The following is a 230,686-nucleotide window of genomic DNA, read 5'->3' as shown; positions in this document are numbered from 1 at the left end:
CGGCCTGGCAAGCTCCTGCACCCTCTTCCCCTGCTCCACCTGCGACCTGGACCAGGGCTTCCAGCAAGGCCTCGGTGTGGTTGATCGATTCCCGGATCTCATCGAAGGCATCCTCCAGATCGCGCACCTTCGCTGTCGCCAAAGCGCCGCACAGGGCTTCCTGGATCTGGAACTCATCCTGCTTGAATTGCAGGACATTGGCCCGCAGGCCTTCGATACGAAGGGACAGCTGCGAGATGTGATGACGGCGACGCTGAACCATTTCCAATTCTCCTTCATGGCCCTCTTACTTATTCAGATCGTCGCGCGCCGACAGATGTTCAGCGGTTCCTGACCAAAGGCACAGCGTGCCATGCCAGTGGCCAAGCCCTCAAAGCTTGCTGTCCAGCGCCACCAGCAAGGCCGCGTCCCGTCCGTAGATGTCCGGGGCATAGGACAGCTGGCCATGGCTGTCGGCTTGCGCCGTCCAGTATGTGAGCAGGATCGGTACCGGCGTCGATAGCCTGAACTCATGAGTGAGCCCTGTGCTCAGCAATTCGTCGGTGCGCACCCGTTCCGCCGGGCTCACCAGCAGATCGCGCAGCTGCAACGCATGCTCGACCCGCACGCAGCCCGAACTGAAGGCCCTTGGCCCCTTGTTGAACAGCGCCTGGCTGGGCGTGTCGTGCAGGTACACCGAGAACGGGTTGGGGAAGCGGATCGCCATCTGCCCCAGCGGGTTTCTCGGTCCGGCGTCCTGGCGCAGAAGGATATTGCCGGGGTTGTCCCAGTCGATATCTTCCACCGCCAGGGGATGCCCTTCGCTGTCGAGCACCTGCAGGTTCTGCCGATTGAGGAAGGACTGGTCGCGGCGAATTTCCGGCAGCTTGTCTTCGCGGAAAATGGTCGGTGGCACCGTCCAGGTCGGGTTCAGGGTCAGGCGCGTGACCTGGGATTTCAGCAAGGGCGTCTGGCGCTCGGCACGCCCCACCTGGGTCCGGGTCTGCCACACCGGTACGCCGTCCTGATAGACGATCAACTGCGCCGCGGCCAGGTTGACCAGCAGGCTGTCGGGCTCCATGTCCTGCGCCAGCCAGCGAAAGCGTTCGAGGTTGATGCGCAGCTGTTCGCGGCGCATCTGCGGGCTGATGTTCAGTTCATTCAAGGTCCCCGCGCCGATCACCCCATCGGCTTGCAGCGAATGGCTGAGCTGGAAGCTTTTCACCGCACTCACCAGCTCGTCGTTGTAAAGGGTACCGCCCTCGTTGGCGAGGGCGCTCAGGTACCCCTCCTTGAACAGCCGTTGCGCCAATTCCGGCACTCGCGCGTCCTGCATCTGCGGACGCAGCAGCGGCCCGCTGGGAAGGGGCTGCCAATGGGGCAACGCCAGCTGGCGCTGCTGGGCATACAGCTGGCGCAGGTTCTGATATTGCTCGAGGCTCGGCCGCGCCAGCGCGAAGGCCGCCGGAATGTCCTGCAGGCCGGGCCCGGCGATGGCGAGCACCTGCGCCTGGCGATCCAGCTGCAAGGGATGGGCGTGCCACATCGGCTCGAAACGGGCCTGCGACAGACGGCCGTAATGCAGGTCGTGCAGGGCCTGCAGGTAATGCTGGCTGAAGCTCAGGTCGGTGCACAGCGCGTCGCCCGCGAGCGCACTGGCCGGCGAACGGTAGTCGGCCGGGTCCAGGCCATCGTCGGCCAGTTGCTGCAACTGGGCCTGCAACGCCTCCAAACGTGCGCTGGACGACCAGAGCGGCTGGTCACCCTGCTGCTGGTAAAAAGCCTGTAACAGGCTCTGGGCGGGAATGTCCAGGTGCACCGCCAACCCCGGACAGGCATCGGACAATCGAGTGAAGACCTGTTGCACAGGGTTCTCATGATCGACCGGTACATCCTGAGCGGTCGCGACCAACGGCGCAGCGAGCAGGAAAAGGCTCAAGTAACATGCGTGTTTTTTGAACAACTGCTTTACTCCAATCATGGCCATCATTGTGATGGTCAACCTCGGCAGTGGCTGCGAAAAATCATCCAACCACCTGTAACCAGAACTGCCAGGAGAGCGACAGGACGTCAGGAGCCAAAGTGACTGTGGGGACACTCTAGAATGCTGACCTTCTTACGCCGGCTCTGCCTGGCAATGACCACCCTAGGCGCGATCTGCAACCCCGCGCTCGCCGCCAACAACACGACCCCGCTGCTTTACAACAGCCTCGCCCACGCCGCACCAGAACTCAATCCCCAAGTGCTGAAAAGTGCCTTGAGCGCCATGCAATGCGCAGTCAACAGCGGCGCCAGGCAGGCCCGGCACCTGGCGGTCATCGACTATTCGCAACCTTCCACCGCCCGCCGCCTGTGGATCTTCGACTTGAATAAAAGAACCCTGGTGCTGCGCGACCTGGTCGCCCACGGGCAGAAATCCGGGGAAAACTTCGCCACCCAGTTTTCCAATCGCATGGGCAGCTTCCAGTCCAGCCTCGGCCTGTTCCGCACCCAGGAAAGTTATGAAGGCAGCCACGGTTATTCGCTGCGCATGGATGGCCTGGAGCCAGGTTTCAATGACCTCGCCCGCGATCGGGATATCGTGATTCACGCGGCCGACTATGTGAGCCCCCTGTGGAGCCGGCGCCAAGGGCGCATCGGCCGCAGCCTGGGTTGCCCGGCCGTGCGTCCGCAGGTGGCGCGCCAGGTGATCGACCGCCTCAAGGACGGTCAGTTCATGTTTTCCTGGTACCCCGACCAGCGTTGGCTGAAATCCTCGCCCTACCTCAACTGCCAGCCACGCCAGGTGGCCAGCATTGTCGCCGCCAGCGGCGGTTAACCCGTTCGTCCCTCAACCGGCGGCCGAGGCCGCCGTTTCCGGCTCTTCGGGTATTTTGACGAAGATGCTGTATTTCGCCCCCTCCATCGCTTCGAAGGCGATGAGCTTGTCCACCAGCGGGCCGCTCAGCACCTTGCCGGCATTGAGCAGCAGCATGCCATTGTCGGCATTCAGGTTGCGCGCCAGGGTCATGCCGGCGGCCAGGTCGCGCGTAGCCAGGACCCTGACCGTCGGATCGGCCAGGGTGACATCGCTCTGATAAGCCGCGCAGACGCCGACGAAGTCCTCCACCAGGTCGGGGTCGTAGAGTTTGCCGGCGTATTTGCGAATGAACAGCAGAGCCTCATCGCTGTTCATCTGCCGTTCGAGTATCAGCCCGCGTTGCAGCTCGATGAAGTCCACGGCCAGCTTGAGCCAGCGCGAGCCCAGCGGAATGGCCTCGCCCTTGAGATGATCGGGAAAACCGCTGCCGTCCCAGCGTTCCTGGTGATGCAGGATGATGCGCGCCGCGTCCTTCATCGGCTCCAGGGTCATCAGCAGCGACTCGCTCTGCTTCGGGTAGGCCCGGTACAGGTCGCGCTCGTTGTGGTGCAGCAAGTCCGCGGGCGCGGTCATCATGCTGTCGGTCCAGCTCAGCTTGCCGATGTTGTACAGCGCGGCGGCCATGGTCATGTTGCGGCTGTCGGCTTCGTCCAGGCCATGGGTGATGCAATAGACGCGAATCAGCTCAATGATCTGCCGGTTGGTCTGCTTGGCCTTGGGCAAGCGCAGGTTGGCCAGCAGCGAAAACACCTCGGTACCGGTCACGTAGCTGCGCTTGAGCTCTTCATACGCCAGATCGAGCATGTCGGCGGTCTGTTGCAGCTCGGCGGTGCGCGCCGCTACATGCTTTTCCAGGGTCGAGTTGAGGGTTTTCAATTGCTCGTTCTGTTGCCGGGTCAGGGCTTCCAGACGCTGGCGCTCGCTTTCGGAATTGTGATGCGCCAGGGCCTGGCGCAGCGTCACCAGCATGTCCTCGTCGTTCCAGGGCTTGCTGATATACCGATGGATCTGCCCTTCGTTGATGGCCTTGGCGATCAAGGTCATGTCGGCATAACCAGTGAGCAGGATGCGCAGCGTCGATGGATAACGCTGATGGATATGGGCCAGCAAGGTCGCGCCGTCCATGCTCGGCATGCGGGCGTCACTCATGACCACGTCGACCGGCCGTTGTTCGAGGATCTCCAGGGCCTTGGCAGCGCTGTCGGCCAACAGGATGTCGTAAGGCTGGCTGCGTAACAGCCGACGAAGGCTATTGAGAATCGATTCCTCATCGTCGACCAGCAGTACCGTCGGTCTGTCCTGGGCTGCGCCTGCTGTATGTTCTTCCATGGTTCCCCCTCCCCTTTGACTTCGATCAGACCTGCCTTCTGGGACAGGCTAGATGACTTGTAGTGTTTCGGCATGAATTTGACGCCGGCCGATTAGCGCATACGGGGGAGCCTGACTATGCTCAAGGCCAAAATGGACCGTATGTTCAGAACGCAGGAAGGGAAGCCCGATGAGCTTATATACAAGGTGCCCGCACCGAGTTGGAGCACGCCGATGATGGCGTCGGCAGACCGGACCAACCGGCGAATTCTGATCGTCGACGACACGGCATCGATCCACGAGGATTTTCGCAAGATCCTCGCCTGCACGGATGCCCCCGAAGACGACCTCAGCGACGCCGAAGCCACCCTGTTCGGCACGCCTGTCAGTGCCTCGCTGGAGCATTTTTTCCTCGACTCGGCGTTTCAGGGCCGGGAGGCGCTGGACAAGGTGCAGGCAGCGCTGGATCACGATGCGCCTTATGCCATGGCGTTCATCGATATGCGCATGCCGCCCGGCTGGGACGGCCTGGAAACCATCGAGCGGCTGTGGCAGGTCGATCCCAAGCTGCAAATTGCCCTGTGCACCGCCTACTCCGACTATTCTTGGGAGGACATCGCCGAGCGCCTGCAACTGGGCGACCGCCTGCTGATCCTGAAAAAGCCCTTCGACGCCATCGAGATCCGCCAGATGGCCAGCGCCCTGACCGTCAAATGGCAGATGACCGAAGACGCCGAGCTGAAAATGGACCAGCTGGAACAGGCGGTCGAGGAACGCACCCGCGAGTTGGCCGACGCCAATATCATCGTGCAGAACAGCCCCACCATCCTCTATCGCCTGCGAGGCGAGCCATCGTTCACCCTGATGTACATTTCCCACAACATCACCAAGTTCGGCCATGTGGCGGCGCAACTGGTGGCCTCGGCCGACTGGGCCCAGACCCTGATCCACCCCGACGACCAGGGCAAGGTCAAGAACGCCATGCTGCGGATCCTCGATCGGGATGTGGCGGGAGCGTCCATCGAGTTCCGCATGCGCACCGGCGATGGTGCCTTTCGCTGGGTGGAAAACCGCTATATTCCGGTGCGCAACGACCAGGGCCAATTGGTCGAGGTGGAAGGGATCATCCTCGACATTACCGAACGCAAGCTGGCCGAAGAAAAAATGGCCCTGATGGCCCGCACCGACAGCCTGACCGGGATGGCCAACCGCGCCACCCTGATCGAGCGCCTGCACCAGGCATTCGCCGCGGCCCGACGGGGAGCCGCGCCCTTCGCGATGTTTTACCTGGACCTGGACCACTTCAAGCGCATCAACGACACCCTCGGCCACCCTATTGGTGACTTGCTGCTGCAGGAAGTGTCCCGGCGCATCAAGGCCTGCACCCGGGAAAACGATGTGGTGGCGCGCCTGGGCGGCGACGAATTCGCGATCCTGCAACTGGACGTCGACGAGGCCACGCATTGCGCTGCGCTGGCGACGAAAATCCGCGACACCCTGCTGCTCCCCTACTCCCTGGAAGGCAACGAGGTGCGCATCTCGGTGAGCATCGGCATCAGCCTCTACAGCCCGCAGACCCTGAGTGCCGATAGCCTGATGGCGCAGTCGGACATGGCGCTGTATCGCTCCAAGGACAAGGGCCGCAACCAGTTCCATTTCCACAGTGAGGAAATCAACCAGGAGGTCACGGAGCGGGTGACCCTGGCCAACGACCTGAAGCTGGCCCTGGAACGCGACGAACTGCACCTGCATTACCTGCCGGAAGTCGATCTAGGCACCGGCAGGATCCTCGGCATGGCGACCCAGGTTCGTTGGCTCCACCCCCGGCGCGGCTGGCTCGAGGCCGGGGATTTCATGCCCGCGGCCGAGAAGACCGGCATCGTCATCGCCCTCGGTCATTGGCTGCTGGACCAGGCCTGTCGGCAGATGCGCGCCTGGCGCGACCAGAACGTGGCACCGCCATTGATTGCGATCCATTTGTCCCTGGTCCAGCTCAAGACCGGCCCAGAACTGATCTACGACGTATTGCGCACCACCGCGCGCTGGGACCTGTGCCCGTGGGACCTGAGATTCGACGTGACCGAGGGCACCCTGGCCCAGACCAAGTGGACCCACAACGACATCCTGCCCAGGCTGTGCGAGCTGGGCGTGAAGATCGCCATCGACGATTTCGGCACCGAATACTCCTCGTTCGACTACCTCAAGACCTACAGGGTCAACCACCTCAAGCTTGCCCAGCGCTTTCTCGACAGCACCAGCAGCGACCCGGACAACGCCATGACCCTGCGGGCCATCCTCAACTTCGCCCGCGAGGTGGGCATCGGGGTCACCGCTGAAGGGGTGGAAACCCAGGAGCAGCGCACGACCTTGATATCCAGCGGCACGCCACTGGGGCACTCGCTCGGTACGGCGGTCGACAGCGACCAGGCTGGCGAACTGCTCAAGGCCAGGTCTGCTGCTATGGATGGCGGCAGCAGGTCGGCGGATCCGACGTCGGAGAATTTCAGGTGAGCCCGTTATCCGTGGTACCCAACCGGCGAATTCTGATCATCGACGACACACCGGCGATCCATCAGGACTTTCGCAAGATTCTCAGCCCCGAAGACGAAGGTTTGCTGGGCAGCACCGAAGCCTTGCTGTTCGGCGTCAACAGCAGGCCCCACCAGCACTTCCAGCTCGATTCCGCCTACCAGGGCGAAGAAGCCGTGGAACTGGTCAAGCGCGCCCAGGCCGAAGGCCGGCCGTATGCCCTGGCCTTTATCGACATGCGCATGCCGCCCGGCTGGGATGGCCTGCAGACCATCGAGCATCTGTGGAAAACCGATCCGCAGTTGCAGATCGCTTTATGCACCGCGTTCTCCGACTACTCATGGGAAGCCATGGCCGAACGTATCGAGTTCGGCGACCAGCTGTTGATCCTGAAAAAGCCGTTCGACAGCCTGGAGATCCGCCAGATGGCCAGTGCCCTGACCTGGAAATGGCAGCTGGCGCAGGACGTGGCAAGCAAGATGCGCAACCTGGAAACGACCATCGAGGAACGGGTCCAGGAACTGCTGAGCGTGTCGCACCTGCTGCATTACGATGTGCTTACCGGGCTGCCCAACAGCACCTTGCTGGGCGACCGCCTGACCCAGCATCTGTCCCAGTCCCGCCGCCATGACCGGAAGCTGGCGGTGATGTTCATCGGCCTGGACCGTTTCAAACGCATCAACAATGCACTCGGGCACCCGGCGGGAGACGAGATGCTCAAGCTCGTCGCCCAGAGCCTGGCAGCGACGGTGCGCGAGTCCGACTCGGTGTTTCGCTACGGTTCGGACGAGTTCGTGGTGATTCTCGGCGACATCCTGCACCCGCAGCAGACCCGAGGGGTGGCCGAAAAACTCCTGGCCGCCGTCAATACCCCCCACTCCGTGGCGGGCCACGACCTGACAGTCACCGCCAGCCTGGGCATCAGCATTTACCCCGACGACGGCGCCGATGCCGTAACGCTGATCAAAAACGCCGAGACCGCCATGCGCAACGTCAAGGATTGCGGCCCCAACGACTTCAGTTTTTTCATCGACGACATGAACCTGCGCGCGCGCCAGCAGCAAACCCTGGAAACCGGCCTGCGCCTGGCGTTGCAGCGCGAAGAGTTCGTCTTGCACTACCAGCCCAAGCTGGACCTGGCGCAGGGCACGGTGGTCGGTGCCGAAGCACTGGTGCGCTGGAACCGGCCCGGGCATGGCTGGGTGTTCCCCTCGGACTTCATCCCGGTGGCCGAAGACAGCGGGCTGATCGTCGCCCTCAGCCAATGGGTATTGCGCCAGGCCTGCCTACAATCCCAGGCTTGGCAAAAGCAGGGCCTGCCCACCATCTGCATGTCGGTGAACGTGTCGGCCATCGATTTTCGCCAGCGCGACTATGTCCAGCGCCTCGCCAGCACGCTGGCCGAGACCGGGCTCGACCCGACATTGCTGGAGCTGGAAATCACCGAAAGCGTGCTGATGCAGAACGTCGACGCCACCATTGCCACGCTCCGCGCCATCAAGCAGCTGGGCGTGCGCCTGGCCATCGACGACTTTGGCACCGGCTACTCGAGCCTGAGTTACCTGCAGAAATTCCCGGTCGACGTGTTGAAGATCGACCAGTCGTTCGTGCGTGACCTGGGCACCGACAGCAACGACGCGAAACTGGTCAGCAGCATTATCGACCTGGGCAAAAGCCTCAACCTGAGCATCATCGCCGAAGGGGTCGAGACCCTCGAACAGCTGGACTTCCTCAAGCTCCACCAGTGCGAGGAAGGCCAGGGTTTCTACTTCAGCAAGGCCGTGGAGCCCGACGCCTTCGCCCGCTTCCTGGTCGACTCCCAGCAGCCTCACCTGCCCCATCCATGAAGTTGTGCCTGGTAAGGATACCGACCATGTCGTCACTCGCATTGCTCCTTTCGGCCAGCCTGCTGCTCGCTCCAGGCGCCGCGGCCGCGCCATTGGAAGGACCGCTCAAGCCCCTCCCCGCAGCACCGGCGCTGGACAGCAAGCGGGTCGACCTGGGACGACGCCTGTTCAACGACCCGCGTCTGTCGGTGAATAACAGCCTGTCGTGCGCCAGTTGCCATCGCCTCGACAAAGGCGGTGCCGATACCGTTCCGCACTCCCTGGGTTTCGATGGCAAGCCCGTGGCGGTCAACACCCCGAGCGTGTTCAACGCCAGCCTGAACTTCCACCAGTTCTGGGACGGTCGGGCCGAAACCCTGGAAGACCAGGTGCACATCGTGGTGCAGAGTCCCAGTGAAATGGGCAGCGACTGGAAAGTCGTGATGCAGCGCATTGCCGACGACCCGGCCTATCGCACCGCCTTCGCCGACGCCTACCCCGACGCCGTGACCCAGAGCAATATCCAGGGTGCCCTGGCCGACTACGAGCGCACCCTGCTCAGTGCCAACTCGCGCTTCGACCAATACCTGGCGGGCAACACCGAGATCCTCGACATCGAGGAAAAGTACGGCTACCAGCGCTTCCAGGAATACGGCTGCATCGCCTGTCACCAGGGGGTGAATATCGGCGGCAACATGTTCCAGAAGTTCGGCGTGCTCGGCGACTACTTCGCGGCCCGGGGCAACCCCACCGAGGCCGACCTGGGACGGTTCAACGTCACGGGCGAAGAAGAAGACCGCAATGTGTTCAAGGTGCCGAGCCTGCGTAACGTCGCGGTTACCGCGCCGTACTTCCACGACGGTTCGCAAGCCACCCTCGAAGGCGCCGTGGCGGTGATGTTCAAGTACCAGCTGGGACGTACGCCGTCCGAGGAAGACAAACGCCTGATCGTCAAATTCCTCAAGACCCTGACCGGCGAATGGGAAGGCAAACCCTTATGAAAGTATCCCGTCGCGTAAGCATCCTGTTGCTGGCCGCCCTGGCGGTATTGATGGCTTCGATCCTGCTGTTTCTCTACCTCAAGTCCAGCTCCGACCAGACCGCGACCTACACCGAATCCCGCGACCTGATCCGCCAGATCAAACAGCAGGACTCGCTGTGGGAAAACGAAATACTCAAGGCCAGGGTGGCCATCACCCATAACTACGACCCACTGGTATCACCGCTGGGGGAAATGACGCGCCTGTGGCAGAAATTCGACTCGATGGAAGCGCAGAACCAGCGCGACGATTCGCCGCTATGGCGCAACGCCCATGACGGCTACCTGAACGCGATAAAGGAAAAGACCCGGTTGGTGGAACAGTTCAAGTCGCACAACGCCGTGCTGCGCAACTCCCTGGCCTTCCTGCCGACCGTCGAGGACGATATCCAGCTGGAGCTCGCCCAACTGCACGACGCGGACAAACTGCAGCTGCAGAACATCGCCACCGATACCTACGATCTGTTGCTCAGCAGCCTGGAATTCGCCCAGGTCACCTCCAACGACAGGGCCGCGGACATCCTGGTGGGCCTGAACAAGCTGGGGGTCAACAAGGAGCGCTTGCCCACGGAGTTCCATGAGCTGATCGATACCCTCAGCAACCACGTCGGGCTGATCCTGCGCGAGCAACCCAAGGTCAACCGCCTGCTGGAGGAAATCGAAGTGGTGCCGGTCGACGAGCGCCTGGACGACATCACCGTCCTGCTCAACCGCGACCAGCAACAGGCCGAGGTCGTCGACCAGCGATACCATTTCTACCTGCTGCTGTTTTCCGCGCTACTGGTGCTGCTATTGATCTGGCTGGGCATTCGCCTGATCCGCAGTTTTGCCGAGATCAACCGGATGAACCGTGCCCTGGTGGCCGCCAACGACGAACTCGAGCAACGGGTCGAAGAACGCACACGCCAGCTCAAGGATACCCAGAGCGAACTGCTCGACACCGCCCGCCAGGCCGGCATGGCGGAAATCGCCACCAATGTCCTGCACAACGTCGGCAACGTGCTCAACAGCGTGAACATCTCCGCCGACCTGGTCAGCCGCAAGCTGCGCAACAGCAAGGCCCAGGGGCTGGGCAAGGCGATGCAGTTGATCAACGAACACACGCAGGACCTGGGCAGCTTTCTCACCGAGGACGCAAAGGGCAAATTGCTGCCCGGCTACCTGAACCAGCTGGTCGAGGCTATCGACCTGGAACAGCAAGGCATGGCCGAGGAACTGAGCCAACTGAGCAAAAGCGTCGATCACATCAAGGACATCGTCGCTACCCAGCAATCCTATGCGGGTGCCAGCAGCCTGCTGGAACCGCTGTCGGTCAGCGAACTGCTCGAAGACGCGCTGCGCATGAACTCCGGCGCCCTCACCCGTCATCATGTGACGGTGCTCAAGGACTACGCCGACGTACCACTGATCATGGGCGACAAGCATCGCCTGCTGCTGATCCTGATCAACCTGATCAGCAACGCCAAGTACGCCATGTCCGACCTGTCCAAGCAGACGCGCAACATGACCCTGGCGGCAGCGGTGGTCGACGGCGAGACCTTGCAGATCAGCGTGCGCGACGAAGGCGAAGGCATCGCTCCGGAAAACATGACCCGCATCTTTACCCACGGCTTCACCACCCGCAAGGAAGGCCATGGGTTCGGCCTGCACAGTTGCGCCCTGGCGGCCATCGAGATGAATGGCCACCTGACCGCCCACAGCGACGGCCCGGGCAAAGGCGCGCTGTTCGTCCTGCAGATCCCCCTGATCACCGCCGAGGTTGAGGCATGAACAACCCGATAAACCGGCGCATTCTGCTGATCGACGACACCCCGGCGATCCACGACGACTTCCGCAAGATCCTCACGCCCAAGACCGGCGACAGCGCCGACCTCGATGCGATGGAAAGCGCGCTGTTCGGCAGTGCGCCAAAAACCACCGCCACGGTGTTCGAACTGGACTCGGCCTACGGTGGCCAGGAAGGCCTGGGCAAGCTGCTGGAGGCGGCGGGCAAGGGGCAACCCTATGCGTTGGCCTTCGTCGACATGCGCATGCCCGATGGCTGGGACGGCGCGCAAACCATCGAAGAGTTGTGGAAGCACGACCCACTGCTGCAAGTGGTGGTGTGCACCGCCTACTCCGACTATTCCTGGGACGAGTTGCTCGATCGCCTGAACGGCCACGACCGGCTGCTGATCCTGAAAAAGCCCTTCGACAATATCGAAGTCCAGCAGATGGCCAACACCCTCACCACCAAATGGGAAATGACCCTGCGCGCGCAGCTGCAGATGAGCGAGCTGGAAGAACGGGTGGAGCAACGTACCCTGGCGTTCAAGCAGGCCAGCGCCGCGCTGCAACGGGAAATCGACGAACGCAAGCTGCTGGAAAGCCAACTGGTGCAATCGGAAAAGCTCGCCTCCCTGGGCCAGTTGGCCGCCGGGGTCGCCCATGAAATCAACAACCCGATCGGCTTCATTTCCTCCAACCTCGGCGCCCTGGACAATTACTTCAAGCGCCTGCAGGAGATGCTCGAGGCTTACGGCAATGCCGAAACCGGGATCGGCGCCAGCGAGCTGCGCGATGGGCTGAAACAGCTGCGCACGGATATCGAGCTGGATTTTCTCCTCGAGGACATTCCGCTGCTGATCAAGGAGTCCAAGGACGGCATCGGTCGGGTCAGCCAGATCGTCAAGGATCTCAAGGACTTTTCCCGGGTCGATTCGACCCAGGAATGGCAATGGGCGAACCTGCAACAGGGCATCGACTCGACCCTGAACATCGTCGCCGCCGAGATCAAGTACAAGGCCGACGTGATCAAGGAGTACGCCGAGCTGCCGGAGGTCGAGTGCCTGCCTTCGCAGATCAACCAGGTGGTGATGAACCTGATCGTCAACGCTGCCCAGGCCATGGGCAACGAACGGGGCACCATTACCCTGCGCAACGGCGTCGAGGGCGAGAACGTGTGGATCGAAGTGGCCGACAATGGCTCGGGCATCCCGCCGGACAGCCTGCAGAAAATCTTCGACCCGTTTTTCACCACCAAGCCCGTGGGCCAGGGCACGGGGCTGGGGCTGTCGCTGTCCTACGGAATCGTCAAGAAACACCGCGGCGACATCTCGGTGCGCAGCGAGGTCGGTGTCGGCACCACCTTCCGCGTCGAGCTTCCCGTGCATCAGAGCAGAAAGGCCGGCTGAACGCCCCCGCGCTATCGCCTCTGTAGGAGCGAGGCTTGCTGGCGATCCAAGCGACGCGGTACGTCGGGGCATGCCGCGGGCCCGATCTCTTGTATGATGGCGCGCCTCAAGAATGGGTCGCCGATTTCGTCTTGCCAATGACCACCGGAGCACATCCGGCCTGACGCCTTCAGGGCACACACGCTTCCCCCGTCTTAAACAGCACGATGCTTTCCCGAGCGCGCCTGGCCCTCCGTGCCTGGTACTCGCGCCATCGTCGAGGAGCTTTTCATGGATATGCTTTACCGGGCCTCCCGCCAGGGGTTGCCCGCCCCGCGGTTCGCGCGCAATCTGCTGAGCCTGCTGCTGGCCGGTGCCGCGCCCGTGGCCCAGGCCGCCGACACCGAACTGCCGGCGCTGACCGTGACCGGCGAAGACCGCTCCGGTTATCAGGCCGGCAGCGCCGCGGTTGGCGGTTTCGAGGCGGCTCCCCTGCTCGATGCACCCGCCTCGATCGCGGTGATCAATGAAGACTTGATCAAGGACCAGCAGGCCCGCCTGCTCAGCGAGGTGCTGAAGAACGACGCCTCGGTCGGTGAAAGTTATGCGCCGGTCGGCTACTACGAGAATTTCACGGTGCGCGGCTTCTCCCTGAACGCCGCCAGCAGCTATCGGATCAACGGCCGCAGCATCACCGGCGAGCAGAACGTCGGCCTGGAAAACAAGCAGCAGGTGGAATTGCTCAAGGGGCTGAACGGCCTGCAGAGCGGCGTCAGCGAGCCCGGCGGGCTGATCAACTACGTGACCAAGCGGCCCACCGACATGCGCTCGGTCACGGTTTCCACCGACGATCGCGGCAGCGGCTATGTGGCCACCGATGTCGGTGGCTGGTTCGGCAGCGAGCAGCAGTTCGGGCTGCGCGCCAACCTGGCCCACGAGGACATCCACTCCTACGTCGAACACACCAATGGCCAGCGCGACTTCGCCTCCCTGGCCTTCGACTGGAACATCAGCCCCGACGCCCTGCTGCAACTGGACGTCGAGTACCAGACCAAGGAACAGCGCTCGGCCCCGGGTTACCAATTGCTCGGTGGCTCCAGCCTGCCGCACCACGCCTCGCCGAAAAGGCTCCTGGCGCACCAGAGCGGTTCGAAGCCGGTCAGTACCGACGCGCTGAACCTCAACGGCAACTTCGAGTACCGCTTCAACGATCAGTGGAAAGGCAACCTCAGCGCCTCGCGCAGCCGGGTGGTGATCGATGACTACAGCTCGTTCGCCTGGGGCTGCTACGGTGCCGCCAGCTGCGCCGGCGCGGCGGTGCCCAACCACTTCAGCCCCGAGGGCGACTACGATATCTACGATTTCCGCAGCCCGGACGATACCCGGCGCAACGACGAGGTTCAGGCCGTCCTCAGCGGCAACTTCGACACCGGCGGCCTGGGCCACGAACTCAGCGTCGGCACCAGCGCGTTCCGCCGCGTGGTGGACAAGCGCGACCCGATCAACCAGATGATCGGCAGCGCCAACATCGACGGCGCGCCAGCGGATTTCGCCCGTTACGACGGCCCGCTCAACGACTCCTACCGCCGCCTGGACAGCCGCCAGTACGGGCTGTTTTTCAACGACCGCATCAGTTTCAACGAACACTGGCAGACCGTGCTCGGCGGGCGCGAGGTACGCCTGGACGAGGAAACCTTCGACAGCCAGGGCGATACCACCCGCCACACCCAGCGTTATGTGTTCCTGCCCCAGGCCGCGCTGATCTACAAGCCGGTGCAGAACCTGGCGTTGTACACCCGCTACAGCAAGGGCCTGTCCCTGGGTGGCGAGGCACCGTGGTTCGCCAGCAATGCCTTTGAAATCCTCGCGCCCACCGTGTCGCGGCAGATCGAGGCCGGCATCAAGTACGACTGGCAGCGCATCAGCCTGGCCGCGGCGCTGTTCCAGATCCGCCAGGCCTACCAATACTCCCGGCCGAATGGCGACGGTACCTTCACCTTCACCCAGCAGGGCGAACAGAAGAACACCGGCCTGGAACTCTCGGCCAATGGCTGGGCCACCCAACGCCTGCAGGTCTCGGCCAGCGTCGCGGCGATCCGCGCACGAGTCACCGGCAGCGCCACCCCGGAGTACGAAGGTCATCAGGCGCTCAACGTGCCGACCCTGCGCGCCAGCCTCTATGGCGACTACGCCCTGCCCTGGTTCGACGGCCTGGCGCTGCTCGGCGGCGTGCAGTACAGCGGTCGCAAGTACGCCAACCGCGAGGGTGAGGTGCAGACCGGCAGCTACGCCGTGTTCAACATCGGCAGCCGCTACAGCACCCGCATCGACGGTTACGACACCGTGTTCCGGCTGACCGTGGACAACCTGTTCGACAAGCGCTACTGGCGTGACGCCGGTGAATACATGGGCGATGGCTACCTGTTCCAGGGCGCGCCCCTGACCGCGCGGTTGAGTGCCTCGATCAACTTCTGATCGGGGCCAGGCCTACTGGAAGGCATCGACCAGAACGTCGAAAATCATCTGGTTCGAGGTCCTGACCAGCAGCAGATCGGAACCCGCGCGCCACCATTGGTAGCCGTCGTAACGCGGCAACTGCTGGACCAGCCTGGGGTTCAAGCGTCGCGACTGCTGCCTGGGCAACGTCCTGCCCCGGCGAAGGTTCTGCCTGGCATCGGCCGGCAGCGCCGCGGCCGGGTTCCAGTCCCGTTTCGAAGCCTGCAACAGCGCTCTCACCTGGTAGTCATTGACCACGGGAAGGCGCTCCCAATTCGCATGATCGTTGGAGTACCGGGCATTTGCCTGCGTGCCTGACTGCGCACCGGCATCCAGCGGGATCGACAGTAGAATCGAGACGATCGAGATTAAAGAGCCAGCTCTGAACATCGCCTTCTCCAGGCATCATTGCGTCGAGCTTATGGAAAGGGATTTCCCGGCAATAGTTCCCGGGCAGGCGTGACCTGGATGTTTCGGTTAGAAATGCGCCATGGGCGCAAGGCAGGGTTGCAGGACGCGAGGGCAAAGGCGCTTGGGCCCGCCCCACAAACAAAAACGCCGCTCTTGGGAGCGGCGTTTTTTTTAACCTGGAACGGACAACGAGTTCCGGGTATTGGCTACACCCGACCGAGTCGGGTGCGGCCGGGCATTACAGAGCCATGTCAGCCGACGGATTGCTCTCTGGCGCCTTCGGCTTGTCGCCAGCCGGCTGCTGTGGAGCAGCGGTCTGACCGATAGCCGGTGGCGGAGTCAATTGCAGCACTTCGCTGGTGTAGGCCCACTCTTGAGCGACACGCTCAGGACTGCCGTTGAGCTGGGTACCGTAGCTCGGCACGATCTGGTGCAGCTTCGCCTGCCAGGCCGGAGTCGCGACCTTGTCCTTGAAGACCTTCTCCAGCACGCTGAGCATGATCGGCGCGGCGGTCGAAGCACCTGGCGAAGCACCCAGCAGGCCGGCAATGCTGCCGTCCTTGGAGCTGACGATCTCGGTGCCCAGTTTCAGCACGCCACCCAGCTGCTCATCGCGCTTGATGATCTGCACGCGCTGGCCGGCCTGCCACAGACGCCAGTCTTCAGCCTTGGCGTTAGGGAAGTACTCTTTCAGGGCATTCAGACGATCTTCATCCGACAGCATCAGCTGGCCGGCGAGGTACTCGACCAGCGGGTACTCCTTGATGCCGACCTTGGTCATGGGCCAGATGTTGTGAGTGGTGGTAGTGGTCAGCAGGTCGAGGTACGAACCTTCCTTGAGGAACTTGGTGGAGAAGGTCGCGAACGGGCCAAACAGGATCACGCGCTTGCCGTCCAGCACGCGGGTGTCCAGGTGCGGAACCGACATCGGTGGAGCGCCAACCGACGCCTTGCCGTAGGCCTTCGCCAGGTGCTGCTCGGCGATCGCCGGGTTCTCGGTCACCAGGAACGAGCCGCCCACAGGGAAACCGGCATATTCCTGGGCTTCAGGAATGCCCGACTTCTGCAGCAGGTGCAGGGCACCGCCGCCGGCGCCGATGAACACGAACTTGGCGTCGGTCTGGGTTTCGGTACCGTCTTTCAGGTTCTTGTACACCACGCGCCAGGAGCCATCTTCGTTACGCTTGATGTCTTCCACTTCGCTCGACAGCTTGAGCGAGAAGTTCGGCTGGGCTTTCAGGTGGCCGACGAACTGGCGGGTGATCTCGCCGAAGTTCACGTCGGTGCCGAGCGGCGACCAGGTGGCGGCGATCTTCTGCTTCGGATCGCGCCCTTGCATCATCAGCGGGACCCACTGCTTGATCTGCTCCGGGTCTTCGGAGTACTGCATGCCGGCGAACAGCGGGCTCGCCTGAAGCGCTTCGTAGCGTTTCTTCAGGAACTTGATGTTGTCATCGCCCCACACGAAGCTCATGTGCGGAGTGGAGTTGATGAACGAACGCGGGTCCTTCAGGACATTGTTCTTGACTTGCCACGACCAGAACTGGCGGGAAATCTGGAACGCTTCGTTGATCTCGATGGCCTTGGCGATCTCGACCTTGCCGTCCTTGTTTTCCGGGGTGTAGTTCAGCTCCGCCAGGGCAGAGTGACCGGTACCGGCGTTGTTCCAGCCGTTCGAGCTTTCTTCGGCAACGCCGTCGAGACGCTCGACCATTTCCATCGACCAGCCCGGCTCCAGCTCATTGAGCCAGACACCCAGGGTCGAACTCATGATGCCGCCACCGATGAGCAGCACATCCACTTTCTTGGTCTCGGCGGCGTACGCGGAGCTGAGCCCCATCGTCATCGCCAAGCCCAGCAGGGCCGTGTTCACTTTTTTCAACATACTGTAGTTCCTACGATAGAACGCCATCCGCCCCCCCATTCTCGATCATCAGTCGCCCCGGCACCGCCATGGGTTCCCGCACTCAGAAGAACTGAAGGGTGGGCACACAAGGCCGACATGACACTATCGACCTCAGTTTATATGTCGCTCCTGCGCTGACTTCTTATTCGCTATTGGCTTCAGCTACTTGAGTGACACTCTTTTGTTGGGACGCCTTCGGACAGCATCGATCGACGGTCCGAAACGCCCGCTAAAACCACATTCCCCTAGAGAGACTAGTCGGGTGTAACCAAAGGAGTGAGTCAACAACACCCGGTACTACGATCGGCCTGCTGCCAATGCCCTCGATCACCGCCTGACAGCGGCAAGGCCATGGGTATCGCATACAGGGACCGCCCCAACCCTGGCAGCCCTCCTGCTGAAAACGGACATAATGGCCATCATGGGTGGTGGCTAACGCGCCATTGTCTACTGGACGGATAAAGCCGTCAAAAAAACTGTCTGATTTGTCCTGTTTTTATGCAGAAAAGGACCTTGATGATTCAAGAGTTCGCCTGAATGCGAGCAAGGTGAGGCCCGGACAAGACCCGGCACAAAAAAAGCCCTGATTAATCAGGGCTTTTTTTGTGGGCAGGAACGCGCGATTCAACGGCAACGGGCTGTCACTTTGACAACCCCTTCGCAGAAGGCATTAAGCGGCCTACAGGCAATCATGCACGGCCTTTTTCAGCACCGCGGACTTGGCCCAGGGTGTTCCCTGGTAGAGCGAGACCAGGCTGCCGTTCTTCGACTTCACCACTTCCATGACCTCATCCGATGCCAGGCTGCCAGGGGCGGTGATCCGATAGCCGTTGGAGATATCGGACTGGGTGCTCCTGGGTGTCTCGCGCTGCCAGGCCGGCAGGACACACTGCGCGTAATCTTTCGGCGTTTTGCCAGTCAGCTCACTGACATTCGGCTTGCCCGGTGCCAAAGCCGTGGGTAACGAACACCCGGCCAACAGTCCCATCAGCGACGCGCCTAGCCAAACTCGCATATGTCTTCCTCATCCCTAAAAAATCGAGAAATGTATCACTTGCCCGGGCTTATCGTTAGAAACACCTGCTTCTTTCGCCGAACGGTATTCCCGCCCCACGATCATCACCTGATATCTGTCAAAAAACCGTTAACCCCATCACGTCCCGGAACAGGAAAATGGCAGTTTCTTCGCAAAGGCCTCGATTGACGGAAGTTCCCGCTGCCTGGCGCAACATGACACCTATTGAGGGCGGTTTCAGCCAGGGGCGTTTGGGATACAGGAGAATGCCGCGAGGCATTTGAGGAGTGAACGGCGACTGCCCATGCAGTTCGGATGAGTGGTGCAAGTCAACGCGTCCTTTTGGGAATAATCTTGAATCGCCACCACCCAACACAGCCCAAAGGACGCGGCGATGAACAGCATCAAGACTTTCGAAATTCGCTACTGTTTCGCAGGTTCGCAAAGAACCTTCACTTACCAGGGCAAGCGATTGAGCGACAGCGACACCTGGTATCTGGCCTTTCTGCATTCCGGGTGCCTGATTACCCATGACACCCCCTGCGGCGGGACCTACCGCACCATGCAGACATTCGCCGAGCGCAGCGGCGTCACGCTGGCGAACTGGAGAGAGTTGTCTGAAAACTAGCCCTCCCCGCACAACTCAGACGTCCGACACTGGCGCAAGGAAGCGCACTCAACCTGCCCGATGGTCCACTTGCACAACGACTAGAAACCGCCGGCAAATGCCCGACGCCCTGCCCTGATTTCAGTCCGCAACTCACCGACGAAATTGGCCGCCGCGCGAACACTGGTGAGATGCTCGGTCGATACCCCGGTAATGAACAGGTCGATCCGTCCGCTTTGCGGCTCGAAAACCTTGATCGCCAGGGAGCCGTCGGGGTTGACGGTGCAGGTGCAGGAAAGCGGCAGGAAACCGGACTCCAGGATCTGGCAAAGCTCGTCCATCGAGAGCATGAGAAATTCCTCCTTGGCGACGCCACTTGGAGAGAGTGCCCGTTGAGAATAGGTCACAAGAACGGGGCTCATACCAAGGCATTCAGTGGAAAGTGTTATCCAGCACGCATTTTTGCCTGGGCAATCCGCTCAGTGGCACGGTGCGGACCGTCCGTCGCACCACTCCACCCGGGAGCATTTTGACGCTGGACCGGCCAGGCGTTATGGTCGCTGGGCTTTCGCACAGCCCCAATCCGAAACGACTTCCTTCAACCCCATCCAGGATCGCCGATGGCCGCCCCCGAACACCCGCATGAAGTGGCCCTGCAAAAGTTTCTCGCGGCACGCCCCGAGCTTCGTGAAGCACTCGATCACCTCAACCCCTTGGCTGCCCAGGCCAGGGGCGAAACCCAGGAGCAATACCGCGCGGAGCGACTGCACGAAGCCTTCGAGGCCGAGGCGGAACGCCAGGGTCTGTTTGCCTGGGAGCTGAGCCTGCAACTGACCGCGCAGAGCACGGAAGAATTCGCCGCGCGGCGGCTCGAAGTGCACCGGGAAGTGGCGGAAATGGCCGGCATGCCCTGGAGCGAGTATTGCCAGCTACATGGCCTGCCACGCGATTGAGCGCCGCTCGGGCCTTCGATAAAGGATCATTGTCACCATGAGTCAACGCTGATGCTGCCCTCTTCCACCAGCCTTCGTAGTAACCCGGAGCTGCTGCGGCGCCAGAAATGGCGCGGCCGCATAGGCCTGTGCCTGGTCGCCAGCCTGTCGGTGCTGGCCGGCATGACCGACGCCATCGGCTTCATGGCCACCGGGGACTTCGTCTCCTTCATGAGCGGCAACACCACGCGCCTGGCCGTCGCCATCAGCGATGCCGACCTCGCCCTGACCCTGCATCTGGTGCTGCTGGTCGTCACCTTCATCGCCGGCAACGCCCTGGGCATCGTCGTCAGCCGCTTGGGTGGCCGCCGGGCCTTGCCGCTGCTGTTGTGCATTGCCACGCTGCTGTGCGCGGCAGCCGCCTGGCCGTTTGAACAACGTCTACCAGCGGTGCTGGCCGCGATCATCGCCATGGGTATGCTCAATGCTGCCGTCGAGGAAGTGAACGGGCTGCCCGTGGGCCTGACCTATGTCACCGGTGCCCTGTCGCGCTTTGGTCGCGGCCTGGGCCGCTGGATGCTCGGCGAGCGGCGCAATGGCTGGCGCATCCAACTGGTGCCCTGGGGCGGCATGTTCGCCGGTGCCGTGCTGGGCGCCGTTCTGGAGCAGCATCTGGGCCTCGCGGCCCTGTTCGTCAGCGGCCTGCTATCGGCGCTGCTGGGGCTGTTGTCGCTGAAGATCCCCCATCGCTGGCAGCTGGGCTATATGCCGCGCTAAAGCCACTTCGCCGGGCCCGACATAAAGCTTTATCATGGCCCCAGGTTTGCAGACAGAGTTCTACATGAAGTTCGCCATTGCCCTTTTTTCCGCTGCTCACGCGCCCTCCTCGCGCCGCGCCCTGGCATTCGCCCAGGCAGCGCTGGCCGGCGGCCACGAGATCGTGCGGCTGTTTTTCTATCAGGATGGCGTGCACAGCGCATCGGACAACATCGTCACCCCGCAGGACGAAGCGGACCTGCCCGCGCAATGGCGAACCTTCGTCAACGAGCACCAGCTCGATGGCGTGGTGTGCATTGCCGCCGCCCTGCGCCGCGGGGTGTTGAACCAGGAGGAAGCCGCGCGCTACCAGCGCCCGGCCGTCAATCTGAGCGCGCCCTGGGAGCTTTCCGGGCTCGGCCAGTTGCACGACGCCGTACAGGCGGCCGACCGCCTGATCTGTTTCGGAGGGCCATGAAACATGGCGCAATCCCTGTTGATCATCAGCCGCCAGGCACCCTGGTCCGGCCCCGGCGCCCGCGAAGCCCTGGACATCGTCCTGGCGGGCGGCGCCTTCGACTTGCCGATCGGCCTGCTGTTTCTTGACGATGGCGTGTTTCAGCTGGCCCCCGGGCAAAAAGCCGCTGCCGTGCAGCAAAAGGACCTCAGCGCCAATCTGCAGGCCCTGCCGCTGTTTGGTGTAGAGCAGCTGTTCGCCTGCGGCGCCAGCGTGGCGGAACGCGGCCTGGACCCGGCCGCGCTGAACCTGGACGAGGTGCAGGTCCTGGCCCCGGCCGAACTCGGCGCACTTATTGACCGTTTTGACCAAGTGATCACCCTCTGATGTCGACCTTGCACGTGTTGTCCCACTCGCCCTTCACCGACTCCCGGCTGACCAGTTGCCTGCGCCTGCTCGGCCCGCAGGATGCCATCCTCCTGTGCGGCGATGCGGTGTACGCCCTGCAGCCCGGCAGCGCGCCGCTGGCGGCCCTGCAGGCACGCGGCGAGACGTTGTCGCTCTACGTTTTGGCGGAAGACCACCAGGCCCGCGGCCTGGAGGTTCCGGCCTGGGCCACGAGTGTCGATTACCCGGCGTTCGTCGCGCTGTCGATCCAGTACGACAAGGTCAACAGCTGGTTATGAACGCACTGACTGTCGGCGAACGCGCCATCGCCCTGGACAAGGACGGCTACCTGGTGGAACTGGGCGACTGGTCCAGCGAAGTGGCCGCGGCCTTGGCCGCGGCGGAACAGATCGAACTGACCCCCGAGCACTGGGAAGTCCTCGAGCTGCTGCGCGGCTTCTACCAGGAGTTCCAGCTGTCGCCCGCGACCCGCCCACTGATCAAATACACCGCCTTGAAGCTGGGCCCGGACAAGGGCAACAGCCTGCACCTGAACCGACTGTTCAAAGGCACTCCCGCCAAACTTGCCGCCAAGCTGGCGGGCCTGCCCAAGCCGACCAATTGCTTATGACCGATTACACCCCGCTGACCATCGAGACGCCCGCCGAGCATCCTTTCGCGCAGTTCGTGCGCATTCTCGGCAAAGGCAAACGCGGCGCCCGCAGCCTCACCCGTGAAGAAGCCCGGGAAGCCATGGGCATGCTGCTCGACGACAAGGTCGAGGACACCCAGCTCGGCGCCTTCCTGATGCTATTGCGGCACAAGGAAGAAAGCCCCGAGGAGCTGGCGGGCTTTACCGAAGCCCTGCGCCAGCGCCTGCAGGCGCCGCCGATCAAGGTCGATCTGGACTGGCCCAGCTACGCCGGCAAAAAGCGCCACCTGCCCTGGTTCCTGCTGGCCGCCAAGTGCCTGGCGCAAAACGGCGTGCGCATCCTGCTGCACGGCGGCGGCGCCCATACCGCCGGCCGGCTGTACACCGAGCAATTGCTGGAGCAGCTGCACATTCCGCTGTGCCGCGACTGGCAGGCGGTCGATGCCGCGCTGGCCCAGGGCAACCTGGCCTTCATCCCCCTGGGCGACTGGGCGCCACAGCTGCAACGCATGATCGACCTGCGCAATACCCTGGGCCTGCGCTCGCCGATCCACTCCCTGGCGCGCATCCTCAACCCGTTGGGCGCGCGCTGCGGCCTGCAAAGCATCTTCCATCCCGGCTATCAGGCCGTGCATCGCGATGCCAGCGGCCTGCTGGGGGACAACGTCATTGTGATCAAGGGCGACGGTGGCGAAATCGAGATCAACCCGGACAGCGCCAGCCACTTGTACGGCACCACTGGCGGTATCAGTTGGGATGAGGAATGGCCGGCGCTATCCGAGCAGCGCCATGTCAAACCGGCCAGCCTCGACCCCGAGCACCTGAAAGCCGTCTGGCGCGGCGATGTGCAGGACAGCTACCCGCAACTGGCGCTGATCGCCACCATGGCTCTGGCCCTGCGCGGGCTCGGCATGCCCCGGGAACAGGCGTTCGAGCAGGCTCAGCACTACTGGGACGCGCGCGAAAGATCGATTTAACCGATCATAACTGCCGGACTTTTGCGTAATTCGTTCGAACTCCTCGGATTAGACTGCACTCCAATGCACACTGACCGAGGAGTTTTTTTATGGGCCTGCTGATTGAAGGACGCTGGCACGACCAGTGGTACGAAAGCAGCAAAGACGGCGCCTTCCAGCGCGAACAGGCGCAACGCCGCAACTGGGTGACCGCTGACGGCAAGCCAGGCCCTAGCGGCGAAGGCGGTTTTCGCGCGGAAGCCGGCCGTTATCATCTGTACGTATCCCTGGCCTGCCCCTGGGCGCACCGCACGCTGATCCTGCGCAAGCTCAAGGGTTTGGAGAGCCTGATCGATGTGTCGGTGGTCAGCTGGCTGATGCTGGAACAGGGCTGGACTTTCGACCGAGCCCTGGGCTCCAGCGGCGACCAGCTGGATCATCTGGATTTCCTCCACCAACGCTACACCGCCGATACCCGCGACTACACCGGCCGCGTCACCGTGCCCGTGCTCTGGGACAAACAACAGAAACGCATCGTCAGCAACGAATCGGCGGAAATCATCCGCATGTTCAACAGCGCCTTCGATGACCTGAGCGGTAACGGCCTGGACTTCTACCCGGAGCCGCTACGCCGCGAAATCGACGAACTGAACGCGCGCATCTATCCGGCGGTGAACAACGGCGTGTATCGCGCCGGCTTCGCCACTTCGCAGCAAGCCTACGAAGCGGCCTTCGACGATCTATTCGCCGAACTCGACTGGCTGGAACGGCGCCTGGCCGGCCAACGCTACCTGGCCGGCGAATACCTGACGGAAGCGGACATCCGCCTGTTCACCACGCTGATTCGCTTCGATGCGGTGTATTACGGTCACTTCAAATGCAACCTGCGGCGGATCGCCGATTATCCGAACCTGTCGAACTGGCTGCGAGAGCTGTACCAGTGGCCGGGGATCGGCGAAACCGTGGACTTCACCCATATCAAGGGGCACTACTACGCCAGCCATCGCACCATCAACCCGACCGGCATCGTGCCGAAAGGGCCGGCGCAGGACTTCGATGCGGCGCATGATCGCGAGCGTTTGAGCGGGCGTGGGGTTTGGCGCAAAGGTTGAGATCGCTATCGCGAGCAAGCTCGCTCCTACAGGGATCGCGGATACCTGTAGGAGCGAGCTTGCTCGCGATGCTTTTCAGACCTGCGACTGCGCGCCTTCGAACCAGGCGAGCTTCTCGCGAAGCTGCACCACTTCGCCGACGATCACCAGGGTCGGCGCATGCACTTCATGCTCCGCCACCAGCTTCGGCAGATCCGCCAGGGTGCCGGTGAACACTCGCTGGTTGGCGGTCGTACCCTGCTGGATCAAGGCGGCCGGCGTATCCGCCGAACGGCCATGCCGGATCAGTTGCTCGCAGATCACCGGCAAGCCCACCAGGCCCATGTAGAACACCAGGGTCTGTGCAGGCGCGACCAGGTCGGCCCAGGGCAGATCGGTGGTGCCATCCTTCAAGTGCCCGGTGACGAAACGCACGGACTGCGCATAGTCACGGTGGGTCAAAGGAATGCCGGCATAGGCCGCGCAACCGCTGGCCGCGGTAATCCCCGGCACCACCTGGAACGGAATGCCCTGGGCCGCCAGCTCTTCGATCTCTTCGCCACCACGGCCGAAGATGAACGGATCGCCACCCTTCAGACGCAACACGCGCTTGCCCTGTTTGGCCAGGTCCACCAATTGCTGGTTGATCTGCTCCTGGGGCAAGGCGTGATCGGCGCGGCGCTTGCCGACATACACCCGCTCGGCATCGCGACGGCACAGCTCGAGAATCGCCGGTGCTACGAGGCGGTCGTAGAGCACCACATCGGCTTGCTGCATCAGGCGCAAGGCGCGGAAGGTCAGAAGGTCCGGATCGCCCGGCCCTGCCCCCACCAGATACACCTCGCCCGGCGCATGGGGCGCGTCGCCGGCGATCTTGGCCTGCAGCAAGCGCTCGGCCTCCTCGCCCTGCCCGGCCAGCTGCCGGTCGGCGATCGGTCCCTGGAACACGTCTTCCCAAAAGGCACGACGCTGCTGCACGTCCGGAAACAGGCCTTTGACCTGATGGCGAAAACGCGCGGCCAGGCCGGCCAGCTGACCGTAGGTCGAGGGAATCCAGGTTTCCAGCTTGGCCCGGATCAGGCGCGCCAGCACCGGCGCATCGCCGCCACTGGAGACGGCGATCACCAGCGGCGAACGGTCGACGATCGCCGGGAAGATCACGCTGCACAGGGCCGGCGCATCCACCACATTGACCGGCACGCAGCGCCGATGAGCATCGGCGGAAACCTGGGCATTGAGCGGTTCGTCGTCGGTAGCAGCGATGATCAGCACACAACCGTCCAGGTCCGCCTCGGCATAACCGCGCGACAGGCATTCGCCGCCGCTGGCCGTGACCAGCTCGCGCAACTGGGGTTCCACTTCAGGTGCAACTACCCGCAGCAGCGCACCGGCGTCGGCCAGCAGGCGGGATTTGCGCAAGGCAATCTCCCCGCCGCCGACCACCAACACACGACTGCCGCGCAGGTTATGAAACAGCGGCAGAAATTCCATTTAGCCGATGACCTCGAGGCCGCCCATGTAAGGCTTGAGCACCTCAGGCACACGGATCGAACCGTCGGCCTGCTGGTAGTTCTCCAGCACCGCCACCAGGGTACGACCGACCGCCAGGCCGGAACCGTTCAGGGTATGCACCAGCTCCGGCTTGCCGGTTTCCGGGTTACGGAAGCGCGCCTGCATGCGGCGGGCCTGGAAGTCGCCGCAGTTGGAGCACGACGAAATCTCGCGGTACTTGTCCTGGCTCGGGACCCACACTTCCAGATCGTAAGTCTTGACCGCGCTGAAGCCCATGTCGCCGGTGCACAGCGCCAAGGTGCGGTAAGGCAGTTCCAGCAGTTGCAGGACCTTCTCGGCGTTGGCGGTCAGGCCTTCCAGGGCTTCCATGGAAGTCGATGGCTCGACGATCTGGACCATCTCGACCTTGTCGAACTGGTGCTGGCGGATCATGCCGCGGGTGTCGCGACCCGACGAACCGGCTTCGCTGCGGAAGCACGGGGTGTGGGCGACGAACTTGATCGGCAGTTGCTTCGGATCGAGGATCTCGCCGGCCACGATATTGGTCAGCGACACTTCGGCGGTCGGGATCAGGTACAGATCGGCTTCGTTTTCACGGCTGATCTTGAACAGGTCTTCTTCGAACTTCGGCAACTGGCCGGTGCCCACCAATGCCGGTGCCTGCACCAGGTAAGGGGTGTAGGCCTCTTCGTAACCGTGTTCGCTGGTGTGCAGGTTGATCATGAACTGCGCCAGGGCGCGGTGCAGACGGGCGATCGGCCCGCGCAGCAGGGCAAAACGCGCGCCCGACAGCTTGGCCGCGGTCTCGAAATCCAGCCAGCCGTGTTTTTCGCCCAGGGCGACGTGGTCCAGGATCGGGAAGTCGAACGCCGTCGGCGTGCCCCAGCGGCGCACTTCGACGTTGCCCTCTTCGTCGTCGCCAACCGGCACCGATTCGTGGGGCAGGTTCGGAATGCCCTGCAGGATCGCATCCAGCTCGGTTTGAATGGCGTCCAGCTCAACCTTGCCGACTGCCAACTCGCCCGCCATGCGCTCGACGTCGGCCATCAGCGGCGCGATGTCTTCGCCACGCTGCTTGGCCTGACCGATGGACTTGGAGCGCGCGTTACGTTCGGCCTGCAGTTGTTCGGTGCGGGTCTGGACGGTCTTGCGCTGTTCTTCCAGCGCTTCGATGCGTGCTACATCCAGGGCAAAGCCACGGGATGCCAGGCGGTCCGCTACGTCCTGAAGGTTGCTACGTAACAGTTTGGAATCGAGCATGTCGGTCTCTCGTTTATCAAAGTTTGGTCAGGGACAGGCCGGCCCAGGTCGCGAGCAGCCCGCCGAATACGCTGATGGCCGCATAGCCCAGGGCCAGCGGTATCTGTCCGCTTTCCAGCAGACGTACCGTATCCAGTGAAAAGGATGAAAAAGTCGTCAGGCCGCCAAGGAAGCCCACCATCAACCCGGCGCGCACCTCGATGGGCACCTCCGGGCGTATCAGAAACAGGCCGTACAGCACGCCGATCAGCAGGCAGCCCACGATATTAACGGCCAGCGTCGCGGTATAGAAGTGCCGCGGCCAATTGGCGCTGATCCAGTTACCGGTGGCAAAGCGCAACAGGGTTCCGGCAATACCGCCCACCGAGACGGCAAGGATCAACGGGATCACGGTTTTCTCCGCTGCTTGGGGCTGGCCCGGTCAAGCTCCGCCAGGTGCTTGAGCTTCTCGCCGATCTTCAGTTCCAGGCCACGGGGCACGGGTTGATAGAAGGGTTGCGGCTCCAGCGCCTCGGGAAAGTAGTCTTCGCCGGCCGCGTAGGCATCCGGCTCATCATGGGCATAACGATATTCGTCGCCGTAACCCAGTTGCTTCATCAGTTTGGTCGGCGCATTGCGCAGGTGCAGCGGCACTTCCAGCGACCCATGTTCGGCGGCGCTGCGCATGGCGGCCTTGAAGCCCATGTACACGGCGTTGCTTTTCGGCGCGCAGGCCAGGTAGGTGATGGCCTGGGCCACCGCCAGCTCGCCTTCGGGGCTGCCCAGGCGCTCCTGCACGTCCCAGGCCGCCAGGCACAGGCTCAGTGCCCGTGGATCGGCGTTGCCGATGTCTTCGCTGGCCATGCGCACCACGCGCCGCGCCAGGTACAGCGGATCGCAACCACCGTCGAGCATCCGCGCGAACCAGTACAGGGCGCCATCCGGGTTGGAACCACGGACCGATTTGTGCAGCGCCGATATCTGGTCGTAGAAGGCTTCGCCGCCCTTGTCGAAACGCCGGCGGGTATCGCCCAGCAGGCTTTGCAGCAGCTCGACACCGATTTGCGTGCCGTCTTCGGCGAGATCCGAGGCGTTCTCCAGCAAGTTGAGCAGGCGCCGGCCATCGCCGTCCGCCGCCGCCAGGAGCATCTGGAAGCCTTCGTCACTGAGGCTCAGCTGGCGCTTGCCCAGCCCGCGCTCTTCAGTCAAGGCCCGCTGCACCAGCTTGTGCAGCGCCGCCTCGTCGAGGCTCTTGAGCACATACACCCGGGCCCGGGACAACAGTGCGTTGTTCAGTTCGAAGGACGGGTTCTCGGTGGTCGCACCGATGAAAATCAGGGTGCCATCTTCGACATAGGGCAGGAAGGCATCCTGCTGGGACTTGTTGAAACGGTGCACTTCATCGACGAACAGGATGGTCCGGCGCCCATACTGGGCCGCCTGCTGCTTGGCGATCTCCACCGCCTGGCGGATCTCCTTGACCCCGGCCAGCACCGCCGAGACGGTTTCGAAGTGCGCATCCGAGACTTTCGCCAGGAGCCGCGCCAGGGTGGTCTTGCCCACGCCCGGCGGCCCCCAGAAGATCATCGAGTGCAAGGCCCCCTGCTCCAGCGCTTCGCGCAGAGGCTTGCCACGGGCGAGCACATGTTCCTGACCGACGTACTCGTCCAGGTTGGCCGGGCGCAGGCGCGCGGCCAGGGGTTGGGCGATCGGGTCACTGCGAAACAGATCCATGGCGGACGATTGAAACCTCTTGGCGGCGACTTATTCTTGGATCACGTCGGCACCCTTGGGGATGTCGAACTTGAACTTGGAGGCGGCGATCGACTCGTTGGCCTTGACCCCGGTGAACAGGATATTGGTGCGCTGGCCAACGCTGTCGATCAGTTGCATGTCATTCACCAGGCCATTGCGGAACGACAGGCGCAGGCTGTCGAACAGGGTGTCCTTGGTTTTCGGCTTGAGGATGAAGTCCACCACGCCGCCGGCTTCCTTGGCGCTGATGTCGAAGCTTTCGCTGATTTTCGACACATCGCCCGACAACAACAAGGCTGGGGTCTGGGTCAGGCGCTGGTCCAGGGTCTTGATGGTGACCTGTTCCAGGTCCGGGTCCCACAGGGAAACCTTCTTGCCGTCGGAGACCATCAGTTGCTCCTGCGGCGCATCGGTGTGCCAGTAGAACAGGCCCGGGCGCTTGAGTGCCATGTCGCCAGCGGTTTCCTGCAGCTGGGTGCCGCTGCCGTCGAGGGTCAGCTGCGAGAAACGCGCAGTCAGGGTCTGGGACTTTTCGAGCAACTGGGTCAGGCGTGCCACGTCTTTCTGATCGGCATGGGCCGACAGCGTCGTTAAAGCCAGTACCGGTACCAGCAACATGCGGATAAGACGCATGGGAGTCCTCATTAGATTCGTGGAAAAAACCGACGGCGCTGGGGCGCGCCGCCTGTGTCGGGTCATTAGTCGCGCATCGGACCCGGCGCTATCACTTCGCGCGAGCCGTTGGTGTTCATGGCAGTCACCACACCGGCCATTTCCATGGCTTCGATCATGCGGGCCGCGCGGTTGTAGCCGATCTTGAGCTTGCGCTGAACCGCGGAGATCGATGCCCGGCGGCTCTCGAGGACGAACTGCACCGCTTCGTCGTACAGCGCGTCGGTCTCGGCGTCGTCACCGTCACCACCGCCGCTGCCGCCGTCGAAGCCGCTACCGGCTTCTTCGACACCGTTGAGGATGTCGTCGTTGTACTCCGGCGCACCACGCAGTTTCCAGGCCTCCACCACACGGTGCACCTCGTCGTCGGAGACGAAGGCGCCATGGACACGGATCGGCAGGCTGGTACCCGGCGGCATATAGAGCATGTCACCGTGACCCAGCAACTGTTCGGCGCCGCCCTGGTCGATGATGGTCCGCGAGTCGATCTTGCTCGATACCTGGAACGCCATGCGGGTCGGGATGTTGGCCTTGATCAGGCCGGTGATTACGTCCACCGACGGACGCTGGGTCGCCAGGATCAGGTGGATCCCCGCGGCACGGGCTTTCTGGGCGATCCGCGCGATCAGTTCTTCGACCTTCTTGCCGACGATCATCATCATGTCGGCGAATTCGTCGACCACCACGACGATGGTCGGCAGCTTGGTCAGCAGAGGCGCTTCGTCGTGGATACTTTCGCGGTTGTACAGCGGGTCGGTCAGCGGCGTACCGGCTTCGATCGCTTCTTTAACCTTGGCGTTGAAGCCCGACAGGTTACGCACGCCCATCTTCGCCATCAGCTTGTAGCGCCGCTCCATCTCGGCCACGCTCCAGCGCAGGGCGTTGGCGGCATCCTTCATGTCGGTCACCACCGGGCACAGCAGGTGCGGGATGCCTTCGTAGATCGACAGCTCGAGCATTTTCGGGTCGATCATGATCAGCTTGGCGTCTTCCGGGCCGGACTTGAACAGGATCGACAGGATCATCGCGTTCACACCCACCGACTTACCGGAACCGGTGGTACCGGCCACCAGCAGGTGAGGCATCTTGGCCAGGTCGGTGATGATCGGCTTGCCGCCGATATCGTGGCCCAGGGCCAGGGTGACCGGGGATTTGAAGTTGTCGTATTCCGGGGTCGACAGCACTTCGGAGAAGCGCACGATCTGCCGGTCTTCGTTGGGAATCTCGATACCCACGGTGGTCTTGCCGGGAATCACTTCCACTACCCGCACGCTGGTCACCGCCAGCGAACGCGCCAGGTCCTTGGCCAGGTTGGCGATACGGCTGACTTTCACACCGGCGGCCGGCTGGATTTCGTAACGGGTAATCACCGGGCCCGGATGGATCGAGTCCACCGACACTTCGACCCCGAACTCCTTGAGCTTGATTTCCAGCAGATGGCCGACGGCGGCCAGCGACTCGGGGGAGTAGTTGAGTTGTTTCTTTTCCGCCGGATCGAGAATAGAGATAGGCGGCAAGGTGCCTTCGACCGCACTGTCGATGAACAGCGGGACCTGTTTCTCTTTCTGCACACGCTTGCTGGGCTCGGGCGCTTTTACCGGAGCCGGGGCAATCACCGGCGGGACCTGTTTCTCACGGTCGGACATGTGCTTGCTCAGGGCCTGCTCGCGCTCGATCAGGCGCTCCTTGACCTTGGCCTGCTCACGCTTGTCGGTCACGGTCGGAGCAACCACTTCATCGACCCGGGCATCCACTTCACGCAATTGGGCGACCAGTTGCTTGCGTTCGGTACGCGCCGCCCACCAGCGGTTGGCGGCGCCCTGGAACAGTTCGAACAGGTCGAGGGTGATCTTGCCGGTCACATCCATGACCTTGAACCAGGAAAGATCGGTAAAAACGGTCAGGCCGAACAGGAACAGCGCGATAAACATCAGGGTACTGCCCTGGATATTCAGCGCGTTCTTGGCCAGGTCGCCCAGGCTTTCACCCAGCGCCCCGCCTGCGCCAGCCGGCAGGCCGGTCGCCGCGTGGAAATGGATATGCGCCAACGCGGCACCGGACAGCACCAGGAACACCAGGCCGATCAAACGCCAGGAAAACAGCCAGCCGCTCCACTGCCACGGCTCATGGCGCTGACGGAAGATCTGGTAAGTCTTGATCGCCAATAACAACGGGAAGATATAGGCGAAGTAACCCAACACCATAAACAGGATATCGGCGCTGTAAGAGCCCGCAGGACCACCGAAGTTCTGTACATCTTCAATCTTGCTGTTATGACTCCAGCCCGGATCGTCTTTGCCATAGGTCAGCAATGCCATCATCAGGAACAGGCACAAGGCCCCAATGGCGATCAACGCACCTTCCTTGAGCCGGTAGTGCAATTGCTGGCGCCAGAGTGGGACTACTGTTTTAGGTGCTGCGGTGGATTTCTTCAAAACGCGTCTTTTCCTGCGCCATGGGCGCGTCCAACTGTTGATCGACTAAAAAATACTGCCCAATCCAGGCAGGTAAAAAAGTTGACGAGCGTAACTGGGGCTACTTTTAACATTCTGCCCACGCATTGCGAAACTGTAAGAGCTGCCGCGTGCAATGCCGATGTATTCCATATAGGGATACAAACCCGCATTGTACGGGTTTGTAAGCGCCGTGCCACGCTGCTCAATACTGGGTGTAGCATAATCAGGAACACTTTACGCAGTATTCAATTTGAGCATGCATTCTCTTTTGTGACAAAGGCTTATGAGGTGTTTTTATGACCGAAGCGAAGCATTCACGCCTGATCATTCTGGGCTCCGGCCCTGCCGGTTACAGCGCTGCCGTTTATGCCGCCCGCGCCAACCTCAAACCGACCGTCATCACCGGCCTGCAAGCGGGCGGTCAGCTGACCACCACCGTCGAGGTCGACAACTGGCCTGGCGATGTCGAAGGCCTGACCGGCCCGGTGCTGATGGAGCGCATGCAAAAACACGCTGAGCGCTTCGACACCGAGATCGTCTACGACCACATCCATACCGCGGAGTTGCAGCAGCGACCCTTTATCCTCAAGGGCGACAGCGGCACCTACAGCTGCGACGCACTGATCATCGCCACGGGTGCATCGGCCCAGTACCTGGGCCTGCCCTCCGAAGAAACCTTCGCCGGCAAGGGTGTATCCGCCTGTGCTACCTGTGACGGCTTTTTCTATCGCAATCAGGTGGTTGCCGTGATCGGTGGCGGCAACACCGCCGTGGAAGAAGCCCTGTACCTCTCCAACATCGCCAAAGAGGTTCACCTGGTGCACCGGCGCGACAAGCTGCGCGCGGAGAAAATCCTCCAGGACAAGCTGTTCGACAAAGCCGCCAAGGGCAATATCCGCCTGCACTGGAACCAGAATCTCGATGAGGTGCTGGGCGATGCCAGCGGCGTCACTGGCGCCCGACTGCGCGACAGCCTGACCGGAGAGACCCAGGAACTCGCGCTGGCCGGCGTATTCATCGCTATCGGTCACAAGCCCAATACGGATCTGTTCAAGGGCCAGCTGGAAATGCGCGATGGCTATCTGCTGGTCAAGGGTGGCAGCGAAGGCGACGCCACGGCCACCGGCATCCCGGGCGTGTTCGCCGCGGGCGACGTGGCCGACCATGTGTACCGCCAGGCCGTCACTTCCGCGGGTGCGGGCTGCATGGCGGCCCTCGATGCAGAGAAATTCCTCGACGACAACTGACCTCCCGACCTACGCTTGCGGCGGGCCTTGCAGGCCCGCCACCGCCCTCCCCTTCCGCAAGTCTGAATGCCATGCTGACCTGGTTACAACGCAACACCTTCGACTTTCCCCCGCTGGAAAAGGCCCTGCGCGACCCCAACGGCCTGTTGGCCGCCGGCGGCGACCTGTCGGCCGACCGGCTGATCCAGGCCTATCGCCACGGATGCTTTCCCTGGTTTTCCGAAGGCCAGCCCATCCTCTGGTGGTCACCCGACCCACGCACCGTGTTATTTCCAGACGAACTGCATGTATCCCGCAGCCTGGGCAAGCTGCTGCGCCAGCAACGCTATCAGGTCACCTTCGATCAGGATTTTGCCGCGGTCATCAGCGCCTGCGCGGCGCCACGCCCTTATGCCGACGGCACCTGGATCACCGAATCGATGCAGGATGCCTACCTTGAACTGCACAAGCGCGGTTATGCCCATTCGGTCGAAGTCTGGGATCAGGGTTTGCTGGTGGGCGGGCTGTATGGGCTAGCAATGGGCCAGCTGTTTTTCGGCGAATCGATGTTCAGTCGGGCCGACAATGCGTCGAAATTCGGCTTCGTCACGCTGGTCCAACATTTACGGGCATGGGGCTTCGCGCTGATCGACTGCCAGATGCCCACCGACCACTTGCACAGCCTGGGCGCCCGCGCCATCCCCCGTCAGGAGTTCGCTGGCTATCTGCGGCGCCATCTGGACCAGCCCAGCCGCGCCATATGGGTTTCCTAGGCGGGTTTTGCCGGTGTGGCTTACACTTAATTCAAAGCTAATCCCGAGGGTTGATTCATGACCGAGTTGGCGCGTTTGAAGTTTTATGCCACTCAGCCCCACTCTTGCAGCTACCTGCCCGAAGAACAGGCGACCACGCTGTTCCTCGATCCTAGTCAGCCCATGGATGTGCATGTCTACGCAGATCTGTCGGAAATGGGCTTTCGCCGCAGTGGCGACCACCTGTACCGGCCGCATTGCCAAAACTGCAATGCCTGTGTTCCGGCACGCATCCCTGCCGCGCAGTTTGTACCCAATCGTCAGCAAAAACGTATTCTCAAACGCAATGCCGACCTGAAAGTCCAGCCTGTCAAACCGGGGTTCAGCGAAGAGTATTTCGATCTTTATCAGCGTTATATCGAGCAACGCCACGCCGATGGCGACATGTACCCACCCAGCCGCGATCAGTTCTCGACCTTTCTGGTTCGCGATCTGCCCTTCTCCAGGTTCTACGAGTTCCGCCTCGATGGGCGCCTGCTCGCCGTGGCCGTCACCGATCTGCTGCCCAATGGCCTTTCCGCGGTCTACACCTTCTACGAACCCGATGAAGAGCGCCGCAGCCTCGGTCGCTACGCCATTCTGTGGCAGATCGGCGAAGCCTTGCGCCTGAGCCTGGACGCGGTCTACCTCGGATACTGGATCAAAAACTGCAAAAAGATGAACTACAAGACCCAATATCGGCCCATTGAGCTGCTGATTAACCAGAGATGGGTCATCCTGAACTAGAAGCCCTTGGCTTGAACCCCACTTTTCGGGCACAATGCACGCCGCTTTTGCCTGGCGCAGTTGCACCGGGCCATTCATTGGACACCGAGGGCTTTACTGCATGTCGAAAGAAGACAGCTTCGAAATGGAAGGCACTGTCGTCGACACCCTGCCCAACACCATGTTTCGTGTGGAGTTGGAAAATGGGCACGTCGTAACCGCGCATATCTCCGGCAAGATGCGCAAGAACTACATTCGTATTCTTACCGGTGACAAAGTGCGCGTCGAACTGACGCCCTATGACTTGAGCAAAGGGCGCATCACTTACCGCGCTCGCTAAGCAAGTCAATACAAGACGCCCGGCCCATGCCGGGCGTTTTTGTTTACCTGCGATTTACTCTGTCTGCCTACAGAACAGATATAAAAAAGGCGCCTTGCGGCGCCTTTTTTTATTGCGACCGGTCAGGCCATTTCTGCGGTGGTCTCGAACTCGAAGGTCAGCTCGCCATCCTTGATGTCGATGTGTACCACACCGCCATGTTCGGCCAGTTCGCCAAAGAGTATCTCCTCCGCCAGCGGACGCTTGATCTTGTCCTGGATCAGGCGCGCCATCGGGCGAGCGCCCATGGTCACATCGTAACCACCAGCCGCCAGCCAGCTGCGGGCCGCATCGGTGACTTCCAACTGAACGCGCTTGTCCTCCAGCTGCGCCTGCAGTTCGGTAAGGAACTTGTCCACCACGCTCTTGATAACCTCATGACTGAGGCGACCAAATTGGATAATGGTGTCCAGACGGTTACGGAATTCCGGCGTGAAGCTCTTCTTGATCACTTCCATGGCATCGGAAGAGTGATCCTGATGAGTGAACCCGATGGAAGCCCGCGCCGCGGTCTCGGCACCTGCGTTGGTGGTCATGATCACGATCACGTTGCGGAAATCCGCCTTGCGCCCGTTGTTATCGGTCAAGGTACCGTGGTCCATCACCTGCAGCAGCAGGTTGAAGACTTCCGGGTGGGCCTTTTCGATTTCATCGAGCAGCAATACGCAGTGAGGCTGCTTGGTAATCGCTTCGGTCAGCAAACCGCCCTGGTCGAAACCGACATAACCCGGAGGCGCACCGATCAGACGCGACACGGTGTGACGCTCCATGTACTCGGACATGTCGAAACGCACCAGTTCGATCCCCAGCGCCTTGGCCAACTGCCGCGCGGCCTCGGTCTTACCGACACCGGTAGGCCCGGCGAACAGGAACGAACCGACGGGCTTGTCTGGCGATTTCAGGCCGGCACGGGACAGCTTGATCGCGGTCGACAGCGAGTCGATCGCCGCATCCTGGCCGAACACCGTCAACTTCAGGTCACGCTCGAGGTTACGCAGCAGCTCCTTGTCGGAACTGGTGACGTGTTTCGGTGGAATCCGCGCGATTTTCGCCACGATATCCTCGACCTGAGCGACCTCTATGCGTTTTACGCGCTTGTCGACAGGCTGCAGACGCTGATAGGCGCCCGCCTCGTCGATCACGTCGATCGCCTTGTCGGGCATATGCCGGTCATTGATATAACGCGACGCCAGTTCGGCGGCGGCGCGCAATGCCTCATCGCTGTACTCGATGCTGTGGTGCAGCTCGAAACGCCCCTTGAGGCCGCGCAGAATACCGATGGTGTCCTCTACCGAAGGCTCGGACACATCGACCTTCTGGAAACGGCGAGCCAAGGCCCGGTCCTTCTCGAAAATCCCACGGAATTCCTGGAAGGTGGTCGAACCGATGCAACGGATGTCGCCCGAAGAAAGCAACGGCTTGAGCAGGTTCGAGGCATCCATCACCCCACCGGACGCCGCACCGGCGCCAATGATGGTGTGAATCTCGTCGATGAACAGGATCGCCTGCGGACGTTTCTTCAACTCGCCCAGCAACGCCTTGAAGCGCTTCTCGAAATCACCGCGGTATTTGGTACCCGCCAGCAACGCGCCGAGATCCAGGGAGTACACCACGCTACTGGCCAACAGGTCAGGCACCTGACTGTCGACGATGCGCTTGGCCAGACCTTCGGCGATGGCCGTTTTACCGACCCCAGCCTCGCCCACCAGCAGCGGGTTGTTCTTGCGCCGACGCGCAAGAATCTGCGCCACACGCTCGACTTCCTGCTCACGACCGACCAACGGGTCGATACGCCCCTGGCGCGCCAGCTCATTGAGATTGCTGGCATAAGCATCCAGCGGATTACCTGAAGAGGAAGACTCACCGCCTTCATCGTCCTGCATATCCTGCTCACCTTCGGAATGATCGCCATGCCCCGGCACCTTGGAGATGCCATGGGCGATGTAGTTGACGACATCGATGCGGGCAACGCTCTGCTGTTTCAGCAGGAACACCGCCTGACTCTCTTGCTCACTGAAGATCGCAACCAGCACATTGGCGCCGGTCACTTCGCGCTTGCCCGAGCTCTGCACATGGAAGACAGCACGTTGCAGCACACGCTGGAAGCCCAGGGTTGGCTGGGTTTCGCGATCCTCGTCGTGCACAGGAATCAGCGGCGTGGTGGAGTCGATGAACTCCTGCAGGTCGTGCTTGAGTTTGTCGAGGTTTGCTCCGCAGGCACGCAAAACGGTGGCGGCGGCCTCATTATCCAAAAGAGCCAACAAGAGGTGCTCGACGGTCATGAACTCATGACGCTTCGAACGAGCCTCTTTGAAGGCGAGATTGAGGGTGACTTCGAGCTCGCGGTTTAACATAGCTTCACCTCATACCCAAGTGGTCGGCGTTAACCGTCCTTCTCGATTTCACAGAGTAGCGGATGCTGGCTTTCCCTGGCGTACTGGTTGACCTGCATGGCCTTGGTCTCGGCGATGTCGCGGGTAAACAATCCACATACTGCCCGTCCTTCTGTATGAACGGCCAGCATTACCTTGGTCGCCAGCTCGCGATTCAGGTTAAAAAACACCTCGAGCACTTCGACGACGAAATCCATCGGTGTGTAGTCATCATTGAACAAAACCACCTTGTACATCGGCGGAGCCTGCAACGTCGGCTTAGCTTCCTGTACAGCCAAGCCAGCGGAATCGTCGTCTTGGAAATCCGGGCGATCCTGATTGAATGTTAGTCGAATCTGGCTGATTGCATGCATGGAAAGAAAGGTTCGTTAGTTGAGCAAATACAGTGGTGGGGGCGTTCCAGGGGGATTTCAACTCCGACCGCCGGGTCACCTTGACTATCGGCAAAACGGTGTTACAACCAATAGAGCCCACATTGGGTAATAAAGGTCCGTGCCGTCAATCCTATATTTTCGGATTCCGGTACGGATGAACTGGATGATACTCCAGTGATGGAGTCTGTTGCAGAGGGATATGAGCATGGCAAGCGGCAAGGTCAAGTGGTTCAACAACGCCAAGGGTTATGGCTTCATTAATGAGGAGGGTAAAAGCGACGACCTTTTCGCCCACTACTCGGCCATCGAGATGGAAGGCTACAAAACCTTGAAAGCCGGCCAGGCCGTGAGCTTTGAGATCACTCAAGGACCCAAGGGCCTGCACGCCGTGAAAATCCAATCCATCAAGACCCAGAACACCCCCGCCGCAGCCCCCTCCTACCAGGAAACGGCCCTGAGCTGAAAATCTTCAGCATCCAGTCATAAAAAACAGTCATAAAAAAACGGCCGGTTCAATTGATTGAACCGGCCGTTTCATTTGGAGCGTGTCAATTTACATGTGAGAGATCAGCGCATCGCCGAACGCCGAAGACGACAACAGCGTGGCGCCCTCCATCAGGCGCTCGAAGTCGTAGGTCACGGTCTTGGCACCAATGGCGCCGTTGGTGCCCTTGATGATCAGGTCGGCCGCTTCGGTCCAGCCCATGTGACGCAACATCATTTCCGCGGACAGGATCAGCGAACCCGGGTTCACCTGGTCCTTGCCCGCGTACTTCGGCGCCGTACCGTGGGTCGCCTCGAACATAGCCACGGTGTCGGACAGGTTGGCGCCCGGAGCGATGCCGATCCCGCCCACTTCAGCCGCCAGTGCGTCGGACAGGTAGTCACCGTTCAGGTTAAGGGTCGCGATCACGTCATATTCGGCCGGACGCAGCAGGATCTGCTGGAGCATCGCATCGGCGATGGCGTCCTTGACGATCACGTTCTTGCCGGTTTTCGGGTTCTTGAACTGCATCCACGGGCCGCCATCGAGCAGCGTCGCGCCAAATTCTTCCGCCGCCACTTCATAGGCCCACTCTTTGAAGGCACCTTCGGTGAACTTCATGATGTTGCCTTTATGCACGATGGTCAGCGAATCGCGGTCGTTGTCGACCACATATTGCAGCGCTTTGCGCGCCAGGCGCTTGGTGCCCTGCAGGGAAACCGGCTTGACGCCGATACCGCAGTTTTCGTCGAAACGGATCTTGGTGACGCCCATTTCTTCTTTGAGGAACTTGATGACCTTGGTGGCTTCGGCGGAGCCGGCCTTCCATTCGATACCGGCGTAAATGTCTTCCGAGTTCTCACGGAAAATGGTCATGTCGACATCGCCAGGCTTCTTCACCGGGCTCGGCACGCCTTCGAACCAGCGCACCGGACGCAGGCACACATACAGGTCAAGCTGCTGACGCAGGGCCACGTTCAGGGAACGGATACCGCCACCTACCGGAGTGGTCAGCGGGCCCTTGATGGAAACCACGTAATCCTTGACTGCGTCCAGGGTTTCCTGAGGGAGCCAGGTGTCCTGGTCGTACACTTGAGTTGCTTTCTCGCCGGCATAGACTTCCATCCAGGAGATTTTGCGCTCGCCGCCGTAGGCCTTCTTAACAGCAGCATCGACAACCTTGATCATGACCGGGCTGATATCAACGCCAATACCATCGCCTTCGATGAAAGGGATAATCGGGTTGTTAGGAACATTGAGAGAATGGTCTGCGTTGACGGTGATTTTGTCGCCGACTGCTGGAACCTGAATCTTCTTGTATCCCATGCTGAACTCCGTTGTGTGGATTGAACATCTGGCTGCGTTCGAGCGTACCCCAGTTGAATCTGGACGGGAACCTCATGTTCCGCTCATATGCCGTGAAGGCTGCGCAGTTCGTGGCCTACAAGCCTGAAAGCAAAGGGAAAAGCGCCAAACTTGAGCACTGCACAGGACTCTACGCCGCCACCCCGCCTGCGACCTTTAGACCAATGGACGAGATCGGTTGCATATGAACCGTCGGCGTTTTGCCAGCTACCTATGTATAATGCCGCCGCTGACCACAGAGTCACGACGGCTGAGCGCTCTGCTACTGGAAAAAAGGAGCCGAGACTTTCCGCCCAAAGCCGGGTTGTTACCGCAACCCACCCGCTTGACGCTCGACTGATGCACCCAACATCACCGCGAAGAAACCTCGACATTCGGTTCACGGATGACTTTGAACGAACGCGCTTACCCGGCGCCTCCTCGAGTTTCTGCGCACGCTTTAGCAAAGAAGAGAGTTAATCCGAATATGCCCACCCGCTCGAAGATCATCTATACCTTCACCGACGAAGCCCCCGCCCTCGCCACCTACTCGCTGCTCCCTATCGTCGAAGCCTTCACCGCTTCCGCTGATATTGCCGTGGAAACCCGCGACATCTCTCTCGCAGGGCGTATTCTTGCCAGCTTCCCGGAGCTGCTGGGCGACAAAGCCGTACCGGACCACCTGGCCGAGCTGGGCGACCTGGCCGTAACGCCTGAAGCCAACATCATCAAGCTGCCGAACATCAGTGCTTCGGCACCGCAGCTTCAGGCCGCGATCAAAGAGCTGCAAGCCAAGGGCTATGCCCTGCCGGACTACCCGGAAACCGTGACCAGCGACGCCGACAAAGACGCCAAGGCGCGCTACGACAAGGTCAAGGGCAGCGCCGTGAACCCGGTCCTGCGTGAAGGCAACTCCGACCGCCGCGCTCCGCTGTCGGTCAAGAACTACGCGCGCAAGCACCCGCACAAAATGGGCGCCTGGGCCAAAGACTCCAAGTCCCACGTTGCTCACATGAGCCAGGGCGATTTCTACGGCAGCGAAAAAGCCGCCCTGATCGACGCCCAGGACACCGTGAAGATCGAGCTGATCGCTCAAGACGGTAGCGCTACCGTCCTGAAGGAAAAAACCGCCGTACAAGCCGGCGAGATCCTCGATTGCGCAGTCATGAGCAAAAAGGCCCTGCGGGCTTTCGTTGCCGCCGAGATCGAAGACGCCAAGAAGCAAGGCGTACTGCTGTCGGTGCACCTGAAAGCCACCATGATGAAGGTTTCCGACCCGATCATGTTCGGCCAGATCGTTGCCGAGTTCTATCAGGACGCCCTGAGCAAGCACGCTGATGTGCTGAGCCAGATCGGCTTCAACCTGAACAACGGCATCGGCGACCTGTACGCCCGCATCAAGGCCCTGCCCGCGGAGCAGCAAGCGCAGATCGAAGCCGACATCCAGGCCGTCTACGCCGTGCGCCCTGCCCTGGCCATGGTCAACTCCGACAAAGGCATCACCAACCTGCACGTGCCGAGCGACGTGATCGTCGACGCCTCGATGCCAGCCATGATCCGTGACTCCGGCAAGATGTGGGGCACCGACGGCCAGTTGCACGACACCAAGGCACTGATCCCGGATCGCTGCTACGCCACCATCTACCAGGCCGTGATCGAAGACTGCAAGGCCAACGGCGCCTTCGACCCGACCACCATGGGCAGCGTGCCAAACGTTGGCCTGATGGCGAAGAAAGCCGAAGAGTACGGCTCCCACGACAAGACCTTCCAGATCAAGGCTGACGGCGTCGTTCGCGTCACCGACAGCAAGGGCAACCTGCTGCTGGAACAGGCCGTCGAAGCCGGCGACATCTTCCGCATGTGCCAGACCAAGGACGCGCCGATCCAGGATTGGGTCAAACTGGCCGTCAACCGCGCTCGCGCCAGCAGCACGCCAGCGATTTTCTGGCTGGACCCGATGCGCGCCCACGACGGCGTGATGATCGAGAAGGTCCAGGCTTACCTGAAGGATCACGACACCGCCGGCCTGGACATCCGCGTGATGTCGCCAGTCGATGCCATGAAGTTCACCCTGGCCCGCACCCGCGAAGGCAAGGACACCATCTCCGTCACCGGCAACGTGCTGCGCGACTACCTGACCGACCTGTTCCCGATCATGGAACTGGGCACCAGCGCCAAGATGCTGTCGATCGTGCCGCTGATGAACGGTGGCGGCCTGTTCGAAACCGGCGCCGGCGGTTCGGCTCCGAAGCACGTACAACAGCTGCTGGAAGAAAACTTCCTGCGCTGGGATTCCCTGGGTGAGTTCCTGGCCCTGGCCGCTTCCCTGGAGCACCTGGGCAACACTTACAACAACCCGAAAGCGCTGGTACTGGCCAAGACCCTCGACCAGGCAACCGGTCAGTTCCTGGACAACAACAAGTCACCATCGCGCAAGGTCGGCAACATCGACAACCGCGGCAGCCACTTCTACCTGGCGCTGTACTGGGCCCAGGCCCTGGCCGCCCAGACTGAAGATACCGCCCTGCAAGCGCAGTTCAGCGCCCTGGCCAAGACCCTGACCGAGAACGAAGCGACCATCGTCGCCGAACTCAACGGCGTTCAAGGCAAGCCAGTGGATATCGGCGGCTACTACAGCGCCAATCCTGAGCTGGTGAGCAAGGCCATGCGCCCAAGCGCCACCCTCAACACGGCTATCGCTGCGCTGGTTTAAGCAACACCGCTGTCATACAAACCCCGGCCAGGTGCCGGGGTTTGTGCTTTTTTGGACAACACCTTCCCTGTAGGAGCGAAGCTTGCTCGCGATGAAAGCAGCGCGTTTCGCCTGACTCACCGCAGCGCCCCTATCGCGAGCAAGCTTCGCTCCTACAGGACTGGCGTTCGCCTTATGATGACCACCCACTCAAGACGGAGCTTTATATATATGGAATGGCAACCCCACATCACCGTCGCCACCATTGTTGAGGATCAAGGGCGCTTCCTGTTCGTCGAGGAACTCCAGGGCGACCAGGCGGTGTTCAACCAGCCCGCCGGGCACCTGGACCCGGACGAAAGCCTGCTCCAGGCGGCCATTCGTGAAACCCTGGAAGAAACCGGCTGGGACATCGAGCTGACCGGCGTGGTCGGCATCTACCTGTACACCGCCCCCAGCAATGGCGTGACCTACCAACGCATCTGCTTTGCCGGCAAACCGCTCAGGCACCACCCTGACTATCAATTGGACGACGGCATCATCGGACCGCGCTGGCTGAGCCGCGACGAACTGCTGGCCTTGCGTCCGCAATGGCGCAGCGAGCTGATTATCCGCTGCGTCGACGACTATCTGGCCGGGCAACTGCACAGCCTCGAACTGATCCGTCCGTCGCTTTAACCGCAGTTTTAGCCTTGCAGGCCTCAGCCTGTTAGAATCGCGTCCTTTTTCAAGACACCCGTTGAATTCCTATGCGTGATCCAGCCCCTTCTGACACCCAAAAGAAGCGCGTCATCGTCGGCATGTCCGGCGGCGTGGACTCTTCCGTTTCCGCCCTCCTGCTGATGGAGCAGGGTTACCAGGTGGAAGGCCTGTTCATGAAGAACTGGGAGGAAGACGACGGAACCGAGTACTGCACCGCCATGGACGACCTCGCGGACGCCCAGGCCGTGTGCGACAAGATCGGTATCAAGCTGCACACCGCCAACTTCGCCGCCGAGTACTGGGACAATGTGTTCGAGCACTTCCTGGCCGAATACAAGGCCGGCCGCACGCCGAACCCGGACATCCTGTGCAACCGTGAAATCAAGTTCAAGGCGTTCCTCGACTACGCCATGATGCTCGGCGCCGACCTGATCGCCACCGGCCACTATGTGCGCCGCCGCGACATCGACGGGCGCACCGAACTGCTCAAGGGCCTGGATCCGAACAAGGATCAGAGCTACTTCCTGCACGCCGTTGGCGGCGAACAGATCGCCAAGACCCTGTTTCCGGTAGGCGAGCTGGAAAAACCCGAAGTCCGTGCGATCGCCGAGAAACACGACCTGGCCACCGCCAAGAAGAAGGACTCCACCGGTATCTGCTTTATCGGTGAACGGCGTTTCAGCGACTTTCTCAAGCAATACCTGCCGGCCCAGCCCGGCGAGATCAAAACCACCGAAGGCGAAGTGATCGGCCGCCACCACGGCCTGATGTACCACACCATCGGCCAGCGCCAGGGCCTGGGCATCGGTGGCCTCAAGGACGCCGGCGATGAGCCGTGGTACGTGTTGATCAAGGACCTGGAACACAACGAGCTGATCGTTGGCCAGGGCAACGATCACCCATGGCTGTTCTCCCGCGCCCTGCTCGCCTCCGACATCTATTGGGTCAACCCGATCGACCTGAACCAGCCGCGCCGCCTCACCGCGAAAGTGCGCTATCGCCAGAGCGACCAGCCTTGCACCCTGGAAAAGACCGCCAGCGGCTACCGCGCCACCTTCGATGACCCGCAACGCGCGGTCACCCCCGGCCAATCCGTAGTCTTCTATGACGGCGAAATCTGTCTGGGCGGCGGCGTGATCGAAGTCGCAGAGCCCTGGAGCAGCAAGGCATGAGCCCGACCCAGGAGCAACTGACGGCATTGGGCGGCGTGTTTCTCGCCGCCGTGCTGGTGGACAAGATCGCCAAGACCGGCCAGGTCACCGAAGCAGCCTTGAGCTGCATGCTTGGCAGCCTGCTGATCCGCGACCCGAAAGACACCCTGGAAGTCTACGGTGGCGACGACATCAACCTGCGGGAAGGTTATCGCGCCCTGATCGGCGCCCTGGAACGCGACCCCAGCACCCTGCAGCGCGAGCCATTGCGCTACGCCCTGTCGATGCTCGGCCTGGAGCGCCAGCTGGCCAAGCGCGACGACCTGCTGGAAATCATCGGCAAGCGCCTGCCGCAGATTCAGTCCCAGGTCGAACATTTCGGCCCGGCCCACGAAAACGTGGTTGCCGCTTGCGGCTCGCTGTACCAGGACACCCTGAGCACCTTGCGCCAGCGGATCCAGGTGCATGGCGACATGCGCAACCTGCAGCAGCCGAGCAATGCCTCGAAGATCCGCGCCCTGCTGCTGGCCGGCATCCGTTCGGCGCGGCTGTGGCGCCAGCTGGGCGGCCACCGCTGGCAGCTGGTGATCAGCCGCCGCAAACTGCTCAAAGAGCTTTATCCGCTGATGCGCAGCAGCTGAACTGCGCCCGCAAGACCTTTTGTAGTCAGTAACGCGTAAGACGCTGGTCAGTTGGCAACGGACCGGCGGATATTTTCATGTATGATACGCGCCCCATTTCGTTGCCCGACTGTCCGAGAACACCCCATGCAGCTCTCTTCGCTCACTGCGGTTTCCCCTGTTGACGGCCGCTACGCCGGCAAAACCCAGGCCCTGCGCCCCATTTTCAGCGAATACGGCCTGATCCGTGCTCGTGTCCTGGTCGAAGTGCGCTGGCTCCAGCGCCTGGCCGCCCATTCCGCCATCAGCGAAGTGCCGGCGTTCTCCGCCGAAGCCAACGCCGTGCTGAACACCCTGGCGGAAAACTTCTCTCTGGAGCACGCCGAGCGTGTCAAAGAGATCGAACGCACTACCAATCACGACGTCAAGGCCATCGAGTACCTGCTCAAGGAACAGGCCGCCAAGCTGCCTGAACTGGCCAACGTCAGCGAATTCATCCACTTCGCCTGCACCAGCGAGGACATCAACAACCTGTCCCACGCCCTGATGCTGCGCGAAGGCCGCGACGAAGTGATGCTGCCGCTGATGCGCCAGACCGCCGGGGCCATCCGCGAACTGGCCCTGCGCTTCGCCGACGTGCCGATGCTGTCGCGCACCCACGGCCAGCCGGCCTCGCCGACCACCCTGGGCAAGGAACTGGCGAACGTGGTGTACCGCCTGGAGCGCCAGATCGCTCAGGTCGCCGCCGTGCCACTGCTGGGCAAGATCAACGGCGCCGTGGGCAACTACAACGCGCACCTGTCGGCCTACCCGGAAATCGACTGGGAAGCCAACGCCCGAGCCTTCATCGAAGACGAGCTGGGCCTGAGCTTCAACCCGTACACCACACAGATCGAGCCGCACGACTACATCGCCGAGCTGTTCGACGCCATCGCCCGCTTCAACACCATCCTGATCGACTTCGATCGCGATATCTGGGGCTACATCTCCCTGGGCTACTTCAAGCAGCGCACCATCGCCGGCGAAATCGGTTCCTCGACCATGCCGCACAAGGTCAACCCGATCGACTTCGAAAACTCCGAAGGCAACCTGGGTATCGCCAACGCGCTGTTCCAGCACCTGGCGAGCAAACTGCCGATCTCCCGCTGGCAGCGCGACCTGACCGACTCCACCGTCCTGCGTAACCTGGGCGTCGGTTTCGCCCACAGCGTGATCGCTTACGAAGCCAGCCTCAAAGGCATCAGCAAGCTGGAACTCAACGCCCAGAAGATCGCCGAAGACCTGGACGCCTGCTGGGAAGTCCTGGCCGAGCCGATCCAGACCGTGATGCGCCGCTACAACATCGAAAACCCGTACGAAAAACTCAAGGAACTGACGCGCGGCAAGGGCATCAGCCCTGAAGCACTGCAGACCTTCATCGACGCGTTGGAAATGCCTGAAGCCGCCAAGGCCGAGCTGAAGAAGCTCACCCCGGCCAGCTACATCGGCAATGCCGCGGCGCAAGCCAAACGCATCTGATCGATGGCAAGACCTTTGACGCCCGGCAGCGCCGGGCGTTTTTATTCCCGTATGAAAAGTGCATTTTTTCAATAGGTTACACATGAATCCTGATATTCCTCTTCAACTTCTGGGCGGCATCAGCGCACGGGAATTCCTGCGTGACTACTGGCAGAAAAAGCCCCTGCTGATCCGTCAGGCCCTGCCCGACTTCGAAAGCCCGATCGACGCCGACGAACTGGCCGGCCTGGCGCTGGAAGAAGAGGTCGAATCGCGCCTGGTCATCGAGCATGGCGAACGCCCCTGGGAACTGCGCCGCGGCCCGTTCGCCGAAGACGAGTTCAGCAAACTGCCGGAGCGTGACTGGACCCTGCTGGTCCAGGCCGTCGACCAGTTCGTGCCGGAAGTCGCCGAACTGCTGGAGCATTTCCGTTTCCTGCCGAGCTGGCGCATCGACGATGTGATGATCAGCTTCGCCGCTCCCGGCGGTAACGTCGGTCCGCACTTCGATAACTACGACGTGTTCCTGCTGCAAGGCCACGGCAAGCGCAACTGGAAGATCGGCCAGATGTGCGACGCCGAAAGCCCGCTGCTGCAGCACGCGGACCTGCGCATCCTCGCCGAATTCGAAGAAACCGAAAGCTGGGTCCTGGAACCCGGCGACATGCTTTACCTGCCGCCGCGCCTGGCCCACTACGGCGTCGCGGTGAACGACTGCATGACCTACTCGGTGGGCTTCCGCGCCCCGAGCGCCGCCGAAGTGCTGACCCACTTCACCGACTTCCTCAGCCAGTACCTGCCGGATGAAGAGCGCTATACCGACGCCGACGTGCAACCTGTCAGCGATCCACACCAGATCCAGCACGACGCCCTCGATCGCCTCAAGGGCCTGCTGGCCGAGCACATGAGCGACGAACGCATGCTGCTGACCTGGTTCGGCCAGTTCATGACCGAGCCGCGCTACCCGGAACTGGTGGTCGGCCCCGAGCTGGAAGAAGAAGACCTGCTCGGCAGCCTCGAACAGGGCGCCATCCTGATCCGCAACCCGAGCGCGCGCCTGGCCTGGTCCGAAGTCGACGACGACCTGCTGCTGTTCGCCAGCGGCCAGAGCCGCTACCTGCCGGGCAAGCTGCGCGAACTGCTGAAGATGATTTGCGCCGCCGACGCGCTGCACCTCGACAACCTCAGCCCATGGCTGGCGGACGAGGATGGACGCAGCCTGCTGTGCGAACTGGTCAAGCAAGGAAGCCTGGGATTTGCCGATGAATAAGATTCGCGTACGTGTCGCAGACTGGCAAAAGGATAACGCCGAGATCCGGCGCATTCGTGAAGCGGTGTTCATCATCGAGCAATCCGTCCCCCCTGAGCTGGAGTGGGACGCCGACGACGACAGCGCGGTGCATTTCCTCGCGCTCGAAGGCGACTTTCCGATCGGCACCGCACGCCTGCTGCCCGATGGGCAGATCGGCCGGGTATCGGTGCTCAAGGACTGGCGCGGCCTGAAGGTCGGCGATGCGCTGATGCAAGCAGTGATCGGCGAAGCCGAGAAGCGCGGCCTCAAGCAGCTGATGCTCAGCGCCCAGGTCCAGGCTACCGCCTTCTATGAGCGCCTGGGTTTCAGCATCGTCAGCGAGGAATTCCTGGAAGCGGGCATTCCTCACGTCGACATGGTTCGCGGCAACGCCTGAGCAAGCCCCGCGCAGCAGCGAACCTGCTGACGATGTCCTGCCAGGCATCACAAAACGCCCCGGCCTCCCCGGATCCAGCAAGCTAAGCTGGCTCCTTGGAGGCCGGGGCGTTTTGCCATCGGCGATTCAACTTGCCCCACCGCAGGCCGACAAACTGTCAAACTCAAGGCTTCCACCCCTAGCGGAGATAACGGACATGTCCCTACGCACCCTGCTCACGACGCTGCTGTTGACTGCAAGCTTTTCAGTCACGGCCGCGACCGAGATCGTGCCCCTGAACAACCGCACCAGCGCCGACCTGCTGCCCGTCGCACAAAACTTCCTCGGCAAGGAAGGCCGGGTCAGCGCCTACGGCAACCAGCTGATCGTCAATGCGGAACCGGAGAAGATCGAGGAACTGCGCGCCTTCATCGCGCAACTGGATACCGCCGCCAAACGCCTGCTGATCACGGTCGACACCAACGAAAACAACACCCAGAACAACCAGGGTTATTCGCTCAACGGCACGCCACAAACCCGCATCATCAGCCGCAGCACCGTCAGCCGCGATGGCGGCATCCAGCAGATCCAGGCCAGCGAAGGCATACCGGCCCTGATCCAGGTCGGCCAGAGCGTGCCGCTGACCACCACCCAGACCGATCCTTACGGCCGTCTGCAGAACCAGACCCAGTATCGCAACGTCACCCAGGGTTTCTACGTCACGGCCAGCGTCACCGGCGAAACCGTCCACCTGAGCATCAGTACCAACCGTGACCGCATGAGCCAGGAACGTCCCGATGTAGTGAATGTGCAAAGTACCGACACAACTCTCAGCGGTCGTCTTGGCGAGTGGATCACCCTGGCCGGCGTCAATCGCCAGAACCAGGCCGACAAACAGGCTACAACCCGCAGCTACTCGACTCAGGGCCGGGATGACATGACCTTGCGAGTGAAAGTCGACGCCTTGGACTAAAGCACCGGAAACTGACTGATTAGTCGTATTAGACCAAAGATGTAGTGGTGAAAAAAAAGCACTACAAAACGTTTGACGAGGCAAAAAACCGAAGGCATGATGGCCTCGCTCCCGCTAATCAGGGGCCCTGGCAAGGGCCTTCGGATCGCCGCTCTAACCTACCCACCTGAGCCGATTCGTGTCTGTACCGCCCACAAGGTGTGTTTGACGAGATTGCGACTGGAACGAGGTTGTCCCGAGGGACGGAAGCTAACTAGGTAGATCGGCAACACACTGATGGTTCGTATGAAGGCCCACGACGCCCGAATGCGCCCGACAGCTGGCCCTCACCTGCTCACTTCCCCCTTGAGCCCATCGTTCAACCGTCGCCATCGCGCCATATCCGACTTGACCGCCTAAGCTTCTGGTCAGCGAGCAGCCAACTACGCACCCTTTGACCCTGCGTATCTGGCGAGTCGGAATTTTCCGCCCAAGAACGACTTTTCACACAAGACGCGACGAGGTTTATCTCCATGGCACTGACACGCGAACAGCAAATTGCAGCCCTTGAAAAAGACTGGGCTGAAAACCCGCGCTGGAAAGGCGTGACTCGCACTTATTCCGCTGCCGACGTTGTCCGTCTGCGTGGCTCGGTTCAACCTGAGCACACCCTGGCACGCATGGGCGCCGAGAAGCTCTGGAACCTGGTGACCCAGGGTGCCAAACCGTCCTTCCGTCCTGAGAAAGATTTCGTCAACTGCATGGGTGCCCTGACCGGCGGCCAGGCAGTGCAGCAAGTCAAAGCCGGCATCCAGGCGATCTACCTGTCGGGCTGGCAGGTTGCCGCGGACAACAACTCCGCCGAATCGATGTACCCGGACCAGTCGCTGTACCCAGTGGACTCCGTGCCAACCGTGGTCAAGCGCATCAACAACTCGTTCCGTCGCGCCGACCAGATCCAGTGGAAATCCGGCAAGAACCCGGGCGACGAAGGCTACATCGACTACTTCGCACCGATCGTGGCTGACGCCGAAGCCGGTTTCGGCGGCGTGCTGAACGCCTACGAGCTGATGAAGAGCATGATCGAAGCAGGCGCCGCTGGCGTTCACTTCGAAGACCAGCTGGCTTCCGTGAAGAAATGCGGCCACATGGGCGGCAAGGTACTGGTTCCGACCCAGGAAGCCGTGCAGAAGCTGACCGCTGCCCGCCTGGCGGCCGACGTTGCCGGCGTACCGACCATCATCCTGGCCCGTACCGACGCTAACGCCGCCGACCTGCTGACCTCCGACTGCGACCCGTACGACCAGCCGTTCGTGACCGGCACCCGCACCCAGGAAGGCTTCTATAAAGTGCGCGCCGGCCTCGACCAGGCCATCGCTCGCGGCCTGGCCTATGCGCCGTACGCCGACCTGATCTGGTGTGAAACCGCCAAGCCAGACCTGGACGAAGCCCGTCGCTTCGCCGAAGCGATCAAGAAGGAATACCCGGACCAGATCCTGTCGTACAACTGCTCGCCTTCCTTCAACTGGAAGAAGAACCTGGACGACGCGACCATCGCCAAGTTCCAGCGCGAACTGTCCGCCATGGGCTACAAGCACCAGTTCATCACCCTGGCCGGCATTCACAACATGTGGCACAGCATGTTCAACCTGGCGCACGACTACGCCCGCAACGACATGACCGCCTACGTGAAGCTGCAGGAGCAGGAATTCGCTGATGCCGCCAAGGGCTACACCTTCGTGGCTCACCAGCAGGAAGTGGGTACCGGCTACTTCGACGACATGACCACCGTGATCCAGGGCGGCTCGTCTTCGGTAACCGCACTGACCGGCTCCACCGAAGAAGAACAGTTCCACTGATTCGACTTCGCGCTGAAAAACGGCCATTGCAGACCCGGTAAAAGCTAACTGCAGTGCCGCATATCTGACGCCCCGACTGGTTCGGGGCGTTTTTTTGCCTGCGGCTTTTGCAGGCATCACCGGCAACCCCCAAGCTGCGACAGCAACGAGCCTGCTCGCGACGACGTCGACCCGGACACCCTGCCAATCAGGCAAAACATTGATCCAGAGCGGTATGCGTGGAGGAAAAAGCGGGTAAAAGGGGCTCGCTCGCAACTTGCAGTAACGAGCATATAAAAGACAACTTAGCGGCTCTTCATGGGAACCATTGTTTAAAAGCAGCGCTAAATAATATTGATTATCATTTATAGGTAGTAATGTTCGTTACAGCGAGGACAAAACATAATTAACAAAACACCCGCTAATGCCCACAGGCCGTGGCTTACGGGGCTTGCAAGGGGAGCTATGTCCTTATTCCGCTAAATAATTTCGCCATGAAAATTTACTTGCCCGGTGTTTAGCCATAAAATCACGGCGATTGATTGCACTGCGACATATCGTCACTGCTTTATTTCTTTATCAAGCTCAGAGACCTTTGCTCTCTGTTAAGGATTACCAGCATGCCCGAAGCGACAGGACTCATGGCCCACAACTGGGGCTTTGCCATTTTCCTTCTGGGTGTAGGCGGCCTCTGCGCCTTCATGCTCGGCGTCTCCAGCCTCCTCGGGTCAAAAGCCTGGGGCCGCAGCAAAAACGAACCGTTCGAGTCCGGCATGCTACCTACCGGTGGCGCCCGCTTGCGGCTCTCAGCCAAATTCTATCTGGTCGCGATGCTCTTCGTGATCTTCGATATCGAAGCCCTCTTTCTCTTTGCCTGGTCTGTGTCCGTCCGCGAAAGCGGCTGGACCGGATTCGTCGAAGCTCTCGTTTTCATAGCAATTCTGTTGGCAGGTCTTGTCTACCTTTGGCGGGTGGGGGCTCTTGATTGGGCTCCGGAAGGTCGCCGTAAGCGGCAGGCGAAGCTAAAACAATGAGGCTTTGGCGATGCAATACAATCTCACCAGGATCGACCCCGATGCTCCTAACGAGCAGTATCCGATCGGCGAACGGGAAACCGTTTCCGATCCGTTAGAAGATCAAGTCCACAAAAACATCTTCATGGGCAAGCTGGAAGACGTGCTGAGCGGCGCGGTCAACTGGGGGCGTAAGAACTCCCTGTGGCCGTACAACTTCGGCCTGTCCTGCTGCTACGTGGAAATGACCACCGCCTTCACGGCGCCCCACGACATCGCGCGCTTCGGCGCCGAAGTTATCCGGGCATCACCGCGCCAGGCGGATTTCATGGTTATTGCCGGAACCTGCTTCATCAAGATGGCGCCGATCATTCAGCGTCTCTACGAGCAAATGCTCGAGCCGAAGTGGGTCATCTCCATGGGTTCGTGCGCCAACTCCGGTGGCATGTACGACATCTATTCCGTCGTTCAAGGGGTGGACAAGTTCCTGCCCGTGGACGTCTACGTGCCTGGCTGCCCGCCCCGCCCTGAAGCTTTTCTGCAAGGCCTGATGCTCTTGCAGGAGTCGATTGGCCAGGAGCGTCGCCCACTTTCCTGGGTCGTCGGTGACCAAGGCGTATATCGCGCCGAAATGCCGTCGCAAAAGGAACAGCGCCGCGAACAGCGTATTCAGGTAACCAACCTGCGCAGCCCCGACGAAGTCTGATTCCAGAACGCTTCTTACAAAGAACGAAAAACTGGCTTCATTCTTTACGTTGACCGAAAGCGATAAAAAACCATGACTACAGGCAGTGCTCTGTACATCCCGCCTTATAAGGCAGACGACCAGGATGTGGTCGTCGAACTCAATAACCGTTTCGGCCCTGAGGCGTTCACCGCCCAGGCCACCCGCACCGGCATGCCGGTGCTGTGGGTTACTCGTGCCAAACTCGTCGAAGTCCTGACCTTCCTGCGCAACCTGCCCAAGCCGTACGTCATGCTCTATGACCTGCATGGCGTGGACGAGCGTCTGCGCACCAAGCGTCAAGGGCTGCCAGGCGCCGACTTCAGCGTGTTCTACCACCTGCTGTCGATCGAACGTAATAGTGACGTAATGATCAAGGTCGCCTTGTCCGAGAGCGACCTCAGCTTGCCGACCGTGACCGGTATCTGGCCGAACGCCAACTGGTACGAGCGTGAAGTCTGGGACATGTTCGGCATCGACTTCGCCGGCCACCCTCACCTGTCGCGCATCATGATGCCGCCGACCTGGGAAGGTCACCCGCTGCGCAAGGACTTCCCGGCGCGCGCCACCGAGTTCGATCCGTTCAGCCTGACCCTGGCCAAGCAACAACTGGAAGAAGAAGCCGCGCGCTTCAAGCCGGAAGACTGGGGCATGAAGCGTTCCGGCGCCAACGAGGACTACATGTTCCTCAACCTGGGCCCGAACCACCCTTCGGCCCACGGCGCCTTCCGCATCATCCTTCAGCTGGACGGCGAAGAGATCGTCGACTGCGTACCGGACATCGGCTACCACCACCGTGGCGCCGAGAAGATGGCCGAGCGTCAGTCCTGGCACAGCTTCATCCCGTACACCGACCGCATCGACTACCTCGGCGGCGTGATGAACAACCTGCCGTACGTGCTCTCGGTCGAGAAACTGGCCGGGATCAAGGTGCCGGAGAAGGTCGACGTCATCCGCATCATGATGGCCGAGTTCTTCCGGATCACCAGCCACCTGCTGTTCCTGGGCACCTACATCCAGGACGTCGGTGCCATGACCCCGGTGTTCTTCACCTTCACCGACCGTCAGCGCGCCTACACCGTGATCGAAGCCATCACCGGTTTCCGCCTGCACCCGGCCTGGTACCGCATCGGCGGCGTCGCCCACGACCTGCCACGCGGCTGGGAAAAACTGGTGAAAGACTTCGTCGACTGGCTGCCCAAGCGCCTCGACGAATACACCAAGGCCGCCCTGCAGAACAGCATCCTCAAGGGTCGTACCATCGGCGTCGCCGCCTACAACACCAAGGAAGCCCTGGAATGGGGCGTCACCGGTGCCGGCCTGCGTTCCACCGGTTGCGATTTCGACCTGCGTAAAGCGCGCCCCTACTCCGGCTACGAGAACTTCGAGTTCGAAGTACCGCTGGCGGCCAACGGCGATGCCTACGACCGTTGCATGGTCCGCGTCGAAGAGATGCGCCAGAGCATCAAGATCATCGACCAGTGCCTGCGCAACATGCCGGAAGGCCCGTACAAGGCGGACCACCCGCTGACCACGCCGCCGCCGAAAGAGCGCACGCTGCAGCACATCGAGACCCTGATCACGCACTTCCTGCAGGTTTCGTGGGGCCCGGTCATGCCGGCCAACGAGTCCTTCCAGATGATCGAAGCGACCAAGGGCATCAACAGTTATTACCTGACGAGCGATGGCGGCACCATGAGCTACCGCACCCGGATCCGCACCCCGAGCTTCGCCCACCTGCAGCAGATCCCTTCGGTGATCCGCGGCAGCATGGTCGCGGACTTGATCGCGTACCTGGGTAGTATCGACTTCGTTATGGCCGACGTGGACCGCTAAGCATGAACAGCCCGCTTATCCAGACAGACCGTTTCGCCCTCAGCGAAACCGAGCGCTCGGCCATCGAGCACGAGCTGCATCACTACGAAGACCCGCGCGCGGCGTCTATCGAAGCCCTGAAGATCGTCCAGAAGGAACGTGGCTGGGTGCCTGATGGCGCGCTCTACGCCATCGGCGAGATCCTCGGCATCCCGGCCAGCGACGTAGAAGGCGTGGCGACGTTCTACAGCCAGATCTTCCGCCAGCCGGTCGGCCGTCACATCATCCGTGTCTGCGACAGCATGGTCTGCTACATCGGCGGCCACGAGTCCGTGGTCAGCCAGATCCAGAGCGAGCTGGGCATCGGCCTCGGCCAGACCACCGCCGACGGCCGCTTCACCCTGCTGCCGGTATGCTGCCTGGGCAACTGCGACAAGGCTCCGGCGCTGATGATCGACGACGACACTTTCGGCGACGTGCAGCCTGCTGGCGTGGCCAAACTGTTGGAGGGCTACGTATGACCCTGACATCCTTCGGCCCTGCCAACCGCATCCAGCGCAGCCCGGAAACTCATCCGCTGACCTGGCGCCTGCGCGACGACGGCGAGCCGGTATGGCTCGACGAGTACCAGGCCAAGAACGGCTACGCCGCGGCGCGCAAGGCCTTCGCCGACCTGTCCCAGGACGACATCGTCCAGACCGTCAAGGACGCCGGCCTCAAGGGTCGCGGCGGCGCGGGCTTCCCCACTGGCGTGAAGTGGGGCCTGATGCCCAAAGACGAATCCATGAACATCCGCTACCTGCTGTGCAACGCGGATGAAATGGAGCCCAACACCTGGAAAGACCGCATGCTGATGGAGCAACTGCCCCATCTGCTGATCGAAGGCATGCTGATCAGCGCCCGCGCGCTGAAAACCTACCGCGGCTACATCTTCCTGCGAGGCGAGTACACCACCGCCGCCAAGCACCTCAACCGTGCCGTGGAAGAAGCCAAGGCCGCGGGCCTGCTGGGCAAGAACATCCTGGGCTCGGGTTTCGACTTCGAGCTGTTCGTCCACACCGGCGCCGGGCGTTACATCTGCGGTGAAGAAACCGCGCTGATCAATTCCCTCGAAGGTCGCCGCGCCAACCCGCGCTCCAAGCCGCCCTTCCCTGCCGCCGTCGGCGTGTGGGGCAAGCCGACCTGCGTGAACAACGTCGAGACCCTGTGCAACGTGCCGGCGATCATCGGCGACGGCGTGGAGTGGTACAAATCCCTCGCTCGCGAAGGCAGTGAAGACCACGGCACCAAGCTGATGGGCTTCTCCGGCAAAGTGAAGAACCCTGGCCTGTGGGAACTGCCGTTCGGCGTGACCGCGCGCGAGCTGTTCGAAGACTACGCCGGCGGCATGCGCGATGGCTTCAAGCTCAAGTGCTGGCAGCCCGGCGGCGCCGGTACCGGTTTCCTGTTGCCTGAACACCTGGATGCGCAGATGTACGCCGGCGGCATCGCCAAGGTAGGCACCCGCATGGGTACCGGCCTGGCCATGGCGGTCGACGACAGCATCAACATGGTCTCGCTGCTGCGCAACATGGAAGAGTTCTTTGCCCGCGAATCCTGCGGCTTCTGCACCCCTTGCCGCGATGGCCTGCCGTGGAGCGTCAAGCTGCTGCGCGCCCTCGAGAAAGGCGAAGGGCAAGCCGGCGATATCGAGACCCTGCTGGGTCTGGTCGGTTTCCTCGGCCCAGGCAAGACCTTCTGTGCTCACGCACCGGGCGCCGTGGAGCCATTGGGCAGTGCCATCAAGTATTTCCGTCCAGAGTTCGAGGCCGGCATCGCAGCCACCAGTGCTGCCGCCGTCCCGCCCCTGGCCCGGCCGATCGTAGTCGGCGCGTAAACGTATCGAACGAGGGTGGTCCGTGCCGCCCTCGTATCGCCTGAAGACGCCGTGACGCGCCAGGCGAGCACCAAGATTCCATTAGCCACGCCCGCTGACACCGGGCCAACGAAGAACTTTGAACCATGGCCACTATCCACGTAGACGGCAAAGCGCTCGAAGTCGATGGGGCGGACAACCTGTTACAGGCATGTCTGTCACTAGGCCTCGACATCCCTTATTTCTGCTGGCACCCCGCTCTCGGTAGCGTCGGTGCCTGTCGCCAGTGCGCGGTCAAGCAGTACACCGACGAGAACGACACCCGTGGTCGCATCGTCATGTCCTGCATGACGCCCGCCACCGACAACACCTGGATCTCCATCGACGATGAAGAATCCAAGGCCTTCCGCGCCAGTGTCGTCGAATGGCTGATGACCAACCACCCGCACGACTGCCCGGTCTGCGAGGAAGGCGGTCACTGCCACCTGCAAGACATGACCGTGATGACCGGCCACAACGAGCGCCGTTATCGCTTCACCAAGCGTACCCACCAGAACCAGGAACTCGGCCCGTTCATCGCTCACGAGATGAACCGCTGCATCGCCTGCTACCGTTGCGTGCGTTTCTACAAGGACTATGCCGGCGGCACCGACCTCGGTGTGTTCGGCGCCCACGACAACGTGTACTTCGGTCGCGTTGAAGACGGTACCCTGGAAAGCGAGTTCTCCGGCAACCTCACCGAGGTCTGCCCGACCGGTGTGTTCACCGACAAGACTCACTCCGAGCGCTACAACCGCAAATGGGACATGCAGTTCTCGCCGAGCATCTGCCATGGCTGCTCCAGCGGTTGCAACATTTCCCCGGGCGAGCGCTACGGCGAACTGCGGCGCATCGAGAACCGCTACAACGGTTCGGTGAACCAGTACTTCCTGTGCGACCGTGGCCGTTTCGGCTATGGCTACGTCAACCGCGAAGACCGTCCACGCCAGCCGCTGCTGAACGACGGCACCAAGCTGAACCTGGACCAGGCACTGGACAAGGCCGCCGACCTGCTGCGCGGGCGCAATATCGTCGGTATCGGCTCGCCTCGCGCCAGCCTGGAAAGCAACTACGCCCTGCGTGAACTGGTAGGCGCCGAGCACTTCTACAGCGGTATCGAAGCCGCCGAACTGGAGCGCATCCGCCTGGTCCTGCAAGTGCTGAGAAACAGCCCGCTGCCCGTGCCGACCATGCGCGACATCGAAGACCACGATGCGGTGTTCGTCCTCGGCGAGGACCTGACCCAGACCGCCGCCCGCATGGCCCTGGCCCTGCGCCAGTCGGTCAAGGGCAAGGCCGAAGAAATGGCCGACGCCATGCGCGTCCAGCCATGGCTCGACGCCGCGGTGAAAAACATCGGCCAGCACGCGCTGAACCCGCTGTTCATTGCAAGCATCGCTGAAACCAAGCTCGACGACGTCGCCGAAGAGTGTGTACACGCCGCTCCCGACGACCTGGCGCGCATCGGTTTCGCCGTGGCCCACGCCCTGGACGCCAGCGCCCCGGCCGTCGAAGGCCTGGACAGCGAAGCCTTTGAGCTGGCCAAGCGCATCGCCGACGCCCTCCTCGCCGCCAAGCGCCCACTGATCATCGCCGGCACCTCCCTGGGTTCCAAGGCGCTGATCGAAGCCGCGGCAAACATCGCCAAGGCCCTCAAGCTGCGCGAGAAGAACGGCTCCATCAGCCTGATCGTGCCTGAGGCCAACAGCCTCGGCCTGGCCATGCTCGGTGGCGAATCGGTGGACGCCGCCCTGCAAGCGGTGATCGACGGTAAGGCCGACGCCCTGGTCGTGCTGGAAAACGATCTGTACACCCGCACCGACGCCGCCAAGGTCGATGCCGCGCTGAACGCCGCGAAAGTGCTGATCGTCGCCGACCACCAGAAGACCGCCACCAGCGATCGCGCGCACCTGGTCCTGCCAGCGGCCAGCTTCGCCGAGGGCGATGGCACCCTGGTCAGCCAGGAAGGCCGTGCCCAGCGCTTCTTCCAAGTGTTCGATCCAACCTATATGGATGCCAGCATCCTGGTCCACGAAGGCTGGCGCTGGCTGCATGCCCTGCGCTCTACCCTGCTGAACAAGCCGGTGGACTGGACCCAGCTGGACCATGTGACCGCCGCCTGCGCCCAGAGCAACCCGCAACTGGCGCGCATCGTCGATGCCGCGCCATCGGCGTCGTTCCGCATCAAGGGCCTGAAGCTGGCTCGCGAACCGCTGCGTTACAGCGGCCGTACCGCCATGCGCGCCGACATCAGCGTGCACGAGCCACGTACCCCGCAAGACCAGGACACCGCGTTTTCCTTCTCCATGGAAGGTTACTCGGGCTCCGTGGAACCGCGCTCCCAGGTGCCGTTCGCCTGGTCGCCGGGCTGGAACTCGCCGCAAGCCTGGAACAAGTTCCAGGACGAAGTCGGTGGTCATCTGCGTGCCGGCGATCCGGGCACCCGCCTGATCGAAAGCCAGGGCGACAGCCTCGGCTGGTTCGCCAGCGTGCCGCGCGCCTTCTCCCCTGCCCAGGGCACCTGGCAGGCGGTGCCGTTCTACCACCTGTTCGGCAGCGAGGAGAACTCTTCGAAAGCCGCTCCGGTCCAGGAACGCATCCCGGCCGCCTACGTCTCCCTGGCCAAGTCCGAAGCCGACCGCCTGGGCGTCAACGATGGCGCGCTGCTCGCCGTGAGCGTGGCGGGCCAGACCCTGCGTCTGCCGCTGCGCATCAACGAAGAGCTGGGCGCTGGCCTGGTGGCCCTGCCAGCAGGCCTGGCAGGCATTCCACCGGCGTTCTTTGGCAAATCCGTTGACGGTCTGCAGGAGGCAGCGCAATGACCTGGTTCACCCCTGAAGTGATCGACGTGATCCTGGCGGTCGTCAAAGCCCTGGTCATCATGCTGGCCGTGGTGGTCGCAGGTGCCTTGCTCAGTTTTGTCGAACGTCGCCTGCTGGGCTGGTGGCAGGACCGTTACGGTCCGAACCGCGTTGGCCCGTTCGGCATGTTCCAGATCGCCGCCGACATGCTGAAGATGTTCTTCAAGGAAGACTGGACCCCGCCGTTTGCCGACAAAGTGATCTTCACCCTGGCACCGGTCGTGGCCATGAGCGCCTTGCTGATCGCTTTCGCGATCATCCCGATCACCCCGACCTGGGGCGTGGCGGACCTGAACATCGGCCTGCTGTTCTTCTTCGCCATGGCCGGCCTGTCGGTCTACGCGGTGCTGTTCGCCGGCTGGTCGAGCAACAACAAGTTCGCCCTGCTCGGCAGCCTGCGCGCTTCGGCTCAGACCGTGTCCTATGAAGTGTTCATGGGCCTGGCGCTGATGGGCATCGTGGCCCAGGTCGGCTCGTTCAACATGCGTGACATCGTCGACTACCAGGCGCAGAACCTGTGGTTCATCATTCCGCAGTTCTTCGGCTTCTGTACCTTTTTCATCGCTGGCGTGGCCGTGACTCACCGTCACCCGTTCGACCAGCCGGAAGCGGAACAGGAACTGGCCGACGGTTACCACATTGAATACGCCGGCATGAAATGGGGCATGTTCTTCGTTGGCGAGTACATCGGCATCATCCTGATCTCGGCACTGCTGGTCACCCTGTTCTTCGGTGGCTGGCACGGTCCGTTCGGCATCCTGCCGCAACTGTCCTTCGTCTGGTTCGCCCTGAAGACCGCGTTCTTCATCATGCTGTTCATCCTGCTGCGCGCTTCCATCCCGCGTCCGCGTTATGACCAGGTGATGGACTTCAGCTGGAAATTCTGCCTGCCGCTGACCCTGATCAATTTGCTGGTGACTGCTGCGCTTGTGTTGTTGAACACGCCAGCGGGCGCGGTTCAGTGAGGATTTGACCCATGTTCAAATATATTGGCGACATCGTTAAGGGTACTGGTACCCAACTGCGCAGCCTGGTGATGGTCTTCGGCCATGGCTTTCGCAAGCGCGACACCCTGCAATACCCGGAAGAGCCGGTCTACCTGCCGCCCCGCTACCGTGGCCGCATCGTGCTGACCCGCGACCCCGATGGCGAAGAGCGTTGCGTAGCCTGCAACCTGTGCGCCGTGGCATGCCCGGTGGGTTGCATCTCGCTGCAGAAAGCTGAAACCGAAGACGGTCGCTGGTACCCGGACTTCTTCCGCATCAACTTCTCGCGTTGCATCTTCTGCGGCCTCTGCGAGGAAGCCTGCCCGACCACCGCGATCCAGCTGACCCCGGATTTCGAGATGGCCGAGTTCAAACGTCAGGACCTGGTTTACGAGAAAGAAGATCTGCTGATCTCCGGCCCCGGAAAGAACCCTGATTACAACTTCTATCGTGTTGCAGGTATGGCCATTGCCGGTAAGCCAAAAGGCTCCGCGCAAAACGAAGCCGAGCCGATCAACGTGAAGAGCTTGCTGCCTTAAGGAAGAAAGATGGAATTCGCTTTCTATTTCGCGTCAGGTGTCGCCGTTGTCTCCACGCTCCGCGTGGTGACCAACACCAACCCTGTGCACGCCCTGCTCTACCTGATCATTTCGCTGATCGCCGTGGCGATGACCTTCTTCAGCCTCGGCGCGCCGTTCGCCGGTGTGCTGGAAGTGATCGCCTATGCTGGCGCCATCATGGTGCTGTTCGTGTTCGTGGTGATGATGCTGAACCTGGGGCCTGCCTCGGTTCAGCAGGAACGCATCTGGCTCAAGCCGGGGATCTGGCTGGGGCCGGTGGTGCTCGCCGCCCTGCTGCTGGTGGAACTGCTGTACGTGCTGTTCAGCCACCAGAGCGGTACCGGTGTCGGCCACACCACCGTGGACGCCAAGGCCGTGGGCATCAGCCTGTTCGGTCCTTATCTGCTGGTGGTCGAACTCGCCTCGATGCTGCTGCTCGCCGCAGCCGTCACGGCGTTCCACCTGGGCCGCAACGAGGCGAAGGAGTAAGAACATGCCTACGATCGGAACTATCCCTCTGGAGCATGGCCTGGCCGTTGCCGGCATCCTGTTCTGCCTTGGCCTGGTCGGCCTGATGGTGCGCCGCAACATTCTCTTCGTGCTGATGAGCCTGGAGGTAATGATGAACGCCTCCGCCCTGGCCTTCATCGTCGCAGGTGCCAGATGGGCGCAGCCGGATGGACAGATCATGTTCATCCTGGTGATCAGCCTGGCAGCCGCCGAGGCCAGTATTGGCCTGGCGATCCTGTTGCAGCTGTATCGCCGCTTCCACACTCTCGATATCGACGCTGCCAGCGAGATGCGCGGATGAACCTTCTCTATCTGACTTTCCTGTTCCCCCTGATCGGTTTCCTGCTGCTGTCGTTCTCCCGTGGACGCCTCTCGGAAAACCTCGCCGCCCTGATCGGTGTCGGCTCCGTTGGCCTGTCGGCGATTGTCGCGGCTTATGTGATCTGGCAATTCAACGTCGCCCCGCCGGAAGGCGGCCACTACACCCAGGTGCTGTGGCAGTGGATGACCGTAGGCGACTTCAAGCCGACCTTCGCCCTGTATCTGGATGGCCTGTCCGTGACCATGCTCGGCGTGGTGGTGGGCGTGGGCTTCCTGATCCACCTGTTCGCGTCCTGGTACATGCGCGGTGAAGACGGTTACTCGCGCTTCTTCGCCTACACCAACCTGTTCATCGCCAGCATGCTGTTCCTGGTGCTCGGCGATGACCTGTTGTTCCTGTACTTCGGCTGGGAAGGCGTGGGCCTGTGCTCGTACCTGCTGATCGGTTTCTACTACAGCAACCGCAACAACGGTAACGCTGCACTCAAGGCCTTTATCGTCACCCGCATCGGCGACGTGTTCATGGCCATCGGCCTGTTCATCCTGTTCCAGCAGCTGGGCACCCTGAATATCCAGCAACTGCTGGTCGCGGCACCTGCGAAGTTCCAGGCCGGCGACTTCTGGATCGTCCTGGCGACCCTGATGCTGCTGGGTGGCGCGGTCGGTAAATCCGCCCAGCTGCCGCTGCAGACCTGGCTGGCGGACGCGATGGCCGGTCCTACCCCGGTTTCGGCACTGATCCACGCCGCAACCATGGTGACCGCCGGTGTCTACCTCATCGCCCGTACCCACGGCCTGTTCGCCCTGGCGCCGGATATCCTGCACCTGGTGGGCGTCGTCGGTGGCGTGACCCTGGTCCTGGCCGGCTTCGCCGCGCTGGTCCAGACCGACATCAAGCGAATCCTCGCCTACTCGACCATGAGCCAGATCGGCTACATGTTCCTGGCCCTGGGCGTTGGCGCCTGGGATGGCGCGATCTTCCACCTGATGACCCACGCCTTCTTCAAGGCCCTGCTGTTCCTTGCCTCCGGTGCGGTGATCGTTGCCTGCCACCACGAGCAGAACATCTTCAAGATGGGCGGCCTGTGGAAGAAACTGCCGCTGGCCTACGCCAGCTTCATCGTCGGCGGCGCGGCCCTGGCGGCCCTGCCACTGGTCACCGCCGGTTTCTACTCCAAGGACGAGATCCTCTGGGAAGCCTTCGCCAGCGGTAACCACGGCCTGCTGTATGCCGGTCTGGTGGGGGCCTTCATGACCTCGCTGTACACCTTCCGCCTGATCTTCATCACCTTCCACGGTGAAGCCAAGACCGAAGCCCATGCCGGCCATGGCATCAGCCACTGGCTGCCGCTGTCGGTGCTGATCATTCTGTCGACCGCCGTCGGCGCCATGATCACTCCACCGCTGCACGGTGTGCTGCCGCAAAGCGTCGGCCATGCCGGTGGCGAAGCCAAACACAGCCTGGAACTGGCGTCGGGCGCCATCGCCATCGCCGGTATCCTGCTGGCCGCGCTGCTGTTCCTCGGCAAGCGTCGCTTCGTTACCGCCATCGCCAACAGCGGCATCGGCCGCCTCCTCTCGGCCTGGTGGTTCGCTGCCTGGGGCTTCGACTGGATCTACGACAAACTGTTCGTCAAGCCATATCTGGCGATCAGCCATGTACTGCGCAAAGACCCGCTCGACCAGACCATCGGTCTGATCCCGCGCCTGGCCAAAGGGGGCCACAACTCCCTGAGCCGTACGGAAACCGGTCAACTGCGTTGGTACGCCGCCTCGATGGCTGCTGGTGCCGTGCTGGTTATCGGCGCCGTCGTGCTGGTAGCGGTCTGATATGAACCTTGCGAACTTGCGAAAGGAATTGAGCCCGTCATGATTCTGCCTTGGCTAATCCTGATCCCCTTCATCGGCGGCCTGCTGTGCTGGATGGGTGAGCGCTTCGGCGCCACCCTCCCCCGCTGGATTGCGCTGCTGACCATGTCCCTGGAACTCGCTCTCGGCCTCTGGCTGTGGGCCCATGGCGACTATTCATTCGCTCCGGCACCTGGCGCCGATCCGACCTGGACCCTGGAGTTCAAGCACGTCTGGATCGAGCGCTTCGGCATCAACGTGCACCTGGCCCTCGATGGCCTGTCGCTGTTGATGATCCTGCTGACCGGTCTCCTGGGCGTGCTGTCCGTCCTCTGCTCCTGGAAAGAGATCCAGCGTCACGTGGGCTTCTTCCACCTGAACCTGATGTGGATCCTGGGCGGTGTCGTCGGCGTGTTCCTCGCCCTCGACCTGTTCATGTTCTTCTTCTTCTGGGAAATGATGCTGGTGCCGATGTACTTCCTCATCGCGCTCTGGGGTCACAGTTCTTCGGACGGCAAGAAAACCCGGATCTACGCCGCGACCAAGTTCTTCATCTTCACTCAGGCTTCCGGCCTGATCATGCTGGTGGCGATCCTCGGTCTGGTGCTGGTCAACTTCAACGACACCGGCGTGATCACCTTCAACTACGCCGACTTGTTGAAGACCAAGATGTCGACCACCACCGAGTACGTGCTGATGCTCGGCTTCTTCATCGCCTTCGCGGTGAAACTGCCGGTGGTGCCGTTCCACTCCTGGCTGCCCGATGCCCACGCCCAGGCACCGACCGCGGGTTCCGTGGACCTGGCCGGTATCTTGCTGAAGACCGCGGCCTACGGCCTGCTGCGTTTCGCCCTACCGCTGTTCCCGAATGCCTCGGCCGAGTTCGCGCCGATCGCCATGACCCTGGGTCTGATCGGGATCTTCTACGGTGCCTTCCTGGCCTTCGCCCAGACCGACATCAAGCGCCTGGTGGCATTCTCCAGCGTTTCGCACATGGGCTTCGTGCTGATCGGCATCTACTCCGGCAGCCAGCTGGCCCTGCAAGGCGCGGTGATCCAGATGCTCGCGCACGGTCTGTCGGCGGCGGCACTCTTTATCCTCTGCGGCCAGCTGTACGAACGCACCCACACCCGCGATATGCGGGAAATGGGCGGCCTGTGGTCGAAGATCGCCTACCTGCCAGCCATCAGCCTGTTCTTCGCCGCGGCCTCGCTGGGCTTGCCGGCGACCGGTAACTTCGTCGGCGAGTTCCTGATCCTGATCGGCACCTTCGCCAGCGCGCCATGGGTCACCGTGCTCGCGACGTCCGGCCTGGTGTTCGGTTCGGTCTATTCGCTGATCATGATTCACCGCGCCTACTTCGGCCCGGCCAAGTCGGACGCGGTCCTGCACGGCATGGACGCTCGCGAACTGATCATGGTGGTCGGACTGGCGGCACTGCTGATTTACATCGGCATCTACCCGCAACCGTTCCTCGATACCTCTGCCGCCACCATGAGTGGCGTGCAGCAATGGCTCGGCACCGCCTTCACTCAACTCGCTTCGGCCCGGTAAGAGCGCTATGGACTTTACGATTCAACACTTTATCGCGCTTGCGCCGCTGTTGATCACCAGCCTCACCATCATCGTGGTGATGCTGGCTATCGCCTGGCGTCGCAACCATTCGCAAACCTTCCTGCTGTCGGTCGCCGGTCTGAACCTGGCGTTGCTGTCGATCCTCCCGGCCCTGAAAGTCACCCCTCTGGCGGTGACTCCATTGCTGCAGATCGACCAGTTCGCCTGCCTGTACATGGCGCTGATCCTGGTGGCCACCCTGGCCTGCGTCACCCTCGCCCATGCCTACCTGGGCGACGGCGGCACCGGTTACCCGGGCAACCGCGAAGAACTGTACCTGCTGATCCTGATGGCCGCCGCCGGTGGCCTGGTGCTGGTCAGCGCGCAGCACCTCGCCGGCTTGTTCATCGGCCTGGAGCTGCTCTCGGTACCGGTCTACGGTCTGGTGGCTTATGCCTTCTTCAACAAGCGTTCGCTGGAAGCCGGCATCAAGTACATGGTGCTGTCGGCCGCGGGTTCCGCGTTCCTGCTGTTCGGCATGGCCCTGCTCTACGCCGAAGCCGGCAGCCTGAGCTTCAATGGCATCGGTCAGGCCCTGGCCGCCACCGGCCTGCCTAGCCCGTTGGCCCAACTGGGCCTGGGCATGATGCTGATCGGCCTGGCGTTCAAGCTGTCGCTGGTACCCTTCCACCTGTGGACCCCGGACGTCTACGAAGGGGCCCCGGCGCCTGTGGCGGCCTTCCTGGCCACCGCGAGCAAGGTGGCGGTATTCGCAGTGATGGTGCGTCTGTTCCAGATCTCGCCGGTGGCCAGCAGCGGTGTCCTGAACACCGTGCTGACCCTGATCGCGATTGCCTCGATCCTGTTCGGCAACCTGCTGGCGCTGACCCAGAGCAACCTCAAGCGCCTGCTGGGTTACTCGTCCATCGCCCACTTCGGTTACCTGCTGATCGCCCTGGTGGCGAGCAAGGGCCTGGCGATGGAAGCCATCGGCGTCTACCTGGTCACCTACGTGATCACCAGCCTCGGCGCCTTCGGCGTAATCACCCTGATGTCCTCGCCTTACAAGGGTCGCGACGCGGATGCCCTGTACGAGTACCGCGGCCTGTTCTGGCGCCGTCCGTATCTGACCGCCGTACTCACCGTGATGATGCTGTCCCTGGCCGGCATCCCGCTGACCGCGGGCTTCATCGGCAAGTTCTACATCATCGCCACCGGTGTCGAAGCGCACCAATGGTGGCTGGTCGGCTCCCTGGTCCTGGGCAGCGCCATCGGCGTGTTCTACTATCTGCGCGTCATGGTCACCCTGTACCTGATCGAGCCGAACCTGCGCCGCGTCGACGCCCAGCTGCACTGGGAACAGAAAGCCGGCGGCGTGATGCTGCTGGCGATCGCGGTCCTGGCGTTCTTCCTCGGCGTCTACCCACAACCGCTGCTGACCCTGGTCCAGCAATCCGGTCTGGCGGGCTGATCGCTCAAGCACGATCCGCGGTAAAACAAGACGGCGCCTTCGGGCGCCGTTTTGCATTTATGGGCACGGCCCTCCCCTGCCCTGCGAATTGCCCTTCAAGCAAATCCGTGATGCCTGACATACCCGAACTGTGCCTGGCTTTAAAGTGAACTCCACACGTCACACTCAAATACAGACAAGGAAAGACGATGAGACGAGACATCTTTTCCGAGTTGATCGAAGGCCTTGAAGCGCTGGCAGATGAACGCCACGGCAGGATCACACTACCCACCAGGACGCTGTCGCGAGCAATCGAGCTGCAACCCTCTACACCTACAGAACTGAAGACCGTCGGCACCTGCGCCACGAAACAGCCAGGGTAGGCTTGCTCGCGAAAGCGACAACGCAATCATCGCGCGCCTCGAAAAAAAACGGCACCCGAAGGTGCCGTTGCGCATTACCGATCCACAACCTTATTTGCGCGCTGCCTCCCACGACTTGAGCAGTTCGTTGTAGCTCACGGTTTCCCCCTTGGGTTTCTCGTTGGCCAGTTTCGGTTTCGGCGCGCCCGGCTGGTCGAACCAGTATTGCGCGTCGCGCTCGGGGTTCATTTTCGGCGCGCAGGTGGCCTGGGCTTTCGAGCGCTCGAGCCGGGTCATGATCGCGTCCTGGTCCTTGGCCAGGCCATCGAGCGCCTGTTGCGGGGTTTTCTCGCCACTGGCGGCTTCGGCGATATGGCTCCACCACAACTGTGCCAGGCGTGGATAGTCCGGCACATTGGTGCCGGTCGGCGTCCACTGCACCCGAGCCGGGCTGCGATAGAACTCCACCAGGCCACCGAGCTTCGGCGCCAGGTCGGTCATCGCCTGGGAGTTGATGTCCGACTCGCGGATCGGTGTCAGGCCGACGATGGTTTTCTTCAGCGACACGGTTTTCGAGGTCACGAACTGGGCATAGAGCCAGGCCGCGAGTTTCTGCTTCTCCGGGGTGGACTTCATGAAGGTCCAGGAACCCACGTCCTGATAGCCCAGCTTCATACCTTCTTCCCAGTACGGTCCACGCGGCGACGGTGCCATGCGCCATTTCGGCGTGCCGTCGGCGTTCATCACCGCCAGGCCGGGCTTGGTCATGTCGGCGGTGAAGGCGGTGTACCAGAAGACCTGCTGGGCGATATTGCCCTGGGACGGCACTGGTCCGGATTCGGAGAAGGTCATGCCCGCCGCCTCCGGTGGCGCGTACTTTTTCATCCACTCGACGTACTTGGTGGTGGCGAACACCGCCGCCGGGCCATTGGTGTCGCCGCCGCGGGTCACGCTGGAACCCACCGGATGGCAGTCCTCGACGCGGATCCCCCACTCGTCCACCGGTAAGCCGTTGGGCAAGCCCTTGTCGCCGCCGCCGGCCATGGAGAACCAGGCATCGGTGAAGCGCCAGCCCAGGGACGGGTCCTTTTTGCCGTAGTCCATATGCCCGTAGACCCGCTTGCCGTCGATCTCCTTGACGTCCTCGCTGAAGAACTTGGCGATGTCCTCATAGGCCGACCAGTTCACCGGCACACCCAGCTCGTAGCCGTACATCTCCTTGAACTTGGCTTTCAGGTCGGCCCGCTCGAACCAGTCGGCGCGGAACCAGTACAGGTTGGCGAACTGCTGGTCGGGCAACTGATAGATCTTGCCGTCCGGCGCGGTGGTGAAGGAGATGCCGATGAAGTCCTTGATATCCAGGGTCGGCGAGGTGTAGTCCTTGCCTTCGTTGGCCATCAGGTCGGTGATGGACTCGGTCTTGCCATAACGAAAGTGCGTGCCGATCAGGTCGGAGTCGTTGACCCAGCCGTCATAGATATTCTTGTCCGACTGCATCTGGGTCTGCAGCTTCTCCACCACGTCGCCTTCCTGCAGCAGGTCGTGGGTCAGCTTGATCCCGGTGATTTCGCTAAAAGCCTTGGCCAGCACCTTGGACTCGTATTCATGGGTGGCGATGGTTTCCGAGACCACGTTGATCTTCATCCCGCGAAACGGCTCGGACGCCTTGATGAACCACTTCAGCTCTTCCAGCTGTTGTTCCGCGGTCAGGGTGGATGGCTTGAACTCGCTGCCGATCCATTTTTTCGCGGCGTCCTCATAGGCGTCGGCCCAGGCCGTCGCGCTCAAGCCACTCAGTGCCAGCATGGCCGCCAATGAAACGCTATGTCGCAGCTTATTGTTTTTGTCGAACATAGAGACCTCCCGGTTGAATTTCGAAGCAGGACCACCGCGCACGCGCCCGGCTAGCCCCAACGCATCACAGCCAACAGCCACACCAGGGACAGCACGAACGCCACCCAGATGCTCCAGTCGGTGGCGCCGATTACCAGCAGATGCAGGTAGGCGCTGCCGAGAAGACCGATAAACAGACGATCGCCACGGGTGGTGGCAATCGGCAGGAAGCCGCGCCTAGGGATGCTCGGCGAACGCAGCTCCCAAGTGGTCATGCCCAGCAGGATCAAGGCAATGACACCGAAGAATGCCGCCGTCGGGGCGGTCCAGTTCATCCATTCCATCAACGGTTCCTCATACCCGGCCCAGGGCAAAGCCCTTGGCCACATGGTTGCGAACAAACCAGATCACCAGCATGCCCGGCAGAATGGTCAGCACCCCGGCGGCCGCCAGCACGCCCCAGTCGATACCGGAGGCGGACACGGTGCGGGTCATCACCGCGGCGATCGGCTTGGCGTTCACCGAGGTCAAAGTCCGCGCCAGCAACAGCTCGACCCAGGAAAACATGAAGCAGAAGAACGCCGTCACGCCGATCCCCGAACCGATCAGCGGGACGAAGATCTTCACGAAGAACTTGGGAAAGCTGTAGCCATCGATGTAGGCGGTCTCGTCGATTTCCTTCGGCACCCCGGACATGAAGCCTTCGAGAATCCACACCGCCAGCGGCACGTTGAACAGGCAGTGGGCCAGGGCCACGGCAATGTGCGTATCGAACAGGCCGATGGACGAATACAGCTGGAAGAACGGCAGCAGGAATACCGCCGGCGGTGCCATGCGGTTGGTCAGCAGCCAGAAGAACAGGTGCTTGTCGCCGAGGAAGCAGTAGCGCGAAAAGGCATAGGCCGCCGGCAGCGCCACGCTCAGGGAAATCACCGTGTTCAGGCTGACGTAATACAGCGAGTTGAGGTAGCCGGTGTACCAGCTGGGGTCGGTGAAGATCACCTTGTAGTTGTGCCAGGTGAAGTCCTGGGGCCACAGGGTCAGGCTGCCGAGGATCTCGTTGTTGCTCTTGAACGACATGTTCAGCAACCAGTAGATCGGCACCAGCAGGAACAGGATGTAGATCAGCAGCGGTATCAGCTTGCGCTTGGTCATGGCGGCCGTCCTCAGCGATTGGCGTCGGAGTGGGTCATGGCGGTGTAGAACAGCCAGGACACCAGCAGGATGATCAGGAAGTACACCAGGGAGAACGCCGCGGCCGGGCCCAGGTCGAACTGCCCGATGGCCATCTGGGTCAGGGTCTGGCTGAGGAAGGTCGTGGCGTTGCCCGGCCCGCCGCCGGTGAGCACGAACGGCTCGGTGTAGATCATGAAGCTGTCCATGAAGCGCAGCATCACCGCGATCAGCAGCACGCTTTTCATCTTCGGCAACTGGATATGGCGGAACACCGCCCAGTTCGACGCCCGGTCGATGCGCGCCGCCTGGTAATACACGTCCGGGATCGCCCGCAGCCCCGAAAAGCACAGCAGCGCCACCAGCGAGGTCCAGTGCCACACGTCCATCACCAGCACCGTGACCCAGGCATCCATGGTATTGGCCGCGTAGTTGTAATCGATGCCCAGGGCATTCAGCGACGAGCCCATCAGGCCGATGTCGGCGCGGCCGAAGATCTGCCAGATGGTGCCCACCACGTTCCACGGGATCAGCAGCGGAATGGCGAGGATGATCAGCACCACCGACGACCAGCGCCCCTTGCTCGGCATGGTCAGGGCGATGGCGATGCCCAAGGGAATTTCGATCAGCAGCACGCAGGCCGAATAGATGAACTGACGCAGCAGCGAGTCGTGCAGGCGCGGGTCGAGCAGCACCTGGCGGTACCAGTCGGCGCCGACGAAATAGCGGCTGGACTGGTCGAAAATGTCCTGCACCGAGTAGTTGACCACGGTCATCATCGGGATCACCGCACTGAAGGCCACCAGCAGGAACACCGGCAATACCAGCCACCAGGCTTTGTTGTTCTGCACTTTGTTCATGGCTGCACCTCGTTCGTGGCGTGGGCCTCCAGCAGGTATTCGTCGGCGTAGACCATCAGCCACTGCGCGGGGAAGCTGATGCAGGCCCTGCCCTGCGGCACCGGTTTGTCTTCGGCCAGCCGCACTTTCAAGACCGCGCCGTCGAGGTTCAGGGTCATGATCTTGTAGGTACCCAGGTCCTCGATGTGGACCACGTCGGCCTGCAGCGCCTCCTCGTAAGGCTCGTCCCAGACATGAATGAACTCCGGGCGAATGCCGACTTTCAGGCTCTGGTAATCGGTCTCGGCGATCCGCTGCTGCAACGCCTCGGGCAAGGCCAGATGGGTCCCGGCGAACCTGACACCGCCGGCCTCCGCCCGGACCTCGATCAGGTTCATCCCCGGGCTGCCGATGAAGTAGCCGACAAAGGTGTGGCTCGGCCGCTCGAACAACTCACGCGGGGTACCGAACTGGACGATCTGCCCGCCGTACATCACTGCGATCTTGTCGGCGAAGGTCGAGGCTTCGAGCTGGTCGTGGGTGACGTAGACCATGGTGATGTTGAACTGCTCGTGGATCTGCTTGAGCTTGCGCCGCAGCTTCCACTTCAGGTGCGGGTCGATCACCGTCAGCGGCTCGTCGAACAGGATCGCCGATACGTCGTCGCGCACCAGGCCGCGGCCCATGGAAACCTTCTGCTTTTCGTCGGCGCTGAGGTTGCGCGCCTTCTTGTTCAGCAGCGCCTGCAGGTCGAGGACCTCGGCGATCTCCTGCACCTTGCTGTGCACCTTGGCCTCGGCCAGGCCCTGGTTGCGCAGCGGAAAGGCCAGGTTGTCGAACACCGTCATGGTGTCGTAGACCACCGGGAACTGGAAAACCTGGGCGATGTTGCGCTTCTCGGGAGTCAGCTCGTTGACCACCCGGGTATCGAACAGCACCTGCCCCTGGGACGGGCTGAGCAGCCCGGAAATGATATTGAGCAAGGTCGACTTGCCGCAGCCGGACGGCCCGAGCAAGGCATAGGCGCCGCCCTGCTCCCAGACGTGGTTCATCTCCCGGATCGCATAGTCCTCGGGACCGGCCGGGGTACTGGTGTAACTGTGGGCGAGGTTGTGCAAACGGATCTCGGCCATCAGGCAACCCTCGCGACGCGCCGCCCCGGCGCCTGGACCAGACGGCCCTGGGCATCGAAGACGAACAGTTTGTGGGTGGGGATATAGATGCGGATCGGCGCGTCGACGTCATATTCGTGCACGCCGGGCAGGTGCAGCACCAACAGGAATTGTTCGTTGCGCACATGCAGGAAGGTTTCCGAGCCGCTGATTTCCGCCACCTCGACGGTCACCGCCAGCTCCAGGTCGTCGTCGTTGCTCGGTACCAGGGAGATATGGCTGGGCCGCACACCGAAGCGGAACTCGCCCTCGCCGACCGGGCGCAGATCGACGTTCAGCGGAAAGTGCACGAAATTGGCGAAGCTCACTTCATTGCCGGCGATGCGCCCCGGCATCAGGTTGATCGGCGGTTCGGAGAACAGCTCGGCGGCCAGCACGGTCTGGGGCTGGTGATAGACCTCGGCGGTCTTGCCGCTCTGCACCAGGCGCCCCTCGTGGAGGATGGTGGTGGTGCCGCCCAGGGCCAGCGCCTCGTTGGGCTCGGTGGTGGCATAGATGGCGATGGTGTGGCGGGCCTGGAACAGCTCGCGCATCTCCTGGCGCAGCTCTTCGCGCAGCTTGTAGTCGAGATTGACCAGCGGCTCGTCGAACAGGATCAGCTCGGCATCCTTGACCAGTGCCCGGGCCATCGCCGTGCGCTGCTGTTGACCACCGGACAGCTCCAGCGGATGGCGCTGCAGGAATTTCTCGATCCGCAGCATCTTCGCCGTCTCCAGCACCTTGCTCTCAATCAGCGGCGCGGCGACGCCGGCCTGGCGCAGCGGCGAGGCGATGTTCTCGAACACGGTCATGGTCGGGTAGTTGATGAACTGCTGATAGACCATCGACACGTTGCGCAGCCGCACCGGGCGCCCGGTGACGTCCACGCCGTTCATCAGGATGCGCCCGCTGGCGGGCTTGTCGAGCCCGGCGATCAGGCGCATCAGGCTGGTCTTGCCGGACAGCGTGCGCCCCAGCAGGACATTGAAGGAACCGGGTTCAAAGCGCAGCGAGATGTCATCGATCCAGGTCTGGCCCTCGACGACACGGCTGACGTGCTCCAGCGTTAATGACATGGCTCGGCCTTTTTTATTATTGGAGTCAAGCGACCGCAGCAGCAGAGCGACTTTCGTGCCAGAACCGTGGCACCGAACCAAGCCACTGATAAGCCTGATATTTATTAAAAGACAGGCTATTGGAAGGTTCACAGCTGAACAGAAATGAACAACCCGCACTGAACAACTGAACAGTCCGGCGGTTGACAATGAACAAGAGTGAACAACACTGGATGGACGCTTTTGCCCGTAAACGCCACCTGTCGCCGCTGCCGCAGGCTGCGATCGAGGCCGCAGGACTCGCAAAGTGAACGACGCGGTCAACAGACGAATCGCGATGCCTGGTTTGCGAGCGCTACGTCGGAATGCCGCCCAGCTCGATCGCAGCCTGCGCCAGCGGCTACACCCGGGCATAGGCCAATAACAACAATAAAAGCGTTTTCAGAGACCTACCGCCATGAGCGCACCTGCCTCACCGCTGTCTCACGAGACCATCATCAAGGACTCCTGGAGTCGCTGCCGGGCCTTTGGCCTCAGCCACCAGAGCACGCCCGCCTTCGATCAACTGCCCGCCGAGCGCATCGCCCAGTTGCTGGAGAGCCAGCATGCCCTGGTGCAGACCACCCACCAGGAAGTCCTGCCCTACTACGAGAACATCCTCAGCAACTCCAATTGCCTGATCATGCTCGCCGACAACCAGGGCCAGGTGCTGACGTCCTGGGGCACCCAGCGTTTTATCGAGCCGAGCCTGGCCCGTGGTTTCAGCGCCGGCGCCAGTTGGCTGGAACACTGCAGCGGGACCAACGCCATCGGCACCGCCCTGGCTTGCGAACAGGCGGTGCATATCGAGCACGATGAACACTTTCTCAAGGCCAACCGCTTCATGACCGGCTCGGCCGCGCCGATCTTCGATGCCGAGCGCCGGGTGATCGCGGTGCTGGACGTCTCCAGCGACAGCTACCTGCCGCCCTCCCACACCCTGGGCATGGTCAAGATGATGAGCCAGACCGTGGAGAACCGACTGATCCTCAACCTGTTCGAAGGCCGGCATTTCCAGCTGACCTTCAACACCGGCCTGAACAACCTCGACAGCCAGTGGGCCGGCCTGCTGATCTTCGATGACAGCGGCCAGGTGCTGTCGGCCAACCGCCGCGCCGACAACCTGCTGGGCATCAGCCTGTCGCGGGTCGGCATCGAAAGCCTGTTCAAGGTGTCCCTGCTGGAATTGCTCAACCAGCCCGAATGCCTGCCCTTCGCCCTGCAGGCCGCCGGCCGCAACCGCTTCCATTGCCTGCTCAAGCGTCCAAGGCAGGTGCCGATCCAGGCTCGGGTCTTCGTCGAGCCACCTTCCCATCCGGCTCCAGCCAGCGCCGATGCCATCAGCCTGAACACGCTGCACTTCGGCGACAGCCGGGTGGAGAAAGCCGTGCGCCAGGCCGAACGCCTGCTGGAAAAGGACATTCCGCTGCTGATCCACGGCGAAACCGGCGTCGGCAAGGAAGTTTTCGTCAAAGCCCTGCACCAGGCCGGCTCGCGGAGCAAACAGGCGTTCATTGCCGTCAATTGCGCGGCGATTCCCGCCGAACTGGTGGAGTCCGAGCTGTTCGGCTACGAGAAAGGCGCCTTCACCGGCGCCAGCCAGAAAGGCAGCATCGGCCTGATCCGCAAGGCCGACAAAGGCACGCTGTTCCTCGACGAAATCGGCGACATGCCCTTGCCGACCCAGGCCCGCCTGTTGCGTGTGCTGCAGGAGCGCTGCGTGCAACCGGTGGGCAGCAGCGAACTGTTCCCGGTGGACATCCGCATCATCTCGGCGACCAACCGCTCCCTGCGCGAACAGGTGCAACTCGGGCGTTTCCGCGAGGACCTGTATTACCGCATCGGCGGCCTGACCCTGGAGTTGCCGCCCCTGCGCGAACGCAGCGACAAACAGGCGCTGTTCAAGCGCATCTGGGAACAGCACCGCGAGTCCGGCCAATGGGCCGGGCTCAGCCGCGACGTCCAGGAACTGTTCGAGCGCCATCCCTGGCCGGGCAACCTGCGCCAGGTCAGCAGTGTGATGCAGGTGGCGCTGGCCATGGCCGAAGAACAGCCGATCCGCGCCGAGCACCTGCCCGACGACTTTTTTGTCGACCTGGACATGGAGCCAGCCACCAGCCACGAACCGCCCGGCGACATCGACCTGCAAGACAGCGCCGACCTGCACCGCCAGCTCAAGGCCGTGGGCGGCAACATCTCCCAGCTGGCGCGACGGCTGGGGGTGAGTCGCAATACCCTCTATAAAAGATTGCGCCAGCAGGAGGATTGATCGCCCGCCCCCTGCCCCCGAATGGCAGGCAAACAAAAACCCGCACAAGGCGGGTTTCTGTTTGTAGCCAGTACAGCGATCAGTCAGCCAGGCGCCAGGTCGTCCCGCCCTTGCCGTCTTCCAGCACCACGCCCATGGCGGTGATCTGGTCGCGGATGCGGTCGGACTCGGCCCAGTCCTTGTTGGCCCGGGCCGCCAGGCGCGCCTGGATCAACGCTTCGACCTGCGCTGCGTCGACCCGGCCTTCGGCACCGGCCTGCAGGAAGTCGTCGGCGTCCAGCTGCAGCACACCCAGCACGTCCGCCAGTTCTCTCAGGCGCGCCGCCAGACCGGCCGCCGCATCAAGGTCGCTCTCACGCAGACGGTTGATCTCGCGCACCATCTCGAACAGCACCGCACAGGCTTCCGGCGTGCCGAAGTCGTCGTTCATCACCTCGGTGAAACGCTCGACGAAGGCTTCGCCACCGGCGGCCGGTACAGTCGGCAGGCCTTTGAGGGCGTGGTAGAAACGCTCCAGGGCGCCCTTGGCGTCCTTGAGGTTGTCTTCCGAGTAGTTGATCGCGCTGCGGTAGTGGCTCGACACCAGCAGGTAACGCACGACTTCCGGATGGTACTTGTCGAGCACGTCGCGGATGGTGAAGAAGTTGTTCAAGGACTTGGACATCTTCTCGCCATTGATGCGGATCATGCCGCAATGCATCCAGGCATTGGCGTAGGTCTTGCCGGTGGCCGCCTCGCTCTGGGCGATCTCGTTTTCATGGTGCGGGAACTCGAGGTCGCTGCCGCCGCCATGAATGTCGAAGGTTTCGCCCAGGCAGCAGGTCGACATCACCGAGCATTCAATGTGCCAGCCCGGACGCCCGGCGCCCCATGGCGATTCCCAGCTCGGCTCGCCCGGCTTGGCGGCTTTCCACAGCACGAAGTCCAGCGGGTCCTGTTTCGACTCGTCGACTTCGATGCGCGCGCCGATGCGCAGGTCTTCGATCTTCTTGCGCGACAGCTTGCCGTAACCAAGGAATTTGCCGACCCGGTAGTACACGTCGCCGTTGCCCGGCGCGTAGGCGTAGCCCTTGTCGATCAGGGTCTGGATCATCGCGTGCATGCCGACGATATGGTCGGTGGCACGCGGTTCCATGTCCGGCTTCTTGATGTTCAGGCGCGCTTCGTCTTCGTGCATCGCCGCGATCATGCGCTCGGTCAGCGCCTCGAACGACTCGCCGTTCTCGTTGGCCCGATTGATGATCTTGTCGTCGATGTCGGTGATGTTGCGCACATAGGTCAGGTCGTAGCCGCTGAAACGCAGCCAGCGGGTCACCAGGTCGAAGGCGACCATGCTGCGGCCGTGGCCCAGGTGGCAGTAGTCGTACACGGTCATGCCGCACACGTACATGCGCACCTTGTTGCCATCGAGCGGCTTGAAGACTTCTTTGCTCTTGGTGAGCGTGTTGTAGATCGTTAGCACAAGGAGTTCCTTAACTGATCACTGACCCCAGGAGTCGCGCAGGGTCACGGTACGGTTGAATACCGGTGCGCCCGGTTTCGAGTCCTTGATATCCGCGCAGAAGTAACCTTCGCGCTCGAACTGGAAACGGTCTTCCGGCTGTGCGTTGCCCAGCGAGGGTTCGGCACGACAACCAGTGAGGACCTGCAGGGAATCAGGGTTGATGTTGTCCAGGAAACTTGCGCTGTCTTCGGCCTTCTCCGGGTTCGGCGAACGGAACAGACGGTCGTACAGGCGCACTTCGCACTCGACGCTGGCGGCGGCCGGCACCCAGTGGATCACACCCTTGACCTTGCGCCCTTCCGGGTTCTTGCCCAGGGTGTCCGGGTCGTACGAGCAACGCAGCTCGACGATGTTGCCGTCGGCATCCTTGATCGCCTCGTCGGCGCGGATCACGTAGCTGCCGCGCAGGCGCACTTCGCCGGCCGGCTCCAGGCGCTTGTAGCCCTTTGGTGGCTCTTCCATGAAGTCGTCGCGATCGATGTAGATTTCACGGGCGAACGGCAGCACCCGCACCCCCATGTCTTCTTTCGGGTGGCGCGGCAGTTCGAGGTTCTCGACCTGGCCTTCAGGGTAGTTGGTGATCACCACCTTCAGCGGACGCAGCACGCACATGGCGCGCGGGGCGCTGTGGTCGAGGTCGTCACGGATGCTGAATTCCAGCATGCCGAAGTCCACCACGCCGTCGGAACGGTTGGTGCCGACCATCTCGCAGAAGTTGCGGATGGATTTCGGCGTGTAGCCACGACGACGGAAGCCCGACAGGGTCGACATGCGCGGGTCGTCCCAACCGTTGACGTGCTTCTCGTCTACCAGTTGCTTGAGCTTGCGCTTGCTGGTGATGGTGTAGTTCAGGTTCAGGCGGCTGAACTCATACTGGCGCGGCTGTGCCGGCACCGGCAGGTTCTCCAGGAACCATTCGTACAGCGGGCGATGGCTTTCGAACTCCAGGGTGCAGATCGAGTGGGTGATGCCTTCGATGGCGTCCGACTGACCGTGGGTGAAGTCGTAGTTCGGGTAGATGCACCACTTGTCGCCGGTCTGGTGGTGATGCGCATGGCGGATGCGATACATGATCGGGTCGCGCAGGTTCATGTTCGGCGAGGCCATGTCGATCTTGGCCCGCAGCACGCGTGCGCCGTCCGGGAATTCGCCCGCCTTCATGCGGGCGAACAGGTCCAGGTTCTCTTCCACCGAACGCTCGCGGAACGGGCTGTTCTTGCCCGGCTCGGTCAGGCTGCCACGGTATTCCTTGGCCTGCTCGGGGGTCAGGTCGTCGACATAGGCCTTGCCCGCCTTGATCAGCTCCACCGCCCACTCGTGCAGCTGGTCGAAGTATTGCGAGGCGTAGCGCACTTCACCGGCCCACTCGAAGCCCAGCCACTTGACGTCGCTTTCGATGGCGTCGATGTATTCCTGGTCTTCCTTGGCCGGGTTGGTGTCGTCGAAACGCAGGTGGGTGACGCCGCCGAATTCCTGGGCCAGCCCGAAGTTCACGCAGATCGACTTGGCGTGACCGATGTGCAGGTAGCCGTTGGGTTCCGGCGGGAAGCGGGTCACGATCTGTGTGTGCTTACCCGAGTCCAGGTCCGCCTGGATGATCGGGCGCAGGAAGTTGACCGGAACGGCCGGTCCGGTCTTGGAATTCGAGGTAGGGTCGACAGTGGGCTTGCTCATAGGATCCTTGAACGTACAAGTGCGCGGCCGGTGCGGCCTGATAAATCAAAACGGATATCATAGCCGATGCGGTCAAGCCCCTGACAGAGCGGGCTTTAAATCTGCCGCGATTAATCCGTCGCAAATGAAAAAACAGCCTCGAATTTCACGCCCGGCACGCTAAACTGCGCACCTTGGCGGATTTTTGCCAGCGCGGTTCCGGCCCGCGGGCCCCATGCCTGCCTCCCGGAACCCGGGAATTCCTTGAAAACGCTCCTCCTTATAAAGAGTACCGATCATGACCCAAGTCAAACTGACCACCAACCACGGCGACATCGTGCTGGAACTGAACGCCGAGAAAGCCCCGGTCACCGTGGCCAACTTCATCGAATACGTTAAAGCCGGTCATTACGAAAACACCGTGTTCCACCGCGTCATCGGTAACTTCATGATCCAGGGCGGCGGTTTCGAGCCAGGCATGAAAGAAAAGAAAGACAAGCGTCCAAGCATCCAGAACGAAGCCGACAACGGTCTTTCCAACGACAAGTACACCGTCGCCATGGCCCGCACCATGGAGCCGCATTCGGCTTCCGCGCAGTTCTTCATCAACGTCGCTGACAACAGCTTCCTCAACCACAGCGGCAAGACCGTGCAGGGCTGGGGCTACGCGGTATTCGGCAAAGTGGTTGCCGGCACCGAAGTGGTCGACAAGATCAAAGGCGTGGCCACCACCATGAAGGCCGGCCACCAGGACGTACCGGCAGAAGACGTGATCATCGAGAAAGCCGAGATCGTTGAGTGATACTGCTGATTTCAGATTTGCATCTGGAAGAGGAACGCCCGGACATTACCCGGGCGTTTCTGGATTTACTGGGCGGGCGTGCCCGCTCGGCGCAAGCGCTGTACATCCTGGGAGATTTCTTCGAGGTCTGGATCGGCGACGACGCCATGACCCCCTACCAGCTTTCCATTTGCCAGGCACTGCGCGAGCTCAGCGACAGCGGCACGCAGGTTTTCCTGATGCATGGCAACCGCGACTTCATGCTTGGCAAGGCCTTCTGCAAGGCCGCGGGCGCGACCCTGCTCAAGGACCCGAGCGTGGTCGACTTCTACGGCGAGCCGGTGCTGCTGATGCACGGCGACAGCCTGTGCACCCGCGACGAAGCCTACATGCGCATGCGCCGCTACCTGCGTAACCCGGTTTCGTTGTGGATCCTCAGGCACCTGCCGCTGCGCACCCGACACAAGCTGGCGCGCAAACTGCGCAATGAAAGCCGCGCGCAAACCCGCATGAAGGCCAACGACATCGTCGACGTGACCCCGGACGAAGTGCCGCGGATCATGCAGGCATTCAAGGTGCGGACCCTGGTCCACGGCCACACCCACCGCCCGGCCATCCACAAGTTGCAGATCGGCGACCAGGCCGCCAAGCGCATCGTGCTGGGCGACTGGGACCGTCAGGGCTGGGCCTTGCAGGTGGATGAGCAGGGCTTCCAGCTGGCGGCTTTCGACTTCGTGCCGTCACAGCAGGCATTGCCCCGCCTGTAGCCGCTGCCGCAGGCTGCGATAAGGCCCGAAGGGCCTTGCGAGGCCTTCCAGCCGAACGCTGTGCGTTCAATCGCGAGCAAGCTCGCTCCTACAGGAAGACGTACCTTTTTGTAGGAACGAGCTTGCTCGCGATAATTCCTCTGCCCTACCGTACCCTCAATGCCCCGCCGACGCCGGCCCGGCCTTGGCGGTGAACGGTGGCTTGGCCAGCCACACCAGCAGGATCAGCGCCATGAAGCTCCAGCCCAGCAGCGTGAAATAGTCCACGGTGGACATCATGTACGCCTGCCCGGTCAGCACCTGGTCCAGCTGCGCGTAGGCCTGGTTGCTGGCACCGCCCAAGGCGTTCAGGGCATCGCGGGTGGCCGGCTCGAAGCTGCTGATGTGCTCACTCATGTAGGCATGGTGCTCGTTCGCCCGGCGAATCCAGATCCAGGTGGTCAACGACGCGGCGAAGCTGCCGCCCAGGGTTCGCAGGAAGGTGGCCAGGCCGGCGCCGTCGGCGATCTGCTGCGGCGGCAGGTCCGACATCAGGATGCTCAGGGTCGGCATGAAGAACAGCGCCACGCCGATGCCCATGAACAGCTGCACCAGGGCGATGTGCTGGAAGTCCACCTCGTTGGTGAAGCCGGCGCGCATGAAGCAGCTCAGGCCGATCGCCAGGAACGCCAGACCGGCCAGCAAGCGCAGGTCGAACTTGTGCGCGTACTTGCCGACGAAAGGCGACATCAGCACCGGCAGGATACCGATCGGCGCCACCGCCAGGCCGGCCCAGGTCGCGGTGTAGCCCATCTGGGTCTGCAACCACTGCGGCAGGATCAGGTTGATGCCGAAGAAGCCGGCATAACCGCCCACCAGCACGATGGTGCCGATGCGGAAGTTGCGGTGGGCGAACAACCGCAGGTTGACCACCGGATGGCGGTCGGTCATTTCCCAGATCACAAACACCGCCAGGGCGATCACCGAAATCAGCGTGCCGATAACGATGAAGTTGGATTCGAACCAGTCCAGGTCGTTGCCCTTGTCGAGCACGATCTGCAAGGCGCCGACGCCGACGATCAGGCTCAGCAGGCCGATGTAGTCCATCGGTTGGCGACTGGTCACCACCGGCCGCGCCTTCAGCTGCTGCTTGACCACCCAGGCGGCGAACAGGCCGATCGGCACGTTGATGAAGAAGATCCACGGCCAGCTGTAACTGTCGGTGATCCAGCCGCCGAGAATCGGCCCGGCAATCGGTGCCACCACCGTGACCATCGCCAGCAGCGCCAGGGCCATGCCCCTTTTCGCCGGCGGGTAGACCGCGATCAGCAGGGTCTGGGTCATCGGGTACAGCGGCCCGGCCACTACCCCTTGCAACACACGAAAGCCCACCAGCTCGGGCATGGAGGTGGAAATCCCGCAGAGGAAGGAGGCCAGCACGAACAGCAGGGTGGCCCAGATAAACAGCTTCACTTCGCCGAAGCGCCGGCTCAGCCAGCCAGTCAGCGGCAAAGCGATGGCGTTGCTCACGGCAAACGAGGTGATCACCCAGGTGCCCTGCTCCGAACTCACCCCGAGGTTGCCCGAGATGGTCGGCAAGGCCACGTTGGCGATGGTGGTGTCGAGCACCTGCATGAAGGTCGCCAGCGACAGGCCGATGGTGCTGAGCAACAGGCTGGGCGGCGTGAAAGAGGCGTTATTGCTCATCGCGAATCCTATGAAGCGAGGCAGGCGCCGCGGCCGCTAACGGCCGCAGCAGAGGAATCGGCGAATCAGCGCTGCGCGGTCTTGCCGATGGCGGCGCTGTTGTCGTGGATCAGGCGGGCGATCAGGGCATCGGCCTCGCCCAGCTGGCGGTCGTAGACGCTGGTGCTGAACGACGCCTTTTGTGGCGGCTGCTGGGCCAGCACGGGGCCGCTCTGGTCATGCAGGTCGACGTTGACCACCGTCGACAGGCCGACCCGCAGCGGGTGCCTGGCCAGCTCTTCGGCATTCACATGGATGCGCACCGGCACCCGCTGCACGATCTTGATCCAGTTGCCGGTGGCGTTCTGCGCCGGCAACAGGGCGAAGGCACTGCCGGTACCGGCGCCCAGGCTATCGATGGTGCCGCTGTACTTGACGTCGCTGCCGTAGATATCGGCTTCGATGTCCACCGGCTGGCCGATGCGCATGTCACGCAGCTGGGTTTCCTTGAAGTTGGCGTCGATCCACAGCTGGTCGAGCGGGATCACCGCCATCAACGCGGTGCCCGGCTGTACCCGCTGGCCCAGTTGCACAGTGCGCTTGGCGACATAACCGGTCACCGGCGCGATCAGGGTGCTGCGGGCGTTGGTCAGGTAGGCCTGGCGCAACTGCGCGGCGGCCGCCTGCACGTCCGGATGGTTCGATACCACGGTGTCGTCCACCAGCGCGTTGGTGGTGTTGAGCTGCTGCTGGGCATTGGCCAGGGCGTTCTGCGCCGAGGTCAGGTCGTCGCGGGCGTGGGACAGTTCTTCCTGGGAAATCGCCCCGCTGCTGGCGAGGGTCCGACGACGGCTGAAGTTGTCCTGGGCCTTCTGCACTTCGGCCTTCTGCGCCGCCACCTGGGCGCGCATGCCGTCGACATTGCTGTACAGCCCGCGCACCTGGCGCACGGTGCGGGCCAGGTTGGCCTCGGCGCTTTGCAGGCCAACCTCGGCATCGTTGGGGTCGAAGTTGATCAGCACCTGGCCTTCGTGGACCAGGTCGCCATCGTCGGCGCCGATGCTGACCACCGTACCGGTGACCAGCGGGGTGATTTCCACCACGTTGCCGTTCACATAGGCGTCGTCGGTGCCTTCGTTCCAGCGTCCGTAGAGTTCATACCAGGCAAAGACCCCCAGCCCGCCCAGGACGATCAGCGCCACCAGGCCCAGCAGCATGACCTTGCGCTTGCGCGGGTTGGCGGTGTCCGGGGTGTTTTCGGGAGCGTTGTTGGTTGCGGCAGTGGCCATGATGAGTACCTTGAATTATTGAGTGCGCGAGGCTGGGGTCGGGGTGGCCGCGGCCAGATTGTCGGTCTGGAAACCACCGCCCAGGGCCTGCATCAGTTGGATCGACAGGTCGATCTGCTGGGCATTCAGGGTCGCCAGCTGACGCTGGGCCTGCAGTAATTGCTGCTCGATGCTGAGCACGTCCAGGTAATTGCCGATCCCCGAACCGTAGCGCTGGACCACGGTGTCGTAGGAGTCCTGGGCGATGTCGGTGGCGTGTTGCTGGGCGGCGATCTGCCGACCGATGTCACGCAGCTGGGAAATGGTGTCGCTGACATCCCCCAGGGCATTCACCAGGCTCTTGTTGTACTGCGCCACGGCCAGGTCGTAGTCGGCGTCCCGGGCATCCAGGTCGGCGCGCAGGCGGCCACCGTCGAAGATCGGCAGCGACACGGTCGGGGCGATATTGAAGAAGCGGCTGGCCGATCCGAACATCGCGTCCCCCAGCAACGCTTGAGTGCCGGCAGCGGCGCTCAGATTGAGGTTGGGATAGAAGTTGGTCTTGCCGGCGTCGATGCTCTTGCTCGCCGCCTCGACCCGCCAGCGCGCGGCCACCAGGTCCGGACGGCGGCCCAGCAGTTCCGCCGGCAGCACCGACGGCAACGCCACCGCGCTGGCCTGCAGGACTTTCGGCCGGGCGATTTCGTTGCCCCGGTCCGGGCCTTTGCCGAGCAATACCGCGAGGGCGATCTTGGCGCTCTGCAGGTTTTTCTCGGCGTCGATCAGGCTGGCTTCGGAGCTGGCCTCCAGGCTTTCGGTCTGCTGGTACTGGTACTGGCTGTCGATGCCCGAGCTCAGGCGCTTCTGGCTCAGGTCGAGCATCTGCCGGGTGCGCTTGAGGTCTTCAGTGGCCAGGTCATGGACGATATGCGCCTGGCCCAGGTCGCTGTAGGCCCGGGCCACGTCGGCGGCCAGGGTCAGTTGCGCGGCCTGGCGATCGATCTCGGCGGCGCGGGCCTGGCCCAGGGCGGCTTCCCAGGTATCGCGCTGGCCGCCCCAGAGGTCGAAGGTGTAATTGAAGTTGCCTGTCAGGCTGCGCATCGTGCTGTAGTTGTCGCCCTGCCCGCTCGGGTCCTGCGAACGGGACAGACGCGAGCGGCTGACACTGCCGCTGGCGTCCAGGGTCGGCATGCGTGCCGCGTCCGCGGCATAGGCCGCCGCGCTGGCCTGGTGGGCACGGGCGCTGGCGATCTGCATGTCGGGGCTGTCGTGCAGGGCTTCGCGGATCAGGCCATCGAGCTGTGGATCGCCCAGGCTCTTCCACCAGTCGCTCTTCGGCCAGGCCGCTGGCGACAGGGTCACGCCACTCAGGGATTGTCCGGCCTTGAGGGATTTGGCATCGAGGCTCACCCCTTCGGTTGTCAGGCCACTGTAGTTGGCACATCCGGCCAGGCTCATGGCCAGCAGCACCAGGCTCAAACGGGCACGCAAGGTTTTACTGCTCATTTACTTATCACCTACCCGCAACACGGTGATCGGGTCACCGGCCGCCAGCAAAATTTTCTTGAGGATCTGTTCCAGGGTTTTCAACTCTTCAGGGGTGATGGCGCCGGCCAGTTCATTCATGGCGTTGGCGCCGATGTGCGGCAGGCAGTCGGCGAGCTTCTGGCCCTCCTCGGTGAGCACCAGGCGCACCTGGCGGCGGTCGTGCTCCGAGCGTTGGCGGGCGAGGAAATCCTTCTGCTCCAGGCGATCGAGCATGCGGGTCATGGAGCCGCTGTCCAGGGACAGGTGGCGGCACAGCTCGGCCGGGGTGTCGACGCCGAACTGGGCCATGATGATCAGCACCTTGAACTGCGCAGCGGTGATGCCGTGGGGTTCCATGTGGGTGTCGATGATCCGGTCCTTGAGCAGGGCCGCGCGGCCCAGCAAGAGCCCGAGGTGGCAATTGTGGAAATCGTCTGGGGTGAAGTGCTTCATCTGACCACCTGTTAGCTGCCTAGGCAGCGAAAGTATGTCGAGATGTTACTGCCTAGGCAGCCAATATCCAAACAATAATTAGCATGCTCGCTATTAAGCTAATTAATGGGAAAGCCTTGAAGTCGAAAATCGGCGGGAGAGTTACCGCCTGGAGGGATGGAGGGGTGAACGCCAGCCCCCTCGCCAAAGGGGGCTGGATTGCCGACGAGCTAGAAGTCGCGCTTGTAGAAGATATCCAGCGAGCTGGCGACGCCGCTGGCCGCTTCCAGGTAGACCTTTTTGCTCAGCTTGTAGCGCAGGGCGATGGTGTTGGCCGGCTCGAAGACCCCCACCCCGTAACGCAGGCTGAGCCGCTCGGAGATATTGCCGCTGGCCACCACGCTGGTGGTGTTGCCGCTGCCCTGGGTGTCGAGTTGGAAGTCGTCGATCCCCAGGTCCTTGGCCAGCCCGCCGGTGATGTTCGAGCTGCCCATCAGGCCCAGGCCCAGGGCGGCTTGCGCCAGCATGTTGTTGTCCTCGCCGGTGGTGCTCAAGGGACGCCCGAGCACCAGGTAGGACAGCGCCTGTTCCTGGCTCATCGCCGGTTCCGAGAAGATCTGCGTGGTCGGCTGTTCGGCGCTGCCACTGAGGCTGATGCCGGCGATCACGTCATCGGTCTGGCGGATCGCCTCGATATCCAGGTACGGCTGGTCGATCGGCCCGGCGAACAGCAGGCGCGCCCGGCGCACGGTCAGGCGCTGACCGTAGGCACGGTAGCGGCCGTCGTTGAGCCACAGTTCGCCACGGGTGTCCATGTTGTCGCCGATGTGCACGTGGCCTTGCAGGTTGGCGGTCAGGCCGAAACCGGTGAAGCTGAGCTTGTCCTCGCCGACCACCACATCGATGTCCATCGCCATGGCCATCGGTGCTTTACCCTCCTCGGTCTGGTGGCCAATGATCACCGTGTCGTCCGACACCTTGACCGTCGATGGCGGCAATTCACGGATGGTGATCTCACCCTTGGGCACATGGACCTTGCCGGCGATCGCCAGCTTGTCGTCCTTCATCGAGATTTTCAGGTCCGGCGCCACGTCCAGCACCGCATAGGGTTCGACGGTGACCGGCAGCTGCGAGCCTTTCAGGCTCAGGTCCACCACCAGCGCCTGGCCCCAGGCGATATTGCCGTTCAGGCTGCCCTGCCCGGCCTTGCCGCTCTTCCAGCCACCGCTCAACTGCACGCTTTCACCAGCGATCAGCGCCTGCAATTGCAGGTCCTGGAGACTGATGGGCAATTCAGGGCCGGAAACTTCGCCACCACTAAGGGCCAGGTTGCCATTGACCTGCGGCGCCAGCAGACCGCCGGAGATGCGCCCGCTGCCGTTCAGGGTGCCGGTGAGCTTCTCGACCATCGGCACGAACGGCCGCGCCACCGCCAGGTCCAGGCCGCTGAGGCGGAACTCGCCGGACAGCGGCTTGTTTTTCGGCAGCGGATTGATCTGCGCCTGCAGCATCAGCTCACCGAGCTTGCCGCCACTGAACGCCAGCTGGGTGTCGATACGCTTGGGGTTGAGGGTGGTGTCGAGTTTCAGCGTCTGGTACGGGAAGTCCAGCCACTGCTGCTTTTCCTTGACCCGCAAGGTGCCGCCGCTGGCGTCCAGCAGGATCCGCCCCTGCGGGCCGTCGGCCGGTACGTCCAGCTTGATATCGGCGTTGAGCCGGCCCTTCCAGGCAAAATCCTTGGGCAACCACTGCGCGAGGCTGTCGATCGGGAACTGCTTGAGGTGGTAGCGCAACCTGGGCTCGGGCATCAGCCGCTGATCTTCGCCACACAGGCTGGCATCGCCGCTGGCCCAGCAATGGGCGCCGAAGTTGAGCTTGCCGTCGGCCAGGTATTCGAGCTTGGCCGGGGCTTGCAGCCTCCAGTCCTGGCCACCGGTCTGGATATCGCCGCTGGCCAGGCGCCCGCGCCAGTTGCCCTGGTCCAGCTTGCCGTCCAGGCCCAGTGCCAGCTTGAGCTGCGGGCCTTGCAGGTCCAGTTGCAGCTTCTGGCTCTTGATATCGCCCTGGCCGCTGGCCGTCAGTGTGCCCAGCGCGGTTTCACCGACCTGGATGCCGGCCCCCTTGAGGTCGATTTGCGCCCGTTGCGCGCTGTCCAGGTTGGCATCGAGCTTGAGGCTCTGCAGGCGATTGTCGGCGAACACCAGTTGCTGGCCTTGCAGGTCGAGCTTGCCCTGCGGCGCCTTCAGGGTGCCGGCCACATCGAGGCGGCCGTTGAGCTGGCCACGCAGCTCGGGCCACAGCTGGCCGAGACGCGGCAGCTTGATATCGAGTTGCCCGGCCAAACGCTGTTGCAGGCGCCCGGAACCGTTGATGCGGTTGTCGCCCAGGCGGATGTCCAGGGTGCTCAGGTTCCACTGCTCGCCAGCGCCATCGGCCTTGGCCTGCAGCACCGCGGGCTGGCCGCGCAACTTGCCCTTGAGGTCGAGGTCGGCGTTGAACTTGAGTTGCTCGTTCTTCATTTCGCCCTGGCTGCGCAGCGGCCCGGCCAAAGTGCCCGGCAGCTCGGCGACCCAGTACGCCGGGTTGATCGCCGACAGATCCAGGGCGGTATCCCAGGCGATGCCATCGGCGAATTGCAGGTTCAGGTGGCCTTCGGCCTTGCCCTGGCCGGCGGCCAGCTTGAACTGGGGCAGGAAGATTTTCGTCAGGTCGCCGCTGAACGGGCTGCTGAGGCTGAACGCCCCCGCCGGGCCATCGAGGTCACCCTTGAAGTTACCCAGGTAGTTACCATCGCGATAGGCGACCTCGGCCGTGAAGCGGCGTACCGCCACCGCGGGCTCTTCGATCAGCGGGTACAGGCGATGCCAGGGGAAATCCAGCCAGTCGAGCCTGGCTTCGGCGTTCAGGCCCTGGCTCCAATCCAGCTGACCGGTCAGCTTGAGGTTCTGCTTGTCGTTGGCGCTCAGGTCCAGCGCGGCAATCTGCGCGCCCTTGGCGTCGACCTTGCCTTGCAGCGCCAGCGCCACCGGCCCCTGCTCGGCCGGCAGAGTGGCCTTGCCCAACAGTTGGTAACCCGCCTTGAGGTCGCCTTTGCCGGTCAGTTCCAGCTGATTGAGCATCAGGGTATCGGGCAGCTCGGCGCTGGCCTTGAAGCCATCGGCGGTGATCCGCACCTCGGCCGGCAGGTTCTCCGCCAGCGGTTGCAGCTCACCGCTCAATTGGCCTTGCAGGTAACCGCTGCTGTCGGCCGCAAGCCTGAGGGTCTTCAACAGGTCGCCGTCGACCTTCAGTGCCAGCGCCCAGGGTTCGCTGCCGGGCGCCGGCAGGGTCAGGGTACCGGTGGCGCTAAGTGGCCAGTCGCCGCTGGGCGACAACAAGCCCGAAAGCTTCAGGCTGAGGTCGTCGCGTTGCAGGCTCACCGAGTCGATCTGCAGGCCCTTGGCCGTCCACTGCGCCGCCAGTTGCAGGCCCTTGAGCGCCTCGCTGCCATTAAATTGCAAGCTACCGACCCGCACCTGCCCCAGCTCGATAGCCACAGGCAACTGCAGATCCGGCAGGCTGATCGGGCCGCTGCTTTGTTCTTCCGCGCCCGGTGGGAATTGCAGGCTGACCTGCTCCACGTCCAGTTGCTCGATGCACAGGGTCATGCGCATCAGGCACGCCGGCGACCAGGCGAATTTCGGCGCCTGGAGTTCGACCCGGCTGCTGTCCTGCTGCCACAACAGGTGATCGGCGCTCCACTGTCCGCCTAAGTGGCCGGCGAAGTTTTCCACGCTCAAGCCCGGCACCAGGCCCAGGGCCCAGCGACTGCCGGCCTGGGTGCCGAGAATCGAAGCCAGCGCCAGTACCAGCACCGCCACCAGCACAAGCAGCGCCAGCGCCACGATCTTCAAACCACGCTTCACAGCTCAGGCCCCATGGAAAAGTGCAAGCGAATGCCGCCGTCATCGTCCAGCGCATGGGCCAGGTCGAGGCGGATCGGCCCCACCGGGGACACCCAGCGCACACCGACACCGACCCCGGTCTTGAGGTTCGGCAGTTCAAGTTTGTCGAAGGAGTTGCCCTGGTCGACAAAGGTCGCCAGGCGCCATTTTTCCGCGATGGAGTACTGATACTCGAGGCTGCCGGCCACCATGTAGCGCCCGCCGATCCGGTCGCCGTCGGAGTTCTCCGGCGACAGGCTCTGGTAGTCGTAGCCGCGCACACTCTGATCGCCACCGGCGAAAAAGCGCAACGACGGCGGAACCTTCTTGTAACCGTTGGTGGCGCTGCCACCGAACTGCACCCGGCCGAGGAAACGATGGTTGTCCCATACCGTGGTCAGGCCCTTGAGCAGCACGGTGCCATATAACAGGTTGGTGTCCGAACCCAGCCCTTCCTTGGCCACCTTGCTGTCGAATTGCAGGCGATAGCCGTTGTGCGGGTCGATGCGGTTATCGCTGCGCAGGTAGGAATAGCTGATCCCGGGCATCAACAGGGTACTCAGGCCCGAGTCGTCGCCAAGGCGGTATTCCTCGCGTTGCCACTTCAACGAGATGACCCGCTGCCAGCCGCTGGGCAACTTGCTGTGCCACTCGGGACCGAGGGTGAGCAGTTTACTCAGGGTGTCGGTATTGGAGATTTCTTCGTTCTGGTAGCCGCCGGCAAAACGCAGCTTGTCGGTCAGCGGTGGGTCCAGCGGTATGTCGTAGAACAGGCCGACGTTCTGTCGCGGCGCGGAGACTTCCGCCTCCCAGCCATAGCTGTGGCCTTGGGCGTTGACCCAGTGTCGGGTCCAGTTGGCCTTGGCCCGCGGCCCGACGTCGGTGGAAAAGCCCAGGCCCAGGCCCATGGTGCGCGGCTTGCGGGTTTCCAGCTGGACCGCCACCGGAATCACCTCGGCGGCGGCCGCGGTCGGCGCCGCGTCGACCCGCACGCCCTCGAAATAACCGCTCGATTGCAGCGCCTGGTTAAGCTCGGCGATCAGTTCGGAATCGTAGGGGGTACCGGCCTTGAACGGCACCATGCGTTGCAGCAGGTCTTCGTCGAACGGCGTATCGCCGGCAAAACTGACCTTGCCCAGGGCGTAACGCGGGCCGCTTTCATAGACCAGCTCGATATCCGCCACCCCGGCCTGGGGGTCCACCGCCAGCTTCTGCCGGGTGAAGCGCCCGCTGAAAAAGCCGTAGCGCGACGCCTGGTTCTGGATCAGCCGCTTGGCGTCTTCGTAATGACCGTGATTGAGGACCGCGCCGCTTTTCAGCTGGTCGCTCCTGGGCACACGAAAGCCCTTGAGGGAGGCCGCCGGGCCGTCGACCCGGATGGTGACGTTGCGCAGGTGCACCGGCTCGCCAGGATCGATGTTCAGCACCAAACGCGGCTTTTCGCCGCCTTTGACTTCGCTGCTGATCTGCGGCTGGTAGTAGCCCAGGGCCTGGGCGGCCTTGCGGGCCTGCTCCTCGGCGCCACGGCTGAAACGCAGCAGGGCTTCCTCGTCGCGATCGCCCACCCCGCCGATGTAGCCTTCCACATTGGCCTTGAGTTCATCGTTGGAGGGTTTGACCCTGACGTCCAATTCGCTTTGCGCCAGTGCCGCACAGCTTGTGAACAGCAGCAACAAGCCGCTGGTGAATCTTCCTGAAAACTTCATAGGCGCGAATGCTATCACGAGCTGGGAGCCCGATAGAGCGCACAAATGTGAGGAAAGTTCTGTTCAGCCGGTCGCGCTTTGCAGAACCTGCGGGTTGGCGTGAAAGAAAACGTGCTCGCGGACCGGACCGACGGCGATCTCGCCAATCTCTTCATAACCCTGGCGCTCATAGAACGCCAGGTAACGCGGGTTGCCGGTGTCCAGCACCACCCCCTGGGAGTGTTCGTCCACCGCGCACCAGTTGTGCACCGCCTGCAGCAACTGCTCACCGAAATGCTTGCCCTGGAATTGCGGATGAATCCCCAGCAAGGGCAGGACGTGCACCGAGTCGCTGGGCAGGCAACCCAGCACCGCGGCGTGATAGTCCAGGTAACGCCGGGTGCAACGGAAACCGGTACTGAGCACCATGCGCAGGCGCCAGGCCCAACTCTCGGTAATACCCAGGCGACGCTGGGGCGGCGCGATCAGGGCGATGCCGATCAGCCGGTCATTGACCAGCAAGCCGATGGCCGGCAGGTCCTGAATGAAGTGCTGCTTGACCAGCTCCCGCACCGTGGCCCGCACCCGTTGTTCGTAACCCGGGCGTTCGGACTCGAACAGATAAGCGAAGGTCGGCTCATGGCGATAAGCCTGGTACAGCAGGGAACGGGCTTCGCGGGCGTAGCCGCTGTCGAGCATGTGAATGTCGGCGATGGCAGTCGAGGTTTCAGGCATGGCGATTGGTCTCCCCTGGGCCCGGCTTGAAGTGACCGCGCTGGGTGGCGGCGTTCTTCTGCGCGGTTGTTATAGCTACGAACCTTTCAGGCTCGTGATCGTTCCACCGCCCATCGACCTTAGCAGCGCATCTGTCCTGCCGCCACGCTGGCCGCCGCGCGACTTGTCGGCTAGCATCGCAGTTTTGCCAGGACTGCCGACCATGAAGATCGTCTCGTTCAACATCAACGGGCTGCGCGCCCGCCCCCATCAGTTGGCGGCGCTGATCGAAAAGCATCAACCGGACGTCCTCGGCCTGCAGGAAACCAAGGTGTCGGACGACCAGTTCCCCCTGGCCGAAGTCCAGGCGCTGGGTTATCACGTGCATTACCACGGGCAAAAAGGCCACTACGGCGTCGCCCTGCTCTCGCGCCTGGCGCCGCTGGACCTGTACAAAGGCTTCGATGGCGACGATGAAGATGCCCAGCGACGTTTTATCTGGGGCACCTTCGCCGATGCCGATGGCACCCCGGTGACCATCATGAACGGCTACTTCCCCCAGGGCGAAAGCCGCGACCACCCCACCAAGTTCCCGGCCAAGCAGCGCTTCTACAGCGACCTGCAGCACCTGCTGGAAACCCGCTTCAGCAACGAGCAGCCGCTGCTGGTCATGGGCGACGTGAACATTTCCCCGGAAGACTGCGACATCGGCATCGGCCCGGACAACATGAAACGCTGGCTGAAAACCGGCAAGTGCAGCTTCCTGCCGGAAGAGCGCGAGTGGATGGCCCGCCTGAAGAACTGGGGCCTGGTGGACAGTTTCCGTCACCTCAACCCCGAGGTGGCCGATCGCTTCAGCTGGTTCGACTACCGCAGCCGCGGTTTCGAGGACGAGCCCAAGCGCGGCCTGCGCATCGACCTGATCATGGCCTCTCGCGGCCTGCTGCCACGGATCAAGGATGCCGGGGTCGACTACGACCTGCGCGGCATGGAGAAACCTTCCGACCACGCACCGATCTGGCTCGAGCTGAGCTGATCGCCCGGCACAAAAAAGCCCATCCTGAGATGGGCTTTTTTATTGCTTCAGCGTCTCAACACAGCTCGACCCGGGTGCTGGTGCCAGCCTGCATGATGGCCTCGATGGCGGACTCACGGGTCGGCTCCGAGTCATACAAGTGGCTGACCAGGATCACCTCCTTGCCGGCCTTGAGATTGAAGTAAGGTTTGCCACCGGGGGCGATCTTCTTTTCGTAACTACCCGGGGACGTGCAGTGCTTGCGGAGCAGCGCAATGGCTGCCTCGACACTCTCACGACAAGGGTAACGGTCGCTTTGAAGCATGGTCTGCGCGTCCTTGGACTTCAGCAAGAACCTGAAACCACCGCTGCCATATTGCTTCAGCTCGAACCAGCCACTCATTTCATACTCCTTTGACACAAGCAAATTGCAGCCAGGGCTGCATCGACGCCTGGTGACGACGAGAGTCGGCGGGCGCCAATTCCCCTCCAGACAAAGTTTTCAACTCTACTGAGCCAGCCGTGCCGGGTCTTTAAGAGCATTCTGAAAAGCCAGGGGAACGCTCCGATTACCCCCATCAACTGTCACATCCCCGTCACCTCCCCGACTTAATCTCGCCGCACTCGCTCCCGCCATAGAAGGCCATTGCCGCATGTCACGCGTTTGTACCGTCAGTGAACCGGACCTCTGGTGCCGAACCCTCTGCCTGCTGCTGGTCGGCTTCGTCTGCTACGCCCTGCCCTGGTCGGTGTTCGCCGCCCTGCCCCTGGCCGGCGACAACCAGCCGGTGCTGCGCATCCAGGGTTCCAACACCATCGGTGCCGCGCTGGGCCCGGCCCTGGTCAAGGGCCTGATGCAAGAACAGGGTTTGCTCGACATACGGATCGAGGCGACGGACAAAGACAACGAGCGTCGGGTGACCGGCCAGAGTGCCCAGGGCCGGCGCGTTGTCGTCGAGATCGCCGCGCATGGCTCCAGTACCGGCTTTGCCGCGTTGAAGAACGCCAGCGCCGACCTCGCCGCCGCGTCGCGGCCGATCAAGGACAGCGAACTGGTGGAGCTGGAAGCCCTCGGCGACCTGAAAGACCCCGACGCCGAACAGGTGATCGCCATCGACGGCCTGGCCATCATCCTCCACCCGCACAACCCGCTGGCGCGGCTGGACACCGAACAACTGGCGCGGGTGTTCAGCGGCGAGGTGAAAACCTGGGAAGAACTGGGCGGCGTCGGCGGCGCCATTCACCTGTACGCCCGCGATGACCGCTCCGGCACCTACGACACCTTCAAGGAACTGGTGCTGGCCCGCCGCGACAAGAACCTGAGCCCCGCGGCGAAACGCTTCGAGTCCAGCGAACAACTCTCCGACGCGGTCAGCCGCGACCCCCAGGGCATCGGTTTTATCGGCCTGCCTTATGTGCGCCAGGCCAAGGCCGTGGCGATCGTCGATGGCGGCTCGCAACCGATGCTGCCCCTCGACAGCCTGATCGCCACCGAGGACTACCCATTGTCACGGCGCCTGTACTTCTACCTGCCGCCCGATGAGCAAAACCCCTGGGCCAGGGCCCTGGTGCGTTTCGCCCAGAGCGCCAGGGGCCAGGCCATAGTCGCGGCCAACGGTTTTATCGCCCAGACGGTGCTGGCCATGAGTGTCGCCCCCGCCCCGCAGATGCCCGAGGGTTACCAGGCCATCGCCCGGCAGGCGCAGCGCCTGACCGTGAATTTTCGCTTCGAGGAAGGCAGCGCCACCCTCGACAACAAGGCGCGCCAGGACCTGCCACGGGTCCTGGACTTTCTCAAGCGGCACGACAAGCTGGCCAAGCGCGTGACCCTGGTCGGCTTCGGCGATGCCAAGAACGATCCGGCCCGCGCGGCGCTGCTGTCCAAGCTCAGAGCCATGACCGTGCGCCGGGAGCTGGTGAGAAACGGTGTGGTGTTGCGCGAGATCCGCGGTTTTGGCGCGCAGATGCCGGTCGCGGCCAATACCGCGGACGAGGGGCGGATCAAGAATCGGCGGGTGGAAGTCTGGGTGTATTGAGAGAGAAACCCGCGGTGTAATCGAGGACGCTTCGCGGGCAAGCCTCGCTCCTACAGATTCTTCCGTAGGAGCGACGCTTGCCCACGATCGCTTTTAATGCCCGCTGCGCAGCATTTCCTTGGGCACGTACTTGCCGATTTCGAACTTGCCGATGGCCGCGCGGTGTACTTCGTCCGGGCCATCGGCCAGGCGCAGCGTACGCTGCATGGCGTACATGTAGGCCAGCGGGAAATCGTTGGAGACCCCGGCCCCGCCATGAATCTGGATGGCCCGGTCGATCACCTTCAAGGCCACGTTCGGCGCCACCACCTTGATCTGGGCAATTTCGCTTTTCGCCACCTTGTTACCGACGGTGTCCATCATGTACGCCGCCTTCAGGGTCAGCAGGCGTGCCATGTCGATCTCCATCCGCGAGTCGGCGATCTTGTCGATATTACCGCCCAGGCGCGCCAGCGGCTTGCCGAAAGCGGTACGGCTCACCGCACGCTTGCACATCAGTTCCAGCGCGCGCTCGGCCATGCCGATCGAACGCATGCAGTGGTGAATCCGGCCCGGGCCAAGGCGGCCCTGGGCGATCTCGAAACCACGGCCTTCACCCAGCAGCACGTTCTCGTACGGCACCCGCACATTGTCGAACAGCACTTCGGCATGGCCGTGGGGGGCGTCGTCGTAACCGAACACCGGCAGCGGCCGGACAATCTTCACCCCGGGGGTATCGACCGGCACCAGGATCATCGAATGCTGCTGGTGGCGCGGCGCGTCCGGGTTGCTCAGGCCCATGAAGATCAGGATCTTGCAGCGCGGGTCGCAGGCTCCCGAGGTCCACCACTTCTTGCCGTTGATCACCCACTCGTCGCCATCGCGCACCGCACGGGCCGCCATGTTGGTGGCATCGGACGACGCCACGTCCGGCTCCGTCATGGCGAAGGCGGAGCGGATCTCGCCGCGCAGCAGCGGCTCCAGCCAGCGTTGCTTCTGCTCTTCATTGGCGTAACGCACCAGCACTTCCATGTTGCCGGTGTCCGGTGCCGAGCAGTTGAAGGGTTCCGGCCCCAGCAGGGAGCGGCCCATGATTTCCGCCAGCGGTGCGTATTCGAGGTTGGTCAGGCCGGCGCCGAGTTCCGACTCGGGCAGGAACAGGTTCCACAGGCCCTCGGCCTTGGCCTTGAGTTTGAGCTCTTCCATGATCGCCGTCGGCTGCCAGCGATCGCCTTCGGCGACCTGGCGCTCGAACACCGCTTCAGCCGGATAGACATAAGTGTCCATGAACGCGGTCACGCGCTCACGCAGTTCCTGAACCTTGGGTGAATAGGCGAAATCCATGGGCAGCTACCTTCTTGGCGAGGTGGTTGAGGGCATGGAACCGATGCTAGAACAGCTTACGAAAATTTACCTAGCCTATTCTCGGCGTGTATTAACATTCATCACCGATATATGATTGACTGATCAGGCAGGTCATCAACCCATCCCTCCCGACCCTAACAATAAGAGTGCAGCGCAATGAATCTGAGCAAGGTCGACCTCAACCTTTTCATCGTCTTCGACGCGATCTACACCGAAGCCAACCTGACCCGCGCCGGGCAGATCGTCGGCATCACTCAGCCCGCTGTCTCCAACGCCCTGGCCCGCCTGCGCGAGACCTTCAACGACCCGCTGTTCGTGCGGACCGCCCAGGGCATGGTGCCCACGCCCATGGCGCAGAACATCATCGGCCCGGTGCGCAACGCCCTTTCGCTGCTGCGGGTGTCGGTGCAGGAAAGCCGCATCTTCAACCCCTTGCAGGCGGTCAAGACCTACCGCATCAGCATGACCGACCTGACCGAGGCGGTGATCCTGCCGCCGCTGTTCCAGCGCCTGCGGCGCCTGGCGCCCACGGTGATCATCGAGAGCTTCCTGTCCAAACGCCGGGAAACCACCAAGGAACTGGCCGCCGGCCGCCTGGATTTCGCCGTCGATGCCCCGCTCAACACCGACCCGCAGGTCCGCCACGTCAAGCTGATGGAAGACCGCTATGTGTGCGCCATGCGCAAGAGCCACCCGCTGGCGAACAAGGAAAAACTCAGCCTCGACGACTACCTGTCGCTGACCCACATCCATATTTCCAGCCGTCGCAGCGGCCTGGGTTACGTCGACCTGGCCCTGGGCAAGATGGGCATCCAGCGCAAGATCGCCCTGCGTTCCCAGCATTACCTGATGGCCTCGCAAGTGCTGCAGCAGACCGACATGGTCATGACCGTGCCCGAGCGCTTCGCCCGGCGCCATGACCTGCAGGCGTTCAACCTGCCGGTCAACGACGTACCGCCGCTGGAAACCCACCTCTACTGGCACGAAAGCACCGACCAGGACCCGGCCAACCGCTGGATGCGCGAGCAGATGATCGAGCTGTGCCAGCAGGTGACGGCCCACGAGAAAAAACTCGAAAAGTGATGTGCAGGCGCAACGCTTGCCCGCGATAAGGGAGAACGTGGTGGTTCAGGGAAACCTCAGCGTACCCATCGCGGGCAAGCCTCGCTTCTACAGATAGGGCGGCATCCTGCTTGACGTATACGTCAACCTCGAATTAGCTTAACGCCAAGACCTTTTTCGAGTGCCCCCATGAGCAGCCAGACCTACAGCATTTCCGACCTTGCCCGCGAGCTCGACATCACCACCCGGGCCATCCGTTTCTATGAAGAACAAGGCCTGCTCGCCCCCGAACGCCGTGGCCAGGAACGCATCTACTCGCCACGGGACAAGGTCAGCCTGAAGCTGATCCTGCGCGGCAAGCGCATCGGCTTCTCCCTGGCCGAATGCCGCGAACTGATCGAACTCTACGACCCCAGCAGCGGCAACCTGAAACAGCTGCACAGCATGCTGGCGAAAATCGCCGAGCGCCGTGAGCAGCTGGAGCAACAGTTGCTGGACATCGAACAGATGAAGCTGGAGCTGGACACCGCGGAAGAGCGCTGCACCCAGGCGCTGGAGCAGACCATCCAGAATCAGAAAAGCGCCGTGCAGTAACCGCCCCAGGCGATCGCTCGCAAAGCGGCCGCGCCAGCAACACAGACAATCTGCCAGACAGACCGTAGCGCCTGGTTTTGCGTCGACTTCGTCGCCGAACGCAGCCTGCGACAGCGGCTACATTAGTGCCCACTTAATATAGGTAAAGCTCTCATGTCCCTTCCCACCCATGTCCGCCTGGTCGAAGTCGGTCCTCGCGACGGATTGCAGAACGAAGCCCAGCCCATCAGCGTCGCCGACAAGGTGCAACTGGTGGATGCCCTGAGCGCGGCCGGGCTCGGCTATATAGAAGTCGGCAGTTTCGTCTCGCCCAAATGGGTGCCGCAGATGGCCGGGTCCGCCGAGGTGTTCGCGCAGATCCAGCGCAAGCCGGGGGTGACCTACGGCGCCCTCGCCCCGAACCTGCGCGGTTTCGAAGACGCCCTGGCCGCCGGGGTCAAGGAAGTCGCGGTGTTCGCCGCCGCCTCCGAGGCGTTTTCCCAGCGCAACATCAACTGCTCCATCAGCGAGAGCCTGGAACGCTTCGTGCCGATCATGGAGGCAGCGAAACAGCAAGGCGTTACCGTGCGCGGTTACGTGTCCTGCGTGCTGGGCTGCCCTTACGAAGGCGAGGTAGCGCCGGAACAGGTCGCCGTGGTCGCCCGCGAGCTGTACAGCATGGGCTGCTACGAAGTGTCCCTGGGCGACACCATCGGCACCGGCACCGCCGGCGCTACCCGCCGCATGTTCGAGGTGGTGGCCGCCCACGTTCCGCGGGACAAGCTCGCCGGGCACTTCCACGACACTTATGGCCAGGCCCTGGCCAATATCTACGCCAGCCTGCTGGAGGGCATCGCGGTGTTCGACAGCTCGATCGCCGGGCTCGGCGGCTGCCCCTATGCCAAGGGCGCCAGCGGTAACGTCGCCAGCGAGGACGTGCTGTACCTGCTCAACGGACTGGGCATCGAAACCGGTATCGACATGGAGCGCCTGATCCTCGCCGGCCAGCAGATCTGCTCCGTGCTGGGGCGGCCCACCGGCTCGCGCGTCGCCAAGGCCCGTTACCCAGGTTGAGGGGCACGCCTGTTTCAGGGTGTTACCGGCCGCTCTGGCACACACTCAAAACGGGTAACACGGAAACAGTTTGTCGATTTTCTAGCGGTACAGATGAAAGACCTTTTTTATCAAGCCATTGATTTTAAAGGACTTTAAAAAGTTGGCATGGCTTCTGCTATATCTCTGGCATAACAAGAATAAAAAGCAGCAAAGCTAATAAAAATAAGACGAAACGACTCTGACATAACAAAAACAACACGGCAGAGACGCAGCTAACAGATTTTTTTGGAGAGGATGTGTTTTCCAGGGTGTCTTTAACAATAAGAGCCACCCGCAACCGGGCAGAGAACAATAAAACTACCCCAAGGTAGCTCCCGAACTGGTTGGTCGCTCAAGCGAGAAAATAGATCAGCGCTCAAAAAAATACGTTTGCTCTTGATCCCGGATGGGGATCGCCAAAAACAGCGGTAAAGGGTAACGGTTGCCAAAAACAACAACAGACCGCCCCTCAATAATAAAAAAAGAGCACGCAACGACAAAAATTAAAGGGGAGCTTCGGCTCCCCTTTGTGCTTTCCGGCCTTCCTGTTTCCCTCCCCCCTCCTGCCTCGGCTGCGCCCCCCAACGGCTCGCGAGCCGCTCCCGCACATATTCGCGGGAGCCTGCTCGAATGGCTCAGGAACGCCCGCGCAACTCCTCGATGCTGATCTCGCGCATCCTGAACTTCTGGATCTTGCCGGTCACGGTCATCGGGAACTCCTCGACGAACTTGAAGTAACGCGGCGTCTTGAAGTGAGCGATACGTGCCTTGCACCAGGCCTGCAGCTCCTCCTCGCTGGCGCTGTGGCCAGGATGGAACTTGATCCAGGCGACGATCTCCTCGCCATATTTCGAGCACGGGATACCGATCACCTGCACGTCGGCCACCGCCGGGTGGGTGAAGAAAAACTCCTCCAGCTCGCGCGGATAAATGTTCTCGCCGCCGCGGATGATCATGTCCTTGTTACGCCCGGCGATGCACACGTAACCCTGCTCGTTCATGGTCGCCAGGTCGCCGGTGTGCATCCAGCCGGCCTGGTCGATGGCTTCGGCCGTGCCCTGGGGGTTGTTCCAGTAGCCCAGCATCACGCTGTAACCGCGGGTGCAGAGCTCGCCGATGGTGCCGCGCGGCACGATATTGCCCGCCTCGTCGATGATCTTGCTTTCCAGCTGCGGCTGGGTGCGACCGACCGTGGTCACGCGCAGCTCAAGCTCGTCCGCCGGGCCGGTCTGCAACGACACCGGGCTGGTTTCGGTCATGCCGTAGGCAATCTGCACTTCGCTCATGTGCATCTCGCTGATGACCCGGCGCATCACCTCGATCGGACAGGTGGCCCCGGCCATGATCCCGGTGCGCAGGCTCGACAGGTCGAACTCGGCACGCCGTGGTTGATCGAGCATGGCGATGAACATGGTCGGCACGCCGTACAGCCCGGTGGCCTTTTCCTCGGCCACGGCGCCCAGGGTCAGCAGCGGATCGAAGGCATCGTTGGGGTAGATCATGGTCGTGCCGTGGGTCACGCAGCCCAGGTTGCCCATGACCATGCCGAAGCAGTGGTACAGCGGCACCGGGATCACCAGGCGGTCCTCGTGGCCCAGGCCCAGGCTCTCGCCGACCATGTAACCGTTATTGAGGATGTTGTAGTGGCTAAGGGTCGCGCCCTTGGGGAAACCGGTGGTGCCGGAGGTGTACTGGATATTCACCGCCTGGTCGGGGTCCAGGCTGTCCTGGCGTTCGCGCAGCGCTTCGACGCTGACGCCGGCCCCCAGGTCGGCCAACTGCGACCAGGGCAGAAAGCCCGACGGCGGCTGGGCATCGAGGCTGATCACGCCGCGCAAATCCGGCAGGCGCTCGCTTTGCAGTTGGCCGATGGACTGCTGCGCCAGCTCGGGTGCCAGGCCCTGGAGCATGGCGTGGTAGTCGGAGGTCTTGAACGCGCCGGCGCACACCAGCCACTGGCAGCCAGACTGCTTGAGCACGTATTCCAGTTCGGAGCTGCGATAGGCCGGATTGATGTTCACCAGGATCGCGCCGATCTTGGCGCTGGCGAACTGGCTGATGCACCACTGGGCACAGTTGGGAGCCCAGATGCCCAGCCGGTCGCCGGTCTTGAGCCCCAGGGCCAGCAGCGCCCGGGCATGCAGATCGACGGTTTCGGCCAGTTGCTGCCAGCTGTAGCGCAACTGCTGATGACGCACCACCAGGGCTTCGCCCCGCGGGTATGACGCCACCGTGCGATCGAACGCCTGACCGATGGTCAGCGCCAGCAAGGCCTTGTCCTGCGTGCCGCGAGTGTAGCTGCGCCCCGGCGCGGATGCGGGTTGATCCATGATGACCCCTATTGTCTTTATTAGTGGGTAAGCATGAGCCAGGCATGTAGCGAAGGAGCCTGGCCCCCAGCGAAAACGCCCCTACTCTGGCGTAAGTTGACGTTTACGTAAAGGGTGATTGACAGCCACCCGTCGCAGGCTTACGTTAACGTAAAGGTGAGAGCCGAATCAGCCGCTCTCCACAGCCCGACTCCCTGACATAAAAACAAGTTTGAAGGTGCCCCCATGAGCTATCCGACCCTGAACTTTGCCCTCGGCGAAACCATCGACATGCTCCGCGACCAGGTGCAGGCCTTCGTCAAGGCCGAGCTGGCGCCACGGGCGGCACAGATCGACATCGACAACCTGTTCCCCGCCGACATGTGGCGCAAGTTCGGCGACATGGGCCTGCTGGGCATCACCGTGCCGGAAGAATACGGCGGTGCCGGCCTGGGCTACCTGGCCCACGTGGTGGCCATGGAAGAAATCAGCCGCGGCTCGGCCTCGGTCGCCCTCTCCTACGGCGCCCACTCCAACCTCTGCGTCAACCAGATCAACCGCAACGGTAACCACCAACAGAAAAGCCACTACCTGCCCAAGCTGATCAGCGGCGAACACATCGGCGCCCTGGCCATGAGCGAACCCAACGCCGGCTCCGATGTGGTCTCGATGAAGCTGCGCGCCGACAAGCGTGGCGATCGCTATGTGCTCAACGGCAGCAAGACCTGGATCACCAACGGCCCCGACGCCAACACCTATGTGATCTACGCCAAGACCGACCTGGAAAAGGGCCCGCACGGCATCACCGCGTTCATCGTCGAGCGCGACTGGAAAGGCTTCAGCCGCAGCAACAAGTTCGACAAGCTGGGCATGCGCGGCTCCAACACCTGCGAGCTGTTCTTCGACGATGTGGAAGTGCCGGAAGAGAACATCCTCGGCGTGCTCAATGGCGGCGTTAAGGTACTGATGAGCGGCCTGGACTACGAGCGCGTGGTGCTCTCCGGCGGCCCGACCGGGATCATGCAGGCCTGCATGGACCTGGTGGTGCCCTACATCCACGACCGCAAGCAGTTCGGCCAGAGCATCGGCGAGTTCCAGCTGATCCAGGGCAAGGTCGCCGACATGTACACCCAGCTCAACGCCAGCCGCGCCTACCTGTATGCCGTGGCCCAGGCCTGCGAGCGCGGCGAGACCACGCGCAAGGACGCCGCCGGGGTGATCCTCTACAGCGCCGAACGCGCCACCCAGATGGCCCTGGACGCGATCCAGATCCTTGGCGGCAACGGCTATATCAACGAGTTCCCCGCCGGCCGCCTGCTGCGCGACGCCAAGCTGTATGAAATCGGCGCCGGCACCAGCGAAATCCGCCGCATGCTGATCGGTCGCGAACTGTTCAACGAAACCAAGTAAGAGCAGCTGCAAGTTGCGAGCTACAAGCGGCAAGCCATAGCTGCCGTAACGCCGATTCACTCTTGCAGCTTGAAGCTTGTCGCTTCGAGCTGCGCTGGGAGCCCCAATGATTCTGAAGTCTCAGCTCAACCCAAAATCACCAGAGTTCGCGCAGAACGCTGCCAGCATGCTGGCCCAGGTCGACGCCCTGCATACCCTGCTCGCCCAGGTCCAGCAAGGCGGCGGCGCCAAGGCCCAGGAACGGCACACCTCGCGTGGCAAACTGCTGCCGCGCGAGCGCATCAACCGCCTGCTCGACCCGGGCTCGCCCTTCCTCGAAGTCAGCCAGCTGGCGGCGTATCAGGTGTATGGCGAAGACGTGCCGGCCGCCGGGGTGATTGCCGGCATCGGCCGGGTCGAAGGCGTCGAATGCATGATCGTGGCCAACGACGCCACGGTGAAAGGCGGCTCCTACTACCCACTGACCGTGAAAAAACACCTGCGCGCCCAGACCATCGCCCAGCAGAACCGCCTGCCCTGCATCTACCTGGTGGATTCCGGCGGCGCCAACCTGCCGCGCCAGGACGAGGTGTTCCCCGACCGCGAACACTTCGGGCGGATCTTCTTCAACCAGGCCAACATGAGCGCCCAGGGCATCCCGCAGATCGCCGTGGTCATGGGCTCCTGCACCGCCGGTGGCGCCTACGTGCCGGCCATGGCCGACGAAGCGATCATGGTCCGCGAGCAGGCCACCATCTTCCTCGCCGGCCCGCCGCTGGTGAAAGCCGCCACCGGTGAAGTGGTCAGCGCCGAAGACCTTGGCGGCGCCGATGTGCACTGCAAGATCTCCGGCGTCGCCGACCATTACGCCGACAGCGACGAGCACGCCCTGGCCCTGGCCCGGCGCAGCATCGCCAACCTCAACTGGCGCAAGCAGGGCGAGTTGCAGCAACGCGCGCCGATCGCCCCGCTGTATGCCAGCGACGAGCTGTACGGGGTAATTCCGGCGGACGCCAAACAACCTTTCGATGTGCGCGAAGTCATCGCGCGGCTGGTGGACGCTTCGCTCTTCGATGAGTTCAAGGCGCTGTTCGGCACCACCCTGGTGTGCGGCTTCGCCCACCTGCACGGCTACCCGATCGCCATCCTCGCCAACAACGGCATCCTCTTCGCCGAGGCCGCGCAGAAAGGCGCGCACTTCATCGAACTGGCCTGCCAGCGCGGCATCCCGCTGCTGTTCCTGCAGAACATCACCGGCTTCATGGTCGGGCAGAAATACGAAGCCGGCGGCATCGCCAAGCACGGTGCCAAGCTGGTGACCGCGGTGGCCTGCGCCAAGGTGCCGAAGTTCACGGTGATCATCGGCGGCAGCTTTGGCGCCGGTAACTACGGCATGTGCGGCCGCGCCTACGACCCACGTTTCCTGTGGATGTGGCCCAATGCACGGATCGGCGTGATGGGCGCCGAGCAGGCCGCCGGGGTGCTGGTGCAGGTCAAGCGCGAGCAGGCCGAACGCGGCGGGCAGCCATTCAGCGCCGCCCAGGAAGCCGAGATCAAGCAGCCGATCCTCGACCAGTACGAACACCAGGGCCATCCGTATTATTCCAGCGCCCGGCTGTGGGACGACGGCGTCATCGACCCGGCGCAGACCCGCGACGTCCTGGCGCTGGCCCTGTCCGCGTCCCTCAACGCCCCTATCGAACAGAGCCGCTTCGGCGTGTTCCGCATGTGACCCGGAGCGAAACCGACATGAACGACTTCAACACCCTGGAACTGCTGAAGGACCCGCGTGGTTTCGCCACCCTGTGGCTCAGCCGCGAGGAAAAGAACAACGCCTTCAACGCCGAAATGATCCGCGAGCTGATCCTCGCCCTGGATCAGGTGCAAAGCGATCCGGCCCTGCGTTTCTTGCTGGTGCGCGGCCGCGGCAAGCATTTCAGCGCCGGCGCCGACCTGGCCTGGATGCAGCAGTCGGCCGAACTCGACTACCACACCAACCTCGACGACGCCCGCGAGCTGGCCGAACTGATGTACAACCTGGCCAAGCTGAAGATCCCGACCCTGGCCGTGGTGCAAGGCGCGGCCTTTGGCGGCGCCCTGGGCCTGATCAGTTGCTGCGACATGGCCATCGGTGCCGACGATGCGCAGTTCTGCCTCTCGGAAGTACGCATCGGCCTGGCCCCGGCGGTGATCAGCCCGTTCGTGGTGCAAGCCATCGGCGAACGCGCGGCGCGCCGCTACGCCCTGACCGCCGAGCGTTTCAGCGGCCAGCGGGCCCGGGAAATCGGCCTGCTGGCGGAAAGCTACCCGGCGACCGAGCTGGAACAACAAGTAGCGTCGTGGATCGACAACCTGCTGCTCAACAGCCCGTGCGCCATGCGCGCCAGCAAGGACCTGCTGCGCGAAGTCGGCAACGGCGCCCTGACCCCGGCCCTGCGCCGCTACTGCGAAAACGCCATTGCCCGCATCCGCGTCAGCCCCGAAGGCCAGGAAGGCCTGCGCGCCTTTCTGCAAAAGCGCTCGCCCAGCTGGCAGCCCGACAAGATCACCAAGGAGTCGCGTTAATGAGCGCCCCTGTCCTGACCACCCTGCTGGTGGCCAACCGCGGCGAGATCGCCTGCCGCGTGATGCGCACCGCCAAGGCCCTGGGCCTGACCACCGTGGCCGTGCACAGCGCCACCGACCGTGACGCCCGCCACAGCCGCGAAGCCGACCTGCGCATCGACCTGGGCGGCAGCAAGGCCGCCGACAGCTACCTGCAGATCGACAAACTGATCGCCGCCGCCAAGGCCAGCGGCGCCCAGGCGATTCACCCCGGCTACGGTTTTCTCTCGGAGAACGCCGGCTTCGCCCGCGCCATCGAAGCCGCCGGCCTGATCTTCCTCGGCCCGCCGGCGTCGGCCATCGACGCCATGGGCAGCAAATCGGCGGCCAAGGCACTGATGGAAACCGCCGGCGTGCCCCTGGTCCCCGGTTACCACGGCGAAGCCCAGGACCTGGAAACCTTCCGCGTCGCCGCCGAACGCATCGGCTACCCGGTGCTGCTCAAGGCCACCGCCGGCGGTGGCGGCAAGGGCATGAAAGTGGTGGAGGACGTCAGCCAACTGGCCGAAGCCCTGGCCTCGGCCCAGCGTGAGGCGCAGTCGTCCTTCGGCGATTCGCGGATGCTGGTGGAAAAATACGTGCTCAAGCCGCGCCATGTGGAGATCCAGGTGTTCGCCGACCAGCACGGCAACTGCCTGTACCTCAACGAGCGCGACTGCTCGATCCAGCGGCGCCACCAGAAAGTCGTCGAAGAAGCCCCGGCCCCCGGCCTGAGCGTCGAGCAGCGCAAGGCCATGGGCGAAGCCGCGGTGCGCGCGGCGCAGGCCATCGGTTACGTCGGCGCCGGCACCGTGGAGTTCCTGCTGGATTCGCGCGGCGAATTCTTCTTCATGGAAATGAACACCCGCCTGCAAGTGGAGCACCCGGTCACCGAAGCCATCACCGGGCTGGACCTGGTGGCCTGGCAAATCCGCGTGGCCCAGGGCGAAGCGCTGCCGATCACCCAGGATCAGGTGCCGCTGATCGGGCACGCGATCGAAGTGCGGCTGTACGCCGAGGACCCGGGCAACGACTTCCTCCCGGCCACCGGGCGCCTGGCGCTGTACCGCGAATCGGCGGCGGGTCCTGGACGTAGGGTCGACAGCGGCGTCGAGCAAGGCGACAGCGTGTCGCCGTTCTACGACCCGATGCTCGGCAAGCTGATTGCCTGGGGCGAAAACCGCGAGCAGGCGCGTTTGCGCCTGCTGGCCATGCTCGACGAGTTCGCCATCGGTGGGCTGAAGACCAACCTGGCGTTCCTGCGGCGCATCATCGCCCATCCGGCCTTCGCCGCCGCCGAGCTGGATACCGGCTTTATCCCGCGCTATCAGGATCAGTTGCTGCCACCGGCCAGCGCCTTGAGCGACGAGTTCTGGCAGGCCGCCGCCCAGGCGTTCGCCCAGAGCCAGCCGGATCAGACGCGCGCCGACGACCGCCATTCCCCCTGGGCCAAGGCCAGCGGCCTGCGCATCGGCCTGCCGCGGGAAACCGTGCTGCACCTCGACTGCGAGGGCCAGGACCGGGCGATCAAGCTGGACCCCCACAACGCGGCCATGGCCTTGCACGGCGAGCAGCTGTCGATCGAACACAAGGGGCTGCGCCAGCAGCACCGGGCGATTCGCCAGGGCGACAGCCTGTATCTGCAGTGGCAGGGCGAGATGCACCGGGTCACGGCCTATGACCCAATTGCCGCGGTGGAGGCCAGCCACAGCCATCAGGGCGGCCTGACCGCGCCCATGAACGGCAGCATCGTGCGGGTTCTGGTGCAAGCCGGGCAGAGCGTCGAAGCCGGCGCGCAACTGGTGGTCCTGGAAGCGATGAAGATGGAACACAGCATCCGCGCACCGCAAGCCGGGGTGGTCAAGGCGCTGTATTGCCAGGAAGGCGAAATGGTCAGTGAGGGAAGTGCCCTGGTGGAGCTGGAATAAGCTCCTGAGGCAGAAGATCGTTCCCGCAGCCTTGCGGGAACGATCGTATTTTTACGTCAGAATTTAGCGGTAGCCTGCACCACGACACCAATAATCCGACAATCATCGCTGTAAAGCGCCTTCGGGTAAGTCGGATTCAGCGGCACCAGATAACGCTGCCCACCCTCCTCCACCAGCTTGCGGAAAATCGCTTCGGTGCTGCCCGGGCATTGCACGATCACCAGCTTGCCGGGAACCGCCTCCACCGCCGGGTCCACCAGGATCAACATGTCCTGGGCGATGCTCAGGCCACTGGGGGCAATCATCGCGTCGCCCACCACGACCAGCCAGAAAGCCGAGCCTTCGGCCTGGTAGTCAGAGAGCTCGTAACGCTCGCTGGCGTAGCCCGCGCCACCGGCCTCGCGCACCTCGCCAACGCCCCGCCAGTCGCTGACCGGGTAGCGGAAGTACGGGTTGTACTTCTGCACCAACGACGGCCCTTCCAGCAGCAGCTGGCCCTCGTCATCCACCTGTGGTTTTTCGCGGATCACCAGCGCGACTTCGAGAAAACCCAGGCCGATTTCTTCCAGCACCCGGTTCATGTCTTCGATCTTCGGCTGGCGCCGTTTGCTCAGCCAGTGGCCGATGCCGCCCTGGGACATGCCCAGGCGCTCCGCGAGCTTTTCTTGCGTGACCTTGCGGTCCTTCATGTTGGATTTAACCAACTCGATCCATTTGTCCATGGAGCGGAACAATACGTTGTGTATTTCGGCCCTCAACACACAAGTTGTAGTATTTGAAACCTAGTCACAAATACATTAAGTATTACCATTCCTCAGACCCTCTTATTCCACGTCAAAGGATGGAACCGCTCATGAGCACAACCAGCAAAGATGCACCGGAACTGGAAACCGATGTCGGCTTCAACGCCCTCAAGGACAGCGAGGCCGCCCGTCGGGCCATGGACTACTACTTGAAACCGGCTATTGCAGAAGCGTCGATCGACGAGAAGTTCTTCGAGGTCAAACACAGCATCAGCAGCGAGGAAGCGATGATCCACGCTTCCGACCTGCTGCGCTGCGCCGCGGCCAGTGCCTACGAGGCTGCCGACCACCTGCGGGGTACCCGGCGGGACCTGGCGTTTTCCGTGGTGCACATGATCGACATGGCCAAGGCGCTGGTGGATCGCTCGCTGGACAGCCATCGCCCGGAATGAGTGCCACGGCAGAATTCGCCCACAGCCGATCCGGCCGATGAACAGGGCTGGCAACAGGGACAGGAAATTATTTTCTAAAAGGCGGGGAAAAACATTTGACTTGCAAATGATAATGATTATTATTGCAAGCAACTGGTCGCGAGATCAGTCGATAACCCAAGAGACCTTAGGTCGGACTCCTGGATTATCTCCTCATCAGGCTAATCACGGTTTTTGACCCGGCTTTTTGCCGGGTCTTTTTTTTCTGCCAGTTTTTCTGGCTTGGCTTCAGGCTAATGAAGACTGGGTCCCGCTAAATTGGCGGCGATGATAGCAAAAGAATGCCTCATTGCAAGCCGACGCCCGCCGCAACGGCTCGCAAATGCAAAAACAGCGCTTGAGAATCAATCGCATAGCTTCTAAGCTGCTTTCGCGTCAAGGACGACGCCCCCCCCTCCCGCCGAAATTGCCCCCCTGCAACTCCCCGCCTTGCTAAAGTAACGGCCATAAAAATCCTGCTCAGGAATCATGACCGTGGCCCAAAGCTCGTTTCAAATCTCTGCCAATTTCGACAGCGGCAATATCGAAGTACTGGATGCCAGCAACCCCTCGCAAGTCCTGCTGGCCATCAAGCCCGACACCCGCAGCGCGCATTTCCAGTGGTTCCACTTCAAGGCCAGCGGCCTGCATGTCGGCCAGGAACACTGGTTCCGCCTGAGCAATGCCAGCAAATCCTCGTACAACAAGGCCTGGAGCGGCTACCAGGCGGTGGCGTCCTACGATCACGTCAACTGGTTCCGCGTGCCGACGATTTTTGAAGGCGACACCCTGCGCTTCTGCCTGGAAGCCACCCAGACCCACGCCTGGTTCGCCTACTTCGAACCCTACAGCCGCGGTCGGCACGACTGGCTGATCGATCAGGCACTGACCAAGGCCGGCGCCGAACTGCTGGCCACCGGCAAAAGCGTCGAGGGCCGTGACATCCAGCTGCTGCGCAAAGGCAACGGCGGCGAAGGCCGGCGCAAGGTCTGGATCATCGCCCAGCAGCACCCTGGCGAGCACATGGCCGAATGGTTCATGGAGGGCGTGATCGAGCGCCTGCAGCACCGCGACGATGCCGAGCTGAACAGGCTGCTGGCCAGCGCCGATCTGTACCTGGTACCGAACATGAACCCCGACGGCGCTTTCCACGGTCATTTGCGCACCAACGCCATGGGCCAGGACCTGAACCGCGCCTGGCAGAGCGCCAGCCGGGAGCTCAGCCCGGAAGTGCTGTTCGTCCAGCAGCAGATGGAGCAGTACGGTGTCGACCTGTTCCTCGACGTGCACGGCGACGAAGAAATCCCCCATGTGTTCACCGCCGGCTGCGAGGGCAACCCGGGCTACACGCCGCGCCTGGCCAAGCTCGAGGAGCATTTCCGCAGCCACCTGAAACACAAGACCCGGGACTTCCAGACCACCCACGGCTACACCAGGGACAAGCCCGGCGAAGCCAACATGACCCTGGCCTGCAACAGCGTCGGCGAGAAGTTCGACTGCCTGTCGCTGACCCTGGAAATGCCGTTCAAGGACCATGACGACAACCCCAACCCGCTCACCGGCTGGTCGGGCAAACGCTCGATGCAACTGGGCAAGGACGTCCTCAGCACCGTGGCCGACATGGTCGGCATCCTGCGCTGATCCTGCTGCGCTGGCCGTGGCTCGAACCGCGGCCAGCGTTATTGCACCGGCACCCGCCGGCAATCCTCGGGCCCGAGCAGGCGCCCGTCCGCCGAGCGCAATTCCAGCGGTCGCAGCGGCTGCCCCTGCTCGCGGTCGACCATCAGCGAATGCGCCTCCCCCGGCTCATAGAAATACGCCTCGCCCCACTGCCGCAAACCGATGATCAGGTTGAACAGGCCGTTGCCCTTCTGCGTCAGCACGTACTCCTGATAGGCACTGCCATCCGACGCCGGTAGCACCTCGAAGATGCCATGGGCCACCAGGGTGCGCAGGCGGGCGGCGAGGATGTTCTTGGCCATCCCCAGGTTGCGCTGGAACTCGCTGAAGCGGCGGATGCCGTCGAAGGCATCGCGAATGATCAGCAGCGACCACCAGTCGCCGATAGCGTCCAGCGAACGGGCCACCGGGCATTCGGCGCCCTCCAGGCTTGTGCGTTTGACCATGATGCAGACTCGCGACAGGAAAGTGGTTGCAATATAAAACCAGCCTCTCTACCGTACAACTGGTTTCATAACGCAACCAGAACTCACGGAGCCGAGCATGACCGCCACCATCGCCCCTCTGCCATCCGCCACCATTCCGGCGTCGGTGGTGCTGCTCTTTGCCATTGCCTGCGGGCTGGCGGTGGGCAATGTCTATTACGCCCAACCCCTGCTCGATGCCATGGCCCACAGCCTGGACATGCCGCGAGCGACCATCGGCCTGGTCATCACCCTGACCCAGGTCGGCTATGGTCTCGGCCTGCTGTTCCTGGTGCCGCTGGGCGACCTGCTGAACCGCCGGCGCCTGATCGTCGGCCAGACGAGCTTGTCGGTCGCGGCCCTGTTGATGGTGGCGCTGGCGGCGGACAGCACCTGGCTGTTGCTGGGCATGGCCCTGACCGGGCTACTGGCCGTGGTGACCCAGGTGCTGGTGGCCTATGCCGCCAACCTGGCCGCGCCGGGCGAACGTGGCCGGGTGGTGGGCAGCGTGACCAGCGGCATCGTGCTCGGGATCCTGCTGGCGCGCACGGTATCAGGCACCATGGCCGACCTGGCCGGCTGGCGTTCGGTGTACCTGCTGTCGGCCGGGCTGACCCTGCTGATGGCGCTGCTGTTGTGGCGGGTACTGCCCAAGGTCGAGCAACCGGCGGCAATGCACAGCTACGGCCAGCTGATCCGCTCGCTGTTCGGCCTGTTTCGCGAAGAAAAGGTCCTGCGCGACCGAGCGGTGCTGGCGATGCTGATCTTCGGCGCCGGCACCGTGTTGTGGACCCCGCTGGTGCTGCCCCTGAGCGCCCCGCCGCTGTCGTTGTCCCATACCGAGATCGGCCTGTTCGGCCTCGCCGGGGCGGCCGGGGCCCTGGGTGCTTCGCGTGCCGGACGCCTGGCCGACCGTGGCCTGGGCCAGTGGACCAGCGGCCTGGCGCTGAGCCTGATGCTGGCCGCCTGGTTGCCGATCGCCTACACCCAGTCGTCGCTCTGGGCCCTGTTGCTGGGGGTGATCGTCTTCGACCTGGGTTTACAGGCGGTGCATGTCACCAGCCAGAGCCTGATCTACAGCACCCGCCCCGAGGCCCAGAGCCGCCTGGCCGCAGGCTACATGCTGTTCTATTCGATCGGCAGCGCCAGCGGCTCGATCGGCGCCACGGCCATGTATGCCTGGGCGGGCTGGACCGGGGTGTGCCTGCTGGGCGCCGCGATCAATGGTATGGCGCTGCTGTACTGGCTGTGGAGCCTGAACCCGCGCAAAGCCCTGGTGTGTGCCGGTTGAATTGCGGGGACGGGGCTTCGCGAGCTTGCCCCTGCAAGGGTTATGTAAATCCCTGTAGGAGCGAGCTCGCTCGCGATAAAACCTCGACGACTCCGTTACCTCATTCCTTGCCGCGCAGCATGCTCTCCAGCACCCCGTCGCGGCGCACCCAGCCATGGAACAGCGCCGCCGCCAGATGCAGCAGCACCGTCAAAAACAGCAGGTAGGCGAGAAAGCCGTGAGCCTTGCGCAAAAAAGCGAACAGCTGGGCATTGGCCGGCAGGATCGCCGGCAACTGCAGTGAACTGCCGAGCATCACCGGGTCGCCCGCCGCCGAAATCATCGCCCAGCCCAGCAGCGGCAGGACCAGCATCAGCGCGTACAGCAGCACATGGGAGGCCTTGGCCGCCAACGCCTGCCAGCCCGGCAGGTCCGCCGGCAACGGCGGTTGCCGGGTGGAAAAGCGCACGACCAAACGCACGATCACCAGCAGCAGAATGGCAATGCCCAGCGGCTTGTGCAGGTGGATCAGCCATTGGTGACGCTCGGACACCGAGGCCACCATGCCGGCGCCGATAAACAGCATGGCAATGATCATCAGCGCCATCAGCCAGTGCAGCAGGCGCGCCAATGGCGCGAAGTGGTTCGGTTGGGCACTCATGGGCGGGGCTCCTGGGCAGCGCGGGGCAATGGGTCGACTTCACTGGTACGGCGCAGATAAGAACTGGCGTAGGCCGCCGAACGGGCCGCCAGCAGCGGGTCGTCGGAGGCGGCGATGCCGCTCGGCAACACCAGCGGGTCGTAGTTGATGTCGCGGCATTCGCCATCGTTCTGCGGTTGGCTGCGCTCCAGCACCAGGGTCCCGGCATTCAGCACCTTGCGCTCGCTGGGCCAGGCCTTGCTGGCGTCGTCGGTCGGGTCGCCCGGGTTGGCCAGGGTGATGTTCAAGCGCCAGCGCAACGGCCCCGCGGCCAGGCGCTGCACCAGGTCTTTTTCCAGGAAGTCGTTGCCTTGCGGCGCCACCGCTCCGGGCGCGTCCTGGGTCAGCGGCACCACGCCCCAACGCACGGCCTGACGTTGCCCGCTGGCGCTCACCAGGTAAAACGCGTTGATGCCGTTGTAGGTTTCGGTGGCATAGCTGGCCGAGGGCTTGGCGCCCTTGATCCATTGCAGGAACGGCATGGCTTCGGGGTGGGCGGCGAAAAACGCCGGCACGCTGGTCGGGTTCGGCTTGCCGGTCGCCGGGTCTGGCGCACTGGCTTGCTGCAACTGGTAAAACGCCTCGGGGGTGCCCACCGGGAACACCGGCATGCTGTTCATCCCGGTGCGCCACTGCTGGCCGTTGGCCTGGGTGAAACGCAGGGCCAGGCTGCGGATCGGCACGCTGCTGTCAGGCGCATAGGGATTGCCGGGGGGCAAGGCGAAACGCCCGACCACCGGGGTCCGCGCTTCGTTGAACACCTGGGCGCTGGAATAACTGCGGGCCTCGCCGCTGCTCTCGAAATAACCGGCCACGCACACGCCCTTGGCATGGTTGCGGCGAAAGCCCGGATGCACGCCGTTGTTTTTCTCCAGCACATCCACCAGGGCCTTGGGGGTCAGGCGCTGCGGATCGAAAGTGCCGTTTACATAAGCCATGGCGCCGGCCAGGGCCGCGACCACCAGGGCGATCCCGCCCAGACGCAGGCTCAGGCTGGCCGCGCTCAAGGGCGGACGATCAGGGGGTGATGGACGATCTACCATGAATATCTCCAGGGCCGCGGCCACAGGTGGAAAGGACAGGTCAGACGAGCCCCGGCAGCGGTTATTCCCTGGCCCGCTATTTATTTTTCCGGCACGGGAATAACCTGCACGACCAGGCGTCTGGCTGTTGCAAGCACGCTGTTGCAAGCGTAGCGACTGGCCAACAACCTGCAGGAACCCATGAACGATATCGACGAACAGCTGCGTGAAATCATCCCCCGGCTACGGCGCTTCGCCCTGTCCCTGAGCCGCCAGCCCAGCAGCGCCGACGACCTGGTGCAGGCGAGCCTGGAACGGGCGCTGTCGAGCTGGGGCGAAAAACGCCCCGAGGGCGATCTGCGGGCCTGGCTGTTCGCCATTCTCTACCGGCAGTTTCTCGACGCGCACCGCCGCTCACGGCGTTATGCACGCATGCTGGAATTCTTCACCGGGCGTGACGACGCCCAGCCTTCGGTGGAGCGCAGCGTGGTCGCGCAATCGACCCTGGAAGCCTTCGACCGCCTGCCCGCCGAACAGCGCGCGCTACTGCTCTGGGTCTCGGTGGAAGGCCTGAGCTACAAGGAAGTCGCCACCATCCTCGACGTACCCACCGGCACCGTGATGTCTCGCCTGTCCCGGGCGCGCCAGGCCCTGCGCCAGCTCAGCGACGGCGAAATCAGCAGCCCTTCTTTGCGGATACTCAAATGATCAGCCTTCCCCCCAGCGAACGCGACCTGCATGCCTATGTCGATCATCGGCTCAACGAGAGCGACCGGCGCCTGCTGGAAACCTACCTGAGCAGCCACCCGCAACTCGCCGCCCAGGTCCAGGCCTGGCAACAGGACGCCCAGCAGCTGCGCGCAGCCCTCGGCGGCGCCCTGCAACAACCGGCCAACCCCGACCTCGACCCGGCGCTGATTCGCCAGCGTCTCAAGCGCCAGTCGCGCCGCCACCTGGCCAGCGCCGCGCTGCTGTTGATCGCCCTCGGCGTCGGCGGCCTGAGTGGCTGGCAGGCGCGGGAAATGACCCTGGCCAGCGCCCCGCTGCCAATGACCGACGCCCTGCAGGCCTACCGCCTGTTTGCCCAGCAAGGCGTCCTCCCGGCCGACCTCAAGGTCCAGGGCAACGGCGCCATGCAGGCCTGGCTCGACCGCTACTTCACCCAGGCCGAGCGCCTGCCGGACCTGCGCGAGTCCGGCTTCCAGGCAGTCAGCGGGCGCCTGCTGAGCACCGATCAAGGGCCGGCGGCGATGGTGTTGTACGAGGACCAGGGCGGGCACAGGATCAGCTTCTATATCCGCCCACCGGGACCGAAGAACTACCTGCTGCCCCGAGGCAGCCGCAGCGATGGCGAACTGCAGGCCGACTACTGGTCCGACAGCGGCTACAACTACGCCATGGTCAGCCCCAGTGGTTCGGCGGTGGCGCAGCGGCTGCAGGACACCCAGAAGTTCTGAGCCACGACAGCCGCACGCCCGTGGACCGGCCTTGAGACCGCCAGAGGTCCTTCGGACCTATCGCAGCCTGCGGCAGCGGCTACACCTCTCCCGAGAGCCGCTACTCTCCTGCTGTAGCCGCTGGCGCAGCCTGCGATCGGCAGCGCAGCGGCCGCAGGATATCCAGGTCACCACCGGCCTGAGACCGACACGATATGGACGGTAATCCTCCGTCCCCATCGCTCGTACCGGCACCCAGCGCCAGCAACCGCTCTCCCCGCCTAGAACCCCACATCCAGCACCACATTGTCGATATAGGTCCCCGCCGGCGGCGTGGCCTGGTCGGTGTAGATCCGGGCGTTGTAGTTGAATACCTGGCTGCCGGTGCCCAGGCCGTTGCCCGGATTCACCTCGGCATCGGAACTGGCCCGCCGCGCCGCGCCCACGCTGCCCCAGCGGGTGGTGCCGGCACTCTTGAAGATGTCGTAGGCCAGGTAGTTGCTCCCCGAGATCATCCGCCGCCGCCCGCCCACGCTGACGGCATGCTGGCCATCGTCCAGGCCCACGGTGTAGGCACTGCCCTTGGTACAGGCGAGGTTGATGGTCTGCCCGCTGACGGTGACGAAGGCACTGATCACCGGCGCACTGCCGAAACTGATATTGGGCGCGGTGATCACGCAATCGTTGGCCACCGTCAGGTTAACCGTCAGGCTGGCGACGCCGCTGCCGATATCGCGCCCCAGGCAGATCCCAAGCGCGCCGATCCCCGAGCAGTAGTTCCAGCTCCAAGCGATGCTCAGGGTTTCCGTATAGATACCCGCAGCCACATTGCTGCCGGTGATGCTGCTCAAGTAGATCGGCACCGCCTTGGCTACGGTCGGGCTGCCTACCAGCCCCAGGGCGTCGGCGATGGAGTTGCGCGCGAAGTCGAACTGCACACCGCGAGTGATGGGGTAATTGGTGCTGTTGTCGCCATAGATCGTATAACCGATGACATCGCCGGTCGGCCCCAACAACCCGCTCTGCGAGGAGGTGATGGTGGCGTAGAAGTGGTCGTTGCTGGCCAGCAGGGTCAGCAACGAGCCGGTGCAAGCCAGGCCGGCATTGGTGCTGGAAGCCGACTGCGAAGTGGTGCGCACCAGGATCGAGCTGAGAGTGCCGAAACTCGCCGGCGAGGTACTGACCACCGAACACAGGGCCTGGGCCGCCCCCGGCAACAGCAGCGCCATCAGCAACAGCCCCTGGCCCCAATAGCGACGTAACCTGTCCATGTTCACCGCCTCCCGATTCCGTTCATGAATCCTCACTGGCACAGCAAAGGCCCGATCAACGGCACCTGTTCCTGCTCCGGCTCCAGGGTAAAGCTCACCTGGCAACTGCTGCCGTCGGCCAGGCTGACCCGCAGGCTGTTGTTCGGCGCCAGGTTTTCCAGGTACACCAGGCCATCCCAGCCCACCACTGCCTGGGCGCCGCTCTGCTCGTGAGTCACCAGGCTGCCCAGGGGCAGCTCCTGGTGCCGGGCGTCCACCAGGACCACGCTGGCGGCGACGATGCGGGTCAAGGGGAACGCCACCAGATAGCCACTGCCGCGACGCACCGCGACCCGCTGTTCGACCAGCGGGCTCTGCACGTTGGCCGGCAGGTTCAACGGGTCGATCTCGTATTTGCCGCGGTAATAGGCGCTGCTCCAGGGCACCAGCAGATGGCCGTTCTTATCGGTGCGTCCCACCAGCTGGTTTTCATAGCGCACCGGAATATCCCGGTAGCCGTCGGTGCTGACCACCACGAAAGCGTCGTCGATGCGGTTGGCGGCGAACACCTGGCGGTCCATCCACACCAGCGAACCGCTGGCATCGGCCCAGCGGGTTTCGGCCTCGCTGGAACCATAGACCCCGGCCTGCAATTGCACCGACTGCAAACGCCAGGTCAGGTCGGCCTGGCGGTAGGCCGGCGCGTCGCCCTGGGCATAACCGAGATTGAAGCCGACGCCCCCTTCGCTGGGCACCGCCCGGCTGTAGTTGACCCGCTGCCGGTCCTGCCCGTCCTTGTTGCGCTCGCTGCTCAGGCTCAGGCTGCCGTGGAGGTCGAACGGAATCACCAGTTGGGCCTGGACCGCCCAGTTGCTGTCGCCGATCTCGCGGTTGGCCGACAGGTAGAAACTGCTGCTGCGCCACAGCGGCTTGCTCCAGGTCAGGTTAAGCAGGCGGGTGCGCGAGTCGTCCGTGGCGCGCACATCGAAATAACCGACACCGAGGCTGCCGTAGCGCTCGAGGTTGAGGCTCAGGGTCAGTTGCTCACTGCGCTGGCTGAGGCTGGCGTAGGGGCTGTCCACCACCGTCAGGTCGGCGTAGCCATCGCGGCGCTGCATGCGCTGGTAGGACAGGCTGTAGCGCTGGCTGCTGTACTGATAACCGAGGCTGACCTGCTGCCCGCCCTGGCCGTCGAAGCGGCTCTGGCTGATGGCGCTGTTGAGCACGCCGAAGTTGCCCAGGCGCAGGTTGCCACCGAAACCGCCGAGGGTCAGGGACTGCGCCGCCTCGGCGTGGCCTTCCAGGGTCAGGTTGTCGCTCAGGCCGTAGCGCAGGCTGCCGGAAGTGACGCCGGGGCCGTAGCTGAAATCCCGCAGCGTGTAGTCACGGCGCAGGGTCCCGGCGGCCACCGAGAAATCGCTCAGGCCTTTTTGCAGCAGGCTGCTGGTGACATAGAACGGCACGGTGGTGGACACCTGTCGCCCCAGGGCATCGGTGGTCACCACCACGGCCTCGCCGGCACCGTTGATGAACGGGATATTGGTCAGGGTGTAGGGCCCCGGCTGCAGGTCGGCGCTGCTGGACTTGTAGCCGTTGATAAACAGGTCCACCGAGGACGGCACCGCCGCCTCCCCCGCGAACTGTGGCAAGGGGTAGGTCACCAGGTCCGGGCGCACGGCAAAATCGCGCGACAGTTGCACACCGCCCAAGCGCACCGAGTTGCTCCAGGGCAAGGCGCCGCTGACCAGGTCGCCGGCCTCGTAGGTCAGCAAACGCTCGTCGTCGGAGTAACGCCAGGTGGTGTCATAGCGCCGGTAGCCGTTGTTCAGCGTGCCCTCGCCCAGGCCGGAAAAGGTCCGCCGGTACTGGCCGGTATTGGACAGGGTGCCCCAGCCGTCGAACAGCCGCACCTCGTTCCAGGCCGCCAGGTAGGTGCCGGCATCGTCGGTGTCGTTGAGGTACAGATCGTAATTGAGCAAGGCGCCGAAACTGCTCAGCGCCGGGGTTCGTGGATAGGCCTGGCGGCTGCCGATCAATTGCTCCGGCAGCCAGTCCGGCGGCACCTCCAGCAACAGCCGCTGGCCCTGGCTGTCGTAGTCGCTGTGCAGCCCTTGCAGGCTGTCGAGGGCGACCTGGGCGTCGAGCCCGTCGGGCAATTTCATCCCGCTTTCCCGCAGGGCCTGGGCCGGTACGAACAGGCGTCCGGCACGTTGCTCGACGGCGATCACTCGCCCGGTATTCATCTGATTGACCACCAGTTCCAGAAACAACTGGGCATCGCTGATCGCTTCCATGCCGCTGGGCGGCGGCGGCAGTTCGCCACCCGGGCTGCCGGAGGCGAACACCCAGCAACACAGCCCGCTCACCGCCCACCCCGGGCGCCAGAAACGACGAGCCGCGCCGAGGTTCATTGAAGCGTTACGCCCATCGATGGACACCTTTCTTCCATGGCCAGCAGTGACTGCCGCTACCGGTCAGCCTGAATCACCGATCGCCGGACAGCCCCGCACCCTTGTCTGCCCGCAGCGGTAGATGGCCTCAGCGGGCCGGCGCAACGTTCTGCACCTGCGGCGCGCCAATGACCCGCACCTGCAACGCCGCGTCCGCGGTTGGCGCGGCGGGCACCGGCCAACGCATGATTGCCCCCGGCAGCACGTAGCCCAGCAGCCCTTCCACCAGCGGCCGGGTCTGCCCCGCCTGCTTGAGCGCCACGTCGGTCAGGCGCGCATGCACCGCGCCCTGGTTGCGTACCTCGACGTAATTGCGGCCATCCACCGCTACCTTGCGCCAGCTCAGCTCGGGCACGCCGGCGCTTTTCGGATCACGTTGGCGAGTGCTGTCTTCCTTGCTCCAGAGCCCGGCACCGTAGGCGAACAGCGGCACCGAATAACGCATCTGGAAACGGATGGCCGCCGCCGTCTTACCCTCGCCTTCGGCAATCGGCGGCTGCGCCAAGGGGATTTCATCGATGATGATCCGGTAGGCCAGCTCCTGGCCGGGCGGGACTTCGCGGGTCCGGGTCAGGCGCACCAGTTGCCTCTGCCCGGGCGCGATCTTCGCCACCGGCGGGCTGCCGATCACCTCCCGCTGGTTCTGGTACTGGTCCTCGAAGCCGCTCTGGCTCCAGGCAAAGACCCGGATCTGCAGGTTCGCGGTTTCCGTGCCGCGGTTTTCCAGCCACAGCGCGCTGGCCTGCTGGTCAGCCTCCAGCACCGGGTCGATCGGCCAGATCAGCACCGAGCTGGCGGCCCTTGCCTGAACCGCCCCCAGCAACGCCAGGGCCAGCACGGCACAAGCAACGACCTGCAACCGCCGGGAAGTCGAATACATACCGCTACTCCTTATGGTCTTGCTCCATCACCACGACAGCTGCACCTGCAGCACATCGCTGTACGTCCCCCCAGGCTGATTACCCGGTAATTGCACCTGGCCATAGATCGGCAGGCTGATGTTGTTCGCGTCGCTATAGGCCACCGCCACGCTCTGGCCGATGCCCAGGCTCTGGCTGAACGCGGCGTCGCGAAACAGCTGATAAGCCACCCGCGCACTGCCGCCATCGAGCTGCATGTGCCGTCCGCTGCTGTTGTGCTGGCCGCCGTCGACGCTCATGTTCAGGGTCACCCCCGGCGTGCATTGCAGTTGCACGCTGTTCGCCAGGGCGACCTGCAGCGTGCTGGTGGACAACGCCGACTGGCTGCCGAAGTTCAGGTTGCCGTAATTGCTCACGCCACCCACCACCAGGCACCCGGCGACCACCGTGGCGCTCACCTGGAAGCTCTGGCTGGTCACCGCCGCCAGGGGCAGCGGCAGGCTGCTGGCACCGAGCAGTACCAGCGCTGCGCAAGCGTGACGGGCCATGGCGTCAGAAGGTCAGTTCGACGGCGACGGTATCGGTGTAGGTGCCCGCCGGCAGGCCAGCCTTGCCGAGCGCCTTGCCGTAGATATTGACGGTCTGCGCCACGCCGGTGCTGGTGGCCAGGTTGATGGCATCGTCGATGGCCAGGAGCTGCGTGTGCCCGGAGTCGGTGTACAAGTCGTAAGGCACGAAGTTGCCGCTGCCATCGGCCAGGGCCCGGGTGCCGCCGGCGGACTGGCCGTCATGGGTGCCCGCGCGGACCGTCACCACCGGGCTGGTGCCGCTGGAACAGAGGATCGACAAGGCCCCGCCGCCGCCACCGAGTACCTGGGCCGTAGCCTGGGTGAACAGGCTGTCGGTGGTGCCGAAGTTCAGGGCGCCGAAGTTCAGGCCGCTGCTGCCGCCCGCGCCATTGACCTGGCAACTGCTGGTGAGAATCAGGCTGGACGTGATCTGGCCGGTGACCGTCGCGGCCTGGGCCACGGAAAACATGGCCAGTCCAAGCAGCGACAAGGCGATCCGGGATACAAGCATGTGCATGACATTCGTCCTCTTTGGGTTTACCAATCCAGCGTCACCGTCAGGGTGTCGGTGTAGACCCCTGCCGGCAGCGCCCGGCTATTCGCGACCACCGAGCCAAACACCGGGATCGGTACCTGGGCCCCACTGGTAACGGCGAAATTGCGTTGCTGACCGATGCTGTAGCTGTCGCTGCCGGAGGCATCGAGGAACAGCCGATAGGCAATGGTCTGGCGACCATTGCTCAGGCGCCGGGTGCTGCCGTCGCCATTGCGGCCGCCGTCGATGGTCACGGTGAAGCCGGTCACCGAAGGGTTGCAGGCCACCTCCAGGCGTCCGCTGCCGCTACCGCTGACATTGGCTCTCAGGGGCGCACTCCAGGTCGGGCCATGCTGGCCGAAATCCAGCAGGCCTAAGTCGTCGACCGGATTCTCGGGCGTGCGGGTCGCGCCATTGGTCACTTCACAGCCGGCGATAATGGTCAGCCGCGCGTGTATCTGCTCGCTGATCGCCGCTTGCGCATGGTCGGCCAGCAGTAGCAGGGAACCCAGGGCCGCCAGCGCCCGGCGTCTACTTGTCATACCGCATCCATCCCAGATCTCTCCCTTGACCGCTCACGGCGAGGCGACCTCCCTGTACTGCCCGGATCCACCGGACGGCTCCTTCACGGCCACTACCAGGTGACCGTCACTTTCAGCAGATCGGAATAACGGCTGACCCGCGGGATCTCGGCCAGCGGTTCGATCCGCCCGTACAACGGCAGGTCCACCGAACCCGAATCCGGCACCCGGCCGCTCACCGGCACATTCACCGTCAGCGGAATGCGCCGGGCCGCGTCCTGGTACAGGCGATAGGGAATGGGCTTGCTGTGTTCGGCACTGCCGGCCAGGTAGCGCACTTCGCCGACGCCCCCGTGTTGCCCGCCATCGACGCGCACTTGATAAGGGGTGTCCGGGTTGCACTCGAGCCTGGGCAGGCGAGTGTCGAGCAACGCCGCGCTGAGGGGGCCGGCGGGATTGTCGAGACGCGGGCTGCTGCCGAAATCCAGCACGCCCAGTTGCTCGACGCCGGCGTCGCGCTGCTGCCCCACCAGCTGGCAGCCACGCTGCACGTCGACCCGGACCTCCACCTGGAGTTCCACGGCCGATGCTGTCGCGGCGAGCAGCATGCTCATGACTGCAAAAAACCGGCTTGCCATTCAACGCCTCAATCCTTTTGAGGAACGGTAGGTACAGCTCAGGTTAATCAGCGCCGGGGAAATCGCCAGCGCCGGGGGCAAGCCGCCCGCCAATAAAACAGCCCCCTGGGCGCCCGATGCACCATGGGCGAACACAGTGACACGGGCAAAAAACTGTACCGACCAGAACTTTTCGTAGAACCAATCAGCGCCTTCAGACAGCGCTGGATGCCGGGCCGGGGATTGGTTAAATTACCGCGCCGGTTCCAGGGGGGGAGCTGGCCTGGAACCATCGGGGTGACACCATTGGCCGCTTTACCGCCAAACCGCTCGCTACGCCCATCGCGCTGGCCCAGGCTGCGCGCGTTCTTCGGCAAGGCCTTCGCCCGGCCCGCCGCCAGCACCAGCCACGGCCGAGTGATTCACGAGTATTTCCGGCACAAGGCCCACGACCAGGGCTACACCCTCAGCCACAGCCAGCAGCGGGTGATCGACTACATGGCCCAGCAGGCCAACGCCCTGCTCCAGCCAGACGCCAAGCCAAACGCCGGCCGCAGCCTGTACCTTTATGGCGCGGTGGGACGGGGCAAGAGCTGGCTGCTGGACGGTTTCTTCCACGCCATCCCGCTGGCGGAAAAACAGCGCCTGCACTTCCACGATTTCTTCGCCCAACTGCACCAGGGCATGTTCCGTCACCGCGAACAGCCCGATGCCCTGGAGGCCACCCTCGACGAACTGCTCAGCCACTGCCGCGTATTGTGCTTCGACGAGTTCCACGTCCACGACATCGGCGACGCGATGCTGATCACGCGGCTGTTCAAGGCCCTGTTCCAGCGCGGCATCCTGCTGCTGGTGACCTCCAACTACGCGCCCCAGGGCTTGCTGCCCAACCCGCTCTACCACGCGCGCTTCAAGCCAGTGATCGACCTGATCGCCAGCCGCATGCAGGTGATGGAGGTCGGCGGCCCCCACGACTACCGCAGCCAGCCCCGCAGCCATTCGCAGCAGGTGTTCACCCAGGGCCGTTACCTGTGGCCCGGCAGCGAGCAGCAGCGCCTGAGCCTGGGCCTGCCGCGGCGCAACGGCCCGACCTCGGCGCTGATGGTCGGCGCGCGCCAGCTCCAGGTACGGTTGTGCGAACAACACAGCGTGGGTTTTGCCTTCAGTGACCTCTGCGAACAGCCGACCGCGGTCATGGACTACCTGGAGCTGAGCCGGCGTTTCGACCACTGGATCATCGACGAGCTACCCGAGCTGGGCGAATGCCCGATTGCCGTGCAGCAACGCTTTATCAACCTGATCGACGTGCTGTACGACCAGGACAAGCACCTGACCCTGATCGGCGAACGCTCCCTGCGCGAAAGCCTGGGCGGTAACGCCATCGACCTGGCGCGCACCCGCAGCCGCCTGGGCCAGCTGCAGGAAATCAGCGCGGATACGCCGCCGGGCTGAACCGGCGGTCGCCACCCACCGCTCCACGCCGCTATCATGGCGGCCATTTCCAGGGCCACGCGCCCTCCTCCTGCCTGAGTGTCGAACCTGTTCATGGATACCCTTGCCCAACTGCGAGCCGGCCAATTGGCCGGCCTCAAGCGTCTGGACCTGTCTTGCGGGCTGAGCGAATTCCCCCGGGAAATCTTCGACCTGGCGGACTCGCTGGAAGTCCTCAACCTCAGCGGCAATGCCCTGAGCAGCCTGCCGGACGACTTGCACCGCCTGACCCGCCTGCGGGTGCTGTTCTGCTCCGATAACCTCTTCACCGAGATGCCTGCCTGTGTCGGCCAGTGCGCGCAACTGAGCATGGTCGGCTTCAAGGCCAACCGCATCGCGCGGGTGCCCGCCGCCGCCCTGCCGCCGCTGTTGCGCTGGCTGATCCTCACCGACAACCGCATCGAGGAACTGCCGGACGAGCTGGGCCAGCGCCCGCACCTGCAAAAGCTGATGCTCTCTGGCAACCGCCTGACCCGGTTGCCCCAGAGCCTCGGCCAATGCCAGCAGTTGGAGCTGATCCGCATTGCCGCCAACCGGCTCAGCGCACTGCCGGCCTTCCTGCTTGGCCTGCCGCGCCTGACCTGGCTGGCCTATGCCGCCAACCCGCTGGAATCCGAGGCCGATGCAGCGGCGCTAGAGTCGGTGGCGCAGATTCCCTGGGCCGAGTTGGATTTGCAGCAGCGCCTGGGCGAAGGCGCCTCCGGGGTGATTCACCAGGCCCGCTGGCAGCCCCCCGGGCAAGCGCCAAGCGAGGTGGCGGTCAAGCTGTACAAGGGCAGCATGACCAGCGACGGCTCGCCGCTGCATGAAATGAACGCCTGCATCAGCGCCGGCCGACACCCGAACCTGATCCGGGTCGAAGGCCGGATCAGCGATCATCCCGAAGGGCAGAACGGCCTGGTGATGCAGTTGATCGAGCCGAGCTACCGCAACCTGGCGGCCTTGCCGAGCCTGGCCTCCTGCACCCGGGACATCTACGACGAGCGCACCCGCTTCAGCGCCGACGCGGCCTTGCGCATGGCCCGCGGCATCGCTTCGGTCGGCGCGCACCTGCACCACCAGGGCATCACCCACGGCGACCTGTACGGCCATAACATTCTGTGGAACCCACAGGGCGAATGCCTGCTGGGGGATTTTGGCGCGGCGTCCTTCCATGCGCTGGCCGACACCGAGGAAACCCGGGCCCTGCAACGCATCGAAGTACGGGCCTTCGGCATTCTGCTGGAAGAGTTGCTGGCAAGGATCGAGTCGGGCCTGAGCCCGCGGCAGCATGAACGCCTGGCGGCGCTGGTCAACGACTGCTGTCAGCCGCAGGTGCTGGCGCGGCCGGGGTTTGCCGAAGTCGGGGACGTGTTGCGGGGGATTTGAAGAGCATCGCCAGCCAACTCGCTCCTGCTGGAGCTTGCCGGCTGGCGCAAGAATCACTCAGCTAGCGCGATTCACCGGGCCGGGCTCAACCCGCCAGGCCGACGAACATGTCCTGCACGTCGTCATGGTTGTCCAGGCCTTCGAGGAAGGCTTCGACTTCCGCCATCTGCTCGTCGGACAGGCCGCTGACCGGGTTCTTCGGCTGGTAGCCGAGCTTGGCCGAGAGCACGGTGAAGCCTTGCTCGGGCAGGGCTTTCTGCACCGCGTCGAGGTCGGCAGGCTCGGTCAGGAACAGGGTCGCGCCCTCGTCCCCCGGCTCGAAATCCTGGGCCCCGGCTTCGATGGCCGCCAGCTCCGGATCGGCGTCCGGGCTGTCCGGCGCGGCTTCGATCATGCCGACATGGTTGAAGTCCCAGGACACCGAACCCGAAGCGCCCAGCTGGCCCTTGCGGAAAGCCACGCGGATTTCCGCCACGGTGCGGTTGATGTTGTCCGTCACGCATTCGACGATCAGCGGTACCTGGTGCGGCGCGAAACCTTCGTAGGTCACGCGGTGGTACTGCACGGTCTCGCCGAGCTGGCCCGAACCTTTCTTGATTGCACGCTCCAGGGTCTCGCGGGGCATCGAGGCCTTTTTCGCCTGCTCCACCACCAGACGCAGGTGTGCGTTGGTGGCGACGTCAGCGCCGTTGCGGGCGGCAATGGTGATCTCTTTGACCAGCTTGCCGAAGATCTTGCCCTTGGCGTTGGCTGCTGCTTCTTTGTGTTTAACCTTCCACTGTGCGCCCATTACTCACTCTCTTTGATCTGTGGCGTCGAGTTGGATGTGGCCGACGCGATGGGCAAGTTTATACGGCCTGAAGGCACCAATCGACCAAAAAGTCAGATCCGCGACCACCTGTCCCGCATCGGATCCCGTGGCGACCTTCCCTGAATAGTGGTCGCGAAAGCAGGATGCCCCTGTAGCCGCTGCCGCAGGCTGCGATAAGGCCGAAGGCCTTCTGTGGTCTCAAGATCGTGCGCCCGCGTTGTCGGAATGCCGCCCAGATCGAACGCAGCCTGCGGCAGCGGCGACAGGTTCAGGGCAATCCGCGCGTCAGTTCGTCGGCACCAGCTGCAGAAACGCCTGGATCAAGCGCAACTCCCGGCGCCGCTCCAGGCAGCCGAGCATGTGCCGGTTCAACAGCCCCTCGCCGATGATCGGCACCGCCCGCACCCGCGGGTCGGGGCTCAGTTCCAGCGACGACACCACGCCCACCCCCAGCTGCGCCGCCACCGCCTCGGTCACCGCCTCGCGGCTGTCCAGCTCCAGCAGCACCTTGGGGTTGACCCCGGCCTGGGCACAGGCCTGGTCGAAGGTGCGGCGGGTAATCGAGCCCGGTTCGCGCAGGACCATGATCACCTGGTCCAGTCGCTCCAGCCGCACGCCCTCGGGTTCGGCCAGCCATGGATGGCCCTGCGGCACCAGCGCGCAAATCCGCGACTCGCCAAGGCTCTGCAGATACAGGCCCTTGCGCGGTTCGACCTCGGTCAGCACCGCCACATCGGCGTGCTCCGAAAGCAACGCCGCGAGGGTTTCCTGGGCATTGCCCAGGCGCAGGTTGACGGTAATCCCCGGATAGCGCTCGCGCAGGCTGGCGAGCATCGGCATCACCAAGTGCGGGCCGTCCGCCGCCACTTCCAGGCGCCCGGTGAGCAGTTGCCGGTTGGCTTCGAGCATGGCCTGGGCCTCTTCGGCCAGGCCGAACATGGCGCGGGTGATCGCTGCCAGCCTGATGCCCTCTTCCGTCAGCTCGACCCGGCGCGCGGTACGCCGCAGCAGGGTGATCTGGTAGTGCTCCTCCAGCGCCTTGATATGCCCGGTGACCGCCGGCTGGCTGATGAACAGCCGCGCCGCGGCCCGGGTGAAGCTGCCTTCACGGGCCACGGCATCGAATGCGCGCAGTTGGAACAGGTTCATATCTATCGGCCTCACTTATGGCTGGCATAACGACAAACAATTTGATTGATAACAAGCCAAACTGCAATTTAGGCCCCGTAGTTTTTATCCCAAGCGCATCCCACAGCGCTTCTGCGAGGACACCCGAATTGAGTACCGCCGCGCCCATCCTGCTCACTCCCGGCCCCCTGACCACCTCGGCCCGCACTCGCCAGGCGATGCTGGTGGACTGGGGTTCCTGGGATGAGCGTTTCAACCAGCTGACCGCCAGCCTCTGCCAACAGCTGCTGGCCATCGTCAACGGCGCCGCCAGCCACCACTGCGTACCGCTGCAAGGCAGCGGCACCTTCGCCGTGGAAGCCGCCATCGGCACTTTGGTGCCACGGGGCGGCAAGGTGCTGGTGCTGATCAACGGTGCCTACGGCAAGCGCCTGGCGAAGATCTGCGAAGTGCTGGGCCGCGACTTCAGCACCTTCGAAACCGCCGAGGACCAGCCGACCAGCGCCGCCGACGTCGATCGCCTGCTGCGAGCCGACGTCGCCATCACCCATGTGGCACTGATCCACTGCGAAACCAGCACCGGCATCCTCAACCCGCTGCCGGAGATCGCCCAGGTCGTGGCCGGGCATGGCAAGCGCCTGATCATCGACGCCATGAGCTCCTTCGGCGCCCTGCCGATCGATGCCCGGCACGTGCCGTTCGACGCGCTGATCGCCGCGTCCGGCAAATGCCTGGAAGGCGTCCCCGGCATGGGCTTCGTCTTCGCCCGCAAGGAAGCCCTGGCCGCGGCCGCCGGCAACTCGCACTCGCTGGCCATGGACCTGCACGACCAGCACGGCTACATGTTCAAGACCGGGCAATGGCGCTTCACGCCGCCGACCCATGTGGTCGCGGCGCTGCACGAAGCGCTGCTGCAATACCACGAAGAAGGCGGCCTGCCGGCGCGCCACCAGCGCTATGCCGCCAACTGCCAGGCGCTGCTCGACGGCATGGCGCGACTGGGCCTGCGCAGCTTCCTGCCGACGGCGATCCAGGCGCCGATCATCGTCACCTTCCACGCGCCGAAAGGTCCGCGCTACCAGTTCCAGGAGTTCTACGAACGGGTCAAGGCCAAGGGTTTCATCCTCTACCCCGGCAAGCTGACCCAGGTCGAAACTTTCCGCGTCGGCTGCATCGGCCATGTCGACCCGGCCGGGATGCGCGCCGCGGTCCAGGCCATCGCCGACGTGCTGCGGGAAATGCAAGTGCTGGATATCTGATTGCTACAACCACCACACGGCCTGTAGGAGCGAGCTTGCTCGCGATACAGACGGCGCGGCCCCCCAACTTTTTCGCGAGCACGCTCGCTCCTACACGGGTTTTCCAGACATGCATTACAACAACCCCAACCAGCTGCAAGCCGCCATCCTCGACTGGGCCGGCACCGTGGTCGACTTCGGCTCCTTCGCCCCGACCCAGATCTTCGTCGAAGCCTTCGCCGAGTTCGATGTGCAGGTCTCCATCGAAGAAGCCCGCGGCCCGATGGGCATGGGCAAGTGGGACCATATCCGCACCCTGTGCGACCTGCCGCAGGTTGCCGAGCGTTATCGCCAGGTGTTCGGCCGCACCCCGACCGATGAGGATGTCACCGCCATCTACCAGCGCTTCATGCCGCTGCAGATCGAAAAGATCGCCGAACATTCGGCGCTGATTCCCGGCGCCCTGGAGACCATCGCCAGCCTGCGCCAGCAAGGTATAAAGATCGGCTCCTGCTCCGGCTACCCGAAGCAGGTCATGGACAAGGTGGTGGAACTGGCCGCGACCCATGGCTACGTCGCCGACCATGTGGTAGCCACCGATGAAGTGCCGAACGGCCGCCCATGGCCGGCCCAGGCCCTGGCCAACGTGATCGCCCTGGGGATCGACGATGTCGCCGCCTGCGTAAAGATCGACGACACCGTGCCGGGCATTCTCGAAGGACGGCGCGCCGGCATGTGGACCGTGGCCCTGATCTGCTCCGGCAACGCCCTGGGGCTGACCTACGAAGGTTATCGCGCCCTGGGCAGCGACACCCTGGCCGGCGAGCGCCAGCGCATCCATGCGTTGTTCGAAGGTTCGCGCCCGCACTACATGATCGACACCATCAGCGACCTGCCGCGGGTGATTGTCGACATCAACCAGCGCCTGGCCAGCGGCGAGATGCCGCAAAGCAGCTGATCGGCCACTTGCCTCCCCCCAACGGCCGCCCGATCCGCGGCTGCCGTTTTTTTTCCGCTACCCGCTCAAACCGCGCATTTGCCCCGGGCAGAGCCTCGGAAACAGGATTACAGTTACCGCACTCCGTCGTTAAGAACGGAGACAACTGACCTGATGAACGAGGAAGGATCTATGCCCTGGAAGAACTCCGACAGCCGTTACAGTACGGTGTCGATTGCATTGCATTGGCTGATGCTGGTGTTGTTGATCGCGGTATACGCCTGCATCGAACTGCGCGGCATTTTCCCCAAGGGCAGCGGTGGCCGGACGCTGATCAAGGAAGCGCATTTCATGCTCGGCCTGACCGTGTTCGTGCTGGTCTGGCTGCGCCTGCTGGCCCGCAGCCTGGGGGTGGCGCCGAAGATCCTGCCCACACCGCCGAGCTGGCAGACGGTCCTGGCCAAGCTGATGCACTGGGCCCTGTACCTGTTCATGATCGCCATGCCGATCCTCGGCTGGCTGATCACCAGCGCCGAAGGCCATCAGGTGATGTTCTACGGCATCGACCTGCCGCTGCTGGTAGCTGAAGACAAACAGTTCGCCAAGCAGGTCGAAGGCTGGCACGTGCTGCTGGGCACCGTCGGCTACTGGCTGATCGGGCTGCATGCGGTGGCCGGGCTTTATCACCACTACTTTATGCGCGACAACACCCTGCAACGCATGCTGCCCAAGCGCGGCTAAGGCTGCGCCGGCGCGGCGAAACCCCGGCGGCCCTGCAGGCCGCCGGTATGGACGAAGACCAGGCGGCTGCCGGCGGCAAACCGCCCGGCCTCGACCTGTTGCTTGAGGGCCAGCAAGGCCTTGCCGGTGTACAGCGGCTCCAGGGGGATGCCGCTGTGCCGTTCGCTCTCCTCGATAAATTCCAGCAGCAGCGGGTCGACCTTGGCGAAACCGCCACGACTGCTGTCGAGCAGTTCATAGCCCGCAGCCTGCAGCCCCGCCTCCCGCACAATCGCCGCCACCTGTTGCGCGACGCCATGATCGTCCGGCACCGCCAGGGCGCCATACACGGGGTGGGCACCGGCTTCCCCCAACACCAGCCCGGCCAGGGTGGTGCCGGTGCCGGCGGCCAGCCACCAGCCGTGATAGTCGTCCCAACCCAGGGCATCCAGCTGGCTGCGCAGCTGCTTCACCAGCGGCATGCAGCCGGTTGCCCCAAGCAAGCCACCGCCGCCCTCCGCCACCGGGAACAGCCCGGGGTACTGCGCCTGCCAGGGCTGCCAGAACCCCGGCTCATGCCGCGCCCGGTAGCCGGCGTAACCGAGCCAGTGCAGCTGCATGCCGAAGCCTTGCAGGTCGAGCACGGTGGGCGTGTCCTGCGGATGGCCGCGCAGCAACCCCACGGTGGCGAAACCAAAACGTTTGCCGGCGGCCGCCAGCGCGTGCAGGTGATTGGAGTGCGCGCCGCCCAGGCTGATGATGCCCTCAGCGCCGGCTTGGCTCGCCGCCGCCAGATGCGGGGCGAGCTTGAACCACTTGTTGCCGGAGATCAGCGGGTCGATCTGGTCCAGGCGCAAGACCGCCACTTCCACCCCGGCACGGGACAACCAGTCGAGGGCCAGGGGTTGCAGGGGCGCGCTGGGCAGCCAGTCGAAGGAAGTAGGAAACGCCATGGATGGGGAGGTTTGGAAGGAGTGAGGCGGGAGTCTATCAGCAAAACCGCGGAGTCCCCGATAGCGGGTCCTGCGACCCCGATCGCAAGCTTCGCCAGCGGCTACACCCCTACTTCGTAGCCGCTGCCGCAGGCTGCGATCGGCCGCGCAGCGGACGCAACAAGGCCACCGCGATCCGGAATCGCAGTGGCCTTGATTACCGCTGGATCAGAGTTCGGCGGCCAGGCGCGAGCCCTGGTTGATCGCGCGCTTGGCGTCCAGCTCGGCGGCCACATCGGCGCCACCGATCAGGTGCACGTTCTGCCCGGCGGCCACCAGGCCTTCGTGCAGTTCACGCAGCGGGTCCTGGCCGGCGCAGATCACGATGTTGTCCACCGGCAAGACCTGCGGTTCGCCACTCTCGCCGATGCGGATGTGCAGGCCGGCGTCGTCGATCTTCAGGTATTCGACGCTGTTGAGCATCTGCACCTGCTTGTTCTTCAGGCCGGTGCGGTGGATCCAGCCGGTGGTCTTGCCCAGGCCGTCACCGACCTTGGAGGTCTTGCGCTGCAACAGGAACACCTGGCGCGCCGGGGCATGACGCTCGGGCTTGATGCCGGCGACGCCGCCACGGGCCTCCAGGTGCGTGTCGATGCCCCACTCCTTCCAGAACGCTTCACGGTCCTGGCTGGTGGCCACGCCCTGATGCACGAGGAATTCGGAAACGTCGAAGCCGATGCCGCCGGCCCCGATCACCGCCACTTTCTGGCCCACCGGCTTGCGCTGCAAGAGCACGTCCAGGTAGCTCAGGACCTTGGCGTTGTCGACACCCGGGATCGCTGGCGTGCGCGGGGCGATACCGGTGGCCAGGATGATTTCGTCATAGCCGCCGGCCACCAGTTGCTCGACATCGACCCGGCGGTTCAGGCACAGCTCGACATGGGTGGTCTGCAGCTTGCGCTTGAAGTAGCGCAGGGTTTCGAAGAACTCTTCCTTGCCCGGCACGCGCTTGGCGACATTGAACTGGCCGCCGATTTCGCTGGCCGAATCGAACAGCGTCACCTGGTGGCCGCGCTCGGCCGCCACGGTCGCGGCGGACAGCCCGGCAGGGCCGGCGCCGACCACGGCGATCTTCTTGATCTGCTGCACCGGCAAATAGTTGAGCTCGGTCTCGTGACAGGCCCGCGGGTTGACCAGGCAGCTGGTGAGCTTGCCACCGAAGGTGTGGTCCAGGCAGGCCTGGTTGCAGCCGATGCAGGTATTGATTTCGTCGCCACGCCCCGCGGCCGCCTTGTTGACGAACTCCGGGTCAGCGAGGAACGGCCGCGCCATGGAGACCATGTCGGCGTCGCCTTCGGCGAGGATCTGCTCGGCCACTTCAGGAGTGTTGATGCGGTTGGTGGTGATCAGCGGGATCGATACCGAACCGCGCAGCTTGGCCGTGACCTTGCTGAAGGCGGCACGCGGCACCTTGGTGGCGATGGTCGGGATCCGCGCTTCGTGCCAGCCGATCCCGGTGTTGATCAGGGTCGCGCCGGCCTGCTCGATGGCCTGGGCCAGTTGCACGATTTCTTCCCAGGTACTGCCGCCTTCCACCAGGTCGAGCATCGACAGGCGGAAGATGATGATGAAGTTCGGGCCTACCGCTTCGCGCACGCGGCGGACGATTTCCACCGGCAGGCGCATGCGGTTTTCGTAGCTGCCGCCCCAGCGGTCGGTCCGGTGGTTGGTGTGCGCGGCGAGGAACTGGTTAATGAAGTAGCCTTCGGAGCCCATGATCTCGACGCCGTCGTACTCGGCCTGCTGCGCCAGGGTCGAGCAGGTGACGAAGTCGCGGATCTGTTTCTCGATGCCTTCTTCGTCCAGCTCCTTGGGCTTGAACGGGTTGATCGGCGCCTGGATCGCGCTCGGCGCCACCTGCTTCGGGCTGTAGGCATAACGTCCGGCGTGGAGGATCTGCATGCAGATCTTGCCGCCCGCCTCGTGGACCGCGCGGGTGACGATGCGGTGCTTGAGCGCCTCTTCCTCGGTGGTCAGCTTGGCCGCGCCGGAGTACACGCCGCCTTCGTCGTTGGGGCCAATGCCGCCAGTCACCATCAGGCCAACGCCGCCGCGGGCGCGCTCGGCGAAGTAGGCGGCCATGCGCTCGAAACCACCGGTTTTTTCTTCCAGGCCGGTGTGCATCGAACCCATCAGGGTACGGTTGCGCAGGGTGGTAAAGCCCAGGTCCAGCGGGGCCAGCAAATGCGGGTAGTGAGCGGCGGCCATCGGTAACTCCACATCGAACAATCACGGAAAAAATGCGGAAGCTCTGCGGCCTCCGTCGGTCATGTTCGACAGACTAAGAGCAGCCCCCGAGGCGCTCAATGACCGTAACTGACAACTTATTGATCCAAATGCGCAGCCCGGCCTTGGCAATCGCGGACATGGGCCCTACCCTAGTCAGCGAATCCCGCACACGGCTGCCGACTGTCTTCCCATGCGCAAACTTCTTTATTTCACCTTCACCCTGGCCCTGATTGCCGCCCTGACCAGCTACACACTGTGGACCCGCGAGCGACCGATCGGCCATTACCTGTCCGATCTGCGTATCCAGCTCGCGGTGGACCAGGGCACCCCCGCCGACCATGGCAATCTGCTGGGCATCCAGCCCGAACTGTTCCCCACCGACTACCAGAGTCCCGAGCGCCTGCACCGCAAGCTCGCGGCCTACCTGCAGCAGGCCCGGGACCAGGGGCTGCTGAACGAAAAGACCGTGGTGGTGCTGCCGGAGCACATCGGCACCTGGCTGATGGTCAGCGGCGAGAAAAACGAGCTGTACCAGGCCGCCAGCCTGAAAGAGGCGATGAACTGGCTGGCGGTGAGCAACCCACTGCCCTTCCTGCGCGCCCTGATCACCGCCAAGGGTGACAATCGCCTGGACGACGCGCACCTGCGGATGAAGGCCAGGAGCATGGCCGATCAATACCAGCGGCTGTTCGGCGGCCTGGCCAAGGAATTTGGCATCACCCTGGTGGCCGGCTCCATTGTCCTGCCCGAGCCGGTGATCGAAGGCAGCAACCTGCGCATCGGCAGCGGCGCGCTGTACAACACCACCCTGGTCTTCGGCAGCGACGGCCTGCCGATCGGCCAGCCGCAACGCCAGCTGTACCCGACCTTCGACGAACGCGGTTTTATCCAGGCCAGCGCCGACCAGGCTGTCCAGGTGGTCGACACCCCGGCCGGCCGCCTGGGCGTGCTGATCGGCAGCGACAGCTGGTACCCGGACAACTACCGCAAGCTCAACGCCCAGGGCGCGCAACTGGTGGCGGTCCCGGCCTTCGTCATGGGCCGCGGCGCCTGGGACCGGCCGTGGCGCGGCTACAAGAACCTCTCGACCCCGAGCGAGGTCAGCCTCAAGCCGGAAGAAGTCAGCGAAGGCGAGGCCTGGCGTCGCCTGACCCTGACCAGTCGCGTGCCCAGCAGCCTGGCCAGCGCCGGTGTCAGCGTGTTTCTGCGCGGCCAGTTCTGGGATCAGGGCAGCGCCGGACAAAGCTTCATCAACAGCAACGGCGAGCACTTCGCCGATGGCGATGCCCGTGGCGCGCGTTTGCTGAATATCTGGTTGTAAATCCATGAAGCCCCAGCCGATGCGCCTCGGAGACCTGTCGGTGGGCTTCGTCCATAGCCTGGCCGACGCGGTGCGCAGCCATGGCCTCGACCCGCAGCCGCTGCTGGAACAATACGGACTGGATGCCGCGCGCCTGGCCGAGGCCGGGGCGCGGCTGTCGATTCCCCGTTACATGCGCCTGGGCCATGCGGCGATTCAACTGACCGGCGATCCGGCGCTGGGGCTGCGCATGGGCCAGCTCAGCCGCCTGAGCCAGGCCGGGCTGGCGGGCGTCACCGCCGCCCAGGCGCCGACCGTGCGTGAAGCCGCACGCTGCCTGACCCGCTTCGAGGCCCTGTATGGCTCGAACTATCGCGGCCAGTCGAGCTTCCACGAAGACGCCGACGGCGCCTGGCTGCGCTTCTACTCCATCAGCCCCTATAACGCCTACAACCGCTTTGTGGTGGATTCGATCCTGGCCGGCTGGCTCCAGCAACTGGGCAGCCTCGACTTACCGGTCAAGGCCGAACGCATCGAGATCGAGTTTGCCCAGACCGATTACCGCGAACGCTACACCAGCCTGGGGGATTGCCCGATCCAGTTCGGCGCCGAGCACAATCAGCTGCGCCTGAGCCAGGCCACCCTGGCCCAGCGCAATGTCGAGCACTGCCCCAGCACCTGGCGCCATCTGCTGCAACTGTGTGAACGGGAACTGGAGCAACTGACCCGCACCCGCAGCCTGCGTGAACGCATCACTCAGTTGCTGGGGCCTTTGCTCAATGGTGGCCGGGAACCCGACCTGGAAGAAGTGGCGGCACGCCTGAAGCTGCCAACCTGGACCTTGCGCCGCAAACTGGCCGAGGAAGGCACGCAGTTTCGCGCCATTCTCAACGACACCCGCCGCGACCTGGCCATGACCTACATTCGCGATACCGAACTGGCCTTCGGGGAAATTGCCTATCTGTTGGGGTTTGCCTCAGCCGAGGCCTTTCAACGCGCCTTCAAGCGCTGGAGCGGCCAGACACCGGGTGAATTTCGTCGCAGCCACCGGCAGTCCGCCTGAAAAAAAACGCCACCGGCGTTACAGCTCGGTGGCGTCTTCTGCGGGTTCCAGCGGGTCCAGTTCGAAAGCCTGGAATTCCAGCAGTTCTTCTTGGTAATCGTCCATGGCGGACTCCTTTGTGTGGGGTGTAGGTAATCTGCTCGCTGAGTAGTCTTCTTACTGACTTAGCCGTCAGCATAAAGTGCCGGTATGACAGAAAAAATACCGTGCGCAATCTGCGTCCATCAAATGGAACGTAGCAGCTGGCAACGGATTTACCCGCGAGCTGGCAAAGAAATGTTCAGAGAGGCTCGGCAACCGCGGGATCGACACCTGGGTCGATCTCGCAGCTATCCGCAGATGCTTACTGTGGCAGCGCCGGAATCGGCTCTGTCGGCGCCGGCAAGGTGCTGGCGGGAGGCGGGGTAACGATCTCGGTGGGCGGCGTCGGCTCGGCAGGTGCGCCCGGCGCAATGGGCGCCGCTTCCGCCGGTGGTGCCAGCGGTTGCGAGAGGTTCGATTCGGCTGGCGCTACGGACGGAATGGCCGGGGCCGGCTCGGCGGCCGGTGCAACAGGCGCCGGTTGGGGCGTCACTGGCGCCGGGGCCGGCGCTGCGGCAGGCTCGGCGGGCTTGGGTTCGGGCACGCCCAGATCGGTCTTGGGTTTCTCGATGATGTGCGCGGCCTTTTTCGCTTCCTGCGGCAGGAACAGCTCCACCAGGGCGAAATAACGCTCATAGAACTTCGCCGAGGAAACCGTCTCGCTGGCGACCTTGACCATCGAGTCGTCGGTCGAGCCGATCGGCATCGATACCGAGCCCAGCACACCCACCCCCAGGCTTGCCGAGTTGTTGACCTTCTTCAGGGCATAACGGTCTTGCAGGGCGTTGGCGAACACCGTGGAACGGTGGCCGGTGTTGCCATCCTGGGCGCACACCACGCTGAAGCTGATCTCCATGTGGGTTTCGCCGGTCTGCTGGAAGCTCTTGTGACCACTGACCAGCTTCGGATCGCTGCTGGTGATGATATAGCCCTGGCTGAGCAAGGCGCGACGGGCGGCCTCGCAGGACGCCGTCTCATTCACCGGGTAATTGCGCGAAAAAGTGCCGGAGTCATCGAAGTTTTCATGCTCGTAAATGGCGGTCTTCTGCGACGAACAACCGGCGACGGCCGCCAGCAGCAGCGTCAACCCGGCAGCACGCAGGTGAAATGATCTATGCATCGAAAATCCTGAGGAAAACGGTCCGGGGCGTATTGTGCAACAGTTCGAGGCCACAGGGCGCGCGGATTAGTGTCTTAAAAATTAATACAAGGTTACTGACCACGGTTTGCCGGAAAAAGTCGCGCACACAGATGATCGATGAACACCCGCAGCTTGGCGGCGGTGTGCCGGCTCGCAGGCCAGAGCAGCCAGAAGGTGCCGCTGTGTTCCAGATGCTCATCGAGCACCTGCTGCAACTCGCCCCGTGCAACCGCCTCACGCACCATGAAATCGGGCAGGCAGGCGATCCCCAGCCCACTGCGCACGGCGTGGTCCACCGCTTCGATAGAGGTACTGACAAAACGCGTCGGCAACAGCGGCTCCGGGGCATCGACCGCTCGTCGCAGCGGCCAATGCTCGAATTTGCCGGTGTTATGGAAGGTATGCCGCAAGCACCCGTGGTTAGCCAGGTCCGCGGGGGCCTGCGGAACGCCCCGCTCGCGAAAGTACCCAGGCGTGCCCACCAGCACCAGGCGGAACTGGCCCAGCGACCGGGCCACCAGCCGCGAGTCGCCGGGGCTGCCGGTCCGTATCACGGCATCGAAGCCCTCCTCCACGACATCCACTATGCGGTCCGTCAGCTCGATATCCAGTTCGATCTGCGGATAACGCTGCATGAACTCCACCAATACCGGCATCACCAGGCCGTGAACCTGCGGCAGGCTGACTCGCAACTTGCCCCGCGGGGCATTGGAAGACTTGCACAGATCGAATTCGGCCGCCTCGGCCTCGGCGACAATTCTGCGGCAGCGCTCGAGAAAACTCGCGCCTTCGGCGGTCAGGGTGATGCTGCGGGTACTGCGATGGAACAGCCGGGTCTCCAGGCGCTCCTCGAGCCGCGCGATGCTCTTGCCGACAGCCGACGAGGATACCCCCAACAACCGCCCCGCCTCGGTGAAACTGCGGGTTTTCGCCACATGCAGGAAGACCGAGATATTGCTCAACCAGTCCATCGCCGACCTCACCATTACGGACACAGATGTCCGATAAGTTCGGAACCTTAGCCTATTTTTCTCTTTACCACAGCGCCCTACCCTCAGCCTCCCTACTTCCTGAAACCTGTAGCGAGCCTGACACCATGACCAAACCTCTTGCCACCGCCGACCTGCTGGACATCGAGTCCAGGCGTCGCGACCGACTTCCACTGGGTGGCCTGCTGGCGCTGGCGACCGCCGGCTTCATCACCATTCTTACCGAGGCCATGCCCGCGGGCCTGCTGCCGCAGATGAGCCAGGACCTGGCGGTGTCCCCGGCGCTGGTCGGCCAACTGGTCACCCTGTACGCCATTGGCTCACTGCTGGCGGCGATCCCGTTGGTGATCCTCACCCAGGGCTGGCGCCGCCGCCCCTTGCTGATGATCGCGATCGGCGGCTTTGCCCTGGTCAACAGTGTCACCGCGATCTCCACCAACTACAGCCTGACCCTGGTCGCCCGCTTGTTCGCCGGGGTATTTGCCGGGCTGCTCTGGGCCCTGCTGGCCGGCTACGCAAGCCGCATGGTCGCACCGCACCTGCAGGGGCGAGCCATCGCCGTGGCCATGCTTGGCGCACCATTGGCACTGTCCCTGGGGATCCCCGCGGGCACACTGCTCGGCACGCTGGTGGGCTGGCGGGTGAGCTTTGCGCTGATGACTCTGCTGACGCTGTTGTTGCTCGGCTGGGTGCGCTGGCAGGTGCCGGACTTTCCCGGCCAGCGCGCCGACAAACGCTTGCCGCTCACGGGCGTGTTCGCCTTGCCCGGGGTCAAGCCAGTGTTGTTCGTGACCTTCGCTTATGTCCTGGGCCACAACATCCTGTACACCTATATCGCACCGTTTCTGGAGCCGGCCGGCATCGGCGGGCAAATTGACCGGGTACTGCTGACGTTCGGCCTGACCGCACTGCTGAGCATCTGGATCGTCGGCCTACTGATCGATCGCTGGTTGCGTCAACTGGTACTGGTCAGTTGCGTCCTGTTCGCTCTTTCGGCGCTGCTGCTGGCGTTCCAGGCCGATACGCCGATGGCGGTCTATGCCTCGATAGCCCTCTGGGGATTGTCGTTCGGAGGCCTGGCCACGTTGCTGCAAACCGCGCTGGCCAAGGCTGCCGGGAACGCTGCCGATGCCGCACAGTCGATGCTGGTGACCGCCTGGAACCTGGCGATCGCCGGGGGCGGGCTGGTGGGTGGCGTGCTGCTGGAAGGCCCGGGCGTATTGTCGTTTCCCTGGGTGATCATCGGCCTGTTGCTGGCTTGCCTGCTGGTGGCCGTGAACGCCCGACGCCATGGGTTTCCCGCCATACGCTGAAAACAAAAACCCCGGCGCGTTGGCCAGGGTCCCTGTTTGTTACTTCAGTCGGGCATCAGAAGCGCTTGATGTCAGCCTGGTTTTCCAACTGCTTGCGGTACGCGGCGAAGTCTTGCTGACCCACACGCGACGCGAGGAAGCGACGGTACTGGGCCTTCTCTTCATCGGTTGGTGCAGCGGCTTCGTTCACACCACTCAGTTGCAAGACCACCAGGCTGCCGTTCGGCAGCGTCACGCTGCTGAAGGTCGGCTTGTCCTTGGCCGCTGGCTTGGCCATGCGGAACAGGGTCTGCAGCACGATCGGCTCGACGCCTTCCTGGCCACGGGTCACCGCTTCGGAAACCTTCCAGCTCTGACCGTCGACAGGCGCCTTCAGCGCGGTCTTGCCTTCACGCAAGCTGGTGATCAAGGCATCGGCCTTGGCCTTGGCGGCAGCACTGGCGTGCTCCTTGGCCAATTGCGTGCGGATGCTGCTGGCGACGCTTTCCAACGGCAGCTGCTCTGGCTTGCGGTGCTCTTTGGCGCGCAGGACCACTACCGTTTCCGGGTCCAGCTCGATAGCGGTGCTATTGGCACCCTCATCCAGCACTTCAGGGCTGAAAGCAGCCTGAATCACGGCGCGGTTGGCGGCGATGCCCTCGCCCCCTTCACGCCCGAACGGTGCGGAAGTGTGCACGGTCAGTTTCAGCTCTTGAGCCGGCTGGGCCAGGTCCGAGGCTTCGAACGAGGAGTCTTCCAGCTGCTTGGTCGCCTCGACAAAACGTTGCTCGACCTGCTGGGTTTTCAGCTCGCGGGTCAGCTTGTCTTTCAGGCTGGCGAAACTTGGCACTTCAGGTGCCTCGACGCCCAGCAGCTTGATCAGGTGGAAACCGAAACCGGTGCGTACCGGTGCCGATACCTGGTCCTTGTTCAAGGCGTACAGCGCTTCCTCGAAGGCCGGGTCATAGACGCCAGGGCCGGCATAACCGAGGTCACCACCGTTGTTCGCCGAACCCGGATCCTGGGAGAACTCCTTGGCCAGCGCCTCGAAGCTTTCGCCCTTGGCCAGACGCGCCTGGATCTCTTCGATCTTGGCCTTGGCCTGCGCTTCGTTCACCTTGTCGTTCACTTCGATCAGGATGTGCGCGGCACGACGCTGCTCGGACAGGTTGGCGGTTTCTTTCTGATACAGCGCCTGCAGGTCTTCGTCCTTGACGCTGACCTGATCGAAGAAGGAAGCCTTCTTCAACTCCAGATAGTCGATAACCACCTGGTCCGGCGACATGAATTCCTTGGCGTGTTCGTCGTAGTAAGCCTTGACCTCATCGTCGGTCAGCTTGACTGCCGCGGGGTCGGCCTTGATGGTCAGGGAAGCGTAATCGCGGGTCTGCTTTTCCAGACGAGCGAATGCCAGCACCTGTGCATCGGTCACGAAACCGCTGCCAGCCAGACCAGCGCGTACCTGGCCGATCAGCATTTCCTGAGCCAGCATCTGACGGAACTGCATCCGGCTATAACCCAGCTGACGGATCACCTGGTCGAAACGCTCAGGGCTGAACTTGCCGTCCACCAGGAATTCCGGCGTTTGCAGGATCACCTGATCCAGAGCAGCGTCAGAGAACGCGAACTTGGAGTTTTCCGCGCCTTGCAGCAGCAGCTTGCGGTCGATCAGACCTTTGAGAGCGGCTTCACGCAGCAGCTTCTCGTCGAGCAAGGAAGCGTCGAAATCCTTGCCCAGTTGTTGCATGAGCTGACGGCGTTGCATATCAACCGCCTGGCTCAACTCATTCTGGGTGATTTCTTCGCCATTGACCTTGGCCGCGTCCTGACTGGTGGAAGTGGCTTGAAAAATGGCATCGAAACCGGTCAGCGCCATCAGTGCGACGATGACCCCGATAATGGTCTTGGCAATCCAGCCTTGTGAATTGTCCCTGATATTCTGCAGCATGCGTCCCCCAGAAACGGTTGTACTTCAAATTAAGCAACCGTGGAGCGTGGGTAGAGTCCGGATAGAAGAAAGGCGCATCCGAGGATGCGCCTTTCTCGTAACTGGCGGAGCGGACAGGGGTTCGAACCTTCGATCCCCGATGTGACAAACCGGATTTCTAACCGGCTGCCCTACCGCTCCGCTGCCAGGTCGGGAAAGACCCCGACCCGGGTAGGCAAAGGCTTGAAGGAGGCTTAGTTAACGGCTTCTTTCAGTGCTTTACCGGCTTTGAAACCTGGTTTTTTGGCTGCAGCGATTTCCAGCGTCTTACCGGTCTGTGGGTTACGACCAATGCGAGCAGGACGATCGGTAACAGAGAAAGTACCGAAACCAACCAGTACAACGGAGTCGCCAGCCTTAAGAGCGCCAGTGACGGATTCGATTACTGCATCCAGCGCACGGCCAGCAGCAGCTTTCGGGATATCAGCAGATGCAGCGATAGCATCAATCAGTTCCGACTTGTTCACTCTAAGTCCCCTTATATATCTATTTGAGTATGATTCTAAGTTTTTTGGTGAAAGCAAAAACCAGTGCTGAATGGCCTACAGACACTTAAGAGCCGCTTTATAACAAGGGCTCTAAAAAGCTGTCAAGGAAGCCCCCCAGGCTAATGCGTACTAATGCGTGCTAATTCTTTCCTTAGAGTCAGACTCGCGTTTTTCATCCTTTGCAACTATCTCGGGAGCCACATCCGGCAAGGGCTCCGGCGCGTATTGCAGCGCAATTTGGAGGACTTCGTCAATCCATTTAACTGGCTTAATTTGCAGATCCTGCTTGATATTGTCAGGAATTTCCTTCAAATCGCGCACATTCTCTTCTGGAATGATGACGGTCTTGATTCCACCACGATGTGCTGCAAGAAGTTTCTCTTTCAAACCACCGATAGCCAACACCTGACCACGCAGGGTGATTTCCCCGGTCATGGCCACATCAGCCCGCACCGGAATACCGGTCAGCGCAGAAACCAGGGCCGTGCACATGCCTACACCAGCGCTAGGGCCGTCTTTCGGGGTCGCCCCTTCCGGCATATGGATATGGGTGTCGCGCTTCTCGTGGAAGTCCAGGGGGATTCCCAGGCTCTTCGCACGGCTGCGCACCACCGTCAGTGCCGCGGTGATCGATTCGACCATCACGTCGCCCAGCGAACCAGTCTTGATCAACTGACCTTTGCCAGGTACCACGGCGGCTTCGATGGTCAGTAGCTCACCACCGACCTGGGTCCAGGCCAGGCCCGTTACCTGACCGATCTGATCCTGTTGCTCGGCCAGGCCGTAGCGGAATTTGCGCACGCCGAGGAAGTGCTCCAGCAGGTCGGAAGTGACCTTCACCGAGAAGCGTTTTTCCAGCGCATGCTCCTTCACCGCCTTGCGGCAAACCTTGGCGATCTGGCGTTCCAGCCCACGTACACCGGCTTCGCGGGTGTAGTAGCGGATGATGTCGCGAATGGCTTCTTCGTCGAACTCCAGCTCGCCTTTCTTCAGGCCGTTGGCCTGGATCTGCTTCGGCGACAGGTATTTGACCGCGATGTTGATCTTCTCGTCCTCGGTGTAACCCGGCAGACGAATCACCTCCATCCGGTCCAGCAACGCTGGCGGAATATTCATCGAGTTGGAGGTGCAAAGGAACATCACATCGGAGAGGTCGTAATCGACTTCCAGATAGTGGTCGTTGAAGTTGTGGTTCTGCTCGGGATCGAGCACTTCGAGCAATGCCGAAGCCGGATCGCCGCGCATGTCGCTGCCCATCTTGTCGATTTCATCGAGCAGGAACAGCGGGTTGCGAACGCCCACTTTTGTCATCTTTTGAATCAATCTTCCCGGCATCGAACCAATATAGGTACGACGATGGCCGCGAATTTCCGCTTCATCGCGCACGCCGCCAAGGGCCATGCGTACGAATTTACGGTTAGTGGCGTGAGCAATCGACTCTGCCAGGGAGGTTTTACCGACCCCTGGAGGCCCGACCAGGCACAGTACCGGACCACGAATCTTCTTCACACGCTTTTGCACAGCGAGGTATTCGAGAATCCGCTCTTTGACTTCTTCCAGGCCATAGTGATCGGCATCGAGGATATCTTCGGCACGCGCCAGGTCCAGGCGAACCTTGCTTTGGGCCTTCCACGGCACCTGAACCAGCCAGTCGATGTACGAACGCACCACTGTGGCTTCAGCCGACATCGGCGACATCTGCTTGAGCTTGTTCAGCTCGGCCTGGGCCTTGGCCAGGGCATCCTTTGGCAAGCCGGCGGCGTCGATGCGCTTTTTCAGCTCTTCGACTTCGTTATGACCTTCGTCACCGTCACCCAGCTCTTTCTGAATGGCCTTCATCTGCTCATTCAGGTAGTACTCGCGCTGGCTACGCTCCATTTGCTTCTTCACGCGACCGCGAATGCGCTTCTCGACCTGCAACAGATCGATTTCCGCATCCAGCAACGCCAGCACGTGTTCGACACGCGCCGACAGGTCGATAATTTCGAGAATTTCCTGCTTCTGCTCGATCTTCAGCGCCATATGGGCGGCCATGGTGTCTACCAGGCGGCTCGGCTCATCGATGCTGTTGAGGGACGACAGCACTTCGGCGGGGACCTTCTTGCCCAACTGCACGTACTGCTCGAACTGGGACAGCAGGCTACGGACAAAGACTTCCGACTCGCGCTCAGGTGCGTCCACCTCATCGATCAGGGAGACTTCGGCACGGCAATGGCCGTCCACTTCGCTGAAACGCTCCACAGCGCCCCGCTGCTCGCCCTCGACCAGTACTTTGACAGTGCCGTCGGGCAACTTGAGCAATTGCAGAACAGTGGCAATGGTACCTACGCGATAGAGTGCATCTTCACCGGGATCATCATCAGCAGGATTTTTCTGAGCCAACAGAAGAATCTGCTTGTCGCCCGTCATCGCAGCCTCGAGGGCTTCGATAGACTTCTCGCGCCCCACGAACAGCGGGATAACCATGTGCGGATAAACCACGACATCACGCAATGGCAGGAGAGGCAATTCGATGGTTGTCTTCATGATTTCGCCTCTACGGCGGCCATAAGGCCGTAAACAGATGGAAGTAAGCTTGAAACCAAGATGGGGGCTGCCTCGAAAAAAAACAAGCTCAAAGACAGTACTTTAAAGGCAGTAAAAGCAAAGGGGCCCGAAGGCCCCTTCTATCAAACCAGCAGTCCGGCGCTTAGGCGTCCGGGGCTGCCTTGGCAGTCGGCTCACTGTTTTCATAGATATACAGTGGCTTGGACTTACCTTCTATAACGCTTTCGTCGATCACTACTTTACTCACCTCGGACTGCGAGGGGATCTCATACATAGTGTCGAGCAACACGCCTTCGAGAATCGAACGCAATCCGCGAGCACCGGTCTTGCGCTCAAGCGCACGCTTGGCGACCGACTTGAGGGCATCGGTACGGAACTCCAGATCGACGCCTTCCATCTCGAACAGCTTGGCATACTGCTTGGTCAAGGCGTTCTTCGGCTCGGTGAGGATCTGGATCAGCGCTGCTTCATCCAACTCGTCCAGCGTTGCCAGAACCGGCAGACGACCCACGAACTCCGGAATCAGGCCGAACTTGACCAGATCGTCCGGTTCGACTTCACGCAGGGATTCGCCGACCTTCTTGCCCTCTTCCTTGCTGCGTACTTCGGCATTGAAGCCGATGCCGCCGCGAGTCGAACGGTTCTGAATAACCTTTTCCAGCCCCGAGAACGCACCACCGCAAATGAACAGGATGTTGCGCGTATCGACCTGCAGGAACTCTTGCTGCGGATGCTTGCGACCACCTTGAGGTGGAACGGAAGCCACAGTACCTTCGATCAGTTTCAACAGGGCCTGCTGAACGCCTTCACCCGAAACGTCACGGGTAATCGAAGGGTTGTCAGACTTGCGGGAAATCTTGTCGATTTCATCGATATAGACGATGCCCATTTGAGCTTTCTCTACATCGTAATCGCACTTCTGCAGCAGTTTCTGAATGATATTCTCGACGTCCTCACCCACATAACCGGCTTCGGTCAGGGTGGTGGCGTCGGCAATGGTGAACGGTACATTCAACAGGCGCGCCAGGGTCTCTGCCAGCAGAGTCTTGCCCGAACCTGTAGGGCCGATCAGCAAGATGTTGCTCTTGCCCAGTTCGACCTCGTCATTCTTCTTGTCACGCTGGTTGAGGCGCTTGTAGTGGTTGTATACCGCTACTGCCAGAACCTTTTTCGCACGTTCCTGACCAATCACATACTGATCAAGGATGCCGCTGATTTCTTTAGGCGAAGGCAATTTATGCGCGCTGCTTTCGGCCTGTGCTTCCTGCACCTCCTCACGGATGATGTCATTGCACAGGTCGACGCACTCGTCGCAGATAAAGACCGAGGGGCCGGCAATCAATTTGCGTACTTCATGCTGGCTTTTGCCACAGAAGGAGCAATAAAGCAGTTTGCCGTTGTCCTCGCCGTTGCGGGTGTCAGTCATTCGATCGATCCAAATCCGATAGGCTTGCAACACAAGATGAAGGCAATTGCGGGCTTTTTCAAGCCCACAGGTGGCCGGTTAAACCAACCACCTACATTTGAGTTGCTTAGGCAGGCATTTGACGCTTGGTGATCACAGAGTCAATCAGGCCGTATTCAGCCGCACGCTCTGCGCTCATGAAGTTGTCGCGCTCGGTGTCGCGCTCGATGGTCTCGAGGCTCTGACCGGTGTGATGAGCCAGCAGCGAGTTCAGACGCGAACGGATGTGCAGGATTTCCTTGGCATGGATGTCGATATCCGACGCCTGGCCCTGGAAACCGCCCAATGGCTGGTGAATCATCATCCGCGAGTTAGGCAGGCAATGACGCTTGCCCGCTGCGCCACCGGCGAGCAGGAAGGCCCCCATGCTGCAGGCCTGGCCGATGCAGATGGTGGAAACGTCCGGCTTGATGAATTGCATGGTGTCGTAGATCGACATGCCTGCAGTCACCGAACCGCCTGGCGAGTTGATGTAGAGATGGATGTCCTTGTCCGGGTTTTCCGCTTCAAGGAAGAGCAATTGTGCCGCGACCAGGTTGGCCATGTAGTCTTCTACCGGGCCAATCAGGAAGATCACCCGCTCCTTGAGGAGGCGCGAGTAGATGTCATAGGCGCGTTCGCCACGGGCGGACTGCTCGATAACCATCGGGACCAGGCCGCCTGCGGCCTGGATGTCAGAGCTCTGCTGATAATAAGAATTGCGGGACATGTCCTGCAGTCACTCCCAAATAGTCATGTCTTGAATACGCATAAGCCAGCGCGAAGGCTGGCTTATGGTGTGTATTTTCGAACGAGTAAAAAATCAGTCGGCTTGTGGTGCTTCTACCGGCTTGACCGCTTCTTCGTAAGAGACCGATTTGTCGGTCACGCTAGCTTTCTGCAGAACAGTATCCACAACTTGTTCTTCCAGCACAACCGAACGGACTTCGTTCAGTTGCTGCTCGTTCTTGTAGTACCAGGACACGACCTGCTCTGGCTCTTGGTAAGCAGAAGCCATTTCCTGAATCAGCTCGCGCACGCGGGCTTCGTCAGGCTTGAGGTCGAACTGCTTGACCACTTCGGCCACGATCAGGCCCAGTACAACGCGACGCTTGGCCTGTTCTTCGAACAGCTCGGCCGGCAGTTGATCAGGCTTGATGTTGCCACCGAACTGTTGAACGGCCTGAACGCGCAGACGGTTCACTTCGTTGTCCAGCAGAGCCTTAGGCACTTCGATCGGGTTGGCAGCCAGCAGGCCGTCCATTACCTGGTTCTTGACCTTGGACTTGATGGCCTGACGCAGTTCGCGCTCCATGTTCTTGCGAACTTCGGCGCGGAAACCTTCCAGACCGGCTTCTTTGATACCAAATTGAGCGAAGAACTCTTCGGTCAGCTCTGGCAGCTTAGGCTCGGAAACGGTGTTGACGGTGACAGTGAACTCGGCGGCTTTGTTAGCCAGGTCCAGGTTCTGGTAGTTCTCTGGGAAAGTCAGGTTCAGAACACGCTCTTCACCCGCTTTGGCGCCGACCAGGCCTTCTTCGAAGCCTGGGATCATGCGGCCGGAACCCAGCACCAGCTGAGTGCCCTTGGCGGAACCGCCAGCGAACACTTCACCGTCGACCTTGCCGACGAAATCGATGTTCAGTTGGTCTTCGTTCTGAGCGGCGCGGTCGGCCACTTCGAAGCGAATGTTCTGCTTGCGCAGGATTTCCAGCATGTTGTCCAGATCGGCATCAGCCACGTCAGCGCTCAGGCGCTCAACGGCGATGGACTCGAAACCGGCAACGGTGAACTCAGGGAACACTTCGAACGTTGCAACGTATTCCAGATCCTTGCCCTTCTCCAGAACCTTTGGCTCAACCGAAGGAGCGCCAGCCGGGTTCAGCTTCTGCTCGACAACAGCTTCGTAGAAGGAAGCCTGGATCACATCGCCCACAGCTTCTTGACGCGCATCAGCTTCATAACGCTGACGGATCACGCTCATTGGGACTTTGCCAGGACGGAAGCCTGGAATCTTGGCCTTTTGGGCAGTCTGCTGCAGACGCTTGTTGACCTGTGTCTCGATGCGCTCAGCCGGCACGGTGATGCTCATGCGGCGCTCAAGAGCAGAAGTATTTTCAACAGAAACTTGCATGGATATTCCTCGTTGCACAGACGTTAGCCGGCCGTTTCCGACCCCAGAATCAAGGGCATGCATTCTAGTGGGTCAAACTCAAGAAGTCACCCTACTGAAAACGGGTAAAAAAACAGCTGGCGATTTAAAGGCGGGGACCAACGGTTGAGCCGCGCCCTGAGAGCAAATACAGCGAATCAAACCAGGGCCTCTGCACCCATGCTTCTATATATAGAAGGAATGGCACGTCACACCCCTGATGATCGGACCAAACCACAGCCCGACCGGTAAACCTTCAGCATTCCAGCGACAAAAGGACGAGTATTTCGTCGCCTCCCCGGCCCACTACCTGCAACCCGCTGGAAATACAGACTTCTGAAACGAAAACGGCGCAGCCCTTTTCAGGTGCTGCGCCGTTTTCTGCTATATAAATAGCTACTTAATTGGTGCGGACGAAGAGACTCGAACTCTTACACCTTGCGGCGCTGGAACCTAAATCCAGTGTGTCTACCAATTCCACCACGTCCGCGTATCAAGCTTTTAAAGCAAAGGCGCCAGACTATTAATCTGGCGCCTTTCGGAATATGGGGTGGACGATGGGGATCGAACCCACGACAACAGGAGTCACAATCCTGTGCTCTACCAACTGAGCTACGCCCACCATATTGCGTTGTTGCGTTACTTGTGCCAAAGCTGCCTAATGGCGCACCCGGCAGGACTCGAACCTGCGACCATCCGCTTAGAAGGCGGATGCTCTATCCAGCTGAGCTACGGGCGCCTTATTAATCTGTATTCTTTAATGATTACAAACTAAGTGCTTTCAGTCGTTACGAGTTAAACATCAACTCTGCCCGACCTTCTTAACCAGTGCTAGGCTGTGCCCGACAAGTGCGACGAATGTTATAGACGAGCCGTTAGGTCGTCAACTCTTTTTTGAAAAAAATTCATTTAATTAAAGGAGTTAGGGGAATTTGCAGACCAAGCGCCTTTGCCCTCACGTCCTGGCATGCGAGAATGCGTTCTCTTTTTCTCTCCCTCTCGATGGTTAATCACGCGTCATGACTGCACAACTAATCGACGGCAAAGCGATCGCCGCTAGCCTGCGCCAGCAGATCGCCAAACGTGTCGCCGAGCGTCGCCAGCAAGGCCTGCGTACTCCAGGTCTCGCGGTGATCCTGGTCGGCAGCGACCCGGCCTCTCAGGTTTATGTCTCGCACAAGCGTAAAGACTGCGAAGAGGTCGGCTTTCTTTCACAAGCCTATGACTTACCTTCTGACACCACTCAAGAAGCACTGGCCGGCCTGATCGACCGCCTCAACGATGACCCGAACATCGATGGCGTCCTGCTGCAACTGCCACTGCCCGAACACCTCGATGCCTCCAAGCTGCTGGAGCGCATCCGCCCGGATAAAGACGTGGATGGTTTCCATCCTTATAACGTCGGTCGCCTGGCCCAACGTATCCCTCTGCTACGCCCATGCACGCCGAAAGGCATCATGACCCTGCTGGAAAGCACCGGTGCCGATCTGTACGGCATGGATGCGGTAGTGGTCGGTGCTTCCAACATCGTCGGGCGCCCGATGGCGATGGAGCTGCTGCTCGCCGGCTGCACCGTTACCGTTACCCACCGCTTCACCAAGGATCTGGCCGGCCACGTCGGGCGTGCCGACCTGGTGGTCGTGGCCGCCGGCAAGCCGGGCCTGGTCAAGGGTGAGTGGATCAAGGAAGGCGCCATCGTCATCGACGTCGGCATCAACCGCCAGGAAGACGGCAAGCTGGTGGGCGACGTGGTCTACGAGACCGCCCTGCCCCGCGCCGGCTGGATCACCCCGGTACCGGGCGGTGTTGGCCCGATGACTCGCGCCTGCCTGCTGGAAAACACGTTGTATGCGGCAGAAACGCTGCACGACTGACGCAGGGAAATAGCCCGGATAAAAGAACCCCGCCACTGGCGGGGTTCTTTGTTTCTGCTCGCCGAAAACCTGAAGCGGGTAGCCCCCGCTTGCAGTGACGATCAACTCACCAGAAAGGAGGGAACCGAACTGATACAAAACTGATACAGGATGAAATTTAATTTACCTGAAGCCCTTTACCTACGGGCGTGTAGCTCTTTCCTGGCACATACTCATAAAATGTAACGTTTTTCTGAAAGCAGCCCGTTGCAGAACGGCATATCCACTTCATGAGTCCGCCCGCGTGAAAATCCGTCTTTCTATCCTGAGCCTATTTTTTGCATTTACAGGCACCTTTATCACGCAGAGCGCCGTCGCTCGCGAAACCACCGAAGCGCCGCGCGACCCTTCCCAACTGCACATTGCCTCCGGCAGCGCCATGCTGCTGGACCTGCAGACCAACAAGGTCATCTACTCCAGCAATCCCGACGTGGTCGTGCCCATCGCGTCGGTAACCAAGCTGATGACCGGTCTGATCGTACTCGACGCCAAACAACCACTGGATGAGTACATTTCCGTGGACATCAGCAACACCCCGGAAATGAAAGGCGTGTTTTCCCGGGTCAAGCTCAAGAGCGAACTCCCGCGCAAGGAGATGCTACTGATCGCCCTGATGTCGTCGGAAAACCGTGCCGCCGCCAGCCTCGCCCACCACTACCCGGGCGGGTACGCAGCCTTTATTGCCGCCATGAACGCCAAGGCCAAGGCACTGGGCATGACCAGCACGCACTATGTCGAGCCGACCGGCCTGTCGGTCCATAACGTGTCCACCGCCCGCGACCTGAGCAAACTGTTGCTGGCGGCGCGCAAATACCCGCTGCTGAGCGAGCTGAGCACCACCAAGGAAAAGACCGTGGCGTTCCGCAAACCCAACTACACCCTGGGCTTTCGCAACACCGATCACCTGGTCAACAGGGCCAACTGGGACATCAAACTGACCAAGACCGGCTTTACCGATGAAGCAGGCCACTGCCTGGTACTGGTGACCAGCATGAGCAACCGCCCGGTCGCCCTGGTGATTCTCGACGCCTTTGGCAAGTACACGCACTTCGCCGATGCCAGCCGTATCCGCCAGTGGCTGGAAACAGGTAAAAGCGGCTCGGTACCGAATGCCGCCTTGAGCTACAAGGCCGGCAAAAACCTGAAAAGCCGTCAGAGCGGCGTCGCCCAGACTGCCGAATAGAAGCTGGCAGACACAAAAAAGGCCGCGGATCTGTCGATCGCGGCCCTTTCAAAGACGGCGCCCCTGGGCGCCGTCAGCGTTTCTGCAACCTCAGTTGGCGCTCAACGCCTTGGTCGCCCGTGCCGCCGCGTTCTCCTGCCCGGCCTGGGCCAACTCATCGGCTGCCTTCAACCAACGCTGACGATCGACCTGGGCTGGCACCTGGGTCGGCCCCTGAATCAACACCGCCCAGTGTCCCGCATTGCTCCAGGCCGACTCGAACTTGGCAAAGTCCATCAACAGACGACGATTCATTCCCGCGCGCAGCAATACTGTCTGCTTGTGTCGGTTATAGCCCGCCAGCACGGCATAACGAGGCTCGGCCCAGAACGCCGAACCTTCGGTGTAACGCACCATCACCGGGTATCCCGCGGCAACCTGGGTCAGCAGCGCCGATAAATTGTCGTCCAGCGGATAGACCACCATCCCGTACTCACGCGCCAGGGTCAGCATGTTCTGCTGCAACTTCGCCTCGGCGCCAGGCAGGTGCAGCGGCTTGTCCAGCAGGCCTGGAGTGATCGCGATGCCTTGCTGGGACAGCATGCTGGCCAGGGTGCCCGGGCCACTCTGATAGGTTTCGCCGCGGAAAAACGGCACGCCGTTGAGTTCCACCCGCTCGGGCAGGCGCTGAATCTCCGGCTGCACGCTACTGGCGCAACCGGCCAGCGTCAGGGCGCAAGCGCCCGCCAACAACAGTGTTCGAAATCGCAGAAACATCCGTTCCATCATGACTCTCTTGTGCAGACGCCAAGCCAGGAGCCCCGGCCGAAACGCTGATCATAGGGCGCCGCGACACAGGGGTATAGCGTTAAGCCGCGGTAATTTGCGTCCCATAGAGCAAAGCGGTCGATGACACTCGACTATTGGTCAATGGCTTGAAACACATCCGCGACTAGACTGTCCATTGCGAAGAGTGTGTGCCCTGGACAGGGCAACAAGGAGGCATGCATGAGCCTGACAACGACAATCCTGATGCTGATCGGCGGCTGGCTGGCCGTTGCCGCTGCCATGCTCTGGGGTGTCTTGCGGATCGTTCGCCGACACCATCATCCGCGTTTGCCGACTCCCGCCGCGAAAACCGCAAAACCGGCCCGGCATCACGCCACCGCGCACTGACTGGTACTTTTTCTTCTGCCCAATAAAAAACGGCGGCCTGTGTCCTTGAACACAGGCCGCCGTCGGTTATTGCCGTAAATCAGGCTTCGACTTCCGCCGCCACCCGCTTCTGCCGGGCACGACGAGCCAGCATGTTCAGCCCCTCGATGGCCGCCGAGAAGGCCATGGCCGCGTACACATAACCTTTTGGCACATGGGCACCGAAACCTTCGGCGATCAGGGTCATGCCGATCATGATCAGGAAGCCCAGGGCCAGCATGACCACCGTCGGGTTGTCATTGATGAACTTGGCCAGAGGCTCGGCCGCCAGCAACATCACCAGTACCGACACCACCACCGCAATGATCATGATCGGCAAGTGTTCGGTCATGCCGACCGCGGTGATGATGCTGTCGATGGAGAACACCATGTCCAGCATCAGGATCTGGCCGATCGCCGCAGCAAAACCCAAGGATACGCCCGCGGTCTCGCTTTTGCTGTCCTGCGGCTCCGGGTCCATGCTGTGATGGATCTCCGTGGTGGCCTTCCACAGCAGGAACAAGCCGCCGGCAATCAGGATCATGTCCTTCCAGGAGAAGACCTGGCCGAAGACATCGATCACCGGTTCGGTCAGCTGCACGATGAAGGCGATGGTGCTGAGCAGTGCCAGACGCAGGATCAGGGCCATGCCGATACCGATCCGCCGGGCCTTGGCCCGGTGTTGCTCGGGCAGCTTGTTGGTCAGGATCGAAATAAAGATCAGGTTATCGATGCCGAGCACGATTTCCATGACCACCAGGGTTGCCAGGGCGACCCAGGCGGTGGGGCTGGCGGCGAGTTGTAAAAGGTATTCCATGGCTCAGTCCTGAGTCGGGGTATGGGGGAATCAGATTTCCTGGGACGACGAGGTGGCTTCTTTGGCCTCGTCAGCCGGCTTTTCCTGCTTGCTGATCAAGCCTTGGGTCGCGTCGCTGATCGCCTGTTCGGCGGCCTTGTGCGTGTCGTCGATCGCCTGCTTGGCGTTTTCCGCGGCCTTGCCCAACAGCTGCTGCGCGCTTTTCTCCGCCTGCTCGCAACCGGCAAGGGTGATCAACGACAACGCCAGCAACGATGCGGCGATGGATTTATAGGTCATTGCGCTTTCCTCGTTAGAACGGACCGGGCCGAGACGATGGCCCGTCAATAGCGAGGCATTCTATGGAGGCGAACACTTCAGGAAAATTCGTATTTTTAACAGCTATACTTCGATTTTTACGAATCAAAGCCAGCCATGCTCAACTATCGCCAACTGCACTACTTCTGGGTCGTCGCCAAGACCGGCAGCATCGTCCGGGCCTGCGAGCAACTGAACCTGACCCCGCAAACCATCAGCGGCCAGATCACCCTGCTCGAACAAACCTACGGCATCGAGTTGTTTCGCCGGGTCGGCCGGCAATTGGAGCTGACCGAAGCCGGGCGCCAGACCCTGCCCTACGCCGAGCAGATGTTCCAGCTCGGCGGCGAACTGGAAGCCATGCTCCAGGCCCAGCCCAACGAACAGCAGATCCTGTTTCGGGTCGGCGTGGCCGATGTGGTGCCCAAATCGATCGTCTACCGCCTGATCGCCCCGACCATGGAGTTGAACGAACCGATCCGCATCACCTGCCGCGAGGACAAACTCGAACGCCTGCTGGCCGACCTGGCCATCCAGCGCCTGGACCTGGTGATTTCCGACAGCCCCATGCCTTCGCACCTGGACATCAAGGGCTACAGCCAGAAACTCGGCGAATGCGGTATCAGTTTTTTCGCCACCGAAGAACTGGCCGAGCGCTATGGAACCAACTTTCCCCATAGCCTGCATGGCGCTCCGCTGCTGATTCCCGGGCAGGAAACCGTGGTGCGCAGCCGGCTGCTGCGCTGGCTGGCCGAGCAGCAGATACAACCCAGGATCATCGGTGAGTTCGACGACAGTGCCTTGATGCAGGCATTCGGCCAATCAGGCAGCGGGATCTTTATCAGCCCCAGCGTGATCGCCGACGAAGTGCGGCGCCAATACGGCGTGCAACTGATCGGCCAGACCGATGCGGTCAGCGAGTCGTTCTACGCCATTTCGGTCGAACGCAAGGTCAAGCACCCCGGCATCGTGGCGATCACCGAAGGCGCCCGCCGCGAGCTGTTCACCGCCATGGGCGCTTGAGGAGAGTCAGGCGCAGCTGGCCTGGGGCTTGAGGGTCATCAACAGCAGGGCCAGCAGGATCGACACCAGGATAAAACCGGCGGCGGCGAACCCCAGGCTGCCCAGCCCCAGGGTGTCGATCACCCGGCCACCGACCATGGCGCCCAGGCCGATGCCCAGGTTGGCTCCGGCGATGTTCAGCGAAGCGGCAAACGCCGGCGCCTGAGGCGCGGCCTTGATCAGGCGGACATGGCTGACCAGAAACAGCGCCGCCTGGGTCACGCCCCAGATGCCCATGGCCGCGGCCAGGCCCAGCGGCGAGTGAATGCTCGGCACCAGCGCCACCATGCCGCCGATCATCAAGGCGCAGAAACCCATGGAAGCCAGCAACGGATGGCGGTCCACCGCACGGCCGCCCAGCGAGTTGCCGATCAGCCCCACCGCGCCGAAACCCATCAGGCACCAACCCACCAGCGTGCCGTTGAAACCGGCCAGGCGCTCGAGGATATCCGCCAGGTAGGTGTAGGCGGTGAACATGCCGCTGAACACCAGGATCGACAGCAGCACATGCCCCTGCATCAAGGGGCTGCGCAGGATGCCGAACTGCGAGCGCAGGCTGGCCTGCTCGTTGTGCACGCGGGTCTGCGGCAGGTAGACATACAGCAGCAACGCCTTGGCAAAGGCCACCAGCGCCAGGATGCCGAACGCGGCGCGCCAGCCGAAGGCATCGGAAATCAGCGTACCCACCGGAATACCGAACACCGTGGCGCAGACGATGCCGAAGCCGATCTTGGCGATGGCCCGTCCGGCGTAGTCAGGACCGACGATATCCACCGCGGTTTCGCTGGCCAAAGCCCAGAACACCGGCAAGCCCAGCGCCGGGATCAGCCGCGCCACCGCCATCACCCAGATATTCGGCGCCAGCGCCGCCAGGGTATTGGCCAGGCCGAACATCACCAGCACCGAAATGAACAGGCGCTTGCGCTGGAAACGGGCGAAATAGGCCGTCAGGAACGGCCCGAACGCCGCCACGGTGAAGGCGAACAAGGTCACCAGCAGGCCGGCCTGCGGCACGCTGACCGCAAGGTCCCGGGCAATCGAAGGCAGCAGGCCGACAATGATGAACTCCGTCGTCAGCACGGTAAAACCGGCGGCTGACAACAGCAGAATGGGCAACAGCATGGAAAACTCCGGAAACGACGACATCAGCGATGGCCTGGTGGCCCGCTGACTGGAGATGAGAAGAGGATGGCGAATCCTAACAGAATGTGTCCGCGCATGTCTGGGGTAGCGGCGAAAAAACCGCAGGCTACTCTGGAAGGCTCAGGTGGCAGATCGTCACATCCGTGGGCGAACCCCGTGTGATAAAGTCCGCCCCCTGCCGCAACACCCCGTACTTTCAGCAACTCATCAGCACGGCGTCCCACGTCGACGCACGGCATATTAAAAAAATCAGAGATACCGCTATGACTGCTTCGCCCCCGTCGCTCCTGGAAAAACTCAAACGCACCAGCCTGGTCACGCAGATCGTCATTGGCCTGATCGCCGGTATCGCCCTGGCGCTGCTGGCCCCCGAACTGGCGAAATCCACCGCCTTTATCGGCAAGGTCTTTGTCTCGGCACTGAAAGCCGTCGCGCCGATCCTGGTATTCGTGCTGGTCATGGCCTCCATCGCCAACCACAAGCACGGCCAGGAAACCCATATCCGCCCGATCCTCTGGCTCTACCTGCTGGGCACTTTCGCCGCGGCGGTGGTGGCGGTAATCGCCAGCAGCCTGTTCCCCTCCTCCCTGGTGCTGAGCACCCATGATGTCGCCATCTCCGCCCCCGGCGGCATCAGCGAAGTCCTGCAAAGCCTGCTGCTGAGCGTGGTGGACAACCCGGTCAGCGCGCTGATGAACGCCAACTTCATCGGCATCCTGGCCTGGGCCATCGGCATGGGCGTGGCCATCCGCCATGCCGGCAACACCACCCGCACCGTGCTGGACGACCTGTCCAACGGCGTGACCCTGATCGTACGGGTAGTGATCCGCTTCGCCCCGCTGGGCATCTTCGGCCTGGTGGCTTCAACCCTGGCCACCTCCGGCTTCGGCGCCCTGCTCGGTTATATGCACCTGTTGGCGGTACTGATCGGCTGCATGCTGTTCGTCGCGCTGGTGATGAACCCGCTGATCGTGTTCTGGAAGATCCGCCGCAACCCGTTCCCGCTGGTGCTCATGTGCCTGCGCGAAAGCGGCATCACCGCCTTCTTCACCCGCAGCTCGGCGGCCAACATTCCGGTCAACCTGGAACTGAGCAAGCGCCTGGGCCTGCATGAAGACACCTATTCGGTGTCGATCCCGCTGGGCGCCACCATCAACATGGCCGGCGCCGCCATCACCATCACTGTGCTGACCCTGGCGGCCGTGCATACCCTGGGTATCGCCGTCGACCTGCCCACCGCCGTGCTGCTCAGCGTGGTCGCCGCCATCTGTGCCTGCGGCGCTTCCGGCGTGGCCGGCGGTTCGCTGCTGTTGATTCCGCTGGCCTGCAGCCTGTTCGGCATCCCCAGCGAAATCGCCATGCAGGTGGTCGCCGTCGGCTTCATCATCGGCGTGCTGCAGGACTCGGCGGAAACCGCGCTGAACTCCTCCACCGACGTGCTCTTCACCGCCGCCGCGTGCATGGCCCAGGAAGAGAAGGTCCGCCAGACCGCCTGATCCTGCACGAATAGCGCGCACTAAAAAGCCCGGCAAGGCTCGCACCTTGCCGGGCTTTTTTATGGGCCTGGCCCCCCAACTACATCAGAAAGCGCCCATGTAGTCGCGCTTGCCGATTTCCACGCCGTTGTGGCGCAGGATCGCGTAGGTGGTGGTGACATGGAAGAAGAATTGCGGCAGGCCGTAGCTCAGCAGGTAGGACTGGCCGCTGAAGCGCTTCTCTTTCGGGGTGCCCGGACGGGTGACGATCTCGATGCCTTCCTTGCCATCGATCTGCGCTGGCTGGATGCCGTCGATAAAGGCCAGGACCTTGGCCAGCAGCGCCTGCAGCTCGGCAAAGGTGGTTTCGCTGTCGTCGTACTTCGGCAGTTCGACTTCGGCCAGGCGAGCGGAAACGCCCTTGGCGAAATCGACGGCGATCTGCACCTGGCGGATCAGCGGGAACATGTCCGGGTACAGGCGCGCCTGGAGGAAGGCATTCGGGTCGATGTTCTTGGCGGTGGCGTGGGCTTCGGCCTTGTTCAGGACATCGCTCAGGGCGTTGAGCATTTGCTTGAAGACAGGAACGGAGGCGGCGTACAGGGAAATAGTCATGGTGATCTCGACAGGCTGACGGAAAAAAGCACAAACAAAGCTGGCGCGATTATAGACCTGCTTGAGTGCCGCCGGCGGCTTGTCTTTTATCCAGCAAGGATTAGGCTAGTCGCCTTCGACAGCATAGGGAACGCGCGATGAGCATTGAGCAAGAAACTTTGAGCGAGCAATTGCAACTGAGCAGCACCGAACTGCGCATTCTCGGATCGCTGATCGAGAAGCAGGCGACCAGCCCGGAAACCTATCCGCTGACCCTCAATGCCCTGGTCATCGCCTGCAACCAGAAAACCAGCCGCGAACCGGTGATGAACCTCACCCAGGGCCAGGTCGGCCAGAGCCTGCGCGCCCTGGAAAACCGCGGCTTCGCCCGCCTGGTGATGGGCAGCCGCGCCGATCGCTGGGAGCATCGCCTGGACAAGGCGCTGGAACTGGTGCCGGCGCAGGTGGCCCTGGCCGGCCTGCTGTTTTTGCGCGGCCCGCAGACCGTCAACGAACTGCTGACCCGCAGCGGGCGCATGCACGATTTCGAAGACAGCGAACAGGTGGTGCACCAACTGGAACGCCTGATCGCTCGTGGCCTGGCGTTGCTGATCCCGCGCCAAGCCGGGCAGCGTGAAGATCGCTACATGCATGCCCTGGGCGACCCGGCGGATATCGAGGCGATCCTCGCCGCCCGGCAGAACCCGGTGGAGCGCAGCGCGGGCAGCGGCGTATCGGCGGAGCGCATCGAAGAGCTGGAAGCGCGCATCGCCGCCCTCGAAGAGCGCCTGGCGAAACTCGAAGGCTGATCCCCGCCCCTGCGGCAGCGCCTTGTAGCCGCTGCCGCAGGCTGCGATCGCCGACGCAGTCGGGGTAAAGCCTCAGAACACTTCCCGCTACTCCCCGTCCCAGTAATCCACCCCGTCCGCATGCCGCGCCACCGCGACGAATCCCGAGGCGTTGCCCTCATCGTCGATCTTGAAGTCCTTCATCACCACATATTTGCCGGAGTCCGGGTATTCGCAGATGTCCGGCGCTTCCTGGGTGCTGACCGCCAGGTAGCGCAACTCACCCTGGCTGGTGTTGATGATCTGGTGCGCGCTGTCCATGTCGCCCGGCGGGCAGGCGATCACATCACCGGCGCGGATGGCAAAACGCTCGGCGCCGAGGCGGATCTCGCCCTCGCCGGCGACTATGTAGAACATCTCTTCATTGACGCGATGGTTATGGAAGGGGCTGGCACGCATCCCCGGGCCCAGGGCAATCAGCCGGTAGCCGAGCTTCCGGGCGCCCAGTTGCTGGCCGATGCGGGCGATGCGCTGGACATAACGGCCGGCGGTGTCGCCGGTGGGGCTCAGGGCTTCAGGCAGCGGCTGAAGGTCCGCCTGATCCAGATTGAGAATGGCAGGTGGCATAACGGTCCTCGATCACGGTGACGTGGAACAGGGGCAAGTCTTGGCTTGCTGGCGACCAGTATAGGCAGGGCTTTACGCCCCTCCGACCTGCCCCGTTCCACCCACCGATCAGGCCCGGGCGAAGGCCACCGCCTGCTGGAACTGCTCGGCGCTGGGGCGCACGCCGGTGTACAGCACGAACTGCTCCAGCGCCTGGATGGCGATCACTTCCAGGCCGGTGATCACTTGCTTGCCCTCGGCCCGGGCGCGCAGGATCAGCGGGGTTTCCGCCGGCACCGCCACCACGTCGAACACGGTACGCGCGGCCTCGATCGCCTCGACCGGGAACGCCAACTGGTCGGCCTCGGGGCCGCCGCTCATGCCGATCGGGGTGACGTTGATCAGCATCTGCGGGCGCAATTCGCCCAGCTCCGCCTGCCAGGCATAGCCCAGGGATTCGGCGAGGGCCTGCCCGGCCTGGGCATTGCGGGCAACTATCACGCCATCGTGGTAGCCACCATCGCGCAAGGCACTGGCCACCGCCTTGGCCATGCCGCCGCTGCCGCGCAGGGCAAAGCGGGTGTCCTTGGGAATCCGGTGGCGTTCGAGCAACTGGGCGACGGCGATGTAGTCGGTGTTGTAGGCCTTGAGGTGGCCGTTGGTGTTGACGATGGTGTTGATCGACTGGATCGCACTGGCCGAGGCGTCCAGTTCGTCCACCAGGGCAATGCAGGCTTCCTTGAACGGCATGGACACGCCACAGCCGCGAATGCCCAGGGCGCGGATCCCGGCGACGGCGCCTGGCAGGTCCTGGCTGCTGAAGGCCTTGTAGTAGAAGTTCAAGCCCAGCTGTTCATACAAGTGATTGTGAAAGCGCAAGCCGAAATTCCCCGGACGCCCTGACAGCGACATACACAACTGGGTGTCTTTGTTGGGGTTCATCTGCATGTTGATCTCCTTGGAACGCACTTTCGGATAGACGGGATTAGCCAGTCATCGGGTTCTGCCCGATCATATCGACGTGCCTGAAAGACGGGCCTGCCGCCCACGGACGAGGGTCAATAAACCGGTACAGACCTTACACAAAATTTACCCGGCGGCTGTGCAGTTTTTCAGAAAAAAGCGGTCTTAGAAGTATCCCCGCGACAGTCCTCGCGTCTATGGCAGACCGAGCGCCGGGGTCGGAACCGAGGAATAGCCATGATGCGTAAAATCCCCAAGATAGCCTTGCTCATTGGTGCACTTGCTGTCGCCGGTCAAGCGTCCGCCCACGGTGGCGGTGGTTGGGGTGGCCCGGCGGTAGTCGGTGCGGTGGTCGGCGCCGCGGTAGTGGGTTCGGTGATCGCCAGCCACAGCCGCCCGGTCTACGTGCAACAGCCAGTCTACGTCCAGCCGCAGCCGGTCTATGCCGCGCCGCCACCGGTCTACTACCAGCCACAGCCGGTGTACGTGGAAGGCCCGCCGGTCTATTACCGCCCGGCCCCGGTGTACTACGGCCCACCTCGTGGCTACTACGGCCCACCCCGCCATTACTACTATGGCCCCGGCCGCTGGTAAGCCAGGCGATCACACACCTACAGGCCCCGCCTTCGCCAGCGGGGCCTGTTGCGTTTTGCCAAACGTCTGAATAAATCTTGCAAAGGTCGCTGCTGGAACAGTTTTTGCGATTCAATCCAGCAATAGTGTTTGTTGCCCAGCGGCAGCCCGTATACGCGAGTCCACGACTGTCATATTTATGTCATGTCAGGTCCGCAAGATCGGATCTGTCCACAAAACAGCCCCATAACAACAAGGACGACTCCCATGCCAACACAGAACCCTCATCACTCCCCTACCCTGGGTACCGCGAGCAAGGTGTACAGCGCCCTGACCGAACTCAAGCACCTGGAAGGCCACCGCAGCGCCAAGTTCCTGGCCTTGCTGGCCGAACACCTGGTGCGCAAGGGCCTGCTGCACGACCCGGAAGTGGTCTACATGCTCGATCAGGTCGTCGACTGATCGGGCTGGTGCTTTTTTCGCCGGTATCGATGTCCACTATCGAGCGCGGTGATTTTTCGTAGCACTTGCCGGTCCGTAAGGTAACTCCACAGATTGATGGAGGTACTTATGCCCAAGGTTCAGATCATGTCCGTTATCGGTAGCGCCGTTCCCACCTCGCTCAGGGAACTGGGGTTGCTGGCGTGTTGGTACCTGGTGCGCGACGGTGAGCCGGTCAGTGGCCCGCTCACTTCGCTGACCGCCGCCCAGGCCCTGTCGCAAAAGATCGAGCAGCGCGTCCTGCATGCCTAAGGCAACGGCAGTTGTGGCCGCGGCCGGGTATCGACGAACAGGCCCCAGCTGGAGATGAACAGCGCGGCGATCAATGGCCCGATGACAAAGCCGTTCAGGCCGAAGATCGCCAGGCCGCCCAGGGTCGAAATCAGAATCAGGTAATCCGGCATCCTGGTGTCCTTGCCCACCAGGATCGGGCGCAGCACGTTGTCCACCAGGCCGATCACGAACACCCCGTACAAGCCCAGCACCACCCCTTGCCAGATCGCCCCGCTGAGCAGAAAGTACAGGGCCACCGGGCCCCAGACGATCGCCGCGCCCACCGCCGGCAACAACGACAGCAGGGCCATCAGCACCGCCCACAGCAGCGGGCTGGGAATCTCCAGAAACCAGAAAATCAACCCGCCCAGCAGCCCCTGGCTGATCGCCACCAGCACGTTGCCCTTCACCGTGGCCCGCACCACCCGATTGAACTTGAGCTGCAGCCGGCGTTTCTGGTGTTCGGCCAACGGCACCGCGATGCGCACCTTGCGTACCAGTTCGGGGCCATCGCGCAGAAAGAAGAACAACAGGTACAGCATCACGAAAAAGCTCACCACGAACTTGAAGGTGCCCTGGCCGACGCTGAATGCCTGGGTGGCGAAGAACTGACTGCCTTGCAGCGCACCCTTGACGATCTTCTCGCGCACGCTCTCCAGCTCACCCAGGCCGAAACGGTCCAGCAGTTGCTGGAAGTACGGCGGCAGGCTGTGCTTGAGCTGATCCAGATGACCGGTAATGTCCAGCTTACCGCTTTCGATGTTCTGGTAGAGGTTGGCGCCCTCCTGCACCAGCAAGGTGCCGATGACGATCACCGGCAGAATGGCGATCACCAGGCAGATGCTCAGGGTGCACAGGGCGGTCAGGGTGCGTGGCCAACCGAACTTGAGTTGCAGGCGCCGTTGCAGCGGGTTGAACAGGATGCCGAGAATCACCGCCCAGAACACCGGGCCGTAAAAGGGCAGCAGAAGCCAGATGAAGGCGACGGTCACCAGGGTCAGCAGAAGCAACAGGCTTTTGTGTTGCATGAGGTGCTGGTTCATGTCCGCTCCCCGTCAATAAGGTCCAGGACGCCGCAAAGCGCTCCTAAAGCGTTAGTCCGCCAGCGTTCGGCCAAGTGCCCTGTTTTATTCGTCGAGCATAGACCCAGATCAATGCAGCCGGCTGGCCCTGGCCTTACCCTCGCGACCTTTTGCCATCGACCATCGCCATGACGCCCCTGATCCGTCCCGAACTGCTCGCCCCCGCCGGCACCCTGAAAAACATGCGCTATGCCTTCGCCTATGGCGCCGACGCGGTGTACGCCGGCCAGCCGCGCTACAGCCTGCGGGTGCGCAACAACGAATTCGACCACGCCAACCTGGCCCTCGGCATTCGCGAGGCCCAGGCCCAGGGCAAGCGCTTCTACGTGGTGGTCAACATCGCCCCGCACAACGCCAAGCTCAAGACCTTCCTCAAAGACCTGGAGCCGGTGATCGCCATGGCCCCGGACGCGTTGATCATGTCCGACCCGGGGCTGATCATGCTGGTGCGCCGGCACTTCCCGCAGATGCCGATCCACCTGTCGGTGCAGGCCAATACGGTGAACTGGGCCAGCGTCGAGTTCTGGCAGCAACAGGGCCTGAGCCGGATCATCCTGTCCCGCGAGCTGTCCCTGGAAGAGATCGAGGAAATCCGCCAGCAAGTGCCGGCCATGGAGCTCGAGGTATTCGTCCACGGCGCGCTGTGCATGGCCTATTCCGGGCGCTGCCTGCTGTCGGGCTACATGAACAAGCGCGACGCCAACCAGGGCACCTGCACCAATGCCTGCCGCTGGAAATACCAGGCCCAGGAGGCTACGCAGAATACCCTCGGCGAGATCGTCCAGCCGTTCCAGCCCGAACCGACCCTGGGCCTGGGCGCGCCGACCGACCAGGTGTTCCTGCTGCGCGAGGCCAATCGCCCGGACGAAGCGATGCCAGCCTTCGAGGACGAGCACGGCACCTACATCATGAACGCCAAGGATCTGCGCGCGGTGCAGCACGTCGAACGCCTGACGCGCATGGGCGTGCACTCATTGAAGATCGAGGGCCGCACCAAGTCGCACTTCTATTGCGCCCGCACCACCCAGGTCTATCGCCGGGCCATCGACGACGCGGTGGCCGGTCGCGAGTTCGACCGCAGCCTGATGAACGACCTGGAGTCCCTGGCCCAGCGTGGCTACACCGAAGGCTTCCTGCGCCGCCATGTGCACGACGAGTACCAGAACTACCAGAACGGCAGTTCGGTGTCGGAACGCCAGCAGTTCGTCGGCGAACTCACCGGCGAACGCCGCGACCGCCTGGCGGAAGTGAAGGTGAAGAACCGCTTTGCCCTGGGCGACCATATGGAACTGATGACGCCCAAGGGCAACTTCCACTTCGACCTGAACCAGTTGCAGAACGTGCGCGGCGAGCCGATCGAGGTCGCGCCGGGGGACGGGCATACGGTGTACCTGCCGATCCCCGATCAGGTGGACCTGCGCTTTGGCCTGCTAATGCGCGATATCAGCGCCTGATGCCGTGTAGGTAACACCCTGATGTAACTGGTGGGCCGCCAAGCAAGACCCTTCGGGCCTTTTCGCAGCCTCGCAAGCTCGGCAGCGGCTACACCAGCCATCAGACACCGGCCACCGGCACCGCGCGCCTCAGATGCGGAATTGCCCCACCAATCGCCCCAGGCGCTGGCCGAGGTCGGCCAGGCTGCGTGAGGTCTGGGCGCCGAGCTGGGTTTCGTCGGCGACGCTGTCCACCGCCACCGCGATCTGGTGCACGCTGCGGTTGATCTCCTCGGCCACCGCGGTCTGTTCTTCCGCGGCGCTGGCGATCTGCGCGTTCATCGAGTTGATGGTGCCGATCAGTTGCGCCATGGCATCCAGCGACGCCCCGGCCTCGTTGGCCTGGTGCGAGGTGCCGTCGCCGGCATCGCTGGAGCGGCGCATGGCCTCCACGGCGGTGCGCGTGCCCTGTTGCAGGCGGTCGATCATGCCCTGGATTTCCTGGGTGCTCTGCTGGGTGCGGCTGGCCAGGGCCCTGACCTCATCGGCCACCACCGCGAAGCCACGCCCGGCCTCACCGGCCCGCGCCGCTTCGATGGCGGCGTTGAGGGCCAGCAGGTTGGTCTGTTCGGCAATGGAACGGATCACGTCGAGCACGCTGACAATCGACGCCACGTCCTTCTGCAGGCTGTCCAGGGAGGTGCCGCTGCTGCGGATATCGCTGACCAGCGCGTGAATCTGCTGGATGCTGCCATCCACCACGCGCTTGGCCGCCTGGCCTTCCTCGTCGGTCTGCTGCGCCGCCACGGCCGCGCCCTGGGCACTGCGCGCCACTTCCTGGGCCGCCGACGACATTTGGTTGATCGCCGTGGCCACCTGATCGGTCTCGTGACGCTGGCGCTCCATGGCCTGCTCGGAACGCTGGGCCTGTTCGGACACCTGGGTCACCAGGCCGGTCAGTTGGCCGGTCATCTCGGTGATCTGCCGCACCAGGCCGTGGATCTTGTCGACGAAACGGTTGAAGGAACTGGCCAGGTCGCCCAGCTCGTCCTGGCTGGTGATGGCCAGGCGGCGGGTCAGGTCGCCTTCGCCGGCGGCGATATCGTCGAGGTTGAGCTTCATCAGGTTCAGCGGCCGCAGGATGGTATTGGCCACCAGCAGGCCGATGGCGGCGATCACCAGCAGCACCACCACGGCGATGCCGATGATGCTCAGGACCATGCCCCGCATGCGCTGGTTGACGCTGGCCTCGACCTCGGCCACCTGGGCGTCGATGCCGTCCAGGTTCACCGAGGAGCCGACAATCAGGTCCCACTTGGGCAGGTATTCGGTGTAGCCCAGCTTCGGCACCAGCACGTCGCTTCCCGGCTGGGTCGAGCTGTACTGCACATAGTGCGTGCCGTCCTTGCCGACCTTGACCAGCTCGCGGTTGACGTACACGCCGTTGGGATCGCGGTTGTCCTTGAAGCTCTTGCCGACGCCGTCCGGGCTGTTGCCCTTGAACAGGCGCACCGTCTCGGAGTCGTAGCCGAAGAAGTAACCGTCCTTGCCGTAGGTGATGTTCGACAGCAACTTCACCACCTGGGCACGGGCCGCGGCATCGCCGGGCGCCGCCACGTCGTAGAGCGGCTTGACGGTGCTCAGGGCCACCTCCACATAGCTTTGCAGCGTGGTCTTGGCCTCGCCGAGCAGGCGCTGCCGGGTCTCGTCCACCTCGTTCTGCGCCTGCTCCTTGAGCATGACGACCGTGGTCAGGCTGATCACCAGCGCAAACAACAGGACCGGGAGGACCGCGAGGGACAGGACTTTGCCCTTCAGACTTAAGCGCATAGGAGGTTCACTCTTGATGTTGTTGGCGTGATACAGCCTTAACGGCACGCCGCCACAAAAGTTGAGCCCCGCAGGATGAAGAGCGGAATCTGCGGATACGCAGCGTCCTGGAGATTTTTCGCGAGCAAGCTTCACGCTTCTGTAGGAGCGAAGCTTGCTCGCGATAGGAACACCGCGCTGCGGCTGGAACCCGGCGGGCTCAGAGCACCATGGCGGCCACCCAGCCGAACGCCAGCAGCGGCAGGTTGTAGTGCAGGAAGGTCGGGACCACGGTGTCCCAGATGTGGTGGTGCTGGCCGTCGATGTTCAGGCCGGAGGTCGGGCCCAGGGTCGAGTCCGAGGCTGGCGAGCCGGCGTCGCCCAATGCGCCGGCGGTGCCGACGATGCAGACGATGGCCAGCGGGCTGAAGCCCAGTTGCACGCACAACGGCACGAAGATGGTCGCCAGGATCGGCACGGTGGAGAACGACGAGCCGATGCCCATGGTCACCAGCAACCCCACCAGCAGCATCAGCAAGGCGCCGACGCCCTTGCTGTGGCCGATCCAGCTGGCCGAGGACTCCACCAGGCTCTTCACCTCGCCGGTGGCCTTCATCACTTCGGCGAAACCGGCGGCGGCGATCATGATGAAGCCGATCATCGCCATCATCTTCATGCCCTCGGTGAACAGGTCGTCGGTCTCGCGCCAGCGCACGATGCCCGACACCGAGAAGATCAGGAAGCCGGACAGCGCGCCGATAATCATCGAGTCCAGCAACAGCTGGATGACAAAGGCCGCGACAATCGCCAGGCCCGCCACCAGCAGCGTGCGCGGGTTGTATTGCACCGTCACCTGCTCGACTTTCTCGATCAGCTCCAGGTCATACACGCGCTTCTTGCGGTAGCTGACAAAGGCCAGCAGCAGGCCGAAGACCATGCCCAGCGCCGGAATGCCCATGGCGTGGGTGACATTGATATTGCTGATGTCCACGCCACTGCGGGCGACGTTGGCCAGCAGGATCTCGTTGAGGAAGATGTTGCCGAACCCCACCGGCAGGAACATGTACGGGGTGATCAGGCCGAAGGTGATGACGCAGGCAATCAGCCGTCGGTCCAGCTGCAGTTTGCTCAGCACATACAACAGCGGCGGCACCAGCAGCGGGATGAAGGCGATGTGGATCGGCAGGATGTTCTGCGAGGCGATCGCCACCACCCACAACAGGCCGATCAGCAGCCATTTGACGTTGCCACCGCCATTGGCGTCCTGACGGTCCACCAGCAGCAGGATCTTGTCCGCCAGGGCGTGGGCCAGGCCGGACTTGGCGATCGCCACCGCGAAGGCGCCGAGCAAGGCGTAGGACAGGGCCACCGTCGCCCCGCCGCCGAGGCCATTGTTGAAGGCCTTGAGGGTCGCCTCGATGCCCAGGCCACCGGTCAGCCCTCCCACCAGCGCGCCTACGATCAGCGCGATCACCACATGCACGCGGGACAAGCTGAGGACCAGCATGACGCCAACCGCGGCAATTACTGCATTAATCATCGTTACCTCATGGCACTGCGGCGGGAAAACGCCGCAAAAGGAATGAGTCCGGCCAGAGGGCAACCATTGCCGACGCCGGATTGAAAAAGGAGGGTCTTATTAGAGGGCGCGCACTTTGCAGCAGCGGGCAACGCTTGTCAAAACCGGCGGGCACTCGCTGCCCGACCGACTACCGCCTGCGCCGGCAGCTCCGCCGTCACTTGTAGCCGCTGGCGCAGCCTGCGATCGGCCGCGCAGCGGACGCCGGGTCTGAGGATCGAGTCTTCCAGGCCAGTCGCATTGCGTGCCTTTGCGAGTGCTGCGCACTCGATCGCAGCCTGCGGCAGCGGCTACAGGGAGCGGCATTCGAACGAGCGTTTAAAGAAGGCCGTTCTTCGGCCGATACGTTGCAAAGTCTCAAATAAATATCGAATAAGGACGTCTCCATGTCACTCAGACAACTTTCCATCCAGTGGAAAATCACCCTGCTCGCCGGCCTCTGCCTGGCCGCTGTAGTGACCCTGCTGGTGGGGCTTTCGCTGTACCGCATGGAGCACAGCTCCGCACTGGTGAAGGCCTCGAGCATGGAGATGCTCAACGAAGCCGCCCAGGCCCGCATCGAGGCCCAGGGCGAGGTCCAGGCGCTGGGCATCCGCCAGCAATTCATGGACGCCTATCAATACGGCCACGGCTTCTCGCGCCAGGTGCTGTTCCTGCGCGAGCAGGCCGAGAAGCGCTTCCTCGATGCCTTCGACCTGCGCGAGGACCTGACCCGCCAGGTGAAATCGGCGCTGCAGGCCAACCCCGACCTGCTCGGCCTGTCGCTGGTGTTCGAAGCCAATGCCCTGGACGGCAAGGACGAACTCTTCAGCGGCCAGAGCGAACTGGGCAGCAACGACAAGGGCCGCTTCGCCCTGTACTGGTCGCAGCCGACCCCTGGCAAGCTGACCTCCATGGCGCTGCCGGAAAGCGACATGAGCGACACCACCACCGGCCCCAGCGGCCAGCCGGCCAATGCCTGGTTCACCTGCCCGCGCAATACCCTCAAGCCTTGTGTGATCGAGCCTTACTTCTATGTGATCGACGGCCAGAACGTGCTGATGACCAGCATCGTGTTCCCGCTGCTGGTGAACGGCAAAGTCATCGCCTCGCTGTCGGTGGACATCAACCTCAACAGCCTGCAATCGGTCAGCCAGCAAGCGAGCAAGGCACTCTACGACGGCCAGACCACGGTCAGCATCATCAGCCCGGTCGGCCTGCTCGCCGGCTACAGCGCCGACGCCAGCAAGCTCAGCCAGCGCCTGGACCAACTGGACAAAACCAACGGTGGCGAACTGATCCGCCTGCTGTCGGCCAGCACCCAGACCCAGAGCCTGCACAACGACAACGCCCTGAAAGTGCTCGCGCCCTTCACCCCGATTCCCGACGGCAAGCCCTGGGGCGTGCTGCTGCAAGTGCCGGAGCGGGTCCTGGTGGGCCCGGCCGAAGCCCTGAAAAACCAGCTGGACCAGAGCAATCAGGCCGGCACCCTGGTCGAACTGGGCCTGGGCCTGTTGGCCGCAGTGCTCGGCCTGCTATTGGTGTGGCTGATGGCGCGCAGCGTGACCCGGCCGATCCTCGGCGTGGCGCACATGCTGGAAGACATCGCCAGCGGCGAAGGCGACCTGACCCGGCGCCTGGCCTACGACAAGAAAGACGAACTGGGCCAGCTGGCCGGCTGGTTCAACCGCTTCCTCGACAAGCTGCAGCCGATCATCGCCGAGGTGAAACGCTCGGTGCAGGACGCCCGCGGCACCGCCGACCAGTCCTCGGCCATCGCCACCCAGACCAGCGCCGGCATGGAGCAGCAGTATCGCCAGGTCGACCAGGTGGCCACCGCCTCCCACGAGATGAGCGCCACCGCCCAGGACGTCGCCCGCAGCGCGGCCCAGGCCGCGCAGGCCGCCCGCGATGCCGACCAGGCCACGCGCCAGGGCCTGAGCGTGATCGACCGCACCACCGCGAGCATCGATCACCTGGCGGCCGATATGAGCACCGCCATGACCCAGGTCGAAGGCCTGGCCGCCAACAGTGAAAAGATCGGCTCGGTGCTGGAAGTGATTCGCGCCATCGCCGAGCAGACCAACCTGCTGGCCCTCAACGCCGCCATCGAGGCCGCTCGCGCTGGCGAGGCCGGGCGTGGTTTCGCGGTGGTCGCCGACGAAGTGCGCAACCTCGCCCGGCGCACCCAGGAATCGGTGGAGGAAACCCGCCAGGTCATCGAGCAGCTGCAAAGCGGCACCCAGGAAGTGGTCGGCTCGATGGGCAACAGCCATCGCCAGGCCCAGGGCAGCGTCGAGCAGGTCGGCCAGGCGGTCACCGCCCTGCGGCAGATCGGCGACGCGGTGACGGTGATCAGCGACATGAACCTGCAGATCGCCAGCGCCGCCGAAGAGCAAAGCGCGGTGGCCGAGGAGATCAACAACAACGTGGCGACCATCCGCGACGTCACCGAATCGCTGTCGGAACAGGCCAACGAATCGGCGCGGGTCAGCCAGTCGCTGAACAGCCTGGCCAACCAGCAGCAGAGCCTGATGGACCAGTTCCGGGTCTGACACCCCTCATCGCGAGCAAGCTCGCTCCTACAGTGACGGCGCCGTCCGTGTAGGAGCGAGCTTGCTCGCGATAGCGACCCACCTGTCATCGCCAGGCTCGGGGGCAACCGCTACTGGCGCCCAGGCAACTCGATCAACACCCGCAGCCCGCCCTGCGGGCTTTCCAGCAAGCGCAGCACCCCGCCCCAGCTCTCGACGATATCGCGCACGATGCCCAGGCCCAGGCCGTGGCCGTCGGTCTGTTCGTCCAGGCGCGCGCCACGGCTGAACACCTGGCTGCGCTGCTCCTCGGGAATCCCCGGTCCGTCGTCGTCCACCGCCAGGCCATAACCCTCGGCGGTCTGCCACACGCTCAGCGCCACTTCGGCATCGGCCCACTTGCAGGCGTTGTCCAGCAGGTTGCCCAGCAGTTCCAGCAGGTCTTCCCGGTCCCAGGGCAGTTGCAGGCCGGGGGCCGCCTGATAGCTCAGGTCCAGGTGCTCGCCATGGATCATGCTCAGGGTCGCCAGCAGACCCGGCAGCTCGGCGTCGCAATCGAACAGCGCGCCGGGCAACGCATCGCCGGCCAGGCGCGCGCGGTTCAACTCGCGGTTGAGCCGCTGCTGCACCTGCTCCAGCTGCTCCTCGAGCAACTGGCGCAGCTCCGGGTGCGCCTGCAACTTGGGGTTGGACGCCAGGCTCAGCAGCACCGCCAGCGGGGTCTTCAGCGCGTGCCCGAGGTTGCCCAGGGCATTACGCGAACGCTTCAGGCTGTCTTCGGTATGGGCCAGCAAATGGTTGATCTGCGCCACCAGCGGTTCCAGCTCCAGCGGCACCTGTTCGTCCAGTTGCGAACGCTGACCGCGTTGCAATTGGGCGATCTGCTCGCGGGCCTGCTCCAGCGGGCGCAAGGCACGGCGCACGGTGACCCGCTGCAGGATCAGGATCAGCAGCAGGCCGGCCAGGCCCAGGCCCAGGCCCACCTGCTGCATGCGCAGGAAGCTCTCGCGCACCGGGGTGTAGTCCTGGGCCACGCTGATGGAAATCGACTGCCCGAGGCGCCGGTAGTCGGTGCGCAGCACCAGCAGGCGCTGGCCTTCCGGCCCCAGTTGCAGGTTGCTGTGCAGGCCGGTCTGTGCCAGTGCAGGCAGGTCCTGGTCCCACAGCGAGCGGGAGCGCCAGTGCACGTCATCGAAGTCGATGCGAAAGTAATGCCCGGAAAACGGCCGCTGATAGGCCGGCGACAACCGCCGCTCGTCCAGCTGCAAACCCTGGGGGCCCCGGACCAGCGCCACCAGCAGGCTTTCGCTGTCGTTGCGCAAGCCGGCTTCCAGATAGCGTTGCAAGCCCATTTCGAACAGCCACAGGCTGGTCTGCGCCAGCACCAGGCCGACAATCACCATCACGCTGATCAGGCCCAGGCTCAGGCGGCGCTGGATCGACCTCACTGGGCGTTCCCGCCGAACAGGTAGCCCTGGCCGCGGCGGGTTTCGATCACGCTGCGCCCAAGCTTGCGCCGCAGGTGATTGACGTGGACTTCCAGCACGTTGGAATCGCGCTCGGTCTCACCGTCGTAGAGGTGCTCGGCCAAATGGCTTTTCGAGAGGATCTGCTCCGGGTGCAGCATGAAGTAGCGCAACAGGCGGAATTCGGCGGCGGTCAGCTGGATATCCACGCCGTCGCGCAGCACGCACTGGCGGCCCTCGTCGAGGTGCAGCCCGGCGGCCTGCAATGTCGGCTGGTTGGCCTGGCCGTGGGAACGGCGCAGCAGCGCCTGGATGCGCAGGTGCAATTCTTCCGGGTGGAAGGGTTTGGTCAGGTAGTCGTCGGCACCGGCCTTCAGGCCTTCGATGCGCTCGGCCCAGGACCCGCGGGCGGTGAGGATCAGCACCGGGGTCGCCAGGCCGCCGGCGCGCCACTTGGCCAGCACTTCCAGGCCCGGCACCCCGGGCAGGCCGAGGTCAAGCACGATCAGGTCGTAGGGCTCGCTGGCGCCCTGGTACAGCGCGTCACGGCCATCGGCCAGCCAGTCCACGGCGTAGCCCTGGCGGTTGAGCCCGGCCAGCAGCTCGTCGGCCAGGGAGACGTGGTCTTCCACCAGGAGCAGGCGCATCAGTCATCTTCCTTGTCTTTCAGTAAGCGGCCGGTGGTGGCCTCCAGGTCCAGCTCGCGGACCACGCCCTCGGTGGTCAGCAGCTCGACTTCGTAGATATAGACGTCGTGTTTTTCTTCCAGCTCGGCTTCCAGCAACTTGGCCCCGGGGTAACGGTCCAGGGCCTGCTGCAGCAATTGCTCCAGCGGCAGGATCACCCCTTGCTGGCGCAGGCGCAGGGCTTCGTCCTGGTCCAGGTCGCGGGCCAGCGCCACCGAGCAAAAAGCCAGAAGCGCCAGGGCCACCCTGCTGCCGGCGCGTAGATTCACCTTCATTACGTATCCTGATGATCCTTGAGCACCTGGCCGCTCACTGCGTCCAATTCCAGGTCCCACTCAATCCCTTGAGGGTCGCGCATCTCGATCTGGTAGATGTACTTGCCGTACTCCTCTTCCAGCTCGGTTTCGGTGATGGTCGCGCCCGGGTGCTTGGCCAATGCCGTGGCATTGAGTTTTTCAAAGGACACAATGGTACCAGCGTCGCGCAGTCTCAGGGCCTCGTCGGGCCCCAGGTCGCGGGCATGGGCCAGGCTGGCGGTCATGCCAATGAGGGTCGCGGTGAACAGGGCAGTCAGGGTTTTCATGGGGTGTCTCCGAATTTCTCGTTATGTGTTGCTACGGGGCTCACGATAGCGGGTCGAACTTAATTGAAACTGAATGGCCATCATCGGCGCCGCGCAGGTTTCATTCGGCGCCGCTGGCCCGAGCTTTTATACTCCGCTGTCGCTCGAGATTGAGGCCGGTATGACCGCTATCCACATCAAGTTCCCTGCCCTGACCCTCAAGGCCGGCCCACGCGCCCTGGCGCGCATTCGCGCCAACGGCCTGAGCGCGGCCGAGGTCGGCACCTTGCCCGGCGCCGCCGGCGGGCCGAAAGCCCTGGGCATCCAGGGGCTGGACCTGGCGCTGTTCGGCGAATGGCTGCCAGCGGCGCCACGGGAGCGCTCGCTGATCGGTGCCTCGGTGGGTTCCTGGCGCTTCGCCAGCGCCTGCCTGCCGGACGCCGCCGAAGGCATCCGCCGCCTGGGCCAGCTGTACAACGCCCAGAGTTTTGCCAAGGGCGTGACCATGGCGCAGATCAGCCAGAGTTCGCAGCGCATGCTGCACGAGCTGCTCGACGGCCGCGACGCGAGCATTCTCGACAACCCGCACTACCGGCTGAACATCATGGTGGTGAAAAGCCACGGCCTGCTCGCCGACGACCATCGCGGTCGGCTGGGCCTGGGGCTGTCCTCGGTGATCGCCGACAACCTGCGTGGCCGCGCGCGCCTGGCGCGGCACTTCGAACGCCTGGTGCTGCATGACCCGCGCCTGGCGCCGCCGCTACATGCCCTCGACGACTTCCCCTCGCGCTTCGTGCCGCTGGACACCGGCAACCTGCGCCAGGCCCTGCTGGCCTCGGGTTCGATCCCGATGGTCATGCAAGGCGTGCGCGACCTGCCCGGCGCCGGGGCCGGCACCTTCCGCGACGGCGGCCTGCTGGACTACCACCTCGACCTGCCCTACAGCGGCGACGATATCGTGCTCTACCCGCACTTCACCGACCGGGTGATTCCCGGCTGGTTCGACAAGACCCTGCCCTGGCGCCGCGGCAACCCGGGCCGCCTGCAGGACGTCTTGCTGCTGGCACCGTCGAAGGAATACCTGGCGCGCCTGCCCTACGGCAAACTGCCGGACCGCAACGACTTCAAGCGCTTCATGGGCGACGACGCCAGCCGCCAGAAATACTGGCGCAGCGCGATGGACGAAAGCCGGCGCCTGGGCGACGAATTCCTCGAGCTGGCCGGCAGCGGTCGTCTCGGCGAACAGCTATTGACCCTTTAGTCAGTGTTTTCCCGCAACCGCATAACCAAGCTGGTAAACTCGCCGCCTGCCTTACATCGCCCGCGGCGATAGCCACCTGACCGAGCTGACCGACACTGTGGAAATCTTCAAAGAATTTACCTTCGAATCCGCCCACCGCCTGCCCCACGTGCCCGCAGGCCACAAGTGCGGGCGCCTGCACGGCCATTCGTTCAAGGTGGCCATCCACCTGAGCGGCGACCTCGATCCGCACACCGGCTGGATTCGCGACTTCTCCGAGATCAAGGAGATCTTCAAGCCGCTCTACGAGCGCCTGGACCACAACTACCTGAACGACATCCCCGGCCTGGAAAACCCCACCAGCGAAGTGCTGGCCAAGTGGATCTGGAACGAGCTCAAACCCCTGCTGCCGGAGCTGAGTGCGATCCGCATTCACGAGACCTGCACCAGCGGCTGCATCTATCGCGGCGAATAAACCGTCGCCCGCCTGAAAAAAACCACCGCCCGCGGTGGTTTTTTTATGCCTATGCTTGCCCGCTCGGCCCTCGGGTCATAGCCACATCCGGCTTTACACCAACCCAGCCATGAGCGAAAACATCGCCTGTGCTCGCGCCGCGCTTACACCCAGACTCATCGCGCCGAGGAGCATGGGCTGCGCCGGGCCTTGCATGAACAAGGCGCCGGACCGATCACCCGCAGAGGACCACAACATGAGTGACTGGCCGCTGGATCGAACCTACAGCTTCAACGGACAAAAGGTGCGCTACGCCATTCAGGGTGACGGGCCGCCGCTGGTGTTCGTGCATGGCACGCCGTTTTCTTCCTACGTCTGGCACCGCATCGCCCCGCACTTCAGCGCCAGCCACCGGGTGCACTATTTCGACCTGCTGGGCTATGGCCAATCGGAACAGGCCGCCGGCCAGGATGTGTCCCTCGGCGTGCAGAACCGGCTGCTGGCCGAACTGCTGGAGCACTGGGGCCTGGAACGCCCGGACGTGGTGGCCCACGACTTCGGCGGCGCCACCGCCCTGCGCGCCCACCTGCTCAACGGCAAGGACTATCGCAGCCTGACCCTGCTCGACCCGGTGGCGCTGTCGCCCTGGGGCTCGCCGTTCGTGCAGCACGTGCGCCAGCATGAACAGGCCTTCAGCGGGGTGCCGGACTACATCCAGCGCGCCATAGTGCCGGCCTACATTCGTGGGGCGATCCAGCGCGAGATCCCCGACCGGGAGCTGGCGCCCTACGTCCAGCCCTGGCTCGGCGCCAGCGGCCAGGCCGCGTTCTACCGGCAGATCGCGCAGATGGACGAGCGCTACACCACGGAGGTGGCCGGGCTCTATCCGAGCATTCGCTGCCCGACCCAGATCCTCTGGGGCGAGGACGATCAGTGGATCCCCATCGAACGCGGGCGCCAGTTGCACCGGCTGATCCCCGGCTCGCAGTTCCAGGCGGTGCCCAACGCCGGCCACCTGCTGCAGGAAGACGCCCCGGAAGCCATCATCGCCGCGCTGCTGCGCTTTCTGCCCGAGGCCGGGAGCCAGGCATGAACCCACGCATCTACCTCGCCGGCTTCGACCTGTTTCGCCGCGATGCCATCGCCCGCGGCGAACACCTCAAGCGCCTGTGCCAGGCCCAAGGCCTGCAAGGCCTCTACCCCTTCGACCAGCAGGTGCCGGCCCAGCCGACGCCGGAGCAGACCGCGCAGTTGATCTGCCAGCAGAACATGCAGATGATCCGCGACTGCGACGCAGTGCTGGCCAACCTCAACGACTTTCGCGGCCTGGAGCCGGACTCCGGCACGGCCTTCGAAGTGGGCATGGCCATCGCCCTGGGCAAACCGGTATGGGCCTGGTTCGAGGCGCCCGCGACCCTGCGCGAACAAGTGCCTCATGACGCCGACGGCCGCGACGCCGAAGGTTTTCTGGTGGAGGACTTCCACCTGCCGCGCAACCTGATGCTGGCCTGCACCTGGGCCGGCCACAGCCGCAGCGCCGAAGAAGCCCTGCCGCGCCTGGCCGCCTACCTCGCCCAGCAACCGCCGCCCCGTCCCCTGTAGAAGCGAGCTTGCTCGCGATAAGTCTTCAAGGCCGATGCAATACTCAAGGGCCTCATCGCGAGCAAGCTCGCTCCTACAGTGACGGATTCGGCCCCAGCGATTACGTGAGGACACGCACCATGGAAAACACCTGGCTCACCCACGCCAAACGCTTGCAGGCCCTGGCCTCCACCGGGCTGCATTTCTGCAAGGACCCGTTCGACCGCGAGCGTTACCAGGAAGTCGCCGACATCGCCCACGACATGCTCGCGCAACTGGCCGACGTGCCCCTGGAACGCATCGCCGGCCTGGTGTCGGACTTCGCCAAACGCTACTCGACACCCCTGGTGGATGTACGCGGCGCCTTGATCGAAGACGAGCGCATCCTCCTGGTCCGCGAGCGGACCGATGGGCGCTGGGCCATGCCCGGCGGGTATGCCGACATCGGCCTGTCGGCCGCCGAGAATATCGTCAAGGAGATCCACGAAGAGGCCGGGCTCAGCGTCTCGGCCCGCGCCCTCTACAGCGTCCGGCACAAGGCCAAGGGCCCCTTCACCCCCGACACCCGGGACTTCTACAAGCTGTATTTTCTCTGCGAGCGCGACGAACGCAGTGCCCCGGTGGCCGGCTCCGAAGTCAGCGACGCCGGGTTCTTCGCCCTCGACGCCCTGCCCGAACTGTCCCGCGGCCGCACCGTGGAAAGCGATATCGAAGCCGCCTTTGCCTTCCACCGCGGCGAAACCCGCCTGACCCTGTTCGACTGAGCCAATGTAAAGCGTCCTTGACACCGCGGGATCGCCTGCCTAATGTAAAGCACCCTTTACTTCAGGAGCCGGCCATGTGCGGCAAACGCTACCTCGTGGAATTCACCCTCGCCCTGCTGGCGTACCTTGTCGCCGTGGTGCTCAGCACTTACCTGCTGCCGGGCATGGACAGCAGCGCCGGGCGCATCGCGGTGTCGCTGATTCCCGTGATCCCGATGATCGCCATGGCGCTGGTGGTCATCCGCCAACTGCGGCGCCTGGATGAACTCAACCAGCGCATCCAGCTCAACGCCCTGGGCATCGCCTTTGTCTGCACCGCGCTGATCACCTTCAGCTACGGTTTCCTGGAAATAGCGGGCCTGCCGCGACTGTCGATGTTCGCCGTCTGGCCGATCATGGGCTCGGTGTGGCTGGTGGCCACGCTCCTCGGCAACAGGCGCTACCAGTGAACAACCGCCTGCGTGAGCTGCGCGCCGCGCAAGGCTGGTCCCAGGCGGAACTGGCCGCGCGCCTGGAGGTTTCAAGGCAGACCGTGAACGCCATCGAGACCGGTCGCTACGACCCCAGCCTGCCCCTGGCCTTCAAGATCGCGAAGGCCTTCGGCCTGCCCATCGAGGGCATTTTCGAGGCCCCCGAGGACTGAGCGGCCGGTGATCCAATTTGTCTCACCGGCGCACCGCTTTCGCGCCAAAGCCGGCCAATCGGCCGCGCCGGAAAGCAAAAATCCCCTGCTTGTCTATAAATCTCCTGCAGGTTGCACAGCGTCGGCCGGGCGCCTCTGACCCTGGGGGCGTTGGCACGGCGACTGCAATGGGCCTGCGTCGCTTACGCACCAGGTAACGCCTGGGCCAATCAGGGGAAGGCAGATGACGCAGAACGATCCAGGCAACGACTACCCACTCAGCGAAGTGCCGATGCATGCGCGCAAGGGCCTGGCCTCCACGGCCATGGTGCTGCTGGGCTTCACCTTTTTCACCGCCACCATGTTCGCCGGCGGCAAGCTCGGCGTGGCCTTCAGCTTTGGCCAGATGCTCGGGGTGATCGTCCTCGGCAACCTGCTGCTGGGCCTGTACGCGGCGGGCCTGGGCTATATCGCCTTCAAGAGCGGGCTGAACTCGGTGCTGATGGGGCGCTTCTGTTTCGGCGAGGTGGGCAGCAAGCTCAGCGACCTGATCCTCGGCTTCACCCAGATCGGCTGGTACGCCTGGGGCACCGCCACCGCCGCGGTGGTGCTGGGCAAGTATTTCGAGCTGGGCCAGGGCACTGTGCTGGGGCTGATGGTGTTGTTCGGCCTGGTGTTCTGCGCCACCGCCTACGTCGGTTATCGCGGGCTGGAAATCCTCTCCTGGATCGCGGTGCCGGCCATGGCCCTGCTGCTGTTGCTGTCGATGTGGGTGGCCACGGTCAAGGTCGGCGGCCTCGATGGGTTGCTGGCCGTGGTGCCGAGCGCCAGCCTCGACCTGTCCACGGCCATCACCCTGGTGTTCGGCACCTTCGTCAGCGGCGCCACCCAGGCCACCAACTGGACGCGCTTTTCCCGCTCGGCCAGGGTCGCGGTGCTGGCCAGCCTGATCGGCTTCTTCATCGGCAACGGCCTGATGGTGCTGATCGGGGCCTATGGCGCCATCGTCTACCAGCAGCCGGACGTGGTCGAAGTGCTGCTGTTGCAGGGCTTCGCCATGGCCGCCATGGCCATGCTCCTGCTGAATATCTGGAGCACCCAGGACAACACCATCTACAACTTCGCCGTCGCCGGCTGCAACCTGCTGCGCACCGGCCGGCGCAAGACCGTGACCCTGGCCGGCGCGGTGATCGGCACCCTGCTGGCGCTGCTGGGCATGTACGACATGCTGGTGCCCTACCTGATTCTGCTGGGCACGGTGATCCCGCCGATTGGCGGGGTGATCATGGCCGACTTCTTCTATCGCTATCGCGGCCAGTACCCGCGCCTGGCCGACAGTAAGCTGCCGGCGTTCAACTGGGCCGGCCTGGGCGCCTATGCCATCGGCACCGTGGCGGCCTTCGGCTCGCCCTGGGTCGCGCCGCTGGTAGGCATCGCGGCCGCCGCCCTGAGCTACATGCTGCTGAGCAGCCTGCTCGGCGCACGCGCCACGACCGCCGCGGACATCCAGGCATGAGCCCGGGCCACGCGACGTTGCGGCCGCCGGCCCGAGCGCCGTACCCTGACCGCCTGGATTGAAAGAGGAATCGCTCCGATGCTCATCATCAACGCCCGCCTGCGCAACCGCGAAGGCCTGCACGAACTGCACCTGGAGAACGGTCGCATCGCCAGCATTGCCCGGCAGACCGAAGCCCCGACCCTGGGCCCCGACGACCTCGACGCCGGCGGCAACCTGGTGGTGCCGCCCTTCGTCGAGCCGCACATTCACCTGGACGCCACCCTCACCGCCGGCGAGCCGCGCTGGAACATGAGCGGCACCCTGTTCGAAGGCATCGAATGCTGGGGCGAGCGCAAGGTCACCATCACCCAGGAAGACACCAAGGCCCGCGCCCGGAAAACCCTGCGCGCCCTCGCCGCCCACGGCATCCAGCACGTGCGCACCCATGTCGACGTCACCGACCCGGAGCTGACCGCGCTCAAGGCCATGCTCGAAGTGCGCGAGCAAAGCGCGCATCTGGTCGACATGCAGATCGTCGCCTTCCCCCAGGAAGGCATCGAAAGCTACCGCAACGGTCGCGAACTGATGGAAGAGGCGATCCGCCTGGGCGCCGATGTGGTGGGCGGTATCCCGCACTTCGAGTACACCCGCGACCAGGGCGTCAGCTCGGTGAAGTTCCTCATGGACCTGGCCGAACGCACCGGTTGCCTGGTGGACGTGCATTGCGACGAGACCGACGACCCGCATTCGCGTTTTCTCGAAGTGCTGGCCGAGGAAGCCCGCAGCCGCGGCATGGGCTCGCGGGTGACCGCCAGCCACACCACCGCCATGGGTTCCTACGACAACGCCTACTGCGCCAAGCTGTTCCGCCTGCTCGGCCACTCGGGCATCAGCTTCGTCTCCTGCCCCACCGAAAGCATCCACCTGCAGGGGCGCTTCGACAGCTTCCCGAAACGCCGCGGCGTGACCCGGGTCAACGAACTGCTGGAAGCCGGAATGAACGTGTGTTTCGGCCAGGACTCGATCGTCGACCCCTGGTACCCACTGGGTAATGGCAACATCCTGCGGGTGCTGGAAGCCGGCCTGCACATCTGCCACATGCTCGGCTACCGCAACCTGCAGAGCGCCCTCGACCTGGTCACCGACAACAGCGCCAAGGCCCTGGCCCTGGGCGAGCGCTACGGCCTGGAAGAAGGCCGGCCGGCCAACCTGCTGATCCTGTCGGCCGACAGCGACTACGAAATGATCCGCAGCCAGGGCTTGGCGCTGTACTCGATCCGCGACGGCAAGGTGCTGATGAAACGGCAGATGGCCCAGGTCGAGCTGCCGGGCGATGCGGGTTTTGTGTAACGGCCACTGACCTCATCGCCTCCCCTGTAGCCGCTGCCGCAGGCTGCGATCGACCGGCACGGTCGCAGCGATCTCAAGGACGTCGGAAGATCCTGCGGATCTTTACGCAGCCTGCGGCAGCGGCTACAGGGCGCGGGCGGTACCGAACAGGCTGACCCGCACCAGCTCCCCACCCCGCTCCTCCAGGCGCAGCGGCGCGGTGCCGCCGGGCATCACCACCGCGACTTCGCCGGCCTTGACCCAACCGACCCGCCACGCCGCGCTGGCCACCGCGCTGGCGCTGGTGCCGGAGGATGCGGTGGGGCCCTCGCCGCGTTCGAACACCCGCGCGGCTATGCGCTGCGGGCCCTCCAGCCACGCCCATTGCAGGTTTACCCCGGCCGGGCAGGGTTCGCCGCTGCCGCTGGGCAGGGCGTAGGCAATGCGGGTCAGGGCCTCGGCCAGGGGCGCTTCGCTCATCTGCCGGTTGCCCGGCAAGGCGCTGGCGTCGTTGACCAGGGTCACGCAGTGGGGGTTGCCGATACGCACGAACTGGCTACGGCACCATTGCGGGTGCAACCGCGCCAGCCCGCGCACCCGGCTCAGCTCGACGCAGCTCGAATCGTCATGCTCGACCCCGTGTTGCGCACCCACGGCGTGCGGGCCGAACGCCGGTTGCCCGAGGTCCAGCCAGAAGCCGGACACCCCGGCGACCTGCGCCGGCTCGACCAGGGTCGCCAGCGGCGACACCCCGTCCGGCTTGTCGTGATGCACCCGCAGCTGCGCAGGCCCCTGGGCCGGCAGCAGCCCTTGCTCGGTCAGGGCCTGGGAAAAGATGGTCAGGCCGTTGCCGCTGCGCTCGGCCAGGGTACCATCGGTGTTGACGATCAGCAGGTCGAACGGCGGCGCGTCCTGGAACGGCCCGACCAGCAAACCGTCGCTGCGATGGGCCTTGGCCCCTTCCGGCCGGGTACCGGAGGGCCAACTGCACAGGGCTTCGATGGCCTGCTCGCTCCAATTGGCCCGGGCCAGCGCCGCCTCGGCCGCGCTGGCCGGCAGGGCGATTCCCAACCGGCGTACCGCCTCGGGCGCCACCACGCCATAAAGATTGCCGCGGGCATCGTAGAAAGCAGTCATTGCAGGGCTCCAAAAGCAGACGGGCCGCTGACATTACTGTGAATGCGGCGGCCCGGCCAAGCCTCTTCTACCTGGCTCAGCGCACCAGGCACGGCTGCTTGTTGTCGAAGCGCCAGCCCGGGATCAGGCACTGCATGGCCACGCTGTCGTCCCGCGCCCCCAGGCCGCGGCTGTTGTACAGCTCATGGGCGCGGGCCAGCGCGTCCAGGTCCAGTTCGACGCCCAGCCCCGGCGTCTGCGGCACCGCCACGCAGCCCTCGACGATCTGCAGCGGATTGCGGGTCAGGTGCTGGCCGTCCTGCCAGATCCAGTGGGTGTCGATGGCGGTGATCTCGCCCGGCGCCGCGGCCGCCACATGGGTGAACATGGCCAGGGAAATGTCGAAGTGGTTGTTGGAATGCGAGCCCCAGGTCAGGCCCCATTCATGGCACATCTGCGCCACCCGCACCGAACCCTGCATCGTCCAGAAATGCGGATCGGCCAGGGGAATGTCCACCGCTTGCAACTGGATCGCGTGGCCCATTTCCCGCCAGTCGGTGGCGATCATGTTGGTCGCGGTGGGCAGCCCGGTGGCGCGGCGGAATTCGGCCATCACCTCACGCCCGGAGTAACCGTTTTCCGCGCCGCAGGGGTCTTCGGCATAGGCCAGCACCCGGTGTTGATCGCGGCACAGGGCGATCGCCTGCTTCAGCGACCAGGCACCGTTGGGGTCGAGGGTGATGCGCGCCTTGGGAAAGCATTCGGCCAGGGCGGTGACCGCCTCCATTTCCTCTTCGCCGCGCAGCACGCCGCCCTTGAGCTTGAAGTCGTTGAAGCCATACCGCGCCTTGGCCGCCTCGGCCAGGCGCACGATGCTCTCGGCGTTCAACGCCGGTTCATGGCGCAGGCGCAGCCAGGCATCGTCGGCCTCGGCTTCGTTGCGGTAGGCCAGGTCAGTCCGGCGTCGGTCGCCGATATAGAACAGGTAGCCGAGCATCTTCACCGACTCGCGTTGCTGGCCTTCGCCGAGCAGCGCCGCCACCGGCACCCCGAGGAACTGGCCGAGCAGGTCGAGCAGCGCCGCTTCCAGCGCGGTCACCGCATGGATGGCGATGCGCAGGTCGAACGTCTGCTGGCCGCGCCCGCCGGCATCGCGTTCGGCAAAACGTTGGCGCACCTGGTTGAGCAGCTTCTGGTAATGGCCGATGGACTGGCCGACCAGCAGTTCGCGGGCCTCCTCAAGGGTCGTGCGAATCCGCTCGCCCCCCGGCACTTCACCGACCCCGGTGTTACCGGCACTGTCGGTAAGGATCACGATATTGCGGGTGAAAAACGGGCCGTGGGCGCCGCTGAGGTTGAGCAGCATGCTGTCATGCCCGGCCACCGGCACCACTTGCAGTCGGGTGACAAGCGGTGTCTGGCCAGGGTGATGATGGGTGGATTCAAAAGTCATGGTTCGGTTCCTGTCGGCAAAAGTCAGTGGGTTTTGTCCAGCAGCGGGCGGGCATCGTCCAAGGGCGTCGGCATGACATGGGCCTTGGGCCGGGTGCGGGCGAAAAACACGATGATCGCGGCGATGATCGAGGTCGCCGCCAGGCCGTACAGGCCACCCTGGATCGACCCGGTGCGCTGCTCCAGCAGGCCGAAGGTGGCCGGGGCGACGAAGCCGCCGAGGTTGCCGATGGAGTTGATCAGGGCGATCACCGCGGCGGCGATGCGCGCATCCAGGTAGGCCTGGGGAATCGGCCAGAACAGCGCGGATGCCGACTTGAAACCGATAGCGGCGAAGCACACGGCGACGAAGGCGAACACCGGCCCGCCGGTGGTGGACAGGAACATCCCGGCGGCGGCCACCAACAAGGCGCTGGCGACCCAGGCCTGCTGGAACTTCCATTTGCCGGACGCCGCGGCGAAGGCATACATGGCGATGATCGAGATCAGCCAGGGAATGGAGTTGAAGAAGCCCACCTGCAGGTCGCTGAGGTCGCCCATCTTCTTGATGATGCTCGGCAGCCAGAAGGTCGCGGCGTAGATGGTCAGCTGGATGCAGAAGTAGATCAGGCAGAACAGCAGGATCTGCCGGTCCTTGAGCAGGGTCCAGAGCGACGGCTTGACCGGCATCGCCGCTTCGCGCTCGCGCTGTTCACTGTCGATCGCCAGCACCAGCGCCTCTTGCTCGTCGGGGCTCAGCCACTTGGCGTCGCGGGGCGTGGAGTCGAGCCAGAACCAGACAAAACCGCAGAGCAGCACCGAGGCCATGCCCTCGACGATGAACATCCACTGCCAGCCGTGCCAGCCCAGGCCCTCGATCTGCAACAGCGCTCCAGACAGCGGGCCGGAGACCAGCGAAGCCACGGCCGAACCGCTCAGGAAAATGGCGATCGCCTTGCCCCGCTCCACGCCGGGCAGCCAGCGGGTGAAGTAGTAGATCACCCCGGGGAAGAACCCGGCCTCGGCCACTCCCAGCAGGAAGCGCAGCACATAGAACTGGGTTTCGTTCTGCACGAAAGCCATGGCCGTGGCCACCAGCCCCCAGGTGAACATGATGCGGGTCAGCCAGATCCGCGCGCCGACCCGCTGCAACAGCATGTTGGACGGCACTTCGAACAGCGCGTAACCGATGAAGAACAGCCCGGCGCCAAAACCGTAGGCCGCGGCACCGATACCCAGGTCATGTTCCAGGTGGGTGCGGACGAAGCCGATGTTGACCCGGTCGATGTAGTTGACGATGAACATAATGACGAACAGCGGCAGCACATGGCGCTTGACCTTCGCCACGGCGATGGCCAGCAGCGAATCGTCGCCGGCCGGATTGAGGGTGGTATTCACGATGCCTCTCCCACTTGTTTGTTGTTGTGTGCGGGTGACTGGGCGAGCGCCTCAGTTGACAGTCATCATACAAGTAGAAAAATAGCGTCACAAGCGCAGACTCGTCGCAGAAGTCGGCACACAAGGCTTTGGTGATCGAAGAGAATGTTGAGGAATAAACTCAACTAATTGATTTTATTCATATAAATAAAAACTACAGGCACAGAAATATTTTTCTGGCTGCACTCGCGCTGAGAACCTGCACTGAACCCTGAAGTGACTTATCCGATAACTTGTCATACATGTCAGACAAGTTGAGCCCTGCCCGGCCACTTCGGTGATAAGCTTTTTGCTTTCCCTGCGCGACCTTGCCATGAGCACCGAATCCGATATCGCCCCGGGCCGTCGTCGCCCTTCCACCAACCTGGCCCATGACCTGGTCAGCGACCTGACCCGGCAGATCATGCGCGGCCTGCTCAAGCCCGGTGACAAGCTGCCGTCGGAAAGCACCATCGTCCGCACCCATGGCGTCAGCCGCACCGTGGTGCGCGAAGCCATCTCCAAGCTGCAGGCCGCCGGCTGGGTGGAAACCCACCATGGCGTCGGCAGTTTTGTCCTGGAGCGCCAGGACACCCACGGCCTGCGCTTGAACGTCGATACCGCCCTGAGCGTGCGCGACATCCTCGAATTGCGCCTGGGCCTGGAAACCCAGGCGGTGGCTCTCGCCGCCCGCCGGCGCAGCGCCGAGCAACTGGCGCAGATGCGCCAGGCGCTGGACGACTACCAGCAACTGCTGGCCAACAACGACAGTTGCGTGGAGGCCGACCAGCGTTTCCACCTGCTGATCGCCGAAGCCACCGGCAACCCCTATTTCGTGCAGATCCTGCAATCGCTGGGCAACGCCCTGATCCCCCGGACCCGGGTGCGCGACGCCGAGCGCGGCGATGTCGACCTGGCGCAACTGGCGACCCTGGCCAACCAGGAACACGAAACCCTCTACGCCGCCATCCGCCGCCAGGACCCGGATGCCGCGCGGGCGGCGATGTGGACCCACCTGAGCAACAGCCGGGAGCGGTTTTCCGCGGGGTGAGGGCAGGCGCCCGCTTGTACCGGGGTAGCGACGCTCAGCCTGTTCCGTGCCGGGCGAAGTAGCGCCCCGGCGTCACCCCGAACTGACGGCGGAACATGGCGATAAAGGCGCTGACATTGTCGTAGCCCAGGTCCAGCGCCACCCGGGTCACCGCATCACCCGCCGCCAGGCGCTCCAAGGCCCGCAGCAACCGCGCGCGCTGCCGCCACTGGCTGAAGGCAAAGCCGGTCTCGGCGACAAAACGCCGGGCCAGGGTTCGTGGCGAGATCCCCGCCCATTGGGCCCAGGCCTCCAGGCCGCGGCTGTCCGCCAGGTCGTCGGCCAGCGCCTGGCAGATCCGCCGCAACCGCGGGTCCACAGGCAATGGCAGGCCAAAGGGTTCCACCGGCAGGCTGCCCAGTTCATCGAGGATCACCCGGGCGATGCGCAACTGCGGCTCATCCAGCGCGCCTTGTGGCCAGCTCGCCGCACGCATCACCGCCTCCCGCAACAGCCCGGAGGTGGCAATGATCCGTGGTTGCGCCGGCAGTTCGTGGCAGGCCTCGGGCTCGACATAGATGCTCCAGCCGTCGAACGGGCCATGGGAACGCAAGGCGTGTTCGCAGCGCGGCGGCACCCACACCGCATGGGTCGCCGGCACCACCCACTGGCTGTCGGCCGCCGTCACCGACAACAGGCCGCGCCGTGCACCGAGCAATTGGCCGCGAGCGTGACTGTGGGCGGCGGTCTGCCGTTCGATCGGGCTGTGTTGCCACGCCGCGACCAGCAGCGGGCCGCCCTCGGCTTGAGCGAGCAAGGGGGAAACCAAAGGTTGGGACATTGGCTGTTTCACGTTATTCAACGGCAAGAACCAGGCAGTTTAGCCAATCCCCAGGCCGCAGACTGAGCGCTCATTCACACGAGGATCGATCCATGCGCGCCGAAGACCTGTTACCCGATCAACTCAACCATGGCAACTTCAACGGCACCCGGGTACGCAAGGGGACGGTGGGGGCCTTTCTGATCAATGCCCGGCTGTGGAGCGACCCGGGCACCTCGGCGCAGCAGCGGCGCATAGCCGAGGAGGATCTGCGGGCAGCCCTGCCGGCGCTCAGGGCCCTGGGGCTGTTCGAGCTGATGCAAGTGCGCGACCCGGCCCTGCGGGCATTGTGCGGGCAAGACTAACGTCGACAGCCCCTGTAGCCGCTGCCGAGCCCGCGAGGCTGCGATAGACCCGCAGGGTCTCCAGCGCCCGCAAGATCCCCGCGAGCGTGCCGCTCGATCGCAGCCTGCGGCAGCGGCTACACAAACATCGGGCCCGACCGGAATATAAGGATATCCCCACCCCTGTAGCCGCTGCCGAGCCCGCGAGGCTGCGACAGACCCGCAGGGTCTCCAGCGCCCGCAAGATCCCTGCGAGCGTGCCGCTCGATCGCAGCCTGCGGCAGCGGCTACACAAACATCGGGGCTGAGCGGAATATCGAGGGTGTCCCCCCTCCTGTAGCCGCTGCCGAGCCCGCGAGGCTGCGATAGACCCGCAGGGTCTCCAGCGCCCGCAAGATCCCCGCGAGCGTACCGCTCGATCGCAGCCTGCGGCAGCGGCTACACAAGCATTGGGGCTGAGCGGGCGGCAGCGATTACAGGTCGCATGGCAGGTGGCTAGCGAATCGGCAAGGCAATCGGCCGAATCGGCGCGGCATCGGCACCGCGCAACTTCAACGACGCGCCGATAAAGGCGAACTGGTACACCCGGTCTCGCGACAGGCCTTCGAGGTTGACCAGCTCCAGGATCGGCGCGCCCTGCATCGCCAGCAGGTAAGTGTGCAACGGCAGGTAGTTGCCCTCCACCTCCGACGGGAAGGTCTCGAAACTGAGGTTATCGGCGCCCACCACCATGGCACCGCCCTCCTCCACCAGGAACTTCGCCGCGTCCAGGCTCATGCCCGGCGGGTTGGCCATATAAGCCTGGGCCTTTTCGTAGTCGCGCATGCGCCCGGTGCGGATCAGCACCACGTCGCCCTTTTCCAGGCTGACCTGTTGCGCCTTCAGCGCCTGCTGCAGGTCGGCCCGGGTCACCCGGTAATTGTCCGCCAGCATGTCCACGCCCTTGGCCGCGGCGACGTCGATCAGCACCCCGCGGGCAACGATCGGCGGCAGTTTTTCCGCGCCGGTGACGTTCCAGCCACGGTCGCCCAAGTGCTGGTCGGCGCGAAAGCCGTTCCAGATCTTGCCGTCCAGGCCGAAGTGGTTGAGCGCATCGATATGGGTGCCCATGTGGGCATACATCGACACCGCCGAGCCGGTGTAGCTGACATGCCGGTTCATCGGTTCGCCGACCTGCATCGGGTCGGCGATCACATTGCCGTGGGGGGTGTGGGTCATCCACATCTGGTACGGCGGATCGCCCGCCGCCTGCCAACTGGGCATGCCAACGAAATACTCGACCGCCAGGTCGTAGGCCTGGCTGCCGCTGACCCGGGCCATGATCGCCGCCCGCGACTGCTCGGTGATCAGGTTCAGGCGGCCGATCTCATCCTTCGGCCCCCAGGGGCTAACGCCGACTTCGGCCTGGGGCGCGGCGCCGCACAGCGCACTGAACAGCGACAAGGCAGCCAGGCCGGGAATGACACGCAACAAACGGGAAACAGCCATGACGACACTCCTGTGAAATGAAGTGTCCATGGTATGGATTAACAATTCGGCGATAATCAGGCGTTTCGTTAAGACATATTCAACCCAGGAGAAACAATATGGATGTGCTGGCAGCCATGCGCACCTTTCGCCGCGTGGTGGAGCGCGCCAGCTTCAGCCTCGCGGCCAACGACCTGGGGCAATCCACCGCCGCGGTCAGCAAGCAGGTGCGCCAGCTGGAGGAACACCTGGGCAGCCTGTTGCTGCTGCGCACCACGCGCCGCATGAGCCTGTCGGACGCCGGCCAGGCCTACTTCAGCGAATGTTGCCACCTGCTCGACGAACTGATGGCCCTGGAGTGCGCGACCCGCGCCGGCACCCGCGAGCCCGGCGGCCGCCTGCGGGTCAACGCGCCGCTGTCGTTCGGCCTCAAGGTGCTGTCGCCGATCCTCGCCGACTTCATGCGGCGCTACCCGCAATTTCGTATCGACCTGACCCTCGACGACCGCCTGCTGGATGTGGTGAGCGAAGGCTTCGATGTGTCGCTACGGATTCGCCGACAACTGAGCGACTCGTCGCTGATCGCCCGGCGCCTGGGGGAAATCGAACAGGTGATCTGCGCCGCCCCGGCCTACCTGCTGGCCAAGGGCAGCCCGCAGACGGTCGATGAGCTGCGCGAGCACAACTGCCTGGCCTATCGCCTGGCCGAGCACCCCGGCCACTGGCAGCTGGAAGGCCCGCAAGGCAGCAGCCGCCTGGAACTGCCGGTGCGTTTTGCCGTGGACAACAGCCTGATGCTCAGCGACATGCTCCAGGCCGGGCTGGGCATTGGCGCCCTGCCCTCGTTCATCGCCCAGCCGTTGCTCGACAGCGGCCAGTTGCAGCGGGTCCTGCCCTGCTATTCCATGCCACGCCGGACCATCTACGCGGTGTATGCCAGCAATCGCCATGTGTCGCAGAAAATCCGCTTCTTCGTCGACTTCCTGGCCCAGGCCCTCGGCCCGCTCCAGGAGGCCGATCAGGCCGCGCCCGAGCCGGCGGACTGAACCTGGGCCGCCAGCCAATCGATCAGCCAGGACGCCGCCGGCCCCGGTGGCGTGTCGAGGCGGTAGATGGCGTCGAAGCCATAAGGCAGGCTCTGGCTGCCCGGCAGATCGAGTTGCACCAGGCGCCCGCTGGCCAGGTCCTCCTCGACCATCGGCGCCGGCATGTTGCCCCAGCCGATGCCTTCCCTGAGCAGCATATGCTTGGAGCCCAAGTCCGCCAGGCGCCAGCTGTGGGTGCCGACCACGCCGAAATCCTGGTTGCGCGTCAGCTCGGAACGGTCCGACAGCACCAGCTGCACATGCTCGCGACCCGCCCCCGGCAGGTTGACCGATGCTTGCGCCAGCGGATGCTCCGGAGCCGCCACCGGAATCAGCTGGACGAACCCCACCTGCACCCGCTCGATACCGGCCAGATCGCGGTGCACCATGCCGCTGACACCCACCGCGGCGCGTCCCGCCAGCACCATCTCGGCCACCGCGCCCAGGGCCTCCATGTGCAGGTGCAACTGCACCGTGGGGAACTCGCGGCGGAAGTTTTTCAGCGCATCGACGATGCGCGCCGCCGGGAACATCACGTCGATCACCAGGTGAACCTCTGCTTCCAGGCCTTGCAGCAGCCCCTTGACCTTGGCCCGCAGGCCGTCGATGCCGTTATAGATGCTCCGCGCCTCGGCCAGCACCGTGCGCCCGGCCTCGGTGAGCTGGGGTTTGCGGGTAGTCTTGCGGTCGAACAGGCTGACCCCCAGTTGCAGCTCCAGGTTGGCCATGGAATAGCTGATCACCGAAGTGGCGCGATGCAGCTTGCGCGCCGCGCCGGCAAAGCTGCCGACCTCGACGATGGTGAGGAAGATGCGCAATTGATCGAGGGTGGGCGTACCGGGGTTGCTGGACATGGGGCTGTTCTCGCAAAGGCTACGTTCTAAAAAATCGAATCTGATACTCGAAATTATTCGGCTATTACGTTCATAACGCCAGTGGCAAACTTCTCTCCATCGCGGCGCACCAAGGTGGTGAGGCCGAACCCACTGAGAGAATCCAGCATGTCCACACTGACCAACAGCCTGTCCACTACCTCCAACAGCAACGCCAGCATCAGCCTGATCGGGCGCGTCCTGCTCAGCGCCATCTTCATCCTTTCCGGCTTCTCGAAAATCGCCGCGCCGGCCGCCATGGTCGGCTACATCCAGTCGGTCGGCCTGCCCTTCCCGCAACTGGCCCTGGGCATCGCCATCGCCGTGGAACTGGGTGGCGGCCTGCTGCTGATCGCCGGCTACCGCACCCGCCTGGTAGCCCTGGGCCTGGCCGTGTTCAGCGTGGCCACCGCCCTGGCCTTCCACAACAACCTGGGCGACCAGAACCAGTTCATCCACTTCTTCAAGAACATCGCCATGGCCGGCGGCCTGCTGCAAGTGGTGGCCTTCGGCGCCGGCCGCTTCAGCCTGGATGCCCGCCGCCAGGGCTGATCGGCCTCCCCCACGACAACGCGGCGCCCAAGGGCGCCGCGTTGTCGTTTTGTTTCGTGACAAGAGCCCCCTTGCCCACCTTAAGACATACAAGCGAGCTTGCTCGCGATAAAAATCCCGCATGCACCGCCATGTCTTTCAGCCTGGCGGCTGATCGCGAGCAAGCTCGCTCCTACAGGGAATTAAGGTGTTTCAAGGGGTGGTCGGCACATCCAGCCCGACCTTGACCCGGCTCATGGCCACCAGGGTCTTGAAGCGCTTGACGTTGTTGTTCTCGAAGAACAGCTCACGAGTCAGTTCGTTGTACTGGGCCATGTTGCGCACGGCGAAGATCAGCACGAAATCGCACTCGCCCGCCACGTAGTAGCACTGCTGCACCTGCGGGCAGGCCTGGAAACTGCGCTTGAGCGCATCGAGCTGATCGATGCGTTCGCTCTCCACCTCCACCTCGACAATGATGCTCAGCTCATAGCCCAGGGCCTCGGGAGCGATGACCGCGCTGTAGCGTTCGATCACCCCTTCATCGCTCAGGCGCTTGAGGCGCCGGTTGACCGCCGCGGTGGACAGGTTCACCCGCAACCCCAACTCGCTTTGCGGGGTGCGCGCATCGCGTTGCAGTTCGGCGAGCAGTTTCAGGTCGTAGGCATCCAGGCTGGTGGTCATGCGGGCAATCCATGGGCAGGCAATCAGTGGTGGGCAATCAATGGAATGAAATTGTGCAAAGGCTGGCGATTATGCGAAACAAATTCGCCAGCCACGCAATATTATTTCCAGGGCTGCGAGCCGGGGCCTGGCCAGTGGCGCGCTGGACTCGTCGATGGCTGGCCCGGCCTGGCGTTTCCTGCAACCTTCGATCGATTGTCCGGTCACACTCCCCGACACGCTCGCCGCCGGCGCCATGCGCCAACTGGCCACCGGCAGCGCCCGGGATATTCCCCTACTGGCCGGCGAATCCGCCGCCGCGGGCCTCGCGGGACCGAGCCCGATGTGCAAGGATGGCGCGCGGCGCACCGTCGCGCACCTCGACGCCCACTCGGGCGTCCTGCTTATCAACACCGAAGGCGCCATGTCGCCGGCGGTGTATCAACAACTGGTCGGTGAAACGGCAGACTCGGTCCTCCAGCGGCAGCAGCAATGGCGCCAAGCGTCCATTGCCTGACAGGCGCCCGGGGTGACCGCCAAGGATTTTTATGACAGCCCTCAACACCCACACCTCAGAGCAACAGATCAGCCCCGGCCGCCTGGAACAGATGGCCACCCGCATCGCCTTTTTCATCGCCGGTTTCGGCATCGCCGCCTGGGCGCCGCTGGTGCCCTACGCCAAGGCCCGGGCCGGGCTCGATGAAGGCACCCTGGGCCTGTTGCTGCTGTGCCTGGGCGTGGGTTCGATCCTGGCGATGCCGATCGCCGGAATCCTGGCCGGGCGCTTCGGTTGCCGCCGGGTGATGGCCGCCGGCAGCCTGCTGATCTGCCTGGCCCTGCCGCTGCTGGCCACGGTGAGCACGGTGCCGCTGCTGATCGCCGGGCTGTTCCTGTTCGGCGCCGGGCTGGGCACGGTGGATTCCACGGTGAACCTGCAGGCGGTGATCGTCGAACGGGCCAGCGGCCGGCCGATGATGTCGGGCTTCCATGGCCTGTTCAGCCTCGGCGGCATCGTCGGCGCGGCCGGGGTCAGCGCCATGCTCGGCCTCGGCCTGTCGCCGCTCGGCGCGACCCTGGTGGTGGTGGCCTTGCTGGTCGTCGCCCTGCTCAAGGCGGCGCCGCACATGTTGCCGTACGGCAGCCGGAGTTCGGGCCCGGCCTTTGCCGTGCCCCACGGCGTGGTGCTGTTCATTGGCTGCCTGTGCTTCGTGGTGTTCCTCGCCGAAGGCGCGGTGCTGGACTGGAGCGCGGTGTTCCTCAGCGCCGAACGCCAGGTGGATGCCGCCTATGCCGGCCTGGGTTACGCGGCCTTCGCCCTGACCATGACCGTCGGCCGCCTGACCGGCGATGCCATCGTGCACAAGCTGGGGGCCACGCGGGTGATTGTCATGGGCGGCTCGGTGGCCGCCGCCGGCCTGCTGCTGGCGACCCTGGCACCGGCCTGGGAAGCGGCGCTGGTGGGTTACGCGCTGGTGGGCGTCGGCTGCTCGAACATCGTGCCGGTGCTGTACACCGCGGTGGGCAAACAGACTGTCATGCCCGAAGCCATCGCCGTGCCGGCCATCACTACCCTGGGTTACGCCGGCATCCTCGCCGGCCCGGCGCTGATCGGCTTTATCGCCCACGGCAGCAGCCTGAGCATCGCCTTCGGCCTGATCGCGGTGATGCTGATCGGCGTGGCGGCCAGTGGGAAAGTGTTGAAGGTCTGAGCCCTTTCGCGGGCCATCGAGCGTCCACTGTGTTTTCGAGATCGCAGGAAGGCCCTGCGGGCCTTTGCGCAGCCTGCGGCAGCGGCTACACAAGCATCGGGGCTGACCGGAATATCGAGGGCGTCACCACTCCCTGTAGCCGCTGCCGAGCCCGCGAGGCTGCGATAGACCCGCAGGGTCTCCAGCGCCCGCAAGATCCCCACGAGCGTGCCGCTCGATCGCAGCCTGCGGCAGCGGCTACAGGGGTTTGCGCCGGGCATAAAAAATCGCGGGTAAGCCTCGCTTCTGTAGGAGCGAGGTTTGCCCGCGATGGGCGCGACGCGGTCGGTCAGAAGCCGACGCTGGCCTGGACGAAGAAGGTCCGTGGCGCGCCGACATAGAGGCCGGAGTTGTTGTCGCTGGAGCGGGTGAAGTACTGCTTGTCGAAAAGGTTCTTCACCCCGGCGCCGAGCTTGAGGTTCGACAGCTGCGAACCGAAGTCATAACCGCCACGCACGTTCCAGGTGACGTAGCCCGGCATATCGCCGTACTGGCCGTCGGCGCTGCCTTCGGTGATGTAGTTGTCGTTGAAGCTGCCGTCGGCGTTGACCATGCTGCCTGGCGAGCGCTGCTTGGACTGGGCGAAGGCATCGATGTTGTAGGTCCAGCGGTTGATGTCGTAACGCAGGCCGAGCGTCGCCACCTGGCGCGAGTAAAACGGCAGGTCACGATCCTTGAACGCCGAGCTGCCACCTTCATAGGTCGCGCGGGTGTAGGTGAAACCGGCATTGGCGGTCAGGCCGTCGAGGCGCGGGTCCAGCGCGGCCAGGTCGTAGTGCACCGACGCCTCGATCCCCTGGTGCTTGGTCGCGCCGAGGTTGGTCCAGCCGACATCGTTGCTGATGTATTGCAGCTCGTCCGAGAAGTCGATGTAGAACGCCGTCAGCTCACCGCCCCACACCTCATCGTTGTAGCGCGTACCGATCTCGTAGGTCTTGGCCTTCTCCGGGTTCAGGCCGTTGGCGGTCTGGTCGCCCACCCCGCCCTGGCCCAGCTGGAAGTACTGCAGGCTGCCGAACGACGTCTCGTAGTTGGCGAACAGTTTCCACGCATCGGAGAGGTGGTACATCAGGCTCAGCGCCGGCAGCGGCTCGTTGCTGTTGATCTCGCGGCGCTTCTCCTGCACCGGCACACCATTGGTGCCGGCCACCGGGCGGTCGTGCCATTCGGTGCGGATGTTTTCGAAGCGGATCCCCGGGGTGATGGTCCAGTTGCCGACGTCGATCTTGTCGTCGATGTAGAAGGCCGTGGCCTCGGTGCCGCCGGTGCGGTCCTGGTACACATGGCCGTCGGAGCCCGGGCGCACCACTGGCTGGTTGTTGACCAGGGCCAGGCGGCTGGCCTCTTCGTGCATGCCTTCTTTCAGGTAGCGCATGCCGACGCTGGCTTCCTGGGTGGTCGGGCCGAGGTCGAACACATGGGACACCCGCGGCTCGATGCCGAAGGTGTAGTAGGTGCGCGGATAGGACACCAGGGTCTTCTGGTCGCGAGCGGCGATGGTGCTGCCACGGAAGCTGTCGGAGTAGTAGGTCAGCACTTCGAACTGGGTGCGATCGTCGATCTGGCGCAGGTACTTGAACGACACATCCTTGCGGCGGCCGCTGAAGTTGTCCCAGTCGCGGTCCGACTGGTAGGGGTCGGCGTCGTACTGCTTCTGCGTCAGGCCGCCGGGCATGTCGGCCTTGGCGTCGTAGTAGTGGAAATTGAGGCTGAAATCGTCCTGGTCGGTGGGCGCCCAATGGGTCTTGAGGATCACGTCGTCGATGTCGTTGCCGTTGTTGCTGGCGCGATAACCGTTGCCGTTGACCCCGGAGTACAGCAGCGCGGCGCCGATGCCGTTGTCCGCGGTGCCACCGAGAAAGGCCGTGTCGATGTGCTTCCAGCCGCCGCGCTGGGAGGTTTCCAGGGTGCTGCCGATTTCCCCGGTGGCTTTTTCCGGGATGGCCCGGGTCACGAAGTTGATCACCCCGCCGACGTTCTGCGGCCCATAACGCACGGAACCGGCGCCACGCACCACATCGATGCTGTCGAGGTTGCCCGAGGAGATCGGCGCCATCGACAACTGGGGCTGGCCATAAGGCGCGAAGGCCGCCGGCACGCCGTCGATCAGCACCGTGGAGCGCGGCGACAGGCGCGACGTCAGGCCGCGCACGCCGACGTTGAGGGAAATATCGCTGCCGCCGGTGCCGTTGGCGTCCTGCACCTGCACGCCCGGGACTCGACGCAGCACGTCGCCGACGTTCATCGCGCCCTGCTCGACCATGGCTTCACGGCGGATCACCGTACGCGCGCCGGGGTGGTTCTGCACCACCGCTTCGTTGGCGTCGCCCAGCCAGTCACCCACCACGCTGATGCTGGTGGCGCCCAGTTCCAGAGGGCCGCCACCCGCCGCCGACGGCGCCGGGCTGAGGGTCACCGAGCCGCCGTCGATCTGGTATTGCAGACCGCTGCCTTGCAGCAACTGGCGCAACGCCTGCTCCGGCGACAGCTTGCCGTCCACCGCCGGGGCCTGCTTGCCGGCCACCAGCTCAGGGCTGAAAAACACCTGCAACGAGGTTTGCAGCCCCAGCTGGCTCAGGGCCTGGCCCAACGGCTGGGCCTGGATGTGGATAGCGCTCGGCGCCTGTTCGGCATGGGCCTGAGGCAGCGCGGCACTGACCGCCAGGGCCAGGGCCAGCGGCAGCCAGCGGGTGGAAGGCGAGCAAGGATTGTTGTTATTCAGGTCGAGGCGTTTCAAGTTCGAGCAGTCCTGTTGATCGCAAGAAGATGCGTCTGTTAATGCAAACCAGTTGCAGTTGGACAAGAAGACGAAGAACTCGAAAAAAACCTGAATCTATCGCGCAATTATTTCCTGGCTACCGTCGGCGTGGGTCTTCACCGCCACCGGCAGGATGCTCGGCAAGGCCTTGAGCAGCGCGTCGGTGTCGTCGGATTTGAACACGCTGGTCAGGCGCAACCTGCCCACCGCCTCGCTGCCGACCCGCAGCGGCTGCTCGCGATAACGCGACACCTCGGCGGCCACCTCGTTGAGGCTGGCATTGTTGAACACCAGCTTGCCACTGCGCCAGGCGGTCAGCGCCTGGGGATCCACCGCGTAGGCCGCGGCCACTTGACCCCGGGCATCGACCGCGGTGCCCAGGCCCGCGCTCAGGTTGACGAAGTCGCTGTCGGCGGCGTCGCGCCCCTGCACCCGCACCGTGCCCTGCTCCACCGCGACCCGGGTCTGGGCAGCATCGCGGCGCACATCGAAGCGCGTGCCGGTGACCGTGACCTTGCCGGGCCCGGCCGTCACCACAAAGGGCCGGCTACTGTCGTGCTCGACACTGAACATTGCCTCGCCTTCGCTCAACTCGACGCTGCGTTGGCCTTGTTCATAACGCACCCGCAAGCGACTGCGGCTGTTCAGGTCGACCTGGGAACCATCGGGCAAGGCCACATGGCGGCGCTCGCCCGGGGCCGTGGCGAACTCGGCGCTGTACAGCGCAGGCGGGTTCAAACCGCTGAACAATCCCAGGCCCACGGCCACCGCCAGCACACTGGCCGCCACCGCATAACGCAACAGCGGGCGGCGCCTGATGCTCGGGTTCGGGGTTGCGCACAGCGCCTGCAAACGCGCCTTGGGCACCAGATCCGTGGCCGCCCACAGGGTGTGCAGCAGTTGGAATTCATCTCGATGCGCCTCGTGCTGCGCCAGCCAGGCGTCGAAACGCTGCCGCTCCTCGGCATCGATCGCCGGTTCTTGCAGGCGCACAAACCACAGCGCCGCCTCATCGCGAACCGTCGCCTGCCCGCACGCGCACTCACGAGTCTGCGTCATGGAACATCCTGTTGGGCTGGGGGTGAAAAGGCAGGGCATTCATCAGCGCGGCCCGTCCACGCGCTCGCGCAGATGCCGCAGGGTGCGGATCATATACTTTTCCACCATGTTTTTTGACAGCCCCAGGCGCTGGGCAATCTCGGCCTGGGTCAGCCCCTCGAGCTTCTGCCAGACGAACACCTTGCGGCAGTTCAACGGCAACTCGCCAAGGGCCCGTTCGATGGAATCAGCCAGCTGGATCGCATGCATGAAATGCTCCGGGTCGCCGCTGGACGACGCAACTGGATACACCGCCTCCATGGCGCCGCGCCGATCCTCACGGCGATAGGCATCCACCGCGATATTGCGCGCTGTCTGGTGCAGATACGCCCGCGGCTGCTGCACCGCCGCCGCATCCGACTCCAGCACCCGGACAAAGGTGTCATGGGCCAGGTCTTCCGCCTGCGAACGGTTCTTCAGCCGACGCGTCCAGGTGCCGATCAACTCTTCGTAGTGCTCGAAAAAGCCTGGTCGGCGTGGCGGCTTGGGGGTCATTGCGGCGTGCTGAGGGTGGGGAGGCGTGAATAGTAATGCTTCTTATTAAAGGCGGCAATTGGTTCGGATGAGGGGTGGATTTAAACAAGAATGATGGCTGCTTTCGGCCATAAGCGGACGTTCACAAGCGACCGCTACCGGCCATCTGCTGATAATCATGAAGGAGTGAATTCCCGAGGCCGATCAGACACTGCTCCTGAAGCCCTCCCTAATTCCAACGATTCCCCGCTCAGTAACTCTTCGAACTAAGTTGCCTAGCCTCATGGGGCGACCTTCCGCTCCACTCCTTGAAGGCGCGAGAGAAGGCGCTGTGCTCCGAATAGCCCAGCAGCATGGCGATATCCACGATTTGCAGGCGTGGATCGCGCAGGTACGACAGCGCCAGTTCGTGGCGCACTAGGTTCAACTCATAGCGAAAGCTGGTGCCGGCCTCTTTTAGACGGCGCTGTAGCGTGCGTGACGAGGTGCCCAGTCGGGGACTTATTCGCTCTATGCTCGGCTCACCTTCGCGCATGACATGGGCGATGGCCTTGCGCAGGTGTGCCACGAACTCATCCTGCTGTGGCAACTGGGCCAGCAGGCGATCCGCATGTTGTTCCAACAGGGAGACTAGCTCAGGATCGGGGCTCTTAAAGGGCAGTTCGAGTAGTTGCGCGGAGAAACGCAACACCGCCTCGGCCTGACCGAAATGTACCGGGCAACCGAAGAATGCTTCGTAAGGTCTGGAGTCAAGAGGGCCGGAATGATTGAAATCGATCCGCAACGGGTTCACGGTGCCGCGCACTAGGGCACGGCAGAACTGCACTACAGCAACCATACCGGTTTCATTCACCAAAGGTCCGGGCTGGTACTGGCTGACATCCCATACCAATTCGAACCAGCCGTCGCCGTTGCGGCGAGTCATGGGAATGACGTCGTACACCAGGCGAATGTAGCGTTCCAATCGTTGCAGAGCAGTACCGAGATTACCGCAGGCCAGCAGCACCGATCCGAGCACACCGATATGCCGGGCGCTGATGGTTTGACCGAGGTGCAGTCCTAACAGCGGATCGCCTAACTCTTGCGCCGCTATCACCAACAGGCGATCCCAGCATTCCACGTCAACGCCGCCGCCCCCTTGGGCGGGTGTGGGCCAGGGCCGGCCAAGTACCGACTCGGGCTCATGACCGAGCGCCTCCAGGTATTCATAGATCAGTTGCACGTAGCTCTCGGGCACTACGCGCCTATACAAGGGCTGGTTCATCGGGCCTCATTAGGTGGGTTGGCCTTTTGTTGTTTGGCGCAAAGTGTCAAGCGGGGCGTCGGGTACCGTCAAGCCTTCATAACAGCAGCGGCCGAAAATGACAGCACTCCAGCCATTCCAGCGGATGCTGTTCATGAAAACGATCACCGAACTTCTGGCACCAGCGACAATCCAGTTCTTCTCCAACGGCTCACATTGCGTTGCCGATTTTTACCGCCCACTGGGTGCCGGACCTTTCCCGGTGGTAGTGATGGCACATGGACTTGGCGGGACGCGCAAGATGCGTTTGCCTGCCTTTGCCGAACGCTTCGCCGCCGCCGGCTACGCCTGCTTGGTCTTCGACTATCGCCACTTCGGCGACAGCGAGGGTGAGCCACGCCAACTGCTGGATATCAACCGCCAACTCGAAGACTGGAAAGCCGCGATAGCTCACGCCCGTCGACTCGCGGATGTGAACCCGCAGCGTGTCGTTATCTGGGGCACCTCGTTCGGTGGCGGACATGTGCTGGCCACCGCGGCCGGCGATGCCGGTGTGGCCGCTGTCATCTCACAATGTCCCTTCACCGACGGTCTGAGCTCTAGTCTTGCCATCAAGCCCCTGGTATCTCTTCGCCTCACCTTAATGGCCCTGGCCGACCGAATCGGTTCGTGGTTCGGCGCCAAACCCATTCTGGTTCCGCTCGCCGGTCGACCTGGCGATACGGCATTCATGACTTCGCCGGATGCCTGGAGTGGCTATAACGGGTTGATCCCGTCAGATGCACGTATCCGCAAAGAGGCCGCCGCGCGCTTTGCCCTGGACATCATTCGCTACTACCCCGGACGCAGTACACCTCGTATCCAGGCCCCCGTGCTGTTCTGCGTGTGCGATCCCGACAGCGTGGCACCGGCGAAGCAGACGCTGCGTCACGCCCGACGCGCGCCACGTCATGAGATCAAGCGCTATGCCCATGGGCACTTCGATATTTATGTGGGCGAAGCCTTCGAGCAGGTGGTGGGTGATCAACTCGACTTCCTCAAGCGCAACGTGCCAAGCATCCCAACGAAGAGATAAGAATATGTACGACCTTCAAGGCAAAGTGGTTCTGATCACCGGCGCGGCTGGCGGCATCGGCGCCGCCAGTGCACGTGAGCTATATGCGCACGGCGCCAGCCTGGTGCTAACCGATACCTCACAGGAGGCGGTGGACAAGTTGGCCCAGGAGTTCAACGATCAACGAGTGCTGCCACTGGCGTTTGACGTCACCGACGCCCTGGCGGCCAAGGCGGTGATACGCCAGACAGTCGAGCGCTTCGGCCGTCTCGATGTGGCCTTCGCCAATGCCGGCATCTCTTGGCGGGGAGTACCTGCGACCCTGCGCACCTGCGACGAAGCGGAGTTCCGCCGCATCATTGAGGTGGATCTGTTCGGTGTGTGGCACACGATACGCGCGGCACTGCCGGAGGTCGTTCGCAACCGGGGCCAGATGCTGGTCACGTCATCGGTCTATGCCTACTTGAACGGCATAGCCAACGCGCCCTATGCCGCGAGCAAAGCAGCAGTGGAGTCGCTGGCCCGCTCGCTGCGCGCTGAGCTGAGTGCGACCGGAGCCAGCGCCAGTGTGCTTTATCCCGGCTGGACGGCGACCGCTATCGCCAAAGTTGCCTTCGGGGGTAATGCCATCGCCACCGAGATGAACGAGACCCTATTGCCAGCCTTCCTGCATCGGGCGATACAACCGGAACTGGTGGCACGTGGCGTGGTGCGCGGTCTGCAAAAGCGCCAGCCGCGCATCGTTGTACCGGCTCGCTGGGCGCCCATCTCCCTGATGCGCGGCCTGTTCAACGTTTTCACGGACTGGCATCTGGCACGCGATACCCACCTGCAACGGTTGCTCCACCAGTTGGAAGAAGAAACCGTTCGCACCCAGACCCAGGTTGATGCCCACTACTTGCTTAAGGTTCACCCATGAAAAGCTACTCGCTGAACGACCGCGTCATCGCCATCACCGGTGCTACCGGTGGTCTCGGCAGGGCCGCCGCGCAAGCCCTGCGCGACAAAGGCGCGAAGCTGGTCTTGCTGGATCTCGATTTGGATAGCTTGAATGCCATGGCTACCACCCTGGGCGGGCCTGATGTCGCTGCCGGTTGGGTGGCCAACGTGCGCTCAATTGAGAGTCTGGAAACAGCGCTGAAGAAGGCCGCGCAGCACTTCGGCGCAATTGATGTAGTGATCGCCGGTGCTGGCGTCAGCTCGGTAGTCGCCCTGGAGTACATCGACCCCGCCACATTTGACCGGGTCATCGATATCAACCTCAACGGCGTGGCGCGCACCTTCCGCGCTGCCCTGCCCTATGTGAGGGCGCGCCAGGGCTATCTACTGGCCATCTCGTCCATGGCGGCTTTCGTCCACTCGCCGTTGAACACGGCCTACACCGCCAGCAAGGCCGGAGTCTGGGCCCTGTGTAACAGCCTGCGCCTGGAGCTTCGTCAGCACGACGTGGGCGTCGGATCGTTCCACCCGACCTTCTTCCAGACGCCGATGATGGAGGCGGTCATCGACGGGCCGTCTTCTACCCTGGTCTGGAATAACCATCAGGGGGTCTGGCAGTTCGTTGCGTTGGAACAGGTGGTGGCCGCCCTGGTGGCGTGCATCGAGCAGCGGCGTGATCTGGTAACGGTGCCACGCAGCCAAGGGCTGGTGGCGAAAGCCCCAGGCTTGCTTCGTCGGCTTATCGAGTGGATCGGTTTCGAGCCTGGAAAAGTCGCAGAAGCGGTAAGGCTCAGCAAAGAGAGCAAGGGCCTGTGAGGTATGAGTGTGCATCCTTCAGGAGCCGTCACCATCGCTACCAAACGAAAGGGTGGCGGCCGTACGCAGGTTGGTAGACCGGTGCACTAGGAACCCGGCGCGCACGAATGCGCCCTACGCACGGCCACCATAGAAAGCGTAGGCCGGAAAAAGCACCTCACTGAAGGTGGCGCCTTGCGCCCAGTGACAACATCGAGCCAAAAAACCCGGTCGCTGATTTGCAGCGACGGGCAAAGGTCAACGTCACATTCTTTACCGCGCAACCTGAAAGCGGCGCCTGTTTGTATCTGGGGGTTAATGACGGTTCACCTACCCGCCCACTCCCAATCAATAACGAGAAAGGCCCGCGATCTCCATCGCGGGCCCTGTTAGTGAGTCACGTTACGCGGTCATGTCCAGTTGGCCGCCAGCACAGGCTGCAAGGCGTGTTGCTCGGCCGCGCCGAAGGTCATGGTCGCCGGTGCTGCCGGCGCGAACGCCGCCATGGCCTGGACCAGGTTTTCCACATCGTTGCCCAGCAAGCGGTGACGGTCGCCGGTCATGATGTCCCGTGGACGCTCGGGGGTCGCGGCGTACCAGTTGTGCAGCGTGACCTCCTGCTGGCTGCCGATCACCGAGATCTGCAGGTCCTGCCCTTCGTGCTGGAACCACAGGCGCTCGGGGCTGATGTCCTGGCCGAACACCAGCTGGCCCATGCTGCCGCTGAACTCGAGGTCGTTGACCCCGTGCCCGACTTCCACGGTGGGCATGCTGCCGCTGACCAGCACCTTGTTGTTGCCATCGCCCAGCTTCACCGTGGCGAAGGAGCCGCTGTCGGTGATGCTGTTGTTGCCATGGCCGACCGTGAGCTTATTGATGTCGCCGGCGATCACGTTGTTGCCGTTGCCCAGGGTGATCTCGGCGCGGCTGCCCGTCACGTTGACCTTGTTGTCACCGTTGCCGGCCACCAGCTTGGCGCTCGATGCCTCGACGTTGATGGTCTTGCTCTCGTCGCCCAGGCTGACGTTGGCGAAGAAGCCCTTGACCGTCATGGTGTTGGGATCGCTGGCCACGGGCGCAGGATCGACGCTCGGCAACGGGCTCAGCGTGAGCGGGTCGCGCGACGAGCTGGTCACCGGGTCCACGGTGGTGGGCGTTGGACGCGAACGGATTCTGTCGCGGATCGAAGCGTACGAGAAATCCTCGGTGTCAGTCACCGATGGCACCGGGTCATCGAACTTGAGCCACGGGTTCGACGCCGTCGGGATATCGGGCACGGTGACCCGCGGACGACTCGGAATATCCAGGTCGCGGTGGCTGGTATCGACCACCGGGATATCGGGAATCACAATCGGCCGCGGGCTCGGCACATCCACCGGCGTGCGTCCCCCTTGATCGCGGCCGACCGGGCCAATGTCCGGCAGCTTTGAAGGCTGCAACGAACCGACGCCACGCTCGGCGAGAATCTGCTCGATGGTCTTGTGCTCGGGAACCGTCGGCCCCTGGTTGCCGCCACGCTCGGCCAGGATCTGCTCGACGGTCTTGTGTTCCGGCACTTTCGGATTCAGGTCGACACCGCGTTCGGCGAGGATCTGCTCGATGGTCTTGTGTTCCGGCAGGGTGATGTCCGGGATCGTCACCGAAGGTTGCAGCACCGGATCGACCACTGGAACGCTGACGGTCGGATGCAGATCGACAGGCGGCAGCGGCGGCACCACGACAGGCTTGTCGACACCAGGACGCTCGACAATCGGCGTCAGCGTACCCGGTACAGTCACCGTCGGCTGTTCCACCGGAGCCACCACCGGGCCGACTGGCGCCACCACCTGCGGCGCATGCTCGGCGAAGATGAAGTCCGAGGCACTGACCTGCGCCACATCCAGCGCATCCAGGTACAGCAGGTTGACGTTCGAGTCGGCGCCCTGGGCGCCGTTACGCGTCACATACACCCCGTGAATCTGCGTCAGGCCGTTGAGGGTCGCGCGATTCTTGTGCTCGAGGGTCAGCTGGCTGAAATCGGTCACCCCGGTCTGGCGCAGGTCGATCTTGTCGATGCCATGACGGAAGCCGCGCAAGGCGTTGTTGTAGTCCTTGACGCCCGACTGGGCCGCCACCACGAACACATCCGAAGTCGCGCTGTCATGGCTGTAGATAGTGCCGCTCAACGAAGCCACCATCTTGCCCTGGGCGTCGCTGCTGTACATCACGCCCTTGCCGCCGCCGTTGAGCAGCACGGTGCCCAGGCCTTCCTGCGGCTGGACCGCCGAGGCGTCGCTGTTGACGTAGGCCGTCGGGGCGACAAAGGTGTCCTGGAACTTGAAGTTCGCCGCGCCGATCCCGGCCAGCGACTGGTTCTTCAGGACAATGCTCTGGCCCTTGGCCAGGTCGATCTTGACGTCCGCGCCTTGCTGGCTGAGCACCAGGTCGGTGAACTTCTTCCCGGCAAAGCCCACCAGGTCGATGATCTCGCCCCGGGCGGCCTCGAAGTGGCTGATGACATCGCTGCCGCCATCGCGGCGATGGACCACAAAGAAGTCCTTGCCCGCGCCCCCCGTCAGGCTGTTGTTGCCACGCCCACCGTCGAGCAAGGCATCGGCATTGCCAGCCACCAGCACATCGTTGCCGTCGCCGGTGACGATGTTCTGAATGCTCGGCGGATTTTTCACCGTCAACGCCGCGCCGCCGAGGCTGACGACACCGGTCAACAGGTTGACCGAGCTATCACCCGACACCGCCGCCGCGTTGAGGGTATTGCGCCCGCCCGCGACACCGTTGACCGCATCGTCCAGAACGCCACGGTTGGCATGCCCGACCACCGACTTGAGGTATTCGTCGGTGTAGAAGTAGGTGTCGTCCGGGGTGCTCTTGCTGCCGTACAAACGCAGAGACCAGGCATTGAGCGTGACCGGCAGGCCGGAAGCCGAATCGCTCACCTGCAAGGTCCAGTTGCCCGCCGAGCGTTCGCCGAAGTCATGGGTCGTCATGAAGGTGTATCTGAACGCTCCCGACTGCGTGCTGCCAAGGTCTGTGGCGCTCGCCCCCGGCATGCCGTCCGGCACCTTGCCCTGGCGGTTGAGCAGGACGCTCTGGGTACCGTCGGGCGAGATCAGCTTGAGCGTCAGGTCGCCAAGGCGGCCCACCTGGGCGTCGAAATCGATCTCGACGTGTTCCACATTGAGGCCGGCATTCATGGCGATGGACGAGCTCAGCGTGCCCCCCGCCGCCAGGTTCTTGCCCAGGGCGCCGCTGGAGGCGCTGTAGACATACTCGTTGGCGCCGGTGCTCTGGGTCATCCAGGCTTCGGCCAAGCGCACCGCGGCCCGCGCGTCGACTTCGCCGAAGCCGTAGTCGTTGCTGGTATGCATGCCGCCGCCGTTCCAGTTGTGGGCGGCGTTGTCGCTCCACTGCGTGGACGGGTCGTTGATCTGGCGTGCCGAGAGCGCAAGGATCTGCTGCACGTCGCGGTAGCCCAGGTTCGGGTTGGCCTCGAGCATCAGCGCGACGATGCCGGAGACGATCGGCGCGGCAAAGCTGGTGCCCTGCATGCTGGTGTAGTCGTTGCCGAAGGTCGAGCCACGGTCGGTTTCCAGCATATGGCTGGTGGACACCACGTTGCTGCCCGGCGCCGACACCAGCAGGCTGGCGCCCGGGTTGGAGAACGGCGAGGAGCCGATCTGCAGGGTCGACAAGTCGCCCTGGGCATTGATCGCGCCGACTTCCACCGAGAAACGGTTGTTGTTGGTCAAGGAGCCCTGGGCATTGCCGCCGGTCGCGCGGCTGTTGCCGCCGGCCGCGACAATGATCGTGCCCAGGCCACCGCGACCGTTACTCGCGGCGTACTGGGCATTCATGCTCAGCGCCGTGGCGGTGTTGACGAAGCCGTCCTGGAAGCTGCTGAGGGCGAAATCGTTGGTGAAGCCCCAGCTGTTGTTGGCAATGTCGAAGCTGACCATATGCCCCAACCCGGCGAGGTCGGCGCCGCTGTTGGCCAGGTAATAGCCGCCCAGCGTCGCGCCGTAGGCCACCCCTACCCCGCCCGTGCCATTCTTGGCCGCGACCATCACCCCCGCCACCATGGTGGCGTGGTTGGACACCAGGCCCGGCAAGCTGCCGTTGCCCTGCTGGGTCTGCAGCCAGGCCTGGTCGACGTTGGCGGCCAGGTCCGGGTGGGCGATGTCGAAGATCTCGGGCGCGGTAGCGAACTGGCCGCCCGGCTCGAACTGGCCGATGCGCACGCCCTTGCCGGTGTAGTCCTGCCAGACCGGCAGCACGTTGGTATCGCTGAGGTACCACTCCTGGGCCGCCAAGGGGTCCAGCGGCACTTCCGGCGTCAGCAAGGTCACCCCGGCGCGCATCGGCGCGGTCTGCCCGCTGCTCAGGTCCACCACCGAAGCCGACAGGTTGCCGGCGGCATCGACCACGCCGTACTTGAAGCTGAGCAGGCCGGTGTAGCGGGCATCCGGAGTGAAGAGCACGTCGCCCTGGGCCGTGAGGCTGACAGAGCCGCCGACCGCGTCGCCGACGTTGGCGATGCGCAGCGCGCCCTGGCTGTTGAGGTGTTGATCGTTGGCCAGCAGGCTTTGCGCGGCAATCAGGTGAGGCTGGGTCCGGTTGAAGGCCTTGCCGTCCTTATCGAGGCTCAGCACGTCGGCCACCGGCATGGCGTTGGGGGTCTGCAGATCGACCGCCGAGATATCCGAGAAATTCAGCTTCTGGATGTTTTTCAGGGTCACCGTACCGTCGCGCCCGGCGACCTTGTCGGCCACCTCATAGCCGCTGGCGGTGCGGGTGATGCGGTAGTCGCCATGGTTGCCGTGCAGGGTCACCAGGTTGATCCCGCCATCGCCGTCGATGGTTGCGTTGCCGTGGCCGACTTCGATCACGTCATTGCCCGCGCCGCCGAAAATCCGGTCGGCGCCGCCACCGGCGTGAATGATGCTGCCGCCTTCGGCGGCGTAGATCACGTCGCCCTGGGGCCCGGCGTAGATCACCGCCTTGCCGCTGCCGCCGATGATGGTGTTGTGGCCGCTGCCGCCGACCAGCACGTCGCTGCCGCCACCGCCCACCAGGGTCGAATTGCCGGAGCCGCCCTTGATGAAGGCGCTGCCGTTGCCGCCGCTCATGATCGTGTCGTCACCGCTGCCGCCCTGGGCAATGGTCAGGCCGGCCTGGGCCATGTTCAGCACCACGCCTTTGTCGCCGACGACGATCGCCGTATCGTGGCCGCCGTTGCCGTGGAGGTTCTTCATGTCGTCCGAGGCGCTGACCACAAACACGTCGTCGCCCTTGCCGCCGACATAGGTGTTGCTGCCGCCGCCACCCACCAGCCAGCCACCGGCCGGCGCGGCGATCAACGTGTCGTTGCCGCTGCCGCCGTACAGGTTGCCCACGCCCAGCTGTGCGGCGTCCAGGGTTTCGCCCGTGGTGCTCTGGCTGGCATAGGCGGTGGTGGTGATGCCGTTGCTGGTCGAGGTCACCTTGGTGCCCGCGCCCTGGGCGCTCAGGGTGTTGCTGACCGGGTCACCGAGGAAATCCACCGCCAGCGCTTCCTGGCTCTTGCCATTGATGGTGAACGAACCGGTGGCGAGCACCCGGTTGCCGTCCCGCACTTCGGTTTGAGTGGACGCCGCGGCCCGTACGTTGATCCGGGTGATGCCCAGCTCAGCCAGGGTCTTGAGTTCGCCGCCATCGACTTTCGCGTCATGGGTGCCATCGACCCAGACCCGCAGCTTGCTCCAGATCGGATCGCGCTGATCGATCACGCCATCCTTGTTCGCGTCCTCGCTGGCCAGGGCGGCGAAACCGTCCTTGAACTTCGCCTCGCCCGCCGCGCCGTTCACGCCGGCCTTGCCGCCGTAGTACTCGGAGAACATCTGGCTGACGTCCTTGATCTGGCCGCTGCCATCGTCGATCACCAGCATGCCGGTGCTGCGATCGGCCCAGCCGCTGCGCTTGAGCGTGCCGCTGTGGTCGGTGTCGAACAGCACGCCGTCACGGATGTCGGTCATGTGCACGCCGTTGCCGGTCAGGTCCAGCAGCAGCGGGTCGACGTAGGTGTTGAAGGTGGTCATGGCCGACAGGCCGTTCAAGGTCACGGCGTTGCGCAGGCTGAAGTCCGGCTTGGTGCTGTCCGGGGCCTGGTAGAAATTCGACAGGTAGGTGTTGGGCCGGGCATTGGGGTCGAGCTGCATCTCACCGGGACGAATACCGCCCGAGGCCAGGCTGGACATCTGGGTCGAGGTGAAGTCGGTTTTGTTGAGGATGCCGCCGACGGCAAAGATATTGTGCGTCGCGGCGTTCTGGATATAGCCGTTGGCGACGTCCTGCTGGGCTTTGCTTTCGCCCTGGATGTGTTGTTGGGGTTGGGGGGATGGGTTGATGTCGATGTTAATAAGATTAGGGACCGACATATCGGGGGCCTCGTCAACTATCAGCCCACGAACCCATTTGTAAACTTGAGATGTCAGACTAGTAACAACGGTCCAGTCTCCCGAAGGAGAGTCGACCCGGTTAATCCAGTTCATTGCTATTTGCTTGGTTTCAGCAGTACCTATACGAGCAGCTAACGCCATAAGCTTGTCTGTCTCGTAAGAAAGCGCAAGCTCCCACCCAGGACTGCCGGCAAAGTCCAAAACATTACCCCAGTAAACTGCCCGGCTATTTTCACCCAAAACTTCAAATACAGAATTCAATGTCCAAGCGTCGACTGACAATCCATTATTATCAAAAACCTTACGATGAAACCCCCAAGCTTCTTCATAAGTTATATCTGCGGAAACAACTCCTTTGGCGTCCAGCTTGTCGCTCAATGTGCTGACGTATTCGCTAGCCATTTGCCTACGAATCCGATTCACATCGTCTTCGGACATAACATGACCTGCATCTGCCGCTGTTGTCTTCATGAAGTTGATTGCCACTTCCCCTGCTATAGAGTTCCCCTTTGCAACTCCATTAGCAAGCACAGCATACTTATACCCTCTGACAGCCAGGTAATCATACATTGCGCCGGGCCCCGCCGAACTCAACAGTGCTTTCGCATAATCCAAATCTACAACCGTTAATCCTTGCGGCACAAAGACTCTCCCTATTTCTCTACTTTAGACAGAACAAATTCTTCCGTTAAACTTACGATACGTTTCCAGGCCTTTAGCTTTTCCGGTGTGAAGCCAACCTTCATGAGTGCATCAAGCTGACTAAAAACAAACTCTCCCCGACAATTATAAAAACCTTCCCCTACCTGATCACCGAGGCATTCAAACACTGCTTGAACCTCTCCGCCCTCTTCACTCCAATAATAACCATTCAGAATTTCTGGAAAGCTCCTGTCTTTGCGCTTAACAAAATAGAGCCCTAACTCCTCAATATAAGTAGCACCTTCGACTTCCTCTCCTTTTGCAGTCCCCAGAAGGGCAGCAAGTCGTGACCTCAAATCAAAGCCCTTGTACTTAATAGGTGAAACTACAATTTCCAAGCCATCAAACCTCAGCCCCTCACTAAAGTACTTAGACTGGTTCGCGGGTTGAAAATCTGGCCAGGACACGACCATAGGCAAGGAAGTCATATTTGCATCACACGTTTTTTCACTATGAAAAGTATTTTTATCCCACGAACTCTCGCCTTCATACTCGGCCCAAAAAACAACATAGTTACGAGGCACTACTATTACCCGCCCTGAAAGGCGACCACATATAGACTGCGTCGACACCGGCTCCACACTTTCTAAAACCTTCGGAGAAAAAATTACGATAAAAATGTAATAACAAAGCCCTACCAACAGGAAAATCGCAACAAAAAATCGAAGTAGTTGCCATACAAAAATGAACGCTTTAAACAACAACCCCTTTAAAAAACCCATCTCTTCCCTCTCTTCTTTTTTGCATGCCCCAACCACTGCCGCTTTAAACTTTTTCTGGGGTCAGCCCTCTTTTATTTCACCATTTACTCAGCAACCAACTTATCAAGAACACTCAGGGCAAACTCATCCACTGCCCTTACATCCGTAAGTTCCTTTGGGTATTGGTAGAAAACCCATAATCCGCTGCCATACAGGCGGTTCGCCCGGACCGTCGCCACGTAGTCCGAGACATACACCGAGACACCGTCTTTCCCTGTGAACTTGCGCTCCTGAAAACCACCGACCTCATAACCCTCGACCCCGTCCGCCAGCGCCACGGGATGCTTGCCGCGCAGGTGCCTATCGGCATCGAAGCCTTCCATGGAGATACGTTGGATAAACAAGGCTATCGGGTAACGGCTGCCCTTGGCGTCGTCGCTGACCACCTCTGCCGTTGGATACTCGAGGGTGAATTCGATGCCGCTGCTGCCGTCATAACGCACCAGGCGACAGGCCTGCGGGCTCATGGAGAATCGAAAGGCAGGCACGTCGTGCTGGATGGATGAAAACTCACACCCGGTAAAAACACTGCCCTCCCCCGTTGAGTGAAGTTTCATATAGGGGCTGCCTTGCGTGGTTGGCAGCAAGGAGTACAGAAGCAGCACGACTGCCGCTGCCGCACCCAGCCAATACAGACTTCGGCTTACGGATCTGGCCATACCGGTTACTCCCCACACACTGAAAAAATCATTGATGCCTGGCGATACGCCGGGAACTTCACTTCAACCGTCCTAGCGCTCGCGCAGGCTCTCATCCACATGCTGTTGCAAGGGACTCAGGAAGTAGTCGATCACCCGGCGCTGGTCGGTCTTCACTTCCGCGGTGATCGACATGCCCGGCGACAGCGCCACGCGTTGGCCGTTGACCATCAGGTGATCGGACTTCAGGCGAATGCGGCTGCTGTAGATCGGCCCGCGCTTCTCATCTTCGATGGCGTCGTTCGAGACATTCAGCACTTCGCCGTCGACGGTGCCGTATTTGGTGAAGGTGAAGGTTTCCACTTTCACCGTGACCGGCTGGCCGGCGCGGACGAAGCCCACGTCTTTGTTTTCCAGCATCGCTTCGACTTCGACCGGTTGGTCGGCGGGCACTATGACCATCAGCGGCTGGGCCGGGGTGACCACGCCACCGACGGTGTGGATCGCCAGTTGTTGCACGGTGCCGTCCACCGGGGCCTTGAGGCTGGTCAGGGTTTCCTGGTAACGGGCCTTGGCCAGTTCCTGGACCAGGCTCGCGGCTTTCTGATTGGCTTCCTGTTGCAGGTCGAGCATGGCCCGGCGGTTCTGCGCGACCACGCCTTCGCGCCGGCGCCGCGCCTCGGCCTGGGCGGCGCTGGACTGCAAGACACTGGCCTGCTGCACGCTCAGCTGGCGCAGCAGGTCGAGGCGCGCCTGCTCCTTTTCCAGATACTCGTGGCGCGCCACGTACTGTTGCTCCAGCAGCCGCCGGTAGTCCTCGGCCAATTGCGTGGCGATCGGCACGGTTTGCCGCAGGCTGGCCACCTGGGCCTGGGCCGACTGGATTTCGGCGCTGCGCTGGAGGATTTCCGCGTCCACCAGCTCCAGGTTGCTGCGGTACTCCTGGTACTGCCCCTGCAACCAGCGCTGGGCGCTCTGCACCTGCTCCGGGTTGGCGTTGGCGCCGGCGTTGGCAAGCGGGCCGAGCAGCGACGCCGGCGGCTGTTGCTGGTTGATCGCCTCGAGCATGGCCGCGCCACGGGCGCTGTCGACGCGGGCCGCCAGCAGCTCGCTCTGGATCCGCCTGACGTCGGCATCCGCCGCCGTCGGGTCGAGTTCCACCAGCAGCTCGCCGACTTTCACCGCCTGGCCGTCACTGACGTGGATCGCCCTGACCACCGCCGTTTCGCTGGACTGAATCAGCTTGGTCTTGCCATTGGGCACGATCTTGCCCGGCGCGACCGCCACCACTTCGATCTTGCCAATAAAGGCCCACAGCAAGGCCAGCACGGCAAAGCCGAGGATGCTCCAGATAAAGATCCGCGGCGCCGGGTGCACGGGGGTGTCCTGCAACTCCAGGGCGGCGGGCAAAAACTGCGCCTCATGGGGCAGGCGCTGCACGCTGTCCATGCTTTTGCGCTGGCGCCAGGCGTGCTGCCAGGCGTCGCGGTAGCGCTGCAATAACGAAGGAGTGGCGCTCATGGGCAATCGGTCCTTGAATCCGGATGGCATCCAGCCCCGCCCCTGCGGCGAGGGCGGCGGCCGAACAAATAACCTGTGAATCGGGCGCTGTTCAGCCCTGCTGCATGCGGTGCAGGCGCGAATAGTGGCCGGCCTGGTGCGCCAGCAGTTCGGCATGGTTGCCCTGCTCGACGATCTGCCCGCGGTCGACCACCAGGATGCGATTGGCGTCGCGTACCGCCGATAACCGGTGAGCGATGATGATCACCGTGCGCCCGGCGCAGATGCTTTGCATGTTCTGCTGGATGATCCGTTCGGACTCGTAGTCCAGCGCACTGGTGGCCTCGTCGAAAATCAGGATCCGTGGGTTGCCGATCAAGGCCCGGGCGATGGCGATGCGTTGCCGCTGGCCGCCGGACAGCGAGGTGCCATGCTCCCCGACCATGGTGTCGTAGCCTTCGGGCAACTCCAGGATGAATTCGTGGGCCCCGGCCATGCTGGCGGCATGCATCACCGTTTCCAGCGGCGCGCCCGGATCGCTCAGGGCGATGTTTTCGCGGATGCTGCGGTTGAACAGCATGTTGTCCTGCAACACCACGCCGATCTGCCGGCGCAGCGAGGACACGTCCGCCAGCGCCAGGTCCATGCCATCCACCAGCACCCGTCCACGCTCGGGCACGTACAGGCGCTGGAGCAGGCGCGTCAGCGTGCTTTTACCCGAGCCGGAACGCCCCACCACGCCAATCACCTCGCCGGCGGCGATCTGCAGGTTGATCCCGCGCAGGATCTCCGAGCCGTCGGCGCGATAACGGAAATGCACCTGGTCGAATTCGATCTGCCCCCTGAGGGGCGGCAAGGCGCTGCGGGTGGCCTGGGAAAGCTCGGTGCGGGTATTGAGGATATCGCCCAGGCGCTGCACCGAAACACCGGTCTGCTGGAAGCTGGTCCACAACTGCGCCAGGCGCATGATCGGGCCGCTGACCCGGCCGGCCAGCATGTTGAAGGCGATCAGTTCGCCCACCGAAAGCTGTCCGTCGATCACCAGCCGCGCGCCCAGCCAGAGGGTCGCCACCGTGACCAGCTTGCCGATCAGCGACACGCTCTCGTTGGCGATGGTGGACAAGGTCTGGGTCTTGAACCCGGCCGCGACATAAGCGGCCATCTGGTTGTCCCACTTGCGAATCGCCTGGGGCTCGACGGCCATGGATTTCACCGTGTCGATGCCGTTCACCGTCTCCACCAGGAACGCCTGGTTCTCCGCGCCGCGGGTGAAGCTGTCCTGCAAGCGGGCGCGCAGCAACGGCGTGACAAACAGCGAGACCAGCACGTACAGCGGCAGCGACAACAGCACCACCAGGGTCAGCCAGCCGCTGTAGTAGAACATCACCAGAATGAACACCAGCGAGAACAGCACGTCCAGCAACAAGGTAATGGCGTTGCCGGTCAGGAAGCTGCGGATGTTCTCCAGCTCACGCACCCTGGCCACCGAATCGCCGACCCGGCGCGCCTGGAAATACGCCAGCGGCAGGTTGATCAGATGACGGAACAAGCGCGAGCCCAGCTCCACATCGATACGGCTGGCGGTATGGGCGAACACGTAGCTGCGCAAGCCGCTCAAGGCCGACTCGAACAGCATGATGCCGAGCAACCCGGCGGCGATGACATCCAGGGTGGTCAGCCCGTGGTGCACCAGCACCTTGTCCATCACCACCTGGAAAAACAACGGCGTCACCAGGGCAAACAGCTGCAGGGCAAAGGACACCAGCAGCACCTCGCCCAGCAACTTGCGGTATTTGACGATGGCGGGAATGAACCAGGTGAAGTCGAACCGCGAGGTTTCCCCCGGCACCCCGGCTTCGGAACGCAGCAGCACCAGCTCGCCGGTCCAGCGCGCGGCCAGGGTTTCGAAGGAGATCACCTCAGGCCGATCCGCACGCGGGTCCTGGATCAGCGCCTGGCCCTGGTCCAGCTTGGCAATGATGAAAAACCTGCCGTCGCCATCGACCGCGATCGCCGGCAATGGCGTGCGCTCCAGGCGTGCGATGGAGGTGCTGACCGACTTGGCCCTGAGCCCCAGCTTGCGGGCGGCGAGCAGCAGTTCGCGCTGGGTGAACGGCTGGTTCTCTGGAGCGAATTCATGGGCCAGTTGCTCGGCGGACGCCGCCACCGAATGAAACCGGGCCAGCATCACCAGACAGACCAGGCCGGTGTCTGGCGTGGGCGACTCGGCGCCCCTTCCTTGTTCGCTCATAAGCTTCCATGCATGCCGCGTTGCGGCCGTAAAGTCCTAATATTTCAAGATGTTATATCAAACAAGAAACAATTAGTATCAATACGACATCATTGATTGAGATTTATTTCATTCATCTGTATGAGTTGCCCGTCAGAGCGCCTTGCGCTCCTGCGGTGGCAGGAAATCCCGATCGGCGTCGTAGTCTTTCGTCAGGTACATCGCCAGGTCGCTCAGGTCCTTCGGGCTCAGGGTTCCCGCCGCCTGCTTGAGCTTGAGGGTGTCGATGATGTAGTCGTAGCGCGCGTTGTTGTACTCACGCACCGCGTTGTACAGCTGACGCTGGGCATTGAGCACATCCGCGGTGTTACGCGAGCCCAGGTCCCGCCCGACCTGGTTGGCCTTGACCGAGGCCTGGCCGGAACGAATCGTCTGCCGCCGGGCAATGACCTGCTCGATATCGGAATTCACCGCGCGATAGAAATTGCGCGTGTTCTGCACCACTTCACGGCGACGGTCCTCGCGCTCGTCTTCACTCTGGGCCAGCCGCTCGGTCGCCTCGCGCACCTGCGAGCGGGTCATGCCGCCGGAGTACAACGGAATATTCAGCTCCAGGCCGATGCTGCTTTGCGTGACATTGCCCCGATAGCCATCGCGCCCGAAATCGGTGGGGTTGCTGTAGCCGAAGCTGTCGTTTTCACCTTTGCGCCAGGACGCCACCGCATCGACGGTCGGCGCATAACCGGCCTTGCGTTGGCGGTTGGTTTGTTCGGCGGCAATCACCGCGTAACTGCTGGCCTGCAACGCCAGGTTCTGGCGCACCGCGCGGCTGACCCATTCGTTGGCATCGTTGGGCACCGGCAGCTCCACCGGCAGTTGATGCTGAATGCCTTCGATCGTCGAATAGTCCTGGCGAGTCAGGCGGGACAAGGCCTCGAAGGCATCGTCGACCTTGCGCTCGGCGAGTTTGCGATTGGCCCCGGCGTTGTCATGGGCGGCCTGGGCGTCGAGCACATCGGTGATGCTCGAGGCACCATTTTCCAGGCGGGCCTGGGCCTGTTGCTGCTGGCGCTTGAGCGCCGCTTCCTCGGCCTTGGAGGCGGCGAGCAGGTCCAGGGCGCGCAAGGTTTCGAAATAGGCCTGGGCCGTGGTCAGCACCAGCCCCTGCTCCTTCGCGCTCAATTCAAGCTCGGCCTGGGCGGTGCTGGCATGGGCGGCTTCCAGTTGAAACCAGCGATCGGCACGAAACAGCGGCTGGTTGAGATTGGCCTGGAATACCCTGGTGCTGCGCGTGCGGGTCAGGCCAGGCTCATCGCGCTCCAGGCGCACCGATTCCACGGTGCTGCCGGCATTGAGTGTGGGGAGCAAACCGGCCCGGGCCTGGGGGACGCTTTCGCGCTGGGCCTGGTACTCGTGGCGCGCCGCGGACAGCTGGGCGTCATGCTCGACGGCCTGGCGGTAAACCTGCAGCAGCTCGGCGCGCTGGGCACCGGGATCGGCGAAAGCCGGCATCGTCGCCATTGCCAGGATGAGCAACGGCGAGAAAAAACGGGGGGAGTGAGTCATAACAATCCATGTCGCATTCGGGTAAAACGGTTCAGCCAGGCTGATCAGGGCGCGCATCCTACGCCGTGACCTGGGCTGTCACAAGCAACAATTATGGCTACTAGCCATCATTTTCTCAGGAATCTGCTCAGATAAAACCGAATTACTCCCTGGCTTAGGCCTACAAAAAACCAGAATCGTCTTATTTATCGACCCACCATAAACCCCGCATGCTTCGCCCCCGCCAATCTGCACAGCACCTGAGCGCCACCTTGTTGTCCAGCCCCTGACAATAAGCCCGTTGCCGGCTCAAACCTGCCCTGACCGCTGTCGCGCATGTCGCGCGCCACGCCACTCACCCACAGGACCCCAGCTGCCATGACTTTTACCCTCAACGGCCGCCACCTTTTACTGGATCAGCTGCCGCCGAACACCCCATTGCTGTATGCCCTGCGCAACGACTTCGGCCTCAATGGCCCCAAGTACGGCTGCGGCCTGGGCCAATGCGGCGCCTGCACGGTGCTGGTGGACGGCATCGCCGCCCGCTCCTGCACCCTGCCGCTGTCCAGCGTGCAAGGCAAACACGTCACCACCCTGGAAGGCCTGGTGCAGGAAGAGCGCCCGCACCCGGTGCAACAGGCGTTCATCGATGAGCAGGCCGCGCAATGCGGCTACTGCAGCAACGGCATGATCATGACCCTGGTGGCGCTGTTCGAGCGCGAACCCGAGGCCGACGAGCAACGAATCAAGAACGAGCTGGCCTACAACCTCTGCCGCTGCGGCGCGCACTTCGAGATCCTGCAAGCGGCGGCACGAGCCCGCCAACTGCTGGCAGAGCGGGGTCGGCCATGAACGACCTGCCGTTGACCCGTCGCCGCCTGCTCCAGGCCGGCGGCCTGATCATGATCAGCACCCTGCTGCCCAAACCCCTGCTGGCCACGGCCGAGATTCTTAACTCGAGCGCATTGCCAGCGGACCCGACGCCGGACCACGTCGACAGCTTTATCGCCCTGGACGCCGACGGCCACGTCACCGCGTTCTGCGGTCATGTCGATCTCGGCACCGGGGTACGCACCGCGCTGGCACAGATCGTCGCCGACGAACTGGATGTCGACTTCGAGCAAGTGCGGATGATCCTCGGCGACACCGCCAGAACCCCGGACCAGGGCCCGACCATCGCCAGCGCGACCCTCCAGGTCAGCGCCCTGCCCCTGCGCCAGGCCGCCGCCCAGTTGCGCCAGTGGCTGCTGGAAGGCGCGGCGGAAATCCTCGACCAGCCGATTGCCGGGTTGCGGGTCGAGCGCGGACAGATCTACGTCAGCGCTCTCCCTACACGACGCCTGAGCTACGCCGAACTGGCCCGCGGGCAGGACCTGCACCTGCCCCTGGACCCACGCGTCGAACTCAAGGCGGTCGGCGCCGGTCGTTATGTCGGCCAGTCCACCCCGCGCGTGGACATCCCGGCCAAGGTCACCGGCCAGCTGACCTATGTCCACGACCTGCGCCTGGACGGCATGCTCCACGGCCGCGTGGTACGCCCGCCCTACCCCGGCGCCGACGCCAGCGCGCCATTGGGCCACGCGCTGATCGCGGTGGACGCGGCGTCCATCGCGCACTTGCCGGGCATCGTCAAACTGGTGGTGATCGGTGACTTTGTCGGCATCGTCACCGAGCGCGAGGAGCAGGCCATCGACGCCATGCGCCAGCTCAAGGTCCAGTGGAAACCCTGGGACGCGCTGCCCGACCTGCGGCCGGACATCCTGCGGGAAACGCTCCTGGCCCACCCCAAGCAGGATCGCGTGCTGCGCGACGATCCCGGCATCGACAGCAGCCTGGGCACGCTCAACAGCCCGCTCAATGTCGACTATGTCTGGCCCTATCACCTGCATGCCTCCATCGGCCCCTCCTGCGCGGTGGCGATGGTCGACGCCGAGCGCGCCGAGGTCTGGACCGGCAGCCAGAACCCCCATGACCTGCGCAAGGACATCGCCCTGTTGCTGGGACGCGCGCCGCAACAGGTACAGATCAACCGCATGGAGGCCTCGGGTTGCTACGGACGCAACTGCGCCGACGACGTGGCCGCCGATGCCGCCCTGCTCTCCCAGGCGGTCGGGCGCCCGGTGCGGGTGCAACTGATGCGCGAACAGGAAGCCGGCTGGGAACCCAAGGGCACCGCGCAACTGATGCAGGTCCGCGGTGGCCTCGACGGCAAACGCGAAGTGGCCGCCTACGAATTGAAAACCTGCTACCCTTCGAACAACGCCCGCACCCTGGCGCTGTTGCTCACCGGCACCGTCGCCAACCGTCCCGACATCCAGCAGATGGGCGACCGCACGGCGATCCCGCAATACCGCTTCCCACAGATGCGCATCGTCTGCCAGGACGCCGCGCCCATCGTCCGCGCCTCGTGGATGCGCGGGGTTTCCGCGCTGCCCAATGTCTTCGCCCACGAATCCTGGATCGACGAGCTGGCCTATATCGCCCGGCAGGATCCGATCGCCTTCCGCCTGCGCTACCTGGACGACCCGCGCGCCCTGGCGCTGATCGCGGCGCTGAAAAAACAGGCCGACTGGCAGGACGGCAGCGCCCACCGCCACCCAGCGCCACCGTCGCAGGAATGGGTCAAGGGCCGGGGTTTTGCCTATGCCCGGTATTTCCACAGCAAGTTCCCCGGCTTCGGCGCCGCCTGGGCCGCGTGGGTCTGCGACCTGAGCGTCAACCGGCGCACCGGGCAGATTCGCCTGGACAAGATCTTCGTCAGCCACGACTGCGGGCGCATGGTCAACCCGGCCGGCGTGCGTCACCAGGTGCACGGCAATATCGTCCAGTCGTGCAGCCGGGTGCTCAAGGAATACGTCAGCTTCGACCGCTCCGGCAGCACCTCCCTGGAATGGGGCGGCTATCCGATCCTGCGCTTCGACGAATTGCCCGAGGTGGATGTGCAACTGCTGGACCGCCCGGAAGAACCGTCCATGGGCGCCGGCGAATCGGCCTCGGTACCCAGCGCGGCGGCCATCGCCAACGCGATTTTCGACGCGGTCGGCGTGCGCCTGCGGCAAGTACCCTTTACCCCGGAGCGGGTGTTGCAAGCCTTGCAGCGAGCCCCCGGCACTGACCGCCTTGGCCAGGAGGCTCGCCCATGAGCAAATTCAAGAGCATCGCCGGCTGGAGCCTGATCACCCTGAGCCTGGCCGCCACCGCAGGCGCCTTTCTCAGCTGGCAGCCGGCCATCGCGCCGCTGGACAATCACGACACCCAGTACTTCAGCCATGAGCAAGTCGCCCGGGGCGAGCAACTGGCGGCCGTGGGCGATTGCGCGGTCTGCCATACCGCGCCGGGCGGGGCACGCAACGCGGGCGGCCTGGCCATGCGCATCCCGTTCGGCACCCTGTACAGCACCAATATCACCCCCGATCCCGAGACGGGGATCGGCAGCTGGTCCTATCCGGCCTTCGAGCGCGCCATGCGCCACGGCATCGACCGCAGCGGGCGTTACCTGTACCCGGCATTCCCCTACACCGCCTTCACCAAGACCCGCGACGAAGACCTCAAGGCGCTCTACGCCTACCTGATGAGCCAGCCGCCGGTCCGCCACCAGCCACCGCAAACCGACCTGCATTTCCCCTTCAATATTCGCCCGGGCATCCTCGCCTGGAACTGGCTCTACCTCAGGCCCGGCGCCATGGCCGACGATCCCGGGCGCAGCGCCCAGTGGAACCGTGGCGCCTACCTGAGCGAGGGCCTGGGACATTGCAGCGCCTGCCACTCGCCCCGCGACCCGCTGTTTGGCGAACGCGGCGGCCGGCGCCACCTGAGCGGCGGCGTTGCCGAAGACTGGAGCGCCCATGCCCTGGTCGGCGGCAATGCCCCGCTGGCCTGGACCGAACAGGACCTGCTGGACTTCCTGCGCCACGGCTACAGCCCGCGCCATGGTGTCGCCGCCGGCCCGATGGCGCCGGTGATCCACGAAGGCCTGGCGCAACTGCCGGAAACCGACCTGCGGGCCATCGCCCATTACCTGTCCAGCCTCCAGCCGGCCAGCACCCCGCAAGCCAGCGCCGCCACCCTGAACCACCAGGCCGAGCAACGCACCGAGCCCCTAGGCTCCCCCGGCGCCCGGCTGTTCTCGGGGGCCTGCATGGCCTGCCACGCCCAGGAAAAAGGCCCGACCCTGACCGGCGTGCGCCCTTCTCTGGCCCTCAACAGCAACCTCTACGCCGACAGCCCCGACAACGCGATCCGCGTGATCCTCGAAGGCATCGCCCAACCGGCCAACCCGGAACTGGGCTACATGCCCGCCTTCCGCCACAGCCTCGACGACCAGCAGATCGCCGACCTGCTGCGCTTCCTGCGCCAGGATCTGGCGGGCCAGGCGCCCTGGAAAGAGCTGAAGCAACGCGTCAGCCAGATACGCGCCAGCCTGCCTCTGGGTTGACCCCTTCCCGGCCATGAAAAAGCCCCGCATAAGCGGGGCTTTTTTATCGTTTCTGTTTGGTGCTCAACCAGATAAGACATCACGCCTTGAAGCCCGGCAAACCATGCGCGGCACGCCATGCTTTTACAATTTGCGTGACACCTTCGGGCGAGTTATCTGCACCCTCTTCGGGGTAGTAGATGAGGTCGGAGCCTGCCGGGTGCTGGCTGACTTTCTTGAAGTGCAACAAAAGCACGTCCGCACGAGCATCTGTTTCATCTTCCTCGTCTGCTCTACGAAGCTCCTCCAAAAGCTTGATGAACTCGGACTCTGTGTAATCAGAGAACGTGTTTTTCATGAGATCGTCTGTCATTGCTAACCTTTTTCACTTCCTATGAAGATCAATGTGATTTCGTGGTGTTGACTCTTAAGTTATCAATGTCATACACGCCACCACCCTCGGACACTCTTTCGAGGTGGTGTAACTCATACGACATTCTCCCACCAATGCTGTCTATCTCCCTTGCACGAGGAGCTCTGCCGCTACGCACACGACTAATGTTTTGTTTGACGAACTGCTCAACAATTGCCGTCTCTGCAATCGCTTTCCAAAAAGCGGCTCTGAATGCATTAAAGCTCTTAAAATCACGCCCTCTCAAGGCATCGCCAACCTCTTTCGGAATCGGCACCCCTACCCCCGAATTCGCACCGATCAACCAAACACCCTGTATGTCCTCACCCTCACCGGAAGCGGTTCCGGGAGTCTTCCGGACATTCATCACAATGTAGAGCGGCTGTACCCCTGAACCTGGCGGGAACACCAGGATGAAGTCCTGGTATTCCGGCGGATAGAGCGGATTGACGATGATGGTATCCGCCTGCTCGGTGGGCGGATAAATCCAGATGGGGGGCGCTTGCGGTGCAGCCTCTAACGGTGGGATACCCGAGGTGCCGGAAGGGTCGAGCGCCGGTGTCCAGATCAGGGTGACGCCATCGCCGAGGTCGGCCACCTGCTGCTGATCCCGGATCTGAAACCGGACCACGGGAATCATTTCCCAATCGCGGCGCTTCTCGGTGTTGTAGCCATAGCCCTTGAGCGTGCCGTCGGCTTGCTCTTCGATATGCAGTCGAACCCGGGTCCGACCTGCATTGAGCGATTTGAGCTGTTCCTCGGTATACAGGGCGCTGTCGCCCAGGCTCGACGGTGCGAGCATGGCGATAACACCGAGCAGGCTTCCCGCAACCACGCCAGAAGTAACAGCACCGCCTCCAACAGCAGAGCGGCAAAGACCACCGCACGATACTCCAGCAGACGCCAGTGCATTTGCACCGAGCATGAAGCTGCCTGATGCCGCCGGGATGTTCCCGCTGATCTTCCTCAGACTGAGGTTTCCCGCCGCATCGGTTTCACGCCCACCCAACAACGCAAACTCGCCGTACTCCTTGACGGCCTCAGTGGGGATGAAGGAGCTGGCGTAGTTGATAACCCCGTCAGCCAGCTTGCAGGGTTTGGTAAAGGAGCATCCTGCAGTCGGCGGTTGGGTTTCTGCTTTCGCCGGCAGATCCTTGTACTCCGCCCAGCGCTGGGCCCCCAGATCGACCGGTTCGATCCCCTTGTTGCGATAGCCCTTCGGGCTATTGGCGACGTAGCCACTCATCCATGTTGCTCCCCATTCCCCCAGAAAACCTCACACCGGCTATGCCTGGTGCGAGGCCTCCTAACTTGGCGAATCGGGTGGCTCCTGGAAACTTGGAGAACTCTGAGATTGACGTTGACCGGTCTGAATGACCTGTAGTCCGGATTCCAGTCAGGGCCTGCGAACCAGCAGCAGTGATGGCGCCCGCTGCCTATCGGCAAACAGGCGTCCCTCCCCCGTTACTTGTGAAACGTCTGCCCCAACGCCTCCAGGCGAATCGCGATCGGTGGCAGGCGCTGGCTGCTCAGGGCCAGGCTGCCCATGTCGTCGGCGGTGTTCTGGGCGATGGCCTGGACCGAGTGCAGGCGGCCGACTATGCCGAGGCTGGCGCTGGATTGTTCGCGGGTGGTGCTGACGATGCGGCCGTTGAGTTGGTCGATATGGGAGATGTCGGCGCCGACGGCCTGGAACATCGCGGAGGCCTGGCGGCTGTCTTCGACGCAGCGCTGGGCGCCTTCGTGGCTGTCGTGCATGGCTTCGGCGGCCTCGCGGCTGCCCTGTTGCAGGGCTTCGATGATGGTCTTGATTTCCTGGGTGGACAGCGCGGTGCGCTGGGCCAGGTTGCGCACCTCATCGGCGACCACGGCAAAACCACGGCCCTGCTCGCCTGCGCGGGCGGCCTCGATGGCGGCGTTGAGGGCCAGCAGGTTGGTCTGGGCGGCGATGCTGCCGATCACCTCCAGCACGTTGCCGATCTGCTGCGCCTGCCCCGCCAGACGTTGCACGGTTTCGTTGGTGCCGTTGATGCGGGACGCCAACTGGGTGATTTCCGCCTGGGCGCGATCGACGCTTTGCTGGCCGCGGCTGATTTGCGCGCTGGCCTGACCGGCACGCTCGACCGCCTGCTCGACGTGCACGGCGATGTCGCCCATGGCATCGCCCATGCGCTGCATGGAGCCGGTCATCTGGGTGATTTCCGTCAACTGATGCTGGGCGCCCTGCTCCAGGGTCTGGCTGGTTTTCGCCAGGTCCTGGCCCAGTTCGCGCAGGCCATGGGTGTCGCGCACCACGCCATCCACCAGAGCGGTGATCTGCTGCATGAAGTGGTCGAAACGCTGGGCCAGCGACACATGCGCCTTGGCGCTTTCGCCCTGATGAACCTCGACGGTCAGCTGGGAGGTGGCGGCGAGCATCTTGTCCAGCATGTCCTGGCTCTCCACCGCGTCGGCATGGCTGTGCACCGCCAGGTACAGCAGGATCACCGTCTCCACCACCACATAGAAGGCGTGCACCGCCACCATGCCGAAACCGCCGTGATGGGCCATGACGTAGACAGGAAAGCCCTGGTGCTGCAGCACATGGAACAGCACGTGATGCAGGGCGATGGTCACCGCCGCCAGCAGGATCGGCAGCCAGTCGCGATAGAAGGTCAGCACCGCCAGCAGCACAAAAATACCGAAGTGCGCTTCGATCAAACCCTTGGCCTGGTTGATGTGCAGCGCCGCCATGAGCATGAAGCCGATGGCGATGCAGCAGCGCATCAGACGCGTGCCGCTGATGGCGCGGTACAGCAGGCTCAGGACCAGGGTGGTGCCACCGCCCACCAGCAGCGCCTGGGTGAAGGTGTCGTGCCAGAACGCCAGGCCCAGCGCATAGGCGAACATCAGCCAGATCAGGCCCATCATGATGCGGTCGGCTTTGCGGTAATGCTCGAGAAAACGTGGGGGGAAAGCCATGCACTCTTACTCCATGTACGGGGCGGGAAGAAAAACGGCAGAGGGCAAAACGGAATGACCGCCTTCGGCGAGCGGTTCAGTCAACAACAATAGTGGCAAATAGCCCAATTCGCCTTTCAACTATCGACCGGGCCAAGGCTTTCTTGACGCCGGGCCGCGGGGAGTCGGGCCGCGGGAGGGCAAAGTCGGGAGATTGGCGGGAATGCCATGAAGGGCGCAATGGACGGGAGAAGAGCGACAGCGGTGAAACGGATCCCGCCGACGCGCCACCCGGCAGGGCGACGCGCAGCGGTCCGCGTATTGTCAGAAGGTCACGCTGGCGCTCAGGCGTGCGGTGCGTGGTTCGCCGACGTTGACCTGCAGCTGGCTGCCGGTGGACGACGGGTAGTACTGCTTGTCGAACAGGTTGTCGACATTGAACTGCAAACGGGTCTGGTAGCCGAACAGCGGCGACTCCCAGCGCACGAAGGCATCGGCCACGGTGTAGCTGCTGAGCCAGAAATCGTTGGCGTTGTTGGCCGCGCGCTCGCCGACATAACGGGCGCCGCCGCCCGCGTGCCAGGCGCCGAATTCTGCGGGCACGTTGAGGTGATGACTGAGGTACAGGCTGGCGGTGTGCTTGGGCGCGTTGGCCAGGCGGTGGCCTTCGTTGCTCGGGTCGTCGAGGATTTCCGTGTGGTTGTAGGCGTAGGTGCCGATCAGGTCCCAACGCTCGGCGATGCGCCCGGTGACGTCCAGCTCCACGCCCTGGGAGCCGACCTTGCCGGCGGCTTCGGAAAGGCTCACGCCATTGACCGTGGTGGTGGTCACCACGTTCTTCTTCTCGATGTCGTACAGCGCCAGGTTGATGTTCAGGCCCGGCAGCGGATCGTACTTGGCGCCCACCTCGTAGCTGCGGCCCTCTTCCGGATCGAAGGTGTTGCCGGCGTCATCGACGTCGGTGTTGGGCTTGAACGAACGGCTGTAGTTGCCGTACAGCGACAGACTGTCGGTGGCCTTGAACACCAGGCCGAGGAACGGCACGAAGGTATCGCCGTTGCTGTCGCGGTTGACCTTGTAGCTCTTGCCCAGGCCCTGGTCGCTGTACTGGTCGTAATGCTGCTGGCGGCCACCGAACACCAGGATCCACTGGTCGTCCAGGTGCCAGTTGTCCTTGAAGTACAGCGAGCTCGAGGTCAGCTGGTTGCGCAGGTTGCTCTGGGTGGCGCTGACCAGGCTCGGCTCGGCCAGGTTGCCGTAGACCGGCGCGGTGATATTGAAACCACCCTGGGCGGTGTTGCGGTAGGTCTTGCCGCGGTACTGGTCGGAGTGCTCGCTGTCGACGCCCACCAGCAGGTCGTGGCGCTGGCCGAACAGCTCCTGCTGGCCGATGAAATCCCAGCTGGCGTAGCGGGTTTCGTCGTCGTAGTGGGCGCCGTTGGCGGCCCGGCGCAGGGTGTTGCCGGTCAGGCTGTTGGGCTGGGCGATCGACAGGCTGTAGCGGTCGTTGTTCCAGCCGTAGGTGACGCGGGTTTTCCAGGCGTCGCTCAGCTGGTACTCGAAGCGCGCGCTGGCCACTTCGCGGATGCCCACGCTTTTCGCCCAGCGTTCGTCCAGGCGCTTGTCATAGTCGATGTCCGCCGGGTGCCCGTTGGTGAACACGGTGCCGCGGTCGAAGGGGCTGGAGTAGTCGTTGTATTCGTAGTTCAGGGTCAGGCTGGCGCGCTCGCCGGTCCAGGTCAGCGACGGCGCCACCAGGGTGTGCTCGTTGACTCCGTAATTGCGCCAGTAGTCCTCATGGCCACGCTCGGCGATCAGGCGGTAGGCCAGGCCGGTATCGCCCAGCGGCCCGGTGGTGTCCAGGGCCATGCTGCCGCCGCCCTCGCTGTAGGCCGAGCCGCTGAGGGTGGTGCTCTGGGAATACTGCGGCTGCTTGCTGATGATGTTCACCAGGCCGCCGGGTTCCAGAGCGCCGTAGAGCATCGACGCCGGGCCCTTGAGCACTTCGACCCGCTCGGTGGTGGCGCTGAAGTTCTGCCCCAGGTTGGAACGCACGCCATCGCGCAGGATCGAGCCGTCGTCGTTGGTGCCGAAACCGCGCTTGACCAGCGAGTCCCGGGAACCGCCCAGGGTATTGCCCTGGCTGACGCCGCTGACGAACTTCATGGCGTCGCTCAGCGAGTGCACCTGATAGTCGGCCAGGGTCTGCTGGGTCACCACGTTGATCGACTGCGCCTCTTCCTTGATCGGCACATTGCTTTTGCTCGCCGTGCTGGCTTGCGAGGTGGTGTAGCCGGTGTCCTGGCTAAGGCGATCGGCCTGGATATCGGTGGCCGGCAGCTCGACCGCCTCCTGTGCCCACAGCGGGCTGGCAACCAGACAGCAGGACAGTGTCGGCAACAGGCGTTTGATCAGGGTGTTACGGCGGGCACGCGGACAGGATGACTTCAAGGTGTGCACTCAAGGAAGGGAAGGACATGAATAGCAATGATTATCATTGTAATCAGCGCCCGATTCTCAGTAAATCCCCTTCCCCACGGCAGTTGGCGCTTTTTTAATCCTTCTCCCGAGCAATCGCGGGACTGATGGCCAGTCGACCTGTCACTGCGCCACGGCCTGGGTCAGGTGATCGATCAGGGCCCGCGCCGCCGCCGACAGCTGGCGGTGCGGCGGGTAGATCACCGAGAAAGGCCGCGAACGGCCGCCCGCCTGCGGCAGCACTTCCACCAGGCGGCCGCTGGCGATCCGCTCGCGGACGATGAACTCGTAGGTCTGGCAAATGCCCATGCCGTGTTCGGCCAGGGACACGATGCCCAGCACATCGTCGGCCACCTGGATATTCGCCTGGGGCGTCCACTCCAGGTCCCGCCCCTGCTCACGCAGCAGCCAGGCACCGACCCGGCCGCTGCTGGGCATGATGAACGGCAGGCAGGCATGGGCCGCCAGGTCCTCCAACTGCCGCGGTGTGCCGGCGCGTTGCAGGTAGTCGGGAGACGCCACCAGGCACAGCGGCGCGTCCTCCAGCTTGCGCCCGACCAGGCCGCTGTCGGGCAGTGGCCCGAGGCGGATCGCCAGGTCGTAACCTTCGGCCACCAGGTCGACATTGCGGTTGCTGATGCTCAGCTCGATGCGCACCTGCGGGTAGTGCCGGGCAAAGCCGCCGAGCAGCGCCGGCAACCGGTAATGGCCATAGGTGGTCGGCACACTCAGGCGCACCCGCCCGTTCAGCTCGCCGTCCTGGCCCTGGATGCTGCGCTCCGCGCCGTCGATCAACTCGAACGCCGCGCGCGATTGCTCCAGGTACAACAGGCCGGCTTCGGTCAGGCTCAGGCGCCTGGTGGTACGCCGTAGCAACTGCACGCCCAGGCGCGCCTCCAGCCGGGAAATCGCCCGGCTGACCACTGAAGGCGTGGTGCCCAAGGCCACCGCGCCGGCGCTCAACGAGCCCTTTTCCACCACGCTGACGAACACCTCGACGTCAGCCAGATAATCGAATCGACGGCTCACCTTTATCTCCAGGGAACAAGTGATTTCCAGTGGCGCGAGTTTATCGCCCATGGAGGCATGAATACAGTGAATCACCCGTCGGCCACCGCCGACTCCCTGACCTCACACTTTGGAAACCGCCATGCGCCCACTCAGCACCCTCGCTCTTGCCATGAGCATCACCGCCGCCACCTTCAACGCCCAGGCCGGAAACGTCCTGGTGGTGCTCTCGGACTCCGACCACCTCGACCTCAAGGACGGCAAGGTGTTTTCCACCGGCTTCTACCTCAACGAACTGATGCAGCCGGTCAAACAACTGCTCGACGCCGGCCACTCGGTGACCTTCGCCACCCCACAGGGCAAGGCGCCGACCCTGGACCGCTCCTCCACCGACAAGATGTATTTCAACAACGATGTCGCCGCGCTGCAGGCGCACCAGGCGCTGCTCGACCAGTTGAAAATCACCTCCCCCGGCGAATCGCCGGTGATCAGCCTGGCCCGGGTCGAGCAGATCGGCTACGAGCATTTCGATGCGCTGTACGTGCCCGGCGGCCACGCGCCGATGCAGGACCTGCTGCACAGCCCCGAGCTGGGCCGGCTGCTGAGCAATTTCCATCAGAACAACAAGACCACCGCCCTGGTCTGCCACGGCCCGATCGCCCTGCTGTCGACCCTGCCCCAGGCGCAGGACTTCACCCGGCAACTGGCCAGCGGCGGCAAGGCCAGCGCCCCGGGCTGGATCTACGCCGGCTACCAGTTCACGGTGATCAGCAACCAGGAAGAGGAATTGGCCAAGGGCCTGCTGGGCGGCGGCGCCATGCGTTTCTACCCGCAAACCGCCCTGGAACAGGCCGGCGGCCTGTACCGCAGCAACCGCTCGCCATGGAGCGAGAACGTGGTGATCGACCGCGAGCTGGTGACCGGGCAGAACCCGGGCTCGGCCCAGGGCGTGGCCAAGGTGTTGCTGGAACGCTTGCAGGCACACGCCGGCAAAGGCGCGTAAAGGCCGGTGGATCCGACGAGCTGGCATGCCGCCAGCCGTCTGCCAGCGCGCTGGTTGTCTACGCTCAAATGGCTAGCCCGAAAGGAATCCCGTACTCGCCAGGAGGTGCCCATGAGCAAGACGCCAGATGCCGTTGCCACTGCCCGCCGAAGCAACATGGCCAAAGCCCTGCAACGCTGGAACCAGCAGGCCGGGGCACGCAGCGAATCGCAGTCGCGCATCCGCGAACTGGGCCCGGGCGCCGGCGATTCACCGCAGCAACTGGCCAAGTGGATCGCCCGCGAGAACACCCGTGCCCTGTTGACCCGGGCCGGGCTGGAACGGCGGATCGGCACCTGGGACCCGACCTTCTACGCCCCCAGCGAGACCGCCCGCCAGGCGGCAAGGCCGGTGGCGCGGCTGGTCAATGCGCCACGCCCGGGCACGGTGGTCGAGGGTTTCGCCACCGGTTTCCTGGTCTCGCCCAGCCTGTTGCTGACCAACCAGCACGTGTTCCCCCGGTATGTGGATGCCGTGGACTGCGCCGCCAACTTTCTCTACGAAAGGCAGGAGCGCGGCATCAACGAAGGCACCTACTTCAACCTGCAGCCGGATCAATTCTACTTCGCCGACGAGGCGCTGGACTTCTGCCTGGTGGCCATCTCCACGCAGGGCTCACGCGGCGAGGCGCTGTCGGACTACGGCTGCATCCGCCTGATCGAAGCCACCGGCAAGACCCTGCGTGGCCGGCCGATGAACATCATCCAGCACCCCGATGGCGGCCCGCGCCAGTACGCCACCACCCACAACCGGTTGCTGGACATTCTCGACCAAGGTTTCTTGCACTACGAAACCGACACCGCCGAAGGCGCTTCCGGCTCCCCGGTGTTCAGCGACAACTGGGAGCTGATCGCCCTGCATCACTGCGGCATCCCCAGGACCGACGAAGCCGGCAACATCCTCAAGACCGACCGCAGCCTCTGGAACGCCGAAGGGGACGAGGAAAGCACGGTGGACTGGGTGGCCAACGAGGGCACCCGGGTCAGCAGCATCGTCGGCGCGCTCAAGGCCCTGCAACTGAGTGGCAGGCCGGCCGAGCTGCTGGCCCAGCTCATGGAGCAGACCGCCGACCCGCTGGCCACGCTCAGCGTCAACGAAGCGCTGCCTGTTACCCCGCCCCGCCCAAGCCTGCCCGAGAGGTCGCAGAACATCTTTCATATCTCCGGCCCCACCACCATCAACATCGTCAGTCACGCCGCGGACAGCCCAACGAGCGTCGCGCCCATCCTCGGCGCGGCGCCTGCCGAGCCGGTGCCGGCCGAACCGGCTCCAACGGTCGAAGCCCTGGAAAAGACTCTGACCTTCGACCTCGACTACGAGGCCCGTCCCGGCTACGACCCGGACTTTCTCGGGGTGCCGGTGCCGCCGCCCTTCGTCGAGGGCGACCTGTTGGCCCAGCTCTACCGCGTCGGCGACTACCGCGAACATGCTGCTTCGGCGCGCAATGTGCCGGCCATGAGGCTCTCCAACCTGGACGACGACGCCCCGCTGGAACTGCCCTATCACCGCTATTCGCTGGTGATGAACAAGCAGTACCGCATGCCGATGTGGACGGCCTCCAATGCCGACTACCGGCCCGAGGTCCGTGGCGATGCGCGGGGCCGCCGCGGCTTCGGCGGCGAAAGCTGGCGCCTCGACCGCCGGGTGCCGAGCCGCTACCAGTTGACCAACAGCGACATCTACGCGCCGGCCGGCAACTTCGATCGCGGCCATATCGTGCGCCGCGAAGACAGCTGCTGGGGCCAGCCGGGGATCGATACCGAGTACGCCAACGCCGACACCTACCACTGGACCAACTGCACGCCGCAGCACGAACTGTTCAACCAGGAATCGCCCGACGGCGCCCTGTACCGCAATCGCAAAGGCATCTGGGGTTACTTCGAGGGCGAGCTGGCCGAACAGATCGAAGCCGGGGGCGGCCAGGCCATCATCTTCGCCGGCCCGGTGCTGGGGGACTCCTGCGTCGAGCAGGACTTCGGCAAGGGCCCGGTGCATTACCCGACCCGCTTCTGGAAAATCGTCATCGTGCCCAAGGACGAGTCGCGCACCCCGGAACTGTTGGCCTATGGCTTCCTGTTCGATCAGAGCGAGGTGATCAAGGAGTTCGGCCTTAACGTCCAGGAGGCCGCCCTGGACCTGGCCAAGGCCTTCCACAAACAGCAGGCGACGCTGGCGGACATCTGCCGGATGGCGGGCATTTCCCTGGCCCCCTCGATCATGGCCGCCGACCAGCACAAGCCGGGCTGAGCGTGCGGCTCAAGGGCTGAGCGACCGAGCGGCCTCAGCCCTGCCCCAGGCGCTCGCGGACCAGCGCCTGGGCGTTGCGGGTCATCTGGTCGAGGTGGCGGTCACGCTGTTTTTCGGCATCGAGCATCGCCCGCTTGCCATGCTTTTGCAGCAGGTAGCTGTGGATCTGCCGCACCTCCAGCGAACGATAGATCGGCGCCGTGTCCAGCAGGCCCATCAAGCCGTCGGTGGCGTGATCGCGGGTGTTCATCAGCACCTGCGGGCCGCGCACGCCCAGCACCTGGAAGCCCAGTGCTTCGAACCAGGCCACCTTGCCCGCCGCGCAGGTCAGTTCGGCATGGGGATAGCGCTCGCGCATCCGTGCCAGCAGCGAACGGGCGATCCCCTGCCGGCGATGGCTGGCACGCACCGCCATATAGGCCACGCCGCAGGCCTCGGGATCGTCCTTGACCGGCAGGTACAGCAGGAAGCCCAGCACCTGTTCCGGATCGTCCTCGTCAGTGGCCACCAGCAGCTCCACAGCAATGCCCCGGGCGCCGTCCAGGGCCTGCAGATACAGATGCACCTCAAAGCCGATGGCGTACTGGTAGATGTTGTACAGCAGGTTGCTGGGCGGGATCGCCACGGCGCTGATGTCGGTCAGGTAGTCGACCACCATTTGCAGGATCTGGCTGTTGACGGCTTCCGGGCACGGGGTCTGGAAGTGGCTGATGATGGGCATTGCGCGGTGGGCTCCAAAGGTTGCGGCACGCCTGGGACAGCAGGCGTCGGCGGCGGGCCGGCATGATACTCCGCCCGCGTATTTGACGCAGTCCCTGTAGGCGCGAGCTCGCTCGCTATGCGGTGTGTCAGCACGGACGCTATCGCGAGCAAGCTCGCTCCTACAGATGGCCTGGGCAAACCGGGCTAACGGGCGCTGTCGCCTCGCGGCTTGTAGAACAGGAACTTGCCGGTCTCGGCGGTCTTGCGGTATTGCCTGGCCCAAGCGGGCCGCACGCGCCGGTCATGGAAATACAGGGCGCCGTGGGTGCGGTCCGCGAGTTGCTGGTTGAGCGCCTTGCGCGCGATTTCCTTGGCCGCGATGTAGGGCTCGTCTTCCTTCACCTGATCCGCACGCCCGTCGCACCACCAGGAAAACTGACAGGCACGTTGCTCCGAACCCTGCTTGACCACCGCACACACCGTATCGGGAAACCCCTCATGGCCGAGCCGGTTGAGCACCACGCTGGCCACGGCTTCCATGTCGGCGGCGGCCCCGCCCTTGGCTTCCCAGTAGATGGAGCGCGCCAGGCAGGTAATGGCATCGTCCAGCGGCGCGGCGCCGGCCGGGTCCACCGCCTGGGCCTCGGGAGGGGTAATGGTTTCGCTGCGGGGCGCCGGCTGCTGGTCCGCGGCTTTCTGCTCCAGGACCTGAGCCTTGTCCTGCGCCACTTCGGGGTCCGCGGTTTCACCCGCGGCCATCGCCAGCCCCCCGCACAGGAGGATCAGGAGACCGCCGGCAATCGCTGTCGGGCGCATGCTCGTACCTTCGCCAAAAGCCCGATCCGGGCAGGGGAAAGCCGCCGCCAGCCTGCCGGCTGCGGCGACTGGACTTGAGTGTAGTTCGCCGTCGTCCGCCCGTAACCAGCGCCGCGCCGGCAACGGCAAGGACGGATAACGGCGCCGGTTTTCGGCAAAAAGACCTTGCGCCGAGCGGGGCGAAATCGCGCATCATGGGCACAATTCGCTCAAGGGAGACCTCCATGCGCTGCCTATCCTCCGCTCTGCCACTGCCCCTGCTGTCGTCCCTCCTGTTGTCGATGAGCATGGCGTTCGCCACCACCGCCGTGGCGAGCGACGAGACACAGCTGGTGACATCGATCAATAGCTACCGCAGCCAGGTCCAGCGCTGTGCCGGCCAGGTGTCCCAGGAACTGCCACCGTTGGCCGCCGACCCGCGCCTGGTGCTGCCGGCCAACAGCATCGGCAATCTGCAGCAGGCCCTGGCCAGCAGTGCCTACCCGATGGTCAATGTGCAGGCCATCAGCCTGTCCGGACCGCGCAATGCCCAGGCGGCCATGAAGGCGGTGCAGGAAAGTTTCTGCCAGGTGGTGCTGGACCCGCAGTTCGTCGATATCGGTGTCAGCCGCACCGGCCAGGATTGGCGCATCGTCCTCGCCCGGCCACTGCTGACCGCACGCCTCGGCGACTGGCAGGCCGAGGGCCAGAAGCTCCTGGAAAGCCTCAACAGCGCCCGCGCGCAGCCGCGCCAGTGCGGCAACCAGATCTTCGCCGCCGCCACCCCGCTGGCCTGGAACGCCACCCTGGCCAGCGCGGCCCAGGACCATACCCGGGACATGGCCAATCACAACTTCTTCGATCACAAGGACCGCGACGGTCGCACCCCCGGCGACCGCGCCGAACTGGCGGGTTATGCCGGCCAGCAGATCGGCGAGAACATCGCCGCCGGCCAGGACAGCGTGCGCAAGGTGGTCGATGGCTGGCTGGCCAGCCCGGGCCATTGCGCCAACCTGATGAACCCACAGTATCGCGAGCTGGGCGCGTCCTATGCGGTCGATCCGAAAAGCGATGCCGGCATCTACTGGACCGCCATGTTCGGCACCCCTTGACGGCCTGACCGACCTTGCCCCAGGGCGCCATCAGCGGCGCCCTGCCCCCTCATCGGCCAACCCCGCGACGCCCCCGCCGGGGAACTAAACTGACTCATCTACCGACCAGGAATCGCTTGCTCCGGGCGTCTCCGGAACCCGCGCGCAGCTTCGCCTGCCGCCATGGGTTCGACGCCCAGGCCCGATGGCCTGCCTCACCTTCCTGACGGTAGGCACGCCCCCCCGCCCCATGCGGGAGGCGTCCGTGCATCAGCTCTTCAAAGCACGGGCCTGGCTTGCCAGACCCATTCCTTCGGCAGCGCCGGGACACGGCCTCCCCTCGCGTGCGCGTGTACCCATCCGGCCACTGCCGGGCCGTCTGCGACAGTGACCCTCACAGCGGAGGACCAGGCCATGGACGAAGCCAAGCTCAACGATTTCATGGGCAAACTGGTGTCAGACATGGGCGGTGCAGCCATGCTCGCCAATATGATTCTCGGCGAAGAACTGGGCCTGTACCGGGCCATGGCCGACAGTCGTTTCGTCAGCCCCGAAGCGCTGGC

198 protein-coding genes, 3 tRNA genes and 2 pseudogenes (2 of these 203 running past the window's edge) are annotated in these 230,686 nt (G+C 63.3%); 105 read left to right on the top strand and 98 right to left on the bottom strand.

Annotated elements, in window-relative coordinates:
• Positions 1 to 262 carry the 5' portion of a hypothetical protein gene (locus BM019_RS28140; RefSeq protein ID WP_009044552.1) on the bottom strand. The gene continues 11 nt to the left of window position 1, outside the view, so 262 of the gene's 273 nt are visible here — the first part of the coding sequence; it begins with the start codon at positions 260 to 262; its stop codon lies off the left edge, out of view.
• Between the two features lie 108 nt (positions 263 to 370).
• Complete coding sequence (locus BM019_RS28135; RefSeq protein ID WP_092422023.1) at positions 371 to 1,942, bottom strand: L,D-transpeptidase family protein; 1,572 nt, start codon at positions 1,940 to 1,942, stop codon at positions 371 to 373.
• A gap of 141 nt (positions 1,943 to 2,083) precedes the next feature.
• Between BM019_RS28135 and BM019_RS28130 the strand changes: the two genes are divergently transcribed.
• Positions 2,084 to 2,797 carry a murein L,D-transpeptidase catalytic domain family protein gene (locus BM019_RS28130; protein ID WP_092422002.1) on the top strand — a complete coding sequence of 238 codons (714 nt, stop codon included), beginning with the start codon at positions 2,084 to 2,086 and terminating at the stop codon, positions 2,795 to 2,797.
• A gap of 12 nt (positions 2,798 to 2,809) precedes the next feature.
• Here BM019_RS28130 and BM019_RS28125 read toward each other — a convergent pair whose 3' ends face one another.
• Entirely contained in the window at positions 2,810 to 4,168 is a 1,359-nt protein-coding gene (locus BM019_RS28125; RefSeq protein ID WP_009044555.1) for a response regulator c-di-GMP phosphodiesterase, NosR family, read from the bottom strand.
• 213 nt (positions 4,169 to 4,381) lie between these two features.
• On the opposite strand from BM019_RS28125, the gene BM019_RS28120 reads away from it, so the two are divergent.
• The 6 genes from BM019_RS28120 (at position 4,382) to BM019_RS28095 (ending at position 15,168) form a co-directional block, all read left to right on the top strand.
• Positions 4,382 to 6,658 carry a GGDEF/EAL domain-containing response regulator gene (locus BM019_RS28120; protein ID WP_092421999.1) on the top strand — a complete coding sequence of 759 codons (2,277 nt, stop codon included), beginning with the start codon at positions 4,382 to 4,384 and terminating at the stop codon, positions 6,656 to 6,658.
• Positions 6,655 to 8,523 (top strand): putative bifunctional diguanylate cyclase/phosphodiesterase, encoded by a 1,869-nt coding sequence (locus BM019_RS28115; protein WP_092421996.1) that lies wholly within the window; start codon positions 6,655 to 6,657, stop codon positions 8,521 to 8,523. The genes BM019_RS28120 and BM019_RS28115 overlap by 4 nt, the downstream gene beginning before the upstream one ends.
• 26 nt (positions 8,524 to 8,549) lie before the next feature.
• Positions 8,550 to 9,503 (top strand): cytochrome-c peroxidase, encoded by a 954-nt coding sequence (locus BM019_RS28110; protein ID WP_092421993.1) that lies wholly within the window; start codon positions 8,550 to 8,552, stop codon positions 9,501 to 9,503.
• A complete protein-coding gene (locus BM019_RS28105) occupies positions 9,500 to 11,311 on the top strand; it encodes a DAHL domain-containing protein (protein ID WP_092421990.1) in 1,812 nt (603 codons plus the stop codon). Before BM019_RS28110 ends, BM019_RS28105 begins: the two co-directional genes overlap by 4 nt.
• Positions 11,308 to 12,714 (top strand): ATP-binding protein, encoded by a 1,407-nt coding sequence (locus BM019_RS28100; protein ID WP_092421987.1) that lies wholly within the window; start codon positions 11,308 to 11,310, stop codon positions 12,712 to 12,714. The genes BM019_RS28105 and BM019_RS28100 overlap by 4 nt, the downstream gene beginning before the upstream one ends.
• Positions 12,715 to 12,984: 270 nt before the next feature.
• The gene (locus BM019_RS28095; RefSeq protein WP_092421984.1) at positions 12,985 to 15,168 is read left to right on the top strand and encodes a TonB-dependent siderophore receptor; all 2,184 of its coding nucleotides are present in this window, start codon (positions 12,985 to 12,987) and stop codon (positions 15,166 to 15,168) included.
• A 12-nt stretch (positions 15,169 to 15,180) separates the two neighbouring features.
• Here the strand turns inward: BM019_RS28095 and BM019_RS28090 are convergent, their stop codons facing one another.
• From BM019_RS28090 to BM019_RS28080, 3 genes are all read right to left on the bottom strand, one after another.
• Positions 15,181 to 15,579, bottom strand: coding sequence for a hypothetical protein (locus tag BM019_RS28090; RefSeq protein WP_009044562.1), 399 nt, complete (start codon positions 15,577 to 15,579; stop codon positions 15,181 to 15,183).
• Positions 15,580 to 15,838: 259 nt separating this feature from the next.
• Positions 15,839 to 17,485 carry a malate dehydrogenase (quinone) gene (gene mqo / locus BM019_RS28085; RefSeq protein WP_092421981.1) on the bottom strand — a complete coding sequence of 549 codons (1,647 nt, stop codon included), beginning with the start codon at positions 17,483 to 17,485 and terminating at the stop codon, positions 15,839 to 15,841.
• 700 nt (positions 17,486 to 18,185) lie between these two features.
• Positions 18,186 to 18,521, bottom strand: a complete 336-nt coding sequence (locus BM019_RS28080; protein ID WP_009044564.1) for a hypothetical protein — start codon at positions 18,519 to 18,521, stop codon at positions 18,186 to 18,188.
• 394 nt (positions 18,522 to 18,915) lie between these two features.
• Between BM019_RS28080 and BM019_RS28075 the strand changes: the two genes are divergently transcribed.
• A complete protein-coding gene (locus BM019_RS28075; protein ID WP_009044565.1) occupies positions 18,916 to 19,149 on the top strand; it encodes a DUF6555 family protein in 234 nt (77 codons plus the stop codon).
• Positions 19,150 to 19,229: 80 nt separating this feature from the next.
• Here the strand turns inward: BM019_RS28075 and BM019_RS28070 are convergent, their stop codons facing one another.
• Positions 19,230 to 19,478: a DUF1652 domain-containing protein gene (locus tag BM019_RS28070; protein WP_092421978.1), complete on the bottom strand. Its 249-nt coding sequence runs from the start codon at positions 19,476 to 19,478 to the stop codon at positions 19,230 to 19,232.
• Between the two features lie 270 nt (positions 19,479 to 19,748).
• On the opposite strand from BM019_RS28070, the gene BM019_RS28065 reads away from it, so the two are divergent.
• The 8 genes from BM019_RS28065 to BM019_RS28030 all read left to right on the top strand — a co-directional run bounded on the left by BM019_RS28065 (position 19,749) and on the right by BM019_RS28030 (position 24,380).
• Positions 19,749 to 20,081, top strand: a complete 333-nt coding sequence (locus tag BM019_RS28065; protein WP_092421975.1) for a DUF6388 family protein — start codon at positions 19,749 to 19,751, stop codon at positions 20,079 to 20,081.
• Positions 20,082 to 20,132: 51 nt separating this feature from the next.
• Entirely contained in the window at positions 20,133 to 20,837 is a 705-nt protein-coding gene (locus BM019_RS28060; protein WP_087091606.1) for a YoaK family protein, read from the top strand.
• Between the two features lie 64 nt (positions 20,838 to 20,901).
• Positions 20,902 to 21,294: a sulfurtransferase complex subunit TusD gene (gene tusD / locus BM019_RS28055; protein ID WP_062826274.1), complete on the top strand. Its 393-nt coding sequence runs from the start codon at positions 20,902 to 20,904 to the stop codon at positions 21,292 to 21,294.
• 3 nt (positions 21,295 to 21,297) lie between these two features.
• Positions 21,298 to 21,660, top strand: a complete 363-nt coding sequence (gene tusC / locus BM019_RS28050) for a sulfurtransferase complex subunit TusC (RefSeq protein WP_085534145.1) — start codon at positions 21,298 to 21,300, stop codon at positions 21,658 to 21,660.
• On the top strand, positions 21,660 to 21,959 hold the full coding sequence (tusB, locus tag BM019_RS28045; protein ID WP_053261833.1) for a sulfurtransferase complex subunit TusB: 300 nt from the start codon (positions 21,660 to 21,662) through the stop codon (positions 21,957 to 21,959). The genes tusC and tusB overlap by 1 nt, the downstream gene beginning before the upstream one ends.
• Positions 21,956 to 22,291, top strand: a complete 336-nt coding sequence (locus BM019_RS28040; protein ID WP_009044572.1) for a TusE/DsrC/DsvC family sulfur relay protein — start codon at positions 21,956 to 21,958, stop codon at positions 22,289 to 22,291. Before tusB ends, BM019_RS28040 begins: the two co-directional genes overlap by 4 nt.
• On the top strand, positions 22,288 to 23,289 hold the full coding sequence (locus BM019_RS28035) for a glycosyl transferase family protein (RefSeq protein ID WP_092421972.1): 1,002 nt from the start codon (positions 22,288 to 22,290) through the stop codon (positions 23,287 to 23,289). The genes BM019_RS28040 and BM019_RS28035 overlap by 4 nt, the downstream gene beginning before the upstream one ends.
• Before the next feature lie 89 nt (positions 23,290 to 23,378).
• The gene (locus BM019_RS28030) at positions 23,379 to 24,380 is read left to right on the top strand and encodes a glutathione S-transferase family protein (RefSeq protein WP_092421969.1); all 1,002 of its coding nucleotides are present in this window, start codon (positions 23,379 to 23,381) and stop codon (positions 24,378 to 24,380) included.
• 75 nt (positions 24,381 to 24,455) lie between these two features.
• On the opposite strand, the gene cysG is transcribed toward BM019_RS28030, so the two are convergent.
• From cysG to ftsK, 6 genes are all read right to left on the bottom strand, one after another.
• Complete coding sequence (gene cysG, locus BM019_RS28025; protein ID WP_092421966.1) at positions 24,456 to 25,850, bottom strand: siroheme synthase CysG; 1,395 nt, start codon at positions 25,848 to 25,850, stop codon at positions 24,456 to 24,458.
• A complete protein-coding gene (serS, locus tag BM019_RS28020) occupies positions 25,851 to 27,131 on the bottom strand; it encodes a serine--tRNA ligase (RefSeq protein ID WP_092421963.1) in 1,281 nt (426 codons plus the stop codon). It lies immediately after the preceding gene.
• Positions 27,132 to 27,147: 16 nt separating this feature from the next.
• Positions 27,148 to 27,522 (bottom strand): fluoride efflux transporter CrcB, encoded by a 375-nt coding sequence (gene crcB / locus BM019_RS28015; protein ID WP_007929222.1) that lies wholly within the window; start codon positions 27,520 to 27,522, stop codon positions 27,148 to 27,150.
• Positions 27,519 to 28,844, bottom strand: coding sequence for a replication-associated recombination protein A (locus BM019_RS28010; RefSeq protein ID WP_009044577.1), 1,326 nt, complete (start codon positions 28,842 to 28,844; stop codon positions 27,519 to 27,521). The genes crcB and BM019_RS28010 overlap by 4 nt, the downstream gene beginning before the upstream one ends.
• A gap of 30 nt (positions 28,845 to 28,874) precedes the next feature.
• Positions 28,875 to 29,498, bottom strand: coding sequence for an outer membrane lipoprotein periplasmic chaperone LolA (gene lolA, locus BM019_RS28005; RefSeq protein ID WP_092421960.1), 624 nt, complete (start codon positions 29,496 to 29,498; stop codon positions 28,875 to 28,877).
• A gap of 65 nt (positions 29,499 to 29,563) precedes the next feature.
• Entirely contained in the window at positions 29,564 to 31,972 is a 2,409-nt protein-coding gene (gene ftsK / locus BM019_RS28000; protein WP_009044578.1) for a DNA translocase FtsK, read from the bottom strand.
• A gap of 317 nt (positions 31,973 to 32,289) precedes the next feature.
• Here ftsK and trxB point away from each other — a divergent pair, with 317 nt between their 5' ends.
• From trxB to infA, 4 genes are all read left to right on the top strand, one after another.
• Complete coding sequence (trxB, locus tag BM019_RS27995) at positions 32,290 to 33,240, top strand: thioredoxin-disulfide reductase (protein WP_007929218.1); 951 nt, start codon at positions 32,290 to 32,292, stop codon at positions 33,238 to 33,240.
• 71 nt (positions 33,241 to 33,311) lie between these two features.
• The gene (gene aat / locus BM019_RS27990) at positions 33,312 to 33,992 is read left to right on the top strand and encodes a leucyl/phenylalanyl-tRNA--protein transferase (RefSeq protein ID WP_053261839.1); all 681 of its coding nucleotides are present in this window, start codon (positions 33,312 to 33,314) and stop codon (positions 33,990 to 33,992) included.
• 57 nt (positions 33,993 to 34,049) lie between these two features.
• Positions 34,050 to 34,757: an arginyltransferase gene (locus tag BM019_RS27985; protein ID WP_092421957.1), complete on the top strand. Its 708-nt coding sequence runs from the start codon at positions 34,050 to 34,052 to the stop codon at positions 34,755 to 34,757.
• A 100-nt stretch (positions 34,758 to 34,857) separates the two neighbouring features.
• Positions 34,858 to 35,076, top strand: coding sequence for a translation initiation factor IF-1 (gene infA, locus BM019_RS27980; RefSeq protein WP_002553999.1), 219 nt, complete (start codon positions 34,858 to 34,860; stop codon positions 35,074 to 35,076).
• A gap of 122 nt (positions 35,077 to 35,198) precedes the next feature.
• Here infA and clpA read toward each other — a convergent pair whose 3' ends face one another.
• Complete coding sequence (clpA, locus tag BM019_RS27975) at positions 35,199 to 37,469, bottom strand: ATP-dependent Clp protease ATP-binding subunit ClpA (RefSeq protein WP_007929214.1); 2,271 nt, start codon at positions 37,467 to 37,469, stop codon at positions 35,199 to 35,201.
• A 29-nt stretch (positions 37,470 to 37,498) separates the two neighbouring features.
• Positions 37,499 to 37,861: an ATP-dependent Clp protease adapter ClpS gene (gene clpS, locus BM019_RS27970; protein WP_009044582.1), complete on the bottom strand. Its 363-nt coding sequence runs from the start codon at positions 37,859 to 37,861 to the stop codon at positions 37,499 to 37,501.
• A gap of 226 nt (positions 37,862 to 38,087) precedes the next feature.
• On the opposite strand from clpS, the gene cspD reads away from it, so the two are divergent.
• On the top strand, positions 38,088 to 38,345 hold the full coding sequence (cspD, locus tag BM019_RS27965) for a cold shock domain-containing protein CspD (RefSeq protein ID WP_009044583.1): 258 nt from the start codon (positions 38,088 to 38,090) through the stop codon (positions 38,343 to 38,345).
• A gap of 90 nt (positions 38,346 to 38,435) precedes the next feature.
• Here the strand turns inward: cspD and icd are convergent, their stop codons facing one another.
• Positions 38,436 to 39,692 (bottom strand): NADP-dependent isocitrate dehydrogenase, encoded by a 1,257-nt coding sequence (icd, locus tag BM019_RS27960; protein ID WP_007929208.1) that lies wholly within the window; start codon positions 39,690 to 39,692, stop codon positions 38,436 to 38,438.
• Between the two features lie 505 nt (positions 39,693 to 40,197).
• On the opposite strand from icd, the gene BM019_RS27950 reads away from it, so the two are divergent.
• The 23 genes and pseudogenes from BM019_RS27950 to BM019_RS31230 form a co-directional block, all read left to right on the top strand.
• Positions 40,198 to 42,423 carry an NADP-dependent isocitrate dehydrogenase gene (locus BM019_RS27950; RefSeq protein ID WP_092421954.1) on the top strand — a complete coding sequence of 742 codons (2,226 nt, stop codon included), beginning with the start codon at positions 40,198 to 40,200 and terminating at the stop codon, positions 42,421 to 42,423.
• 210 nt (positions 42,424 to 42,633) lie between these two features.
• Entirely contained in the window at positions 42,634 to 43,080 is a 447-nt protein-coding gene (locus tag BM019_RS27945; RefSeq protein WP_092421951.1) for an NUDIX hydrolase, read from the top strand.
• Positions 43,081 to 43,151: 71 nt separating this feature from the next.
• Positions 43,152 to 44,276: a tRNA 2-thiouridine(34) synthase MnmA gene (mnmA, locus tag BM019_RS27940; RefSeq protein ID WP_092421948.1), complete on the top strand. Its 1,125-nt coding sequence runs from the start codon at positions 43,152 to 43,154 to the stop codon at positions 44,274 to 44,276.
• Positions 44,273 to 44,896: a high frequency lysogenization protein HflD gene (hflD, locus tag BM019_RS27935; RefSeq protein WP_007929193.1), complete on the top strand. Its 624-nt coding sequence runs from the start codon at positions 44,273 to 44,275 to the stop codon at positions 44,894 to 44,896. The genes mnmA and hflD overlap by 4 nt, the downstream gene beginning before the upstream one ends.
• A 126-nt stretch (positions 44,897 to 45,022) precedes the next feature.
• Positions 45,023 to 46,393, top strand: coding sequence for an adenylosuccinate lyase (gene purB / locus BM019_RS27930; RefSeq protein ID WP_007929192.1), 1,371 nt, complete (start codon positions 45,023 to 45,025; stop codon positions 46,391 to 46,393).
• 82 nt (positions 46,394 to 46,475) lie between these two features.
• Positions 46,476 to 47,642 carry a ribosomal protein uL16 3-hydroxylase gene (locus BM019_RS27925; RefSeq protein WP_092421945.1) on the top strand — a complete coding sequence of 389 codons (1,167 nt, stop codon included), beginning with the start codon at positions 46,476 to 46,478 and terminating at the stop codon, positions 47,640 to 47,642.
• Positions 47,635 to 48,060 (top strand): GNAT family N-acetyltransferase, encoded by a 426-nt coding sequence (locus BM019_RS27920; RefSeq protein WP_007929190.1) that lies wholly within the window; start codon positions 47,635 to 47,637, stop codon positions 48,058 to 48,060. Before BM019_RS27925 ends, BM019_RS27920 begins: the two co-directional genes overlap by 8 nt.
• A gap of 196 nt (positions 48,061 to 48,256) precedes the next feature.
• Entirely contained in the window at positions 48,257 to 49,012 is a 756-nt protein-coding gene (locus tag BM019_RS27915) for a secretin N-terminal domain-containing protein (RefSeq protein ID WP_092421942.1), read from the top strand.
• Positions 49,013 to 49,524: 512 nt separating this feature from the next.
• Complete coding sequence (gene aceA / locus BM019_RS27910) at positions 49,525 to 50,850, top strand: isocitrate lyase (RefSeq protein ID WP_007929188.1); 1,326 nt, start codon at positions 49,525 to 49,527, stop codon at positions 50,848 to 50,850.
• Between the two features lie 599 nt (positions 50,851 to 51,449).
• Entirely contained in the window at positions 51,450 to 51,863 is a 414-nt protein-coding gene (locus BM019_RS27905) for an NADH-quinone oxidoreductase subunit A (RefSeq protein WP_007929187.1), read from the top strand.
• Between the two features lie 10 nt (positions 51,864 to 51,873).
• Positions 51,874 to 52,548 carry a NuoB/complex I 20 kDa subunit family protein gene (locus BM019_RS27900; RefSeq protein WP_007929186.1) on the top strand — a complete coding sequence of 225 codons (675 nt, stop codon included), beginning with the start codon at positions 51,874 to 51,876 and terminating at the stop codon, positions 52,546 to 52,548.
• Between the two features lie 72 nt (positions 52,549 to 52,620).
• Positions 52,621 to 54,402, top strand: coding sequence for an NADH-quinone oxidoreductase subunit C/D (nuoC, locus tag BM019_RS27895; RefSeq protein ID WP_007929185.1), 1,782 nt, complete (start codon positions 52,621 to 52,623; stop codon positions 54,400 to 54,402).
• A 2-nt stretch (positions 54,403 to 54,404) separates the two neighbouring features.
• Positions 54,405 to 54,902 (top strand): NADH-quinone oxidoreductase subunit NuoE, encoded by a 498-nt coding sequence (gene nuoE, locus BM019_RS27890; protein WP_009044589.1) that lies wholly within the window; start codon positions 54,405 to 54,407, stop codon positions 54,900 to 54,902.
• Entirely contained in the window at positions 54,899 to 56,257 is a 1,359-nt protein-coding gene (gene nuoF / locus BM019_RS27885) for an NADH-quinone oxidoreductase subunit NuoF (RefSeq protein ID WP_009044590.1), read from the top strand. The genes nuoE and nuoF overlap by 4 nt, the downstream gene beginning before the upstream one ends.
• Positions 56,258 to 56,382: 125 nt before the next feature.
• Entirely contained in the window at positions 56,383 to 59,097 is a 2,715-nt protein-coding gene (gene nuoG / locus BM019_RS27880; protein ID WP_062825328.1) for an NADH-quinone oxidoreductase subunit NuoG, read from the top strand.
• Positions 59,094 to 60,101, top strand: a complete 1,008-nt coding sequence (gene nuoH, locus BM019_RS27875) for an NADH-quinone oxidoreductase subunit NuoH (RefSeq protein ID WP_007929607.1) — start codon at positions 59,094 to 59,096, stop codon at positions 60,099 to 60,101. Before nuoG ends, nuoH begins: the two co-directional genes overlap by 4 nt.
• Before the next feature lie 11 nt (positions 60,102 to 60,112).
• On the top strand, positions 60,113 to 60,661 hold the full coding sequence (gene nuoI, locus BM019_RS27870) for an NADH-quinone oxidoreductase subunit NuoI (RefSeq protein WP_003223795.1): 549 nt from the start codon (positions 60,113 to 60,115) through the stop codon (positions 60,659 to 60,661).
• A 9-nt stretch (positions 60,662 to 60,670) separates the two neighbouring features.
• Entirely contained in the window at positions 60,671 to 61,171 is a 501-nt protein-coding gene (gene nuoJ / locus BM019_RS27865) for an NADH-quinone oxidoreductase subunit J (RefSeq protein WP_007929608.1), read from the top strand.
• A 13-nt stretch (positions 61,172 to 61,184) separates the two neighbouring features.
• Positions 61,185 to 61,493, top strand: coding sequence for an NADH-quinone oxidoreductase subunit NuoK (nuoK, locus tag BM019_RS27860; RefSeq protein WP_085985111.1), 309 nt, complete (start codon positions 61,185 to 61,187; stop codon positions 61,491 to 61,493).
• A complete protein-coding gene (nuoL, locus tag BM019_RS27855; protein WP_009044592.1) occupies positions 61,490 to 63,343 on the top strand; it encodes an NADH-quinone oxidoreductase subunit L in 1,854 nt (617 codons plus the stop codon). The genes nuoK and nuoL overlap by 4 nt, the downstream gene beginning before the upstream one ends.
• Positions 63,344 to 63,382: 39 nt before the next feature.
• A complete protein-coding gene (gene nuoM / locus BM019_RS27850) occupies positions 63,383 to 64,915 on the top strand; it encodes an NADH-quinone oxidoreductase subunit M (RefSeq protein WP_009044593.1) in 1,533 nt (510 codons plus the stop codon).
• A 7-nt stretch (positions 64,916 to 64,922) separates the two neighbouring features.
• Positions 64,923 to 66,386, top strand: coding sequence for an NADH-quinone oxidoreductase subunit NuoN (gene nuoN, locus BM019_RS27845; RefSeq protein WP_009044594.1), 1,464 nt, complete (start codon positions 64,923 to 64,925; stop codon positions 66,384 to 66,386).
• Positions 66,387 to 66,574: 188 nt separating this feature from the next.
• Positions 66,575 to 66,658: pseudogene (locus BM019_RS31230) on the top strand (transcriptional regulator); the annotation flags it as partial.
• Between the two features lie 180 nt (positions 66,659 to 66,838).
• Here the strand turns inward: BM019_RS31230 and BM019_RS27835 are convergent.
• Genes BM019_RS27835 through BM019_RS27810 form a run of 6 tightly spaced genes read right to left on the bottom strand, consistent with a single transcriptional unit; the run spans position 66,839 to position 72,799 of the window.
• Positions 66,839 to 68,581, bottom strand: a complete 1,743-nt coding sequence (locus tag BM019_RS27835; RefSeq protein ID WP_092421939.1) for an ABC transporter substrate-binding protein — start codon at positions 68,579 to 68,581, stop codon at positions 66,839 to 66,841.
• A gap of 50 nt (positions 68,582 to 68,631) precedes the next feature.
• Complete coding sequence (locus tag BM019_RS27830) at positions 68,632 to 68,904, bottom strand: DUF2160 domain-containing protein (protein ID WP_009044596.1); 273 nt, start codon at positions 68,902 to 68,904, stop codon at positions 68,632 to 68,634.
• Positions 68,905 to 68,914: 10 nt separating this feature from the next.
• A complete protein-coding gene (locus tag BM019_RS27825) occupies positions 68,915 to 69,715 on the bottom strand; it encodes a carbohydrate ABC transporter permease (RefSeq protein WP_092421936.1) in 801 nt (266 codons plus the stop codon).
• 11 nt (positions 69,716 to 69,726) lie between these two features.
• Positions 69,727 to 70,593, bottom strand: a complete 867-nt coding sequence (locus BM019_RS27820; protein WP_009044597.1) for a carbohydrate ABC transporter permease — start codon at positions 70,591 to 70,593, stop codon at positions 69,727 to 69,729.
• Entirely contained in the window at positions 70,590 to 71,705 is a 1,116-nt protein-coding gene (locus tag BM019_RS27815) for an ABC transporter ATP-binding protein (RefSeq protein WP_085534121.1), read from the bottom strand. Before BM019_RS27815 ends, BM019_RS27820 begins: the two co-directional genes overlap by 4 nt.
• Positions 71,705 to 72,799 carry an ABC transporter ATP-binding protein gene (locus tag BM019_RS27810; protein ID WP_062825323.1) on the bottom strand — a complete coding sequence of 365 codons (1,095 nt, stop codon included), beginning with the start codon at positions 72,797 to 72,799 and terminating at the stop codon, positions 71,705 to 71,707. The genes BM019_RS27815 and BM019_RS27810 overlap by 1 nt, the downstream gene beginning before the upstream one ends.
• Positions 72,800 to 73,235: 436 nt before the next feature.
• Between BM019_RS27810 and BM019_RS27805 the strand changes: the two genes are divergently transcribed.
• On the top strand, positions 73,236 to 75,086 hold the full coding sequence (locus tag BM019_RS27805; protein ID WP_092421933.1) for a sigma-54-dependent Fis family transcriptional regulator: 1,851 nt from the start codon (positions 73,236 to 73,238) through the stop codon (positions 75,084 to 75,086).
• Positions 75,087 to 75,165: 79 nt separating this feature from the next.
• Here the strand turns inward: BM019_RS27805 and cysS are convergent, their stop codons facing one another.
• Together cysS and BM019_RS27795 are read right to left on the bottom strand one after the other, a co-directional pair.
• Entirely contained in the window at positions 75,166 to 76,548 is a 1,383-nt protein-coding gene (gene cysS / locus BM019_RS27800; RefSeq protein WP_092421930.1) for a cysteine--tRNA ligase, read from the bottom strand.
• An 18-nt stretch (positions 76,549 to 76,566) separates the two neighbouring features.
• Positions 76,567 to 78,264 carry a glutamine--tRNA ligase/YqeY domain fusion protein gene (locus BM019_RS27795; protein ID WP_092421927.1) on the bottom strand — a complete coding sequence of 566 codons (1,698 nt, stop codon included), beginning with the start codon at positions 78,262 to 78,264 and terminating at the stop codon, positions 76,567 to 76,569.
• Between the two features lie 277 nt (positions 78,265 to 78,541).
• Between BM019_RS27795 and BM019_RS27790 the strand changes: the two genes are divergently transcribed.
• Positions 78,542 to 79,045, top strand: a complete 504-nt coding sequence (locus tag BM019_RS27790; protein WP_009044603.1) for a peptidylprolyl isomerase — start codon at positions 78,542 to 78,544, stop codon at positions 79,043 to 79,045.
• The gene (gene lpxH, locus BM019_RS27785) at positions 79,042 to 79,791 is read left to right on the top strand and encodes a UDP-2,3-diacylglucosamine diphosphatase (protein WP_007929635.1); all 750 of its coding nucleotides are present in this window, start codon (positions 79,042 to 79,044) and stop codon (positions 79,789 to 79,791) included. Before BM019_RS27790 ends, lpxH begins: the two co-directional genes overlap by 4 nt.
• Before the next feature lie 156 nt (positions 79,792 to 79,947).
• Here lpxH and BM019_RS27780 read toward each other — a convergent pair whose 3' ends face one another.
• The 7 genes from BM019_RS27780 to BM019_RS27750 form a co-directional block, all read right to left on the bottom strand.
• Complete coding sequence (locus BM019_RS27780; protein ID WP_009044604.1) at positions 79,948 to 81,477, bottom strand: DHA2 family efflux MFS transporter permease subunit; 1,530 nt, start codon at positions 81,475 to 81,477, stop codon at positions 79,948 to 79,950.
• Between the two features lie 65 nt (positions 81,478 to 81,542).
• Positions 81,543 to 82,745 carry an HlyD/EmrA/EmrK family protein gene (locus BM019_RS27775; RefSeq protein ID WP_092421923.1) on the bottom strand — a complete coding sequence of 401 codons (1,203 nt, stop codon included), beginning with the start codon at positions 82,743 to 82,745 and terminating at the stop codon, positions 81,543 to 81,545.
• A gap of 15 nt (positions 82,746 to 82,760) precedes the next feature.
• Positions 82,761 to 84,230 (bottom strand): efflux transporter outer membrane subunit, encoded by a 1,470-nt coding sequence (locus tag BM019_RS27770; RefSeq protein WP_062825318.1) that lies wholly within the window; start codon positions 84,228 to 84,230, stop codon positions 82,761 to 82,763.
• Positions 84,231 to 84,704 (bottom strand): MarR family winged helix-turn-helix transcriptional regulator, encoded by a 474-nt coding sequence (locus BM019_RS27765; RefSeq protein ID WP_009044607.1) that lies wholly within the window; start codon positions 84,702 to 84,704, stop codon positions 84,231 to 84,233.
• Positions 84,705 to 84,913: 209 nt separating this feature from the next.
• The gene (locus BM019_RS27760) at positions 84,914 to 88,588 is read right to left on the bottom strand and encodes a translocation/assembly module TamB domain-containing protein (protein ID WP_092421920.1); all 3,675 of its coding nucleotides are present in this window, start codon (positions 88,586 to 88,588) and stop codon (positions 84,914 to 84,916) included.
• Positions 88,585 to 90,312, bottom strand: a complete 1,728-nt coding sequence (locus BM019_RS27755; protein WP_092421917.1) for an autotransporter assembly complex protein TamA — start codon at positions 90,310 to 90,312, stop codon at positions 88,585 to 88,587. The genes BM019_RS27760 and BM019_RS27755 overlap by 4 nt, the downstream gene beginning before the upstream one ends.
• A 63-nt stretch (positions 90,313 to 90,375) precedes the next feature.
• The gene (locus BM019_RS27750) at positions 90,376 to 91,026 is read right to left on the bottom strand and encodes a GNAT family N-acetyltransferase (protein WP_009044610.1); all 651 of its coding nucleotides are present in this window, start codon (positions 91,024 to 91,026) and stop codon (positions 90,376 to 90,378) included.
• 202 nt (positions 91,027 to 91,228) lie between these two features.
• Between BM019_RS27750 and xthA the strand changes: the two genes are divergently transcribed.
• Positions 91,229 to 92,041 carry an exodeoxyribonuclease III gene (gene xthA, locus BM019_RS27745; RefSeq protein ID WP_092421914.1) on the top strand — a complete coding sequence of 271 codons (813 nt, stop codon included), beginning with the start codon at positions 91,229 to 91,231 and terminating at the stop codon, positions 92,039 to 92,041.
• 55 nt (positions 92,042 to 92,096) lie between these two features.
• Here xthA and BM019_RS27740 read toward each other — a convergent pair whose 3' ends face one another.
• Positions 92,097 to 92,423, bottom strand: coding sequence for a YegP family protein (locus BM019_RS27740; RefSeq protein ID WP_062825314.1), 327 nt, complete (start codon positions 92,421 to 92,423; stop codon positions 92,097 to 92,099).
• 250 nt (positions 92,424 to 92,673) lie between these two features.
• On the opposite strand from BM019_RS27740, the gene BM019_RS27735 reads away from it, so the two are divergent.
• The gene (locus BM019_RS27735; RefSeq protein WP_092421911.1) at positions 92,674 to 94,056 is read left to right on the top strand and encodes a substrate-binding domain-containing protein; all 1,383 of its coding nucleotides are present in this window, start codon (positions 92,674 to 92,676) and stop codon (positions 94,054 to 94,056) included.
• Between the two features lie 93 nt (positions 94,057 to 94,149).
• On the opposite strand, the gene BM019_RS27730 is transcribed toward BM019_RS27735, so the two are convergent.
• Complete coding sequence (locus BM019_RS27730) at positions 94,150 to 95,379, bottom strand: acyl-CoA dehydrogenase (protein ID WP_009044614.1); 1,230 nt, start codon at positions 95,377 to 95,379, stop codon at positions 94,150 to 94,152.
• Positions 95,380 to 95,556: 177 nt separating this feature from the next.
• On the opposite strand from BM019_RS27730, the gene BM019_RS27725 reads away from it, so the two are divergent.
• The 3 genes from BM019_RS27725 (at position 95,557) to BM019_RS27715 (ending at position 98,109) form a co-directional block, all read left to right on the top strand.
• Entirely contained in the window at positions 95,557 to 96,483 is a 927-nt protein-coding gene (locus BM019_RS27725; RefSeq protein WP_009044615.1) for a LysR family transcriptional regulator, read from the top strand.
• 168 nt (positions 96,484 to 96,651) lie between these two features.
• Complete coding sequence (locus tag BM019_RS27720; RefSeq protein WP_007929654.1) at positions 96,652 to 97,056, top strand: MerR family transcriptional regulator; 405 nt, start codon at positions 96,652 to 96,654, stop codon at positions 97,054 to 97,056.
• Between the two features lie 153 nt (positions 97,057 to 97,209).
• The gene (locus BM019_RS27715) at positions 97,210 to 98,109 is read left to right on the top strand and encodes a hydroxymethylglutaryl-CoA lyase (RefSeq protein ID WP_009044616.1); all 900 of its coding nucleotides are present in this window, start codon (positions 97,210 to 97,212) and stop codon (positions 98,107 to 98,109) included.
• Between the two features lie 656 nt (positions 98,110 to 98,765).
• On the opposite strand, the gene BM019_RS27710 is transcribed toward BM019_RS27715, so the two are convergent.
• Positions 98,766 to 100,460, bottom strand: coding sequence for an AMP-binding protein (locus BM019_RS27710; RefSeq protein WP_087091637.1), 1,695 nt, complete (start codon positions 100,458 to 100,460; stop codon positions 98,766 to 98,768).
• A 225-nt stretch (positions 100,461 to 100,685) separates the two neighbouring features.
• Between BM019_RS27710 and BM019_RS27705 the strand changes: the two genes are divergently transcribed.
• The 4 genes from BM019_RS27705 to BM019_RS27690 all read left to right on the top strand — a co-directional run bounded on the left by BM019_RS27705 (position 100,686) and on the right by BM019_RS27690 (position 106,339).
• A complete protein-coding gene (locus BM019_RS27705) occupies positions 100,686 to 101,849 on the top strand; it encodes an isovaleryl-CoA dehydrogenase (RefSeq protein WP_085534106.1) in 1,164 nt (387 codons plus the stop codon).
• Positions 101,850 to 101,955: 106 nt separating this feature from the next.
• Positions 101,956 to 103,560, top strand: a complete 1,605-nt coding sequence (locus BM019_RS27700; RefSeq protein WP_092421908.1) for a carboxyl transferase domain-containing protein — start codon at positions 101,956 to 101,958, stop codon at positions 103,558 to 103,560.
• Between the two features lie 17 nt (positions 103,561 to 103,577).
• Positions 103,578 to 104,393: a gamma-carboxygeranoyl-CoA hydratase gene (locus BM019_RS27695; RefSeq protein ID WP_009044620.1), complete on the top strand. Its 816-nt coding sequence runs from the start codon at positions 103,578 to 103,580 to the stop codon at positions 104,391 to 104,393.
• Positions 104,393 to 106,339 carry an acetyl/propionyl/methylcrotonyl-CoA carboxylase subunit alpha gene (locus tag BM019_RS27690; RefSeq protein WP_092421905.1) on the top strand — a complete coding sequence of 649 codons (1,947 nt, stop codon included), beginning with the start codon at positions 104,393 to 104,395 and terminating at the stop codon, positions 106,337 to 106,339. Before BM019_RS27695 ends, BM019_RS27690 begins: the two co-directional genes overlap by 1 nt.
• 56 nt (positions 106,340 to 106,395) lie before the next feature.
• On the opposite strand, the gene BM019_RS27685 is transcribed toward BM019_RS27690, so the two are convergent.
• Complete coding sequence (locus BM019_RS27685; RefSeq protein ID WP_009044622.1) at positions 106,396 to 107,061, bottom strand: LexA family protein; 666 nt, start codon at positions 107,059 to 107,061, stop codon at positions 106,396 to 106,398.
• Between the two features lie 131 nt (positions 107,062 to 107,192).
• Between BM019_RS27685 and BM019_RS27680 the strand changes: the two genes are divergently transcribed.
• Both BM019_RS27680 and BM019_RS27675 read left to right on the top strand, forming a co-directional pair.
• Entirely contained in the window at positions 107,193 to 107,534 is a 342-nt protein-coding gene (locus BM019_RS27680) for a DUF6124 family protein (RefSeq protein ID WP_009044623.1), read from the top strand.
• Between the two features lie 507 nt (positions 107,535 to 108,041).
• On the top strand, positions 108,042 to 109,193 hold the full coding sequence (locus BM019_RS27675) for a M14 family metallopeptidase (RefSeq protein ID WP_085534095.1): 1,152 nt from the start codon (positions 108,042 to 108,044) through the stop codon (positions 109,191 to 109,193).
• Positions 109,194 to 109,231: 38 nt separating this feature from the next.
• Here the strand turns inward: BM019_RS27675 and BM019_RS27670 are convergent, their stop codons facing one another.
• A complete protein-coding gene (locus BM019_RS27670; protein WP_085534093.1) occupies positions 109,232 to 109,678 on the bottom strand; it encodes a winged helix-turn-helix transcriptional regulator in 447 nt (148 codons plus the stop codon).
• Positions 109,679 to 109,775: 97 nt separating this feature from the next.
• Between BM019_RS27670 and BM019_RS27665 the strand changes: the two genes are divergently transcribed.
• Positions 109,776 to 110,987 (top strand): MFS transporter, encoded by a 1,212-nt coding sequence (locus BM019_RS27665; protein ID WP_092421902.1) that lies wholly within the window; start codon positions 109,776 to 109,778, stop codon positions 110,985 to 110,987.
• A gap of 100 nt (positions 110,988 to 111,087) precedes the next feature.
• On the opposite strand, the gene BM019_RS27660 is transcribed toward BM019_RS27665, so the two are convergent.
• Entirely contained in the window at positions 111,088 to 111,627 is a 540-nt protein-coding gene (locus tag BM019_RS27660; RefSeq protein WP_009044627.1) for a cytochrome b, read from the bottom strand.
• Positions 111,624 to 112,709 (bottom strand): catalase family peroxidase, encoded by a 1,086-nt coding sequence (locus BM019_RS27655; RefSeq protein ID WP_092421899.1) that lies wholly within the window; start codon positions 112,707 to 112,709, stop codon positions 111,624 to 111,626. The genes BM019_RS27660 and BM019_RS27655 overlap by 4 nt, the downstream gene beginning before the upstream one ends.
• Positions 112,710 to 112,889: 180 nt before the next feature.
• Between BM019_RS27655 and BM019_RS27650 the strand changes: the two genes are divergently transcribed.
• Positions 112,890 to 113,396: an RNA polymerase sigma factor gene (locus tag BM019_RS27650; protein WP_009044629.1), complete on the top strand. Its 507-nt coding sequence runs from the start codon at positions 112,890 to 112,892 to the stop codon at positions 113,394 to 113,396.
• Complete coding sequence (locus BM019_RS27645) at positions 113,393 to 114,145, top strand: anti-sigma factor family protein (RefSeq protein WP_092421896.1); 753 nt, start codon at positions 113,393 to 113,395, stop codon at positions 114,143 to 114,145. Before BM019_RS27650 ends, BM019_RS27645 begins: the two co-directional genes overlap by 4 nt.
• Before the next feature lie 260 nt (positions 114,146 to 114,405).
• On the opposite strand, the gene BM019_RS27640 is transcribed toward BM019_RS27645, so the two are convergent.
• The 7 genes from BM019_RS27640 to BM019_RS27610 form a co-directional block, all read right to left on the bottom strand.
• Positions 114,406 to 115,395 (bottom strand): Csu type fimbrial protein, encoded by a 990-nt coding sequence (locus BM019_RS27640; RefSeq protein ID WP_092421893.1) that lies wholly within the window; start codon positions 115,393 to 115,395, stop codon positions 114,406 to 114,408.
• Between the two features lie 32 nt (positions 115,396 to 115,427).
• Complete coding sequence (locus BM019_RS27635; RefSeq protein ID WP_092421890.1) at positions 115,428 to 117,785, bottom strand: fimbria/pilus outer membrane usher protein; 2,358 nt, start codon at positions 117,783 to 117,785, stop codon at positions 115,428 to 115,430.
• A gap of 127 nt (positions 117,786 to 117,912) precedes the next feature.
• A complete protein-coding gene (locus tag BM019_RS27630; protein WP_092421887.1) occupies positions 117,913 to 118,704 on the bottom strand; it encodes a fimbrial biogenesis chaperone in 792 nt (263 codons plus the stop codon).
• A 27-nt stretch (positions 118,705 to 118,731) separates the two neighbouring features.
• Complete coding sequence (locus BM019_RS27625; RefSeq protein ID WP_092421884.1) at positions 118,732 to 119,232, bottom strand: Csu type fimbrial protein; 501 nt, start codon at positions 119,230 to 119,232, stop codon at positions 118,732 to 118,734.
• Between the two features lie 4 nt (positions 119,233 to 119,236).
• A complete protein-coding gene (locus BM019_RS27620) occupies positions 119,237 to 119,770 on the bottom strand; it encodes a Csu type fimbrial protein (protein WP_092421881.1) in 534 nt (177 codons plus the stop codon).
• Between the two features lie 20 nt (positions 119,771 to 119,790).
• Positions 119,791 to 120,330: a Csu type fimbrial protein gene (locus tag BM019_RS27615; protein ID WP_092421878.1), complete on the bottom strand. Its 540-nt coding sequence runs from the start codon at positions 120,328 to 120,330 to the stop codon at positions 119,791 to 119,793.
• 92 nt (positions 120,331 to 120,422) lie between these two features.
• Positions 120,423 to 120,947, bottom strand: coding sequence for a Csu type fimbrial protein (locus tag BM019_RS27610; RefSeq protein WP_092421875.1), 525 nt, complete (start codon positions 120,945 to 120,947; stop codon positions 120,423 to 120,425).
• Between the two features lie 285 nt (positions 120,948 to 121,232).
• On the opposite strand from BM019_RS27610, the gene zapE reads away from it, so the two are divergent.
• On the top strand, positions 121,233 to 122,378 hold the full coding sequence (gene zapE, locus BM019_RS27605; RefSeq protein WP_092421872.1) for a cell division protein ZapE: 1,146 nt from the start codon (positions 121,233 to 121,235) through the stop codon (positions 122,376 to 122,378).
• 93 nt (positions 122,379 to 122,471) lie between these two features.
• The gene (locus tag BM019_RS27600) at positions 122,472 to 123,785 is read left to right on the top strand and encodes a leucine-rich repeat-containing protein kinase family protein (RefSeq protein ID WP_092421869.1); all 1,314 of its coding nucleotides are present in this window, start codon (positions 122,472 to 122,474) and stop codon (positions 123,783 to 123,785) included.
• A gap of 85 nt (positions 123,786 to 123,870) precedes the next feature.
• On the opposite strand, the gene BM019_RS27595 is transcribed toward BM019_RS27600, so the two are convergent.
• Entirely contained in the window at positions 123,871 to 124,575 is a 705-nt protein-coding gene (locus BM019_RS27595; protein ID WP_007927175.1) for a YebC/PmpR family DNA-binding transcriptional regulator, read from the bottom strand.
• A 306-nt stretch (positions 124,576 to 124,881) separates the two neighbouring features.
• Positions 124,882 to 125,745, bottom strand: a complete 864-nt coding sequence (locus tag BM019_RS27590) for a LysR substrate-binding domain-containing protein (protein WP_092421866.1) — start codon at positions 125,743 to 125,745, stop codon at positions 124,882 to 124,884.
• Positions 125,746 to 125,873: 128 nt separating this feature from the next.
• Between BM019_RS27590 and BM019_RS27585 the strand changes: the two genes are divergently transcribed.
• The 3 genes from BM019_RS27585 (at position 125,874) to BM019_RS27575 (ending at position 128,640) form a co-directional block, all read left to right on the top strand.
• Positions 125,874 to 126,983, top strand: a complete 1,110-nt coding sequence (locus BM019_RS27585; protein ID WP_092421863.1) for a 2-aminoethylphosphonate--pyruvate transaminase — start codon at positions 125,874 to 125,876, stop codon at positions 126,981 to 126,983.
• Positions 126,984 to 127,092: 109 nt separating this feature from the next.
• On the top strand, positions 127,093 to 127,920 hold the full coding sequence (gene phnX / locus BM019_RS27580; RefSeq protein ID WP_092421860.1) for a phosphonoacetaldehyde hydrolase: 828 nt from the start codon (positions 127,093 to 127,095) through the stop codon (positions 127,918 to 127,920).
• A gap of 171 nt (positions 127,921 to 128,091) precedes the next feature.
• A complete protein-coding gene (locus BM019_RS27575) occupies positions 128,092 to 128,640 on the top strand; it encodes a cytochrome b (protein WP_009044643.1) in 549 nt (182 codons plus the stop codon).
• Here the strand turns inward: BM019_RS27575 and BM019_RS27570 are convergent.
• Together BM019_RS27570 and BM019_RS27565 are read right to left on the bottom strand one after the other, a co-directional pair.
• Entirely contained in the window at positions 128,637 to 129,572 is a 936-nt protein-coding gene (locus BM019_RS27570; RefSeq protein WP_092421857.1) for a 1-aminocyclopropane-1-carboxylate deaminase/D-cysteine desulfhydrase, read from the bottom strand. The genes BM019_RS27575 and BM019_RS27570 overlap by 4 nt on opposite strands.
• 207 nt (positions 129,573 to 129,779) lie before the next feature.
• Positions 129,780 to 131,819 (bottom strand): NADPH-dependent 2,4-dienoyl-CoA reductase, encoded by a 2,040-nt coding sequence (locus BM019_RS27565; RefSeq protein WP_092421854.1) that lies wholly within the window; start codon positions 131,817 to 131,819, stop codon positions 129,780 to 129,782.
• Positions 131,820 to 132,030: 211 nt separating this feature from the next.
• Between BM019_RS27565 and BM019_RS27560 the strand changes: the two genes are divergently transcribed.
• Both BM019_RS27560 and BM019_RS27555 read left to right on the top strand, forming a co-directional pair.
• Entirely contained in the window at positions 132,031 to 133,161 is a 1,131-nt protein-coding gene (locus BM019_RS27560) for a carbon-nitrogen hydrolase family protein (protein ID WP_092421851.1), read from the top strand.
• Between the two features lie 4 nt (positions 133,162 to 133,165).
• Entirely contained in the window at positions 133,166 to 134,203 is a 1,038-nt protein-coding gene (locus BM019_RS27555; protein ID WP_092421848.1) for an AraC family transcriptional regulator, read from the top strand.
• A gap of 343 nt (positions 134,204 to 134,546) precedes the next feature.
• Here the strand turns inward: BM019_RS27555 and BM019_RS27550 are convergent, their stop codons facing one another.
• Both BM019_RS27550 and BM019_RS27545 read right to left on the bottom strand, forming a co-directional pair.
• The gene (locus BM019_RS27550; RefSeq protein WP_092421845.1) at positions 134,547 to 135,404 is read right to left on the bottom strand and encodes a DUF2242 domain-containing protein; all 858 of its coding nucleotides are present in this window, start codon (positions 135,402 to 135,404) and stop codon (positions 134,547 to 134,549) included.
• Between the two features lie 92 nt (positions 135,405 to 135,496).
• The gene (locus BM019_RS27545) at positions 135,497 to 136,396 is read right to left on the bottom strand and encodes a LysR family transcriptional regulator (RefSeq protein WP_053261889.1); all 900 of its coding nucleotides are present in this window, start codon (positions 136,394 to 136,396) and stop codon (positions 135,497 to 135,499) included.
• Positions 136,397 to 136,521: 125 nt separating this feature from the next.
• Here BM019_RS27545 and BM019_RS27540 point away from each other — a divergent pair, with 125 nt between their 5' ends.
• On the top strand, positions 136,522 to 137,727 hold the full coding sequence (locus BM019_RS27540; protein ID WP_092421842.1) for an MFS transporter: 1,206 nt from the start codon (positions 136,522 to 136,524) through the stop codon (positions 137,725 to 137,727).
• Between the two features lie 55 nt (positions 137,728 to 137,782).
• On the opposite strand, the gene BM019_RS27535 is transcribed toward BM019_RS27540, so the two are convergent.
• The 9 genes from BM019_RS27535 to BM019_RS27490 all read right to left on the bottom strand — a co-directional run bounded on the left by BM019_RS27535 (position 137,783) and on the right by BM019_RS27490 (position 147,063).
• A complete protein-coding gene (locus BM019_RS27535; protein ID WP_085534054.1) occupies positions 137,783 to 139,654 on the bottom strand; it encodes a SurA N-terminal domain-containing protein in 1,872 nt (623 codons plus the stop codon).
• Between the two features lie 233 nt (positions 139,655 to 139,887).
• On the bottom strand, positions 139,888 to 140,217 hold the full coding sequence (locus BM019_RS27525; protein WP_020296819.1) for an HU family DNA-binding protein: 330 nt from the start codon (positions 140,215 to 140,217) through the stop codon (positions 139,888 to 139,890).
• 93 nt (positions 140,218 to 140,310) lie between these two features.
• Positions 140,311 to 142,707, bottom strand: a complete 2,397-nt coding sequence (gene lon / locus BM019_RS27520; protein WP_009044652.1) for an endopeptidase La — start codon at positions 142,705 to 142,707, stop codon at positions 140,311 to 140,313.
• Positions 142,708 to 142,870: 163 nt separating this feature from the next.
• Positions 142,871 to 144,154, bottom strand: coding sequence for an ATP-dependent Clp protease ATP-binding subunit ClpX (clpX, locus tag BM019_RS27515; RefSeq protein ID WP_007927204.1), 1,284 nt, complete (start codon positions 144,152 to 144,154; stop codon positions 142,871 to 142,873).
• Between the two features lie 106 nt (positions 144,155 to 144,260).
• Entirely contained in the window at positions 144,261 to 144,902 is a 642-nt protein-coding gene (clpP, locus tag BM019_RS27510) for an ATP-dependent Clp endopeptidase proteolytic subunit ClpP (RefSeq protein WP_007927205.1), read from the bottom strand.
• A gap of 93 nt (positions 144,903 to 144,995) precedes the next feature.
• On the bottom strand, positions 144,996 to 146,306 hold the full coding sequence (gene tig, locus BM019_RS27505) for a trigger factor (protein WP_009044653.1): 1,311 nt from the start codon (positions 146,304 to 146,306) through the stop codon (positions 144,996 to 144,998).
• A gap of 423 nt (positions 146,307 to 146,729) precedes the next feature.
• Positions 146,730 to 146,814, bottom strand: a tRNA-Leu gene (locus BM019_RS27500).
• Positions 146,815 to 146,870: 56 nt separating this feature from the next.
• Positions 146,871 to 146,946 (bottom strand) — tRNA-His (locus tag BM019_RS27495).
• A 40-nt stretch (positions 146,947 to 146,986) separates the two neighbouring features.
• Positions 146,987 to 147,063, bottom strand: a tRNA-Arg gene (locus tag BM019_RS27490).
• A gap of 280 nt (positions 147,064 to 147,343) precedes the next feature.
• On the opposite strand from BM019_RS27490, the gene folD reads away from it, so the two are divergent.
• On the top strand, positions 147,344 to 148,198 hold the full coding sequence (gene folD / locus BM019_RS27485; protein ID WP_007927213.1) for a bifunctional methylenetetrahydrofolate dehydrogenase/methenyltetrahydrofolate cyclohydrolase FolD: 855 nt from the start codon (positions 147,344 to 147,346) through the stop codon (positions 148,196 to 148,198).
• Between the two features lie 283 nt (positions 148,199 to 148,481).
• A complete protein-coding gene (gene pbpG, locus BM019_RS27480) occupies positions 148,482 to 149,420 on the top strand; it encodes a D-alanyl-D-alanine endopeptidase (protein WP_009044654.1) in 939 nt (312 codons plus the stop codon).
• Positions 149,421 to 149,510: 90 nt separating this feature from the next.
• Here the strand turns inward: pbpG and BM019_RS27475 are convergent, their stop codons facing one another.
• On the bottom strand, positions 149,511 to 150,185 hold the full coding sequence (locus tag BM019_RS27475; RefSeq protein ID WP_037004852.1) for a PA2778 family cysteine peptidase: 675 nt from the start codon (positions 150,183 to 150,185) through the stop codon (positions 149,511 to 149,513).
• Positions 150,186 to 150,407: 222 nt separating this feature from the next.
• Here BM019_RS27475 and BM019_RS30890 point away from each other — a divergent pair, with 222 nt between their 5' ends.
• Positions 150,408 to 150,575, top strand: coding sequence for a hypothetical protein (locus tag BM019_RS30890; RefSeq protein ID WP_009044656.1), 168 nt, complete (start codon positions 150,408 to 150,410; stop codon positions 150,573 to 150,575).
• Positions 150,576 to 150,654: 79 nt separating this feature from the next.
• Here the strand turns inward: BM019_RS30890 and BM019_RS27470 are convergent, their stop codons facing one another.
• Together BM019_RS27470 and BM019_RS27465 are read right to left on the bottom strand one after the other, a co-directional pair.
• Entirely contained in the window at positions 150,655 to 151,410 is a 756-nt protein-coding gene (locus BM019_RS27470) for a TerC family protein (protein ID WP_092421839.1), read from the bottom strand.
• A 30-nt stretch (positions 151,411 to 151,440) separates the two neighbouring features.
• The gene (locus BM019_RS27465; protein ID WP_009044657.1) at positions 151,441 to 151,689 is read right to left on the bottom strand and encodes a hypothetical protein; all 249 of its coding nucleotides are present in this window, start codon (positions 151,687 to 151,689) and stop codon (positions 151,441 to 151,443) included.
• Positions 151,690 to 151,824: 135 nt separating this feature from the next.
• Here BM019_RS27465 and nhaR point away from each other — a divergent pair, with 135 nt between their 5' ends.
• Positions 151,825 to 152,730, top strand: a complete 906-nt coding sequence (nhaR, locus tag BM019_RS27460; protein WP_007927225.1) for a transcriptional activator NhaR — start codon at positions 151,825 to 151,827, stop codon at positions 152,728 to 152,730.
• 6 nt (positions 152,731 to 152,736) lie between these two features.
• Here the strand turns inward: nhaR and BM019_RS27455 are convergent, their stop codons facing one another.
• Positions 152,737 to 153,891, bottom strand: coding sequence for an MFS transporter (locus BM019_RS27455; protein ID WP_007927226.1), 1,155 nt, complete (start codon positions 153,889 to 153,891; stop codon positions 152,737 to 152,739).
• A 284-nt stretch (positions 153,892 to 154,175) separates the two neighbouring features.
• Here BM019_RS27455 and sstT point away from each other — a divergent pair, with 284 nt between their 5' ends.
• Entirely contained in the window at positions 154,176 to 155,408 is a 1,233-nt protein-coding gene (gene sstT / locus BM019_RS27450) for a serine/threonine transporter SstT (protein WP_053261898.1), read from the top strand.
• An 84-nt stretch (positions 155,409 to 155,492) separates the two neighbouring features.
• Here sstT and BM019_RS27445 read toward each other — a convergent pair whose 3' ends face one another.
• Positions 155,493 to 156,002, bottom strand: coding sequence for a DUF1993 domain-containing protein (locus tag BM019_RS27445; RefSeq protein ID WP_009044660.1), 510 nt, complete (start codon positions 156,000 to 156,002; stop codon positions 155,493 to 155,495).
• 137 nt (positions 156,003 to 156,139) lie between these two features.
• Here BM019_RS27445 and BM019_RS27440 point away from each other — a divergent pair, with 137 nt between their 5' ends.
• Positions 156,140 to 156,790 carry a YceH family protein gene (locus BM019_RS27440; RefSeq protein ID WP_009044661.1) on the top strand — a complete coding sequence of 217 codons (651 nt, stop codon included), beginning with the start codon at positions 156,140 to 156,142 and terminating at the stop codon, positions 156,788 to 156,790.
• An 87-nt stretch (positions 156,791 to 156,877) separates the two neighbouring features.
• On the opposite strand, the gene BM019_RS27435 is transcribed toward BM019_RS27440, so the two are convergent.
• Together BM019_RS27435 and BM019_RS27430 are read right to left on the bottom strand one after the other, a co-directional pair.
• Entirely contained in the window at positions 156,878 to 157,396 is a 519-nt protein-coding gene (locus BM019_RS27435; protein WP_009044662.1) for a cupin domain-containing protein, read from the bottom strand.
• A 108-nt stretch (positions 157,397 to 157,504) separates the two neighbouring features.
• Complete coding sequence (locus BM019_RS27430; RefSeq protein ID WP_092421836.1) at positions 157,505 to 158,323, bottom strand: shikimate 5-dehydrogenase; 819 nt, start codon at positions 158,321 to 158,323, stop codon at positions 157,505 to 157,507.
• A gap of 252 nt (positions 158,324 to 158,575) precedes the next feature.
• Here BM019_RS27430 and BM019_RS27425 point away from each other — a divergent pair, with 252 nt between their 5' ends.
• The 3 genes from BM019_RS27425 to BM019_RS27415 all read left to right on the top strand — a co-directional run bounded on the left by BM019_RS27425 (position 158,576) and on the right by BM019_RS27415 (position 159,664).
• Positions 158,576 to 158,932 (top strand): hypothetical protein, encoded by a 357-nt coding sequence (locus tag BM019_RS27425; RefSeq protein ID WP_007927233.1) that lies wholly within the window; start codon positions 158,576 to 158,578, stop codon positions 158,930 to 158,932.
• Between the two features lie 246 nt (positions 158,933 to 159,178).
• Positions 159,179 to 159,373: a hypothetical protein gene (locus BM019_RS27420; protein WP_007927235.1), complete on the top strand. Its 195-nt coding sequence runs from the start codon at positions 159,179 to 159,181 to the stop codon at positions 159,371 to 159,373.
• Positions 159,374 to 159,481: 108 nt separating this feature from the next.
• Positions 159,482 to 159,664: a hypothetical protein gene (locus tag BM019_RS27415; protein WP_007927236.1), complete on the top strand. Its 183-nt coding sequence runs from the start codon at positions 159,482 to 159,484 to the stop codon at positions 159,662 to 159,664.
• Here BM019_RS27415 and BM019_RS27410 read toward each other — a convergent pair.
• Positions 159,661 to 160,728: an AI-2E family transporter gene (locus tag BM019_RS27410; RefSeq protein WP_009044664.1), complete on the bottom strand. Its 1,068-nt coding sequence runs from the start codon at positions 160,726 to 160,728 to the stop codon at positions 159,661 to 159,663. The two genes, BM019_RS27415 and BM019_RS27410, sit on opposite strands and share 4 nt — an antisense overlap.
• Before the next feature lie 167 nt (positions 160,729 to 160,895).
• On the opposite strand from BM019_RS27410, the gene yegQ reads away from it, so the two are divergent.
• Positions 160,896 to 162,221, top strand: coding sequence for a prephenate-dependent tRNA uridine(34) hydroxylase TrhP (yegQ, locus tag BM019_RS27405; protein WP_092421833.1), 1,326 nt, complete (start codon positions 160,896 to 160,898; stop codon positions 162,219 to 162,221).
• 129 nt (positions 162,222 to 162,350) lie between these two features.
• On the opposite strand, the gene BM019_RS27400 is transcribed toward yegQ, so the two are convergent.
• Entirely contained in the window at positions 162,351 to 164,030 is a 1,680-nt protein-coding gene (locus tag BM019_RS27400) for a methyl-accepting chemotaxis protein (RefSeq protein ID WP_092421830.1), read from the bottom strand.
• Positions 164,031 to 164,229: 199 nt separating this feature from the next.
• Positions 164,230 to 165,546, bottom strand: a complete 1,317-nt coding sequence (locus BM019_RS27395; RefSeq protein ID WP_162096424.1) for a Na+/H+ antiporter family protein — start codon at positions 165,544 to 165,546, stop codon at positions 164,230 to 164,232.
• A gap of 428 nt (positions 165,547 to 165,974) precedes the next feature.
• On the opposite strand from BM019_RS27395, the gene BM019_RS27390 reads away from it, so the two are divergent.
• Positions 165,975 to 168,122 (top strand): methyl-accepting chemotaxis protein, encoded by a 2,148-nt coding sequence (locus BM019_RS27390; protein ID WP_092421827.1) that lies wholly within the window; start codon positions 165,975 to 165,977, stop codon positions 168,120 to 168,122.
• Positions 168,123 to 168,232: 110 nt separating this feature from the next.
• On the opposite strand, the gene BM019_RS27385 is transcribed toward BM019_RS27390, so the two are convergent.
• Genes BM019_RS27385 through BM019_RS27370 form a run of 4 tightly spaced genes read right to left on the bottom strand, consistent with a single transcriptional unit; the run spans position 168,233 to position 170,836 of the window.
• Entirely contained in the window at positions 168,233 to 169,549 is a 1,317-nt protein-coding gene (locus BM019_RS27385) for a sensor histidine kinase (RefSeq protein ID WP_092421824.1), read from the bottom strand.
• Positions 169,546 to 170,214 (bottom strand): response regulator transcription factor, encoded by a 669-nt coding sequence (locus BM019_RS27380; protein WP_007930561.1) that lies wholly within the window; start codon positions 170,212 to 170,214, stop codon positions 169,546 to 169,548. The genes BM019_RS27385 and BM019_RS27380 overlap by 4 nt, the downstream gene beginning before the upstream one ends.
• Positions 170,214 to 170,528, bottom strand: coding sequence for a PepSY domain-containing protein (locus BM019_RS27375; RefSeq protein WP_009044670.1), 315 nt, complete (start codon positions 170,526 to 170,528; stop codon positions 170,214 to 170,216). Before BM019_RS27375 ends, BM019_RS27380 begins: the two co-directional genes overlap by 1 nt.
• Positions 170,528 to 170,836, bottom strand: a complete 309-nt coding sequence (locus BM019_RS27370; RefSeq protein WP_009044671.1) for a PepSY domain-containing protein — start codon at positions 170,834 to 170,836, stop codon at positions 170,528 to 170,530. Before BM019_RS27370 ends, BM019_RS27375 begins: the two co-directional genes overlap by 1 nt.
• A 160-nt stretch (positions 170,837 to 170,996) precedes the next feature.
• Between BM019_RS27370 and BM019_RS27365 the strand changes: the two genes are divergently transcribed.
• The 9 genes from BM019_RS27365 to codA all read left to right on the top strand — a co-directional run bounded on the left by BM019_RS27365 (position 170,997) and on the right by codA (position 178,324).
• Positions 170,997 to 172,076, top strand: coding sequence for a patatin-like phospholipase family protein (locus BM019_RS27365; RefSeq protein ID WP_092422020.1), 1,080 nt, complete (start codon positions 170,997 to 170,999; stop codon positions 172,074 to 172,076).
• 97 nt (positions 172,077 to 172,173) lie between these two features.
• Positions 172,174 to 172,530, top strand: coding sequence for a 6-carboxytetrahydropterin synthase QueD (gene queD / locus BM019_RS27360; RefSeq protein WP_007930577.1), 357 nt, complete (start codon positions 172,174 to 172,176; stop codon positions 172,528 to 172,530).
• Positions 172,531 to 172,765: 235 nt separating this feature from the next.
• Positions 172,766 to 173,602: an alpha/beta fold hydrolase gene (locus BM019_RS27355; RefSeq protein WP_092421821.1), complete on the top strand. Its 837-nt coding sequence runs from the start codon at positions 172,766 to 172,768 to the stop codon at positions 173,600 to 173,602.
• A complete protein-coding gene (locus BM019_RS27350) occupies positions 173,599 to 174,111 on the top strand; it encodes a nucleoside 2-deoxyribosyltransferase (protein ID WP_092421818.1) in 513 nt (170 codons plus the stop codon). The genes BM019_RS27355 and BM019_RS27350 overlap by 4 nt, the downstream gene beginning before the upstream one ends.
• Positions 174,112 to 174,230: 119 nt before the next feature.
• Entirely contained in the window at positions 174,231 to 174,854 is a 624-nt protein-coding gene (locus BM019_RS27345) for an NUDIX hydrolase (protein ID WP_009044676.1), read from the top strand.
• Between the two features lie 74 nt (positions 174,855 to 174,928).
• Entirely contained in the window at positions 174,929 to 175,303 is a 375-nt protein-coding gene (locus BM019_RS27340; protein WP_092421815.1) for a hypothetical protein, read from the top strand.
• The gene (locus BM019_RS27335; RefSeq protein WP_009044678.1) at positions 175,300 to 175,497 is read left to right on the top strand and encodes a helix-turn-helix transcriptional regulator; all 198 of its coding nucleotides are present in this window, start codon (positions 175,300 to 175,302) and stop codon (positions 175,495 to 175,497) included. Before BM019_RS27340 ends, BM019_RS27335 begins: the two co-directional genes overlap by 4 nt.
• Positions 175,498 to 175,720: 223 nt before the next feature.
• Complete coding sequence (gene codB / locus BM019_RS27330; protein ID WP_085534031.1) at positions 175,721 to 176,992, top strand: cytosine permease; 1,272 nt, start codon at positions 175,721 to 175,723, stop codon at positions 176,990 to 176,992.
• A 78-nt stretch (positions 176,993 to 177,070) separates the two neighbouring features.
• On the top strand, positions 177,071 to 178,324 hold the full coding sequence (gene codA, locus BM019_RS27325; RefSeq protein ID WP_087091677.1) for a cytosine deaminase: 1,254 nt from the start codon (positions 177,071 to 177,073) through the stop codon (positions 178,322 to 178,324).
• A gap of 123 nt (positions 178,325 to 178,447) precedes the next feature.
• On the opposite strand, the gene BM019_RS27320 is transcribed toward codA, so the two are convergent.
• From BM019_RS27320 to BM019_RS27310, 3 genes are all read right to left on the bottom strand, one after another.
• Positions 178,448 to 179,440, bottom strand: a complete 993-nt coding sequence (locus tag BM019_RS27320) for a diaminopimelate epimerase (protein ID WP_092421812.1) — start codon at positions 179,438 to 179,440, stop codon at positions 178,448 to 178,450.
• Positions 179,441 to 179,516: 76 nt separating this feature from the next.
• A complete protein-coding gene (gene gudD / locus BM019_RS27315) occupies positions 179,517 to 180,872 on the bottom strand; it encodes a glucarate dehydratase (protein ID WP_092421809.1) in 1,356 nt (451 codons plus the stop codon).
• A gap of 23 nt (positions 180,873 to 180,895) precedes the next feature.
• Entirely contained in the window at positions 180,896 to 182,248 is a 1,353-nt protein-coding gene (locus BM019_RS27310) for an MFS transporter (protein ID WP_092421806.1), read from the bottom strand.
• A 352-nt stretch (positions 182,249 to 182,600) separates the two neighbouring features.
• Here BM019_RS27310 and BM019_RS27305 point away from each other — a divergent pair, with 352 nt between their 5' ends.
• A complete protein-coding gene (locus tag BM019_RS27305; protein ID WP_092422017.1) occupies positions 182,601 to 183,317 on the top strand; it encodes a FadR/GntR family transcriptional regulator in 717 nt (238 codons plus the stop codon).
• A gap of 34 nt (positions 183,318 to 183,351) precedes the next feature.
• On the opposite strand, the gene BM019_RS27300 is transcribed toward BM019_RS27305, so the two are convergent.
• Positions 183,352 to 184,137, bottom strand: coding sequence for an AraC family transcriptional regulator (locus BM019_RS27300; protein WP_092421803.1), 786 nt, complete (start codon positions 184,135 to 184,137; stop codon positions 183,352 to 183,354).
• A 92-nt stretch (positions 184,138 to 184,229) separates the two neighbouring features.
• Between BM019_RS27300 and BM019_RS27295 the strand changes: the two genes are divergently transcribed.
• Positions 184,230 to 184,481, top strand: coding sequence for a DUF7709 family protein (locus BM019_RS27295; protein WP_092421800.1), 252 nt, complete (start codon positions 184,230 to 184,232; stop codon positions 184,479 to 184,481).
• 474 nt (positions 184,482 to 184,955) lie between these two features.
• Here BM019_RS27295 and BM019_RS27290 read toward each other — a convergent pair whose 3' ends face one another.
• The gene (locus BM019_RS27290; protein ID WP_085534018.1) at positions 184,956 to 185,948 is read right to left on the bottom strand and encodes a cyclase family protein; all 993 of its coding nucleotides are present in this window, start codon (positions 185,946 to 185,948) and stop codon (positions 184,956 to 184,958) included.
• A 98-nt stretch (positions 185,949 to 186,046) separates the two neighbouring features.
• On the opposite strand from BM019_RS27290, the gene BM019_RS27285 reads away from it, so the two are divergent.
• Positions 186,047 to 186,973, top strand: a complete 927-nt coding sequence (locus BM019_RS27285) for a LysR family transcriptional regulator (RefSeq protein ID WP_092421797.1) — start codon at positions 186,047 to 186,049, stop codon at positions 186,971 to 186,973.
• Here the strand turns inward: BM019_RS27285 and BM019_RS27280 are convergent.
• Positions 186,946 to 187,866, bottom strand: a complete 921-nt coding sequence (locus tag BM019_RS27280) for a LysR family transcriptional regulator (RefSeq protein ID WP_062825262.1) — start codon at positions 187,864 to 187,866, stop codon at positions 186,946 to 186,948. The genes BM019_RS27285 and BM019_RS27280 overlap by 28 nt on opposite strands.
• A gap of 147 nt (positions 187,867 to 188,013) precedes the next feature.
• Between BM019_RS27280 and BM019_RS27275 the strand changes: the two genes are divergently transcribed.
• Positions 188,014 to 188,436, top strand: coding sequence for a DoxX family protein (locus BM019_RS27275; protein WP_007932743.1), 423 nt, complete (start codon positions 188,014 to 188,016; stop codon positions 188,434 to 188,436).
• 192 nt (positions 188,437 to 188,628) lie between these two features.
• Here BM019_RS27275 and BM019_RS27270 read toward each other — a convergent pair whose 3' ends face one another.
• Entirely contained in the window at positions 188,629 to 189,099 is a 471-nt protein-coding gene (locus tag BM019_RS27270) for an Lrp/AsnC family transcriptional regulator (RefSeq protein WP_062825261.1), read from the bottom strand.
• Between the two features lie 154 nt (positions 189,100 to 189,253).
• Between BM019_RS27270 and BM019_RS27265 the strand changes: the two genes are divergently transcribed.
• Together BM019_RS27265 and BM019_RS27260 are read left to right on the top strand one after the other, a co-directional pair.
• Positions 189,254 to 189,595 (top strand): PALP domain-containing protein, encoded by a 342-nt coding sequence (locus tag BM019_RS27265; RefSeq protein WP_239691111.1) that lies wholly within the window; start codon positions 189,254 to 189,256, stop codon positions 189,593 to 189,595.
• A 31-nt stretch (positions 189,596 to 189,626) separates the two neighbouring features.
• The gene (locus BM019_RS27260; protein WP_062825260.1) at positions 189,627 to 190,787 is read left to right on the top strand and encodes an MFS transporter; all 1,161 of its coding nucleotides are present in this window, start codon (positions 189,627 to 189,629) and stop codon (positions 190,785 to 190,787) included.
• A 328-nt stretch (positions 190,788 to 191,115) separates the two neighbouring features.
• Here the strand turns inward: BM019_RS27260 and BM019_RS27255 are convergent, their stop codons facing one another.
• The 4 genes from BM019_RS27255 to BM019_RS27240 all read right to left on the bottom strand — a co-directional run bounded on the left by BM019_RS27255 (position 191,116) and on the right by BM019_RS27240 (position 196,420).
• Entirely contained in the window at positions 191,116 to 193,563 is a 2,448-nt protein-coding gene (locus BM019_RS27255; protein WP_175510746.1) for a TonB-dependent siderophore receptor, read from the bottom strand.
• Between the two features lie 96 nt (positions 193,564 to 193,659).
• On the bottom strand, positions 193,660 to 194,643 hold the full coding sequence (locus BM019_RS27250; protein ID WP_092421794.1) for a FecR family protein: 984 nt from the start codon (positions 194,641 to 194,643) through the stop codon (positions 193,660 to 193,662).
• Between the two features lie 42 nt (positions 194,644 to 194,685).
• Positions 194,686 to 195,177: a sigma-70 family RNA polymerase sigma factor gene (locus tag BM019_RS27245; protein ID WP_092421791.1), complete on the bottom strand. Its 492-nt coding sequence runs from the start codon at positions 195,175 to 195,177 to the stop codon at positions 194,686 to 194,688.
• Between the two features lie 229 nt (positions 195,178 to 195,406).
• Positions 195,407 to 196,420: an AraC family transcriptional regulator gene (locus BM019_RS27240; RefSeq protein ID WP_009044696.1), complete on the bottom strand. Its 1,014-nt coding sequence runs from the start codon at positions 196,418 to 196,420 to the stop codon at positions 195,407 to 195,409.
• A gap of 133 nt (positions 196,421 to 196,553) precedes the next feature.
• Between BM019_RS27240 and BM019_RS27235 the strand changes: the two genes are divergently transcribed.
• From BM019_RS27235 to BM019_RS27225, 3 genes are read left to right on the top strand one after another with little or no spacing between them, the layout of a single operon-like run.
• Complete coding sequence (locus tag BM019_RS27235; RefSeq protein ID WP_085534412.1) at positions 196,554 to 197,474, top strand: alpha/beta hydrolase; 921 nt, start codon at positions 196,554 to 196,556, stop codon at positions 197,472 to 197,474.
• Positions 197,475 to 197,478: 4 nt separating this feature from the next.
• Positions 197,479 to 198,372 (top strand): SDR family NAD(P)-dependent oxidoreductase, encoded by an 894-nt coding sequence (locus BM019_RS27230; protein WP_092421788.1) that lies wholly within the window; start codon positions 197,479 to 197,481, stop codon positions 198,370 to 198,372.
• Positions 198,369 to 199,208: an SDR family NAD(P)-dependent oxidoreductase gene (locus tag BM019_RS27225; RefSeq protein ID WP_009044699.1), complete on the top strand. Its 840-nt coding sequence runs from the start codon at positions 198,369 to 198,371 to the stop codon at positions 199,206 to 199,208. Before BM019_RS27230 ends, BM019_RS27225 begins: the two co-directional genes overlap by 4 nt.
• Positions 199,209 to 199,597: 389 nt before the next feature.
• Here the strand turns inward: BM019_RS27225 and BM019_RS27220 are convergent, their stop codons facing one another.
• The 6 genes from BM019_RS27220 to BM019_RS27195 all read right to left on the bottom strand — a co-directional run bounded on the left by BM019_RS27220 (position 199,598) and on the right by BM019_RS27195 (position 213,015).
• Positions 199,598 to 205,597: a S8 family serine peptidase gene (locus tag BM019_RS27220; RefSeq protein ID WP_092421785.1), complete on the bottom strand. Its 6,000-nt coding sequence runs from the start codon at positions 205,595 to 205,597 to the stop codon at positions 199,598 to 199,600.
• A 674-nt stretch (positions 205,598 to 206,271) separates the two neighbouring features.
• Positions 206,272 to 207,042, bottom strand: a complete 771-nt coding sequence (locus BM019_RS30640; protein WP_139217395.1) for a hypothetical protein — start codon at positions 207,040 to 207,042, stop codon at positions 206,272 to 206,274.
• An 83-nt stretch (positions 207,043 to 207,125) separates the two neighbouring features.
• Positions 207,126 to 207,740, bottom strand: a complete 615-nt coding sequence (locus tag BM019_RS27210; protein WP_092421779.1) for a hypothetical protein — start codon at positions 207,738 to 207,740, stop codon at positions 207,126 to 207,128.
• A 72-nt stretch (positions 207,741 to 207,812) separates the two neighbouring features.
• On the bottom strand, positions 207,813 to 209,240 hold the full coding sequence (locus BM019_RS27205) for an HlyD family type I secretion periplasmic adaptor subunit (protein WP_092421776.1): 1,428 nt from the start codon (positions 209,238 to 209,240) through the stop codon (positions 207,813 to 207,815).
• A gap of 91 nt (positions 209,241 to 209,331) precedes the next feature.
• Positions 209,332 to 211,470 (bottom strand): type I secretion system permease/ATPase, encoded by a 2,139-nt coding sequence (locus tag BM019_RS27200; protein ID WP_092421773.1) that lies wholly within the window; start codon positions 211,468 to 211,470, stop codon positions 209,332 to 209,334.
• Positions 211,471 to 211,602: 132 nt separating this feature from the next.
• Entirely contained in the window at positions 211,603 to 213,015 is a 1,413-nt protein-coding gene (locus tag BM019_RS27195) for a TolC family outer membrane protein (RefSeq protein WP_092421770.1), read from the bottom strand.
• Positions 213,016 to 213,372: 357 nt separating this feature from the next.
• On the opposite strand from BM019_RS27195, the gene BM019_RS27190 reads away from it, so the two are divergent.
• The 3 genes from BM019_RS27190 to BM019_RS27180 are packed head-to-tail and all read left to right on the top strand — an operon-like array spanning position 213,373 to position 217,429.
• Positions 213,373 to 213,846, top strand: a complete 474-nt coding sequence (locus BM019_RS27190; protein ID WP_009044707.1) for a (2Fe-2S)-binding protein — start codon at positions 213,373 to 213,375, stop codon at positions 213,844 to 213,846.
• Positions 213,843 to 216,137 (top strand): xanthine dehydrogenase family protein molybdopterin-binding subunit, encoded by a 2,295-nt coding sequence (locus tag BM019_RS27185; protein WP_092421767.1) that lies wholly within the window; start codon positions 213,843 to 213,845, stop codon positions 216,135 to 216,137. The genes BM019_RS27190 and BM019_RS27185 overlap by 4 nt, the downstream gene beginning before the upstream one ends.
• Positions 216,134 to 217,429 carry a cytochrome c gene (locus BM019_RS27180; RefSeq protein WP_092421764.1) on the top strand — a complete coding sequence of 432 codons (1,296 nt, stop codon included), beginning with the start codon at positions 216,134 to 216,136 and terminating at the stop codon, positions 217,427 to 217,429. Before BM019_RS27185 ends, BM019_RS27180 begins: the two co-directional genes overlap by 4 nt.
• A gap of 79 nt (positions 217,430 to 217,508) precedes the next feature.
• On the opposite strand, the gene BM019_RS27175 is transcribed toward BM019_RS27180, so the two are convergent.
• From BM019_RS27175 to BM019_RS27155, 5 genes and pseudogenes are all read right to left on the bottom strand, one after another.
• Positions 217,509 to 217,781 (bottom strand): bacteriocin immunity protein, encoded by a 273-nt coding sequence (locus BM019_RS27175; RefSeq protein ID WP_092421761.1) that lies wholly within the window; start codon positions 217,779 to 217,781, stop codon positions 217,509 to 217,511.
• Between the two features lie 12 nt (positions 217,782 to 217,793).
• Positions 217,794 to 219,066: pseudogene (locus BM019_RS27170) on the bottom strand (S-type pyocin domain-containing protein).
• A gap of 218 nt (positions 219,067 to 219,284) precedes the next feature.
• Complete coding sequence (locus BM019_RS31210; RefSeq protein WP_092421758.1) at positions 219,285 to 220,781, bottom strand: methyl-accepting chemotaxis protein; 1,497 nt, start codon at positions 220,779 to 220,781, stop codon at positions 219,285 to 219,287.
• A gap of 303 nt (positions 220,782 to 221,084) precedes the next feature.
• Positions 221,085 to 223,211: a TonB-dependent siderophore receptor gene (locus BM019_RS27160; protein WP_092421755.1), complete on the bottom strand. Its 2,127-nt coding sequence runs from the start codon at positions 223,209 to 223,211 to the stop codon at positions 221,085 to 221,087.
• Between the two features lie 150 nt (positions 223,212 to 223,361).
• A complete protein-coding gene (locus tag BM019_RS27155) occupies positions 223,362 to 224,267 on the bottom strand; it encodes a LysR family transcriptional regulator (protein ID WP_092421752.1) in 906 nt (301 codons plus the stop codon).
• 121 nt (positions 224,268 to 224,388) lie between these two features.
• Between BM019_RS27155 and BM019_RS27150 the strand changes: the two genes are divergently transcribed.
• Positions 224,389 to 225,249 carry a type 1 glutamine amidotransferase domain-containing protein gene (locus BM019_RS27150; protein ID WP_092421749.1) on the top strand — a complete coding sequence of 287 codons (861 nt, stop codon included), beginning with the start codon at positions 224,389 to 224,391 and terminating at the stop codon, positions 225,247 to 225,249.
• A gap of 111 nt (positions 225,250 to 225,360) precedes the next feature.
• A complete protein-coding gene (locus BM019_RS27145) occupies positions 225,361 to 227,535 on the top strand; it encodes a DNA/RNA non-specific endonuclease (RefSeq protein ID WP_092421746.1) in 2,175 nt (724 codons plus the stop codon).
• Positions 227,536 to 227,569: 34 nt separating this feature from the next.
• On the opposite strand, the gene BM019_RS27140 is transcribed toward BM019_RS27145, so the two are convergent.
• Both BM019_RS27140 and BM019_RS27135 read right to left on the bottom strand, forming a co-directional pair.
• Positions 227,570 to 228,256 carry a GNAT family N-acetyltransferase gene (locus BM019_RS27140; protein WP_092421743.1) on the bottom strand — a complete coding sequence of 229 codons (687 nt, stop codon included), beginning with the start codon at positions 228,254 to 228,256 and terminating at the stop codon, positions 227,570 to 227,572.
• A 185-nt stretch (positions 228,257 to 228,441) separates the two neighbouring features.
• Positions 228,442 to 228,996 carry a cell wall hydrolase gene (locus tag BM019_RS27135; RefSeq protein WP_239691112.1) on the bottom strand — a complete coding sequence of 185 codons (555 nt, stop codon included), beginning with the start codon at positions 228,994 to 228,996 and terminating at the stop codon, positions 228,442 to 228,444.
• A gap of 281 nt (positions 228,997 to 229,277) precedes the next feature.
• On the opposite strand from BM019_RS27135, the gene BM019_RS27130 reads away from it, so the two are divergent.
• Both BM019_RS27130 and BM019_RS27125 read left to right on the top strand, forming a co-directional pair.
• Entirely contained in the window at positions 229,278 to 230,144 is an 867-nt protein-coding gene (locus BM019_RS27130) for a CAP domain-containing protein (protein WP_092421737.1), read from the top strand.
• A 393-nt stretch (positions 230,145 to 230,537) separates the two neighbouring features.
• On the top strand, positions 230,538 to 230,686 hold the 5' end (the start) of the coding sequence (locus tag BM019_RS27125; RefSeq protein WP_092421734.1) for a class I SAM-dependent methyltransferase. 898 nt of this gene lie beyond the right edge of the window; only the first 149 of its 1,047 coding nucleotides appear in the window; the start codon lies at positions 230,538 to 230,540; the stop codon falls past the right edge of the window.

Origin of the sequence: Pseudomonas sp. NFPP07 (assembly GCF_900115645.1) — a bacterium.
Classification (GTDB): domain Bacteria; phylum Pseudomonadota; class Gammaproteobacteria; order Pseudomonadales; family Pseudomonadaceae; genus Aquipseudomonas; species Aquipseudomonas chlororaphis.
Note: the sequence above shows the minus strand (reverse complement) of the source record. Positions and strands in the feature narration are given on the sequence as shown.

Bases quoted from the DNA above. Each gene is read 5' to 3' on its own strand.
- BM019_RS28130 (WP_092422002.1), top strand. From the start codon at position 2,084: ATGCTGACCTTCTTACGCCGGCTCTGCCTGGCAATGACCACCCTAGGC.
- BM019_RS28125 (WP_009044555.1), bottom strand. From the start codon at position 4,168: ATGGAAGAACATACAGCAGGCGCAGCCCAGGACAGACCGACGGTACTG.
- BM019_RS28120 (WP_092421999.1), top strand. From the start codon at position 4,382: ATGATGGCGTCGGCAGACCGGACCAACCGGCGAATTCTGATCGTCGAC.
- BM019_RS28110 (WP_092421993.1), top strand. From the start codon at position 8,550: ATGTCGTCACTCGCATTGCTCCTTTCGGCCAGCCTGCTGCTCGCTCCA.
- BM019_RS28105 (WP_092421990.1), top strand. From the start codon at position 9,500: ATGAAAGTATCCCGTCGCGTAAGCATCCTGTTGCTGGCCGCCCTGGCG.
- BM019_RS28100 (WP_092421987.1), top strand. From the start codon at position 11,308: ATGAACAACCCGATAAACCGGCGCATTCTGCTGATCGACGACACCCCG.
- BM019_RS28095 (WP_092421984.1), top strand. From the start codon at position 12,985: ATGGATATGCTTTACCGGGCCTCCCGCCAGGGGTTGCCCGCCCCGCGG.
- BM019_RS28090 (WP_009044562.1), bottom strand. From the start codon at position 15,579: ATGTTCAGAGCTGGCTCTTTAATCTCGATCGTCTCGATTCTACTGTCG.
- mqo (WP_092421981.1), bottom strand. From the start codon at position 17,485: ATGTTGAAAAAAGTGAACACGGCCCTGCTGGGCTTGGCGATGACGATG.
- BM019_RS28080 (WP_009044564.1), bottom strand. From the start codon at position 18,521: ATGCGAGTTTGGCTAGGCGCGTCGCTGATGGGACTGTTGGCCGGGTGT.
- BM019_RS28075 (WP_009044565.1), top strand. From the start codon at position 18,916: ATGAACAGCATCAAGACTTTCGAAATTCGCTACTGTTTCGCAGGTTCG.
- BM019_RS28070 (WP_092421978.1), bottom strand. From the start codon at position 19,478: ATGCTCTCGATGGACGAGCTTTGCCAGATCCTGGAGTCCGGTTTCCTG.
- BM019_RS28065 (WP_092421975.1), top strand. From the start codon at position 19,749: ATGGCCGCCCCCGAACACCCGCATGAAGTGGCCCTGCAAAAGTTTCTC.
- BM019_RS28060 (WP_087091606.1), top strand. From the start codon at position 20,133: ATGCTGCCCTCTTCCACCAGCCTTCGTAGTAACCCGGAGCTGCTGCGG.
- tusD (WP_062826274.1), top strand. From the start codon at position 20,902: ATGAAGTTCGCCATTGCCCTTTTTTCCGCTGCTCACGCGCCCTCCTCG.
- tusC (WP_085534145.1), top strand. From the start codon at position 21,298: ATGGCGCAATCCCTGTTGATCATCAGCCGCCAGGCACCCTGGTCCGGC.
- tusB (WP_053261833.1), top strand. From the start codon at position 21,660: ATGTCGACCTTGCACGTGTTGTCCCACTCGCCCTTCACCGACTCCCGG.
- BM019_RS28040 (WP_009044572.1), top strand. From the start codon at position 21,956: ATGAACGCACTGACTGTCGGCGAACGCGCCATCGCCCTGGACAAGGAC.
- BM019_RS28035 (WP_092421972.1), top strand. From the start codon at position 22,288: ATGACCGATTACACCCCGCTGACCATCGAGACGCCCGCCGAGCATCCT.
- BM019_RS28030 (WP_092421969.1), top strand. From the start codon at position 23,379: ATGGGCCTGCTGATTGAAGGACGCTGGCACGACCAGTGGTACGAAAGC.
- cysG (WP_092421966.1), bottom strand. From the start codon at position 25,850: ATGGAATTTCTGCCGCTGTTTCATAACCTGCGCGGCAGTCGTGTGTTG.
- serS (WP_092421963.1), bottom strand. From the start codon at position 27,131: ATGCTCGATTCCAAACTGTTACGTAGCAACCTTCAGGACGTAGCGGAC.
- BM019_RS28010 (WP_009044577.1), bottom strand. From the start codon at position 28,844: ATGGATCTGTTTCGCAGTGACCCGATCGCCCAACCCCTGGCCGCGCGC.
- lolA (WP_092421960.1), bottom strand. From the start codon at position 29,498: ATGCGTCTTATCCGCATGTTGCTGGTACCGGTACTGGCTTTAACGACG.
- trxB (WP_007929218.1), top strand. From the start codon at position 32,290: ATGACCGAAGCGAAGCATTCACGCCTGATCATTCTGGGCTCCGGCCCT.
- aat (WP_053261839.1), top strand. From the start codon at position 33,312: ATGCTGACCTGGTTACAACGCAACACCTTCGACTTTCCCCCGCTGGAA.
- BM019_RS27985 (WP_092421957.1), top strand. From the start codon at position 34,050: ATGACCGAGTTGGCGCGTTTGAAGTTTTATGCCACTCAGCCCCACTCT.
- infA (WP_002553999.1), top strand. From the start codon at position 34,858: ATGTCGAAAGAAGACAGCTTCGAAATGGAAGGCACTGTCGTCGACACC.
- clpA (WP_007929214.1), bottom strand. From the start codon at position 37,469: ATGTTAAACCGCGAGCTCGAAGTCACCCTCAATCTCGCCTTCAAAGAG.
- clpS (WP_009044582.1), bottom strand. From the start codon at position 37,861: ATGCATGCAATCAGCCAGATTCGACTAACATTCAATCAGGATCGCCCG.
- cspD (WP_009044583.1), top strand. From the start codon at position 38,088: ATGGCAAGCGGCAAGGTCAAGTGGTTCAACAACGCCAAGGGTTATGGC.
- icd (WP_007929208.1), bottom strand. From the start codon at position 39,692: ATGGGATACAAGAAGATTCAGGTTCCAGCAGTCGGCGACAAAATCACC.
- BM019_RS27950 (WP_092421954.1), top strand. From the start codon at position 40,198: ATGCCCACCCGCTCGAAGATCATCTATACCTTCACCGACGAAGCCCCC.
- BM019_RS27945 (WP_092421951.1), top strand. From the start codon at position 42,634: ATGGAATGGCAACCCCACATCACCGTCGCCACCATTGTTGAGGATCAA.
- mnmA (WP_092421948.1), top strand. From the start codon at position 43,152: ATGCGTGATCCAGCCCCTTCTGACACCCAAAAGAAGCGCGTCATCGTC.
- hflD (WP_007929193.1), top strand. From the start codon at position 44,273: ATGAGCCCGACCCAGGAGCAACTGACGGCATTGGGCGGCGTGTTTCTC.
- purB (WP_007929192.1), top strand. From the start codon at position 45,023: ATGCAGCTCTCTTCGCTCACTGCGGTTTCCCCTGTTGACGGCCGCTAC.
- BM019_RS27925 (WP_092421945.1), top strand. From the start codon at position 46,476: ATGAATCCTGATATTCCTCTTCAACTTCTGGGCGGCATCAGCGCACGG.
- BM019_RS27920 (WP_007929190.1), top strand. From the start codon at position 47,635: ATGAATAAGATTCGCGTACGTGTCGCAGACTGGCAAAAGGATAACGCC.
- BM019_RS27915 (WP_092421942.1), top strand. From the start codon at position 48,257: ATGTCCCTACGCACCCTGCTCACGACGCTGCTGTTGACTGCAAGCTTT.
- aceA (WP_007929188.1), top strand. From the start codon at position 49,525: ATGGCACTGACACGCGAACAGCAAATTGCAGCCCTTGAAAAAGACTGG.
- BM019_RS27905 (WP_007929187.1), top strand. From the start codon at position 51,450: ATGCCCGAAGCGACAGGACTCATGGCCCACAACTGGGGCTTTGCCATT.
- BM019_RS27900 (WP_007929186.1), top strand. From the start codon at position 51,874: ATGCAATACAATCTCACCAGGATCGACCCCGATGCTCCTAACGAGCAG.
- nuoC (WP_007929185.1), top strand. From the start codon at position 52,621: ATGACTACAGGCAGTGCTCTGTACATCCCGCCTTATAAGGCAGACGAC.
- nuoE (WP_009044589.1), top strand. From the start codon at position 54,405: ATGAACAGCCCGCTTATCCAGACAGACCGTTTCGCCCTCAGCGAAACC.
- nuoF (WP_009044590.1), top strand. From the start codon at position 54,899: ATGACCCTGACATCCTTCGGCCCTGCCAACCGCATCCAGCGCAGCCCG.
- nuoG (WP_062825328.1), top strand. From the start codon at position 56,383: ATGGCCACTATCCACGTAGACGGCAAAGCGCTCGAAGTCGATGGGGCG.
- nuoH (WP_007929607.1), top strand. From the start codon at position 59,094: ATGACCTGGTTCACCCCTGAAGTGATCGACGTGATCCTGGCGGTCGTC.
- nuoI (WP_003223795.1), top strand. From the start codon at position 60,113: ATGTTCAAATATATTGGCGACATCGTTAAGGGTACTGGTACCCAACTG.
- nuoJ (WP_007929608.1), top strand. From the start codon at position 60,671: ATGGAATTCGCTTTCTATTTCGCGTCAGGTGTCGCCGTTGTCTCCACG.
- nuoL (WP_009044592.1), top strand. From the start codon at position 61,490: ATGAACCTTCTCTATCTGACTTTCCTGTTCCCCCTGATCGGTTTCCTG.
- nuoM (WP_009044593.1), top strand. From the start codon at position 63,383: ATGATTCTGCCTTGGCTAATCCTGATCCCCTTCATCGGCGGCCTGCTG.
- nuoN (WP_009044594.1), top strand. From the start codon at position 64,923: ATGGACTTTACGATTCAACACTTTATCGCGCTTGCGCCGCTGTTGATC.
- BM019_RS27835 (WP_092421939.1), bottom strand. From the start codon at position 68,581: ATGTTCGACAAAAACAATAAGCTGCGACATAGCGTTTCATTGGCGGCC.
- BM019_RS27830 (WP_009044596.1), bottom strand. From the start codon at position 68,904: ATGGAATGGATGAACTGGACCGCCCCGACGGCGGCATTCTTCGGTGTC.
- BM019_RS27825 (WP_092421936.1), bottom strand. From the start codon at position 69,715: ATGACCAAGCGCAAGCTGATACCGCTGCTGATCTACATCCTGTTCCTG.
- BM019_RS27820 (WP_009044597.1), bottom strand. From the start codon at position 70,593: ATGAACAAAGTGCAGAACAACAAAGCCTGGTGGCTGGTATTGCCGGTG.
- BM019_RS27815 (WP_085534121.1), bottom strand. From the start codon at position 71,705: ATGGCCGAGATCCGTTTGCACAACCTCGCCCACAGTTACACCAGTACC.
- BM019_RS27810 (WP_062825323.1), bottom strand. From the start codon at position 72,799: ATGTCATTAACGCTGGAGCACGTCAGCCGTGTCGTCGAGGGCCAGACC.
- BM019_RS27805 (WP_092421933.1), top strand. From the start codon at position 73,236: ATGAGCGCACCTGCCTCACCGCTGTCTCACGAGACCATCATCAAGGAC.
- BM019_RS27795 (WP_092421927.1), bottom strand. From the start codon at position 78,264: ATGAGCAAGCCCACTGTCGACCCTACCTCGAATTCCAAGACCGGACCG.
- BM019_RS27790 (WP_009044603.1), top strand. From the start codon at position 78,542: ATGACCCAAGTCAAACTGACCACCAACCACGGCGACATCGTGCTGGAA.
- BM019_RS27780 (WP_009044604.1), bottom strand. From the start codon at position 81,477: ATGAGCAATAACGCCTCTTTCACGCCGCCCAGCCTGTTGCTCAGCACC.
- BM019_RS27775 (WP_092421923.1), bottom strand. From the start codon at position 82,745: ATGGCCACTGCCGCAACCAACAACGCTCCCGAAAACACCCCGGACACC.
- BM019_RS27770 (WP_062825318.1), bottom strand. From the start codon at position 84,230: ATGAGCAGTAAAACCTTGCGTGCCCGTTTGAGCCTGGTGCTGCTGGCC.
- BM019_RS27765 (WP_009044607.1), bottom strand. From the start codon at position 84,704: ATGAAGCACTTCACCCCAGACGATTTCCACAATTGCCACCTCGGGCTC.
- BM019_RS27755 (WP_092421917.1), bottom strand. From the start codon at position 90,312: ATGAAGTTTTCAGGAAGATTCACCAGCGGCTTGTTGCTGCTGTTCACA.
- BM019_RS27750 (WP_009044610.1), bottom strand. From the start codon at position 91,026: ATGCCTGAAACCTCGACTGCCATCGCCGACATTCACATGCTCGACAGC.
- xthA (WP_092421914.1), top strand. From the start codon at position 91,229: ATGAAGATCGTCTCGTTCAACATCAACGGGCTGCGCGCCCGCCCCCAT.
- BM019_RS27740 (WP_062825314.1), bottom strand. From the start codon at position 92,423: ATGAGTGGCTGGTTCGAGCTGAAGCAATATGGCAGCGGTGGTTTCAGG.
- BM019_RS27735 (WP_092421911.1), top strand. From the start codon at position 92,674: ATGTCACGCGTTTGTACCGTCAGTGAACCGGACCTCTGGTGCCGAACC.
- BM019_RS27730 (WP_009044614.1), bottom strand. From the start codon at position 95,379: ATGGATTTCGCCTATTCACCCAAGGTTCAGGAACTGCGTGAGCGCGTG.
- BM019_RS27725 (WP_009044615.1), top strand. From the start codon at position 95,557: ATGAATCTGAGCAAGGTCGACCTCAACCTTTTCATCGTCTTCGACGCG.
- BM019_RS27720 (WP_007929654.1), top strand. From the start codon at position 96,652: ATGAGCAGCCAGACCTACAGCATTTCCGACCTTGCCCGCGAGCTCGAC.
- BM019_RS27715 (WP_009044616.1), top strand. From the start codon at position 97,210: ATGTCCCTTCCCACCCATGTCCGCCTGGTCGAAGTCGGTCCTCGCGAC.
- BM019_RS27710 (WP_087091637.1), bottom strand. From the start codon at position 100,460: ATGGATCAACCCGCATCCGCGCCGGGGCGCAGCTACACTCGCGGCACG.
- BM019_RS27705 (WP_085534106.1), top strand. From the start codon at position 100,686: ATGAGCTATCCGACCCTGAACTTTGCCCTCGGCGAAACCATCGACATG.
- BM019_RS27700 (WP_092421908.1), top strand. From the start codon at position 101,956: ATGATTCTGAAGTCTCAGCTCAACCCAAAATCACCAGAGTTCGCGCAG.
- BM019_RS27695 (WP_009044620.1), top strand. From the start codon at position 103,578: ATGAACGACTTCAACACCCTGGAACTGCTGAAGGACCCGCGTGGTTTC.
- BM019_RS27690 (WP_092421905.1), top strand. From the start codon at position 104,393: ATGAGCGCCCCTGTCCTGACCACCCTGCTGGTGGCCAACCGCGGCGAG.
- BM019_RS27685 (WP_009044622.1), bottom strand. From the start codon at position 107,061: ATGGACAAATGGATCGAGTTGGTTAAATCCAACATGAAGGACCGCAAG.
- BM019_RS27680 (WP_009044623.1), top strand. From the start codon at position 107,193: ATGAGCACAACCAGCAAAGATGCACCGGAACTGGAAACCGATGTCGGC.
- BM019_RS27675 (WP_085534095.1), top strand. From the start codon at position 108,042: ATGACCGTGGCCCAAAGCTCGTTTCAAATCTCTGCCAATTTCGACAGC.
- BM019_RS27670 (WP_085534093.1), bottom strand. From the start codon at position 109,678: ATGGTCAAACGCACAAGCCTGGAGGGCGCCGAATGCCCGGTGGCCCGT.
- BM019_RS27665 (WP_092421902.1), top strand. From the start codon at position 109,776: ATGACCGCCACCATCGCCCCTCTGCCATCCGCCACCATTCCGGCGTCG.
- BM019_RS27660 (WP_009044627.1), bottom strand. From the start codon at position 111,627: ATGAGTGCCCAACCGAACCACTTCGCGCCATTGGCGCGCCTGCTGCAC.
- BM019_RS27655 (WP_092421899.1), bottom strand. From the start codon at position 112,709: ATGGTAGATCGTCCATCACCCCCTGATCGTCCGCCCTTGAGCGCGGCC.
- BM019_RS27650 (WP_009044629.1), top strand. From the start codon at position 112,890: ATGAACGATATCGACGAACAGCTGCGTGAAATCATCCCCCGGCTACGG.
- BM019_RS27645 (WP_092421896.1), top strand. From the start codon at position 113,393: ATGATCAGCCTTCCCCCCAGCGAACGCGACCTGCATGCCTATGTCGAT.
- BM019_RS27640 (WP_092421893.1), bottom strand. From the start codon at position 115,395: ATGGACAGGTTACGTCGCTATTGGGGCCAGGGGCTGTTGCTGATGGCG.
- BM019_RS27635 (WP_092421890.1), bottom strand. From the start codon at position 117,785: ATGAACCTCGGCGCGGCTCGTCGTTTCTGGCGCCCGGGGTGGGCGGTG.
- BM019_RS27630 (WP_092421887.1), bottom strand. From the start codon at position 118,704: ATGTATTCGACTTCCCGGCGGTTGCAGGTCGTTGCTTGTGCCGTGCTG.
- BM019_RS27625 (WP_092421884.1), bottom strand. From the start codon at position 119,232: ATGGCCCGTCACGCTTGCGCAGCGCTGGTACTGCTCGGTGCCAGCAGC.
- BM019_RS27620 (WP_092421881.1), bottom strand. From the start codon at position 119,770: ATGCACATGCTTGTATCCCGGATCGCCTTGTCGCTGCTTGGACTGGCC.
- BM019_RS27615 (WP_092421878.1), bottom strand. From the start codon at position 120,330: ATGACAAGTAGACGCCGGGCGCTGGCGGCCCTGGGTTCCCTGCTACTG.
- BM019_RS27610 (WP_092421875.1), bottom strand. From the start codon at position 120,947: ATGGCAAGCCGGTTTTTTGCAGTCATGAGCATGCTGCTCGCCGCGACA.
- BM019_RS27600 (WP_092421869.1), top strand. From the start codon at position 122,472: ATGGATACCCTTGCCCAACTGCGAGCCGGCCAATTGGCCGGCCTCAAG.
- BM019_RS27595 (WP_007927175.1), bottom strand. From the start codon at position 124,575: ATGGGCGCACAGTGGAAGGTTAAACACAAAGAAGCAGCAGCCAACGCC.
- BM019_RS27590 (WP_092421866.1), bottom strand. From the start codon at position 125,745: ATGAACCTGTTCCAACTGCGCGCATTCGATGCCGTGGCCCGTGAAGGC.
- phnX (WP_092421860.1), top strand. From the start codon at position 127,093: ATGCATTACAACAACCCCAACCAGCTGCAAGCCGCCATCCTCGACTGG.
- BM019_RS27575 (WP_009044643.1), top strand. From the start codon at position 128,092: ATGCCCTGGAAGAACTCCGACAGCCGTTACAGTACGGTGTCGATTGCA.
- BM019_RS27570 (WP_092421857.1), bottom strand. From the start codon at position 129,572: ATGGCGTTTCCTACTTCCTTCGACTGGCTGCCCAGCGCGCCCCTGCAA.
- BM019_RS27565 (WP_092421854.1), bottom strand. From the start codon at position 131,819: ATGGCCGCCGCTCACTACCCGCATTTGCTGGCCCCGCTGGACCTGGGC.
- BM019_RS27560 (WP_092421851.1), top strand. From the start codon at position 132,031: ATGCGCAAACTTCTTTATTTCACCTTCACCCTGGCCCTGATTGCCGCC.
- BM019_RS27555 (WP_092421848.1), top strand. From the start codon at position 133,166: ATGAAGCCCCAGCCGATGCGCCTCGGAGACCTGTCGGTGGGCTTCGTC.
- BM019_RS27550 (WP_092421845.1), bottom strand. From the start codon at position 135,404: ATGCATAGATCATTTCACCTGCGTGCTGCCGGGTTGACGCTGCTGCTG.
- BM019_RS27545 (WP_053261889.1), bottom strand. From the start codon at position 136,396: ATGGACTGGTTGAGCAATATCTCGGTCTTCCTGCATGTGGCGAAAACC.
- BM019_RS27540 (WP_092421842.1), top strand. From the start codon at position 136,522: ATGACCAAACCTCTTGCCACCGCCGACCTGCTGGACATCGAGTCCAGG.
- BM019_RS27535 (WP_085534054.1), bottom strand. From the start codon at position 139,654: ATGCTGCAGAATATCAGGGACAATTCACAAGGCTGGATTGCCAAGACC.
- lon (WP_009044652.1), bottom strand. From the start codon at position 142,707: ATGAAGACAACCATCGAATTGCCTCTCCTGCCATTGCGTGATGTCGTG.
- clpX (WP_007927204.1), bottom strand. From the start codon at position 144,154: ATGACTGACACCCGCAACGGCGAGGACAACGGCAAACTGCTTTATTGC.
- clpP (WP_007927205.1), bottom strand. From the start codon at position 144,902: ATGTCCCGCAATTCTTATTATCAGCAGAGCTCTGACATCCAGGCCGCA.
- tig (WP_009044653.1), bottom strand. From the start codon at position 146,306: ATGCAAGTTTCTGTTGAAAATACTTCTGCTCTTGAGCGCCGCATGAGC.
- folD (WP_007927213.1), top strand. From the start codon at position 147,344: ATGACTGCACAACTAATCGACGGCAAAGCGATCGCCGCTAGCCTGCGC.
- BM019_RS27475 (WP_037004852.1), bottom strand. From the start codon at position 150,185: ATGGAACGGATGTTTCTGCGATTTCGAACACTGTTGTTGGCGGGCGCT.
- BM019_RS30890 (WP_009044656.1), top strand. From the start codon at position 150,408: ATGAGCCTGACAACGACAATCCTGATGCTGATCGGCGGCTGGCTGGCC.
- BM019_RS27470 (WP_092421839.1), bottom strand. From the start codon at position 151,410: ATGGAATACCTTTTACAACTCGCCGCCAGCCCCACCGCCTGGGTCGCC.
- BM019_RS27465 (WP_009044657.1), bottom strand. From the start codon at position 151,689: ATGACCTATAAATCCATCGCCGCATCGTTGCTGGCGTTGTCGTTGATC.
- nhaR (WP_007927225.1), top strand. From the start codon at position 151,825: ATGCTCAACTATCGCCAACTGCACTACTTCTGGGTCGTCGCCAAGACC.
- BM019_RS27455 (WP_007927226.1), bottom strand. From the start codon at position 153,891: ATGCTGTTGCCCATTCTGCTGTTGTCAGCCGCCGGTTTTACCGTGCTG.
- sstT (WP_053261898.1), top strand. From the start codon at position 154,176: ATGACTGCTTCGCCCCCGTCGCTCCTGGAAAAACTCAAACGCACCAGC.
- BM019_RS27445 (WP_009044660.1), bottom strand. From the start codon at position 156,002: ATGACTATTTCCCTGTACGCCGCCTCCGTTCCTGTCTTCAAGCAAATG.
- BM019_RS27440 (WP_009044661.1), top strand. From the start codon at position 156,140: ATGAGCATTGAGCAAGAAACTTTGAGCGAGCAATTGCAACTGAGCAGC.
- BM019_RS27435 (WP_009044662.1), bottom strand. From the start codon at position 157,396: ATGCCACCTGCCATTCTCAATCTGGATCAGGCGGACCTTCAGCCGCTG.
- BM019_RS27430 (WP_092421836.1), bottom strand. From the start codon at position 158,323: ATGCAGATGAACCCCAACAAAGACACCCAGTTGTGTATGTCGCTGTCA.
- BM019_RS27425 (WP_007927233.1), top strand. From the start codon at position 158,576: ATGATGCGTAAAATCCCCAAGATAGCCTTGCTCATTGGTGCACTTGCT.
- BM019_RS27420 (WP_007927235.1), top strand. From the start codon at position 159,179: ATGCCAACACAGAACCCTCATCACTCCCCTACCCTGGGTACCGCGAGC.
- BM019_RS27415 (WP_007927236.1), top strand. From the start codon at position 159,482: ATGCCCAAGGTTCAGATCATGTCCGTTATCGGTAGCGCCGTTCCCACC.
- BM019_RS27410 (WP_009044664.1), bottom strand. From the start codon at position 160,728: ATGAACCAGCACCTCATGCAACACAAAAGCCTGTTGCTTCTGCTGACC.
- yegQ (WP_092421833.1), top strand. From the start codon at position 160,896: ATGACGCCCCTGATCCGTCCCGAACTGCTCGCCCCCGCCGGCACCCTG.
- BM019_RS27400 (WP_092421830.1), bottom strand. From the start codon at position 164,030: ATGCGCTTAAGTCTGAAGGGCAAAGTCCTGTCCCTCGCGGTCCTCCCG.
- BM019_RS27390 (WP_092421827.1), top strand. From the start codon at position 165,975: ATGTCACTCAGACAACTTTCCATCCAGTGGAAAATCACCCTGCTCGCC.
- BM019_RS27380 (WP_007930561.1), bottom strand. From the start codon at position 170,214: ATGCGCCTGCTCCTGGTGGAAGACCACGTCTCCCTGGCCGACGAGCTG.
- BM019_RS27375 (WP_009044670.1), bottom strand. From the start codon at position 170,528: ATGAAGGTGAATCTACGCGCCGGCAGCAGGGTGGCCCTGGCGCTTCTG.
- BM019_RS27370 (WP_009044671.1), bottom strand. From the start codon at position 170,836: ATGAAAACCCTGACTGCCCTGTTCACCGCGACCCTCATTGGCATGACC.
- BM019_RS27365 (WP_092422020.1), top strand. From the start codon at position 170,997: ATGACCGCTATCCACATCAAGTTCCCTGCCCTGACCCTCAAGGCCGGC.
- BM019_RS27355 (WP_092421821.1), top strand. From the start codon at position 172,766: ATGAGTGACTGGCCGCTGGATCGAACCTACAGCTTCAACGGACAAAAG.
- BM019_RS27350 (WP_092421818.1), top strand. From the start codon at position 173,599: ATGAACCCACGCATCTACCTCGCCGGCTTCGACCTGTTTCGCCGCGAT.
- BM019_RS27345 (WP_009044676.1), top strand. From the start codon at position 174,231: ATGGAAAACACCTGGCTCACCCACGCCAAACGCTTGCAGGCCCTGGCC.
- BM019_RS27340 (WP_092421815.1), top strand. From the start codon at position 174,929: ATGTGCGGCAAACGCTACCTCGTGGAATTCACCCTCGCCCTGCTGGCG.
- codB (WP_085534031.1), top strand. From the start codon at position 175,721: ATGACGCAGAACGATCCAGGCAACGACTACCCACTCAGCGAAGTGCCG.
- codA (WP_087091677.1), top strand. From the start codon at position 177,071: ATGCTCATCATCAACGCCCGCCTGCGCAACCGCGAAGGCCTGCACGAA.
- BM019_RS27320 (WP_092421812.1), bottom strand. From the start codon at position 179,440: ATGACTGCTTTCTACGATGCCCGCGGCAATCTTTATGGCGTGGTGGCG.
- gudD (WP_092421809.1), bottom strand. From the start codon at position 180,872: ATGACTTTTGAATCCACCCATCATCACCCTGGCCAGACACCGCTTGTC.
- BM019_RS27305 (WP_092422017.1), top strand. From the start codon at position 182,601: ATGAGCACCGAATCCGATATCGCCCCGGGCCGTCGTCGCCCTTCCACC.
- BM019_RS27300 (WP_092421803.1), bottom strand. From the start codon at position 184,137: ATGTCCCAACCTTTGGTTTCCCCCTTGCTCGCTCAAGCCGAGGGCGGC.
- BM019_RS27295 (WP_092421800.1), top strand. From the start codon at position 184,230: ATGCGCGCCGAAGACCTGTTACCCGATCAACTCAACCATGGCAACTTC.
- BM019_RS27290 (WP_085534018.1), bottom strand. From the start codon at position 185,948: ATGGCTGTTTCCCGTTTGTTGCGTGTCATTCCCGGCCTGGCTGCCTTG.
- BM019_RS27285 (WP_092421797.1), top strand. From the start codon at position 186,047: ATGGATGTGCTGGCAGCCATGCGCACCTTTCGCCGCGTGGTGGAGCGC.
- BM019_RS27280 (WP_062825262.1), bottom strand. From the start codon at position 187,866: ATGTCCAGCAACCCCGGTACGCCCACCCTCGATCAATTGCGCATCTTC.
- BM019_RS27275 (WP_007932743.1), top strand. From the start codon at position 188,014: ATGTCCACACTGACCAACAGCCTGTCCACTACCTCCAACAGCAACGCC.
- BM019_RS27270 (WP_062825261.1), bottom strand. From the start codon at position 189,099: ATGACCACCAGCCTGGATGCCTACGACCTGAAACTGCTCGCCGAACTG.
- BM019_RS27265 (WP_239691111.1), top strand. From the start codon at position 189,254: ATGGCTGGCCCGGCCTGGCGTTTCCTGCAACCTTCGATCGATTGTCCG.
- BM019_RS27260 (WP_062825260.1), top strand. From the start codon at position 189,627: ATGACAGCCCTCAACACCCACACCTCAGAGCAACAGATCAGCCCCGGC.
- BM019_RS27250 (WP_092421794.1), bottom strand. From the start codon at position 194,643: ATGACGCAGACTCGTGAGTGCGCGTGCGGGCAGGCGACGGTTCGCGAT.
- BM019_RS27245 (WP_092421791.1), bottom strand. From the start codon at position 195,177: ATGACCCCCAAGCCGCCACGCCGACCAGGCTTTTTCGAGCACTACGAA.
- BM019_RS27240 (WP_009044696.1), bottom strand. From the start codon at position 196,420: ATGAACCAGCCCTTGTATAGGCGCGTAGTGCCCGAGAGCTACGTGCAA.
- BM019_RS27235 (WP_085534412.1), top strand. From the start codon at position 196,554: ATGAAAACGATCACCGAACTTCTGGCACCAGCGACAATCCAGTTCTTC.
- BM019_RS27230 (WP_092421788.1), top strand. From the start codon at position 197,479: ATGTACGACCTTCAAGGCAAAGTGGTTCTGATCACCGGCGCGGCTGGC.
- BM019_RS27225 (WP_009044699.1), top strand. From the start codon at position 198,369: ATGAAAAGCTACTCGCTGAACGACCGCGTCATCGCCATCACCGGTGCT.
- BM019_RS27220 (WP_092421785.1), bottom strand. From the start codon at position 205,597: ATGTCGGTCCCTAATCTTATTAACATCGACATCAACCCATCCCCCCAA.
- BM019_RS30640 (WP_139217395.1), bottom strand. From the start codon at position 207,042: ATGGGTTTTTTAAAGGGGTTGTTGTTTAAAGCGTTCATTTTTGTATGG.
- BM019_RS27210 (WP_092421779.1), bottom strand. From the start codon at position 207,740: ATGGCCAGATCCGTAAGCCGAAGTCTGTATTGGCTGGGTGCGGCAGCG.
- BM019_RS27205 (WP_092421776.1), bottom strand. From the start codon at position 209,240: ATGAGCGCCACTCCTTCGTTATTGCAGCGCTACCGCGACGCCTGGCAG.
- BM019_RS27200 (WP_092421773.1), bottom strand. From the start codon at position 211,470: ATGAGCGAACAAGGAAGGGGCGCCGAGTCGCCCACGCCAGACACCGGC.
- BM019_RS27195 (WP_092421770.1), bottom strand. From the start codon at position 213,015: ATGACTCACTCCCCCCGTTTTTTCTCGCCGTTGCTCATCCTGGCAATG.
- BM019_RS27190 (WP_009044707.1), top strand. From the start codon at position 213,373: ATGACTTTTACCCTCAACGGCCGCCACCTTTTACTGGATCAGCTGCCG.
- BM019_RS27185 (WP_092421767.1), top strand. From the start codon at position 213,843: ATGAACGACCTGCCGTTGACCCGTCGCCGCCTGCTCCAGGCCGGCGGC.
- BM019_RS27180 (WP_092421764.1), top strand. From the start codon at position 216,134: ATGAGCAAATTCAAGAGCATCGCCGGCTGGAGCCTGATCACCCTGAGC.
- BM019_RS27175 (WP_092421761.1), bottom strand. From the start codon at position 217,781: ATGACAGACGATCTCATGAAAAACACGTTCTCTGATTACACAGAGTCC.
- BM019_RS31210 (WP_092421758.1), bottom strand. From the start codon at position 220,781: ATGGCTTTCCCCCCACGTTTTCTCGAGCATTACCGCAAAGCCGACCGC.
- BM019_RS27150 (WP_092421749.1), top strand. From the start codon at position 224,389: ATGCGCCCACTCAGCACCCTCGCTCTTGCCATGAGCATCACCGCCGCC.
- BM019_RS27145 (WP_092421746.1), top strand. From the start codon at position 225,361: ATGAGCAAGACGCCAGATGCCGTTGCCACTGCCCGCCGAAGCAACATG.
- BM019_RS27140 (WP_092421743.1), bottom strand. From the start codon at position 228,256: ATGCCCATCATCAGCCACTTCCAGACCCCGTGCCCGGAAGCCGTCAAC.
- BM019_RS27135 (WP_239691112.1), bottom strand. From the start codon at position 228,996: ATGGCCGCGGGTGAAACCGCGGACCCCGAAGTGGCGCAGGACAAGGCT.
- BM019_RS27130 (WP_092421737.1), top strand. From the start codon at position 229,278: ATGCGCTGCCTATCCTCCGCTCTGCCACTGCCCCTGCTGTCGTCCCTC.